The organism is Halopseudomonas salina (assembly GCF_014637955.1).
GTDB lineage: Bacteria > Pseudomonadota > Gammaproteobacteria > Pseudomonadales > Pseudomonadaceae > Halopseudomonas > Halopseudomonas salina.
Map to the genome: position 1 here is coordinate 112,900 of NZ_BMFF01000001.1, position 228,285 is coordinate 341,184.

Sequence of the window (228,285 nt, forward strand, 5' to 3'; positions counted from 1 at the left end):
TCGACCGTGAGCTAACGCGGCTTGCGCTCAATGGCGCAGACTATGCGCAGTTGATAGACAAGCTGGGTATCCGCAGCCAGGACGATCTTTTTGCTGCGGTTGGATCCGGCGATATTCGACTCATGCACGTGGTCAATGTTGCCCAGCAACTGATCGAACCGGATACTCGCAGTGAGCAGCTGGAGCTGATTCCCAGGCGCCCGACCAAGCCCGGTCGCCGCAGCGATGTCTTCATTCAGGGCGTCGGCAACTTGCTGACTCAGCTTGCAGGTTGTTGCCAGCCCGTGCCCGGCGACCCGATCATCGGATACATTACTCTCGGCCGCGGGGTGACGGTGCACCGCGCAGACTGTGCAACCGCCATGCAGTTGCAGGATAGGGACTCTGACCGGCTCATAGAAGTCAGCTGGGGTAGCGAGCGGGTGCAGACCTATCCGGTGGAAATCTACATCAAGGCCTATGATCGCTCCGGCCTTCTGCGCGACGTGTCGCAGATGCTGGCCAACGACAAGATCAATGTGCTCGAGGTCAGTACCCGCACCAACAAGGATGACAACTACGCAGCCATGTTACTGACGGTGGAGGTGCCTAACATAAACATGTTGGGCAGGCTGCTGGCGCGGATCAGTCAGCTGCCGAATATCATCGAGGCGCGGCGCAATCGCAAGGAGAGCCAGGTGTGAGCTACCAGATAGATGATCTGCTGTATTTGATGCAGCGCCTGCGTGATCCCTTGCATGGTTGCCCATGGGATCTGGAGCAGGGCTTTGAAACTATTGTTGCGCATACCCTGGAAGAGGCCTACGAGGTCGCCGATGCCATCGCCGAGAAGGATTACCCGCAACTGGCCGGTGAGCTTGGCGACCTGCTTTTTCAGGTAGTCTATTACGCGCAGTTGGGGCGGGAGGAGAGTCTTTTTGATTGGGAGCAGGTTGTTGATGGCATCACCCGCAAGCTGATCAGACGCCACCCCCATGTCTTTCCCGATGGCAATCTGCGTACCCCGGCTGGGGCCCTCAAGCTGGAGGCGGACCAGGTCAGCCAGCGTTGGGAGGAGATCAAGGCGCTGGAGCGCGCCGAACGAGCAGAGCGCCCGCAACAGCTCTCGTTACTCGATGATGTACCCAGAGCGCTGCCGGCGCTAAGCCGAGCGCAGAAACTGCAAAAACGCGCTTCCCGTGCGGGGTTCGACTGGGGGCAAGCTGCGCCGGTGCTTGAAAAAATTGCCGAGGAGCTGGATGAAGTGCGTGAAGCGCTGGCCCAGGGGGATCATCAGGCTGTCGCCGGGGAGATGGGTGATCTGCTGTTTGCTGTGGTCAACCTGGCGCGGCACCTGAAGGTTGATGCCGAGACAGCACTGCGTCAGGGAAATGAGAAGTTCGAGCGTCGATTCCGCTTCATCGAAAACCGCCTGGTCAGCCAGGGTTTGAACCTGGCTGACACGGACCTGGAGAGCCTGGATAAGCTATGGGATGAAGCCAAGCTACAAGGGCTCTGAGCCAGTTCAGGCAGGCTGATTCTGTTTGCCCTGCAGATTATGCAGGTGCTTCTTGCTCAATTCGAGAAACCGTGGCGTCATGCCGGCATCGGCGTAGATCGGATCCCCCATCTCGTCGCTGGCCACTACCTCGTCACCCGGCTTGTAGGGCAAGCTGGCTTCCAGCTCCTCCAGTGCACAGGACAACAGGTCGGTAATCAGCTCCTCGACATGGCGTCTGGGATACATCTCCTGAAGCGCAGCGAGGCGCGCCGCGTCCTCCAGAGGCAACTGTACCTGATAAGTCGTGTGTGTCATCGCCCCTTTGGCACTACGTTCCCACTCTTGGGTCAGCTCACGGATCTTCATGTTTTCTCCCAACTAGTTCTGCTTGTGTTCACTTTTGACGATAATTCCAGCATAGCCCAAGGGCCTGTTTCTGCACGCAGAGTGCTTCCTGTCGGGGGCGTATTTCAGCGCTGCGTGCCTCAGAAAAACGCGCCTCTTGTCAGGCAGGCCCCTACGCCAGCATGCTGTCGTATATTAGGACAACAGGAGACGGCAAATGACTGAGATAGATGCGCGCTTGCGTGAAGATGTTCATGAGTTGGGCGAATTGCTCGGGCAGACTATCAAGGCGCAACTGGGCGAGTCTTTTCTGCAGCGTATCGAACGTATCCGTCTGGGCGCCAAACAGGGTCGCAGTACAGACAAGGCTGCCCATGAGGCGTTGCTGGCAGCGCTGCACGATTTGCCTGACGATCAACTGTTGCCTGTTTGTCGGGCCTTCAATCAGTTTCTCAATCTGGCCAATATTGCCGAGCAGTACCACCGCAACAGACGCCAGCGTCCTGATGAGCCCGTGCGTTTCGAGCAGCGTTGCGTCAGTGACCTGCTCAAGCGGTTAAAGGAAACAGGAATGGACGGCGTCACTGTGCGCCGGCATGTCGAATCACTGGATATCGAGCTGGTGCTGACTGCGCATCCCACCGAGGTGACGCGCCGTACCCTGATACAGAAGTACGATGCCATTGCGCTGGCCCTGGGCCGTCGTGATCATGATGATCTCAGTAGTTCAGAGCAGGCGAGCGTGCGCTCCGATCTGGCCCGGCTGATCAGTGAAGCCTGGCATACCGATGAGATTCGACGTAGCCGCCCGACGCCGGTAGATGAAGCCAAATGGGGTTTTGCGGTTATAGAGCATTCCCTCTGGTCTGCGATCCCTACCTTTCTGCGGCAGCTGGACGAGGAGGTGCGGGCGGCTACCGGTGCGTCCCTGGCTCCCCGCACAGCTCCTGTGCGCATGGGATCCTGGATGGGTGGCGACCGCGATGGCAACCCCAATGTTACTGCACGGGTAACCCGGGAGGTGCTGCTGCTCGGTCGCTGGATGGCGGCCGATCTGTACCTGCGCGATGTCGAAAGCCTGGGCAACCAGTTATCCATGCAGGCAGCCAGCAAGCGGGTGCTGGATCAGACAGGGCTGGTCGATGAGCCCTATCGCGCGCTGCTCAAGCGTTTGCGTGAACGGTTGCAAGCGACCCGGGACTGGGCCGAGGCTGCGCTGGAAAGTGATCTGCCGCCCGATGAAGCTGTATTGGGCAGCCTCGATGAATTGCGCCAGCCCCTGGAGGATTGCCATACCTCTTTATTGGAGCAGGGCATGGAGCTGATTGCCAACGGTCCACTGCTGGATACCCTGCGCCGGGTCAATGCCTTTGGCCTGGGTCTGGTACGGCTGGACATCCGTCAGGATGCCGGGCGGCACGCGGACGTACTGGCCGAGTTGACCGATTACCTGGAGCTGGGTCGCTACAGCGACTGGAGTGAAGAGCAGCGCTGCGAGTTCCTGATCAGAGAGCTGAGCAATCGCCGACCGCTGTTGCCACCGGGCTGGAAGCCATCTGATGAGGTAGCCGAGGTACTCGATACCTGCCGTATCATAGCCAGTCAGCCCGCCGAATTGCTGGGCTCGTACGTGATATCCATGGCTTCCAGCCCCTCGGACGTACTGGCAGTCAAACTACTCCTGAAGGAAACCGGCGTCAGTTGGCCAATGCGCGTCGTGCCCCTATTTGAAACCCTGGCAGACCTGGACAATGCAGCGCCTGCCATAGACCGGCTGCTTTCTCTGCAGGGCTACCGAAACATTGCCGGGGATGAGCAGGAGGTGATGATCGGCTATTCGGATTCGGCCAAGGACGCCGGGACCCTGGCTGCCGGATGGGCGCAATACCGGGCGCAGGAAGCACTGGTGGCGGTTGCTGCGCAGCACAGGGTGCGACTGAGGCTTTTCCATGGCCGCGGTGGTACCGTTGGTCGCGGGGGCGCGCCTGCCCACATGGCAATCCTGTCGCAACCTCCTGGCTCGGTGAATGGCCAGTTTCGGGTGACCGAGCAGGGGGAGATGATCCGCTTCAAGTTCGGGCTGCCGGCAATTGCTGTGCAAAGCCTGCAGCTTTATACCAGCGCGGTGCTTGAGGCCAGTCTGCTACCACCTCCAGCTCCTGAACCCCAGTGGCGTGAGATGATGCAGAGCCTGGCCGATCGTTCTGTGACGGTCTACCGCGGCGTGGTGCGAGACGAGCCACAGTTCGTGGAATATTTCCGCCAGGCAACGCCCGAGCAGGAGCTGGCGCGATTACCGCTGGGCAGCCGACCAGCCAAACGCAAGACGCAGGGCGGCATCGAGAGTCTGCGGGCAATCCCCTGGATCTTTGCCTGGACACAGACCCGTTTGATGCTTCCGGCATGGTTGGGTGCAGGCCAGGCGTTGATGGAAGCCATGGATGCGGGCGAGGCGGATCAGCTGCGGATCATGATGGACCGTTGGCCGTTTTTTCGGGCGCGAATCGAGATGTTGGAGATGGTGCTGTCCAAGGCAGATGCCAGTATTTCCCGGTTCTATGAAGAACGCCTTGCGAGTCCTGACCTCTGGCCTCTGGGTGCGAAACTGCGCGCGGCGTTGCAGCAGGCGACCGAAGCGGTACTGACGCTGCGTCAGACCGAGCAGCTGCTGGCCCACAATCCGGCCTTGCTGGAATCAGTCGCGGTGCGCAATCCATACACCGACCCGCTGCATATACTGCAGGCCGAGCTGATGGGCCGGACCCGGTCCCAGGGCCAGAATATCGATCCAGATCTTGAGCGGGCCCTTCTGGTAACGGTTGCCGGAATCGCTGCCGGTATGCGCAATACCGGCTGAGGGGCCCGCAGGCCGGGGTGCCCATCGAGACCATGGTCTGGCTTGTGCATGCGGGGTTGTAAGTGTATGTTGAACGCCCTTTTCGCATGCCGTGGGCTGCGATGAATTAGATGCGTCGGCGCAATTGCGGGCGTTTGCCAGTGGTTGGCGTTTTGCCAGCCGCGGCCCGGTTTCAGTCAGATTAGGAGAGTTTGAATATGCGAGTCATCCTGTTGGGAGCGCCTGGCGCCGGCAAGGGCACCCAGGCCCAGTTCATCTGCAAGCAGTTCGAGATACCCCAGATTTCCACGGGCGACATGCTGCGTGCAGCGGTCAAGGCCGGTACCGAGCTGGGCAAGCAGGTGAAGGAAGTTATGGAAAGCGGGCGCCTGGTGTCCGATGACCTGATTATTGGTCTGATCCAGGAGCGGATCGTCCAGGAAGATTGCCGTAACGGTTTTCTGCTCGATGGTTTTCCTCGCACTATCCCTCAGGCCGAGGCGCTGGTTGAAGCTGGAGTCAATATTGACCATGTGCTCGAAATAGCAGTTGACGATGAAGAAATCGTCGAGCGCCTGTCTGGTCGTCGTGTGCATCCTGCCTCCGGTCGCATCTATCACATCAAGCATCAGGCACCGAAGGTCGAAGGCAAGGATGATCTGACTGGCGAAGACCTGGTTCAGCGTGAAGATGATGTGGAAGCCACAGTGCGCAATCGCCTGCAAATCTACCATGAGCAGACCCAGCCCCTGGTTGCTTTCTACCAGAAGGTGGCCGATGCACAGGGTACGCCCAAGTGCACTCGCGTAGTGGGTGTGGGCAGCGTCGAGACCATTACCCAGCAAGTCATGAACGCACTGAAGTGATGTTTTAAGGTCGCCTGGCCACGGGCGACCGGCAATATGGACTATTGGCTGCTTGCGGGCAGCCACTGATTTCCTATGAGCCCCTCATTGAAACCGACCGCTATGAACACACTGCTTGCTCTCGATACTGCAACCGAGGCGTGCTCGGCTGCGTTGCTGCATCAAGGCCGGGTGCTTCACCGCTTCGAAGTCATACCGCGCATGCATGCGGTGCGCCTGCTGCCGATGATCGAGGAGCTGCTGGACGAAGCCGGCATTAAAATGCGCGATATCGACGCACTGGTTTTTGGGCGGGGCCCGGGGGCCTTCACCGGCGTGCGTATAGCAACCGGCATGGTTCAGGGCCTGGCTTTCGCGCTTAACAAACCCGTTATAGACATATCCAATCTGGCCGCACTCGCCCAACGCGCTGCTCGCGAGCACCAGGCCGAGAATGTGTGTGCCGCCATTGATGCGCGTATGGATGAAGTCTACTGGGGCTGCTATCAATTGCGTGCGGGAGTGATGCATTTGGTGGGAGAGGAGTGTGTCAGTGCACCGGAAAAGGTGACCCTGGCAAGGGGTATGGGGCTCCCCGAGGGCGCCGGGACCGGTTGGCAATATGCCGAACGCCTGGGAGTCCGGGTGGAACGGAGCTGGCCACAGATGCTTCCCGATGCGCGGGATCTGTTGACGCTCGCTGCTCCGCGCTGGGCGTCGGGTGACGTGCTGGACGCTGCGGATGCACAGCCGGTTTACCTGCGTGACAAGGTGGCGACACCACGTTCCGTCGGCTGATTTTGCCTTTTCTTTGTAGGCAGGATAATCTCTACTTTGTATCCCATGGAGTCATTTCATGCGTCTGGATGGTTATATCCCATTCACTGCGCTTCCCGAGCGCAGCTCTCGCCCTGTGGTCCCTCCGGCCAACAGCGAGCCTGCGCGCGCGGGTCAGACAGCCCAGGCTGCTCCCGTCGAGCCTTCTCGGGCCCTGGCAACTCGATCGGTCAATCCGTCGTCTGCCAATGCCGAGTATATCCCTGCCCGCCGCGAGAGCCTGGAGCCGGTCTACGGTCGTACGAATCAGGCCATGGCCAGCTATCAGTCCACTGCCAGCATGCCTGTCGGTGACGATTCCGATGGCATCTTTGGTATCGATCTGTTTGCCTGATCCCTCAGGCTTCAACCCAGGCTTCCCGATGTGAATATTCCAGCAACCGCACATCTCGTTGGGGTGACTTTTTTGCGCCCCGAATTCGAGTCCAGGGCGTCCGCACTGGCAGCCTCCCTGGCACTACCGTTACTGGACCCCGCCACCGATGACGCATTCCTGTTACTTCAGGTAGGGGAGGCCGGATTGAGTTTGCAGGCGACAGGAGCCAACGCACCAGGCTCGGTGCGAGTTGATTTTGTCGAAGGCGCACTTGCCCATCGGCGTCAGTTTGGCGGTGGAACCGGGCAAATGGTGGCCAGGGCCGCAGGGTTGCGGGGTTCGCTCAGGCCCAGCGTGCTCGATGCCACCGCTGGACTGGGGAGGGATGCCTTTGTGCTGGCCGCTCTGGGTTGCCAGGTAACCATGATCGAGCGGCAACCTATTATTGCTGCGCTGCTGGCTGACGGCTTGCTGCGCGCCAGGCAGGCGGGTGGCGAGGTCGCCGAGATTGCCGGTCGTATGGAGTTGGTTCAGGCCGATGCCATCACTGTGATGAATGCATGGGACGGTGCAGTGCCGCAGGTGATTCATCTGGATCCGATGTTCCCCCATCGCGACAAATCCGCGCTGGTCAAAAAGGAAATGCGAGTCTTTCGCCCGTTGGCAGGCGATGATCTGGATGCGCCGGCGTTGCTCGAGGCGGCCCTGGCGCTGGCCAGCCACAGGGTCGCGGTCAAGCGACCACGCAAAGCCCCGGCCATCAGTGGTCGGGTGCCCAGCGCAGAACTTAGCGGTCAGTCCAGCCGTTACGATATCTACGGTATACAGAAACTCGGTAATTAGGTGTCTGCCTCCATGGGCGACGCAGGCGCAGGCGCCGGCTTGGACGCGCGCGCCACCTGCCTGATCGACAGTCTGATTTCCGCACTGAGTACTCGCTTTGCCGTGTTCTCAGCTATGTCTTCCATGTCCGGCGAATAACTCAGCCGTCCTTCGACGTCCTGGCTCAACACCTGCTTTTCATTGAGGCGCTGAATAAACTGGCGGAACAGGGTCTTGTCGAAGAACTCCGGCGCATTCAGACCGTGCAGTATTGACAGCCGTTGCGCCATGACCGAACAGAGCGCTTCAAGCTCTTCAGCTGTCAGGCTACCGTTGGGATTGCTGAATAGCAGTGCAGATGCCATGTAGAAGCGTTCAAGCGTTTGCAGAATGCTGCGCGCGAGCAGGGTCAGCAGCACAAACTCCCCGGAGCTGGTTTCCGGCCGGGAAATCTGGCCCGCACTGTCGTGCAGTAACTCTTCAGCGACCAGACCATCTATCCAGGTCCCGATCACCGCGGGTAGTTCCTCCGCGCGCCATTGCAGAAAAAGCTCACCCTGCAGGTAGGGGTAGATGGCTGTCACCAGACGAATGATCTGTTCACGACTCATCCGGGCGTTATTCAGAAACAGACAGGCAATCAGGGCCGGCAACGCGACCAGATGCAGAACGTTGTTACGGTAGTACGTCATCAACACTGCCTGGGGTTCATCCAGGTAGAGAATTTCGCCGAGTGCATCGGATTGACGACCTATCATGCCCATGCTTTCCACATAGCGGATCAGTTGGGCTCCATCCATGTCCGGCAAGGTCACGCTGCTGCTGTATGGAACACGGCGAAGCAGTGTGTTGTAGCTCTCCAGTACCCGTATGAGTGCGGGCTCATCCAGTGCCAGGCGCCTGGTGGAAAGCATCGAAAGCGCGATCAGATTGACCGGATTGACATCGCACGCGGCGTTGATTGCGCTGGCCAGGGTTCGGGCCAGGCGGTCAGTGACGTCCGGCAGCCAGGCAGGGCGGTAGTCCGGCTCGTAGCTTTGTTGACGCCAGCCCGGCTGTTCCCTGCCGAGAAAACTGTTAAGCGCTACTGGCTCGCCGAAGTTGACCGCAACTCGACCGAAGCGCAGTTTCAGCGCGGATACAACCCTGAACAGATCAAAAAAGGATTCCTTCTTTTTTTCCTGGCCCCGTAGCTCGCCCAGATAGGTACGACCCTCAAGAACTCGTTCATAGCCGATGTAGACAGGCACAAAGACAATCGGGCGGCGGGAGGAGCGCAGGTAGCTGCGCAGAGTGATCGACAGTAGTCCTGCTTTCGGATTGAGCGTGCGCCCAGTGCGAGAGCGCCCGCCCTCTATAAAGTACTCGGTCGGAAAGCCGCGGCTGAACAGCGTGTGCATATATTCGTTGAAAACAGCGGTATACAGCTGGTTACCTCGAAAGCTGCGGCGCATGAAGAAGGCGCCTCCGCGTCTCAGAATATTCCCGACTACAGGCATATCCAGATTGATTCCGGCGGCAATATGCGGAGGCGTCAGATTGTTCTGGAAAAGCACATACGAAAGCAGGAGGTAGTCGATATGGCTGCGGTGGCAAGGTACGTAGATGATCTCGTTGCCCGGCGCTATGTCCTGGACTCTTGCCACATGGTTTATGCGAGTGCCGTCATAGAGTTTGTTCCAGAACCAGGAGAGCACAACCTCGAGAAAACGGATAATACTGTAGGTAAAGTCCGAGGCGATCTCGTTGGCATAGCGCGCAGCTTCGCGATGAGCCTTGGCGGGGTCGATTTCCCGCTCCTGCGCTTCCCGTTGTATTGCCTGTCTGACCTGGGGCGATTGCAGCAGACCCTTGAGAAGTGTGCGCCGATTAAAGAGGTCCGGCCCGACTACCGCACCCCGTTGTTGGCGAAAGTGCACACGCAACAAACGGTTGACGCGACGCAGGTTGCGCTCACGGCCCAGATCCTGTTGCACCAGTTCCTGCAATGACAGACTCCGCCCGAAATGCACACGAATCTTGCGGCCATGCAGCACTATGGCCAGCAACTTGCGCAGCCTCCCGGCCATTGTCCAGTTATAGGCAAACAGCAGTTTCAGTGGTGAGGACTCGACATCCGGTGATTGGCCCCAGAAAACGCTTACCGGTACCAGTTGTACCTCCTTGCAGTACCGGTCCTGGACTGCATCCAGGGTCCTGAGCAGGCGTGGCGATTGCTTTCGCGGATCAGGGCGACCTACCCAGGCCTTGGCGTGACTGAGGAAAACATGCGACTCGCGCTCATCGAGACCGCCATGGGGAGCCCGGACCGGGCGCGGCAGGCCCGCCTTGATACATTCGCGGTCCAGCACCATGAGGTCTGACAACGAACGGTATGGCAATACGTAGACAATTGGCTGATCTTGATCCAGATGCAGGCTGAAACTGCTGTTGCCGATGCTGTCCGAGCGTGCCCATATATATAACAGCCGCCGCAACAAACCGAAGCGCAAACGACCGAAGAAGGAAGAATAGACAGCTGACATGGAGTTTCCTGAATGGGATGGTATTCGCAGTCCCTGCGCACAAGACCTTTGACGCGGATTCTAGCCTGTTTGTGGGCAGGTTTCAGCCGCGCAAGCGGAGGGCCTGGATCAATACAGTTGCAGCCCTTGAAATATACCCGGCGGGTTCATATAGTCCATGCCTTGAGCGCTGATTCATTCCTTGCTGCTAGCCGGTAGAGCGGGAACGCTGCCTCGGCGTATCGACTCCATTGGTGTCTGATCGTCCTTGCCCGTCCAATGCCTGCCCCGCTTTGACACCAATCAATGTATCCTTGCGCACTGCATTGTCCGCCTGTTTGCGGCGCATCTGTTTTTTTGGGGATAACGGAAGAGGCCATGATAAAGATAAACAGCCTGACCAAACGCTTTGGCGACCATGTTGCCGTGGATAATTTGTCCTTTGACGTCAGTCCGGGGGAAGTACTGGGGTTTCTGGGGCCAAACGGTGCCGGAAAATCGACCACGATGAAAATGCTCACCGGATTTCTTACCCCCGATGGCGGCTCAGCCTCCGTTGGCGGATTTGATATCCAGACCCAGACCCTGCAAGCCCAGCAACAGATGGGATATTTGCCGGAAGGTGCGCCCTGTTACGGTGATATGCGGGTAAAACGCTTCCTTGAGTTCATTGCCGAGGTGCGTGGTTTCAGCGGTGCGGAAAAGCACAAACGCGTAGCCTGGGCGGCCGAGCAACTGGAGCTGGGTGCAGTAATGAGCCAGAGCATCGAGACGCTGTCCAAGGGTTTCAAGCGTCGCGTAGGCCTGGCCCAGGCGATTCTGCATGACCCCAGCATCCTGATTCTTGACGAGCCCACCGACGGTCTGGACCCGAACCAGAAGTATCAGGTACGCAAGCTGATCAAGCAGCTCGCCGAAGGCAGCAACAAGATCGTGGTGATCTCCACACACATTCTGGAAGAAGTCAGCGCGGTCTGTACCCGAGCCGTGGTGATTGCCCATGGTCGCCTGTTGGCCGATGGTACGCCGGAGCAGCTTGAGGCCCGTTCGCGCTATCACCAGGCTGTTACTGTTGCTCTGGAGCAACCGGTGGACAGTCAGCCGTTGCTGGGCTTGCCCGGTGTGCAGGAAATCGAAGTGCGTCCAGACGGACACCTGCTGACCGTTATTGCCAAGCCTGGCGAGGTGATTTTCCCCGTAGTGGGTCAATATGCCCAGGATCATGCCTGGCCGGTGCGTGAGCTGTCGGTCGAGCGCGGCCGGCTGGACGAAGTCTTCCGTCGTCTGACTGCGGAGGAAGCAGCATGAAAAATCTTGGAGTGATCTTCAAACGCGAGCTGGGCAGCTATTTTGCCACCCCGCTGGCTTATATCTTTATCGTGATCTTTCTGGTGCTGGCTGCGGTCTTCACCTTCTATCTCGGTGGTTTTTACGAGAGTGGCCAGGCTGATCTGAACGCGTTCTTCAACTTCCACCCCTGGCTTTACCTGTTTCTGGTGCCGGCAGTGGCCATGCGGCTCTGGGCTGAGGAGCGTAAATCCGGCACTATCGAATTGCTGATGACCTTGCCGGTTTCGCGTACCGACATGGTCCTGGGCAAGTTCCTCGCGGCCTGGGTGTTCATCGGCCTGGCGCTGCTGCTGACCTTTCCGATCATCATTACCGTCAACTACCTGGGCTCGCCTGACAACGGTGCGATCTTCACTGGCTACCTGGGTAGCTGGCTGCTGGCAGGCGGCTATCTGGCCATCGGCTCGTGCATGTCGGCGCTGACCAAGAACCAGGTGATCGCCTTTATCGTCAGTGTTGTTGCCTGCTTTATCTTTATCGTCAGCGGATTCTCCCTGTGGCTCGATCTGTTCAGCGGATGGGCACCACAGTGGTTGCTTGATGCTATCGCCTCACTCAGCTTCCTGATTCGTTTCGATGCCATCAGCAAGGGCGTTCTGGATCTGCGTGACCTGTTGTATTTCATTTCGCTGATGGCTGTGTGGTTGCTGGCTACCGCGATTGTCATCGACCTGAAAAAGGCCGATTGAGGCGAAGGAGACATAATAATGAAACGTTTGATGTATTCAGGCACCGGCCTGCTGGTCCTGCTGTTGGCCTTTGTCGCCTTCAACATGGCCTCCAATACGCTGCTCCCGGGCGCGCGTATCGATCTGACCGAACAGAAGCTGTACACCATTTCCGATGGTACCCGTGAAATCCTGACCGGACTCGAGGAGCCAGTTACCCTGTATTTCTTCTTTTCCGACAGCGCGAGCAAGGACATGGTTGTGCTGCGCAACTATGCGCGCCGTGTAGAAGAGCTGCTGCAGGAATATGAGCGTGTCGCGGGGGATAAGATCGATCTGCAGATCATTGATCCGCAACCCTTCTCTGAGGCCGAGGACCGCGCCGCCGAATTCGGTCTGCAGGCTATACCTTTGCCGCAGAGCGGAGAGAAGCTGTACTTCGGCCTGGCGGGTAGTAATACCCTTGGCGAGCGAGAGGTCATTCCTTTCTTTGCACTGGAGCAGGAAGGTTTGCTCGAGTACGAACTGAGCCGCCTGATCAACAGCCTGGCGCAGCCTGAAAAGGCCCAGGTAGGTCTGATCAGCGGCTTGCCCCTGAGCGGCGGTATGAATCCTATGACCGGTCAACCCGCGGCGCCCTGGGTGGTATTCGAACAGATACGCCAGTTGTTCGAGGTCAATAACCTTCAACATGATATTACCGAGGTGCCCGCCGATATCGACGTTCTGATGCTCGTGCATCCCAAGGCGCTTACAGAACAGGCACTGAACGCGGTTGATCAGTTTGTTCTGCGCGGTGGCAAGTTGCTGGCTTTCATCGATCCGCTCGCTGAAGCCGATCAGAGTCAGGAAGCGATGATGGATGCGATGGCCGACGGCAAGTCGTCGGATCTGTCGCCATTGTTGAGCAATTGGGGCGTGTCTTTCGATGCTGAAAAGGTCGTGCTGGATGCCCGGCTGGGTATGTCAGTGGGGCGTGGTCAGGGGCAATTGCCCGCTCGCCACATCGGCTGGCTCGAAATCGAGCAGGCCCAGATCAACCAGGATGACACCGTTACTGCGCCGCTAAGCCTGCTGACAGTCGCCACCGCTGGCGCGCTGGCGCCGATCGAGGGCGCGCAGACGCAGTTCACACCGCTGTTTTCCAGCACCGCCAACAGCGCACTGATCGCCAGCAGTGCCTTTACCGGGATGCAGGATCCGGAAGTATTGCTCGATGGTTTCCAGCCGGATCAGGACACCTACCACCTTGCTGCCCGTCTCCAGGGGCCGGCAGTCAGTGCCTATCCTGAGGGATTCGATGGTAGCAAGCCGGCAATCCAGTCAGCTGAAAACATCAATGTGATGGTCATTGCGGACACCGATCTTTTGACTGACCGCATGTGGGTTCAGGTGCAGGATTTCTTCGGTGAGCGGGTGCCGCAGCCCTGGGCTGACAATGGCGGGTTGGTAATTAACGCGCTCGACAATCTGTCTGGCTCCGAGGCGCTGATCAGCGTGCGCTCGCGTGGCGATTCCACTCGTCCGTTTACCGTTGTAGAGAATCTGCAAAGGGCCGCAGAGCGCCGTTACCGCGCCAGCGAACAGCGTCTGCAGCAGCAGCTGGCCGAGACTGAGCAGCGGCTGGCAGAATTGCAGCAGGGCCAGGATCCTTCGCAGATGGTGGAAATGAGTGCCGAACAGCAGGATGCCGTGCAACGGTTCCTGGATGAGAAGCTGGCAATTCGCAAGCAATTGCGTGATGTACGTTTTCAGCTCAATGCCGATATCGAGCAGTTGGGTACCTGGTTGAAGGTGATCAACATAGCGCTGGTGCCGGCCCTGCTCACCCTGGGCATTCTGCTCTGGTGGCTCATTCGCCGCTTGCGTCGCAAGTCGGCTTAAGGAGTCTCTGGTATGAAGATCAAATTTGTTGCGATTCTGGCGGTGATAACCGTGCTGTTGGTTGTTGTCGCCCTGCAGCGCCAGGCTGACGATCGCGTCGAAGACCTGCAGAGCCGATCCTTGCTGTCTGAGGGGCAGCTGAACGCGCTTGGCGAGCTGGACGCTATCAGCCTGAGTCGCGGCGCAGATCAGGTTGTATTGGAGCGCGTGGAGGGCGCCTGGGGTGTCGTCAGTCGGGATGGATTTCCTGCTCAGCCGGAACGTGTCGCTGCGCTCCTGCACGCGGTGCGTGGTGCGCGGGTGACCGAGAAGCAAACCGCTGACCCGCAATATCATGCACGCCTTGGCCTGGCTTCAGAGGCGCCCGAGGCGCCGCCCCTCAGGTTGCAGCTGAATGCCGGCGCAGACCAGACGGCCCTATTGTTCGGCAACCCTGTGGGCAGTGGTCAATTGGTCCGTTTTGCAGATGAGGACCAGGTGTGGTTGATCAATCGGCCCTTTGGCATGACATTGAATCCCCAGCAATGGCTGGACCTCAAGGTCGTGCGCATTCCGATGGAATCGGCGGCCACGGCACGCTGGGAACATGCAGATGGCGAGGTCCTGGAACTTGAGAAAGGCAAGGAAGGTGATTACAACTTCCATCTGGCAGGCCTGGATCTGGCAGAGCAGCAGGGGAGCGAGCGGTGGATCAACAGCATGGTTCTCGCTTTGACTGGTCTCAACGCCCAGGATGTGGCGCTGCGTGGCACACTGGAGCTCGAAGCACCTGTATTGCGGATGCAGGTGAGCACCTGGCAGGGGGCCGAAATCGCGGCCAGCCTCTACGACATTGCGGGGCGCTACTGGCTGACCATAGATGATTTTGAACAACCAGAGGATAGCAACCTAGACGTGAATGCTGATAATCGCTGGGCGTTCCAGCTGGGCGTTGCCCAGGTCGAGGACCTGCTCAAACGTCGTTCCGATATCATTCGTGGTGAAACGTCCGAGTAACTGCAACGCTTCCCAAGCAACTGTGACTGCGAAAAAACAAGCCCGCCGCGATTCATATCCGGCGGGCTTGTGCATTTCTGGTCGCTGGGTTCAGCCCAGTTGTTGGTTGACCCACTGGATGAATTGCCCGGGTGGCATGGCACCAGCAACCCGGGCCAGCTCTTTTCCGCCGCGCATGATCAATAAGGTTGGAATACTGCGGATGCCGAAGCGTGACGCCAGTGCTTGCTGCTCTTCGGTGTTGACCTTGGCCAGACGAACCCGTGGCTCAAGTTCGCCGGCTGCCTTGGCGAATGTAGGTGCAAACTGACGGCAGGGGCCACACCATGGGGCCCAGAAATCGACTACCAATGGCAGATCAGAGCCGGCGTGCGAGTTGAAGCTGCCAGAGTCCAGGTCCACAGGCTCACCCATGAAGAGGGCCGCTTTGCAGACTCCGCAACGGGGTGACTCGTCGAGTCTGGCTGCCTCAATTCGGTTTTTGCGGTGGCAATGGGGACAGGCAACGATCATCAGCTGCGACATGGCATGTTCCTCGAAAAAGGGTCTGACTCTGATATGGGGCCTTGGTGCCGGGATTCAACGGCTGTCACTATTTTCCAGATCCTGCCAATGCGTGCGAATTTCTACGAAGGTCAGAGACGCCGTCCAGGTCAGCAGCATGAATCCGACCAGCGATTCGGTGCCGAACAGGAAGCGAATGTGTCCGAGGGGAAAGATATCCCCGTAGCCCACTGTTGTGTAGCTGGCAGCCGAGAGGTAAACATAATCCAGAAATTGGATATGCGGGATCCCGCCAAGGGTGCCGGTGTAATCGAACAGCTTGATTATCACCCAGGCCCCTGCGCCAAATAGCCATATCTGGGCCACGTGGGAGCAGAACAGGCCACTGGTCAAGGTCATGATGCGGGCGCGGCGAGACAGCGACTTGCGGCTTTCAAGGACAAGTCGCAGGTAAAAAGATGCCTCGTAGTGGATCAGCATCGACAGCATGGCCAACGCCAGGGTGCCGCCAATCACGACTAGATGCTCCTGCATCACAGGGTCAGGCCTTGATTTGCCAGGTAAACTCCACCTCACCACTGGCGTTGATCTTGATCCAGCGATCGGCATCAGGATCGTCCTCTTCCTCCGACCAGCCACCCACTGAACAGCGGACTTCTTCCTGCAGCCCCAGATAAACCGCACGGGCGCAGTCCAGATCCGACTCCCAGGGTGTGTGTGCGCTGTCAAACCAGACGCTGGCCCATTTGCCGGCGGCCTTGCGCACTATCATCAGCGGAATCCGGTGTTCACCGCAGGTCAGGGTGCCGCGCCGTACAAGTTCGTTCCAGGGCTTGAGCTCGAGACTGCCGAGCTCCTGCCCCAGCCAGGTGGTCAGTGCATCCAGGTTTTCTTCACGTACGTAGATCTCAATATCGGGTTGGCGCACTTAGTGTCTCCTCAGGAGCGTTGCAGCAGGACCAGTCGCATGGCCACTTCCAGGCCGCCCAGGCCCTTCTCGATTACAGCCCGCTGACGCTCCGGACTGCTGCGAAAACCATGGGGCGTCATGCCAATCAGATTGGCCAGGTCGGCTGATGTCAGATCCAGAGCATAGCGCAGGGTCTGATCGTTGACGATTGCCAACCCCTCGGGCAGGGACTTTATCAGTTCTGGTGTGTGGTGCACGCTGTCATAGAGTGCGGTGCGCAGACTCAGCAGGTGATCGGCATGGGGGCCAACCAGCAGTACCTGGCCCCCGGGCTTGAGACAGCGCAGGCATTCATCCCAGGACCAGGGGCTGAAGACACAGAGGGCCGCATCCAGACTGGCATCGGGTACTGGCAGTCTGGCAGTAGAACCGACCAGCCACTGGATGTCGCGAGAACGGCGACAGGCCTTGATGATCGCATCCTTGCTTATATCCAGGCCGCCGATTGCGCAGCCGGCAATGGCCTGCTTGAGGCGCGCGGTGTAGTAGCCCTCACCGCAACCCATATCCAGCAGGGCGGCAGGATTACCAAGGGCAAGCAATTCATTGATTCGATCGCTCACCGGTTGGTAGTGGCCGGCATCCAGAAAAGCCTGCCGGTAGGCGAGCATGGTTGGCGTATCACCGGGCTGCCGGCTGTTCTTGTATTGCACCAGCAACAGGTTGAGATACCCCTGGCGTGCCTGGTCGTAACTGTGGTTGTTCGAGCATGACCAGCTCTTGTTGTCTGGTTGCAGGGCTTCTTGGCAAAGTGGACAGATTAGCGGGAGCATCAGGTTAGCAGCTGCTCCATGGTGGCCTGGTAAATCTCGGTAAGCGTATCCAGGTCGTTGGCACTGACGTGCTCGTTCAACTGGTGGATGGTTGCATTGATCGGTCCGAGCTCCACGACCTGGGTGCCCATTGTCGCGATAAAGCGTCCGTCGGAAGTTCCGCCGGTGGTGGAGGGTTGCGTCTCACGGCCGGTCACCTTCCGAATTGCCGCGCTGACGCCATCAAGCAGCGCGCCGGGCTCAGTCAGAAAGGGCAGGCCGGAAAGCGTCCAGTCCAGCTCATAGTCCAGCCCATGCTGGTCAAGCAAATCGCGTACACGTTGCTGAAGACCTTCAGCGGTGGACTCGGTGGAAAAACGGAAGTTGATTAGCGCAACCAGTTCGCCGGGGACGACGTTTGTCGCGCCGGTGCCCGCATTGATGTTGGATACCTGGAAGCTGGTCGGTGGAAAAAAGGCATTGCCAGCATCCCAGTTTTCCGCCGCCAGCGCCGCCAACGCAGGTGCTGCCAGATGAATCGGATTGCGTGCCAGATGCGGATAGGCTACGTGCCCCTGCTTGCCCTTGATGGTCAGCCGGGCATTGAGTGAGCCGCGGCGGCCATTTTTGACTACGTCGCCAACCAGCTCGGTGCTGGAGGGCTCACCGACAATGCACCAGTCGACCTTTTCGCCGCGCTCAACCAGGGTTTCCACGACTTTGACCGTGCCTTCAGTGGCCGGCCCTTCTTCGTCGCTGGTGATCAGAAAAGCGATGGAGCCCTTATGGTCTGGAGCGTCAGCAATAAAGCGTTCCACGGCAACAATCATTGCCGCCAGGCTGCCTTTCATGTCAGCTGCGCCGCGCCCGTGGAGCATGCCGTCGCGCACCACCGGCGAGAACGGCGGGTTATCCCAACGCTCTATGGGTCCGGTGGGTACCACGTCGGTGTGGCCGGCAAAGCACAGGACTGGGCCCTCGGTACCCCGACGGGCCCAAAGATTGTCTACCTCACCAAAACGCATGGACTCGAGTTTGAATCCGCATGCAGACAGGCGCTCGCCCATCAGCTGCTGGCAGCCAGCGTCATCGGGCGTGGTCGAGTTGCGGGCGATCAGATCGCAGGCGAGGGTCAGGGTCGGGGAGAGCTCGGTCATGGTGATTTCGCAGTGGCTGAATTACCGCGCCATGATAGCAGACTGGCGTCGGAAACCTCATCTCCAGACGCCTGCTGCTCCGGCCCGGGCAGAGCTTCAAACTTTGTGTGGTTGTGGCCAGCGCGCCTTGCGCCAGGCCCGGCGCTGCTTCTTGTCGAGGAAGGTCCAGGCCAGGAGTCTGCTGTGTTTTTCCCCCTGGGCCATGTCCAGGGCACGGACGTCTGTCGCGCCCAGTTCGCGCAGTTGCTTCTCCAGCGCGGCTACATTGGCAGCCTTGGATACCAGACTGCTGAACCAGAATACCTGCTGCGCCAGTCCGGCGCTTTCGGTGATCATGCGGGCCAGAAATCCGCTTTCTCCACCATTGCAGATCAGCTCGGTGCTCTGTCCGCCGAAATTCAGGCCCGGGTTGTCATCCAGCGCCTTGCCCTTGTTGAGTTTTTGCCATTTTTGCCGATTGGCATCCTTGGCCGCGCCTGCGCTTGGGTGAAATGGCGGATTGCAGAGGGTAAAGTCGAACCGTTCATCCAGCTCGATAACGCCCCGGAAAATGCTGTCGGGATGGGACTGGTGGCGCAGGCTTATATGCGGTTGCACCTTGGGATTATCAGTGAGAATGCGTTTGGCATTGTCCAATGCCTTCTGATCAATGTCGCTGCCGACAAAACGCCACTGATATTCATGCTGACCGATCAGCGGATAGACCAGATTGGCTCCGGTGCCGATGTCCAGTCCCACCAGGGTCGGGCCCGTGGGTATCTGACCGTCGTGGCTGTCGCCCAGCAGGTCGGCCAGGGTGTGCAGGTAATCGGCGCGACCCGGTATCGGTGGGCACAGGTAACCCGCGGGTATGTCCCACTTCTGTATCCCGTACTGGGTAGCCAGCAGCGCCCGGTTGAGTTCAAGGACAGCCTCTGCTTTGCTGAAGTCCAGCGTGCGCTCCCCGGTCTTGCCGGGAATAATCAATGGCTTGAGCGCCGGATTGGCGGCCGCCAGGGTGCCAAGGTTGTAATGCCCCTTGTGCTTGTTGCGGGGGTGGAAGGGCATCAGGCTTTGACTCCAACATAGATGGTATTGGTGGCTTCACCGTTCTGGAACGGATTGAAGAAAGGGACTACATGGGCAGTGCTACTGTGAAATACCGCCTCCATCACCTGCATGAACTCGGCGTCCGGCGGGTCCTGTGACCAGAGTGCAAATACGCCACCGGTTCTCAATTGGCGGCTCATTGCGCGGAGATTGTCGACCGTGTAGAAGCTGGCATTGGAGTGGTGCAGCAAGGCGCGTGGTGAATGGTCGATATCCAGCAGTATCGCATCGAATAGCCTGCCTGGCTGCTGCGGATCGAACCCCGCGCCCGCCTCGACGGCGAGATCGAAGAAGCTGCCGTGCACATAGCGGCTGCGTGGGTCTGCGTTGAGCTCCTTGCCGAGGGGGACCTTCTCCTCCTGGTGCCAGCGGATAACCGTATCCAGATAATCAACGATCAGCAGTTCGCTGACGCGCTTGTCCTGCAGTGCTGCAACAGCGGTATAGCCGAGCCCGAGGCCACCGATGACGACATCCAGATTTGCCCCCGCTAATGCAGCCAGACCCAGATCGGCGAGGGCGATCTCGGCCTCGTAGAACATGCTCGACATCAGAAACTCTTCGCCGAGCTTGACCTCGTAGATGTCCCGGTCGCCGAGTGCCGGTATGCGGCGTCTTCGCAGGGAAATCTCACCGATGGCCGAAGGCTGGATATCGATTTCTTCAAACAACAGGCCCATGGGAGCTCCAGACGAATAGTGGCGGCCGCTATCTTAACACCTGAGGGTCCTGAGGGTTTGAGCCGGGTCGAGTCTGGTGGGTTATAATCTTCCGGTATTTTTTCAGAGGTGCCCATGGCCAAAGATATCGCGATAGCTGACCCGACCACCGACGACCCGCGCTTTGGCGGGATAGCGCGGCTGTATGGGCGTGAGGCGTTCGAGCAACTGCGGCGCACTCATATTGCCGTGGTCGGCATCGGCGGGGTGGGCTCATGGGCTGCTGAGGCATTGGGACGTACGGGGATCGGCCGTATTACCCTGATCGATCTGGACGAGGTTTGCCAGACCAATACCAATCGTCAGCTACCAGCGATGACCGGTCAGATTGGCCGGCCCAAGGTCGAGGTGATGGCCGAGCGCCTCAGGGCGATTAATCCTGATTGTGATGTGCGGGCGGTGATGGATTTTGTCACCGACCGTACGCTGCCTGACTACATCACCGAGGACCTGGACGGGGTCGCCGATTGTATCGATAGCGTGAAGTCCAAGGTGGAATTGATTGCCTGGTGTCGGCGCAGGCGCATCCCCATTGTGACGGCCGGCGGCGCTGCAGGCCAGATCGACCCGACCCAGGTTACCGTATCCGATCTGTCCAGAACCACCAATGACCCGTTGGCTGCCAAGGCGCGCTCCCAGCTGCGGCGCAATCATAATTTCCCCAAAGCGGGCAGCAAACGCAGCTTTGGCGTTCCGTGCGTCTACTCCACCGAACAGCTGCGCTACCCCGCGCCGGATGGCAGCGTATGCCACGAGAAAAGCTTTGCTGGTGACTCGGTCAAACTCGACTGTGAAGGCGGTCTCGGCGCGGTATCGATGGTTACCGGGACTTTCGGGCTGGTGGTTGCGGCGAGGCTGGTTGACCGGATTCTCAGCCGCAAGCGCTGAGCCGCAAGCCGCAAGCTACAAGCCTCAAGCGGCAAGCCACAAGCCACAAGCCACAAGCCAGAAGCTAGACACCAAAGTCAAAAACAAAACCCCCGAGAAAGAGCAGAGTGTTTTTTCATGCACTGAGGGGTTAGGTAACGCGATCAGCTTGTAGCTTGCGGCTTGAGGCTTGCAGCCCTCGAATAAAAAAGCCCGCCCGACAATTCGGAGCGGGTCTTTTCACGGTGCGTGCAGCACACTCGGTCAACTTGCGGCTTGTAGCTTGAAGCTTGCCGCTCTCAGTTATGCGCGTGCAGCATCTCGTTCAACTGGATCGAACTCTTGTTGGTCTTGCACTCGATCGAGCCGGTCTGGGAATTACGGCGGAACAGCAGGTCCGGCTGGCTGGCCAGATCGCGGGCCTTGACGATTTCCACCAGGTTGTCGGCGTCATCCAGTAGTGCAACCTTGATACCGGCGGTGATGTACAGACCTGCCTCGATGGTGCAGCGGTCACCCAGGGGAATACCGATACCGGCGTTGGCACCGATCAGGCAGCCCTCGCCGATGGAAATGACGATATTGCCGCCGCCCGACAGGGTACCCATGGTCGAGCAGCCGCCACCCAGGTCGGAACCCTTGCCAACGAATACGCCAGCGGAGATACGGCCTTCGACCATGCTGGTGCCCGCAGTGCCGGCATTGAAGTTGATAAAGCCTTCATGCATCACCGTTGTACCCTCGCCGACATAGGCGCCTAGACGCACACGTGCGGTATTGGCGATACGTACGCCGGTAGGCACCACGTAGTCCGTCATCGAGGGGAACTTGTCGATGCTCAATACATTGAGCATCTGGCCTGCCATACGAGCGGCGAGTTGACGCTGGGGTAGCTCGTTAATGTCGATGGCGCCCTGGTTGGTCCAGGCGACATTGGGCAGCAACGGGAATATGCCGGCCAGCACTACGCCGTGGGGTTTGACCAGGCGGTGCGACAGCAGATGCAGTTTGAGGTAGGCCTCAGGTGTAGAAACTGGTGCAGCGTCGGTTTCCAGTACGGTGGCAACCAGCGGACGGCTGCTGCCCTCAAGTTGGCTGACCAACGCTCCCGCTTCGGCGAAGTCAGCTTTCTTCAAAGCGTCGGCGAGCGCGCTGCACTGGCTGGCGGTCAGGTCGATGGCCTGATTGCCACCGCTGTAACCAAGCACCTCGGCTACTACCTTGACCATTGCCGGCTCGGGGTTGAGCAGCGGCTGGGGGTAGTAAACCTCGAGCCATTCACCTGCAGTGTTCTGGGTACCGATACCAAAGGCCAGGCTGAAACATTCGCTCATTCGTTATTCCTTGGATTCTGTTGGTGCATGGGTCATTCGAATTCGGCGGCATAGAGGTCGGGCTTGAAACCCACCAGACGCTTCGAACCGATATCGAGTACCGGTCTCTTGATCATTGACGGATTGAGCTGCATCAGGGCGATAGCCTTTTCCGTATCGATATCGCTTTTTTCGTCGTCACTCAGCTTGCGATAGGTTGTACCCTGACGGTTGAGGATGGTCTCCCAACCATGCTCTGCGCACCAGGCGGCCAGCCTTTCAGTGTCGATGCCGTCTTTCTTGTAGTCATGAAACTGATAACTCACGCCCTTTTCATCCAGCCAGGCGCGAGCCTTTTTCATCGTATCGCAGGCCTTGATGCCGTAGAGGGTGATCATTTTTCCAGGTCCTCGATGAACTGACGGATGCGCTGCGCCGCCTCGATACAGTCGGCGAGCGGGGCTACGAGCGCCATGCGAACTCGTCCAGCGCCGGGATTATACCCGTCAATTTCCCGGGAAAGGAAACTGCCGGGTACCACAGCCACATTCTGCTCAGCGAGTAGGCGCCGGGTAAACTCGCAGTCATCGATCAATGTTCGTGGCCAAAGGTAAAAGCCGGCGTCCGGTCGTTCGACGTCCATCACGCCATTCAGTATATCCAGCACTGCATCAAATTTTGCCTGATATTGGCGGCGATTTTCGACCACATGGTCTTCGTCCCCCCAGGCGGCAAGACTGGCCATTTGGCTCTGAATCGGCATTGCGCAGCCGTGATAGGTACGGTATGTCAGATAGGGCCGTAGCAGGTTGGCGTCGCCGGCGACAAAGCCCGAGCGCAGACCTGGCAGGTTGGAGCGCTTTGACAGGCTGTGGAACACCACGCAGCGTGCGTAATCATCCCTGCCCATTGCCGCGCAGGCCTGGAGTAGTCCGACCGGGCCGATTGCCCCGGGGGCATGAATCTCGCTGTAGCATTCATCCGAAGCGATAAAGAAGTCGTGCAGGTCTGCCAGCTTGATCAGTTTCTGCAGCGTGGCGAGTGGCATTACGGCGCCGGTTGGGTTGCCGGGTGTGCAGATGAACAGGACCTGGCAGCGCTGCCAGATCGACTCAGGCACCTTGTCGAAATCGGGTACAAAGCCATTGCCCGCGTCACAGGCAAGGTAATGGGGCTCCACTCCGGCGAGAAAGGCTGCTCCTTCGTAGATCTGGTAGAACGGATTGGGACTGACGACCAGGCCTTCAGGATCGCGCCTGACCATCGCCTGAGTGAAGGAAAACAGCGCCTCGCGGGTGCCGTTGACCGGGATTATCTGTGTTGCAGGGTCTACATGCGTGAGCTGGAAGCGACGCTTGAGCCAGTCGGCAATGCCCTGGCGCAGCTCCGTGATACCCAGAGTTGTTGGGTAGACTGCTGCCTTGTCCAGATTGTCAGCCAGTGTCTGCAGCACAAAGGGCGGTGAGGGATGCTTGGGCTCACCAATCGAGAGCGCAATCGGGCGCAGCCCGGGGTTGGGCGTCACATCTGCGATCAATGCGCGCAGCTTTTCAAAGGGATAAGGCTGCAAGCGGTCCAGATCGGTATTCATTATATGTCTTCCTCAGATCAGGATCTGGCTGGGCATGGAGGGTTGCGCCTGGCCACTGGAGTTGCCGAGCGTTTCCACGATGGTGTTTTGTAGTCGGCGACACAGCTCCGGATCAGACAGGGCCTGATTGTTTGCATCGGTTATCACAAACACGTCATCCACGCGCTCGCCCAGGGTGACGATCTTGGCGTTCTGCACGTTGATGTCAAAGTCCAGCAGAATGCGACCCATTCGTGCGAGCAGTCCCGGCCGGTCCGGTGCGCTGAGCTCGAGAATCGTATGCTGGCGCTCCGGGGCATTGAAGATGGTTACCTCGGGCGCAAAAGAGAAGTGCTTGAGCTGGCGCGGTACCAGGCGCTGGATAATCGAGGGGTAGGCATCTGGGTCGGCCAGGGCCTCGATCAGATCATGCTTGATCTGGCGAATGCGCTCGGGGCTGTCGCCGATCGAGCTGCCATCGGCGTCCAGCACAATGTAGGTGTCCAGGCTGAAGCGGTTGGTCGAGGTAATGATGCGCGCATCCTGAATGCTCAGGTTGAGCTGGTCCATCGCCGCCACGGTCACGGCAAAGAGGTCGTGTTGCTCGGGGGTGTAAATGAATATCTGCGTGGCACCCTCGAACTCGCGCTGGGCAGTTTCCTTGATCAGCACCAACGGCCCGTTACGGTCAGGATGCTGGACAATGGCCTCGGTATGCCAGGCGACGTCGCTGGCGGTGTGGCGCAGGAAGTAATCCTCGCCCAACTGCTCCCAGAGTTCTTCGGCGTCCTCTTCCTCGACGCCACTGCGCACCAGAATGTCGAGGGCCGCATGCTGCGTCTGGCGTACGTGCTCCTCGCGATCCGGTGGGTTTTCCAGGCCGCGGCGCAGGGCGCGCTTGGTTTCGGTATAGAGCTGACGCAGCAGGGATGCACGCCAGGAATTCCATAGCGTCGGGTTGGTCGCATTGATGTCGGCGATAGTCAGTACATACAGGTAGTCCAGCCGCACCTGATTGCCGATGTGCACGGCAAAGTCGTGGATCACCTGCGGGTCGGAAATGTCCTTGCGCTGGGCGGTAGTCGACATGATCAGATGGTTTTCCACCAGCCAGCTGATCAGGTGCGAGTCCCAGGCCGGCAGCTGGTGACGCTGACAGAACGCCATTGCGTCCACCGCGCCGAGTTCCGAGTGATCGCCACCGCGGCCCTTGGCGATATCGTGGTAGAGGCCCGCCATATAGAGCAGGTCAGGTTTAGGCAGCCGACAGAAGATACGCCAGGCCAGGGGGTACTTTTCCTGATACTCGGGCTGATTCAGCTTGCGCAAGTGCTTGATCAGATTGAGTGTATGGGCATCGACGGTGTAGATGTGGAACAGATCATGCTGCATCTGGCCGACAATCTTGCCGAACTCGGGCAGATAGCGGCCGAGAATGCCGTAACGGTTCATGCGGCGCAGATTGCGGTGAATGCCTTCTTTGCAGCGGAAGAGCTCGACGAACAGACTGGTATTGCGAATGTCGGCACGGAAGGCATCGTCGATCAGGCGCCTATGGTCGCGCAGCAGACGAATGCTGTCGGCGCGCACACCGCGGATCTCAGGGTTCTGCGCCATCAACAGGAAAATTTCCAAAAGGGCAAAAGGGGTGCGTTTGAATACCTCGGGGTGCGTTACTTCAATATAGTGGTTGCGTATCTGGAATCGCGAGTTCAATGGTTCGATTTCGGTCGTTTCGGCATCGCGCAGCAGTATCTCCTCGAAATGCTGCATAAGCAGATCGTTGAGTTCTGACAGGGACATTACGATCCGGTAGTACTTCTGCATGAAACGTTCGACTGCTAGCTTGCTGTCGTTATCTTCATAGCCCAGCTGTTTGGCCAGAGTGCGCTGGTAGTCAAATAGCAGCCGGTCTTCCGCCCGCCCAGCCAGATTGTGCAGGGCGAATCGCACCTGCCAGAGAAAAGCCCTGCCTGCCGTGAGAATGCCGTACTCCGGTTCGTTGAGAAATCCCCTGTCGACAAGCTCGCGCAGATCGTTGGTGCCGAAATGCCGCAGTGCCACCCAGCCGATGGTCTGGATGTCGCGCAGGCCGCCGGGTGAGCTTTTAACGTTGGGCTCAAGGTTGTATTCGGTATCGTTGAACTTGGCGTGGCGTCGCTGTTGTTCTGCCCGTTTGGCTCGAAAGAACTCGGCGTCGGTCCACATGTGCTTGGCGCTGAGCGCCTCGATCATCGCCTGGCGCAGGCTTTCGTCTCCAGAGAGGGTGCGTGACTCCATCAGGTTGGTGATCACAGTGATGTCGTTGCGCGCCTCATCCTGGCATTCGCTGATCGAGCGCACACTTTGGCCGACCTCTAGGCCGATGTCCCAGAGCAGCATGAGAAACTGTTCAATCGAATCGCGATAGGCATCGGTATTGCTTTCGCGCAGCAGAATCAGCAGGTCGATATCCGAGTGTGGATGCAGTTCGCCACGTCCATAACCGCCTACCGCCAGCAGCGCAATACCTGGCGTGTCAGTAGTAGCCTGGATCGACCACGCCTTGCGCAATATCTGGTCGGTGAACCAGGCGCGCTCGTGGATCAGTTGGTGAATATCGCGACCGCTTTCAAAGCGTGCCCGCAAAACCGTATCCGCATTGCGAATGACCTTTTTGAATGCGCCTACAGGGCTGCTCTTCAATGCCAGTTCAGCCTGAAACTGGCCCGGGTCGAACAATTCGTTATCCACAGGACTACCCCGATTGTCGTTTACTGGAAGGTCTCTTCCTGGCGACGTGTGAGTACCTCATAACCGTCCGCGGTTACCAGGATGGTGTGTTCCCATTGGGCGGAAAGCTTGCGGTCCTTGGTAATCGCAGTCCAGCCATCGCCGAGCAGGCGGGTTTCGTGCCGGCCCTGATTGATCATTGGCTCGATGGTGAAGGTCATGCCTTCCTTGAGCTCCATCCCGGTACCGGGACGGCCGTAATGCAGCACCTGCGGGTCCTCGTGGAAGACCTTGCCGATGCCATGGCCGCAATATTCGCGGACCACGCTGAAATGATTGGCGTGGGCGTGCTCCTGGATCACGTGGCCGATATCCCCCAGGCGCGCGCCAGGGCGAACCACTTCAATACCCTTGTACATGCATTCCTGGGTCACCCGTGCAAGGCGCTGAACCCATTCGGGTGTTTCGCCGACCAGAAACATCTTGCTGGTGTCGCCGTGATAGCCATCCTTGATGACGGTAACATCGATATTCAGGGCGTCGCCGCTCTTGAGCTGCTTTTCGTTCGGGATGCCGTGACACACTACGTGGTTGATCGAAGTGCAGATCGATTTCGGGAACGGAATGCGGCCGGGTGCGCCGCCGTAGTTGAGTGGAGCCGGGATGGCCTTTTGCACATTGACAATATAGTCGTGGCAGATGCGGTCCAGTTCTTCGGTGGTAACGCCGGGTTTGACATGCTCACCGATCATTTCCAGCACCTCAGCCGCCAGGCGTCCGGCTACGCGCATGCCAGCGATATCTTCCGGGGTCTTGATGGTAACGGTCATTGCGGGATTCTCTCGTTTGGGCGCTGTCGGTTGTCACGCCGGCTGACGCGGTAATCAATCGCGCAGTTTAACAGACATGCTGCGCGCTGTTGAGGGCTGCCGGGCGTGACCGCCGGGCATCTGCGCCTTTATCTGTTTCCGGTTGTATGGTATAAAGCGCCGCGCCTGAACAAAGATCATCAGGCTAAAACTGAAACCACACACGTATCGACACGGTGTCCTGGGTGCCCTCCGGGGTTGGACACTGGGATGCGTGGAGGCTCAACCCGAAATACATTGGAGCTGTCATGACTCAAGTATCTATGCGCGATATGCTGAAGGCCGGTGCGCACTTCGGCCACCAGACCCGTTACTGGAACCCGAAAATGGGCAAGTACATTTTCGGCGCTCGTAACAAGATTCACATCATCAACCTCGAAAAAACCATGCCGATGTTCCACGATGCCCTGACCTTCGTAGAGAAGCTGGCATCCGGCAAGAACAAGGTTCTTTTCGTCGGCACCAAGCGCGCTGCCAGCAAAATCATTGCTGAAGAAGCAACCCGCGCCGGCATGCCCTACGTCGACCATCGCTGGTTGGGCGGCATGCTCACCAACTACAAGACCATCCGCGCCTCTATCAAGCGTCTGCGTGATCTTGAAATCCAGGCTGAAGACGGCACCTTCACCAAGCTGACCAAGAAAGAGGCGCTGATGCGTACTCGCGACCTGGAAAAGCTGGACCGTAGTCTGGGCGGTATCAAGGATATGGGCGGCCTGCCTGACGCGATGTTTGTTATCGATGTCGAGCACGAGCGCATTGCCATCACTGAAGCCAACAAGCTGGGCATCCCGGTTATCGGCATTGTGGATACCAATAGCAGCCCGGACGGCGTCGATTACGTCATCCCCGGCAACGATGACGCGATCCGCGCCATCAAGCTTTACGCTGCTGCCATGGCTGATGCCGTACTGAGTGGCAAGAACAACGGTGGCGCCGGCGACGAGTTTGTCGAAGAGGCCGCTCCGGCCGCTGCCGAGGCTACGCAGGGCTAAGGATGTTTATTGGCCGTTTGACGCCGTAACGAAAAGGGGGCCATGCCCCCTTTTTGCAATATAGTGAAAGCAACATGATACGGCTGCCAGCCAATGAACAGGCAGCCTCAAATCAAGCAAGCTAGAGGAACAACCCATGTCACAGATTTCTGCAGCTATGGTCAAGGAACTGCGCGAGCGCACCGGCCAGGGCATGATGGATTGTAAAAAAGCCCTGGAAGCCGCTGGTGGCGATATCGAAAAAGCGATCGACGACATGCGCTCCGCCGGTGCCATCAAGGCTGCCAAGAAGGCTGGCAACATCGCCGCCGAAGGCGCCATCGCTGCCAAGGTAGCCGATGACGGCAAGAGCGGCGTGATCATCGAAGTCAATTCCCAGACCGACTTTCTGGCTCTGCAGGATGACTTCAAGAACTTTGTTGGCGAGAGTCTGGACAAAGCGATCGCAGCTGGCTATTCCGACGCTGCGCCGCTGATTGCCGATCAGGAAGCTGCCCGCGAGGCATTGATCGCCAAGTGCGGTGAGAACGTCAATATTCGTCGCCTGACCCGCGTTGAAGGCGATGTGATCGGCGCTTATCTGCACGGTCACCGTATTGGTGTACTGGTCACTCTGAAGGGTGGTAACGCAGAGTTGGCCAAGGATATCGCCATGCACGTGGCTGCCAGCAATCCGCAGTTTCTGGATCCGACCCAGGTCTCCGATGACGCCGTAGCCAAGGAAAAGGAAATCTTCCTGGCGCTTAATGCCGAGAAAATTGCCGGCAAGCCGGAGAATATTGTTGAGAACATGGTCAAAGGCCGTATCAACAAGTTTTTGTCCGAAGCCAGCCTGGTCGAGCAGCCCTTCATCAAGGATCCTGACGTCAAGGTCGGTGAGTTGGCGAAGAAGGCCGGCGCCGAGATTATCGACTTCGTACGCTATGAAGTGGGTGAGGGCATCGAGCGCGCTGAAGTCGATTTCGCTTCCGAAGTAGCCGCACAGGTCGCGGCGACCAAACAGTGAACATGCGATTGGAACGGCGCATGACGGGCCACCCGCGAGGTGGCCTGTAATACAGTTTCAAATAGAGGCTTCCCGCGCAGGCGTGAAGCCTCTTTTTTAGGAAACTCTGAACAAGTGGTAACCGGCACCGTCAGAAAATTTGCCAGGTTGTTCCGGTTGTAACTTGTTGAGCGTTTCGCCATTCCCAGCAGGAGAGTCCAGATGGCCCAGGTACCCAGTAGTCGCCAGCCCAAGTACAAACGAATTCTACTCAAGCTAAGCGGTGAGGCCCTGATGGGCACCGAGGGTTTTGGTATCGACCCCAAGGTGCTGGATCGGATGTCACTTGAAATCGGCCAGTTAATCGGTATCGGTGTGCAGATCGGACTGGTCATCGGTGGCGGTAATCTCTTCCGGGGCGCTGCCTTGCACGCGGCGGGCATGGACCGCGTTACCGGCGATCACATGGGTATGCTCGCTACTGTGATGAACGCTCTGGCCATGCGTGACTCGCTGGAGAGATCCAACATTCAGACCCGCGTCATGTCCGCTATTACAATGGAAGGTGTGACCGAGCATTACGACCGCCGCAAGGCGATGCGCTATCTTGCCGGTGGGGACGTGGTAATATTCTCCGCAGGTACGGGCAATCCCTTTTTTACCACGGATACAGCAGCTTGCCTGCGGGGTATCGAGGTTGATGCCGATCTGGTGCTCAAGGCTACCAAAGTGGACGGGGTGTATAACGCCGACCCGATGAAGGACCCCAATGCCGAGCGGTTTGACAGTCTGACCTACGATCAGGTCCTGGACCTCAAGCTTGGCGTAATGGACCTGACCGCGATCTGTCTGATACGCGATCACAAGATGCCCCTGCGGGTATTTAACATGAACAAACCCGGTGCGCTGCTCAATGCGGTGGTAGGTAGCGCCGAAGGGACATTGATCGAGGGTTGATAATGATCAACGAAATCAAGAAAGATGCGCAGGAGCGCATGAAAAAGTCAGTTGAATCCCTGGGCGGCGCCTTCGCCAAGATTCGTACTGGCCGGGCTCACCCGAGTATTCTCGACAGCGTAATGGTGTCCTATTACGGCAGTGACACGCCCCTCAAGCAGGTGGCTAACGTCAACGTCGAGGATTCCCGTACGCTGGCTCTGACGGTGTTTGACAGAAGCATGATCCAGGCCGTAGAGAAGGCCATCATGACCTCCGACCTTGGCCTCAATCCAGCTACTGCGGGAACCACTATTCGTATTCCGATGCCGGCGCTGACAGAGGAAACCCGCAAGGGCTTCACCAAGACTGCGCGATCTGAAGCGGAGAATGCCCGGGTTGCTGTCCGCAATATTCGTCGTGATGCGCTGAGCTCACTCAAGGATCTGCAGAAGGAAAAAGAGATCAGTGAGGACGAGGAGCGCCGCGCAGCGGATGAAGTCCAGAAGCTGACCGACAAATACATCGCCGAGATCGACAAGGCGCTGGAAGCCAAGGAAGTGGATCTCATGGCCATCTGATGGCCGGAGTCCCAAGGTTTATTGATGAATGACAAGACTGCAACAGCGCTCGCTTCAGTGCCCCGTCATGTTGCCATCATCATGGATGGCAACAACCGCTGGGCGCGCAAACGGCTGATGCCCGGCGTGGCTGGCCACAAGGCTGGGGTGGATGCGGTAAAGGCAGCGATTGAAGTCTGTGCGGAAGAGGGCGTAGAGGTGCTCACGCTCTTCGCTTTTTCCAGTGAAAACTGGCGTCGCCCCGAGGATGAGGTTGGCGCGTTGATGGAGCTTTTTCTTGGCGCGCTTCGCCGGGAAGTTCGTCGCTTGCGAGAAAATGACATCCGACTGCGCATAATCGGTGATCGCTCTCGCTTCACGCCAGAATTGCGCAAGGCCATGCACGACGCAGAAGCTCTCACGCAAGGGTGTCAGCGGCTGACCCTGGTTGTCGCTGCGAATTATGGCGGGCAGTGGGATATCGCCCAGGCGGCGCGCCAATTGGCCGTCAGAGTGGCTGAAGGACAGCTGGATGCCGGATCTATTAGTGAAGCGCATCTGCAGGCCTGTCTGAGTACAGCCGAGTGGCCGCTTCCGGATCTGTGCATTCGCACTGGCGGAGAGCGCAGGATCAGTAATTTTCTACTATGGCAGCTGGCATACGCAGAGCTGTATTTCTCCGACCTCTTCTGGCCTGACTTCAAGCAGGACGCTTTGCGCGAAGCCCTTGCGGACTTCGCCCGGCGTCAACGCCGGTTTGGTAAAACCAGTGACCAGATCGTAGGAGTGCAGACCTGATGCTCAAGCAGCGAATTATTACCGCCGTTATTCTCGCTCCACTGGCAATCGCTGGCTTCGTTCTTCTGGAAGGGGCCGCTTTCGCGTTGTTTGTTGGCGCAATTGTGGTTTTGGGGGCCTGGGAATGGGCGCGCCTGGCGGGCGAAGCAGCGCAGAAGGGGCGTATTGTTTACGCGCTGGTTGTGGCGCTTTTCATGTTTGGCCTGTACCGCGATGCCTGGCCGGCTCACTACCTGTTTCTGCCCGCTCTGGCCTGGTGGCTGGTCGCGCTGGTGCTTATCAGCCGTTATCCGAAAGGCCGAGGGCTCTGGGCAGGATCCATGATCAGCCAGCTCTTCGGGCTGTTGATCCTGCTTCCTGCCTGGTATGGCCTTGTCTGGTTGCGGGCTCAGGAAAACGGTTTGTGGCTCATCCTCGGCGTGTTGATTCTGATCTGGGCTGCTGATGTAGGAGCTTACGTAGCGGGCAAGACCTGGGGGCGTCGCAAGCTGCTCCCGCGGGTCAGCCCGGGCAAGACAGTCGAGGGTCTGCTGGGTGGGCTGGTTTTTACTCAGCTACTGACGCTGGGCGTGTTGCTATATCTAGGCTGGGGTGTGACGGCATTGCTTATGGGGCAGGTGACTGCGGCGCTGGTTGTTCTGTTTTCCATTGTTGGTGATCTGACCGAGAGTTTGTTCAAGCGCGAACAGGGGCTTAAAGATAGCAGCAGCCTGCTGCCTGGCCACGGCGGGGTTCTTGATCGTATAGACAGCCTGACCGCAGCCGTGCCAGTCTTCGCCCTGTGCTGGATGCTGATCGGGGAACGTCTGGCGTGAGTGTCTCCTGGGTAACGGTGCTGGGTGCGACCGGGTCTATCGGTGTGAATACGCTTGACGTCATCGCGCGGCATCCCGAGCGTTACGCTTTATTCGCCTTGACCGGCCACAGCCGCATAGACGTGCTGGAGAACCAGTGCCTGACTCATCGCCCGCGGTATGCAGTCGTAGCCAGCGATGAGCAGGCGCTAGCTCTTCAAGCCCGTTTGCTTAATGCGGGATGTCCAACTGCTGTATTGGTCGGCGCAGAATCCCTTGAGCAGGTCGCCTCAGCAGAGGATGTTGACGTCGTAATGGCGGCTATCGTGGGTGCGGCAGGTCTTCGTCCGACCCTGGCAGCAGTCCGCGCCGGCAAGCGTGTTCTGCTGGCCAACAAGGAAGCACTGGTCATGTCTGGTGCTTTGTTCATGCAGGCAGTAAAGGATAGCGGCGCAGTGCTGCTACCGATAGACAGCGAGCACAACGCCATCTTTCAATGCCTGCCGGTGGATTATGCCCGTGGCATGGCCAGTGTAGGTGTGCGCCGAATTCTTCTGACAGCTTCTGGAGGTCCCTTCCGGGACATGAGTGTCGAAGACTTGAAAACGGTTACGCCGAAGCAGGCCTGCGCTCATCCCAACTGGTCCATGGGGCAGAAAATCTCGGTGGATTCGGCCAGCATGATGAACAAGGGGCTCGAATTGATCGAAGCTTCCTGGCTTTTCAATGTCCGTCCAGCGCAGATCGAGGTCGTGATACACCCCCAGAGTGTGGTGCATTCTCTGGTGGATTATATAGACGGGTCGGTCATTGCCCAGTTGGGTAATCCGGACATGCGAACACCTATTGCCCATGCACTAGCCTGGCCTGAACGGCTTGACTCCGGCGTCAGTCCGCTTGATCTGTTATCGGTTGCCCGGCTGGACTTCCGTCCACCCGATCCGAAGATGTTTCCTTGTTTGCGTCTGGCCAGAGAGGCTGCTGAATCGGGTGGCACTTCTTGCGCTGTTCTCAACGCCGCAAATGAAGTCGCAGTAGAGGCTTTCCTGACTGGACGCATTGGTTTTACCGATATCCCTGTTATCATCGAGCACACGCTAGATTGCATGGCCTCCGAATCCGTCCAGGATCTGGATCACATCCTGCTGACCGACCGCCATGCGCGCAAGCATGCTAACGACTGGCTGAGCCGTCACTTCTGACCGGTCCTATTTGAACCAGTACCGCTGATCGACCGATCGGAACGCGGTAACCACTTTCCCTGAGCGAGGCACTGGATGGATCTCTTATTCACCCTGTTGGCGACTGTCGTAGCCTTGGGTCTGCTGGTGACAATTCATGAATATGGTCATTTCTGGGTAGCCAGACGCTGCGGCGTCAAGGTGTTGCGATTTTCTGTGGGTTTTGGTCCTGCGCTCTACAGTTGGCACGACAAGCGCGGCACCGAGTATGCGATTGCTTCGATACCGCTGGGCGGCTACGTCAAGATGCTTGACGAGCGGGAGGGTCCGGTTGACGCAGCAGAGCTTGATCAGGCGTTCAACCGTAAAACCGTACAGCAGCGGATAGCCGTTGTGGCTGCGGGCCCAGTGGCCAATTTTCTGCTTGCCATTGTGGCTTTCTGGCTGATCGCGGTACTGGGTATCACTACGTTGGCCCCGGTGCTCGGGCCTGTTGAAGAGGGTAGCGTGGCAGCCCGTGCCGGCCTGGTAGAAGGGTTGGAAGTGGTCGAGGTCGATGGTACTCCCACTCGTAGCTGGCAGGAGGTCAACCTTCAGCTGATCCGCAGGCTCGGGGAAACCGGGCAAATGCAGATAAAAGCTATTGAAAACGGCAGCAGTGTTCCCCAGAGCTACAGCCTGGTGCTCTCGGACTGGCTGCGCGGGGCCGATCAGCCGGATCCTATCCGGGCTTTGGGGTTGACCACCTGGCAGCCAGATGTTCCTCCTCTGGTTGGCGAGGTCAGTGATGGTGGGGCAGCGCAGGCTGCCGGCCTTCGGTCCGGCGATCTGATAGTCAGCATCAACGGCGATCCCGTGGATAACTGGCTGGAGCAGGTGGTGCCGGCTATTCAGGCTAATGCCGGTCGCCCGCTGGAAATGGGTATTGAACGGGACAGCGTTCGCCAGACATTGACCCTGGTGCCCCAGGGGCGCGAGCACAACGGTGAGGTCTCGGGGTTTGCCGGGCTCGGTGTTGCTGCATTCGACTGGCCAGAGAGTATGATTCGCGAAATCGACTACAATCCGTTGGTCGCTATCCCGGTCGCAGTAGCCAAGACCTGGGATATGACAATTTTGACCCTTGAGTCGCTTAAGAAGATGCTCACGGGCCTGGTGTCGGCAAAAAACTTGAGTGGCCCGATAACCATTGCTAAAGTGGCGGGCGCTTCGGCCAAGTCGGGACCTGAGAGTTTTCTTAACTTTATTGCCTACCTGAGCATCAGTCTGGGCGTGCTTAATCTATTGCCTATCCCGGTATTGGATGGGGGCCATTTGGTTTATTACACGGCTGAGTGGATCAGGGGCAAGCCGTTATCCGAGAGGCTTCAGGCCTGGGGCTTGCAGATTGGGGTGGCATTGATAGCCGGTGTGATGCTGTTTGCCATCTTCAACGACATAAGCCGCCTGGGTAGCTAGTCCGGAATGCACGAATACGAGCTGCCGTACGCGGTGGATAGAATTTAACCAGTCAGCCAGAACGGATTTCATGAAACGTTACTTATTGCCTGCGCTATTGCTGATACTCCTCGCGCCAATGGCCTTCGCCGACGCCTTCCGTATCTCCGACATCCGCATCAACGGATTGCAGAGGGTCTCCGCCGGCAGCGTCTTCGCTGCTCTGCCCCTCAATATCGGTGATGAGGTGGACGATCAAACGCTGGTGGAGGCGAGTCGCTCGCTTTTTCGCACTGGTTTTTTTCAGGATATCCAGCTAGGCCGTGAGAACGACGTTCTGGTGATCACGGTTGTCGAACGGCCCTCCATTGCGGCTATTGAACTTGAAGGCAACAAAGCCATTGAAAGTGACGACTTGCTTGATGGTTTGCGACTGGCCGGTCTTTCCGAGGGAGAGATTTTTCAACAGGCGACCCTCGAGGGGGTGCGTAACGAATTGCTCCGTCAGTACGTGGCCCAGGGGCGTTATTCAGCTGACATCGAAACAGATGTCATAGCCGAGCCACGTAACCGCGTATCGATCAAGATTCAGATCGATGAAGGCTCTGTTGCCTCGATCAAGAACGTAAACGTGGTGGGTAACACCGTGTTCGACACAGAAGAACTGGTCGACATGTTCGAGCTCAAGAGCAGCGGCTGGCTGTCTTTTCTGCGTAGCGACGACAAGTATTCACGCGAGAAGCTATCTGGGGATCTAGAGCGTCTGCGCTCCTGGTACCTGGACCGCGGCTACATCAACATGAACATCGCTTCCACCCAGGTTACCATCACGCCTGACAAGAAGAACGTCTACGTTACAGTCAATATCGACGAAGGTGAGCTCTACACTGTCAGTGACGTGAATTTGTCCGGTGATCTGATTGTTGCTGAAGATGAGGTGCGTCGGCTGCTGCTTGTGGAGCCAGGCCAAGTATTTTCGCGTCAGGTCATGACTGCCACGTCCGAGCTGATTACCCGCCGCCTGGGTAACGAGGGGTATACCTTCGCCAACGTTAATGGTATTCCGGAAATCAACGAAGAGGATCAGAGCGTCGGCGTTACCTTCTTTGTAGACCCCGGCAAGCGCGCCTACGTAAACCGGATCAACTTCCGTGGTAATACCAAGACAGAGGATGAGGTACTGCGCCGCGAAATGCGTCAGATGGAGGGTGGCTGGGCTTCAACCTATCTGATCGACCAGTCCAAGGTTCGCCTTGAGCGTCTTGGCTTTTTCAAGGAAGTCGATGTGGAAACTGTGCCGGTACCCGGCGCGGATGACCTGATCGACGTCAATTATACCGTCGAAGAACAACCTTCCGGTTCGATCACCGCGAGTCTGGGTTTTGCCCAGGGTACCGGCCTGATCCTGGGTGGTTCGATCAGTCAGAACAATTTCTTCGGCACCGGTAACCGGGTCAGCCTCAGCGCCAATCGCTCTGAATACCAGACCGCTCTCTCTTTCGGCTTCCTTGATCCCTATTTCACTGCCGACGGCGTGAGTCTAGGTTATAACGCTTTCTACAGGGCGACCGATTACGACAAGCTGAACGTTGATGTGTCCAGCTACTCTGTGGATTCCTACGGTGGTGGGTTCAATATCGGTTATCCGATCAGTGACACCTCACGACTGTCCTTTGGCCTGAGTGCGCAGCAGGACGACATCCAGACGGGTAGCTTTACTGTCCAGGAGATCGACCAGTTCCTCGATCGTGAAGGCGATAGCTTTACCAACTTCAAGTTCAATGCGGGCTGGTCGCAGTCGACCCTGAATCGAGGTGTCTTTCCCGACCGTGGCTCATCGCAGAGCGTCAACTTCGAGACAACCATTCCTGGCAGTGACCTACAGTTTTACAAGGTCGATTACCGTGCGCAGCGTTACTTTCCGGTCAGCGAAGACTTTACCCTGCGTCTGCATGGCAACCTCGGTTTTGCCCGTCGCTTCGGGTCTACCCAGAGTGTTCCGTTCTACGAACACTATTATGCGGGTGGCATCGGCTCGGTACGTGGCTACCGCGAAAGCTCTCTTGGGCCGCGTAGCACACCGGCAGCGGCTGATCCGGATAAAGACGAACTACCTTTCGGTGGCAACATCAAAGTGGTTGGTGGCGGCGAATTGATCTTCCCGGTGCCTTTCATCAAGGACCAGAGTTCTCTGCGTACCGTGCTCTTTCTGGACGCGGGTAATGTATATGACACCTATTGCAGCAGAGACGTCTTGACCAATGGCGAAGATAACCCCGGGTGTGGTGAGGTGGATCTGGGCAACCTTCGCTACAGCGCAGGTTTGGGCCTCTCATGGTTAACGGCCCTGGGCCCTCTGGGCTTCAGTCTCGCGGTACCGTTGAACAGCCAGTCCGAGGATGATACGCAGGTATTCCAGTTTACCCTGGGTCAGACGTTCTGATCCGGAACACCCTATAAGTTACAGGAGCTTCAGAGTGCGCAAGTTTATTCAGGTTGCATTGATTTCTGCTTTGGCTATGGCCAGTTTTACCGTATCGGCCCAGATGAAAATTGCGGTACTCGATTATCAGATGGCACTGTTGGAATCTGATGCAGCCAAGGCTTATTCAGTCGATGCCGAAAAGAAATTTGGTACCCAGCTACAGCGTTTGCGTAATCTTGAGGCCGAAGCCAAGCGTCTTCAGGAGCGCATGCAGCGTGATGGTGAGAAATTGGGACAGACCGAGCTAGAGAAGCTTGATCTGGAGTTTCGTCAGAAGGCTCGCGACTTCCAGACCGAGTCCAAGCAGTTGAACGAAGCCAAGGCTCGTGCTGACCGTGACATGCTTGAAACCCTCAAGCCACGTTTGGACAAGGCGGTCGAGACTGTTCTGCAAGGTGGCAACTACGACCTGGTGATTGATCGCAGCGCAGTGGTTGAAGTCAAGGCTGAGTATGACATCACGCGCCAGGTTATCGAGCGCCTGAACGCGACGCGTTGAGTCGGCCGGTGAGCTCACCATTGCAATTCTCGCTATCGGCTATCGCCGAAAAAGTCGGTGCACGGCTGGTCGGTAATCCCGACCAGCTCATCGGCGGGCTGGCAACCTTGCAGGATGCTGGCCCCCTTCAGCTCAGCTTTCTGTCGAGCAGTCAATATCGCAAGCACCTAGGCTCTACCGGTGCAGGCGCAGTGCTGCTTACCGAAGCCGACGCTGAGAATTTTTCCGGAAATGCCCTGATTGTCGGCAATCCCTATGTGGCCTACGCGCGTCTTTCGCATCTGTTTGATCCCAAACCGTTAGCAACTCCGGGTATTCACCCCTCGGCTGTTGTAGAGCCGGATGCGGTCATTGATCCAACTGCCAGCATCGGTCCCGGAGCGGTCATTTCATCAGGTGCGCAGGTTGGTGCAGGAACGGTTGTTGGTGCGCAAAGCTTCATAGGCGCCCGCTCGGTAATAGGTTGCGATGGCTGGGTGGGACCTCGAGTAAGCATCTACCATGATGTCCACATCGGCAATCGGGTTGTCATTCAATCTGGAGCCGTCCTGGGTTCGGAAGGTTTCGGTTTCGCCAATGACGGTGGGCGCTGGGAAAAGATCGCACAGATCGGTGGTGTGACAGTGGGAGACGATGCGGAGATCGGTGCCAACACCACTATCGACCGCGGCGCTTTGGCTGACACATGCATCGGCAATGGCGTCAAACTGGATAACCAGATTCACATTGCCCACAACGTGCAGATTGGCGATCACACGGCCATAGCTGCCTGTGTCGGTATTTCGGGCAGCACTCGCATCGGACGGCACTGCACTATCGCCGGAGGGGTGGGTATGGTCGGGCATATCGAGATTTGTGATAACGTCTTCATCACAGGCATGACCATGGTTACACGATCCATCACCGAACCCGGCGCCTATTCATCGGGTACGGCGATGCAGCCTGCGGTTGAATGGCGCAAAAGTGTTGCGCGCTTCCGCCAGCTTGATTCGTTGGCCAAGAAAGTCCAGAAACTCGAAAAAGAGCTCCTGACGGTGACTCAGGACTCTCACGGCTCATCAGAGTCCTGAGCCGCGCCGCCTAGGCGCCTACTACTGCTTATTGCAAGGCCTGCTAATACATGGATATCAAGGAAATAAAAGAATACCTGCCCCACCGTTACCCTTTTTTGTTGGTGGACAGGGTTGTGGAACTGAATCTTGAATCCCGGAATATCCGTGCCTACAAGAACGTCTCGGTCAATGAACCCTTTTTCAACGGCCACTTCCCCGAGCATCCGATCATGCCGGGTGTGTTGATTATCGAAGCAATGGCGCAGGCTGCAGGTTTACTGGGCTTCAAGATGATGGACGTCAAGCCTGCCGACGGAACGCTCTACTATTTCGTTGGGTCCGACAAATTGCGCTTTCGTCAGCCGGTTGTGCCGGGCGACCAGTTGCAGCTCGAAGCGCAGCATTTGAGCAACCGTCGGGGGATCTGGAAGTTTGCCTGCCGTGCAACGGTTGACGGTAAGGAAGCCTGCTCTGGCGAAATCATTTGTGCGGAACACAGAATATGAGCCGGATTCACCCTTTAGCGCTCGTCGATCCGGCCGCGCGCCTGGCCGATGACGTTGAAGTCGGTCCCTGGACCCTGATCGGACCGGATGTGGAAATAGGCGCTGGCACGGTTATCGGTCCGCATGTCGTTGTGCGCGGGCCAACTACCATCGGCAAGCACAATCGTATTTTCCAGTTCTCCTCGGTCGGTGAAGACTGTCAGGACAAGAAATACAACGGCGAGCCCACACAGCTTATCATCGGTGACCACAATATCATCCGTGAAGGCTGCACTCTGCATCGCGGCACGGTACAGGATCAGGGCATCACCCGGATCGGCAGTCACAACCTGCTGATGGCCTACGTGCATGTTGCCCACGACTGCGTGGTAAACGACCACATTATCATGGCCAACAACGCGACCATCGCCGGGCACGTGCACATTGGCGACGGCGCCATTCTTGGTGGATACACCACGGTTCATCAATTCTGCAAGCTGGGCGCCTGGTCCATGAGCGCGGCCAACAGCGCTGTGTTCAAGGATATTCCGGCTTTCGTCATGGTTGGTGGCAACCCTGCCAGTGCCCACGGCATGAACTTTGAAGGCATGCGCCGTCGTGGCTACAGCCCAGAGCTGGTCGCTGCGCTACGCAAGGCATACAAGACGGTCTATCGTCAGGGTCTGACCCTGGTTGAAGCCCTCAAAGAGCTTGAAGAGAGCGCCAGCCTGTACCCCGAGATCGCCCTCTACCGCGACTCCATTATCGCCTCGACCCGCGGCATTACCCGCTAGCCATGTCAGTCCAGAAAGCATCGGGTGAGCGGCCTCTGCGTATCGCGCTGGTGGCTGGCGAAGCGTCAGGCGACACCCTGGGGGCCGGCTTGGTCCGCGCCCTCAAACAGTCCCATCCCCACGCAGAATTTATCGGTATCGGCGGCCCACGCATGCTGGCCGAAGGTATGCAGAGCAGGGTGCCCATGGAGCGGCTGTCAGTCATGGGGCTGGTGGAGGTGCTGGGCCGCCTGCGCGAGTTGTTGCGCATCCGCAAGGAGCTGGTTGCCTGGCTGCTGGAACAACAACCCGATGTCTTCATAGGCATCGACGCGCCGGATTTTACGCTTGGCGTTGAACGCAAACTGCGTGACGCAGGTATTCCTACAGTGCACTACGTCAGCCCGTCGGTCTGGGCCTGGCGTGAGAAGCGTGTTCTGGGTATCCAGAAGTCCACCGACCTGATGCTCACGCTTTTTCCCTTCGAGGAAGAGATTTACCGCAAGCATCAGGTTGCTGTGCGCTGCGTGGGTCATACGCTGGCAGATGAAATACCCTTGCAGCCTGATCACGATGCAGCCAGAGCCGCGTTGGGCATAGCTTCAGAAACGAAGTTGCTCGCCCTGATGCCCGGCAGCCGTAACGGTGAGCTACGCAAGCTTGGTCTGTTATTTCTTCAGACTGCCGCCTGGTGCCAGCAACGCGAGCCAGAATTGCACTTTGTGATGCCCTGTGCCAGCGAAGAGCGAAAGCTGCAAATGCAGGCCATCATTGCTGAAAGTGGTATTGATCTACCCCTGATGTTACTCGATGGACAAGCCCACCAGGCACTGGCTGCATGCGACTCGGTGCTGATCGCATCTGGAACTGCGACCCTGGAAGCCATGCTGTTCAAGCGCCCGATGGTTGTCGCCTACCGCATGGCCGGACTGACGTTCAGGATACTCAAGCGTCTGGTCAAGGTCGGCCACGTAGCGCTGCCCAACCTACTGGCCAAGCGCGAAGTAGTCCCCGAATTCCTGCAGGACGCCGCCACTCCGGAAACCATGGGCGCGGCCCTGATGCAGTTATTGGCACCCACCGCCGAGCGTGCAGAAACCCAGGCAACTTTCATGCATTTGCACGAAATGCTCCGGCGCAATGCGGATCAGGCGGCTGCCGAGGCGGTGCTTGATCTGCTCAGGCAAAAGGGCAGGCTTTAATGGCTCAGATACTGATGGATTGGAATCCACCCGTTGGCGATGAACTTGTTGCGGGTGTCGACGAAGTAGGGCGTGGTCCACTGTGTGGCGCCGTGGTCACCGCTGCAGTAATTCTTGATCCGCTGCGTCCGATCGAAGGCCTGAACGACTCGAAGAAGCTCACCGAAGCCAGACGCGAAGCACTCTTTCCGCTCATTCAGGAGCGCGCCCTTGCCTGGTGCATTGCCCGCGCCGAAGTGAATGAAATCGACCAGCTCAACATCCTTCACGCTACCATGCTGGCGATGCAAAGAGCGGTCGCGGGTCTGTTGGTCCAGCCCGATCGTGTACTGGTTGATGGCAACCGTTGCCCGGTTCTGCCGATGCCAAGCGAGCCTGTGATCAAGGGCGACAGCCGCGTTCCCGCCATTGCCGCCGCATCGATCCTGGCTAAGGTCGCCCGCGATCGGGAGATGAAAGAGCTGGACCTGCTCTACCCAGGCTACGGTATCGCCCAGCATAAGGGCTACCCCACACCAGTACACCTGCTCGCGCTCCGCGAACTCGGCGCCTCGGTGATCCATAGGCGTTCCTTCGCGCCGGTGCGCGAGGCTTTGGCGCTGTTCGAGTTTTCTGAGTCCGAGCGCCGCCAGTCCCAGGCCGAAAATACGTCCCTGTAGGCTCGGCGATCGCATCCCTGCCATCGATGGTCGGCTTGATTTGTTTGTTTCAATCCGGGTAGTGACTCGTTGAGACTGCGCGAAGGTCAAAATGGATTCCCGCGTTCGCGAGAATGACGGGGATTGGGTCAGGCACGAGATTTTTGCTTTTGACCTTGGACAGCAAACCAAGCATCACGCCGATGCCCGTTGAGCGCACAGCCTGGCGGGGTGGAGAAAGTGTCTGAAACATGGACGTTTCTGACAAGCCTCCATGGACGGATTCACGGCGGCTTTCGGAACCCTGCCAGGTTGGGAGCTCACAGACTCCGAGTCTGCTGCCAGCCCATTTCTGCACCACTGAGCCAGACAGACCCAGGCTTGGAGCGGTATGCTCCAATACCCAGGCAGTGATGCTCAGGAAGTGCTGCGCCAGAGCCATCAGGCGGAGAATTAAAAACTACAAGGGACAGCCCGCTGGCCCCCAACTCCACCCACCGTTACAATCCCAACCTTGAAGTAGCCTCCAGAAACAGGAATACCATGACCCACTCCTTCGTCCACTTGCGCGTCCACAGCGAGTATTCACTGGTCGACGGCATCGTCAAGATCAAGCCGCTGATCAAGACCGTGGCAGAGCAGGGGATGCCTGCAGTCGCAGTGACCGACCAGAATAATATGTGCAGTCTGGTCAAATTCTATAAAGCCGCCATGGCCGGCGGAATAAAGCCGATCTCCGGCGTAGACATCTGGCTGGTAGGGGACAACGACGACAACCAGTTGACCCGCCTCAGCCTGCTAGCCATGAACCGCAACGGGTATCGGAACCTGACCGAATTGATTTCCCGCGGTTACACCGAGGGTCAGCGCAACGGCGTTGTGACCATCCGCCGCGAATGGGTCGCCGAATCCAGTGAAGACGTAATTGCACTGTCCGCCGCCCGCGAAGGAGAAATCGGTCAATCGCTGCTGTCCAACAACCCCCAGGAAGCCGACGCACTGCTGCAGTATTGGATGCAAGTCTTCCCAGGGCGCTTCTACCTGGAGCTGCAACGTACCAGCCGCCCCAACGACGAAGAATATCTTCACGCCGCCGTAGACCTCGCCGTCAAGCACGACTGCCCGGTGGTAGCAACCAACGACGTGCGTTTTATCAAGCGCGAAGACTACGAAGCCCACGAAACCCGCGTGTGCATCGGCGAAGGCCGCGCCCTGGATGACCCGCGCCGGGTTCGGCAGTACAGCGAAGAGCAGTATCTGAAAACGCCGGAAGAAATGGCCGAGCTGTTCAGTGACATACCTGAAGCCTTGGCCAACAGCGTCGAGATTGCCAAACGGTGCAGCATTGACGTTCAGTTGGGCAAAAACTTCCTGCCCGCATTCCCCACGCCTGATGGTATGACCGAAGCCGATTTCTTCCGTAAGGTCTCCTTCGAAGGCCTCGAAGAGCGCCTCAAGGTCGTACTGCCTCCTGACTCGGAAAACTACGATCAGCGCCGTCAGGTGTATATCGACCGGCTGAATTTCGAGCTGGATATCATCATCCAGATGGAGTTTCCCGGTTACTTCCTGATCGTGATGGACTTTATCAAATGGGCCAAGAATAACGGCGTTCCAGTAGGTCCGGGTCGTGGCTCCGGGGCAGGCTCACTGGTTGCGTATTCGCTGCTGATTACCGATCTTGATCCCATGCAGTATGACCTGCTGTTCGAGCGCTTCCTCAATCCCGAACGGGTATCGATGCCCGACTTTGACGTCGACTTCTGTATGGAAGGGCGCGACCGGGTGATCGAGTATGTTGCCCAGACATACGGACGTAACGCGGTATCACAGATCATTACCTTCGGCACCATGGCCGCCAAGGCAGTAGTGCGCGACGTCGCGCGGGTGCAGGGTAAATCCTACGGGCTGGCCGACAAGCTGTCGAAGATGATCCCGTTTGAAGTCGGCATGACGCTGGCCAAAGCCTTCGAGCAGGAAGAGATACTCCGCGATTTTCTGGCCAATGACGAAGAGGCCCAGGAAATCTGGGACATGGCCCTCAAGCTTGAGGGTATAACCCGAAACGTCGGCAAGCACGCCGGTGGCGTGGTGATAGCACCGACCAAGCTGACCGACTTTTCGCCACTGTATTGCGACGAAGCGGGCGGCGGCCTGGTGACCCAGTTCGACAAGGATGATGTGGAATCCGCCGGCCTGGTCAAGTTCGACTTTCTCGGCCTGCGCACCTTGACGATCATCGACTGGGCGATGGACACGGTCAATCGCGTGCGCGCCAAGACCGGTGGCGAGCCGCTGGACATCAACTTTATCCCGCTCGACGATCAACCGACCTACAAGATGTTGCAGAAGGCCGAGACCACCGCCGTATTCCAGCTGGAATCGCGGGGTATGAAAGAGCTGATCAAGAAGCTCAAGCCCGATTGCCTGGAGGATCTGATCGCACTGGTGGCCCTGTTCCGGCCCGGCCCGCTGCAGTCGGGGATGGTCGACGATTTTATCAATCGTAAGCACGGCCGCGAGATACTCTCCTACCCGCATCCCAACTATCAGCTGGACAGCCTCAAGCCGGTGCTCGGGCCGACCTACGGCATCATCCTGTACCAGGAACAGGTGATGCAGATCGCACAGGTGATGGCTGGCTATACGCTGGGCGGCGCCGACATGCTGCGCCGGGCGATGGGCAAGAAAAAGCCCGAAGAAATGGCCAAGCAGCGTCAGGTCTTTCTGGAAGGCTGTGAAAACAACAATATTGATGCAGATCTTGCGGGAAACATCTTCGATCTGGTGGAAAAGTTTGCGGGTTACGGCTTCAACAAGTCGCACTCCGCTGCCTATGGTCTGGTGTCATACCAAACCGCGTGGTTGAAAGCGCACTACCCGGCTCCCTTCATGGCTGCGGTGTTGTCAGCGGATATGCACAACACCGACAAGGTGGTGACGCTGATTGAAGAGTGTCGCAGCATGAAGCTGCGCCTCAAATCGCCGAATGTGAATATCTCCGAGTACAAGTTCACTGTCGATGATGAAGGTGACGTGGTGTATGGTCTTGGCGCCATCAAGGGTGTAGGTGAAGGCCCGGTCGAAACCATCGTGGAGAAGCGCCGTGAGGGTGGACCCTTTATTGATTTGTTCGATTTCTGCGCACGGGTAGATCTCAAGCGCATCAACAAGCGGGTCATGGAAGCCTTGATTCGCTCTGGAGCCCTGGACAGCCTGGGCCCCTTTTTCGATACCGATCACCAGGTCTTTCTCAAACAGATTGATCGTAATCGCGCGTCATTGATGGCGGCAATGGAAGAGGCTATCGCTTCGGCCGAGCAGACTGCCAAAAGCGCTGACAGTGGTCATGGCGACCTGTTTGGCGAATTGCTCGGGCCCTCCACCGAGCGTGACGTGTATGAAGCCTATCGTCGGGCGCGGGAATGGTCTTTCAAGGAGCGCCTGCGTGGTGAGAAAGAAACCCTCGGCCTGTATCTGACCGGGCACCCGATTGATGAGTATGAGAAAGAGATACGGCGTTTTGCCCGCCAGCGCATCATTGATCTCAAGCCCTCGCGGGACAGTCAAACCATTGCCGGCCTGGTATTCGATCTGCGGGTGATGAAAAGCAAGCGCGGTGACAAGATGGGCTTCGTTACGCTCGACGACCGTTCTTCCCGTATCGAGGTATCCCTCTATGCAGAGGCCTATCAGTCGTCCCAGGCGTTACTGCAGAAAGATGCATTGCTGGTAGTCGAGGGCGAGGTGTCACAGGACGATTTTTCCGGCGGTCTGCGGATGCGTGTCAAGCGGGTAATGAGTCTCGAAGATGCACGCACCACCTTGCTCGACAGTGTGCGGATCAGTCTGGATACCACCCGCCATGGTCCGGAAAGCCTGGGCCAGATTGCTGGTCTTTTGCAGAAACACCCGGGAAATTGCGCAGTGACCGTGGACCTGCAGCGGCCCGATGCGGCTGCGGAGCTGCGTCTGGGTGAGACCTGGCGGGTTGAGCCAGCGGATGATCTGGTTCAGGGATTGCGTGACCAGTTGGGCAAAGACAGCGTCTCCCTGCACTATAGATAACAAGCCTGAAGGGGTGGCTCGACGCCGGGCCGCCAATCCCTTAAGGTAATGCAAAAATCGTACGCCCTGTCGCAGGGCCCACGTGGATGATGGATGCTTATGAGCAAGAGCCAGAAATACCTGGAGTTCGAACAGCCGATAGCCGATCTGCAGGCCAAGATTGAGGAGCTGCGGCTGGTAGGCAGCGACAACTCCCTGAATATTACTGACGAGATCTCCCGTCTTCAGGACAAAAGCCGTTCGTTGACCGAAAGCATCTTCGGCAACCTGAGCAGCTGGCAGATCGCCCAGATGGCGCGTCATCCCCAGCGCCCCTACACGCTGGATTACATCAGAGAGATTTTTACCGATTTCGAAGAGCTGCATGGCGACCGGCATTTTGCTGATGATGCCGCGATTGTTGGTGGTATTGCGCGACTGGATGGCCGGCCGGTAATGGTGATCGGGCATCAGAAGGGACGCGACGTGAAGGAAAAGGTCCGCCGCAACTTTGGCATGCCCAAGCCTGAAGGCTATCGCAAGGCCTGTCGGTTGATGCAGATGGCCGAGCGCTTCAATATGCCGCTGTTGACCTTTATCGACACGCCGGGTGCTTACCCGGGTATCGACGCCGAGGAGCGTGGGCAGAGTGAAGCTATTGCCTGGAACCTGCAGATCATGGCGCGGTTGAAGACGCCCATTATTGCCACTGTCATTGGTGAAGGTGGATCAGGCGGTGCATTGGCTATCGGTGTATGCGATCGCTTGATGATGCTGCAGTACTCCACTTACGCGGTCATCTCTCCAGAAGGTTGCGCCTCTATACTCTGGAAAAAATCCGAGAAGGCCGCTGACGCCGCCGAGGCCATGGGTATAACTGCCGAGCGCCTGAAAGAGCTCAAGCTGGTCGACAACCTGATTGCCGAGCCTCTGGGTGGTGCACATCGCAAGCCTGAAGAAATGGCAGCCCGCATCAAGGCGCAGTTGCTGGTTGAGCTCGATGCCCTTGAGGCTTTACCGGCCGAAGAGCTGCTCGAGCGCCGTTATGAGCGCCTGATGGCATTTGGTCTGAAGTAGATGTTCTCCACGCAGGAGCTGCTCAGGCAGTTGCTGCCCTGCACGGATGCTCCGACCTGGTGGTTGGGGTTGTCCGGTGGTATGGACTCAATGGTACTGCTCGACGCACTGGTCGATCTGGGCCGCGAGCATCCATTGCCCCCTCTGCGAGCCATTCACGTCCACCACGGCCTGCATCCTGATGCTGATAGCTGGACGGAGCACTGTGTCCGGGAATGCGAGGCCAGGCAGGTACCACTGACTGTCGAGCGGGTTCAACTGGCTGCGGGCGCAAGCATCGAGGCCCAGGCCCGTGACGCCCGCTACGCCGCTTTTGCCCGCCATATGGACACTAGCGACTGCCTTCTGCTTGCCCATCACTGTGAGGATCAGTTGGAAACCTTGTTGTTCAGGATGCTGCGCGGCACTGGTCTGCGCGGTCTGGCGGGTATGCCGGCGAGCCGCATATTGGACAGGGGGAAGCTCATAAGACCCTTGCTCGACCAGCCCCGCAGTGAATTACAGCTATGGGCCAGGGGCCGTGAGCTCACCTGGGTAGAAGATCCGGCCAACCATGATCCTCGTTTTGCCCGCAGCGCGCTGCGGCATAACCTGCTACCGACCCTGCGGCAGGGATGGCCAGCCATCGATAACAGCCTGCTGACCCTCGCCCGACATGTTCGTGAGGCAAACGAGGTGCTTGATGAGCGTGCCGAGGAGGATATGCAGTTGTTGGCTGCCGGCCTTGAAGACCCCTGGTTAGCTGACCGGCCTAGTCTGTCGGTTGCGGGATTGATGGATCTGTCTACTGCGCGGCGTAACAATGTGCTGCGCTACTGGCTAAGGGTTCATGGGTGCAGGCTGTCGCAGCGTCGGCTGCAAGAGCTTGATCAGCAACTCCATGGTGCGAGCGATAGCCAGCCTGTCCTCGAACTGGAAGAGGGGAGGCTATGCCGGTCGTCAGGTCGGTTGTGGCTGTTGCCGGTTTCTGATGCCCCGTACATGGATGGGCAATCGATCCAGTCCAGTGGAAAAGTCTTGCTCACCCCCCGTAACGGTGCGCTTCTGGTTCATCTGCCGGCAGTCACGCCGGATGATCTGGCAGAATGGGTTGTGCGCTATCGCCAGGGCGGTGAAGTGATCCGGCTAGCGGGCAGGCCCACGCAGTCGCTCAAGCATCTGCTGCAAGAGGCCGGTTTGCCGACCTGGTTACGAGCCAGAATTCCCCTGATTTACCACCGCGAGGAGCTGGTTTCTATAGGTGGCCGCTGGAACAATGAAGCCTATCTTCGCCAACACGCGGGCGAGGATTGGAGCATACGCTGGCAGCCAAGCGAGTAGTTCCTGCGCATTGGTGTTAACGCGGCAGAGGAGCAAGTGCAGACTGAGCTGCTGTAAGCGCGGTTCAGCGCACTTTTGGCGGCACTTGCGGATTGAGCAATCCGGGGGTGTCTGGTATCCTGGCTTCCCATCTTGACGAGACTTTGGGAATCAGCAATTGCTTCCCCCGGCCTCCCTTCTATTCCCTGCGGCAAGGCCGCTTAACAGATCAATCAACGGGTTTTTCATGACGCGCTACATCTTCGTCACGGGTGGTGTTGTATCTTCTTTGGGCAAAGGCATTGCCTCTGCGTCCCTGGCCGCCATCCTCGAGGCTCGGGGTCTGAAAGTCACGATGCTCAAGCTCGATCCCTATATCAATGTCGATCCGGGCACCATGAGTCCGTTCCAGCATGGTGAAGTCTTTGTCACCCATGATGGCGCTGAAACCGATCTGGATCTGGGGCATTACGAGCGTTTCATTTCCGCGACCATGGGCCGGGCCAACAACTTCACTACTGGTCGGGTCTACGAGGAAGTGCTGCGCAAGGAGCGCCGCGGTGATTATCTTGGCGCGACTATCCAGGTGATTCCGCACATTACCGATGAGATCAAGAGCCGCATCATCAAGGGTGCCGGCGACGCTGATGTCGCCATGGTCGAGATTGGTGGTACCGTGGGAGATATCGAGTCCCAGCCGTTTCTCGAAGCGATTCGCCAGTTGCGTATCGAAGTCGGCGCCAAGCGTGCGATGCTCATGCATCTGACCCTGGTGCCCTATATTGCCACCGCGGGCGAGACCAAAACCAAGCCGACCCAGCATTCGGTAAAGGAGCTGCGTTCCATTGGTCTGCAGCCCGACGTACTGATTTGCCGTTCCGATCATCCGATCGACCTTTCTTCCAGACGCAAGATTGCGCTGTTCACCAACGTGGAAGAGCGCGCGGTCATTGGTCTGGAAGACGTTGACACCATTTACCGGATTCCTGCGGTGCTGCATGCCCAGGGTCTGGATGATTTCGTTATAGAGCGCTTTGGTATGCAGTGTGGTCCGGCTGATCTCTCCGAATGGGATCGCGTGGTAGCCGGCAAGCTGTACCCCAACAAGGAAGTCACCATTGCCATGGTCGGCAAGTACATGGAGCTGCTCGAGGCCTACAAGTCGCTTATCGAAGCCTTGAGCCATGCGGGTATACAGAGTCAGACCAAGGTCACCATGCGCTATATCGACTCCGAAGAGATCGAGTTCAAGGGCCTTGGTCTGCTGGACGGTGTGGATGCGATTCTGGTGCCGGGCGGCTTTGGTCTGCGCGGCGTGGAAGGCAAGATCGCCGCCGTGCGTCACGCCCGCGAAAACAAGATTCCCTATCTGGGCATCTGTTTAGGTATGCAGGTGGCGGTAATCGAATACGCGCGCAGTGTGCTCGGTTGGGCAGACGCCAACTCGACCGAATTCGACAAGACCACCACCCATCCGGTGGTCGGTCTGATTACCGAGTGGGAGAACGCCGACGGTGATCGTCAGTTGCGCACCGAAGAGTCGGATCTGGGCGGCACCATGCGTCTGGGTGGCCAGGAATGCAGTCTCACGCCGGGTTCCAACGCCCACGCCTGTTATGGCAAGGACGTGATAGTGGAGCGTCACCGTCACCGCTATGAGGTCAACAACAACCTGCTGCCCGAGCTTGAGGCTGGTGGATTGAAAGTGACTGGTCGCTCTGTCGACGGTGCTCTGGTGGAGGTGATCGAGGTTGGTGATCACCCCTGGTTTGTTGCCTGCCAGTTCCACCCGGAATTCACCTCGACGCCGCGTTACGGTCATCCCTTGTTCAGCGGCTTTATCCAGGCGGCACTGGCCCAGCACAAACTCAAGAGCTGAGGTAAGCAGATGCAACACAAGACAATCCAGGTCGGCGCAATCGAAATCGCCAACGACAAACCCTTTGTGCTGTTCGGCGGGATGAACGTGCTCGAGTCCCGGGATATGGCCATGCAGATCTGCGAGGCGTATGTCAGTGTTACCGAGAAGCTGGGCATTCCCTATGTGTTCAAGGCCAGTTTTGACAAGGCCAATCGCTCCTCGATCAATTCCTACCGTGGCCCCGGTCTTGATGAGGGCCTGAAGATCTTTGAAGAGATCAAACAGACATTCAAGGTGCCGATCATTACCGACGTGCACGAGCCCCATCAGGCTGCGCCGGTGGCCGAGGTCTGCGACATCATTCAGCTTCCTGCTTTCCTGTCGCGCCAGACCGATCTGGTGGTAGCGATGGCTAAAACCGGCGCGGTGATCAATATCAAGAAGGCCCAGTTTCTGGCGCCCCAGGAAATGCAGCATATCCTGACCAAATGCGAAGAGGCCGGGAACGATCAATTGATCCTCTGCGAGCGCGGGTCCAGCTTTGGCTATAACAACCTGGTGGTCGACATGCTCGGCTTTGGCATCATGAAGCAGTTCGGCTATCCGGTATTTTTTGACGTGACCCACGCATTGCAGATGCCCGGTGGCCGCAGCGACTCAGCGGGCGGTCGGCGTGCCCAGGTCACTGATCTGGCCAAGGCTGGCATGAGCCAGGGTCTCGGCGGACTTTTCCTTGAAGCGCACCCGGATCCCGATAACGCCAAGTGCGATGGGCCCTGCGCATTGCGGCTGGACCGCCTGGAGCCGTTCCTGACCCAGCTCAAGGCGCTGGATGATCTGGTCAAGGGTTTCCCGGTGCTGGAAACCGCCTGATCATCCGATCCGAATACATACCACAGTCTTTCAGTTAGATGGAGCAAGCAGCAACCATGGCAAAGATCATTGATATCAAGGGTCGTGAAGTTCTCGATTCGCGCGGCAATCCCACTGTCGAAGCCGACGTTACCCTGGATGGTGGCGCGTTTGGCACTGCCTGTGCACCGTCGGGCGCCTCCACCGGTTCGCGCGAAGCGCTGGAGCTGCGTGACGGCGACAAGAGCCGCTACATGGGTAAGGGTGTGCTCAAGGCAGTGGCCAATATCAATGGGCCGATTCGTGAGTTGCTGGTGGGCCGTGATGCAACCGACCAGGCCGGTCTGGACCGGGCGATGATCGATCTCGACGGTACCGAGAACAAGGCTACCCTGGGCGCCAACGCGATTCTTGCGGTATCCCTGGCCGCCGCCAAGGCCGCTGCCCAGGCCAAGGGTATTCCCCTCTACGCGCATATTGCTGACTTGAACGGCACACCCGGCGAGTACTCCATGCCGGTCCCCATGATGAATATCATCAACGGTGGCGAGCATGCTGACAATAACGTCGATATTCAGGAGTTCATGGTCCAGCCGGTTGGCGCCAAGAGTTTCGCCGATGCATTGCGCATGGGTGCCGAGATATTCCACCACCTCAAAGCAGTGCTCAAGGCCCGTGGGTTGAGCACCTCGGTAGGCGATGAGGGCGGCTTCGCGCCGAATCTGGCCTCCAACGAAGACGCCCTGGCGGCGATCTCCGAAGCCGTTGCCAATGCCGGGTACACCCTGGGTGATGACGTCACTCTGGCGCTGGATTGTGCTTCGAGCGAATTCTACAAGGATGGCAAGTACGATCTGGCTGGAGAGGGGCAGGTATTCGATGCTGCCGGTTTTGCCGACTACCTTGCCGGCCTGACCGAGCGATTCCCGATCATCTCCATTGAAGACGGCATGGACGAGTCCGACTGGGCTGGCTGGAAGATTCTGACCCAGAAGATCGGCGACAAGGTGCAACTGGTGGGTGACGATCTGTTCGTGACTAACACCAAGATCCTCAAGCGCGGTATCGATGAGTCCATTGGTAACTCCATCCTGATCAAGTTCAACCAGATCGGTTCATTGACCGAAACGCTGGAAGCCATCCAGATGGCCAAGGCTGCCGGTTTTACTGCGGTGATTTCGCATCGCTCGGGCGAAACCGAAGACAGCACTATTGCCGACCTGGCGGTGGGCACCTCGGCTGGCCAGATCAAGACCGGCTCGCTATGCCGTTCCGACCGCGTGGCCAAGTACAACCAGTTGTTGCGTATTGAAGAGCAGCTTCAGGGCAAGGCCAAGTACAACGGTCGTGCCGAGTTCCGTAGCTGAGTGATGCTGCCCATGGCCGCTATCACAGCGCAACTCGCCAGTTGCATACCGGAGGCAGCCCTGGCTGGGCTGTCACGGCTGAGTGCTGACTGTGGGGGGCACCTTCTGTGAAGTGGCTATGGGTAGTCGCGTTGCTGTTGCTCGCCGGGCTGCAATATCGTCTCTGGGTAGGCGAGGGCAGTCTCGCCCATGTCACCCAGCTCAAGCAGGAAATTGCCGAGCAGTCGCGGGTCAATGAACAACTGCTCGAACGTAACCGGGTCCTGACAGCCGAAGTCAGAGAGCTGAAACAGGGGCTGGAAACCGTTGAAGAGCGTGCCCGGCACGAGTTGGGCATGATCCGTGAGGGTGAGACACTTTTTCAGCTGAGCACCGACTGATGACCTCGTCAGTGACTTACTGGGTGGTCATTCCCGCAGCGGGTATCGGCTCGCGTATGCGGGCCGATCGGCCCAAACAATATCTGCCACTTGGCGATCGCGCTCTGATCGAACATACCCTTGATTGTTTTCTGGACCGGCCTGGTCTCAAGGGGCTGGTTGTCTGTTTATCGGCTGTCGATCGCTGGTGGGATGATCTGGCCTGTGCCAGCGACACGCGAATCCAGCATGTTGTTGGCGGCCGCGACCGTGCCGACTCGGTTCTCGCCGGGCTGCTGGCGCTTTTGCAGCAAGGTGCAGACAGGGAAGACTGGGTGCTGGTGCATGATGCAGCCCGTCCCAATCTGTCGGCGACGGACTTGCACAATCTGCTCAACACCCTGGCTGATGATCCTGTTGGCGGGCTCCTGGCGGTACCAGTGCGCGATACGCTGAAATGCGCCGGGCCTGATGGCAGGGTTGCTTCCACTCCAGACCGTTCCCTGTTCTGGCAGGCTTACACGCCACAGATGTTTCGTCTTGGCGCCTTGCACGATGCCCTTTTCCGAGCGCTGGCTGCCGGCGTGTCGATCACCGATGAGGCCTCGGCCATGGAGCATGCCGGCCAGGCGCCCCGTCTGGTCGAGGGCCGCTCGGACAATATCAAGGTTACCCGTCCCGAAGATCTTGAGTGGCTGGCACGCTTGCGCGGCTAGCACAACAGCTCTCGTTCCCGGCTCTGGCTTGGCACGCTTTCCAGCAGGGTCATCAATTGTCCTCTCTGTATTTTTTCTTCTGACCGGAGTTGTCGGGCCATCCGTCTGCCCAGTACAAAATCCCGTTGACCGAGTTTTTGCCGGTGATATGCTGTATGTATATACAGTAATCGTGGGGTAGGGATCATGGGTGCCGTTGTCGCTCTGGACACCTTGTTGCAGCAGCGTCAGGTTTGGAAAGGCCAGCCTACGGGTTTGCCTGCCCATATTCAGCCTACCGGGCATGCGGCTCTGGATGCGGCATTACCCGCCGGTGGCTGGCCAGATACAGCTTTGAGCGAGATCCTTTATGCCCGCGATGGCATGGGCGAACTACAATTGCTCTGGCCCACCCTGGCGCGTTTGAGCCAGGCAGGTGAGCGCATCATGCTGGTCGCGCCGCCCTTCATCCCCTATGTTCCGGCCTGGCAGGCTGCGGGGATCGATCAGCGGCAACTGGTGATGGTTGATGCTGCGGGGGATCAGGCTCTGTGGGCCGCAGAGCAATGCCTGCGATCGGGCTGTTTTGGCGCGGTAATCTGTTGGCCTCAGCGCGCTGGTGATCGAGCACTGCGGCGGATCCAGGTCGCCGCGGAAACTGGCGAAACTCTGGCTTTTGCCTATCGGCCGCTGGCTGAATCAGCAAATCCGTCACCCGCGGCGTTGCGCCTGGTGATCGATGATGCGGCAGGCCAGGTCAGGGTGCTCAAGTGCCGTGGCGGTCGCCCCTCGGCTAATGCGATAAGCATTCGAGCAGGGCGCTAAAGCTATGCGTTGGGCCTGCATACTCTTTCCCCAGTTAGCTCTTGATGGCGTGCTGCGACATCGTGAAGACCCCAAGGCAGCGCTGGCTCTTATTGCTGGTCCAGCTCAGCGGCGGATGCTGCAGACGGTTACTCCTGCCGCACGCGAGCTCGGCCTGCGACCCGGCATGACGCTTACCGCGGCCAGGGCATTGACCGATGAGTTTGTTATCGCTGAATACGACGAAAAGCAGATCGAGCACTGGCATCATCTTCTGGCTGCCTGGGCCTATCGTTTCAGCTCCCACGTGAGTCTGCATTATCCTCGGGCTTTACTTCTGGAAGTACAGTCGAGCATGGGGCTGTTCGGTCCCTGGTTGCATTTCGAACAACGGCTGCGCAATGAGCTGGATGCCATGGGCTTCCGCCATCGCATTGCCCTGGCGCCCAATCCCGCTGCTGCCCGGATGCTGGCCAATAGTCATGACGGCATTGCCGTTCCTGACCGGCATGCACTGCGAGAAACGTTAGGTAGGATGTCTGTTGAGCGTATTGGCCTGGCTGGTGAGACGGCGACTGCCTTTTCGCGGATGGGGCTGCGGCGCTTGCATCAGGTGCTCGCGCTGCCCCGCGATACCCTGGCCCGGCGTTTCCCGGAACAGGTTCTGCGGCATATCGACACCTTGCTCGGGGACCGCCCCCTGGTGCTTGATTGTTTCGCACCGCCGGATTTTTTCGATGTGCGCATCGAGCTCAATTTTGATGTGGAGTCCAATCAGACGTTATTTTTTCCCGTCAAAAGGTTGGTGTCCGACCTGGCAGCCTTTCTTGCAGGTCGCGATAGCGGAGTGCAGCGTTTTATCCTGCATCTGGAGCACCGCAATCTGGAGGATACCCGGCTCACAGTCGGCCTGTTGGCGGCTGAACGCGAGTCCGAGATGCTCTTCGAATTGACCCGCGGACGACTCGAAACCCTGCAGATACCCGCTCCGGTCCAGGCCGTGCGCCTGGTTGCCAGGGACCTGCCACGTTTTGTGCCCGAATCATCCCAGCTGTTCGAAGATCGGCCGCAGCAGAAGCTGCCCTGGGAGCAGTTACGTGAACGGCTGCGCGCCCGCCTGGGCGATGATGCTGTGCTTGATATATGCAGCCATCCGGATCATCGACCCGAACACGCCTGGCGCCAACAGGCAGCAGGCAAACCTGACCTGGCGGTTGCCCTGCCGTTGCGGCCTGGCTGGCTGGTGTCCGAACCTGTCGCGCTGGGGGACGATGCCGGACAGATACTGGCGGGCCCGGAAAGGATCGAGTCCGGTTGGTGGGATGGCGCAGACGTTCGTCGAGATTATTACCTGATCAGAACTGAACATGGTCAGCTGGCCTGGGCATTTCGCCAAGTCGGTCAGGCCGGACCATTCTGGCTGCACGGCTGGTTTGCATGACGGATTATGCCGAGCTGCATTGTCTATCGAATTTTTCTTTTCAGCGTGGCGCATCAAGCGCCGCTGAATTGTTCGAGCGCGCAGCTCGGCATGGTTACCAGGCCCTGGCAGTCACGGATGAATGCACCATGGCTGGCATAGTCCGCGCCTGGCAGGCGTCACAGGAAAATCAGTTGCGGTTGATAGTCGGCAGTGAAATGCAGATACAAGGCGGGCCCAAGGTGGTGCTGCTGGCGGAAGATCTGACCGGTTATCAGGTGCTCTGCGATCTGATTACCCGGTCCCGTCGCCGGGCGGAGAAGGGTGATTATTGCCTGCTCGCCGAGGATTTTGATCAGCCGTTACGGGGTTTGCTGGCGCTGTGGATTCCTGAATCTGGAATAGATGATGAACAGGGCCGCTGGCTTAAACAACGATTTAACGAGTGTCTCTGGATAGCTGTCGAGCTGCACTGTGGCCCTGACGATGCTGCGCGATTACAGGAGCTGCTGGCCTGTGCAGAGCGGTTGCAGATCAGGCCGGTGGCGGCCGGGGATGTGCATATGCATGCCCGTGGCCGCCGGGCCTTGCAGGATACAATGACCGCAATTCGTCATCACTGCACCGTCGCCGAAGCTGGCCTGAGGCTGTTTCCCAACGGTGAACGCCATTTGCGCAGTCCGCAGTTGTTGGCAGAGATTTATCCTGAGTTTCTGCTGGCAGAAACACGTACGATCGCCGATCGCTGCCAGTTCGACCTGGGTCAGTTGCGCTATCAGTATCCGCGGGAACTGGTGCCTGAGGGTCATACCGCCAGCCAATGGTTAAGACATCTGACGGAGAAGGGCATTGCCTGGCGCTGGCCAGAGGGTATTACTGCCAAGGTACGTCAACAAGTCGACAGCGAGCTGGAGCTGATCGAAGAGCTGGAGTACGAAAGCTACTTCCTCACAGTGCATGACATAGTCCGTTTTGCCCGCAGTCGACATATCCTCTGCCAGGGGCGCGGTTCGGCAGCCAATTCTGCCGTGTGTTTCGTGTTGGGCGTGACCGAAATTGATCCGGCACGGATGAATATGCTGTTCGAACGCTTTCTATCCCGGGAACGCAATGAGCCGCCGGACATCGACGTGGATTTCGAGCATGATCGGCGCGAAGAAGTCATCCAGTATGTGTTTCAGCGCTATGGGCGCAACCGCGCTGCCTTGACTGCGGTAGCCAGTTCCTACCGCGGTGCTGGCGCCCTGCGTGATGTTGCCCGGTCCCTGGGGTTGCCGCCGGATCAGGTCAGTGCCCTGGCCGAGTGCTGTGGCCGTTGGAGCAGCAGGATTCCCAGCCATGAACGATTGCGCGAAGCCGGATTTGATCCGGATAATTTGATATTGCATCGGGTACTGACGTTGACCGAACAGCTTATCGGTTTTCCCCGTCACCTGTCGCAACATCCGGGCGGCTTCGTTATCTCCGAACACCCTCTGCAGACCCTGGTGCCGGTAGAAAATGCGGCAATGGATGATCGCACCATCATCCAGTGGGACAAGGATGACCTGGACATGGTCGGTCTGCTCAAGGTGGATATTCTCGCACTGGGAATGCTCAGCGCCCTGCGTCGCAGCTTCGATCTGCTACGCGACTATCGCAACCTTGATCTTACCCTGGCGACCATACCCGCTGAGGACAGTGCCACCTACGACATGCTGGGCCGTGCCGATACCGTGGGTGTATTCCAGATTGAATCCCGGGCGCAAATGGCGATGCTACCCCGGTTAAAACCCAGAACCTTCTACGATCTGGTGATCGAGGTGGCCATAGTGCGCCCGGGTCCTATCCAGGGCGATATGGTGCATCCCTATCTGCGGCGGCGCAACGGCGAGGAGCCGGTGGTCTACCCATCAGAGGCCCTGAAAGCTGTTTTCGAACGTACCCTGGGCGTACCGTTGTTCCAGGAGCAGGTGATGGAAATGGCCATCGTCGCTGCGGGCTATTCTGCCGGGGAGGCCGACCAGTTACGTCGTTCTATGGCCGCCTGGAAGCGGCGGGGCGGCCTTGAGCCTCATAAGGAACGGCTGGCCAAGGGCATGCTGGAGCGTGGCTATACCGCCGAGTTTGCCGCGCAGATATTCGAACAGATCAAGGGTTTTGGCAGCTATGGTTTTCCCGAATCCCATGCGGCCAGTTTCGCCCTGCTGACCTATGCCAGCAGTTGGCTCAAATGCCATGAACCCGCTGCCTTCGCCTGCGCCCTGATCAATAGCTGGCCAATGGGTTTCTATAGCCCCGACCAGATTCTGCAGGATGCACGCAGGCACCGGATCGAGACGTTGCCCGTCGATGTGCAGTGCAGTGACTGGGATTGCTCCCTTGAGCCCACAACCGATATGCCTGTCCAAACGGAGCAGCCAGCTATTCGGTTAGGTCTGCGCATGGTCCGGGGGCTGCATGAGGAAGTGGGCCTACGCATTGCCCAAGCCAGACAGAAAAAAACCTTCGATGATGTGAGCGATCTCAGCGTGCGTGCCGGATTGAGCCATCGAGATCGCGAATTGCTGGCTGATGCCGGCGCACTGCTGGGGCTGGCCGGTGACCGGCACAAGGCACGCTGGGCGGTGGCCGGGGTTGAGCCTCAGCTGCCCCTGTTTGCCGGCCAGTCTTCAGGTCAGGAAAAGCAGGTGCTGCTACCGGCGCCTACGGTCGCTGAAAACCTGTTTGCGGACTATGCCGCAGTGGGTACCACGCTGGGACCGCATCCGTTGAAACTGTTGCGCGAAGAACTCAAGCGTTGCCGTTGTCGCAGCTCTCGGGATCTACTGGTGGCCGAAAGTGGACGGCTCATATCGGTCGCCGGGCTGGTCACCGGTCGCCAGCGACCCGGCACGGCCAACGGCGTTACTTTCGTCACCCTTGAGGACGAGTTTGGCATGATCAATGTGATCGTCTGGCAGGATCTGGGCGAGCGGCATCGCAGGGAGCTGGTGGGTTCGCAACTGCTGCGCGTGGATGGGCGGTTCGAATCAGAGAAGGGCGTCAGGCATGTCATTGCCGGGCGACTGCAGGATCTGACCCCCATGCTGGCGGGCCTGGATGTGCGCAGCCGGGATTTCCACTAACAGCTGCACATATCCGGCCTGACTCGCTACAGGCTGTAGTGTCTCAGTTCCCTGGCGATCAACAACCGCTGGATCTCGCTGGTCCCCTCATAAATCTGGGTAATGCGCGCATCCCGGTAAAGCCGCTCAACTGAATAGTCCTCCAGATAGCCATAGCCACCGTGGATCTGGATTGCTTTGGAGCAGACATCCTCGGCCATTTCACTGGCAAACAGCTTAGCCTGGGAGGCTTCTGACAGGCAGGGCTGGCCTGCGGTACGCAAGCGCGCTGCATGCAAGATCAGCAAGCGTGTTGCATTGAGCTTCATATGCATGTCGGCCAGCATGTTGGCGATGCTTTGATGTTCGGTCAGCGCCTGGCCAAACTGGGTGCGGTCACGGGCATAGATCAGAGCCGCCTCGAACGCTGCCCGGGCAATGCCCAACGCCTGCGCGGCGATACCGATACGGCCGCCTTCCAGATTGGATAGCGCTATCGACAGACCCTTGCCGCGAACCCCAAGCAGGCTGCTTTCCGGAATCCGGCAATTATCCAGGGTGATGGCGCAGGTGTCGGAGCCGCGGATACCCAGCTTGTGTTCCATGCGGTCGACGCGAAACCCCGGGTTATCCGTAGGAACCAGGAAGGCCGACAGGCCTCTCTTGCCCAGTTCCGGGTCAGTGATCGCAAACACCACGGCCAGGCTGGCGCGTTTGCCGTTCGTCACGAACTGCTTGGCGCCGTTGATGACCCACTCGCCATTCTCAAGTACCGCGCGGGTACGCAAGTTGTGCGCCTCGGATCCCGCATGGGGTTCGGTGAGACAGAAGCAACCAATCGCCCGACCGGTGGCCAGCTTTTCCAGCCAGGTGTCCTGTTGTTCAGCTGAGCCGTAGTTGAGAACCGGCCCGCAGCCAACCGAGTTATGCACGCTCATCAGAGCGCCTGTTGCCCCGCAACCTGCGGATATTTCTTCTACCGCCAATGCGTAAGCGCTGTAGTCGGTAAAACTACCGCCTTTTTCCTCAGGGACGACCATGCCGAGCAGCCCCAGCTCACCCATCTGCTGGACGACGGCATCGTCGATCCAGCCATCACGATCAAATTGCGCTGCCCTGGGTGCCAGCTCGGCGCGCGCAAACTCTCGCGCCATATCGCGCACCATGCGCTGGTCTTCGCTGAACTCAAGATCGTTCATTTACAGCCCCTTGAAGAAAGAATCGACCCTCTTGGGGTCCAGTTTCGAGATGGAGGAGGGGTTCCACTGTGGGCTCTTGTCCTTGTCGACGAGCAGGGCGCGAACGCCTTCAACGATGTCGCCATGCTCGAACCACTGACGATCCAAATGCAGCTCCATGGCAAAGCATTCCGGCAGGCTGAGCTTGCGGCCGCGGCGCAACAGTTCGAGGGTGACAGCCAGGGCCAGAGGCGAGCGTTTATCCAGGATTTCCACGGTTTTCTGCGCCCATTCCTTGAATTCACTGCGGTGTTCACTCAGCAGTGACTGGCGGATAGCGGGTATGTCATGTTCGACAAAGTGATGGTCAATGGCGGGCTGCAACTTGGCTAGGTCACTGCCGGGCAGTTCAGTCAACGCAATATCACGCAGCATCTGTTCCGGCGTTTTCAGCGACCAATCCAGTTGGTCGAAATGCTGATCCAGTTTCGACATGCGTTCGCTGGGCAGATGGACGTCGGCTAGGCCCGCGTACAGTGCGTCTGCGGCGCCTATATGATTGCCAGTGAGGCCCAGATAAGCCCCCAGCTCGCCAGGCAGGCGGGGCAAAAAATAACTGCCGCCTACATCGGGAAAATAACCGATGCCGGTTTCGGGCATGCCCAGTCGCGCGCGTTCGCTGACCAGCCGTAGGCTGCAACCCTGCGCCAGGCCCATGCCTCCACCCAGAACAAAGCCATCCAACAGCGCAATTACGGGTTTGGCATAATCATGAATATATTGATCAAGCATGTACTCATGGCGGAAAAACTCCTCGATACCCTGCTTGCGTGCCTTGTGCAGCTCATAGAGTCCTCTTATGTCGCCGCCTGCGCAGAAGGCGCGATCGCCGGCGCCACGCAACACAACGGCCTTGACGGATTCATCGCTGGACCATGCCTTGAGTTGGGCATGCATCAGTCGCACCATTTCCAGCGTCAGCGCGTTGAGGCCCTCCGGACGGTTCAGCGTCAGATAGCCTATGTGGTTGCGCGTTTCGGCCAGAATAACCGCTTGCGACTCTGTCATTGATCCTCTCCTGAATACAGTTTGATAATGGCGGAAAAGTCCATAGCTCCGTGGCCCTGGCTACTGAACATCTGATAGAGCTGCTGGGCTAGTGCGCCAAGTATGATGGGTTGCTTTTGCTGTTTTGCCGCTTCGGTTGCCAGGCCCAGATCCTTGAGCATCAGGTCGGTGCCAAAGCCCCCTGTGTAGTTCCTCGAGGCGGGTGCGCCCTCGATCACCCCCGGATAGGGGTTATAGGTATCAGAACTCCAGCAGCGCCCGCTCGAGGTGTTAATCACACCAGCCAGTACTTTCGGATCCATTCCCAGAGACACCCCGAGATTCATGGCTTCCGCTACGCCTATCATGGAGATGGCCAGCAACATATTGTTGGCCACTTTGGCGGCCTGACCGTTGCCCGCGGGGCCACAATGCACGACATTTTTCCCCATGGACTGCAAAACTGACAAGGCGCCATCGTAATCCGTATTGTCTCCACCGACCATAAAAGTCAGGGTCCCGGCTTCTGCCCCTCCTGTGCCACCCGAAACCGGAGCGTCGAGCATCGGATTACCCTGCTGCAATGCAGCGGCAGCTACGTCACGGGCGGTCATTGGATCGATGGTTGAGCTGTCAATCAGACGCACCCCCGGGGCTACGCCGGACAACAGGCCCTGTTCGCCGAGGTAGACCTCTCTGACATGGGATGCTGCCGGTAGCATGGTGATGATCAGTTCCACATCGCTTTGTGCGATGTCGATAATCGAAGGAGCGGCAGTTGCCCCTGTGTTAACCAGACTTGCAACAGCCGCGGCTGCCAGGTCAAAAACAGTTAGCCGGTAACCTGCGCGGAGCAGATTGCGCGCCATCGGCGCGCCCATGTTGCCCAGGCCAATAAAACCAATATGCATGTTGGCAGCTCCGTGGTCTTCTGATTGGTGTTATCCAGTCATGGTAGTCGGCAAGCAGCGGTTGATACAGGGGGATACCGGACGCGGGCAGGACTTCGGGTCAGTGGCTGCTATTGGGCGGCAACTGAAGTGAGTTACGAAACATCTCATCCAATTCGCCGTTGGCACGCATCTCTTCCAGCGCGGCGCGTACCAATGGTACGTGAGCTGCGGTGCGGCTGCCGTGGGATACATACAGGTAGGCTTCATGGCCGCGGGTGAGCACCTGGGCACGGAAAATGCCGGGGTCGAGCTGCGCTTGCCTGAGGCTGTGATGCAGTAAAATGTCGCTGGTTATCAGAGCGTCCAGACGCCCCAGCTGCAGCATGCGTAATGCCTGATCAAGGCTCGATACCGGCAGCTTGACGATGCGCTGGTCAGCGTGGAAATCCTCGCCATAATAGGTGCCGCCAATATAACCCAGCGTCTTGCCAGCCAGAGCGCCGAGGGTCAGGTTTAGCCGCGACTCGCGATGGGTCATCAACATAATGTCGCTCACCTGTACCATGGCGACCCGCTCGGCAAAACTGTCCACCTCAGGGTTTTGAAACAGCATCGTGTAATCGCCATCGCTTCGGCTGAAGTCAGCCAAAACCCGTTGGTGGGGCAAAACCCGGTAGTTCATTTCAATACCGGCTTGTTCGGAAAGCCGCGAGGCAAATCTCTTTATAATGCCTGCCGGTTGATTGTCCTTGTCGAAATAGCCCCATGGCCAGACTTCGGCAATCAGAAAGGTCGGTGTTGCGGGTGGTTGAGTCACCGGAGCGCCCACTGCACTGCATGAGGTGATCAGTAGGGATAGCAGTAACAGTCGAGGTGAAAACATAAACGGGCCTGGGTATTATGGCTGGATGTCGCCGACAGTATAGGGCTGTCAATCCTGTCCGCAATATTCCTCTGGGTCGAAATTCAGGCAAAAAAAACCGCCGAAGGAGAGTATCCGTTCGACGGTTTTTCAGATTGGTTGCGGGGGCAGGATTTGAACCTACGACCTTCGGGTTATGAGCCCGACGAGCTACCAGACTGCTCCACCCCGCGTCTGAGGGCTGCATTCTACGCATTGGCGCTGCGCTGTCAAGCGATTGAACAGAAAAGATTTTTTTGTCTCGCCGGCGTCGGGTTGATGATGGCTGCCGGCTTTAAGATTAGCGCCTCGGCAGGCCCCGGATTCCATGACATGCGTCACAATGCCACTATGGATACTTGGCTTTGTTACATTCTCAGGCGTATGCTTGACAGGCTGATGAATGAAAATAATAAAAAATCGCCCCCTCGTGGCGGTGGAGTCCAAAGTGACCGATGAACCCAAGCGTTACTCCCTGTCTACCTGGCGCGGTGAATTTCTTCATACGGATACCGAGCTTGCCTATCGGGAGCATGTCAAGGAAGAAACAGCCAGACACTTGATTGTAGCCTTGCGGGTGTGGGCTTTCCTGCTGCTGGCGTTTGGCTGGCTCGACTATATCGCCCTGGGCATGAGTGAGGGTTTTTACCACCTGATGGGCATGCGGGTGTTGTCGGCAACGCTGGTGCTGATATTCTCCGTTGCAGTCAAATTCAAGCCCCGGCTTGCCAGAGACGGCATTGGCGTCACGGTCATCGAGGTCATTGGCTTCTTTCTGTTTTTCCTCATCTATTTCGTGCGACCGGACATTATCAGCTGGAACATTGGCGTTACCGTCATCCTGCTGATCAGTATCTACATTTTTGTACCCAATCGGATCATAAACTCCAACCTTGTAGCCTTGTTCGGTATATTCGGTTCCCTTTATTGCATCTACTTGCTCAATGTTGCGCCGCCACTTCTGGTGGGGATTTTCTTCATCCTCTGCCTGCCGACCATCATTGGTTATTTTGCCGGGGTGCGGCTGAATTTGGGTAAGCGCCATCAATACGCACTGTTCATTGAAACGGTGCAGATCAATCAGTCCCTTCAGGCCGAGATAAAACGTCGGGAGGAGCTGGAGGTTGAGCTGAAGCTGCAGGCCACTACTGACCCGCTTACAGGGCTGCTGAATCGCAGGCAGTATGAAACCCTGTTTCGCCGCGAGCAGGAGCGGGTACGCAGGCATGGCAGCAAGTTGACTTTGTGTGTTACCGATCTGGACCACTTCAAAAAGATCAACGATCAGTATGGGCACGATGCCGGCGACCAGGTGCTCAAACACATCTCTGATCTGTTTGTTGCCACGCTAAGGCACACCGACATCGTGGGGCGTTTCGGTGGGGAGGAGTTCATTCTTTTGTTGCCTGACACCGACCTGGAAAACGCCATGATTGTCATTAACCGCTTGCGGGAAAAATTGCAGGCGAGCTCGGTCAAGTCCGATGATCTGGAGATTCGCATAACAGCTACCTTTGCGGTTACAGAGGTCAGCCAGGACGATGCAACTATCGAAGATGTGATTCGCCGCGCTGACAAGGCCTTGTACCAGGGCAAGGAAGCGGGCAGAAATCAGGTGGTTGCCAGTTAGCTTTCTCTGACCGGATGACCTTCGGTGATCCGGGTTCGCTTGACTGATCAGGTACAATAGGATGCTCCTATGGTCCCTATTGGATTTTCCGAGTCAGCCTGCCGTGCGCAAAATCATCCATGTCGACTGTGACTGTTTTTATGCTGCAATTGAAATGCGTGACGACCCACGCCTGCGCGGGCGCCCACTGGCTGTGGGTGGTGATGCTGACAAGCGTGGGGTCGTGGCGACCTGCAATTATGAAGCACGTGCATTCGGTGTGCGCTCGGCAATGGCCTCGGCCTACGCACGCAAGCTGTGCCCTGATCTGCTGATCGTGCCGCCGCGCATGGCGGCCTACCGTGAGGCATCTCAGGCTATTCAAGCGATCTTTACCCAGTTTACCCAGCTGATTCAGCCGCTTTCGCTGGATGAAGCCTATCTGGACGTGACAGCCAGTGAATCCTGTCACGGTAGTGCAACCTTGATGGCCCGCGAGATACGGCGGTTGGTACAGGCCGACCAGGGCATTACTGTGTCAGCTGGCGTGGCGCCCAACAAGTTCCTGGCCAAGATCGCCAGTGACTGGAACAAGCCCGATGGGCTGAAAGTCATCTTGCCTGAGGAGGTAGAGGAGTTCGTCAGAAGGCTTCCGGTTGAACGGCTGCATGGCGTTGGACGAGTAACGGCTGCGCGCTTGAAGAGCCTGGGTGTTGATGTGTGCGCTGAGCTCCTGCCTTGGCGCAAACAGGATCTTGCCAGGGAGTTCGGGAGTTTTGGCGAGCGACTGTGGCAACTGGCCAGGGGGATCGATGACCGACCCTTGGTTGTAGAAAGTAAACGGCAGTCGGTGAGCGTCGAAAACACCTATGATCAGGACCTGCCCGATCTTCAGGCCTGTCTCAACGCCCTGGCACCCCTGTTGGAGAAACTGGCTCAGAGATTGGGTCGGCTCGAAGGTGAGTATCGGGTGAGCAAGCCCTTCATCAAACTCAAGTTCCATGATTTTACCCAGACTACGCTTGAGCAGGCTGGCGCCCCGGTGACTCCGGAGGGTTATCGCGAGTTATGCATCCAGGCCTTTGCCCGTGGTGGCCGTCCAGTGCGCCTGATCGGTGTAGGTGTGCGTCTGGATCATGCACATAGCTTGCTCGGTGAGCAGCTCAATCTGTTCTGAGAAAATCAGGATTTCTGCTTGGCGCAGGCCGGGCATAGATGATTGTCGCCCTTGGGCGCCCAACCCATTTCACCAATCCGGACCACCGCTTTTTCTGTGCGTGCCTGCAGGTTGTCCTTGTCAAGCACAAGAAATTCGAACGCCTGCTCTTTTTCGCAGTTGCCGCATCGTATGGACCAGCCAAGCACTGAATGCCCGCGCAGATCAGGACCCCTGGCTGTGGCAGTCCATTGTCCCGGTGGGTTGATCAGATAACGCACCTTGTCGACCAGCAAGGACATTGGCAGGTCGCGGCTGCCCTTTATGGTGCAGACCAGCGTATCCCCCGGTTGGACACCGCCTCCCTGCCCGGTCACCTGAAAAAGGCCGGCTGCCAGGGTGCGGCACTCGATCAAAGTGTGTGCCGGGTTTAGAAGGCTGTGTCTGAAGTCGTGTTGAGCCATGGGAGTCACCGCAAATAGGGGACGGGTATGATAACACCCGAGCTTGGTGGTATATCACCCGGATCACTGATGGTCGGTTGAAAACCGGCGAGCAGTTATGATGTAGATACAACTGAATGCACTCACATCAAAAGAGGGATGTCTAATGAGCGTCAAGCAACTGTTCGATCTGACTGGCAAGGTCGCCCTGATTACCGGCGGAACCAAGGGTCTCGGCCTGCAGATGGCCGAAGCGCTGGGTGAACAGGGTGCGAAGGTATTCATCAGCGCGCGCAACAGTGCCGAAGTCGATGAGGTCGTCGCCCAACTCAATGCCCAGGGCGTGGAAGCCGGCGGCATCGCCTGTGACCTGGGAAAACTGGACACACAGCCGGTCAAGACCCTGGTTGACGCGGTCGAGGCCAAGTTTGGAACCGTCGATATTCTGATCAACAATGCCGGAACCAGTTGGGGTCAGCCTGCCGCGGAACATAGTTATGAGGGCTGGCAGAAAGTGATGACTCTGAACGTCGACGTGTGTTTCCTGATGGCTCAGGAAGTGGGTCGCCGGTTCATGATTCCAAGACGCTCCGGCAAAATCATCAACATTGCCTCGATTGCTGGCTTCAAGGGCAACCGTGCCAACTCCGGTATCCATACCGTGGCCTACAACACCAGCAAGGCGGCCGCAATCAACCTGACCCGCGCACTGGCAGGTGAATGGGGTGCCTACAATATCAATGTGAACGCCATATGCCCGGGCTACTTCCCCACCAAGATGGCCCAGGGCCTGGCGAAAGTGACCGAGATGATCAAGGAAGGCACTCCGCTGGGTCGCATCGGCGGCGAAGAGGACATCAAGGGGCCGGCAGTATTCCTGGCTTCCGAGGCCTCGCGCCATGTGACTGGTCAGGCCATCGCAGTGGACGGTGGTAATTCGGTAGTCTGAATAAGGTTTTGCCGGGTAAGACGCCCGGTATTTTGGCAGCGTTCGCGTTCAATCGAATCAGCGGGCGCTTGCCAGTCCTTTGCTCAATTGCGCCGCAGCTTCCTCAAGGCGTGATTTGTGATTCACCTCGATATCCGCCATCTCCGCCTCAAGGATCCTGCGCTCATCGCGTGGCAAGTCCTTCCATGCCTGGTGAGTAGGTATGTGCGCTGTGGCGTCATAAACCGTCTCGAATACGGTCAGGTCGAGGCTTTCGCGGCGTGGTCCTGTGTAATTGTCGAGCAGCACCTTGATCCGGATGGCGCCCTCGATCGCCGGTAACTGACCGCTAGTCAGGCTCTTTGCCAGAAACTCGATGTCGGTTGCCAGGCGCTCTTCGCGTTCGCGCTGCAGTGCCTGCTGCGCATCGCTTTTGCGTCGCACCTGGCGCCACAGAACAGCGGCATAAACAGCCAGTGCCAGAATGATTGTCACTCCAGCGAGGATTAACAAGTTCGATAACGGCATAATTTCAGAAACTCAGATCGGCGGGATTCAGCGTGCCTTTTTCGCGAAGATTAAGTCTAGGCGAGAAGAGCAGGCCGGTTCGGATATGACCTTCTATCCGATAATCCACGGGTTGTTGATTCTCGATCAGTTTGACGATGTCGCCCACATGTCGCCACAGATTGGACCGTACATTCAATTCAAAATATTCCGAGCCATAAGCCGGCACGTCAAAAATCTGATCGCTGACGCCAGTGGCCAGACGGGCATCATTCAGATAAATCTGGTATTGCATGCCCCGTATGGGCAGGCTTCGATCATTCGGGTTGTCCACTCGTAGCTTTAACCGGAACGACTGTTCCCACAAATTGGCCTTGAGCATCTCGACATTGGCCAGCGCAATATCCGGCTTGGTGTAGGAGGGGCTGAACAATGCGCACCCGGTCAGCAGTGACAGACCCGCTACCAACGCTATTACCGAAATGGTTCTGAACATGCGTACCCTCCAGGTATGGGGCAAGGCGCCTTTTTTATCGAGTTGCCGGACTGCCTGCGTCTGTCCATACTAATCAAATGCCGCTAATGGTGCAGGACTAATCATTACGAGGGAGAGACAAGATGCCTCTTTTCGAAATTGCTTTTCAGGGACAGGTGCGCTCCGGTGTGACGCAGGACCAGGCTCGGGCGCGGATCGGGCAGCTTTTTCAGGTGGGTGGAGAGCAGCTCGACGTGCTGTTCTCGGGGCGCCGGGTAGTGATCAAGCAGGGGCTGGATGAGTCTGCAGCCGAAAAGTACCGGCAAGCTATCGAGCGTGCGGGGGCATTGTGCAGCATTGATCCGATGGACGCTGCTGCGGAACCGGTGCGGCCCCATTCGCAGGCTGAGCAGGCTACCGTCCAGTCGCAGAGCTCTCACGTCGAGCCTCGAGATGCCTATATGGCCGCCTTCAGGAACGTAGAAGCCCCCGATTTCGGTATCGCACCGGCAGGAGCCGACATGCAGGACGATTATGACACCTTCACCCCGTTGCCTATCGATCTCTCGGCCTTGAGCCTGGCGCCGCCCGGTGCCGATCTGGATCAACTCAAACCCGCGATTGACGCCAGAGTACCTGATACCGATCACCTCAAGCTCGAGGACTGAGACGTTTGCGAGCCAATAACGGAGTCTTCAGGCTCAGGGGGCGCAACAGCGCTTGAATTTTTTACCCGATCCGCAAGGGCAGGGCGCATTACGTCCGGTATCTGGCCGGTAATTTGGGTCCACGAAATACCATTTGTTTGCCTTGCGGATAAATTCCGAACACTCGCGGTGCTTATGCTGACTCCCATCAGGATCCGTCCAGTGCGCAACAAAAGTCACCTGAGCGCGATCGCTGCCATCGTCCGTCGTGTTCTCTACCTCGAGCCCGAGCCAGGTGCTTTCGTGGCTCCACCTGGTCATCGCAGACACATCGAGCCGAGCCTGCTGGCTCGGTAGTGTCGTCGTTACCAGGTAATCGATCAGACCCAGGCAGTAGGCGCTGTAACGTGAACGCATCAGGGTTTGTGCATTGCTCGCGGGCGCTCCCGCGTGCATCGGCCCACAGCAGTCATCATAGGAACGATTGCTGCAGCACGGACAGGGGGTCTTCGAGTTGGAAGTCACTACCACCAGTACCGGTCAAAGTTTTCCGGGTTGGCCCAGTACTTGGAATTCAGCCAGTCGGGTACCGTCTTGTACTCTGCCAGATCATAGCTAAACAGGGTGAGGCAACGATCGTCCTTTTCAAACCGGGCGTCGCGCTGCATGGCCAAGCCATAGAAATCGTTCGACTCCCATTCCGTCGCATCCGCAAGCTCCACCAGGACCGCCATGCGGCTGACCGACAGGTTGCGCAGGCCGGCAAGCAGTTCGATGCCCTGGCGTTTATCCAGGCGCTCCAGTTGATCGGCAATGATCGCCAGGTCATAGCGCTGGTTAGCCAGGTCGTCTGGCAGAGGCACCTGGCTTGTTTCGATCAGTTCGCATTCCGGATGCTCATTGATGTATGCCGATACGGCGGGAATCGGATCACTGCTTATGCACAGCAGGCGCTCGGGCTGATACTGATCGAGAATGCCCAGCAGGGCATGAGTAGGTGTAGCGGACATGGAGATTCCGGTTGGTATATTCAGAGTATCGGCTATTCGGGATGCCCAGATTCCGGTCTGTTGCCGTTTCTGGCAAGCGAAAACTGCAACTAGAGGTTACCTGCCGGCCGATCCCTGCAGCAAGCCCGCAGGGGCGCGAAGTGATATGATGCCGCCCTTGCCTGGAGCCCGCATGCTGAACGATGAACTGAAAGGCCAGATCCAGACGGCCTACCGCACCTTCCTCGAAAACAAGTCCCTGAAGCCGCGCTATGGCCAGCGGGTGATGATTGCCGAGGTGGCCAAGCTGTTTGGCGGCATTAAGCTGGATGACGAAGGTCGTCGGGACGGCGATCCGGCGGTGGCCGTGGTGGAAGCGGGGACCGGTACGGGCAAGACGGTAGCCTATTGTCTCGCGGCTATCCCTATTGCCCGGCACCTGGGCAAGCCGTTGGTAATCTCCACTGCCACAGTAGCGCTCCAGGAACAGATCGTGCTCAAGGATCTGCCGGATATTCAGCGCAACGCGGGGCTGAATTTCCAGTTTTCCCTGGCCAAGGGGCGAGGACGCTATGTCTGCCTGTCCAAGCTTGACCAGTTGCTCAGCGATAATCAGTCGCTAGCCAGCCGCCAGCAGGGCTTTGCCGATGAGGGCTTCAATCTCGAAGTGGACGAGGCAGGGCTCAAGCTCTACACCAGCATGGTCGATGCCCTGGGTACCAGTAAATGGGACGGTGAGCGCGATTCCTGGCCTGCAGCCTTGCCTGACCAGGACTGGGCCCGACTGACCACCGATCATATCCAGTGCACCAACCGCCGTTGTGGCCACTTCAATCAGTGTGTGTTCTACAAGGCTCGTGAGGGGGTGCAGAAGGTTGATGTGATCGTTACCAACCACGATCTGGTCCTTGCCGACCTGGCGCTTGGTGGCGGGGCGATTCTGCCGGATCCGCGTGACTGCCTGTATATCTTCGACGAAGGGCATCATCTGCCTGACAAGGCCATTGCCCACTTCGCACATCATACGCGGATGGCAGCCACAGCTGACTGGCTTGAGCAGCTGGACAAGAATCTGACCAAGCTGCTGGCACAGAATCCGCTGCCCGGGGACTTCGGCCGGACGCTGGAGCAGGTACCGCAGGTTGCCAGGGATCTCAAACCGCACCAGCAGTTCATGGCCCAGGCCCTGACCGAAGTATCGGATTTTGCCAATGCCGAGGATCTCAGCGGTCAGGTTCGCCCCCAGCACCGCTTCAAGGACGGCGTCATTCCTGAGCATCTGTGCGACATGGGTGTCGAGCTCAAGGCGGGTTTTGGTCGTATAACCGACCTCTTGCAGCGCCTGGTGGATCAGCTCAAGGACGCTATGGATGGTGAGGCGGTGGGCGTGACCTCGCATCAGGCCGAAGAGTGGTATCCCCTGTTTGGCGCCTTGCTGGCTCGGTCTGAAGGCAACTGGACGTTATGGACCCAGTTCTGCTTGCTCGATCCGCCGGAAAAGCCCCCCACCGCCCGTTGGTTGACGCTTACCGAGCAGAACGATATTGAAGTGCACGTCAGTCCGATCCTGGCTGCCGATACCCTGCGCCAATTCCTCTGGCACAGCGCCTTTGGCTGTCTGGTCACCTCTGCGACGCTGACTGCCCTGGGACGTTTTGACCGTTTCAGCCAGCGGGCGGGCCTGCCCAGAAGTGCGGTGTGCACCATGGCGCCAAGCCCGTTCAATTACCCGGAAAAGGGCTTGCTGCGCATTCCTGATCTGGGCGCCGATCCGCGTGATAGCGCTGGCCATAGTGCTGCGATTATTCAACATCTGCCAGCCATTCTTGAAGAGGCTCTCGGTAGTCTGGTGCTGTTTTCCTCCCGGCGGCAGATGCTCGAGGTCTATGCCGGGCTGGGTGGCGCCTTCCGCGAGCGTATTTTTGTGCAGGGGGATCTGTCCAAACAGGAGTTGATCCGCCAGCATCGCTCTCGGGTTGACGAGAAGCTACAGAGCGTGATTTTTGGTCTGGCGAGTTTCGCCGAGGGTGTCGACCTGCCGGGCCGCTATTGCGAGCACGTGGTCATCGCCAAGATTCCCTTCGCCGTGCCCGACGATCCGGTGGAAGCGGCGCTGTCGGAGTGGATCGAACGCAATGGCGGCAATCCTTTCATGGAAATCGCCGTGCCCGATGCCTGCCTGCGCCTTATCCAGGCCTGTGGCCGGCTGCTGCGCAATGAGCAGGACAGTGGCACGGTCACGCTGCTCGATCGCCGCCTGGTGACCCAGCGTTACGGCAAGGCAATTCTCAATGCATTGCCGCCGTTTCGCCGGGAAATCGAATAGCGCTGAATATCGGTGCGGTATTGGGTCTGAATCTGCGATTTAATATGGACCAACGATAAACACAACAACGGAGTTTCCATGAGCAATGTCCAGGGTTATTTCGATCCCCGTTTTGAATCCGTGCGGGACATCTTTGCCGCACAACAGCAGGATCCGCAGGCCCGGGGTAGTGCGCTCTGCGTGACCATTGGCGGTGAGACAGTGCTGGATCTGTGGCAGGGCGTGGTCGACAAGGACAACCAGCAGGTCTGGGAGCAGGATTCACTGGTCAATGTGTTTTCCTGCACCAAACCCTTGGGTGCGGTGGCTATTTTGCAGCAGGTCGAGGCAGGCAAGCTGGGTCTGGATACGCCTCTGGCCGATGTATGGCCGGAGTTTGCTCAAGCTGGCAAGGCGCAGATCACGCTACGTCAGGTCCTCAGTCACCAGTCCGGTTTATCGGCAGTAACCGAAACACTGCCTCCCGAGGCGCTGTTCGACTGGAATGTGATGAGTAGCGCCCTGGCCGCGCAGCGGCCCTGGTGGGCACCTGGCGAAGCCCATGGTTACGCCCCGGTTACGTATGCCTGGCTGGTCGGCGAGCCGCTGCGCAGGGTCAGCGACACTCGCCCTGGTCAGTACATTCAGGAGCATATCTGTCGGCCACTGGGGATGGATTTTTTTGTTGGCGTGCCGGATCAGGACCTGCCGCGTCTGGCACATTTATCGCGGTTACGTAACCAGTACGGCGATGAGTATGCCCGCGCGCTCTTTGCCTCCATGGGCAAACCTGAGGGGATGGGCTTCAAGGCATTCGGCAATCCCTCGAGCATGATGGTGAGTAGTAATGAGCGCCACTGGCAGCAGGCCGAGATACTCTCTGCCAACGGTACCGGTAACGCCAGGTCCCTGGCACGCTTCTGGCAGGTCCTGGCCCACGGCGGCAAACTGGGAGAGGCACATCTGCTCGACTCGGAACTGGTCGATGAGATGCGCCGCGAGCACGTTCAAGGCATGGATCGTACTTTGCTGGCGCCTACCCGTTTCGGTCTGGGTGTGATGCTTGAGCAGCCGTATGAAGGCGGTGGTTTCGGCATGGGGCCCCAGGCCTATGGACACCCGGGAGCAGGCGGCTGCCTGGGTTTCTGTGACCCAGAGACCCAGGTCGGATTCGGTTATGTGACCAACGCGATGGGCCCATACGTGCTGATGGATCCCCGCGCGCTGGCCTTGAGTCGTGAGGTCTACCAATGCCTGCGAAGCGTGGATTGATACAAGCCTTGTCCGGGATCAATGCAGTCCACACTGGCGGTGCTAGGATTAGGCCCGAGATGACAGGGAGATTTTCCGATGAAGCCTGATATTGCCGATCTACGCCGTAACTACACCCGTGATGGTCTGCTTGAAGACAAGGCCCCCGATGAACCGCTGAGTTTGTTCGCCAACTGGTTCGAGCAAGCGGTAGAGATCGAATCCACCGAGGCGAACGCCATGATGCTGGCCAGCGTGGATGCCGACAACCAGCCGCATTTGCGTACATTGCTGCTCAAAGGCGCTGACGAACGGGGATTTGTGTTCTTTACCAATTACCAGAGTGCCAAGGGTCGCCAGTTGCTCGAGCAGCCCAAGGCAGCAATGACCTTCTGGTGGCATGACCTGGAGCGCCAGGTGCGTATCGAAGGGGAGGTAGAGCGCATCAGCGAAGAGGAGTCCGATGCCTATTACCACAGCCGCCCGGTCGGAAGCCGTCTAGGTGCCTGGGCGTCGCCTCAGAGCGAAGTAATTGCCAGCCGCGAGGTGCTGGAAAACAAGCTGGCCGAACTGGAAGCACGTTATGCCCAGGAGGCGCCTCCACGTCCCGAACATTGGGGTGGCTTGCGCTTGAAGCCCCAACTGATCGAGTTCTGGCAGGGCAGGCCCAGCCGTCTGCACGATCGGCTGAGCTATCGCCTGGTCGATAATCACTGGCGGCGCGAACGCCTGGCGCCCTAGGGCATTTCTTGCAGCGCGCTTCTTTTTGGCCCACTCTTTGGACAACAGCAGTGGGAGACGGGTGATGGCCAGAGGGATGTTTCAACAGAAGGTAGTTGTGGTGACCGGCGGCTGCGCAGGCATCGGGCGTGCGCTGGCGTTGCGATTCGCCCAGGCCGGAGCGCGGATTGCGATCCTCGACGTTCAGAATGAGCCTCTGGTTGCCTTTCGCGAGCAGCTGATGAGCAAGCTGAACGCCGAGGTTCTCGCTATTCATTGCGATGTGGCCGACGATAAGGCCTGCCAACAGGCGATCTGCCAGGTGATCGAGCATTTTGGTGGTGTTGATGTGTTGATCAACAATGCTGGTATTACTCACCGCAGTGAGTTTGCCGACACCGATCTGGAAGTTTTCCAGCGCATTATGGCGGTGAATTACTTTGGTGCTCTGCACTGTACACGGCACGCTCTTGAGAGTCTGATTGAGCGCAAGGGGCAGATTATTGTACTCAGTTCGATCTCTGGATTTGCCCCGCTGCTGTATCGTAGCGCCTATAACGCAAGCAAGCATGCCCTGCATGGTCTTTTCGAGACCTTGCGCTTGGAAGTGCGTGAGCAGGGGGTCAATGTAATGTTGGTCAGTCCGGGCTACACGGCTACGGATATACGCAAGAACGCGCTGGTGGGTGACGGGTCAATCAACCAGGCCAGTATTGTTGCGCCTTTCAAGGTGTCATCTCCCAACGATGTAGCAGACGACATCTATCTGGGAGCAGTCAAACGCAAACGCTTGCTGGTCTTGTCCAATGTTGACTGGCGGGCGCGCTTCTTGTCGCGATTCTTCCCGCGCCTGTTCGAAACCTGGATGTTGCCACGGCTTTCCGGGGTCAAGCTGGAGCGTTGAGCCAGTCAGCGGCGCCCTGGCCTGCGGTGCGGCCACTGGCGAAGCAGGCAGTCAGCAGGTAGCCGCCGGTGGGTGCCTCCCAGTCGAGCATCTCGCCAGCGCAAAATACCCCCGGCATGCTCCTCAGCATCAGTCGTTCATCCAGCGCACTCCGGGTTATCCCGCCGGCGCTGCTGATAGCCTCATCTAATGGACGTATGCCATGCAGCTCTATGGGCAGCGCTTTCATACCCTGTGCCAGGGCCTGAGGATCGGCCAGAACCTCCGGTAGCAGGCATTCATGTAGCAAGGCCGTTTTCAAGGGGTCAAGCCCTGCACGTTTGCGCAGAACCGACGCCAGGGATTGGCCCTTGCGCGGTTTGGCCAGCAACGCAGCCAGCTCCTCGCGGGTGCGATCCGGGGCTACATCCAGCCAGAGACAGGCCTTGCCGGTGGCCAGCAACACATCCCTCAGTGGGGCGGAAAGAGCGTAGACAAGGCTGCCTTCAAGACCGTCGTGGGTGACCACGCACTCGCCCCGGCGTGATACCACCTGGCCATCCGGCGTCCTCACTGTGGCGATAACCTGTTTAAGCGGCGCGCCAGCAAAGCGCTCGGTCATGAAAGGGCTCCAGTCGGCGACGAATCCACAGTTGGCCGGCAATAAGTCCGCGACCGTAATGTGCCTTACACGCAGGGTCTCCACCCAGGCGCCGTCTGATCCCAGGCGAGCCCAGCTGCCGCCGCCCAGGGCCAGGATGGCGGCTGAGTGGACCTTGCACTGCGGGCCGGCCGGCGTGTCGAACTGCAACTGTTGCTGCTCGGTCCAGCCAGTCCAGCGATGCCGGGTATGCAAGCGTACGCCTGCCTCACGCAGACGTCTCAGCCAGGCCCTCAGTAGCGGCGCTGCCTTCATTTCCACCGGGAACACCCGGCCGGAAGACCCCACGAAGGTATCCACTCCCAGGCCGTGAACCCACTGGCGCAGTTGACTGGCATCCATTTGCGCCAACCAGGTTTCCACCCAGGGGCTGGCTTCCCTGTAGCGGGCGACAAAATGCTCGGCGGACTCGGAATGGGTAATATTCATGCCGCCGACGCCAGCCAGCAGAAACTTGCGTCCGGGCGATGGCATCGCATCATAGATATCTACCTGCAGACCGCGGGCGGCCAACGTCTCGGCTGCCATCAAGCCGGCCGGACCCGCACCGATAATGGCAACGCTGGGAAGGGGTGAAACGCTCGCGGGCATGAGGAATCCGATGAAGTCTGACAGGGTATTGATGCGCAGGGCTGCCAGTTTAACCCAAACCGCGTTCGCGCCAAATCTGCGCGGCACTCTGATGCAGCAGAGCGTGACGTCGGGCGAGGGCATGGCGATCATTACTGTAACCACCGCCGATCACGGCGCAAACGGGTATATCCCGGCCCAGGCAGTGCTCGATGACCATTCGGTCGCGGCTGGCGATTCCTGCGTCAGTCAGTGCAAGGTAGCCGAGAGCGTCATCCCGATGCACATCCACGCCAGCGTCATAGAGAACGATGTCAGGTTGGTACATGGGTAGAAGGTAACCCAGCACATCGTCGACTACTGTCAGGTAGCCCTGATCGTCGAGCTGGCGCGGCAGAGGAATGTCCCAGTCGCTGACCGCCTTGCGTGCGGGAAAGTTGTTCTCGCAGTGCAGTGAAACAGTTATGGCGTCCCTGTCATTTTCCAGAATCCGCGCAGTACCGTCGCCCTGATGTACGTCGCAGTCGAAGATCAGAACCCGTCCGGCCTTGCCGCTGGAAAGCAGGTACCGACTGATAATGGCCAGATCGTTGAAAATGCAGAAACCCGAGGCAAAGTCATGGTGGGCATGGTGGGTGCCGCCGGCCAGATGGCAGGCCAGTCCGTGCTGCATGGCCAGTTCGGCGGTCAGTAAAGAACCACCCACGGCGCGGGTGGTGCGTTGCAACAACGCTTCGCTCCATGGCAGCCCCATACGACGCAGCTCCACTGGTGACAGGGCGTTGGAGCTGAATCGGCTGACGTAGCCATCATCATGGGCCAGCCGCAACAGATCGCTGGTAGCCACCGCAGGTTGATGCAGGTTGCCCTCATGCAGCACCCCTGTCGCGTGCAAGTGGTCGTGCAGCAACACGAACTTGTCCATTGGAAAGCGGTGTGCCGCCGGGAACGTGAAGCTGTAATCGGCGTGATAAACCAGAGGTAGATCCATGTATGCAGGGCCTTTGAAAGGGTTTCGTCGCAGTATGCGGGGCCCTTGAACAAGCCAACAAGCGCGCAGGCATTACCAAAAGCTGCAGGTTAGCGGTTAGAATGTCTCGCTTTGCGACACGCTGTCGCACCCCTGTTTGCCGTTCGCCGCCCCAACGGGTCGGCTGCCGTTGAGGAACCTATTACCATGACCCAAATGCTGGATGATCTGGTTAGCCTGCTGGCGCTGGAAAAGATCGAGGAAAACCTGTTCCGTGGCAAAAGTCAGGATCTGGGTTTCAAACAATTGTTTGGCGGCCAGGTTCTGGGTCAGTCGCTATCGGCAGCCAGTCAGACGGTTGATCCCGAGCGGCACATGCATTCGGTACACGGTTATTTCCTGCGGGCAGGTGACGCCACTTTGCCAATCGTCTATCAGGTAGATCCATTGCGTGATGGTGGCAGTTTCTCCACACGCAGAGTCCAGGCGATTCAGAAGGGAAAGCCGATCTTCACCATGATTTCTTCCTTTCAGGGCGACGAGGACGGCTACACTCACCAGGCGCAGATGCCTGACGTACCCGCCCCCGAGGAACTGCGTAACGAAACCGAACTGACTCGTGATCATCAACACATGATTCATGCGAGCGTGCGTGAAAAGGTGCTGGTCGACAAGCCTATCGAGATCCGTCCGGTTGGTAAATTCAATCCATTTGATCCCAAGCCCGCCGATCCGGTGCGCTATATGTGGTTTCGGGCTGATGGTCGGCTGCCGGACGATCCACAGGTGCACCGCTACCTGCTGGCCTACGCTTCGGATTTCCACCTGCTCGGTACCGCGATGTTGCCCCACGGCATTTCGTCATGGACGCGGAACATGCAGGTTGCCAGTCTGGATCATTCGCTGTGGTTCCATCAGCCACTGCGCATGGATGACTGGCTGCTGTATGCAATGGACAGTCCTTCGGCCAGTGGTTCCCGTGGTCTGTCCCGGGGCCAGGTTTTTACCCGCGACGGTATTCTGGTCGCGTCTGTTACCCAGGAATCACTGATGCGTCAGGTGGAGCGTTGATCGATGCATGATGCCAAGGCATGGATATTTGATCTGGACGGTACCTTGACGCTGGCTCAGCATGATTTCGTCGCCATCCGCGAGGAGCTGGGTATCCCTGCCGATGAGGATATTCTGGGATATCTGGAGAAGTTGCCCGAAGATCAGGCCAGCGAGCTGAGCAGGCAACTTGACGCCATCGAGTTGCGTCTGGCCCGAGATGTCGCTGCTGCTCCTGGTGCTGCCAGGCTTATCCGGCATTTGCGCGATACCGGCAAGCAGGTCGGGATACTGACCCGCAATCTGCATTCAGTAGCTTTATCTTCCCTCGAAGTATTGGGCATCGCCGACTGCTTCGAGCCGGAGCATATTCTTGGCCGTGCTGAGGCTCTGCCCAAGCCGGACCCTGCGGGCATCCATCACCTGCTCGGGCTCTGGTCAGTTGAGCCCAAGGAAGCAGTGATGGTGGGGGATTTTCGCTTCGATCTGGAGGCCGGCCGTGCGGCAGGCTGTCGTACATGCCTGCTGCATGAGCATGACAGCTGGCCAGGACTGGCTGATCTGCATCTGCCCGACTGTGAGCGCCTGCTCGTTTATTTGCAGGGCTTTGCCGATACGCATTGAGCTTTTGCGGGCGGGCTGCAAAAACCGGCTCGCAAATGGTTGCAAAAGGCTATCATATTCCGCCCTGTCACCCTTTGCGGAAAAGCCCTGTATGTGGATCCATATAAAGTCATTCTTCACCGCCGGCAGAAGCAGTGGGCCCGGGGCTACGAGATCAGGTGTGGCAGGCAGTCGCCGCAGTGCCGATATGGATTCAGCGGTGGTTGCCAGCCAGCCTCTTGATACCCGTATCGAGCAAGCGTTCATGGGCATGGTGCTGGGGGTACATTCACCCCAGGAGTCGGCACTCAACGACTTCGAGACCAGAGCCCTGAAAGTATTTGCCGGGCTGATGGACGGAGATTTGGCCGACGCCCGGCTGATTCCACGACTTCCAGCGGTGCTGCCGCGTCTGATGAATTATTTCCGTGATCCCTCGACAACTACCCGGGAGCTGGCCGATCTTATTGGCCGCGATATTGTCTCGGTCAGTGAGGTAATACGCCTGGCCAACAGCCCCTTCTATCGACGCGCCAGTGAGGCGCGCAGTCTGGAGCAGGCCGTGTTGGTGCTAGGTCAGAGAGGCTTGCGCCAAATGGTTGCGAACCTGTTGGTGCGCCCCATTTTCAGCGAGCGGCAGGGCCATTTCAGCGCGATAGCCGGCGTTCTGCTCTGGGAGCAGTCGGAGAAAACCGCACTAATCACCGCGGCGCTGGCGCAAAAGGACCAGGGTGACGAATTCTCTGCGTATCTGGCGGGTATTTCCAGCAACCTTGGGCTGTTGATCGGTTGCCGTGTCCTGGATAGTCTTTTTGACGGCAGTCAGACCCCGAGCAGCATCGCCTTTCGTGCTCAGTGGCTGGCGATAGCTCGCAGGCTTACTGCTCGGGTTGCCAGAGCCTGGGAATTCCCGGATCAGGCCTGTGCTTTGCTGGAGCAGGTGTGCGAGGCGGACCCCTCCAGGTTGCCTTCTGACGGCATGCGGCTATACAGTGCGCAGCGCCTTGGTCAGTTTCACAGTCTGCAGCGCTGTGGCCGGCTGCCGGTGACCGATACCGCATCACCTGCATCCATGATCGCAGACGAGCGGGTCTTCTCGCTCGCTATGGACATCCTCGCTCGACTCGATGGGCGTAAAGGCTGATGTTGGCAATATAAAACCTATAACTATTTTCAGGAGCCTGCCATGGGCTGGTTACGATCACGCCGTCTGCATTATTTTCTCGGCGGTGTAGTGATTCTCTTCGTGTTGCTGGTCGCTTTGCGAGCAGTCTTTCTGTTTGGCTTTTCGTCGATCACGCCCGGGGTGGATCAGCCCTGGCGGCTGGTTCTGGAGACGCTGGGGATCGGTGTCCGTTTTGATTTGAGACTGGCTATTCTACTCATGCTTCCGGCAATGCTGCTGGCCTGGCTCCCGGTATGGAACAGCCTGCGCTCACGACCCTTACGATGGATCAGCCGGTCTTATCTGCTGATCGCTCTGGCAGTTGTGCTATTCATGTATATCATCGATTTCGGCCATTACGCCTATCTCGGTGTGCGTTTGAATGCCTCTGCTCTCAAGTTCATCGAGGATGCGGGTATTTCCCAGCAGATGGTCTGGGAAAGCTATCCGGTGATCTGGATCACTCTGGCCTGGCTGGTCATGCTGGTGGCCAGTTTCTGGGCGCTGTTGCGCTTGGAGAGAGAGACCCTCGACCGCGCGGATACCCGCATTGGTCTCGGCTCACGGATCTGGGGTAGCTGCCTGATGGTGGTTGTCGTATTCCTGGCGATCCTCGGCCGCTTCAGCAACATCAATCTGGAAAATCCGGTTCCGCTGCGCTGGAGTGACGCGTTTTTCTCTGGTGATAGCCAGTTGGGCGCTCTGGGCATCAATCCGGTGATTTTTTTCTACGACACCATTGCCATTCCCCAGGAGCGTTACGACCTTGCCGAGGTGCGTAAATATTATCCGCAAGTGAGCGAATATCTCGGCGTGATCGAGCCGGATATTGAGGCGTTGACGCTGAACAGGGTCCTGTCTGTGCAGCCGCACCGACTTGATGCCGCGCAGCGACCCAATGTGGTTTTCATCATGCTTGAGTCGCTCGGGACCACGGCGGTAGGGGCCTATGGCAACCCCCTCAAGCCGACGCCAAATCTGGATCGAATGGCATCGGAGAGCTGGTTCTTCCGTCATTTCTATGTGCCGGTCACGGGTACGGCTAAAACCGTCTGGGCAAGTATTACCGGTATTCCGGATGTGTCGCGCTCCGAGACTGCAACGCGCAATCCGCTGATCACCAATCAGCACACGCTGGTCAATGCGCTGGAAGGCTACAACAAGATTTATACCATCGGTGGCAGTGCCGGCTGGGCCAACATGAATGGGCTGATCAGGCAGAGTATCGACGGCGTGACGCTGTATGAAGAAGGCTTCTGGAAATCTCCTAACGCTGACGTATGGGGTATCTCCGATCTGGATCTGTTCAAGGAGACCGACAAATTACTGCGAGCGCTGCCGAGCAATGAACCATTCTTCGCCTATATTCAGACCGCGGGTAACCACAGGCCCTTCACCATTCCGCCGGATAACGACGGTTTTGAGGTGCTTGAGCCCAGCCTGGAAGAGGTGCAGGCGGCGGGCTCGCGTAGCGTGGCCCAGTACAACGCGGTGCGCCTGCTGGACTTCAATATCGGGCGGTTGATGGAAATGGCAAAAGAAGGCGGGTATTTCGATAACACCATTTTTGTGATGTTTGGTGATCACAACACCCGTATTGCCAATATCGACTACATGAGGCCGGCGTTCGATCAGTTGGGGCTGGAAAGCAACAATACCCCACTGTTCATTTATGCCCCCAAGCTACTACCCCCGCGTGAATTCGATGAGGCGGTTGGTCTGGCAGATCTGCTTCCCACCATCGCAGGCCTGCTTGGTTTTGAATATGACAATCGCACCACGGGCCGCGATCTGTTGATGCCTGCCCCTGAAGGTGAGCGAGTAGTGCCCTTGGTATTGCGAGAAGGAACCTTCCCGTTAATAGGTGCCGTGAGCAAGGATTTTCTGTTGCAGATGAATTACGACGGAAGCGAGCCCAGCCTGCACGACCTGCACTCCGATACCCCCCTGGATAACGTGGCCGACCAGTATCCGGGAGAATACCAGCGTCTGTTACCGCTGACCCGGGGGTTGTACGAAACGTCCCACTACATGCTGTATGAAAACGTCCGGGATTGACCCGCGGGCGCAAGCAAGAGAAAACCGGCCTGTTGGCCGGTTTTTCAATTACATGCTCAAGCGCATGGATAAATCCACCGCCTTGATGTCCTTGGTCATGCTGCCTATGGAGATAAAATCGACACCGGTTTCAGCGACGCTTCTGAGGGTCGTCTCGTTTATTCCCCCCGAAGCTTCAAGCGCGGCCTGACCAGCACTAAGCCGTACTGCTTCCCGCATGTCATCGTGGCTGAGTTCGTCCAGCATGATGATGTCAGCACCTGCTGCCAGCGCCTCACGCAGCTCTTCGAGATTTTCGACTTCGACTTCCACCGGTTTGTCCGGAGCCAGGTGGCGAGCCTGGGCGATAGCCTCAGCAATGCCACCACAGGCAGCAATGTGATTTTCCTTGATCAGGAAGGCGTCGTACAACCCGATCCGGTGATTGTCGCACCCGCCGCAGGTTACGGCATACTTCTGGGCCATGCGCAGGCCGGGTAGAGTCTTGCGGGTATCGAGCAAACGTACGCCGCTGCCCTCGACCAGGTCGGCGAAGTGACGGCTGCGCGTGGCTGTGGCGGACAGGGTCTGGATGAAATTCATGGCACTGCGTTCAGCGGTCAGCAAACCCCTCGCGGGGCCGTTGAGTCGGCAGAACACCTGATTGGGCTCCATACGCTCACCATCACGGGCTAGCCACTCGACGTGGATCTGAGGGTCGACCTGACGGAACACCTCCTCAGCCCAGGCTGTACCACACAGGATGGCTGACTCGCGTGTGAGGATGCTGGCAGTGGCCTGTCGATCGGCCGGAATCAGGGCGGCGGTAATGTCGCCGGAACCTACGTCCTCGGCGAGAGCCCGGCGCACGTCATCAACGATAATCTGTTGCAGTTGGTCCAGGGTCAGATTGGGCATGGGGCGAGGCTCCGTCGAGTATGTCGTGAGCCGGCGAGTATACCCTATCAAGCGCAGAACGCCCGCCGGCAGGCGGGCGTGGGGAGGGCGATATGACTAGTCCTTCAACAGGTTGAGCGGATCGTTGAAGTAGTCCCGGGTCAGCTTGAATACGACAGGACTGAGCAAGAGCAGCGCGATGAGGTTCGGGATCGCCATCATTGCATTCAGCGTGTCCGCCACCAGCCAGAGGCTGCCAAGATCGACGATCGGCAGAGTACCCAGTGGGATTGCCAGCACCCAGAGTACTCGAAACGGGATGTTAGACTTTTCACCGAACAGGAACTGGGTGCATTTTTCGCCATAAAAACTCCAGCCGATGATGGTCGTGAAGGCAAAAATGGCCAGACCAACGCTGACAATGTACTGACCCCAACCGCCGGGCAAGCCGATGTTGAACGCGTGGGCTGACAGGGAGGCACCGTTCTCGCCACTCTGCCATGCACCGGTCACCATGATCACCAGGCCGGTGATCGAACAGATCACTATGGTATCGATAAAGGTGCCGAGCATGGCCACAGTGCCCTGACGTACCGGGTTGCTGGTCTGTGCCGCGGCATGGGCAATGGGCGCGCTACCCAGGCCTGCCTCGTTGGAAAAGACGCCACGGGCAATACCAAAGCGCATAGCTGCCCAGATGGTGGCGCCAGCAAAGCCGCCTGCGGCGGCTGCCGGATTGAATGCATGATAGAAAATCAGGCCGAAGGCCTCAGGCAATTCGCTGGCATGCATTGCCAGAATTACCAGTCCGCCGCCGACGTAGAAAAGCGCCATGATCGGAACCAGCTTGCCAGCCACTTCGCCAATCCGTTTGATGCCGCCGATCAGCACCAGGGCGACCAGTACGGCTATGACGATACCCGTCAGCAGAGGCTCAATGCCAAAGGTGCTTTGCAGGGCATCGGCTACCGAGTTTGACTGGATCGTATTGCCGATACCAAAACCGGCCAGCATGCCGAATATGGCGAAGAGCACCCCAAGCCATTTCCATTTCTGGCCCAGACCGTTCTTGATGTAATACATTGGCCCGCCAACGTGATGGCCCAGCGCGTCCTTTTCGCGGAAATGTACCGCCAGCGCGGCTTCGCAGAACTTGGTTGCCATGCCTACTACAGCAATTGCCCACATCCAGAATAGGGCGCCTGGGCCGCCAAAGAACAGGGCGGTGGCCACGCCGGCGATGTTCCCGGTACCCACCGTGGCAGAAAGTGCTGTCATCAGGGCGTTAAAGGGGCTGATATCACCCTCGGCGGTGCTCTTGCGCCCGTTCCAGAGCATTTTAAAGCCGTAGCCCAGTTTTCGTTGGGGGATCAGTTTCAGGCCCAGGGTCAGATACAGACCGGTGCCAGCCAGCAGTGCGAGCATTGCTGGTCCCCAGACAATGCCGTTTATGGTGCCGATATACGCAATAAGTGCATCCATTGAAGTGACTCTCCAGTAGTCAGGTCTGTTATTTTATATTCTTGCCAAACCGGCACAGGATAACGTGTGTTTCGCCCTGGCAGCTGTTCGCTGGCGTCCATTTGTGTCAGCAATGCGTCGATCCGGAAAATACGTGGGTGCCAATTGTGTGAACCGGTTCAAGAAAAAGCCAGAACAAAGAAAGCAGGTCTGAAAAAGACTGTATAGTTGATCTAAATTTGACGCCAAATCCGTGACGCATGGAAGGCAGTACACGCAGCATGCAGTATCATGTGCAGTAGAAGGGAGCTCCGCTGGCGTTGGTCATGACGGTCGCAGATCGTCCGGAGAACAGGTATGGCGCGCGATCCCAAAATCATCAGTTTTTCCCCGGCCGGCCAAGGCAGCGAAACCGATCGGGAGCGGACGTCAGTTTTGCCGGCGCCGCTTCGGAGCGTGCGCAAGGAAGCTGTGGCCTTCCTCAAGGCTCGCTTGTCGGCGTTGTTTGATAACGCTGACGACAGTCTTTTCGAAATGGCGGACCGTGCCGCCAGCAACTCCGAGCAAGCTCTTTTTTTTGAAGCCATGCGCGCCGTGCGGCTGCATCGGCATGCGATGAGCTCCAATTGCTGTCAGCAGCTCGGGCGCAATATGGAAGCATTGAACGACAGTGCCTCTACGGTCAAAGCGCGGCCGATAGCCAATTTTGCCATCGACAGCCTTTCCCTGGTTCAGCCCGACGATCTGGAGCAGACTGTCGCGCTTGACAGCATGGTCGGGCGGGTGGTGGAGCGAAATCGACAAGGCCTTTCGCATCTGGCTATTCGGTTCAACAGCCTGGTTAAATCCCCTGTTGACGAAACCAGCAACCCAGTCGGCCCGGCTGCTCTAGCACAGATTTTTGTGGACGCACTCGGCGAGATGACGCTGGACATAAAAGTACGCATAATCGTTCTCAAGCTTTTTGAGCGCTACGTTTTTAACTCGATTGATCCCTTTTATGCCACCGCTAACGCCCAACTGGTCAGCGCGGGTGTCTTGCCTGATCTGAAGAGCGTTGCCCCCGTTCAGCGGCACCAGCCCGCAGTAAACATTGGTTCCGGCGCCACTGTCGCTGCCGGTCAGGCACTTGGAGGTTATGGAGCGCAGGAGAGCACCGACCAGCAACGTGTACTGTCCCTGTTCAGTGAGCTGATCGGCAACTGGCGGCATGCCAGCGGAGACGCGGCGCTCTCAAGAGTAACCGGATCCTCAGGCGCGCCGCTGCAGAGCAGTGAATTGCTCGGGGTTCTGGCCCAGGTACCTGTTGGTGAGTTGGAGGAGGGTGGCTTCAGGCGTCAGGATCTACGCACCCATATCAGCCAGTTGCTGCAGGAGCAGCGCGATCACCAGGGCCAACGACGTTCCCTGGATCGTATCGATGAGGATGTCATCAGTCTGGTATCGATGCTGTTTGATTTCATTCTTGATGATCCGCAGCTGCCCGCTGCGTTGAAAGCGATGATAGGCCGGCTACAGCTGCCGATCCTGCGGCTGGCGATCTCTGACAAGCGCTTCTTTGGTCAGGCCAGCCATCCAGCCCGCAGGCTGCTTAACGAACTGGCCCGCGTCACTATGGGCTGGAATGACCAGGATGATTTGCGCCGGGATCAGTTGCATGTGCTGCTCGATAGTATTGTTCAGCGTTTGCTTGCCGAGCCCACGCCGCAACCGGACATGTTTTCGGCGATGCATGGCGAGCTGACCAGCTTCGTCAACACCGAAAAGCGCCGTTCTGATCTTCTCGAACAGCGCACCCGGGATGCAGAAGAGGGCAAGGCCAGGATAGAGGCTGCCCGTGGTGAGGTGGCGGCAAGGCTGAACGCCATGCTGCTGGGCAGGACCCTACCCGTCTTCGTGGTTGATCTGCTGCGCGAAACCTGGAGTCAGGTGATGCAGATGACCTGTCTTCGCGAGGGACCTGATTCCGCTGGCATGCAGGCGACCGCAGAGGTTGCACGCATGTTGCTTCAGAGTGTTGAACCGCTGGCTGCTGGCGATGTAGGCGAGCGTGAAGCCCTCAACCTGCGGGTGCGTGAGTCCCTGGCTGATGGACTGACGCTGCTGGGTATTCAGGCTGAGCAGGGTGCGCCGCAACTTGTCAGGCTCAAGCAGCTTCAGCAATCGGTGCTGCTGGAGGCTGGACCTGCGGCGCCGGATTCTGTGCAGACTGAAACGCAAGAGCGGGATCATTCCCATGTGGCGCAGGAAGTCCAGGGTCCTGCAGCCTTGGATATGGCCGAGCCGGAGGAGACTGACGCTCAAGCTGCACTGCAGGCAGCCCCCGCGGAAACAGGCGAGTTGCAGCAGACAAACCCAATGACAGGCCTCTCCGGCGATAAGGCGGCGCCCGAATCAATCTCTGCTACGGTAAAACCGGCTCCTCAGATGCAGCGCCCGCGTATACCCGTCATGGAAGTGCGTGAGCCAGTACTTGAGGAGTCAGCGGCACCTGACCAGGCCCTTCTGGCCGGGGACACTGACCCGGCTGCAGTGGCCTGGGTCGAGCAGTTGCACACGGGCAGCTGGTTCGAGTTTCAGATGGATCCGCACTCTGCGACGCAGCGTTGTAAGCTTGCTGCGATCATCAGCTTCAGTGGCAAGTACATCTTCGTCAATCGTGCTGGTATGAAAGTGGCAGAATTCGCCCGGGTGGACCTTGCTCAGCATCATGCTGCAGGGCTGATCCGCCTGCTTGACGACAATCAGTTGTTTGACCGCGCTCTTGAATCGGTTATCGGTAATCTTCGGCAGTTGCAGGCAGGCAGACACTGATACAAATTGTGCTATCCACTGCGCAGCCTGCTAGCATAGGGTTTTTGCCGGACTCCTTAGGCCATGCCGATACGCATAGAAGATGGCTGGGCGAGAGACGTAGACATCTGCCCCTCGCCCCACTGCAATGCTCGTCCCCCGGCGGAGAGCATTTCTTTACTGGTTATCCATAATATCAGTCTGCCGCCCGGGCAGTTTGGTGGTGGGTTTGTCCAGGCCTTTTTCAGGGGGGCTCTCGACCCCCTGGAGCATCCCTACTTCGCCACCATAGCTGCTCTGCGCGTTTCGGCGCATTTTCTCATCGAGCGGAATGGGAAAGTCACCCAGTTTGTCTCCTGTCTGGACCGTGCCTGGCACGCAGGTGCGTCACTTTATGCCGGGCGCACTGATTGTAATGACTTCTCAATCGGCGTCGAACTGGAGGGTACCGATACTCAGCCCTATGCGGAGGCTCAGTACTCCAGCCTACTGGAGCTGACTCAGGCTCTGCGGTCGGCTTATCCGGCTATTACGCCGTACCGCATTACCGGTCATGAGTTCATTGCGCCGGGTCGCAAAACCGACCCCGGACCCGCCTTCGAATGGCGTCGTTTTCTGGGCGATCTGGTCAACCAGACAGGGGGGGGCGCAGCGTGAGTTTTCTGGTTCTTTTGCTGGTCGGACTCATTATTCGCTTCACTCCATGGCGCCACGGTTTTCCCGTCGATGCCGCCGGCTTGTGGGTACGCAGGATCGTTGAGGGTGAGCAGCCGCGCCCTATATGGCAAACGCTGGCGCTGCTGGCATTGCCGATGTTGCTAGCCGTCTTTGTTTTATGGGGGCTGGAAGGGCAGCTTTACGGCCTGTTGACCTTGGCAGCACATGTCGCTCTGCTGCTGGTCGCTATCGGCCGTCACGATTCCCTCGGTTCAATGGCAGCATCATTCGAGCAAGCCTGGCAACGAGGTGACCAGGAAGCGGCTTACCACATTGCCCGTAGAGACCTGGACCTTGACGGTGAAGGACCTTCTGATCTGTTGCGTGGAGTGGACGCCAGTGTGGGCTGTGCGACCTTCCGGGATTATGTGACCCCGGTTTTCTGGTACCTGTTGCTCGGGCCTCTGGGAGCCCTGGGTTATCGGCTGCTGGAGCGTTTCCAATTACGATCCGAGCATCCTGCTCTGCCAGCGGTCAGGCGCATGATCCATGCACTGGAATGGTTGCCGGCGCGTCTTTTTGCACTGAGTCTGGCCCTGGTGGGGGATTTTGAGCGAACACTGGGGTTGGTGAACAGTTGGGTGCTGCGCTGGGAGGTTAGCGCTGACCAGGTGGTGTCCGATTGCATTGCCGCAGCCCTGGGTGATGAGCAGAGAGTCACCGGTACAGCGTCGGCAGTCCTGCAACCGGTGCGTGCACTACTTGCTCGAAGTCTCTTGGTCTGGGCGGCCTGTATAGCATTCATCAGCCTGTTCGGTTAAAGATGTCAGTCGTATTGCCGATAGCTCAGTATGAGACAATCAGAACAGCTCCTGTACTGCTTGCACGGCGGGTTGTGGAATGCGAAAGGTGGTGTTCGCCCCGCCGATATAATAAACACAAGGCCTGATCACAGGTTTTTGCCGACGCGTTTTGATGTGTGTACGGCAGAAGATACGTATTTGAGGAGATGGATGCGTGAATAGTCTGATGGCCCCCGCCATAGCGTTGATGAACCGTTTGAGTTATGGCATGAAGTTCTGCCTGATCAGCGTCCTGTTTTTTGTGCCTCTAGGTATCGTCAGCAGCATGCTGGTGGAGCAGGCATATGAACGGGTCAAGATTACCCAGCGCGCCCTCGATGGCATGACACTGGTTGAGCAGAATCTGTCAATCATGCGCGATGCAGAAATGCTGCGTGATCTGGACGTTGTGCTCGGTCAGCTAGGGCAAGGCGAGTTCGCAGCGGATCTGGAGCAGCGCACAGCGGTTTTGCGCAAGCAGGTAGTGGATGCGCTGCAAGGTCTGGATCTTGATCCGGATGACCCGCAGGCAGGCGACCTGGTGACCAAGCGTGACGAACTGATACAGGCCTACGAACAGGCTGGTCAGGAGTCGGTCCGCAATCGCGGGGCATTGACCAGTCTTGCGCTCGGCGAACTGTCCTCTCTACTGGGTTTTAGCGCTGCTTATGCTGGATTGCCCCAGGATTATGATCGCAATATCCGCCAGCTTTCCGATTTGCTGATCAACGTGACGCCTGTGATTACCCAGACACTTGGCGCCGGGCGTGCCGTTGGTTCTTATTCCATTGGTCTGGGCTATCTGAATTCCGATGCCAGTCGCGATATGGACGATCTGTTTGAAAGCATGCAGACGCTTCGCGGTGATTACGCGCAGACTCTGGACCTGGTGCTGTCGGGAGATGAGCTCAGCGGGCTGCGTGGTTCAGGACAGGTCAGTCTGGAAAGTCTCGACACCGCCGCACGTATCTTCGAAGACGATATCATCCTGGCCAGCACGCTCAGCGGAAACTGGCTGGATTATTTTAATCAGCTAACCGCTGAAATTGACAAAACCTACGCTTTCAATGGGGCGGTACTCGAGACGCTGGGGGAGGTTCTGGCCAAGCGGCTAGGCGAAAATATTCAGGCCATGACTGTGCTGATCATCTCCCTGTCAGCTGTCGGTTTGCTGATTATCTATCTCTATGCCGGTTTCTACATGGCTACGCGGCGAACCCTGAAGCGGCTGTCCGCATTGATGGGCCAGGTGGCCGATGGCGACATGACGGTACATGTCGAGGTCGACAGTCGGGATGAGCTTGGCGCACTGGCAACGGATTTCAACCATACCGTACGACGGATTCGGGATCTGATCACGCAGGTCAGCCAGACGGCCGGTCAAGTGGATCAGCAGTCGCAGCAGGTAGAGACAATTTCGGGGGAGAGCAGTCGCGCAGTCGCCTCGCAACGCTCGCAGATCGAACAGGTAGCGACCGCCATGAACGAGATGTCGGCCACGTCCCAGGAAGTGGCGCGCAGCGCCGCCAGTGCCGTGACCAGTGCCGGACTGGTGAGCAAGGAAACCATGGCCGGCCGGCAGTTGGTGGAGTCCTCCGTCGATGGTATCGAGAAGCTGGCCAACGAGATCGAGAACTCGGTCAAGGCGATTAACCAACTGGCCGATGACAGCTCTTCTATCAGTCGGGTACTTGAGGTAATTAAAGGTGTCGCCGAGCAGACTAACCTGCTGGCTCTCAACGCTGCCATTGAGGCTGCGCGGGCGGGTGAACAGGGTCGTGGCTTTGCAGTGGTAGCCGATGAAGTCAGAACGCTGGCGAGAAGAACCCAGCAATCCACCGAGGAAATCGAGCAGATGATTGCTCGTCTGCAGAACGGTGTGAATGGGGCAGTCAAGGCCATGGGGGCGAGTCATGGCATGACTGGCGCCACAGTGGACTCTTCGCTCAAGGTGCAGGACGCCCTGGCCAATATTCTCAAGGCGGTCAATCAGATAGTCGATCAGAGTGAGCAGATTGCCGCCGCGGCAGAGGAGCAGACCGCGGTAAGTCACGACATCGATCAGAATATTGTCGAGATAAATCAGGTCAGTGATCGAACTGCAGAGGGTGCGCGGCAAACTGAAGAGTCCAGCAACCGCATGAGTCGGCTGGTGCAGGAATTACAGCAGATTATCAGCGCGTTCCGCGTCTGACTGAGTAGCGTGCTTGCGCTCCAGTACAGTCCGTGCTGTTGCGCAGGCGGTTCAACGTCTTGCGGGCCTTAGGCTTCGGGCTTGGGTTTGGAATGCCATAGCACTTCGGGCGTCTGCTCACGCTTTGCGATAGCCCTGGCCATGACAAAAAGCAGGTCCGACAGCCGGTTGAGATAGATTCGCGCCTGCTCGTTCACTGTTTCTTTATTGGCCAGCGAAAGATAGCGCCGCTCTGCCCGCCGGCAAACACTGCGAGCCAGATGAGCGCTGGCTACGCAGCGCGAGCCCCCGGGTAGAATGAAGTTTTTCAATGGCTCAAGGTCTGCGTTGTATCCATCGATCAATTCCTCCAGGTCTGTCACGTCTGACTCGCCGATGATGTCATGCCCGGGTACCGCCAACTCACCGCCCAGATCGAACAGCCGATGCTGCACCGGGGCCAAAACCGAGCAAAAATCGGTCAGGTGCTGGGCCTGCAGATCAGCTATCAACACGCCCAAAAGGCTGTTCAGTTCATCGACGCTGCCCATTGCCTCGATACGAGGGTGATCCTTTTCGATGCGCCTGCCGTCGGCAAGGCCAGTCTGCCCCGTGTCGCCGGTACGGGTATAGAGTTTACTCAAGCGAAAGCCCATGGTGCGTATGCCTTTAGGAAAGTCAAAAATCCGAAGTCTGTCATTAGCGGCAAAGCCTAGCCGTTCTGAGCGCCCACGCAAAGCCTGCTATCAATCACCGGGTAGCCCAAGCATTGCCAGATGTGTCTTCAGCCTCGCGTGCAGATGCCTCATTGCTGGCACCTCCAGGCGGGCCTTTTCCGCAGCGCGGCACGCATGGCCGAGGATGTAATCTATTTCGGTACGCCGGCCCGCATGCACATCCTGACGCATCGAGGAACTGTTTTGCGCGGTTTTCAGAATGACAGTGCTGATCACATCAGGTAGCTCTGCGGCCTGTTCTGCATAGCCCTGGCTTTGCAGCAGTGACTGCAGTTCGTGGGTAAGTGCGTCGAGCTCTGCACCTGCTCTGGCGGGAATCTCACCGTTGAGGCAGTCGTACAGCGCGGTAAAGGGATTGATCGCGCAGTTGATGGCCAGTTTTTGCCATAACACACGACCGATATCTTGCTCCCAAACCCAGTCGAGCGTGGTCTGCTTGAGCGACTCCAGCCAGGGAGGACAGAGGCCCCCGGCTTCGTCACCGATCCTGGTTGTTCCCTGGCCGGCCCAGACCACATGGCCAGGCTCACGCAGCCAGGCACCGTCAGTCACGCTGGCGCAGAGCACTCTGCTGCTACGGCATAGCGCTCTGGCCTGTTGCTGGCTGCCGAGACCGTTCTGCAGCATTATCACAGCACTGTCAGAGCGCAGACGAGAAACCAGAGGCGCCAGTGCAGAGGCAACGGCGTGGGCCTTGGTGGCGACGACAAGGTAGTCCAGCGCTTCGGTGTGCGAGCCCAGCGTCGCCTCCATCAGGTATTTTTGTCGGGTACCCTGGTGCTCGAATGTGAGCATGCTGCCAGCGGCCTGCCATTGCTCAACCGCCTCGTGTGTGCGCATGATCAGGCTGACCGGGTAACCAGCCTGTATCAGCCTGCCAGCCCAGAGAAGCCCGAGGCTGCCGGCACCGAGGATATGGAAGTGCATGGCGATCAGTCCGGTTGCGGCCAGCGAACCTCGGTGATCAGGCTGGTTTCGTAGGCTTCTTCGAGGTGTTGTTCAACAAGCTCCAGCAGTTGTTCTGTGCCGGGCAAGGTCTGTCTGTCGTTCACTGCACATAGGGCCATGCCCGCACGCAATGTGAGATAGCCTTCGCTGGTCTTGAAGGCCTTGAGGTTCAAGCCATCATGGAGTCGTTTGAAACTGGCCGGTTTGCAGTCAGCGGGATCTTCAGCCAGCGTGACAATAGCGAATGTATTGGACCCCGCCCGTGCGATCACATCGGTGGGCCGGACCAGCTGCTGAAGTCGCCGCGCAATGCCTCTCAGCAACTCCTGTTGAACACCTTCACCCAGGCGAGTGGTCAGTTCCTCGAGATTCTGCACGCCCAATACCAGTGTGCAGCAGATGCCGCCGCGCGATTCGACGTTGCGTAGAATATCGCCGAGTCGTTGCAGGGCATAACGCCGGTTACCCAGAGCAGTGACATTATCGACTAGGTTGTGTTCTTCAAGTTGGCTGTTATTGGAGGCAAGGAGGCGGTTTTCATCAAGCAGCCGGTTGATTAGTTGTGTTGTGCGGTCGGCTGCATAAATGCGCGGAAGCAACTGCTCGTTCATTGACGATTTGCTGATGAAGTCGTCTACACCACGATCGAAGGCTTCGCTCAGAACGTTGTCGCCCTCCCTTGCAGTCAATAGCACCACATAGGTGTAGTGGTCGGTTTGCTCGTCGGTCTGACGAATACGCGTTGTCAGCTCCAGGCCATCCATTTCGGGCATCAACCAGTCAGCGACCATAACGCTGGCTGGGCGCTCCTCGTGCATTGTCAGCGCATCCATAGCGGAGCTGGCAAATCGGATATCGGCATACCCTGCGCGCGTCAGATTATGGCCAATAACCGCACTGCTGAACTTGGTGTCGTCCACCACCATGATGCTGAGCTGCGGGTTGGGCATTGCGGGACTCCCGGTCTGTTGTTCTGTTCGGGTTATAATGCCACGAACCTATGCAGTTGTTTTGCAATATATGTCATAAATTTTTTGTTTAGTTGAGGTAAATGCATGCCTTCTTTTGATGTTGTCTCAGAACTGGACAAGCACGAAGTCACCAATGCCGTGGAAAACTCCATGAAGGACCTTGAGCGCCGATATGACCTGCGGGGTAAGGGCAGCTTCGAGTTCAAGGACAAGGAATTGCTGGTACATATGACCGGAGATGCCGAGTTTCAGCTGGAGCAGATGCTCGAGATTCTCAGGATCAATCTGGTCAAGCGCAAGATCGATATTCAGTGCCTGGAGGTCAAGCCAGCCTTTGCATCAGGCAAGCAGGTAAAGCAGGATGTGCAACTCAGGGAAGGCATAGACAAGGAGCTGGCAAAGAAAATCGTCGGCAGGATCAAGGAATCCAAAGCCAAGGTGCAGGCGGCTATTCAGGGCGAGCAGGTTCGCGTGACAGGCAAGAAGCGTGACGATCTTCAGGAAGTGATGGTGTTGTTACGCGGGGCCGATATGGAGATGCCCTTGCAGTTCAACAATTTCCGCGACTAGAGCGAATGACAGAGAGGTAGGACGGATGGATGAGGTGATGACGCAGCTCGAAGAGCTTCAGGAAGCCTGGCTGCCAATGGTGGTGGAATACGGAAGTCAGGTCTTGTTGGCCATTGTGACATTGCTGATCGGCTGGTGGCTGATCGGCCGGCTGACTGGCGGTATCCATGTGCTTATGGAGAAACGCAATATCGACCGGACTTTGCACGGGTTTATTGGCGCACTGGTCGGCATAGGCCTGAAGGTGATCCTGCTGGTCAGTGTTGCGGGCATGATTGGCGTCGAAACTACCTCCTTTATTGCGTTGATTGGTGCTGCCGGTCTTGCGGTGGGTCTGGCATTACAGGGTAGCCTGGCCAATTTTGCAGGCGGCATGCTGATTCTCATCGTCCGTCCGATTCGCGCCGGTGAGTATATCGAGGCTCAGGGCGTGGGTGGCACCGTCGACAGTATTCAGATTTTCAATACCATTTTGAAAACACCCGATAACAAGACGATCATCATTCCCAATGGGGCCTTGTCCAACGGCAACATCATCAATTATTCCCGCCAACCCACCCGGCGTGTGGATCTGAATATCGGGATTGATTATGGCGATGATGTCAAAAAGGCCCGCGAGATACTGTTGGGGTTGGCAACAGCTGACGAGCGCGTCTTCAAGGATCCCGAGCCAGTGGTCTGGTTGGTGTCACTAGGTGATAGCTCAGTCAATCTGTCGCTACGCATGTGGGCCAAGACAGATGATTACTGGGGCGTTTACTGGGAGCTTCAGGAGTTGGCCAAGGAGCATTTCGATCGCGAGGGAATCACTATTCCGTTCCCCCAGCGCACAGTTCACATGATGACCGACTCTGCTGCAGAGTAAATTCGAATGTGCTGTCAGAAGCCCGGCCGATGCCGGGTTTTTTTATGACTTTTTTCTTACCAATAGTCTGAACCCTCACGACCGTTCCCTGTCCAGAGGGGGTAGAGGCGTGCATATAGCTCGCCCAGTTCACCAGACCATAAGGTATATTTCCATGAAGCGACTTTTAAAAACATCACTGATCATGGCCGCGATGATTCCTGCCATGGCCATGGCAGTGCCGTCCGCCGGCGACAGGGAAATCACCCTGAGCGGGGCTGGCGCCAGCGACAAGGATTTCGATCAGAATGGAATATCAATGCAGGGTAGCTGGGGCGAATACTTGAGCCCATCTTCGCTGTGGGGCGTGCGCCAGAGCATCGGCATAAGTGACTCTGAAGGTGAGGAGACCAACTTTGATGGCTCCACACGCGTTTTCTATGATTATCATTTCGGTACTGGCGATACTCGTCCGTTCATTGGTGCGAGCATCGGTGGCATCTATGGCGAGCAAGTTGATGAGAGCTTCATTGCCGGCCCCGAGATCGGCGTCAAGCATTGGGTCAAGGAAGACGTGTTCATCACCGGCATGATGGAATATCAGTTCCTGTTCAAGAGTGCCAGCGATGCTGATGATCGCTACGACGACGGAGCGATTTTCTACAGCGTAGGTGTCGGTTACAACTTCTGACAGTCAATTTTATTTGGTTTTTTTGCGGCGCCGCGTCTTAGCGGCGCCGTTTTTTTATCTACTTCCGACAGGCTCCTCGCATTGATCAATCCATCCCCGGGCGCTTCAGTCTGTCAGGATGGGCCACCCTCAGCAGCATGAACGCCAGAATGATAGCCGGTAGGCCTGTCAGCGCAGTGAGCATGAAAAAGGTTACCCATCCGGTGTTTGCCGCCAGCATCCCGGTAAAACCCGCTGCGAATTGACCGGGGAGGGTCATGATCGAGCTGAAAAGGGCATATTGAGTCGCGGTGTAGGCTGTATTGGTCAGACTGGACAGGTAGGCAATGAATACCGAAATGGCCAGCCCCCCGGTGATATTGTCGGCAATGATGGCCATTATCAGGCCATACTGTTCGGGTCCGATATGCGCGAGCCAGGCGAAAGTCAGGTTGGTTGCCGGTGCCATGAAGGCCGTAAGCAGCAGGATAGGCGCAATGCCGAAACGAGCTACCAGTAGCCCCCCAAGAGCGGCTCCCAGCAGTGTCATGCCCAGGCCAAAGGCAGCCGCAATATTGGCGATCTCCGCCTTGCTGAAGCCCAGGTCCAGGTAGAATGGGTTGGCCATAACTCCCATGAAAATATCGCTTATGCGAAAGGTCGCGATAAAAGCCAGGATGACTAGGGCAGCCTTGCCGTAGCGCTGAAAAAACTCGGCGAAGGGACACACCATGGCGCCAATGAACCAGGCGGTCAGATCCCGGCGCCATCCCGCATGACTGGTTCGGGCCAGATAGTCACTCACCCGGTGCTCCAGTTCCATCGTTGAATGCGTCACGTGCACCGCAGGCTCGGCGATGATCAGCGTGGTAAGAATGCCAACCCCCATCAACCCGGCCATGGCTGCATAGGCAATAGTCCAGCTATCCAGCGACGCTAGATGCAGTGCGCCAGCGCCTGCGGCGAGAATGGCTACTCGGTAGCCAGTTACATAGGTCGCTGCCATAGCGCCCTGGCGATGCTTGGCCTCGGCCTCCACGCGGTAGGCATCGATCGCAACGTCCTGGGTTGCAGAGCCGAACGCCGCGAGAACTGCCCAGAGCGCAACAAGGGTAAGGTTTTCCCTCGGGTCAGTGAACGCCATGCCCAGCAAGGCAACGGCAATGACCAACTGAGCCAGCAACATCCAGGCCCGGCGACGTCCCAACCAGCGACTCAGAAGGGGCAGGGGAGCGCGATCAATCAGCGGCGCCCAGAGAACCTTGATTGAATGCGCCATGCCGACCCAGCTGAGAAAACCAATGGCGGTAAGCTCGACACCCAGGTCACGGAGCCAGGCGCTGAAGGTGCCGCCGACCAACAGTAATGGCAAGCCCGCGGAAAACCCCAGGAAGAGCATGCCGATAACACGTGGTTTAAGGTAGACGCGTAGCCCTTCACGTTCGCCGATGGAGGTGGTGGCTACGCCATTGGTTTCGGGGTCGATCATGCTGCTCCTGTTCTTCTGGTTCAATCCGGCCAGCCGTACCGTTTCATGTCGACCCGGCGATGGGTGATGATGATACCTTCGGCGAGGAGCCGTTGATATTGCTCCTGACCCGCTGGATGGTCAGGAGGTAATGAAAGCTGGCCCTGGCTGTTGAGAACCCTGTGCCAGGGAAGCGTGGTGCCCTCCGGCAATTGCCCCAGCCAGCGCCCTGCCAGGCGTGCTCCGCGCCCCATTCCGGCCAGTTGCGCCAGTCTGCCGTAACTTGTGACACGGCCTTCCGGAATACTCGCCAGCACTAGCAAGAAAGTCTCACGGACGGTGGCTGAACCCGTTTGCAAGTCTGAAGGCGGCATAGCTGGCTTTCGGTTTTCAGTCATGGATAATGGCGCCTCGCTGTTGCCCTCATCATATAGGTTTCACATGCTCCGTTGTCGCCCCCTGTTGGCACTTGTTCCGCTCCTAGTTACATCTACCGCCGCTATTGCTGACACGCTCTGGTTGACCAATGGTGATCGGATCAGCGGCACTATCGAACTACTTCAAGATGGTGAACTGGTCATGAATACCGAGCTTGCTGGCCGTCTTCGGGTCAAAGTCGAGAATATCAGTACATTCGAGGCAGAGCATGCGCTGCTGATCAAGACGCCGGGGCAGGCAGAAAGTTCTCTGGCGGTATCTGCGTCAGACACCTCTGGCACGGTGAATGTTCTCAATGGTGGTACGCAGCCTGTGCTGCTGGAGATTAGTACAATCCAGCAAATGCTAGAGCCCAACCCCATCATCGAAGACTGGGTCTGGTCAGGGGATGCAACTGCGGCGCTGGACATCAAGAATACGACCACGGACCAGCGCGATCTGGACCTGGCCTTTGACACCCGTGCGCGTCATGGGGATTGGCGGCATGTGGTGGGCGGGGAGTTCGAGCGCGACTACCGTGACGATGTGAAAAGCCGCCACGTATGGCAGGCCGACTATGACGTGAGCTGGTTCTTCGACGAAAAATGGTTCTGGCAGACTGCCGCAGGATATGAACGCGACCATATCGAGGAAATCGCCCGCCGCAAGCAGTTCGGTATGGGGCCGGGTTACGAGTGGTGGAATGACGCCCTGGGGCGCTTCGAGACATCGGCACGCCTCGACCGTGTGGAGCTTGAAAGCCGTGATGGCAGCACCGATACCTTTAACGCGCTGGGATTGCAGTGGGAGTTGCGCCGGTATCTGTTCAGTAAACGCTTTGAAGCGATTCACAACGCTGAAGCATTGATTCCAGACGATCCGGCGATCAATTTCGGTCTGGACGCGGAATTGGGCATTCGCTATCTGGTCAACAGCTGGGCTTCACTGAGTCTGCTTACCGAATGGGATTATGTGAATGGTAATTCGCAAAACAGTATCAACCACACCCGCTACCGGCTGGGTTTTGGGATAGGTTGGTAGCGGCCTGGGTTAAAAGGGCAGGAAGAGTAGTGGCGGGTTGGTCGAAGCCAGCCCCGCCAATATTCCTTATTACAGGCGAATACCGCCGTCCAGCTCCAGTATGCGGCCGGTGTAGTAATCGTTCTCGAACAGATAGGCCGCCGAATGGGCGATTTCCTCTGGCTTGCCCATGCGCTTGAGGGGAATGCCGGAGGTCATCTTTTCCAGCGCCTCGGGCTTCATGCCCGCGGTCATGTCGGTCTCGATAAAGCCGGGTGCGATGCCCGCGACCCGGATGCCGTAGCGTGCGAGTTCCTTGGCCCAGGTGACGGTCAGTGCTGCGACGCCGGCCTTCGCCGCCGAATAGTTCGACTGACCCATGTTGCCCGCGCGGGAGATGGACGAGATGTTGATGATCAGGCCCTGGCTACCCAGCTCGACCATCTTGGCGGCCACTTCCCGGGTGCCGAGAAAGACGCCGGTCAGGTTTACGTCGATGACTGACTGCCACTGCGCCAGGCTCATCTTCTGGATCTCGCCGTCGCGTGACTTGATCAGCAGCCCGTCACGCAGGATACCGGCGTTGTTGATCAACCCGTTGATGGCGCCAAAGTCGGTTGCTACCTGGCTGACCATATCGATTACCTGCGCTTCGTCGGCGACGTTGCAGATGTAGGAGCGAGCATCGCCGCCAGCTTTCTTGCAGGCATCGACTGCTTCGTCCAGGCGATCCTGATTGAGGTCAATCAACGCCAGCCGGGCCCCGCGGCCCGCAAGATACTCGGCCATGGAACGACCCAGGCCCTGACCGCCGCCGGTCACGATGATCACACTGTCTTTCAGTTGCATAATTGGCACCTCTCATAGCCAAGGGGATCTTATCGGGGGCAAGCATGCCCGACTCCTGCCGATTTTTGAATACCCGCGGGTGCGTTTCGGTCATCGTTTGACCTGGGAAAGGACAAAAGACAGCGTTGGCTGGCGGTTGAAAGCCGGTTGTGGCGTACCCATATACATACTTGACTGAATAATTTTCGAGGTTCGCATGCCATTAGTGCGTTTTACATTGCTGGCCATACCGCTGATTGAATTGGCGGGTCTGATATTGCTCGGCCAGAGGATAGGTGTCGGTATGACCCTGTTGTGGGTTCTGGCCAGCGGCATTCTCGGCGTGGCCGTTATCCAGAGTCAGGGCTGGACAATGCTGCAACGGCTGCAGGCCCGCATGGCCCAGGACAGCTCACCCTTTGGTGTTCTCAAGTCAGGCATGTGGGGTGTGCTTGCCGGCATCTTGCTGGTTTTCCCCGGTGTGCTGACCGACGCTGCAGCCCTGGTATGTCTTTTATTGGCCTGGCGCTATCGCGGTCAGCTCCAACCCGGTGACCCGGGCGGTCCCGGCGTCTGGCGCCAGGGGGACCATGACGTCATTGAGGGTGAGTGGAAACAGGGCAAAGAAGAGCAGATCGATCGCGACAAGCCTGCGGATCGAGAGTGAAAAAATTTCCATGGAGCCCTTGAAATCGTTTTCGCGGGCCCCATTAACGCTTCACCAGTTTTACAGGCTCCCAGTGGGGGCTCAACAAAACAGTGACGTCGCCGTTGGCGCGTCCCTCGGGTCGAAAGGCCCGGTTAACTTGAGAGGCCGGCTCGCCGGCAATCGACATCAATATTGGGAGAGATCTAACGATGAAAATCCGTCCGTTACACGACCGCGTAGTGGTTCGTCGCAGTGAAGAAGAGACCAAGACCGCTGGCGGTATCGTTCTGCCCGGTTCCGCAGCAGAAAAGCCGAACACCGGCGTGGTGCTGGCTGTGGGCACCGGTCGCATCCTGGATAATGGCGATGTCCGTGCTCCAGCTCTCAAAGAAGGCGACAAGGTTGTCTTCGGCCCTTATTCAGGCAGCAACACTATCAAGATCGACGGCGAAGACCTGTTGATCATGAGCGAATCCGAAATCTATGGCGTGTTGGAAAGCTGAGTTAAGCGCTTCTGACATTCTCTGAACGACATTATGGAAGGAAAGTAAAAATGGCTGCTAAAGAAGTTAAATTCGGTATCTCTGGCCGCAACAAGATGCTGGCTGGCGTGAACATCCTGGCCGACGCGGTCAAGGCAACTCTGGGGCCAAAAGGCCGCAACGTCCTGATCGAGCGCAGCTACGGCGCGCCGATCATTACCAAGGATGGCGTTACTGTTGCCAAGGAAATCGAACTGAAAGACAAGTTCGAGAACATGGGCGCCCAGTTGGTCAAGGACGTCGCATCCCGCGCCAACGATGACGCTGGTGACGGTACCACTACCGCTACCGTGCTGGCCCAGGCAATTGTGACCGAAGGTCTGAAGTCTGTTGTTGCCGGCATGAATCCGATGGATCTCAAGCGGGGCATCGACAAGGCGACCATCGGTATCGTGGCTGAGCTGAAGAATCTGGCCAAGCCCTGCGCTGATTCCAAGGCCATTGCCCAGGTAGGCACCATCTCCGCCAACTCCGACGAGTCCATCGGCAAGATCATTGCCGAAGCGATGGATCGCGTAGGCAAGGAAGGCGTTATCACGGTTGAGGAAGGTTCCGGCCTGGATAACGAGCTCTCCGTCGTAGAAGGTATGCAGTTCGACCGCGGTTACCTGTCTCCCTACTTCGTCAACAAGCCCGAGACCATGTCTGCCGAGCTGGATAATCCGTACATCCTGCTGGTCGACAAGAAGATCTCCAACATCCGTGAAATGCTGCCGACCCTGGAAGCTGTGGCCAAATCCGGCCGTCCGCTGATGATCATTGCCGAAGATGTTGAAGGCGAAGCGTTGGCTACCCTGGTAGTCAACAATATGCGCGGCATCGTCAAGGTGGCTGCCGTCAAGGCGCCCGGTTTTGGTGATCGCCGCAAGGCCATGCTGCAGGACATCGCCATCCTCACTGGCGGTACCGTGATCAGCGAAGAGGTCGGCCTGAGCCTGGAAAACACTGGTCTTGAGCACCTTGGTCAGGCCAAGAGTGTGCAGATCAACAAGGACAACACTACCGTTATCGATGGCGCCGGCGCCAAGCAGGACATCGAAGCCCGTGTTGGCCAGATTCGCAAGCAGGTCGAAGACACCACTTCCGACTACGACAAAGAGAAGCTGCAGGAGCGTCTGGCCAAGCTGGCTGGGGGTGTTGCAGTAATCAAGGTCGGTGCTGCTACCGAAGTCGAGATGAAAGAGAAGAAGCACCGGGTTGAAGATGCCCTGCACGCCACTCGCGCAGCCGTCGAAGAAGGCGTGGTACCTGGTGGCGGTGTTGCTCTGGTTCGCGCTCTGCAGGCGATCGAAGGGATGACCGGTGACAATGAGGATCAGACCGTCGGTATCAATTTGCTGCGTCGTGCAGTCGAGGCGCCTTTCCGCCAGATCGTTATGAACGCCGGCGAAGAAGCCTCCGTTGTCCTGAACAAGGTCAAAGCGGGCGAAGGCAACTACGGTTACAACGCTTCCACCGGCGAGTACGGTGACATGATCGAGATGGGTATTCTGGACCCGGCCAAGGTAACCCGCAGCGCGCTGCAGGCTGCTGCCTCCGTAGCCAGTCTGATGATTACCACCGAAGCCATGATTGCCGAGCTGCCGGAAGACGACAAGCCCGCAATGCCTGACATGGGCGGCATGGGTGGAATGGGTGGCATGGGCGGCATGATGTAAGCCGACTGCCTCCAGGCAAGACCCGAAACCCGGCACCGCAAGGTGCCGGGTTTTTTTATCTGCAGATTCAGGGAAGATGTGAATTCGGTAGCCTGAGACTGGTGCCTGAGATAAATGTTCCTGTTGTGCAGTGTCTTTTTTGTAAGTGTTTGCCTACAAGCTTTGTAAGCAAAATCTGCCAGCGGCTGTCAGCACTTGGTAGATTTTCTCTCAGAAAAATAGTAAGTGCTTGAAAAATAAAGTTATTAAAATATGAGAATGGTGTTTTAGCGCTAAATTTCACACTTGCTTACATTGGGTTGAGCAGTATTATGTACCCATGTGTGACGGATCACGCAGTCAGGCAGGATGCCAGACAGGGATCATCAGGGTGATGGAGTCAGGACGACTGGATAAGGATTTCACATAGGGAATGAAAGAGTGGGCGGGTTTATCCCGCCCCTTTTTTTGTCTGCGATTTGAGTTTTCAAGAGGCAGACATGAAAAAGCCGGCGCATTGGCCGGCTTTCAATTCTTCGACTGCGAGACGCCTCAGCGCTCCAGGTATTGCAGCTTGTCAGGCACGCCATCCCACTCTTCAGCGTCGGGCAGGGACTCTTTCTTCTCGGTAATGTTCGGCCAGATCTCTGCCAGCTCGGCATTGAGCTCAGTGAACTCCTGCATGTCTTCCGGCACTTCGTCCTCGGAAAAAATGGCATTGGCCGGGCATTCTGGCTCGCAGAGGGCGCAGTCAATACATTCGTCGGGGTGAATAACGAGGAAGTTTGGACCCTCGTAGAAGCAATCGACGGGGCAGACCTCAACGCAATCGGTGTATTTGCACTTGATGCAGTTGTCTACAACAACAAAAGTCATGGCGGGGTCTCCGGAATAAGTCGGTCTTGATTAATGGCGCGTAGTCTAGCAGTTTTTGCATTCTGGTACAGAGCGACGATGATATTTGCCGAAGTTCGCAACATGATCGCCGCGTCTTAATGCAAATATCTCTCATTTACAGGCATTATTTGTGCTCCGCCTTCCACTCATAAAGCAGCTCGAGTGCCTGTTTGGGGGTCAGCTCGTCGGGCTTGAGTTGGTGTAATTGCTCGACCAATGGATGCGGCGCCATTGCAAACAGGTCGTTCTGCAGAGGTTTTTTTTGTGTCGGCGTTTCGGGCTTGCCCTGTTGGCTGAGACTCTGTTGCTCCAGCGCCGCCAGATGCTCACGCGCACGATCTATTACCTGACGTGGCACGCCAGCCAACTGGGCTACCTGCAAGCCGTAGCTCTGGCTCGCGGGGCCCGGGAGTACGCTATGCAGAAAGACGATGCGCTCATTATGCTCGGTGGCATTAAGGTGCACGTTGGCCACACCCGGGTCAGTATCGACCAGGCCGGTGAGCTCGAAGTAGTGGGTGGCAAAGAGGGTGAATGCGCGCACCCGGGCCAGATACTCGGCCGCTGACCAGGCCAGCGACAGGCCATCGAAGGTGCTGGTGCCGCGGCCCACTTCATCCATGAGTACAAGGCTAGCGTCGGTGGCGTTATGCAGGATGTTGGCCGTCTCACTCATCTCGACCATGAAGGTTGAGCGACCACCGGCCAGGTCATCACTGGAACCGATACGGGTGAAGATGCGGTCCACCATGGACATTTCCACGGTGCGTGCCGGCACAAAGCTGCCGATATGCGCGAGCAGCACGATCAGCGCGGTCTGACGCATGTAGGTCGATTTACCACCCATGTTCGGGCCGGTAATGATCAGCATGCGGGTGTCGGGATCCAGGTGCAGATCATTGGCGACAAATGGACCGTCCAGAACATGCTCCACGACCGGGTGCCGGCCTTGTTCTATGCACAACTGGCTGCCCTGGATAAAGGTTGGCCGCTGGTAATCCAGCGTGCTTGCACGCTCGCTCAGCGTGGCGAGCACATCGAGTTCAGCCAGGCCCGCAGCGGTGTCCTGTAGACGTGCCAGGTCTTCATTGAGACGGTCGAGCAAATCTTCGTACAGTTGTTTTTCACGGGCAAGAGCGCGGCTGCGTGCAGACAGGGCTTTGTCCTCAAAGGTTTTCAGCTCAGGGGTAATAAAGCGCTCAGCGCCCTTGAGCGTCTGGCGTCTTACATAGTCGGCTGGCGCCTGAGCTGACTGGCCCCGAGACAGTTCGATGAAATACCCGTGTACCCGATTGTAGCCGACCTTCAGGGTGGAGAGACCGGTGCGTTCGCGCTCACGGGTTTCCAGGTCGATCAGGTATTGCCCGGCGTTTTCGCTGATATTCTGCAGTTCGTCAAGGTCCGCGTCGTAGCCTGGCTTGATTACCCCGCCGTCGCGCAGGACCGCCGGGGGATTTTCAATCACGGCCCTTTGGAGCAGTTCGGCCAGTTCCGGATACACGCCGACTTCCCCAGCCAGATGTTGCAGATGCGCTGTTTCCAGAGGTTCCAGGGCCTGTTGCAAGGCGGGCAGGGCGGCGAGGGAGTCACGTAGACGCGCCAGGTCCCGCGGGCGCGCCGAGCGCAGCGCGATGCGAGCAAGAATGCGCTCAATATCGCCAATACCCTTGAGTGCGGGTTGTAATTCCTCGTGGTAATGCTGCTGTAAAAGCGTAGTGATGCTGTCCTGTCGTGCTTGCAGTACCTTTGCATCACGCAACGGGCGATTCAGCCAGCGGGCCAGCAGACGGCTGCCCATGGCGGTGGCGGTATGATCGAGCACGTCCAGCAAAGTGTTGTCGCGCCCGCCGGACAGATTGCTGTCGATTTCCAGGTTGCGCCGGCTGGCACTGTCAATGATCACGCTGTCCTCGAAACGCTCCAGAATGAGGCTACGGATGTGCGGCAACGCGATACGTTGGGTTTCCTTGGCGTAACACATCAGCGCACCGGCCGCACCCAGCCCCAGCGTCAGGTCGTTGCAGCCGAAGCCGACCAGGTCCTTGGTGCCGAATTGTTGGGTCAGAGATTTGAATGCGCTATCGCGATCAAACTCCCAGGGTGCTCGTCGGCGCACCGCACGACGTCGCTCGATTGGCGTGTTCGTCTCCCAGTCATCGGGTATCAGCAATTCTGCAGGTGCCAGTCTCTCTAGCTCACCCAGTAGTGTTTCCCAGCCCTGTAATTCCATCACACAGAAACGCCCGCTATTGATATCCAGCGTGGCCAGGCCAAAACCTCGCTCGCTACCGACCAGTGCGGCCAACAGGTTGTCGCGCCGCTCGTCCAGCAAAGCCTCGTCACTGACCGTGCCGGGTGTGAGGATGCGAACCACCTGCCTTTCTACCGGCCCCTTGCTGGTAGCCGGATCGCCGATCTGTTCGCAGATCACCACAGACTCGCCAAGCTTCACCAGTCGGGCCAGATAACCTTCTGCGGCGTGATAGGGAATGCCGGCCATCGGAATGGGTTGGCCGCCGGACTGTCCGCGGGCAGTCAGGGTAATGTCGAGTAGGCGCGCAGCTTTTTTCGCATCATCAAAAAACAGCTCGTAGAAATCCCCCATGCGATAAAACAGCAGCTCGTGCGGATGGTGCTGCTTGATCCCGAAGTACTGCTGCATCATCGGTGTGTGGCTAGATCCGGATGGCTGGTTTCGAGCTTCTTTTTTCATCTTAATCCATTGAAAATCAGGTTATTTCATCGCATCGCACAGAGTCGCGCAGGGGTTTCAGCACATGGATCTGGAGGGAGCGACTGGGGTAGCGCGCCAGAGTAGCAAACCGGCAAGGTCAAAAACAGTTGAAAACATCAAGTGCCACCACCGGATAACCCGGGGGATGAATCCGTAGTTGGAGACTGGCATAGTCTATTCAGTTTTATGAGAGGAGTGCGCATGTCGAACTATGATCACTTGATTGACGCTACGGCCGCCCGGCTGGGCAATGTATTGCAGCGTCACGGCTTGAATGTGAGTGCAGCAGAATCTTGCACCGGAGGCGGCATCTGTGAGGCCATCACTCGCGTCAGTGGCAGCTCTGCCTGGTTCCAGACGGGCTTTGTCACCTATGCCAATCAGAGCAAAAGCCGTTGGCTGGGCGTGCATGAGGGTGATCTGCAGGCTCATGGTGCGGTAAGTGAGCCGGTGGTGCGCGCGATGGCCAGTGGTGCGCTGGCAGCCGCTGAAGCTGATATTGCGGTCGCGGTAAGTGGCATCGCCGGTCCGGATGGTGGGACCGCAGAGAAGCCGGTGGGCACGGTATGGTTTGCCTGGGCCCTGCGCGACGGCACAGTCAGCTCCGGCTGCCGCCGTTTGCAGGGCAATCGCCGGGAAGTGCGCGCCCAGACCGTTTTGCACTCTCTGGAGGGCCTGATCAAGGCCGCAGAGCAGTTGGCTGTGAGCCAGTCCTCAACCTGATTAAACAAGGGGTAGGCGGCGGCAGACTTCTGTGAAATAATACTGACCATATATACAGTAGTTTTCGTTTTCCGGGCACTCGCGTACCCGCCACTCCAAGAGGATGCACAATGGACGACAACAAGAAAAAGGCGCTTACGGCTGCCTTGAGTCAGATTGAACGTCAGTTTGGCAAGGGTGCGGTGATGCGCATGGGTGATCAAGAGCGTATGGCCATCCCGTCAATCTCAACCGGTTCCCTGGGGTTGGATATTGCCCTGGGCCTGGGAGGTTTGCCCAGGGGCCGGGTCGTCGAGATTTATGGTCCGGAATCTTCAGGTAAAACCACACTGACTCTCTCGGTCATTGCCCAGGCGCAGAAGCAAGGTGCTACCTGTGCTTTCGTTGACGCAGAGCACGCACTGGATCCCGAATATGCCGGCAAGCTTGGTGTGATCGTGGATGATCTGCTGGTTTCTCAGCCTGATACCGGTGAGCAGGCTCTGGAAATTACCGACATGCTGGTACGCTCCAACGCGGTCGACGTAATTGTCATCGACTCGGTAGCAGCCCTGGTACCCAAGGCCGAAATCGAGGGCGAGATGGGTGATCACCACGTCGGTGTGCAGGCCCGCCTGATGTCCCAGGCCCTGCGCAAGATTACCGGTAACATCAAGAACGCCAATTGCCTGGTTATTTTCATCAACCAGATCCGCATGAAGATCGGCGTGATGTTCGGCAACCCGGAAACCACTACAGGTGGTAACGCGCTGAAGTTCTACTCCTCCGTCCGTCTGGATATCCGCCGTACCGGCGCGGTGAAGGAAGGCGACGAAGTAGTGGGTAGTGAGACCCGCGTCAAGGTAGTCAAAAACAAGGTGGCGCCTCCGTTCCGTCAGGCTGAATTTCAGATCCTCTACGGTTCCGGCATCTATCACAATGCCGAGATCATCGATCTGGGCGTGCAAATTGGCCTGGTCGAGAAATCCGGCGCCTGGTATGCCTACAAGGGCAACAAGATTGGCCAGGGCAAGGCCAATGCAGCCAAATACATGGCCGAGAATCCGGCCATTGCCGACGAGATCGAGAAGGCTATTCGTGATCAGCTGTTGCCCAAGCCCAGCAACGCCAAGGCAGCGGCTGTCGAGGCCAGCGCCGACGTTGATCTGTAATCTGACGCGACATCATGTTTGGTCGTCAGCAGCAGCTTGAAACGCCCCAGGAAATCCGGCGCAGCGCGCTGGACTTGCTGGCGCGACGTGAGCATAGCCGGCTCGAAATGCTACGCAAGCTAAAGCTGCGTGGCGCTTCTACCGACCAGTGTGAAGCAGTGATCGATCAATTGCAGGAAGATGGCCTACTAAGCGACGAGCGATTCTGCGAGGCCTACGTGCATGCCCGGGTTCAGCGTGGTTACGGCCCGCAGCGACTTGCAGAGGAGTTACGCGAGCGCGGCGTGGCCGAGCATCTTGTCAGCGACGTGCTGGGACTGGACTGGGATTGGTCCAAACGGGCCAGCGTGGCATTCGCCAAACGCTTTCCTGAAGGCCCTGCAGAAGATCTCAAGCAGCGTGCGAAACAGCTCAATTTCATGCGCTACCGGGGTTTCGCAGATTTTCGACTCGATTGACGTAATTGATAAGTGCTCTTAACCGGCCCTGATGGCGGCCGTTAAAGCTGAATACCAGACGATGCATTCCATCCAATTCTGGCTCATCCGGATCTGGGCATCCGGTACCTACCTGCTCGAAATCCCCTCCTTCGCAAATATCATTGAATTGTTCGTTGATCTGGTCCAGTGTGAGATCGCTCAGTGGCTTGTGCATCCGCAGCTGATAGCGCCTATCAACCCATCTGGATGAATGGTAATTGCTGTAGAAGTGCAGAATTTCCTGCATGGCCTGATCAGGTGAGCGCGCCAGTGTGATCAGATTGAAGTCGGCCTCAAGTATGTATCCCTGATCACACATCTGGTTTTTGAAAAAAGTCAGCAGACCGTCCCAGAAGCCACCATCGGGAACGTCGAGCAGGATAATGGGTACTACCGGACTCTTGCCGGTCTGGATCAGCGTCAGCACCTCCAGGGTTTCATCCAGAGTGCCAAAGCCTCCCGGGCATAGAACCAGCGCGTCAGCTTCCTTGACGAAAAACAGCTTGCGCAAAAAGAAAAATCTGAAACGCAGGTCATGATCTGTGTTGTATACGATGTCGTTGGAGCGCTGCTCGAACGGCAAGGTGATATTGAAGCCGAGACTGTTGTCCAGACCGGCCCCTTCATGAGCTGCACCCATGATGCCATTGCCAGCTCCAGTGATGGTCATATAGTCATTCTGGGCAAGGGTTCTGCCCATATCGCGTGCCAGGGCATACAGCTGATGGTCAACGTGGGTTCGAGCCGAACCGAATACGGTTACCTTGCGGCGGCGCTTGAACATCTCGAGTCGGGCGAAGGCCTGCTCGAGTTCGGCAATGGTTTGCAGCATGATCTTGGCGTCCCAACGGTCCCTGTCAGCCTGTGCCATGCGTACGATGTTGAGAATCATCTCACGGTAGAGCGGAGCGTTTGCGCTATTGCCAGCGCTGGCATCGACCAGCGCATCGATTTTTTGCTGTAACCCCGTTCCACCGGTCTGCACATGCCGTGTCAGGTAGTCCGCCGGGTCTTTGTCATCGGTCATCGACAGTTCCAGTATCAGTTTGCATGCTCGTCAAAACGCTATTTGCTCATCCAGCTCCGGGATAGTTGCCAGCCAGCCAAGGCGGGCTTTTATCGCCGCTGCAAGCGCTTCGCTCTTTTCCAGCTCACCATGCACCAGATAGATTTCAGGACTGCGTTTGAAGTGCCCAAGCCATTCAATGAGTTGTGACTGGCCGGCATGTGCGGAAAATCCACCGAGTGTATGCAGATGCGCCTTCACGGCGAGGCTCTGATGAATAATGCGTACGTTTTTCTCACCGTCGACCAGTCGACGGCCCAGGGTACCCTTGGCCTGGAAGCCGGGCATGATGATATGGCAATCATCACGCCAGAGATTGTGTTTGAAGTGATGGACTATACGGCCGCCGTTGCACATGCCTGCGCCGGCAATAATAATCGCGCCGCCGTAGACGCGGTTGATTGCCATGGATTCCTCGGTGCTTGGCGTGCATTTGAGGATCGGCAGCCAATGCTTGAGATCCCCTTTTTTCTGGCTTTCGATCAGTGCTTTTTCAGCAGGTTTGAAGTCCTTGCGAAAACGATCGTAAATCTCCGTGGCAGCGATCGCCATGGGGCTATCCAGAAATACAGCCTGTTGCTTGAGCGTGCCGGCCTGATAAAACTTGCCCAGATAGTAGAGGATGTCCTGGGTTCGACCTACGGCAAACGACGGGATCAGGACATTACCGCCGCTGGCCCAGGCGGCATCGAGTATTTGCTGGAACTCCTCCAGGGTCTCGTCCAGGTTGCGGTGGTCCCGATCGCCATAGGTAGACTCCATCAACAGCAGGTCTGCCTCCTTAAGGGTTTCAGGCAGCTTCAACAGGGGCGACTGGTCATTGCCCAGGTCTCCTGAAAACACCAGTTTGCGGGTGAGGTTGTGCGCTTCATGAATGGTTATTTCCACGACGGCCGACCCCAGAATATGGCCAGCCTCATGGAAGGTAACATTGATACCATTAGCCGCTGTCGCTTCCTGACCATACTCATGGTGCTTGCACAGTCGCAGAGCGGCGTCGGTATCTTCCTGGGTATAAAGAGGTTCGAGAAGGGGCTTGCCTGCACGTTTGCGCCACTTGTTTTCCCAGTCAGTGTCCCTTTGCTGCAGGGCGGCGGCGTCGCCGAGCATGAGTTTCAGGAGTTCGGCGCAGCCCTGGGTCATATAAATAGGGCCTTTATAGCCTTCAGCCACCAGTTTGGGCAGAAGACCTGAATGATCCAGGTGCGCGTGGGAGATAATGACTGCGTCGAGGCTCTCGGGCATGAAGTCGAAGCGATTTCGATTCTGCGCCTCTTCCCGACGGTACCCCTGGGTCATGCCGCACTCCAGCAGAACCCGGGATCCATTGGCTTCCAGCAGATAACAGGAGCCGGTAACCTGGCGTATCGCGCCTTTGAAGGTGAGTAGAGCCATGTTTATATTCTCCGCCTGAAAATTCCATTGTGCCGGGCGTTGATGGCTGGTTCGTTGATCTGGGACAGTCTAGAAGGACTGACAGTGTTCAGATACAAAGCTGTGTGTCAGGACGGGCTGAGTGGTATCAGTCAGCACAAAGTGGTAGGTCAGGGTCGCGCCCATGTCCATCAGGCGGCGAAACTGCTGGTTGGAGCACACGCTGGCCTGCAACTGGCTGCGTACAACCAGGGGCTCGGACTGCAATTGGGCCGCATAAGCTTCATTGACCGAAAGGTAATTGATCAGGTGACCATCTCGCGCACTGAAGCCTTCATCGACAATGTCATCATTGAGTGGCCGAGGAGTGCCGATGCTACTTTGCTCGGCAATGTCCTCAAGGGTTTCCTGCAAGCGCATTTCCCTGAGCGATTGCGCCTGAGAGGGAAGGGCGATTAGGGTTGCAACGAGCAGGGTAGTGGACAGGGTTAACCAACGCATGAATATTCTCCATTGACCGGAATGTATGACGGACTGCAGCATTCGACCATCCCGGAGTGAACTGGTTCGTGCCAAGCCCGACCAGAGCGGTTTTGATTGTGTCAGAATGCTGGCCGAGCACCAAATCTGAAAGTGGAAATCCATGACCGAAGAGAAGTATCCCGAGCACGCGGTTCACCGGCTCCGGAGCCAGATGCGTGAAAAATCGACCAGGCCCTTTCGTGCCCGGGGCTCGTTCATGCAGCGTTGCGAGGGTTGCCTGCTTGCTCCCAGGGCATGTCTGTGTGACTGGCGACCCAGCCTGGCAACGTCAGTAGGCATCTGCCTGATCATGCATCCCCTGGAGCCGCTCAAGCCAACCAACACCGGAAGGTTGATAGCCGACTGTCTTCCCGAGACCCACGCTTTTGTCTGGTCCCGCACAGAAACGGATTCGCAGCTGGAGCACTTACTGGCAGACCCCCAATGGCAGCCGTATATCGTTTTCCCCGGGGAGTACGCGCGACCCGATCAGCAGGTGGTGCAGGAGCTACCCGAGCGCAGCGCTTCAGGTAAGCGACCGCTGCTGGTCATTCTTGATGCTACCTGGACGCAGGCCCGCAAGATGTTTCGTAAAAGTCCTTGCCTGGCTGGGTTGCCGATACTGAGCCTGCGCACCGAGCAACTTTCGCGCTATCGCCTAAGACGCTCCTGTCGTGAGGAGCATCTGTGTACCGTCGAAGTGGCCGCTGCCTGTCTGGCGCTGGCTGGCGATGAGGCCGATGCGCAGTTGCTGGGTGACTATTTCGACCTTTTTACCGAAGCCTACCTTGCGTCGCGGGCCAATCGGCCGTTCACGCTGGACACACCAGCGCATGAGCGTCTCGCGCTGCATCTGGCCAGAAAACCTAATACTCAGTGATGCCCGGCGGGCTCTTGCTGAACGGGTACTATTGCCCGTCGCCTTTCCAGAACCAGGGGCACCAGTTGCGCTACCAGCATGCCGGCGAGCATCAGGGAGCAGCCGATGAATCCCCTCAGGCTGAGTGTCTCATTGAGAACCAGCCAGCCGGCCAGCGCAGCGAATACGGCTTCCAGGCTGAGAATCACCGCGGCATGGGAGGCGATGGCATCACGTTGGGCCACTACCTGAAGGGTGAAAGCAACCCCTACGGCCAGCAAGCCGCCGTACAGAATGGCTGGCCCGGCCAGCACGATTGAGGTCCAGACAATGGGCTCAAAAATCACTGCCAGTACCAGGCTGATCACAGCGCACACCACAAATTGGCAGAAAGCCACTCGCACCGGATCGAAGCGGCTGGCCAGGGAGCTTACCAGCAACACGTGTACGGCCCAGCAGGCCGCGCCGGTCAACTGCAGCCAGTCGCCCCGTGAGATGCTGTAGTCTGCATTCACGCTCAATAACAGCATCCCGATCAATGCCATTGCTGCGCCGGCCCAGGTGCCGATGCCAGTGCGCATACCGATGAATAGCCCGAAAACTGGCACCAGAATGACGTAGAGCCCGGTGATGAATCCGGAGTTGGTCACGGTGGTAAACATCAGACCGATCTGCTGCAGGTTAATGCCCAGGGTGAGGACAAGCCCCAGAATCAGGCTTCCCAGCAGCATGGGCCGGCTAAATCGGTACCCGCCGGGAGCGGCGCGGGGCCTGGCGAGCAACACCAAAGGCAGAACTGCCAGAGCGCCGAGCAGAAATCGCAGTCCGGTGTAAAGGAAGGGGCCGACATGCTCCATGCCCTTGCTTTGGGCGACAAAGGTCGAGCCCCAGATCAGAGCTGTAATCAGCATGAGCAGGTCGGCTCGGTAGGCACTGGATTTCATGCATGGCTCCGCTTGATTGATTCCGGCGCGGAGTATGCCTACAGGTTTTGTCCAAAAACAGATACAGTTGCGCAGGATTAGCGCGTGACCGCTGGGTCGGCACAATCAGTTAATTGACGGGTTCTCCGGCGGCTGTCACGCTTTGCACCACAAAGCCAACAAAAATAACATCATTATCGAGAACATAAGGTATGGCTCCCACCTACGATATTCTGATCGCAGACGATCACCCGCTGTTTCGCAGCGCATTGCGCCAAGCTCTCGTTTCGGCCGCTGACGCGCAGCTTCAGCTCACGGAAGTGGGCAGTATTTCCGAGCTGCAGGCTAGCCTGGAAACGCGAGACAGTTGGGATCTGGTTCTGCTGGATCTGAACATGCCTGGCGCCTACGGTTTTTCAGGGCTGGTTTTGTTGCGAGGTCAATATCCGCATCTCCCCGTGGTAGTGATTTCAGCCCAGGAAGAGTCCTCCGTGGTCAATCGTGCGCGAGACTTCGGTGCCAGCGGCTTTATTCCAAAGTCTTCGTCCCTGGAAGAAATACAGCAAGCGGTGCGCACAGTGCTGGAAGGCGGCATAAGTTGGCCAACTGCAGCCGGCAGTGGCGGACCGCTATCGGAGCAGGAAAAGACCGTGAGCGCTCAGCTTGCCAGTCTCACGCCACAGCAGTTCCGCGTGCTGACCATGGTCTGTGATGGTCTGCTGAATAAACAGATCGCCTACGAGCTGAGTGTGTCAGAAGCAACTGTCAAGGCACACGTCACTGCTATATTTCGTAAGCTGGGAGTGCGTACCCGGACCCAGGCGGCACTGGTGTTGCAGCAAATGGAACTGACCCATGCGGGTCAGAGTGCATGACCAATCCGTACAAGGGCGCTACCGGCCTTCGGCGTATCTGGAATGCCTGTGGCTACTCACTGGACGGTTTGATGACGGCCTACCGCGGGGAAGCCGCGTTCCGGCAACTGGTCTGGATGGCGATCATTCTGATTCCAGTGGCTCTGGTCTTGCCGGTTGGTCCGGTTTCCAGAGCTCTATTGATTGGCAGTGTGCTCATCTCATTGATCATCGAGCTGTTGAATTCGGCTATCGAGGCGGCAATCGATCGAATATCGCTTGAGACCCATCCTCTGTCCAAGGCGTCGAAAGACATGAGCAGCGCTGCGCAAATGCTCGGCCTCATTCTGCTGGCGGTTGTCTGGGGCCTGGTTCTGCTGGAAAACTTCTAGCCCGGACTGCAACAATCGTCCGATGTTTAGACCTAAGTCGTAGTCGGGGTTGCTGGGCAAAGCCAGGGCGGCCTGACAGACTGGTCACCTTGTTCAAGGTGTCGTTACGTGATGCTTTCAGGTTTGCTGGTCGCCTCGATATTTCTCCTTTACATGGCGTTGCTGTTTGCTATCGCGTTCTGGGGCGACAGGCAGACCAGCGAGTTCAATCCGCGACTCCGTGTATGGGTTTACAGCTTGTCCCTGGCGGTCTGGTGTACCAGCTGGACGTTCTTTGGTGCAGTGGGCATGGCCGCCGATCAGTTGTGGAATTTTCTCCCGATCTATATCGGCCCAGTCATTCTGTTTCTGTTCGGGTGGCGTCTCTACGCTCGCATGATTGCGATCAGCAAACAGGAAAACATCACTTCGATTGCCGATTTTATTGCCTCACGCTACGGCAAATCCCGAGGGCTTGCGGTAGCAGTCAGCATCTTGTGCCTGGTCAGTGTTCTGCCGTATATCGCGTTGCAGCTCAAGGGTATTGTGCTGGGGTATAACCTGCTCAGCGGCTCGTCCATGACCGGCAGTGGGACCCTTGCCGGTACCAGCGGTGCCGAAGATACCGCACTCATCATCACCTTTGTCCTGGCTCTGTTCACTGTTCTCTTCGGAACCCGAAGCCTTGATGCTACCGAACACCACCGGGGCATGATGCTGGCTATTGCTTTCGAGTCCCTGGTCAAGCTCCTGGCGTTTCTGGCGGTAGGTATTTTTGTCACCTTCAGTCTGTTCGGCGGAGTGGGGGACTTGCTCCAGCGGGCCACTTCCAGCCCGGAGCTACAAGAGTACTGGCAGCGCGATACCTTGTTCACCAATCTGCTATTTCAGTCGTTCATTGCCATCCTGGCGTTTCTCTGTCTGCCCCGACAATTTCAGGTGGCTGTCGTCGAGAATATCGAACCTGGTGATTTGCGCCTGGCCCGCTGGGTGTTTCCCGCCTATCTCATTCTTGCAGGTCTGTTCGTACTTCCTATCAGCCTGGCCGGACAGATGACCCTGGGCCCGACAGTGTCGGCAGATTCCTATGTGATCAGCCTGCCACTTTTGCAGGGCAGTCCGGTCCTGGCGCTATTGGCATTCATTGGTGGCGCATCGGCGGCGACGGGCATGGTGATCGTGGCTGCCAGTGCCTTGAGTACCATGGTATCGAATGATGTTGTGTTGCCGTTGTTGCTGCGCAATCGGAACCGGCCGGAACGGACCTATGAAGAGTTTCGCGGTCTGCTACTGAATGTCAGGCGGACCAGCATTCTGGTTATTCTGTTGCTCGCTTACGTGGTGTATCGGCTGATTGGCTCGGCTGGCACACTTGCGAGCATTGGACAAATCGCCTTCGCCGCCATAGCTCAGTTGGCGCCGGCCATGTTCGGGGCGCTGTTCTGGAAACAGGCCAACCGTGCTGGCGTATTTGCCGGTCTGGCCGTGGGCAGCAGTCTGTGGTTCTACACGCTGATCCTGCCTTTGCTGGGCTGGCAGTTGGAGGGCTGGCCGCTGCTGAATACCCTTTACGGCGGTCCGCTGGATCTTCCGATGGATAACCTGACACTGGCGAGTTTGATTGCGCTGGCTGGCAACGTGGTGTTTTTCATACTGGTATCGGGGTTCAGTCGGACCCGGGTGGTAGAGCACTGGCAGGCCAGTCGTTTTGTCAGCCCTGATTCGTCGTCCTGGCAGGAAGGGCCCAGCCGGGCGCTGCTGCGGGTGACAGTGGATGATCTGTTACTGCTGGCTGGGCGGTTCGTTGGCCAGGAGCGCGCGCAACGCAGCTTCGAGCGTTTCTCTCTGACCCGGGGGGGCGCTATGTCCGGATCACAAATTGCCGGTAGCGCCTGGATTGCCCACAGTGAACGTCTGCTGGCTGGGGTCTTGGGCGCCTCTTCGGCCAGGGCCGTAGTCAAGACAGCAATCGAAGGCCGGGACATGCAGTTCGACGACGTGGTACGCATCGTCGATGAGGCCACCGAAGTGTTGCAGTTCAACCGCGGGCTGCTGCAAGGTGCTATCGAGAATATCAGCCAGGGAATCAGTGTGGTCGACCGCGAGCTGCGCCTGGTGGCATGGAATCGACGCTACCTGGACATGTTCGAATATCCCGAAGGGTTGATTGCGATAGGTACGCCCATTGCTGATCTGATCCTGTATAACGCTAGCCGTGGCCTGTGTGGCCCCGGTGATCCCCGTGAGCATGTGACCAAGCGCATTAACTGGATGCGCAAGGGCAACGCCCATCGTTCCGAACGGCAGTTCCCCAGTGGGCAGGTTATTGAGATCATTGGCAATCCGATGCCTGGCGGTGGCTTTGTCATGAGCTTTACCGATATCACTGAATTTCGCCGGGCAGAGCAGGCTCTGAAAGAATATAACGAGCGCCTGGAACAGCGCGTTGCCGAACGTACCAGTGAGCTGTCGAAGCTCAATCAGGCACTCACACTGGCCAAGGCTCAGACCGAGCGCGCCAGTCAGTCCCAAAGCCGCTTTCTCACCGCAGTAAGCCACGACCTGATGCAGCCCATGAATGCCGCCAGACTGTTTTCGGCGTCCTTGTCCCATCAGGCCAACCTGCCGCCCGAGGCAGAAGAGCTGGTGCACCATCTGGATACGTCCCTGCGGTCAGCCGAGGATCTGATTTCCGACTTGCTGGATATTTCTCGCCTCGAAGCCGGTCGCATCACGCCGGAATGGAATGACTTTGCCCTCAGTGAACTCTTTGAACCCTTGCGTATCGAGTTTGGCGCTTTGGCTGTCGAACGGGGTGTTGAGCTGCGCGTGCATGACAGCCAACTGCGCGTGCGCAGTGATATGCGCCTGTTACGTCGGGTGCTGCAGAACTTTCTGACCAACGCATTTCGCTATGCGGGGCGTTCCAAGGTCGTGCTTGGTGCCCGGCGACAGGGCAGTCAGTTAAGGATCGAGGTGTGGGACCGCGGGCCAGGGATTCCCGGGGATAAGCTGAGAGTCATATTCGAGGAGTTTCAGCGGCTGGACAGCCACCACACCCAGGCTGAAAAAGGCCTCGGACTGGGACTGGCCATTGCCGACGGTATCTGTCGGGTCCTGGGTCATGAGCTGGCGGTGCGCTCTTGGCCAGGCCGTGGCAGCGTCTTCAGTGTCGCCCTGCCGGTTGCCACGGCCGTCAGGCCCCGCATACGGCTGGCTGCCGTGCAACCGAGCCCTACTGTCTGCGGCGCCCAGGTGCTGTGTGTAGACAACGAGGAAAATATCCTGACCGGCATGCATAGCTTGCTCAGCCGTTGGCAGTGTCATGTCGCGGTGGCAAAGGATCGGGTGGAGATCGAGCAACTGCTGGATTCCGGATTCCGGCCGCAATTGATTCTGGTGGATTACCACCTGGATGCGGGCGACACGGGCACTGCTTTGGTCCAGTGGCTACGCGGGCGTTTGGCGGAGGACCTGCCAGGGGTGGTCATCAGTGCCGATGGTCGTAGCGAACTGGTAGCGCAGATACGTGCTGCGGGTCTGGACTTCCTGCCCAAGCCGATCAAACCAGCTGCGCTCCGGGCGTTGATCAGCCGCTATGTGAATCTGCACTGAGGCCTGTTCGCGCCAAACTGTATCTTGTGTGCTTCAACGCCAGAGCGTAGTTTCGCTCGCCTGATCGTTAAAGGGCCAAAGCATGTCACCGCGTTGCAAGTCTGCGTTAGTCGGAGCCAGGGACACCATTCCGATGCTGGTCGGCGCTCTGCCATTCGGCATAATTTTCGGCACTCTGGCCGTTTCGTCCGGGCTTTCTGCAACCGCAACCCTGGCCATGTCCGCTCTGGTGTTTGCCGGCTCGGCCCAGTTCATCGCCATTGGGCTGATTGCTTCGGGTACCGGGCTGCTGGTCATTCTGCTCACTACCCTGATCGTCAACTTGCGGCATCTGCTCTACAGCGCCAGCCTACTGCCCTATGTACGCCATCTGTCGCAGCGCTGGCGTCTGCCGCTGGCGTTCTGGCTGACCGATGAAAGCTATGCGGTAGCGCACAGGCATTACCTCAGCCCGGATGAGCCCCTGGAAGACAAACACTGGTATTTTTTCGGTTCCTGCCTGGCGATGTACAGCAACTGGTTTGTCTGCACCCTGATTGGCGTCCTGCTTGGTCGTTCGCTGCCGGAGATGGCCGAATGGGGTCTGGATTTCGCGATGGTCGCCACTTTTATCGGTATCGTCGTGCCCTTGTTACGAACCCGGCCAATGCTGGTTGCCGCGCTGGCTGCCGGGGCTGTCGCCGTGGTGGCCCACGGATTGCCTTACAAGCTGGGTTTGATGCTTGCTTCGCTCGTCGGTGTCATGGCTGGCATTGCAGCCGAGCGGTTGGTCAGCCGACCCAAGTCGGGCCAGGGAGGTGATGCATGACTTTCCATGAGATCATTTTGGTAGCGGGTATGGCTCTGATCACCTTTGCTATCCGTTACACGCTCTTTGCTGCCGGGCACCGGGTAAGGTTTACCCCCTGGGTTGCCCAGGGCTTGAATTACGTGCCGGTGGCCGTGCTCACGGCAATAGTGGCACCCGCCATGCTCATGCCTGATGGCAGCCAACTGGATCTGGGTGTGGATAACGCCTATCTCGTAGGCGGTATTGTGGCGATCATCCTTGCCGCGCGATGGCGCAACCTTTTGGTAACTATTATCGGTGCAATGTTGTGCTTCTTCGCCTGGCGTTGGTGGCTCGGGTAATCACCAGAAAGTTGCACGGCCACTGCGCACAGCGGTAACCATCAACGCCAGTGCGGCGATCGAGATCAGGGTGGTGAAGCCCAGCACGGTTGTGCCAAAACCGATCACGTCGCTGGTAAAACCGACGCCAAGCACCACAGAAGCCATTGTCAGGTATGCCATCAGGTAGAACGCCGAGATGATCCCGCCGCGCTCTGCCGGTGGTGCTACCTGGCTGATAGAGGCAATTGCCACCACCCCGGTGGCCCCGGCCCCGGTAGCAGTGGCCAACGTTGCCAGTGCAAACAGCGAGGGCGAACTGAGTAGCACTGAGCCTGCCATGATCACCAGGCCGGTGATGAGCATGATGGGCCCGGCGATCAGCAGTCGGTTGAGGGGTTGGCGTTGGCAGGCAAACTGACTAATTCCCGCCATCAACTGCCAGGCGGCAGCAAATAGACCCGCAACGGCGCGATCGCTGATGCCGGTCAGATTCATGGCCAGTGATGGACCCAGCGATGCGTAGAGACTTCCGGTAGACCAGGCCAGGCATATAGCGGCGGCCGCGAATATGAACGCACCCAGAAGCTCGCGTGGCACCTTGATGGTGGTCGGTCGCCAGTTGCGCAGCTTGAAGTTGTGCTGGCGCTGACCGAGGTGAGTGGGCCAGGGTGCGGACAGTAGCAGAATGATGGAGCCGAGAGTTAGCGCAATAATGACCAGAAAAGGCCAGAAAGCAGCGCCGGTGCCGAAGTGCAGCGCAATCGAGCTGACCGTGGGGCCCGCGAAGGCGCCGAGGGTAAAGAACAGCGCCGAAAGAGTCGCCGCACGAGTCCAGTTCTCATTGGGCTCAAGTTCTACCAGAGCGGCCGAAGCTGCTCCGGTAACCAGGCCGGTGCCAATGCCGGTCAACAAGCGCGCCAGGCCCAGGCCGTAGATATCTGTGGCCAGGAGAAATGCGCTCGCCCCGGCCAGTATGAACACCAATCCCGGCACCATCATCTGTCGTCTACCGAGTTTGTCCGATAGCGATCCGAGGATGAGCAGTGTGGTTACTACCCCAAGTACATAAATGGAAAAAACCGCTGTTAGCGCTGTGGAAGAAAACCCCCATTGATCCTTCCAGTAGGAGTACAGGGGGGTTGGCAGATTGCTGGCAAAGATCGTGGTAAAAATTGCCAGCAGGGCAGCAATCATTGCCAGGCCCCGGCGATTTTCGCCGCCGGTTGCGCTCAGTTCCGCTGTCATGCTCTGTGTCCGTAGGGGTGATGCCTGCATTATCGCAGAGAGCGGCTGCTGTTGCGCTGTTGCCTGGCATCATCAGCGGTTATGGAAAAGCCTATGGTGTCGCGCCAGATGCTGCTGGCATGTCGCCCAGGTTGTTCGCCAGGGACTCCAGGGGGAAACGGTATTGAGCATCAATCGCACGACGGAACAGCCCCCCTAGCTGCCCCAGGTCAGCCGCCGGCGCAGGCCACAGCTCGGAGTCACGGACTAATGAAGTGGTTTTCCCGTCGTCGGAAACGGTGGCTAGGGCAAAACGGAACGGGTGATAGCCAGTCATGCCCAGCCGCAGATCGGTCACTACCCACTGGCTCCCAATAAGGTCGTAGCGCAGCATGTCACGAGTGAACCAGCGTAACCTGTGATGCTGCTCCGAGCCCTCAAGGGCCAGCGCTGCTTCGCTGTAGTTTCGCGGCAACTTGACCAGTTTCGGCAGCTCGCTATCAAACCATCCGGTGAGTCCTTCGTAATAATCATCTCCGTCTACAGCCACCACCCGCCAGAGCAGAGTGTTGAAAGGCGTGGGAGAGCTGAAACGGTGCTCAGTTTCAACGCCCGCGAGCGCAAGGGCACGATCGAGCCGGTAATCCGCCATCTGCTTGCCGGCCAGGGTGCTGAGCAGATACAGACTACTGATCACCAGCGCCGCATGTTGCCAGCGCAGGCCCGCGCGATTCATGCCGATAATCAGGCCGGCGACTACCGCGAACAGCAATGGCAAGGTGTACAGGGGGTCGATAATGAAAATGCTTGAGATCGCCACCGGTGCTGTGGTCATTGGCCAGAAAAGTTGCGTCCCGTAGGTGGTGAAAGCATCGAGGAGCACGTGGGTGACGAAGATCAGCCAGATGCACAGCCATAGTCGGACTGCCGTGTAATCAGGATGGGGACGCAGGCGTCTTGCGAGCCAGGCGAGTATCAAACTCAGACCAGTGAGTACGAAAAGCGAGTGGCTGAAGCCCCGGTGGTAGGTCATGTCGGCTACCGCATCGCCGAAGTCCAGCACCACGTCCATGTCTGGCAAGGTGCCGAGCAGTGCGCCGGCAACCAGGGCTTTGCGGCCATGCCAGCGGCCTAGCATGGCGCCGCCGACGGAGGCGCCAAGCAGTGCCTGAGAAAGCGAATCCATGTGTGTTCCCCTGAACAAAAAACACCAGAATAAGTCAGTCCGGTGTGTTTTGTCCGGGCAAATCGATTCGAGTCGTAACGCCCGTTTTTATCAGAGAGCGTGCTGCTTATCCACAGCAATGGAGCGGTCCAGCAGTTCCAGCAGTTCCTTGCGCGTCTTGAGCTTGGTATTGCGATGTGCAGTCATATTCAATTTGGTCAACTGCGTGGCCATTTCCATCGCCTTGCTTTCCAGTTCCTCGGCGGATACTACCTTGTCCAGAAAACCTGCAGTTACCGCGTCTGCCGGATCGAACATTTCTGCGTTGATGACCGAGCGGTTGAACGCACTATTGGTCAGGCGTGCGCGGGCCAACTCGATGCCTACATGGTGCATCGTCATGCCGATGGCAACTTCATTCAGGCCGATTTTGAACGGGCCCTCGATTCCGATACGGTAATCGGCAGAGAGGAGGATGAAAGCGCCTTTGGCCACCGCGTGGCCGGTGCAGGCAACAATCACCGGGAAGGGGTGAGACAGCATGCGTCGAGCCAGGGTTGAGCCGGATGCAACCAAGTCCCGTGCCGCGTCTGCACTGGATGTCATGACCTTGAGATCGTATCCGCCGGAGAGAATGCCGGGTTGCCCGGTGATAACTACAACGGCCTTGTCCTGCTCGGCCTGATCAAGCGCCTTGTTGAATGCCTCCACAACAGCCGGAGATACCGCATTGACCTTGCCGTTGCTCAAGGTAAGACGCGCGATGCCATCGGAGAACTGGTAGGAAACGAGCTCGTTCATGAAATATTCCCTTTGTGTGGAGGCGACCTGACATGGTCGCGTGTGGAATGCAGTGTACCAAGATAAAGCTGACCGGCCAGTTCCGCAGTAATACGCCGGTGCCGGTCTGCACCAGGGAAAAAGGGTTTGCTAAACAGAAGCGCTTTCGGTAAATTAGCGCGCCTTGGAACCGGCCCTGCCGGGTTCGAGAATTGCGGAGAGGTGGCCGAGTGGCTGAAGGCGCACGCCTGGAAAGTGTGTATACGTTAATAGCGTATCGAGGGTTCGAATCCCTCTCTCTCCGCCATATTGCATCGACAAAGCCCCGTTTATCGGGGCTTTGTCGATTTTAATCTTCAGGTTTTCACTGCTTTTAGGAAAAGGCTACCCGTTCAAGCATCCGGTCGTAGATCTGCCTATCAGCCACATAGCAGTGACAGGAGGCTTCTTCCAGGCCGGGGCGGTCATGCACGGTGATTTTGCCCCTTTGATAGCCGATCAATCCACGGCTTTGCAGGGCCTTGGCTGCCACGGTCACACCTGAACGCCTTACCCCCAGCATCGAAGAGAGAAACTCGTGGGTGAGGTGCAGTTGGTCACCCTGGGTTCTGTCGTGGGTCATCAACAGCCAGCGTGCCAGACGTGGTTCCACTGCGTGAAAGTGGGCACAGGCTGCGGACTGGGCTATCTGACTCATCAATGCATTGAGATAGCGTTTAATCGCTTTTTTCAGGGCGGGGCTGCGTTCCAGATGATCCTGGAAGCAGGCCGATGACATGCGCAATGCCGTACCCCCTCCCTTGACCAATACTTGTATCGAGCTCTCTTGCACGCCGAGCATCAGTGACACTCCCACCATCCCCTCGTTTCCCACCATGGAAACTTCCAGACGTGCTCCGCTTTCCAAGGTCACGATCAGCGAGGCAAGGCAGTCTATTGGGAAGTAGACGTGCAGGATCCGTTCCCCAGGCTCTGCCAGTACCTGACCGAACTTCAGGTCCACCATGTCACTGTCCGCAACAAAACGCTCCAGCTCCTGAGCAGTCAGGCTATCGAGAAGTCGGTTGGGATTGGAAAGAACAGCGGTTTGATCCATTGATGCACTCCAGGCATGAAAATTTGGCCATCGGCACATGCAAAGAACATCATGGAACCCCGAGGTCAGAAAGCGATAGAAAAACAACGCTCTATCGACGACAACAGGGACAGTAACACCGGCTTTTTATCCAGTCGGTACGCTGGAGCACACATGGAAATTTATGTACGCAATCACACCTTCGCTACACTCAATCATGGTTGATCGTGCATGGTGATCAAGCGGAGTGTCGATAATTGAGCAGGCGGTCATATTCCTTTTTTACCACGGCATAGCATTCACATACCCGCCTTTCCAGGCCAGATCTGTCCAGAATGCTGATACGGCCACGGCGGTAGGAAATCAAGCCAGCCCTTTGTAGATCCCCCGCTGCGTCGGTGACGCCTTCCCTGCGCACACCCAGCATGTTGGCGATCAGTTCCTGAGTCATCACCAGTTCGTTGGTGGGCAGTCGGTCCATACTCAGCAGCAGCCATCGGCACAATTGTTGGTCCAGGCTGTGATGCCGGTTACACACAGCGGTCTGGGCCATCTGGGTAATCAGCGCCTGGGTGTAGCGCAGCAACATATCCTGCAGGCAGCCTGCACGGTTGAACTCGGTCTTCAAGAGCTGACCCTTGAGGCGATAGGCGCTGCCAGCGCTTTGAACGATGGCGCGGCTCGGCGTGGTTTCGCCGCCCATGAAAAGCGAGATGCCAACAATGCCCTCGGCTCCAACTAGGGCTGTTTCTGTAGAACTCCCATCCTCCATCACGCAGAGCAGCGAAATGATGCAATCAATGGGAAAGAAAACATATGGCATGGTCTTCCCGGACTCCACCAGAGACTCTCCCAGCGTCAGTTCGACCAGCTCCAGATGCGGCGCCAGGCGGTCGTACTCGTCTTTGGGTAGTATCGCCAGCAAATGATTCTGCCGAGGATCACGTTTCTGGGGCATGCAGGGTACTCCGTTATTGGACAGGCCCTCCTTGTGACACTCGACAGGGAGGGCTTGTTCCGGGGTGTTATTTGGCCCGAGGTTGTCGCGGGAGGGGTATCTGTGAGAGGGCGGGAGGGCATCACTTGCATGGAATCAAGCCGAGGGTTGGATTTGTTCCCTTTGCACGGCGCTGTGTACGAGAAGGCTGCTATGTACGCTAACGCACGGTGTTGGATCTGTCACGGTATTAAACTCGTTAAAATACTCATGCTGTTCAGTCTTTGATGGAGCAACATCACACAAGGATATTCCATAGTGCTTGAGGCTAATATCCGAGCTCTTCAGGTCATGATGGGGGCTGGAGCGCCTGCTTCAGACTCTCCTGAAAACCCTGACGGACCTATTGAAACGCTTCTCGACAGGTACACGCAGCTTGTGGCGCGGATCTTCAAGGTGCCCATGGCGGCAGTATCTATGGTCGACCGGAAGCATCAATTTTTAAAAGCATCTTTCGGAATTGAGGTTTGTGAAAGCTCAGTCCACGACTCTTTCTGTGCCCATGCGCTCAAACTGGATGTGCTTGAGTTGTCAGATATACAGGACGACGAATTGTTCTGTTCCCATCCCTCCGTATTGGGCCCTCCCTTTCTGCGCTTTTACATGGGTGTCGTACTGCGAGGTCCCAGCGGCAAGCCCATAGGTACCCTCTGTATCATGGATACGCTACCTCGCTTCATGAGCCGCCTGGAACGTTCCTGGTTGATTACTTTCGGCCAACAGTTCAGCGAGCTGATCAACCATGAAAATGCCTTGGCTGAGGCGCAGTTACTGCAAGTCAGTGCTCCCATCGAAACGCCGTCAGCTGATTCACTTGCCGAATTGATCCGTCTGTCAGAAAAGGGCGGAGGCTACGTGGCAGTCCTGCATATGCGTCTTAAACGGATAGACGAGATTTATCGTCGCAATGGGCCTGTCGTCAGGAACCATGTTCTGGAATGTCTCGCTGAGCGTCTGAAATCACCTGACTCCAAAGTGTTGGCCGTCCATCATCCGAGTATGGCGCGCTTTGGTGCAGTGATACCGGTGCATTCGATTCAGGATCTGTTCAACGTGATCACTGCTATTGTTGCCAAGCTGTCCAGGCCAATCATTCTCCAGGGGGTAACGATTCAGCCGGACATAGATGTGAGCATCAGCTTGTCTGACCTTGAGGGTGTGACGCTGGAAAAGCTTCTGGAAAAGGCAGAGGCGGCCCTGAACGGCCACATTTCTCATGAAGGGATACGGGTTTTCAACTACTAGTTCGTGGCAAAGCAGTGCAGCAGGAGCCTCACTGCTACTGCAGCCATTTTTGGGTGCCAGGCGGATCAGGATTGGCTTGTTTTGTTCCTCAAGTGAGAGAGCCCCGGATTTCTGGTCTAGACTTTCAGGGTCGATCCGGCCGATGTCGAGAACCGTATGACCCTGACAGGATGTCCGTGCCTTCACCGATCCAGAATGTGGCTTTGCTCCTGTCCTCACTCGGCCAGCCCTCGGCCCGAGCTGTCGTAAAACTGATAACCACAGGAGTGACCATGATGCTTCCCAACCAAACCCTCCGCCAAAGACTAAGCCTCTCCAGTTGTATTGTCGCTGTTCTGCTACTGAATCCGGCAGTTGCCGACACCATCGAGGGTTCGCTCAATGGTGAATCGAAAAGCTGGAATGTCCTCAAGCAGCAAGGCGCATCAACGGCAACTTTTTCGGAGCTGACTCCCGGCATGCAGACAGTCAGGTTGCAGGGCCATGTGGAGCAGAAGTTTGCCACCCAGGGCACCCTGAGTATCAATTTCACGTTGATGAATGGATCGCTGATAAGCCCCCCGGAAGTGACCTATTTCCATACCAATGGATTCATGCCCAACTATGGAAACCAGGATACGCCAGCCGGCTGGGAGCTTAGCATCAGCGAGATTGAAGGGGATTCGGCGCATTTTGTCGGACGATATGAGGGCACCCTGAAACTGCAGGGCAAGCCTGAGGGGAATGAACCCGAGACGCTGGAACTGGCCGTTGAATTCGATGTGCGAGCCACCAGGGATGAATAAACACCTGCGCCGCTCAGTTCATCGGCAGCGCAGGGCGCGGACGGCGCTCAGATAAATACACTGGGCTGTGTTATCTCGGCCCCATGATCTCTGCCAGGCGATCCGGTCGGGGTGCGCCCTGTTGCTGCTGCATGCGTCCCTGGTCATCCTGAAAGAAGATCGCCGGTGTGGCCTGGGCGCCAAGTTGGCTCATCAGATCGTAATTGGCTTTTAGCTGCTGCTCGATCGCCGCCGGGATCGTCTTCATCGCCACAACTCCGTCACCGGACTCATGGTCATGCAATGCCGCCGCGGGATTCTTTGCTGCGAGAATGGTGGCGGATTTGCCGGGGCTGTCTTCACGCAATATGCCGACCATGATATGCCGCAGTTGCACCTTGCCTGACTCTACCCACGGACGTGCCTGCTTCCAGAACATGCTGCAGAACGGGCAGCTGGGATCGGTGAAGGTATAGACCACGCGCTCGGCATCATCAGCGCCATCACCAATCCAGTCGCTGGCTTCCAGCTGCGCCCACATGCCTTTTGCCATGGGTTGATACACCAATTCGTCGAGATGTTTCTGGCTGATATCTGTGCCGTTGGCATCCAGCAGGGTGCCGACCAGTACGTGCTGTCCGTCCTCGGTGAGGTACAGTGCCAGGCCCTGTCCATTGAGTTTGCCGGCAAAACCCTGCAGGCCCGCGGGGGCGTCGAAGCGGCCGACAATGTCGACACCGTGCTTGACGGTAGCGGCAATGGGCGCGGGCCAGTCTTCAGCGCTGGCGAAGGGCGTCAGGGTGAATAGCAGGGCGGGGAGTGCATATTTTGCATGTAGTCGGATCATGGCGTTTCTTCCTCTTTGAGTTTGGCAATCTGGTGGGACAGGCTCGCCGCGGACAGTTCGCCCAGGTGGCTGGCGACCTGCTGGCCTTGTTCGTTGTAAAACAGGGTGGTGGGCAGCGCCTGAGAGCCGACCTGCTGGCCAAACTGACCGCCGCTGTCGAGCAGGACGTTGTGCAGTGTCAGGTCGGTGTCTTGCAGGAAGCGGATTATCTCGCCCTGGCCTTCGCCCTGGTTGATGAAGGCAAAGACAATGTCGGCTTCCCGTTGCTGGGCGTCGGCCAGTACCGGCATTTCACGCCGGCAGGGTGGACACCAGGTGGCCCACAGATTGACCACCAGCGGCCGGCCGTTCAGATCCTCAAGTGATACCTGTTCACCTTCAACGTCGAGCAGCGTCATGTCCGGGAGTTGTGTGCCTTGCTGCAGGGTGTGGAGCATGTAACTGCTCACGCCCCAGAAGATCAGACCGACTGCCAGCGCCCCGCCTAGAGGCAGGCGCAGAGTCAGGTCGCGCCAGGCAAGCCACAGGCCTGCAGCCAGCGCCGCTACGATGCCCGGCCAGATGATGAAACCGCCATCGCGGATGTCGATTACCTGCCAGAGGTCGTCTCTGTAGTGATCGAAATAAAGGGCCACAAACGCCAGGCGGGCGACGCCCAACCCCAGCAGCAGGAGATTGAACAGGTGTTTTTCCGGATTGCGCTCGCGGTGACGCCCCATCCACCAACCGGTCAGCGTCGCCAGAAACAGACTGACCAACATTATGAGATGTGAGCTGGCCATCGCCAGCGGGCCGATATTGACTGTCAGCATTAGCCGTCCTCACGGGTGGTTTGCCACGACTGCATGAATTCACTCGCGTTGACTTCGCCGGTGATGCGGTGGGCGCGTCGCTCCTCGCCATCTGGCCCGAACCACAGAAGGGTAGGCGGGCCATGAATAGCATAGCGCGAGAGCAATTCACGGCTCGCGGCGCTGTTGGTAGTGACGTCCGGTCGCAACAATCTCACGCCATCCAGGCTGGCCATCACATCGGCCTTGCCGAACACGTTCTGTTCCATGATCTTGCAGGACACACACCAGTCTGCGTAGTAGTCGACCAGTACCCATTCTCCAGCTGCCCTGGCGGCGGCCAGTTGCTCATCCAGCTCGGCGGGCGTATCCAGGGTGGTAAAGGCGTCCATATCGCTCTCTGCCGGAGCGGCTGTGGCCGATGCACTATAGACTGCCAAGGGTTGCCAGGGATTGATCGCACCACCGGCAGCGCCCAACAGCAGCGTCAGGCCCCAGACGCCCGCGAGCGTGGCGGCGGTATGCAGCATCGTGCTGTGAGTGCTGCCGCGGGCTGTATGCATCAAGGTGATGGCAGCGCCCAGCAGGAATACGGCTATCAGGCCGAGCCACAGGGAGGCATCCAGCGCCGGCCGAACGATGAACAGGGCCGCGGCCAGGAACACGAAGCCGAATACCACCTTGACCCGGTTCATCCAGGCGCCGGGGCGTGGGAGAAAGCGGGTGCCGACTGTTACCAGCAGCAAAAGCGGCACGCCCATGCCTACACCCAGAGCAAAGAGCGCGAGACCGCCCTGCAGCATGTCGCCAGTCTGGCCGATATACAGTAGCGCGCCTGCCAGTGGTGCGGTCATGCATGGGCCCACCAGCAGGCCGGACAATACTCCGAGCATCGCCGCGCCGCCAAGATGGCCGCCGGTCTGCTTGCGTCCGGCCTGATCCAGTCTGTCCCGAACAAAGGCGGGTAGTTGCAGTTCGAAGAGCCCGAACATCGGTAGCGCAAGCAGGACGAAGAGCCCGGCGAAGCTGCCAACAACCCAGGGTTGCTGCAAGACGGCCTGCAGGTTGCCGCCGATCAGCGCCGCCAGCACGCCTAGTGCGGCATACACCAACGCCATGCTGAATACATAAACAGATGCAAGCATCAGTCCTCGGCGAGGGGTCGCGCCACTGCCCACCACCAGGCCAGCAAGAATCGGCAGCATGGGCAGCGAGCAGGGTGTGAATGCCAGCAATAGCCCCAGCCCGAAGAATAGCGCCAAAGCTACCGGCAGTGACCAGGCCTTAAGATGACCGGCCATGCGCTGGTCTTCGGCCTGCGTATCAGACGCTGGCTCCTGAACGTTGGTACCGATATCACGGCTTTGCGGCGGATAGCATAAACCGGCATCGGCACAGCCCTGCCAGCCGAGCGTGAACGCGCCTGAGTGCTCCGCCGGAATGGTCAGTTGCAGCGAGTCGCGGTACACCTGCGAATCACCAAAGAATTCATCGCTGTAGGCTGTGCCGTCGGGGAGTGTGGGATGGAGTCGGGCATTCAACCCGGAAAAGGTCAGGCGTTCCTGATACAAGTAGTATCCGGGTGCGATGCGCCAGGTCAGCTGTGTTGCACCGTCGTCACTGCGCGTGACAGACAGGTCAAACGCTTCCTCGACTGGGAGAAACTCAGCATTGCCTTCGGTCCCGCTGCTGAGGCTGCCGAAGGCGAATGCCAGGCTGCTCCACAATAGAAAAACAGGTAAAACCGGAAAATGCCGCCACTTCATGTGTTCGGTGCCCCCGCCTGCAGAATGATGTGCTGGAGTATGCATTGGCGGGATTAAGGGCGAATTAACGCCTGTGTGGTTCAGCCAGCAGCTCTTAATCCGCTGTTAATCATTACAATGGATACTGTCAGAAATCCGTAGCGGAACATCCATGCATATTCTCCTTGTCGAAGACGACCCCCTGATTGCCAGCGGCATTGCCGCCGGTCTGGCTGCGCAAGGCATGACGGTGGACCCGGTGGGCACCGCGGCACATGCCGAGGCCATGCTCGGAACAATCGCCTTCGATGTGATGATTCTGGATCTGGGGCTGCCCGACGAGGATGGGTTGTTGTTATTGCGCCGGCTGCGCGCCCGGGAAGTGACCATCCCGGTGCTGGTGTTGACCGCCCGTGATGCCGTCAGCGATCGGGTTGCCGGTTTGCAGGCGGGCGCCGACGATTATCTGGTCAAGCCATTCGATCTGCGTGAGCTGAGTGCCCGGTTGCACGCAATGCTGCGCCGAGCCAGCGGCCGCAGTTCGAATCTGATCAGGCATGGTGTGCTGGTGTATGACCCGGATGCTGCGCTGGCCTGGGTGAACGACACGCCAGTGGAACTGTCGCGGCGCGAACGTGCCTTGCTCAGTACCCTGCTGCTGAACAAGGGCCGAGTGCTGACCGCAGGGCAACTGAAAGACAGCATCTACGGCATGAGCGACGAGCTTGAAAGTAACGCGCTCAACGTGCATATCCACCATCTGCGCCGCAAGCTGGGTAATGACATAGTCGAGACCGTGCGCGGGCTGGGGTATCGCCTCGGTGCGGCGGCGCCTGTCGATCCCCCATTATCCGGTTCGCGACAATGAGCCTGCGCCTGCGTCTGACGCTGATTCTGGGGTCCACTTTCATCATCCTGTGGTCCGTGGCTGCCGCCTGGATGCTGTACGACCTGCGGGCAGAGATGATGCGGTCGCTGGATCAGCGGCTTGCCGCCTCGGCGCAGATGGTGGCTGGTTTGCTGGTACAGCTGCCGCAATCCTCTCAACCGGATACGGGCAATCCCATTACTGCCCAGCGATTGGGCATCCCCGATGGCCTCACCTGTCAAGTCAGCTCATTGCGCGGCGAAGTTATCGCGCGTAGTCACCCCGAGTTGGCGGAGCCCCTCGATGCGCAGCAGACTGGTTTCCGAGACCAGCAGATAGATGGGGTGAGATGGCGTAGCTACACGGTAGAGCAGGATGGCATGCGCATTACCACGGCAGACCGGTTGGATGAGCGCAGAGAACTGCAATCGGCGGTATTGCTGGCAGCGGCATTGCCGGTAGGGGTAGCGTTGCTGGGTACGCTGTTATTGCTCTGGTTTGGCGTGCGCAAGGGGCTGGAACCGCTACGGCGCATGGCTGATGCCTTGCTTGAGCGCGATGCGCAGTCCCTGCAGCCTTTGCAGTTGGCCTCTCTGCCAAGCGAACTCAGACCGCTGCAGGACAGTCAGAACCAGCTTTTCGAACGGATTGCCCATGCCATTGAGCGCGAGCGCCGTTTCACCGGCGATGCGGCCCACGAGTTGCGCAGCCCCCTGACGGCGATCAAGGTGCACCTGCAGGTAGCGGGGATGACATCGGGCGCCGAGTCCGCCAATGCTCTGGCCCAGGCTGAGAAAGGCGCTGATCGTCTGCAGGGCACACTGGAACAGTTGCTCTTGCTGGCGCGGGTAGAGGGTCGGCAATCCTTCGACGAAGGCGCGCAGGCCACAGCGCTGCAGGTCGCCCGTTTGGCAATGCAGGACACTGCTGGCGCTGCAGAAGGTGTGGAGCTACGCGCTGCGGCCACGTTATCGGATCGACCTTTGAACATGCCCCCCGCGCTGGCTACGGTAGCGCTGCGTAACCTGCTGGATAACGCCCTGCGCCACACCGTCAAAGGCACACGGGTGGAGCTCGAGGTCAGCAGCCAGGGCAACTGGGTGCATTTCAAGGTGCGTGATCATGGCCCGGCATTGGCCGACGACAGCGTGATGTTGCTGACTCGGCGCTTCTGGCGGCAGGACACCGGGGGCGGCAGCGGCCTGGGTTTGGCAATAGTGGATGCGATAGTGCAACGCTTTGGCGGCCAGTTGCGATTCAGCAACGGCCCCGATGGGATGCTGGTCACGCTCCAGTTGCCGTTGCTTGCTGTTTAATTCACAAGGGGCTCACCCCAGATTGCTTGCTGCCTGGGTCTCAAGTTCGGTTTTCAGGGCAGGGTCGAGCTTCAGTTGCCGCGCTAGCTCATCCAGGTAGGCGCGTTCCATGTAATTCTGGTCGTCGACCATGACCAGGCTGGCAAGATACATCTCCGCGGCGATCTCCGGCGTGGCAGCCGAGCGAGCAACATCGGCAGGATCGAGGGGCTTGGCCAGTTCCTGGTCGAACCACCGCTTGAGTTCGGAGTCGTCAGTGATCCTTTCGACTTCGCCATCGATCAATACGCGTTCACGATCGTCGATATGACCATCGGCCTTGGCGGCGCCGATGACGGCGCGCAAAATCGCCTGGCTGTGCTGTTCAATCTGGGCGGGCGGAACGCGATCAATCGTCTGGGGTTGACCCGGGCTGGCGCCTCCCTGGATCTGGTTATGGGTTTGCCAATTGCTGTAGGCCTTGTAGGCGACAACACCCAGTGCAGCCAGACCGCCATACATGGCCACCTTGCCGCCCATTTTGCGGGCCTTCTTGCTGCCCATCAGCAGGCTCATTGCGCCGCCGCCCAGTGCGCCTCCCCCGACGCTGCCCAGTAATCCACCCAGCGGTGAACTGCCGCCAGCCCGGCTTTGTGGCTGATTACCGCCGTTGCCCTGATTCTGCAGCATATCCTTCCCGGCATGGAGCAGTTGGTCCAACAGACTGCGCGTGTTCATTTCCACCTCTGATCAGTTTCGTTGGCTTCAGATATTCAAGGCACATCATATAGCTCCCGGGGTTGGACGCGGTAGATGGGCAATCGTTTCCAATGCTTGCTGATTTTCCGCTGGGTCTGAAACCTGGCGCACTCAAGAGTGCTAGGCTGGCAGGAGAATACATCCATCGAATGCCCAGGAAGGAGAACAGCATGGCCGAAGACACAAGGCGCCGACATTCTGCACAAGTGGTCGACGGGGCGGGCAAGGCTCCGGGCCGGGCCATGTTGCGGGCAGTCGGTTTCGAAAGTGAGGATTTTGTCAAACCGCAGGTGGGAATCGCCTCAACCTGGAGCATGGTCACGCCCTGTAACATGCATATCAACCATCTGGCCGAAGTGGCCGGGCAGGGTGTCGATGCGGCGGGTGGCAAGAGCGTCATCTTCAACACCATCACCATATCCGACGGTATAGCCAACGGCACCGAGGGCATGAAGTACTCGCTGGTTTCCCGTGAGGTGATCGCCGACTCGATCGAGGCTGTAGCCGGTTGCCAGGGCTTTGACGGACTGGTCACTATTGGCGGGTGTGACAAGAACATGCCCGGCTGCGTGATGGGCATGGCTCGATTGAACCGACCCTCGGTTTTTGTCTACGGCGGCACCATTCTGCCCGGCGCGGGTCACACCGATATTATCTCGGTGTTCGAGGCAGTAGGCGCCTGCGCCAAGGGTGATATGGATCTGATTGAGCTCAAGCAGATCGAAGAGACGGCGATTCCCGGCCCCGGATCCTGCGGAGGCATGTACACAGCCAATACCATGGCTTCGGCTATTGAGGCGATGGGCATGAGCCTGCCCGGCAGCTCGGCGCAAAATGCCACTTCAGATAGCAAGCTTGAGGACTGCCGGGCGGCAGGGTCGGCGGTGCTCAACCTGCTCGAAAAAGATCTCAAACCCCGCGACATCATGACCCGAAAGGCATTCGAGAATGCGATTACCGTGGTGATTGCCCTTGGCGGCTCGACCAATGCGGTGCTGCATCTGCTGGCAATGGCCAGCACGGTGGATGTCGAGCTGGCCCTTGAGGATTTTGCGCGGATTGGCCAAAGGGTTCCCGTGCTGGCGGACCTCAGGCCCAGCGGCCGTTACATGATGTCTGAACTGGTTGCCATAGGCGGCATTCAGCCCCTGATGAAGATGCTGCTTGATGCCGGTTTGTTACACGGCGAGTGCATGACCGTAACCGGAGCCAGTCTGGCTGAAAATCTGGTTAACGTAGCGCCTTATCCGGCGGACCAGGACATCATTCGCGGGCTGGAGAACCCGATCAAGCGCGACAGCCATCTGCGTATTCTGTACGGCAATCTCGCGCCGGACGGCGCTGTTGCCAAGATAACCGGCAAGGAAGGCACCCGTTTCAGAGGTCGAGCTCGGGTTTTCCACTCGGAGGAAGAGGCGCAAGCCAGTATTCTTGGTGGCACGGTGGTTGCCGGCGATGTGGTGGTCATTCGCTACGAGGGCCCCAAGGGTGGCCCCGGCATGCGAGAAATGCTGTCACCCACCTCGGCCATCATGGGCCGCGGCCTGGGCAGTGATGTGGCATTGATTACCGATGGCCGCTTTTCTGGTGGCAGTCACGGCTTCGTTGTTGGGCATGTTGCCCCGGAAGCGGCTGATGGCGGTCCGATTGCGCTGGTGTTGGATGGCGATCAGATAACCATCGATGCTGACGCTAATACAATCGACCTGCATGTCAGTGGTGTGGAGCTGGAAAAGCGCAGGCTCAACTGGAAAGCGCCGGAGCCGCGCTATAAACGTGGTTTGCTGGCCAAATATGCGCGCACGGTTACCAGCGCCTCGATCGGAGCTGTTACCGATCTGCCATGAAGGGTTTCTGTGAACGGGAGAGGCTGTGATGAAGTTCATTTTTGAAGTGCGGATGAAGCCCGGCTACACGGTGGATGAATACGCCGATGCCTGGATCCAGGCCAGTGAAGTGATTCAGCAAACGCCGGGGGCATTGGGCACCCGGCTGCATCGCAAGATCGGTGAACCGGACGTGCTGCTGGCGATTGCCAGCTGGGAGTCCAAGGCAGCACGCGACGCCAAGGATGACAACCGCGACGAGCTGGTGCGATCCATCCTCGAGAGGCACGCGAGAAACTGTGAAATCACAGTGATAGGCGAGTTCGAGGAGCCTGAGTGGGAGGTTATGCCGCCCGATGTGGTGTGAGGGCGGCAACGCGTTGTTTTAGTGCTGGAATGACTTCGAGCTCGAACCAGGGGTTGCGCTTTAGCCAGATATTATTTCGCGGACTGGGGTGGGGCAGCGGCACACGTTCCGGCCAGTAGCTTCTCCAGTCAGCAACGCGCTCGGTGAGCGGCTGTTTGTCAGCAAAATGATAGGCGTGTGCGTACTGCCCGATGACCAACGTCAACTCCACCAAGGGCAAATGGGATAGCAGCTGTTCTCTCCAGGCCGGCGCGCATTCCGGCCGCGGCGGCATATCCCCTGACTTGCCTTTGCCTGGGTAACACAGGCCCATGGGCACAATTGCTACCTGGGCTGGGTCGTAAAACATCTCCGGGGTCATCCCCAGCCATGCGCGCAGGCGGGCACCGCTTGCGTCGTCGAAGGGAATGCCACTTTCGTGCACCTTACGCCCGGGGGCCTGACCAACGATCAGGATCTTTGCCCGTGGATCGTGTTGCAGCACCGGCCGTGGGCCAAGTGGTAAGCAGGCCTGGCACAGGGTGCATGCTCTTACCTGCTCCAGCAATTGGGTGTGGGCAACCATGGTGATTACTCCGCTGTAATTCTGGTCGATAAAAGGGCTCGAAATATAGCCACAATACCTCTGCAGCCTTTGAGCACATGCTATCAGTGAAACCTTCAGAGGCTCTCTGGTCGAGGCCTGCACTGAATTTATTCACACTGTGAATGGCGCCAATCGAGCTTATTTGTTTCAAATCCGGCGTATTTTTGCGTAATGTATCGGTCCTTGTTTTACAGACTCTGCGGTCATCGTTTCCTTCTGACCGCGCTCGTAATTCCCAACTCGACCAGGAGGTATGCTGCGATGGCTTCTTTTGAAGAAATCAGGAATGTAGGTGTAATAGGTGCCGGCACCATGGGCCGCGGTATCGTGATGAACTTCGTCAATGCAGGCTACCCTGTCACCTGGCTCGACGTTAATGGTGAGATGCTGGCGAAAGGTCTGGAAGACATCGCCAGCGTGTACAAGCGCTCTGTGGCCCAGGAGCGTTTTGATGACGCCGAAGCTCAGGCGCGTCTTGGTCGGATTACCACTACCCAGCAATACGCCGATCTGCAGGATATGGATCTGGTGGTTGAAGCTGTGTACGAGAACATGGATCTGAAGAAAAAGATCTTTGCCGAACTGGACAAGGAAGTGAAAGCCTCTGCAATCCTGGCGACAAATACCTCCTACCTGGATATCGACGAGATTGCTTCGGCCACCAAGCGGCCGGCACAGGTGCTGGGTCTGCACTTCTTCAGTCCAGCGCACATCATGAAGCTGCTGGAAGTCGTCCGCGGTAAGGCGACTGCCCAGGATGTCATGGACGCCTGCCTCGAGATTGGCAAGAAAATTGGCAAGCAGGCCGTCCTGGCTGGCAACTGCCACGGATTTATCGGCAACCGGATGCTGGAAAAGTACTCCCGCCAGTCCCGCGAAGTGGTGCTGGAAGGCTCCACGCCATGGGAAGTAGACCAGGCGCTGCAGGGCTTTGGCATGGCCATGGGCCCTTACCGCATGTACGACGTGGTCGGCATTGATCTGGGCTGGCGCTCACGCCAGCTGGCAGGCATCGGTCGTGGTGAGCCAATCGTATGGCTGGACAACAAGCTGTGTGAAATGGAGCGCTTCGGCCAGAAGAGCGGCCACGGCTTCTACCAGTACGAGAAAGGCAGTCGCCAGGCTATCCACGATCCCGAGACTGACATGCTGGCCCGCGAAGTAGCGGACGAAGCCGGTTACACCCAGCGGGACGTAGGTGCTGAAGAGATCGTCCAGCGCTGCATCCTCGCCCTGGTTAACGAGGGTGCCCGTATTCTGGACGAAGGTTATGCTGAGTCAGCCGAGGATATCGATCGTGTTTATCTGTACGGCTACGGCTTTCCTGCCGAGCGTGGTGGCCCGATGAGCTATGCTGATAACCTGGGGCTGGATGAAGTGCTCAAGCAGATTCGTGCTCTTGAAGCCAGCCAGGGCGAATTCTGGAAGCCTGCTGATGGGTTGGTTCGCCGCGCCGAAGCGGGTGAGCGCTTTACCCAGCAGTAAGTTACAGCTGCCCACAAAAAACCGCGGTGGCCTTTCGGTTCCGCGGTTTTTTTGTGGGTTCTTAAGTGCTTCTATTAGCCTGCTGCTATTCGGCTACAGGGGTACCCACTACCGGCTTGCCGTCGAGCGTAGCCTCCTTGAGCATGATGCGATAATGCTGACCGTCGGTCTCGACTTGGCTCAATCGCACCAGCAGGTAATTCCAATCCTTGGCGAACCACAGGGTAGTCTGGCGCTTGGAATCGGCGTCACGTATCCGCTCGACCTCAACCGCATCAAACTGGCCGGCCCGCGTGGTGACACGATCGTCGCCAACCACCCTGAACTCATACTCGTCGATCTCGTCGCCATCCACAACGCGATAGATCATCTCCGTACGACCAGCCATCAGATCTCGCTGCAGAGCCAGTTGATAGGTGGTTTTATCGAGTAACCCGGGTTCAGTGGCCAGGGTGAAGGTTTCTCCCTTGTGTTCGCCTTTTACCAGCTGGTTTTCCCAGTCAAACACCTGACTTGTCTCGCGGCTGCGACCCAGCCCTTTGCGCTCGTAGTGATAGCTGAGGGGCACTACCCGATCTTCTTCGAGTCGGAGGGTGCTGTTTTCAGAAAGCCTGGCAACGAACATGCCGGCGCTGAAGCTGAGGTTCCAGGTTCCGTCGGCATTCTGCTCGAGGGTGTGAATGGCTTCGCCGTTAACGGGGATTTTTTTCATGTCTGCGGCGTAACTGGCAGTAAATGGTGCAAGCTCTGCGGCTGAGAGTGTAGCCGAGCCAAAACTCAATCCGGCAACCACCAGCCAGCGCATGGTCTGTTGCAGGAAGCGGTGTTGCGACGTGCTATGAGGCATAGGGATCTTCTCGCAGGTCGTTATTGAAATCTTCAAGACTCAGGCCCTCAGGTGCAATAGCTGATCCATCCAGGCAAGCCTGGTCATTGACCAGTCGCAGGCGCCCCTCAATGAACCAGCGCATCGCCAGGGGATAGAGGAGATGTTCTTGCTGTTGCACCCGAGTGGCAAGCGACGCAGGTGTGTCGTCAGGTAATACGGATATTCTGGCCTGAACGATCAGAGGGCCGCCATCGAGCTCCTGGGTGACAAAGTGCACCGTGCTGCCATGTTCGTCTTCTTTGGCATCAAGTACTCGCTGATGCGTGTGTAAACCTTTGTGCTTTGGCAACAGAGATGGATGAATGTTCAATAAAAAACCACGATAGCGCGAAACAAACTTTTCAGTCAGGATCCGCATGAAGCCGGCGAGTAAAATCAGATCGGGCTCGAACTGATCAATCTGCTCGATTAGCACCTGGTCATAGGTTTCACGATCAGCATAAGCCCTGTGGTCTACTACAACGGCAGGGATATTGGCTTTGCGTGCCCGTTCAAGGCCCAGGGCATCGGGACGATTGGATATCACCGCCACGATCTGGCCTTCGTCCGGGTTTACCCTCAGGCCGTCAATAAGTGCCTGCAGATTGGTTCCTGAGCCTGAAATGAGTACCAGAATACGGCAGGTCACTGTGTCAGCGACCCCCGCGGTGCAGAGTGACCGGTTCCGCACCGTCTGCTAGCTGTTCGACGCTGCCGATGATCCAGGGCTCTTCGCCTGCGTCTTTCAGTAACTGCAGGGCACGCTCTGCGTCTTCATGGCCTACACAGATAACCATGCCGACGCCGCAGTTGAGGACTCGGTGCATTTCGTTTTCCTCAACATTGCCCTGTTCCTGCAGCCAGTTGAACACCGCTGGGCGCAACCAGCTATCGAGATCGATGCGCGCGCCGGCGTTGGACGGAAGCACCCGTGGAATATTTTCCAGCAAACCGCCGCCGGTAATGTGAGCCATGGCCTTGACCGCACCTGTCTCCTTTATAAGCTGCAACAACGCTTTGACGTAAATGCGTGTCGGAGCCATCAGCAGCTCGTTCAGGTTTTTCCCGTCCAGCTGAATCTGGTTGATGTCTGCGCCGGATACTTCGATGATTTTGCGTACCAGGGAGTAACCGTTGGAGTGGGGGCCTGAAGAGGGCAGGGCCAGCAGAACGTCGCCGGCCTGAACTCGGCTGCCATCAATGATCTCCGATTTTTCGACCACGCCGACGCAGAAGCCGGCCAGATCGTAGTCTTCACCCTCGTACATGCCAGGCATCTCTGCCGTTTCACCCCCAACCAGAGCACAGCCCGCCAGTTCGCAGCCGGCACCAATGCCGCTGACTACCTCGGCGGCAATATCAATATTCAGCTTGCCGGTGGCGTAGTAATCGAGAAAGAACAGGGGCTCGGCGCCGCAGACCACCAGATCGTTTACACACATGGCCACCAGGTCGATGCCGATGCTGTCATGTTTGCCCAGATCCATTGCCAGACGCAGTTTGGTGCCGACGCCATCGGTGCCCGAGACAAGAACCGGCTGCCGGTATCCCTCCGGTATTTCACACAATGCGCCGAAGCCCCCGAGACCGCCCATGACTTCCGGTCGGCTGGTGCGCTTGGCGACGTGCTTGATCCGGTCAATCAGCGCGTTGCCGGCATCGATGTCGACGCCAGCGTCCTTGTAGCTGATGGAAGGCTTTGGGGGGGTCTGGCTGCTCATGCTGAGATCTCGACGACTGGAAAGGGGGATAGCAACGGCCTTGTTTGGAACCGTTACACTTTAGGTCGCTAGTTTAGCAACATGAGGAGCCGAGAACCATGCTCGCCGAGCGATACCGATACCCAGTTGGTGCCCTTGGTTGCCGGCATGGCGACGCGCGTTTAATGTATGCGCATTATTCATGCTGTCAGGTCCGCGGGAATCTCTCATGTATCAGTTGCGTAGAAATCTGGTTTTGCTGCTTTTGGTTCTGGTGCTCACACCAATAACATTGGTGCATGCAGCGGTACTCGAGGGCTTTTATCGGGTCGAAATACCGCCTAGAGAGGAGCAGGATCGCAGCATGGCCTTGCGTGAAGCCTTCGAGATTATGGTCGCGCGGCAGGCCGGCAGTGGAGCGGTTGATCACGAGGCGGTGTTGGCTGCCATGCAGGATCCACGAAATCTCATGCGGCGAATTGCCGGCATCGAAGAGGGTGGTGTGCGGGTGGAGTTCGAACCGGCTTCCTTGCGTGACTTGTTCACCGAAGCAGGTCTTCCGGTATTGGGGCCCAATCGGCCGACGGTTATGCTTTGGGCGGTAGAGGAATCTGGTCTCGGAATCGAAATGCTTGGTCAGGGCAGTAACTGGGCCGCAGTGCTAGACGAGGCGGCGCAGAACCGCGCAGTAGCCCTGAGTCTACCCCTTGCCGACCTTCAGGACAGGGCGCTGGTAGATGTCCAGAGCATCCAGAAAGGAGAAGGGGAAACGTTGAGGCAGGCCAGCGAGCGATATGATGCCAAGGCCGTGCTGGCGTTGTCCATCGATGAGGGGGCTCAAGGACCGGTATTGGCGTGGCACTGGTGGTTGAACGAGCAGTCCGAGAGCGGGCGCATCTCCGCCGATTCGAAGGCTGCAGCGGCTGATCAACTGATGCTCCTGGTGGCGGATAGGGTATTCGGACAGTATGCCGTTGCTCCATCCAGCGCCGCTGAGGTGTCGACTTGGGAAGTAATTGTTGAAGGAATTGATAGCCTGGACAAGTTTGCCGCCTTGCAACGAACCTTTCAGCAGTTGGGTAGTAGACAGATGCCCAGTGTTCTGAGTATCAGGGGCGACGAGGTACGTTTTGGTCTCGAATTTCCGGGCACTGAGGCGCAGCTGGAGCGTTTGCTGGCTCTGGATCAGCGTCTGCGCCGCATGCCCACCCCGGAGCTTGAAGTGCTCCCCGTGCCCGAACCCCTTCTCGAGCCCCAGGCTGATCAGGTTGCCGATGAAGGTGCTGATGACCAATCAGGCCCCGTTGGAGGTGAGTCTAGAATGCCGGAAAGTTCAGAGGGTGCCGCCTTGGCGGAACCTGAGCCCGAGTTGCAGGAAACTGAACCGACACCTAACAGGATGTTTTTTCGCTGGCGCTAAAGGTGTCGAGCGTTACCCCCTCTTTTCAAGGAACTGGAAATGATCACTGATACCCGTTGGTACTGGGCCGCTGGATTTGCGGTGCTGATGCTGATGATTTATTTGCTGCAGCCCATCTTGCCGCCGTTTCTGATTGGTATCCTGCTCGCCTACCTGGGCGACCCTGCTGTGGTCCGCCTTGAAGCCCGCGGGGTACCACGCATGGCTGGTGTAGTTGTGGTTTTCGCGGCGGTTACGGGTATCTTCGCCGTATTGTTGCTGATCCTCATTCCTCTGCTTATCAATGAAATTGGTATCTTGCGCGACAGTATTCCGGCCATGGTGGTCTGGTTTAACCAGACTGCGTTGCCCTGGTTCGAGTCGCGTCTGAACGTCGATGTCAGCAGTTTCCGCCTTGAGACTGTCACCGACACGATTCGTGAGAATCTGGGTAAGACCGGCGGGATAGTGGGGATTATTCTGCAGCAGGCTACCCGTTCGACCATGGCTTTGCTGACCTGGCTGGTCAATTTGGCCATGATCCCGGTTGTGGCTTTTTACCTGATGCGCGACTGGAAGGAAATCATGCAGCGTATCCGCGGCCTGTTACCCAGACAGCATGAGGGGCTTGCGGTGAGCCTCGTGCGTGACTGTGATGAAGTACTGAGCTCCTTCATCAGGGGGCAATTACTGGTCATGCTTTGCCTGGGCGTTATCTACTCCCTGGGGTTGTGGCTCATCGGGCTGGAGCTTGCGTTATTGATCGGCATGGTTGCGGGTCTGGCGAGTATCGTGCCCTACCTGGGTTTTGTTGTCGGAGTAGGCGCCGCCCTGATTGCAGCCATTTTCCAGTTTGGGGATGTGTTCCACCTGGTTGCCGTCGTCGCCGTGTTCAGTCTCGGGCAGGTGATTGAAAGCACTCTGCTGGTGCCGCTGCTGGTCGGCGACCGCATTGGTCTGCATCCGGTGGCTGTTATCTTTGCCGTATTGGCTGGCGGGCAGCTGTTCGGCTTTGTGGGTGTATTGCTGGCATTGCCGATTGCAGCGGTACTCATGGTTCTGGTGCGGTACATGCTGGGTCGGTACAAGGATTCAAGCGCCTATCGCGATCCTGAGGAAGACATTCTGACTACCGGAGATGGGCAAGCTGTCGCGGAATCCGAGGCTCCCATTCCCTGATGTCGACTGGAAATCCCATACAACTGTCGTTGAGCGTCAAGCTCAGCGACGAAGCCACCTTCAGCAATTTTTACGCCGGGCCCAATGAGCTGGTGGTCAAGGCGGTGCGTGCGCTGGCCGATCCACAAAGCAATCCGGCCGATGACGTTTTATACCTCTGGGGCGCTTGCGGTAGTGGGCGCTCCCACTTGCTCCAGGCCGCTTGTCATCACATGGCCGAGGCAGGCGGGTTGGCGATGTACCTCCCCCTGGCGGACATGATCGAGCATGGACCGGTTCTTTTTGAAGGGATGGAAGAGGTGGACCTGTTGTGCCTGGATGAGTTGGACGCAGTGGTAGGTCATGCACATTGGCAGGAAGCATTGTTCCATCTCTACAACCGGCTGCGCGAGCGAGGCGGACATTTGTTGTTGGCCGCCGATTCACCACCCCGGAGCATGGCGCTTGATCTCCCCGACCTGACTTCGCGTCTCGGATGGGGTCTGGTCCTGCAAATGCAGGCCCTGGATGATCTGGGTAAGCAGGAGGTGTTGAAACTGCGGGCAGAGGGCCGGGGTCTGCAGCTATCGGACGAGGTGGCGCGGTATATGTTGAGCCGGGGCGCCCGAGGTATGGGTGAGCTCTTTGCTGCCCTTGAGAAGCTTGACCAGGCGTCCCTGCAGGCCAAGCATCGTCTGACCATTCCCTTCGTCAAGCGCATCATGGACTGGTAGTTGCTCAGCCGGCCTCTCTCACTCGCTTGGCCTGAAAGCCCCACCGCACGTAGCCCATCGCTGGAATGAAATACAGCAGGCTGAAGCCGACCAGTAATGAACCGTAGATCAGTCGTCCGGGCTGAAAACAGACTAGCACTCCGTAGATAAAGTACAGGTTGATGGCAAAGCACAGCCAGGCATGTGCTCGCACATTGCCCATGACGATGCCCGGCATGAAAATCAACAGGGGTACCAGCAGAGTGCCGATTATGACCAGCGGGTTGGCGCCATGCAGATCCGCAAACATCGCATTATAAACAAGCAAAGTGACAATCACCGCCAGATAGCCGATCAGCGAGAGTATTCTGGTCAGGCGCATGCGCGGCTCGAGATATTCCAGAGGCGGCAAGGGTTTTTCAGCTTTGGACATGGGTAGCTCCGGCATGCAACTTGTGGGTCAGGGAGGCAACGCGTTGACCAAGGGCTCGGCATAATGCTGATTCATGGGCGTCGAGTGGACGAGATCCGTCGGTGCCTGCGTGATGGCTTGCACCATAGGGCGTACCGCCGCCCCGGGTTTCCGTGAGTTCCGTATTGGTGTAGGGCAAGCCTACCAAAAACATTCCGTGGTGCAGCAGCGGTAACTGCATGGACAACAAGGTGCTCTCCTGGCCACCATGCAGGCTGGCCGTCGAGGTGAACACGGCTGCCGGCTTGTCGGTCAGGCTGCCAGCCAGCCAAAGGCTGCTGGTGCCATCGATGAAGTACTTGAGCGGGGCAGCCATGTTCCCGAATCGGGTAGGACTGCCGAGGATCAACGCAGAGCAATCGCGCAGATCGTCTTCCGTGCAGTACACCGCACCCGATGCAGGTACGGCGGGGCTGGTGGCCTTCGTCTCGGCTGATACTTCCGGGACGGTCCGCACGCGGGCCTCCAGGCCAGTCTTTTCCACTCCCTCGGCGATCAGGCGGGCCATTTTTGCGGTGGCACCGTGGCGGCTGTAAAACAGGACCAGAACGTAGGGCGCGTTGTGGCTCATGCAAACAGCTCCAATACCTTTTCCGGAGGGCGTGCAAGTACGGCCTTGCCGTTGCGTACCACTATCGGGCGCTCGATTAGCCTCGGGTAATCAGCCAGCGCCTGGACCAGCTGTGCTTCACTGAGTTCGGGATTGCTCAGGTTCAGCTCCTTGTAGGTGTCTTCGTTCTTGCGCATCAGATCGCGTGCGCCCATATCCAGCATGGTCAGTAGTTCGCTGATTGACGCGTTGTCCAGAGGTGTCTTGATGTAATCGATTATTTCTGGTGCTTCTCCCTGCTCTTCAAGCAGTGCCAGCGTCTGGCGGGATTTCGAGCAGCGAGGGTTGTGGTAAATACGTGCTACGGACATGGGAGTCTCCGTTCCTGTGAGCGGGGCCGGTGGCTTATGCCGGGTATGGGGTTTATTCTAAGCGCTAACTCTTCTGGCTGTCAGGGTATCTGGATGTCGCCAAGACTCAACCTGTTACTGCATTTTTGCCGTTACCTGTTTAGACGCTTCAGCGAGGACAACTGTGTCAAGAACGCAGCAGCGTTGACCTACACCACCTTATTTGCCGTTGTGCCCGTGATGACGGTCAGCTACGCGATGCTGGCGGCTATTCCAGCCTTTGATCAGGTGGGCAGTCAGGTAGAGGATTTCATCTTCAGCAACTTTGTGCCTTCTACTGGTGACACCTTGCGCGAGTACCTGAGTCAGTTTTCCGATCAGGCCCGCCAGCTCACCGGTGTGGGTGTAGCGCTGCTGCTGATTACGGCACTACTGATGCTGCTGAATATCGAACGCGCATTCAATGCGATCTGGCGCATCCGGCAGGCCAGGCGTGGCGTATCCAGTTTTCTGCTGTATTGGGCGGTACTCAGCCTGGGCCCTCTGCTGTTAGGGGCCGGCTTTGTGGTGAGCACCTACCTGACGTCACTCAATTTCTTTGATACGGGCGCGGCTATCGACACCCTTACCCGTTTGATGCTGGGTTGGCTGCCGCTGATCTTGAGTATCGCTGCATTTACGCTGGTATACGTGGCTGTACCCAATACGCGGGTGCCCCTGCGTCATGGCCTGGCAGGAGGTGTTCTCGTAGCGCTGCTGTTTGAAGGGGCTAAAGCATCTTTCGCATTGTACGTGGCGCTGTTCCCCGGGTATCAATTGATCTACGGCGCCTTTGCTGCTTTTCCCCTTTTTCTGCTGTGGATTTACGTCAGTTGGCTGATCATTCTGTTTGGCGCCGAACTGGTAGCCAATCTGGGAAACAGCAATGCCTGGCAGCGCCCGATGCTTCCGGGCTTGCTGAGCATGCTGGGGCTGCTGCAGGTGTTCCTGCAGGCGCACAAGCGTGGCGATGTGGTCGACTTGGGTAGAGTCAACAATGCGGGCTGGGTCATGCACGAGGAGCTATGGCTGGAGCAGACAGAATGGCTGGAATCCGAACGAATAATTGCCCGGGCCCAGCATGGTGGATATGTTCTCAGCCGGGATCTGGACCAGATGGAGCTCGCGGAGCTGTTTGCCCGTATGCCCTGGCCAGTTCCCAGCACAGTCGAGCTCCCATCCCGTCTGCACTCGAATGCACCCTGGTACCCGGCATTACTTGATTCTTTGGGGCGTCTTGAGGATCAGCGCAGGGAGACTCTGGGGGGTAGCGTCAAGAGCTGGCTGGTTGCCGAGATGGCGCCGGATGAATTGAGCGCTCGCGCGCCTGATGAGGTAACAGCATGAAGCATCAAATCAAGGCGTGGGTTATTTTGACGTCTCTGCTGGCCCTGGTAGCCTGCACTCAACCCCAGTGGATCGATCACAGGGGCGCATCGGTGCGCGCAGCAGACCTCGAAGGTCGATGGGTGGTGGTCAACTATTGGGCCGAATGGTGTGCACCCTGTCGGGAGGAGCTGCCGGAATTGAATTCACTGTCGCGGGCTTCTGACCAGGTTGTGGTTCTGGGTATTCACTTTGACGCTTATCAGGGGGAAGAGCTGCGTGCGCTCAGTGAAGAAATGGATATCGGTTTTTCCGTTGTAGGCCATGATTTTGCCGAGGCTTACGGACTGGCCTTGCCGCAGGTTCTGCCGACCACTTATGTCATCAATCCTCAGGGTACCCTTTCACATACGCTCCAGGGACCGCAGACCGAGCAGGAGCTGATGGCCCTGTTACCTACAGGTGGAGTAGAAAATGACTAGGCTAAGTGTTCAGGGGTTTGTACGAGGCAAGGTTCAGGGTGTGGGCTTCAGGCATGCCACGGTCCAGCAAGCCAACCATTTGGGCGTGGATGGCTGGGTCAGGAACCGGGACGACGGCTCGGTTGAGGTGATGTTGTGCGGTGAGCAGCGTAATGTCGAGGCATTGGCGCAATGGCTGCGTGAGGGGCCTTGTGCTGCGCGAGTCGATTCGGTCGACCTTGATGCCTGCATCTGGCAGGACATCGCCGGCTTCGTACAGCTGTGAGCCTTGGCTTTCACTCGTTGACGTACCAGTAGCTGTACCAGTAATCGATAACCCGATCCGGGTATTTCTGGCTCCCCAGGCTACCGTTGTAGCGAGCAAGTCCGCGTCGCAGGTTACCTTTCTCCTTGTCCAGATAATATTTGAGGATGGTGCACCCGTAGCGCAGGTTGGTCGCCAGATCGATCAGGTTGTCTTCGGGCCGCCCCAGTTCATGCTTCCAGAAGGGCATGACCTGCATCACTCCTTGGGCCCCCGCTACCGACAAGGCATACCGGTCGAAGAGGCTCTCAGCGTGAATGAGGGCCAGTACCAGGTCAGGCTTCAGACCTGCGCTGCTGGAGGCCTGATGTACCAGACGCAGGAACTCGAGCCTCTCCTGTTCATCCGGCAGGTAGGGTGCCATGCGCGCCGACATGTCGACCAGCCAGACCTCCGCATCGAAACGATCATCAAAGCTGCTTGAGCGCGCCACCGTTTCTGCCAGCAGTGCCTTTAGCTGTTGATCAACCACTTCAGGGTCCTGAGCTTGCACGGGCCCTGCCAGTCCAAGCCAGCCTGCCAAAACCAACGCCACTATCCCTGTGCGTATTGCCATATCAGGGTCGGCTGTTAATTTCCAGTGCCTGGATGAATTCACCCTGCAGCATCGGATCGCCGGTGGTCAGGAGAATGAGCATGTTTTCCAGTTGATTGGATTCAACGTCCAGACCCAATTCAGCCAGGCGCTTGACCCTGTAAGCCCACTGATCCACGTCATCTTCTTCCAGGTTGTCATATATCAGCGCCACAGCTTCATGCAATTTGCTGCGCAAATCACGACCCACCAGCAGGTTTACCTCGCCACGCACGGCCTGATCTGCCTGGGCGCTGAGCTGAATGACTCTGAGGTTCTGGTAATCAAGATCCAGAAATCCATCGTTCAGCAGGTTCAGCTGCAGATGCCCGTCCTTGTCTGTGTACAGGGTTGTCTGGAAGTTGCCAGCAATGACCACGATGGGTTTTTCGGCCCAGGGCAGACTTTGATATTCCTCTCTTGTGTCCAGTAAGTTGCCGTGACGGTCGAAGTAATCAACCTGATAAAATAACTGCTCGGTGACACGCACCTTGCGCTGCGGCAGCGCCATAACGGCTGAATCGCCTATGTCGATCTGCACAGTATGGCTGACCAGGTCACGATCCACTCGATCGCGCGCATACTCCGTCTGCGGTGCCTGCGCTGCACAGCCCGTCAGCAGTACGCTGGCGAGCGTTGCGATTGCTTTGAAACCAGGCTTCAAACGTTCCCTGGAAAGCGGTAGTGTCCATAGCCGTGGCGAAATGATGTGCATAGCTTTTCTCTTCTCAGGCCTTTGCGGTGCTTTGCACCAGAAACGCGAGAATATCCTCGACCTTGATGTTACGAGCCTCGCTTTCCCGGCGATATTTGTACTCGACCTGGCCTTCGTCCAGGCCGCGGTCGCCAATGACGACCCGGTGCGGAATGCCAATCAGATCCATATCGGCAAATTTGACGCCAGGGCTGACTTTTTTGTCCCGATCGTCGAGAAGCACATCGATTCCAGCGCTCTGTAGCGCGCTATACAGCCGCTCGGTTTCGGCCTTGACCTGTTCGGAGCTTTCCATTTTCAGCGGCACCAGGGCTACCTGGAAGGGAGCAAGGGCGTCGGGCCAGATAATGCCGCGCTGATCATGATTCTGCTCGATTGCAGCAGCCACAACCCGTGAAACACCGATGCCATAACAACCCATGCTCAGGGTGCTGGCTTTTCCCTGCTCATTGAGCACGGTGCAGTTCATTGCTTCGCTGTATTTGCGGCCCAGCTGGAAAATATGACCTACCTCGATGCCTCGTTTGATAACTAGTGTTCCCTGGCCGTCCGGACTCGCATCGCCTTCAACGACGTTACGCAGATCGGCTATCTCGTCATACTTTGCATCACGCTCCCAGTTAACCCCCGTGAAATGGCTGCCATCCTGATTTGCACCGCATACGAAATCCGCAAGGTGCGCAGCTTCGTAATCGGCTATGACCTTGACCGTCAGGCCTACCGGCCCGATCGAACCGGGTCGGCAGCCGATGGCTTGCAGGATCTGCGCTTCACTGGCGAAGGTAAGAGGTGCGTGAATGGCCGGATGCCTTTCCGCCTTGATTTCGTTCAACTCATGATCGCCGCGCAGAACCAGCGCGACCATGGGATGCTGCTTGCTTTCTCCGGCTTCGCCCAGAACGACCAGGGTTTTTACGGTCTGGGTAGCGGGTAGCCCGAGGAAATCGCAAACGGCCTCGATGGTGAACTTGCCGGGGGTCTCCACCAGGGTTTTTTCGGCATTGGCGGTCGGTCGCTCGCCCTGCGGTGGCAAGGCAGTCGCCTTTTCCATGTTGGCTGCGTAGGTGCCGGTATCCGAGAATACAATTGCATCCTCTCCGGAGTCAGCGAGCACGTGGAACTCGTGGGAGCCTTCTCCACCTATGGACCCGTTATCAGCGACCACCGGGCGGAAATTGAGTCCGAGTCGTGTAAAAACGTTGCAATAGGCCTGGTACATACCCTGGTAGGTCTGTTCCAGCGAGCTTTGATCCAGGTGGAAGGAGTAGGCATCCTTCATGACAAATTCGCGGGCACGCATCAGACCGAAGCGTGGGCGTATCTCGTCACGGAACTTGGTCTGGATCTGGTACATGTTCAGCGGTAGCTGCTTGTAGCTGCTGATTTCAGTGCGAGCGAGATCAGTTATGACCTCTTCGTGGGTGGGACCCACACAGAACTCGCGATCATGACGGTCTTTCAGGCGCAACAGTTCGGGGCCGTATTGCTCCCAGCGCCCGGATTCCTGCCAGAGTTCTGCAGGCTGAATGGCGGGCATCAGGATTTCCAGGGCGCCTGCGTTGTTCATTTCCTCGCGAACGATGTTTTCGACCTTACGCAGAACCCGCAGGCCCATCGGCAGCCAGGTGTAGAGACCCGATGCGATCTTGCGGATCATTCCCGCACGTAACATCAGTTGGTGGCTGATGACGGTGGCGTCAGCGGGTGTTTCCTTGAGCGTTGAGATCAGATATTGGCTGGTGCGCATGGGGCAGTAGATCCTGAGGCGATTTGAGCAGTGACCATATTGTACGGTTGTGACCAGTTGGCGTATAGCCCGCACCGGACCTGGGATTTTTCGATCGGGCATAAAAAAACCCGGCCGAAGCCGGGTTTTCTGTTTCTTACCGCGGGTTTGCTTAGAGCAGATCCCAGGTGTAGGAAACGATCAGGCGGTTCTCGTCGACGTCGCCGCCGTCAAGAGTGTCGTCCTGACGGATGGTAGCGTTACGCCACAACACGTTAACACCTTCCAGCGCGCCGTTCTGAACGGTGTAGCTGATGTTGGTGTCACGCTCCCAGCGGCTGTCACGCACGGCAGGAGCCGCATCGATGTTGTCACTGGTGATGTAGCGAGTCATGAACGTCAGACCGGGCATGCCCAGGCCAGCGAAGTCATAGTCGTAACGGGCCTGGTAGGAGCGCTCGTCCTTGGCGTTGAAGTCAAGGTACTGTACCGAGTTGGCCAGGAAGATTGCGCCATCATAGTAAGCGAAGCCAGCATCGCCACCCATCTGCTGATAGGCAACGCCGAATGCGTGGTTACCGGCACCCAGAGTCAGAGCCAGAGAGGTAGCATCGTTGTCGAAGTTGTCAGCTGGGCCGCTTTCGTCCGAAGTCTGGTAGTGAGCCAGGTCGGTGACCAGAGACAGGTCGTTACCCAGCGCCATGTTGTAGGTGGCGCCCAGGAAGTGACGCTTCCACAGATTTTCAGCATCAGAAGTGTAGAGGGTGGTGCTCAGGTCGTCAGAGAACGTGTAGGTGCCGCCGAGATACGTGACTTTCTCGTCAAGGATGAAAGCGCCATCAGTCTCGGAGGAGCTGCTCATATCGCCACGATCGTTCATGCGACCAGCTTCTACGAACAGGCCGTCGATAGACTCGTTGGTGATGCTGTAACCGTTGTAGTGGTTCGGCAGCAGACGAGCGTCGTCATAGGCGATAACCGGGTTGGACGGCAGGTGTACGCCATAACGCAGAACGGTGTCTTCTACGATGTGGGCTTTGACCGCGCCACGGATTTCAGCATAGTTGCCCGGGCCGGTGTTGCCCTGACTGCTTGGCAGCAGGCCAGTGCCTGCGTCGTCGCTGGTGCTGTCCAGCTTGATGCCCATCATCGCGATGGTGTCAAAACCCAGGCCGATCGGGCCGCGGGAGTAGCCGGATTCGAAGTTCAGTACGAAGCCGGTAGCGGTTTCGTCACGCTTGCTCTGGCCTACACCAGGGCTGCGGAAGTCGCGGTTGAAGTTCATGGTGCGGTTGCTGAGGGTAGCCGAAGAGCTCTCGATGAAGCCTTCGTTGTTTTCAACAGCTGCGGTAGCTTGTGACACGATAAGTCCATTTGCGGCGGCAACGGCCAGTGCAATGGAACTCCACTTGATAACATTTTTCATTATTTGCTCCTTCAGATTAAAAACAAGCCATGGTCACGGCACCCGCAACCAATCATCTTTTATTGTTATCCCAGCAGATTAAAGCATCAAAAGATGAATAGCGAAACATTAGGCTTAAAAAACATGCTCTTGTAGCTTTGACCTACAATTTATCCGAGTATCATACCTCGGCTGGGGTCTTTTAACCGCGCTATTGTAATCCAATTATCACAGTTTTATGTGATTCGTTTCACAAATGTCTCACGCTGAGACGGGCGGGATCGAATCGGGCAGCGATTCCCATCCCCATCTTGCCTTCAGGCCAACAGGAGCCACATGTTCAAGCTACATTCACAGCTGGCAGCTGATTGCGTTCATATCGGGGATTTTCCCTTGAGTCGGCTGCTGATGATGAACGATTCTCAGTATCCCTGGTGCATACTGGTGCCTCGGGTTTGCGATGTGACCGAGATATTTCAGCTTGATTATAAGGATCAGCAGCGTCTATCCGCCGAGTCTGCGTTGTTGAGCAGGTTGCTGTGCAGCACGTTTTCCGCGGACAAGATGAACATTGCCGCCTTGGGTAATGTCGTCAGTCAGTTGCACGTTCACCACGTGGTTCGCTATCGCACTGATGCGGCCTGGCCTGCACCTGTGTGGGGGCGTTTGCCGGTGAAGCCTTTTGCGGGTGAGGATCTGGAAGTGCGCTTGACACAAATCAAGCAGATGCTGCCATCTGGTTTCAAATTTGCGGAGCAAGTGTGATGAGCGATCTGGAAGACAGAGTTGCAGACCTGGAAATACGCCTGGTATTTCAGGATGACACCATACAGTCGCTGAGCGAAACGTTGGCCGCGCAGCAGATGGAGTTGGAGAAGTTGCGTCGAGCAGTGGAGGTGTTGGCCAGGAGGCAGGCTGATCTCGCCAGCTCTTTACCAGCCAACGATGAGGATCAGCCGCCGCCACATTACTGATCCTGCATTGTTGTGACGGAAGGTGGCGCCCTCTGAGGGCGCCGGTAATCAGTCTGGTTTACAGAATGACCACATCTTCGGCTTGCAGGCCTTTCTCGCGGCGGGCAACCACAAACTCGACCCTCTGGCCTTCTTCCAATGCCCGGTGGCCTTCGCCACGGATGGCGCGAAAATGCACAAACACATCATCGCCCTGGTCGCGTGAAATAAAGCCAAAGCCCTTATTGATGTTGAACCACTTTACCGTACCCGCTTCGCGATCCGACTGTCTGCCGGGCAGGCTGAACGAAAGCTGCTGTATCTCGTTTGCCAGAGTCATCACTGTTGCCAGGCAAACGACGCCGATGGCCATACCAATTGCATAAATGACCAGTGTTTCGAGCGCGGGAACCCAAGTTGAGATCAGAGGGATCAGTGCTGCGACCAGCAAACCGATCGAAACAACGATGGCGACGCCGAACCTGATTGCGGTGTCCACACGGTGGCGTGCGGTGAACTGTTGAAGATTGAGTAGGCCGGTAAACAACAGAAGAATTCCATTGAGATTGATCAGGCCGCTTTGAGCGAAGAAAGGTAGTGTGTTGACCAGGCCTGTAATTAACGCGGCGAGGCCGATGATGAGGTGCAGATAACGTAACGTATTCAAGAATTTCACCTTGGATGCTATGACATTGGTAATGGGGAAGTGCCTGTGGCCGGCGCATAGAGACTTTTGCCGGGGCGCGCACTGTAACCTGAAACTGTCAAGGGCTCAAAGCGTGAACTTGTGGGGTAAAGAGAAAGTCAAGAAGGGTAGAGCAGTGCTGTAACTTGAGCATCGGCGGGTGGCTGTCCACCCGCCGACGTTAATTCAATGCAGCGGCAGACATTATTTCTCGAGAAGGCTGCGCAGCATCCATGCGGTTTTCTCATGCACCTGCATCCGCTGGGTCAGCAAGTCAGCCGTTGGCTCATCGTGGGTTTCGTCGCAGATAGGGAAAGACTCCCGTGCAGTGCGTACGCATGATTCATGACCCTCGACCAACAGGCGAACCATGTCCAGCGCATCCGGTACACCCTCTTCTTCCTTGATGCTGCTCAGTTCGACAAACTGCTTGTACGTGCCGGGCGCGGGGAAGCCGAGAGTCCGGATACGCTCAGCGATATCATCCACCGCCTGTGCCAGCTCCATGTAATGGGTTTCAAACATCATATGCAGTGTCTGGAACATGGGGCCCTTCACGTTCCAATGAAAATTGTGGGTTTTCAGATAAAGCGTGTAGGTGTCCGCCAGCAGGTGCGACAGACCCTGAGCAATTTTCTCGCGATCGTTTTCTTTGATGCCAATATCGATTTTCATCATGACTCCTGTTGGATGGGATTGATTCAAACGGGTTTGGACTGCCGCAGTTGGCCGTAACTGCGACTGTGTTGTTGTCCTTTTGAGCTGCAGTATAGACGCTAACGTAACGCCTGCATGCTCAACTGCCAATTTGTCGAAACCGAATATTGCAGCAATCTCCTCGCAGCTGGCGCGTCTCCATGTGGAGTCATGTCGTTGGAGCACAGTTAAATCAGGGATTGAGGTTCTCGCCGACAAGGGTACCTTTCGGGTATATTATGGCGCTTTTCTCAGTGTGCTGCTTCGCGACTGGCATTCATCCCGGCGCGCAGGCTGCCCGATCTCTACGACAGGAATACCACAACATGATGCGTACCCACTATTGCGGCCAGTTGAACGAATCGCTGGCGGATCAGGAAATCACCCTTTGCGGCTGGGTTCATCGACGTCGTGACCATGGTGGTGTGATATTCCTGGATATCCGCGATCGTGAAGGTCTGGCGCAGGTGGTATTCGATCCAGATCGCGAAGAAACCTTCGCTCTGGCCGACCGCGTGCGCAGTGAATATGTGGTCAAGGTAACCGGTAAGGTCCGCCCTCGCCCTGCCGGTGCAGTGAACCCCAACATGGCCTCCGGTGCGATCGAGGTTCTGGGGTACGATCTCGAGGTGCTGAACCAGGCCGAAACGCCACCCTTCCCCCTGGACGAGTATTCAGATGTGGGCGAGGAAACCCGCCTGCGTTATCGCTTTATCGATCTGCGCCGCCCAGAGATGGCCGCCAAACTGAAGCTGCGTTCGCGCATTACCAGCAGCGTGCGCCGCTATCTGGACGAGAATGGCTTTCTGGATGTGGAAACACCCATCCTGACCCGTGCTACCCCTGAAGGGGCTCGTGACTATCTGGTGCCCAGTCGCACCCACCCTGGTACTTTCTTTGCCTTGCCGCAGTCACCACAGCTGTTCAAGCAGTTGCTGATGGTCTCCGGCTTCGACCGTTATTATCAGATCGCCAAGTGCTTTCGCGATGAGGATCTGCGCGCTGATCGCCAGCCGGAATTCACCCAGATCGATATCGAAACCAGCTTCATGGACGAGAAGGACATCATCGGTCTGACCGAGGGTATGATCCAGAAGCTGTTCAAGGAAGTGCTGGACGTGGACCTTGGCGACTTCCCGCATATGACCTTCGAAGAGGCGATGCGTCGCTATGGGTCGGACAAGCCGGACCTGCGCAACCCGTTGGAGCTGGTCGACGTGGCCGACCAGTTGACCGAAGTCGACTTCAAGGTGTTTAGTGGGCCGGCTAGCGATCCCAAGGGCCGTGTTGCTGCGCTGCGCGTTCCTGGTGGGGCCAGCATGCCGCGAAAGCAGATCGACGATTACACCAAGTATGTGGGCATCTATGGCGCCAAGGGCCTGGCCTATATCAAGGTCAATGAGCGAGCCAAGGGCGTTGAAGGTCTGCAGTCACCGATTGTCAAATTCATTCCCGAGGCGAACCTTGAAATCATTCTCGACCGGGTTGGCGCGGTTGATGGCGATATTGTCTTCTTTGGCGCCGACAAGGCGAAGATCGTCTCCGAGGCCTTGGGCGCCCTGCGTATAAAGCTTGGACATGACCTGCAGTTGCTGACCTGCGAGTGGGCGCCGTTGTGGGTGATCGATTTCCCGATGTTTGAAGAGAACGACGATGGCAGCCTGAGCGCATTGCACCATCCTTTCACTGCGCCCAAGTGCAGCCCGGAGGATCTGGCTGCCAACCCGGCTACGGCTCTGTCGCGCGCCTATGACATGGTGCTTAACGGTACCGAACTGGGTGGCGGTTCGATCCGTATCCATCGCAAGGAAATGCAACAGGCGGTTTTCAACATTCTCGGCATCAGTGCAGAAGAGCAGCAGGAAAAGTTCGGCTTCCTGCTTGATGCATTGAAGTACGGCGCGCCGCCGCACGGTGGCTTGGCCTTTGGCCTGGATCGCCTGGTTATGCTGGTAACCGGTGCCCAGTCGATCCGTGAAGTCATTGCCTTCCCGAAGACCCAGAGTGCGGCCTGTGTCATGACTCAGGCCCCGGGTGCGGTGGATGGCAAGGCCCTGCGCGAGCTACACATCCGTCTGCGCGAGCAGCCCAAGGTCGAATAACCCGCCCAGAACCACGGAGTCGATCATGGCCGGACATTCCAAATGGGCCAACATCAAGCATCGCAAGGCAGCGCAGGACGCCAAGCGTGGCAAGGTGTTCAACAAGCTGATCAGGGAATTGACTGTGGCTGCCAAGCTTGGCGGCCCCGAGCCCGCGGATAACCCCAGGCTAAGAGCGGCGGTGGATAAATCACTGACCGCCAACATGACCCGCGATACCATCGACCGCGCAATTGCGCGTGGTGTGGGCAGCACTGATGCGGACAACGTCGAGGAGCTGACCTATGAGGGTTATGGTCCCGGTGGCGTTGCGGTCCTGGTCGAAGTGATGACCGATAACCGCAATCGCACGGTCAGTGAAGTTCGCCACGCCTTCAACAAGTGTGGCGGTAATCTGGGCACCGACGGGTCTGTGGCCTACCTGTTCGAAAGGCGCGGGCAGATCAGCTATGGACCGGGTGCGGATGAGAACGCTCTGATCGAGGTGGCCCTGGAAGGAGGGGCTGAGGACGTCGTTAGCAATAACGACGGTTCGATTGACGTATTGACCACTTTCGAAGAGTTCGGTGGCGTTCGCGATCATCTGGATCAGCAGGGATTTGTTCGTGAGGCTGCGGATATCAGCATGATCCCTGCGACCACCGTTGTCCTGGACCTGGAGGGAGCCGAGAGCGTTCTCCGGTTGGTTGACATGCTTGAAGATCTGGACGATGTGCAAAACGTCTACAGCAACGCTGACATACCCGACAATGTTCTGGCCCAGTTGAGTTAGAGCGTCGAGCGCATGGAACGGGGAGGCATGTGCCTCCCTTTTTCTTGCCCGCGTTCTTTTATCGAATGGCCAGGCGGATATGGCACACTAGGGCTCATCCAATTAGCGGAAATCACCACGCATGGCCCTGATATTGGGTATAGATCCAGGTTCGCGCACGACAGGCTACGGTATTGTCCGCGAGCACGCGGGTAAGTGTGAATACGTCACCTCGGGTTGTATCCGTCTCGGCGGCGGGCCGCTGCCGGGCAGGCTCAAACTGATTTTCGAGGGCCTGAGTGAACTGATCGGAAAATATGAGCCGGATATTCTCAGCATCGAGCAGGTGTTCCTGGCGCGCAACCCTGATTCGGCACTGAAATTGGGTCAGGCCCGCGGCGCTGCAATAGTTGCAGCGGTGCACGCCGGAATGGATGTGCATGAATACACCGCCAGGCAGATCAAGCAATCGGTAGTTGGTACCGGTGCAGCTGACAAGACCCAGGTGCAACACATGGTCACTCAGCTGCTCGGGCTTTCCGGGACGCCGCAGGCGGATGCCGCTGATGCCTTGGCAGCGGCGCTCTGTCATGCCCATTCGACGGCACTCAATACGCAGCTGGGTGGCGGGCTCCTCGGGTTGCGCAGCGGCCGGGTCCGCCACAGATGAGCGTCAACGAAGAGACATTTCAATGATTGGACGACTGACAGGTGTGCTGCTCGAAAAGCAACCGCCGCATATTTTACTGGACGTACAAGGCGTAGGTTACGAGCTGGACGCGCCGATGAGCACCTTTTACAAGCTCCCGGGCCTGGGGCAGTCGGTTACCCTGCATACTCACATGGTGGTGCGCGAAGATGCTCAACTGCTGTATGCCTTTGTCGAGAAACGCGAACGCGAACTTTTCCGTGAGCTGATCAGACTCAACGGCGTGGGCCCCAAGCTGGCGCTGGCTTTGATGTCCGGTCTTGAGGTTGATGAGCTGATTCGGGCGGTACAGGCTCAGGACACCAGCGCTCTGGTGCGGGTGCCCGGCGTGGGCAAGAAGACCGCGGAGCGTTTATTGATAGAGCTACGCGACCGTTTCAAGGCATGGGAAGCCTTGCCTGGCTCCTTCAAGCCGCTGGGCGGGGAGGGTGCCAGTCTCGCTCCAGCCTCACAGAGCAGTGATGCGGTCAGTGCCCTCATAAGTCTCGGGTACAAGCCGCAGGAGGCCAGCCGCGCCGTAGCAGCGGTCGAAGAGGACGGCATGACTAGCGAAGAGTTGATTCGTCGCGCGCTCAAGGGCATCGTTTAATTGTTCTGCATTCAACGCACGGGATATCCATGCTGGAAGAAGATCGCTTGATCGCTGCCGCGCCGCGGCAGCAGGAAGATGTTATTGACCGGGCTATCCGCCCCTATCGCCTGGCTGATTATATCGGTCAGCCGAGTGTGCGTGAGCAGATGGAGCTGTTTATGAAGGCAGCCAAAGGCCGCGGTGAGGCCCTGGATCACGTACTGATTTTCGGGCCGCCCGGACTGGGCAAGACGACCCTGGCCAACATCATTGCCCAGGAGATGGGCGTCAAGATAAAGAGCACCTCAGGTCCGGTCCTTGAGCGCGCGGGCGACCTGGCAGCCATGCTGACCAGCCTTGAAGCTGGAGATGTACTCTTTGTTGATGAGATTCATCGTCTTTCGCCGGTAGTCGAAGAAATCCTCTATCCGGCAATGGAAGATTACCAACTCGATATCATGATCGGCGAAGGGCCTGCTGCCCGCTCCATCAAGTTGGATCTGCCCCCTTTTACGCTCGTGGGTGCCACCACCAGGGCGGGTATGTTGACTAACCCGCTGCGTGATCGGTTTGGCATTACGCAGCGGCTGGAGTTTTACGGAGTCGATGATCTGGCGACCATTGTGACCCGTTCGGCAAAGATTCTCGGCCTGCAGGTGGAGTCCCATGGTGCGCTCGAGATTGCGCGTCGGTCCCGCGGTACACCGCGAATCGCCAACCGATTGCTGCGTCGCGTTCGTGATTTCGCAGAAGTACGCGGCACCGGTGCCATTTCGGCAGAAATAGCCGACCAGGCCTTGAACCTGCTGGATATTGACGTCAAGGGCTTCGATCACATGGACCGTCGTTTGTTGTTGGCGATGATCGACAAGTTTGATGGTGGTCCAGTGGGTATCGATAGCCTGGCTGCAGCCATCAGTGAAGAGCGGCACACCATAGAGGATGTGCTTGAACCTTTTCTTATTCAACAGGGTTTTATTACCCGAACCCCCCGAGGGCGCATGCTTACACGGCACGCCTATGCCCACTTCGGGCTCGATCTGCCCCGTCGGATGACACAGCCCGCGGATGATCTCTTCGGCACCGGACAGGACGCTGACGGGGCTTGAAAAAATATTTTCGATATTGGCTGGGAAACACTATGCAAAGCTCACCGTTGGCTCTACATTATGCGCGCTGACTATTCCGGACCGCCGTTCGTGCAGAGAGTCCGAGTCTACTTTGAAGATACCGATGCCGGCGGCATCGTTTATTACGTTAATTACCTCAAATTTATGGAACGTGCGCGAACCGAAATGGTCCGTACCCTGGGGTTTGACCAAAGTGTCCTGCAGACTGAAAACATTATTTTTGTCGTGCACTCGGTGACCGCCCGTTATCACGCGCCCGCGCGCTTGGATGACGAGCTGGACGTCAGCGTGGAAGTGCTTGATCTCAAGCGGGCCAGCATACGGTTCCGCCAGCAGGTTAAACGTGTTGATGGGGACCTGTTGTGTGAGGGTGAGGTGTTGGTTGCATGTGTCAGCGCCGACCGGTACAAACCCAGAGGAATTCCGTCTGGTCTGAACGCTGCGTTCAGGGCCAGGCAGGTAATAGATAGCAAGACCGAGCGAGGAGAGGCACCGCGTGCAAGCTGATCAAATGTCGATGTGGCACCTGATTTCTACCGCCAGCGTTCTGGTACAGCTGGTTATGCTGATTCTGGTAGCGGCATCCATCATGTCCTGGGTAATCATTTTCCAACGCGGGTCCTTTATCCGCTCCGCGAAAACCGCGCTCGATGACTTCGAGGATCGATTCTGGTCTGGCATCGATCTGTCCAAGTTGTACCGTCAGGTCACAGGAAACCCGGACAACAACTCCGGACTGGAACAGATCTTTCGCGCCGGCTTCAAGGAATTCTCCCGGATGCGTCAGCAGGCAGGTGTTGATCCGGATGCTGTAATGGATGCGGTACAGCGCTCGATGCGCGTGGCGATTTCCAAGGAAGAGGAAAAGCTCGATCAGCATCTACCGTTTCTCGCCACTGTCGGCTCGACCAGTCCTTACATTGGTCTGTTCGGCACCGTCTGGGGCATCATGAACTCCTTCCGTGGTCTGGCTACAGCGCAACAGGCCACACTGGCGACAGTTGCTCCGGGTATTGCCGAAGCCCTGATCGCGACGGCAATTGGTTTGTTCGCGGCGATTCCGGCAGTTATTGCCTATAACCGATTTGCCGCGCGCTCGGAAACACTGATCAGTCGCTACTATACCTTTGCTGACGAGTTCTCGAGCATTCTTCATCGCCGCGTCCACGCCAGCAACGACGAGTAAACGGAGTCAAAATGCAGGTTCAAGGCAGACGCCGGAAACGCAAACCCGTTGCAGAGATGAACGTCGTACCCTATATCGACGTGATGCTCGTGCTGCTGGTTATATTCATGGTGACCGCTCCGATGCTGAATCAGGGCGTGAAAGTTGATTTGCCGCAGGTGGCCAGTGAGGTCATGCCCTCGGACAGCAATCAGCAGGTGCTTACTTTGTCAGTGTTGGCCGATGGAACCTATTTCTGGAATCTGGGTGAAACCGTTGATACGGAGAACCAGACGGACAGCGCGATTTCTCTGGAGGAAATGGCGTCGGGTGTGACCAAGATTATCAGTGCTCGACCGGACACGCTGGTATACATACGAGGCGACCGCGAAGCTAACTACGGCCTGGTTGTTACCGCGATGGCAACTTTGCAACAAGCGGGTGTCCCGAACGTGGGACTGATTACAGAGGCGCCGTGAACACTCGTGAGCCGCGTCAGGCGGAAACCGGCCGTTATGTTGCCTCGGTGCTCAAGGCCCTGGCCGTGCACCTGGCTGTGGTATTGCTGCTTTTCGTCTCCTTCAGCAGCGCGCCGGAATTCGAGCCCGCCAAGCCAATTGTTCAGGCGACATTGGTACAGTTGAACTCCAAGAGCCCGGCGCAGACCCAAACGGATCAGCGTATAGCTGGTGAGGCCGCACGTACCGCAGCTCAACGCCACGAGGCAGAAGAGCTCAAACGCGACCAGCAGAAACAGGAACAGGCCGAGGCTGCCGCAGCCAGGGCGAAGGAGCAGGCTGCTGCAGCGCAGGCCGCCCAGCAGCGTGAAGAGCAGCAGAAAGCGGCACAAGCCGCTGAGCAGAAGCAGTCGGAGGCAGCCAAACAGCTCGAAGCTGCCAAACAAGCCGAGGCTGAAGCCCAGCGCAAGGCCGATGCAGCGCGCAAGTTGGCAGCCGAGGAAGCCGCAAAGAAGGCAGAAGCCGAGGCGGCAAAGAAAAAAGCGGCTGATGAGGCAGCGAAAAAACAGGCTGCGGAGCAAGCGAAGAAAAAAGCCGCAGAGGAGGCCAAGCGCAAGGCTGACGCTGCCAAGGCAGCGGCGGAGAAAGAGGCCCAGCAAAGGCGTGCGCAAGAAGAGGCTCGCGCCAAGGCGCTGGCTGATTTGCTTGCCGACGAGACGCAATACCAGCAGGCTCAGGCTGACCTGTCAGGTGATGAGGTAGCAGCCAGCTATGATGATTTGATCAGACGTTATGTCAGCGAGCAATGGAGACGTCCTCCTTCTGCACGTAATGGTATGGTGGTTGACGTTGTCATTAGTATGCTGCCTACGGGTGAGATTACTGGCGCCGTAGTCGTGCGCACTAGCGGTGACCCGGGTTTTGACCAGTCTGCGGTGCAAGCCATCAGAAACGTGGGTCGTATTCCAGAAATGCAGCAGTTGTCACGGGAAAAGCCGGCAACTTTTGATAGCCTATATCGCAAACGAACGTTGCGCTTCAAACCAGAGGACCTGTCATTCTGATGAAAATGTTGAAAATCTGGCTAACTGCCTTCGCGCTGCTGCTTGTAACGCAGAATCTGTATGCTCAGGGCGCCATCGAGATTACCCGGGGCACCGACAAGGCTTCGCCGATTGCTGTGGTGCCTTTTGGCTGGCAGGGTGGCACGCCGCTGCCTGAAGACATGGCAGAAATTGTTGCCAACGACCTGCGAAACAGCGGCATGTTTGCTCCGTTCGACAGACGCAATATGCTCAGCACTCCTACCCAGGCCAGCGAGATATTTCCTCGAGACTGGCGCATTCTTGGTGTCGAATATGTTGTCGCCGGGCAGATTAATGCCGATCCCGGCTCCGATCAGTATCGTCTGCAGTTCAGCCTTTACAGTGTTGTCAGGGAAGAAGTACTGATGACGCGTACCGTGAGTGGCACGCGAAGTCAGTTGCGTGATATGGCGCACCATCTGAGCGATCAGGTCTTCGAGGAAATTACTGGCATCAAGGGCGCATTCAATACCAAGCTCCTTTACGTCGCTGCTGAACGATTTTCTGTCGACAATACCCGTTTTACTCTGCAGCGCTCGGACTATGACGGCGCTCGAGCAGTCACACTGCTGCAATCACGGGAACCTATCCTGACGCCTTCGTATGCACCAGATGGGCAGCGTATTGCTTACGTATCCTTCGAGTCAGGGCGCCCGGAAATATTCGTGCATTACATCCAGACCGGTCGCCGCGAGCGTATCACCAGTTTCGAGGGCCTCAATGGCGCCCCTTCCTGGTCACCTGACGGTGAACGCCTGGCTTTTGTGTTGTCCCGCGATGGTAATCCCGAGATCTACGTGATGGAGCTGGCCAACAAGCAGCTGCGACGCATCACCAACCACTTTGCTATCGATACCGAGCCGGACTGGCTGGATGCCAACACCATCGTCTTCACGTCTGACCGTGGTGGCCGTCCGCAGATCTATAAACAGAATATCAATACTGGTGTTACCGAGCGGCTGACTTTTGTCGGCAACTACAACGCCAATGCCAAACTCTCCGTTGATGGTCGGACCATGGTCATGGTGCACCGTCAAGAGGGTACCCGTAATTTTCAGATTGCCATCCAGGACCTGGAGCGCGGTAATCTGAGAGTGTTAACAGAAACTTCATTGGATGAATCACCCACTGTTTCTCCCAATGGCGTCATGTTAATTTATGCCACCCGTCAACAGGGACGGGGCGTACTCATGCTGGTGTCTACCAATGGCCGTGCAAGGTCGGTAATTCCGACCCAATTCACGGACCTGCGAGTGCCCTCATGGTCCCCATACCTGCCCTAGGGTGTAAAAAATCATTAAAACATGTGGGGTTTACGAGGAGTCTTATGATGCAAGTAATTAAATTTGGTAAGTTTGCGGCATTGGTTGTAGCTATGGGCGTGATTGTTGGTTGTTCCTCCAAAGGTGGCGACACCGGCGGAACTGGCGCGGTTGATCCGAACGCCGGTGCTGGTTACACCACTCCAGCTTCAAGCGGTGACGACATGTCCAGCGAAGAGGCTGCTCTGCGCGCGGTCACTACTTTCTACTTCGAACTCGATAGCGCCGAGCTGAAGCCTGAAGCTACCCGCGCCCTTGATGTGCATGCCAAGGATCTGCGTGCTGCTGGTAACCGTGTAGTGCTGGAAGGCCACACCGACGAGCGTGGTTCACGCGAGTACAACATGGCTCTGGGCGAGCGTCGTGCTGCTGCCGTTCAGCGTTACCTGGCTGGCCAGGGCGTTTCTCCTTCACAGCTGGAGCTGGTCTCCTACGGTGAAGAGAAGCCGGCCGCAATGGGTTCCAGCGAAGAAGCTTGGGCTCAGAACCGTCGCGTAGAACTGCGTAAGTAAGAGGTCATATGAAAGGGTTCAGGGGTTTAACAGCTGCCTTCATGCTATTGCCTATCGCGGCAATGGCCCAGGTGCCGGTTATTGACGGTAGCGCGGGCGGTGTCCGCGGTAGTCAATCGTCTACCCCTGCCGCCCAGCAGACCACAGCTGGCCCCTCGATAGAGGGCCAGCTATTGCAGCAGCTGTATCAGCTTCAACAGGAGGTCGCGATGTTGCGCGGCAGGCTGGAGGAGCAGGAATATCGGCTCAAGCAAATGGAGCAGGACCAGTCGGACCGATATCAGGATATAGACCGCAGGCTGTCAGCGGGCACCGGGGTTACACCTGGCGATGCCGATCAGCAAGCGCCAATTGATGCACTTGAAAGCCCCACTGCGAGTCAGCAGGGAAACACTGGCAGTGCAACAGCACCGCAAGGCAATACCGGCACGGCTGAGGTCGATCCGGCGCGTGAGAAATTGATGTACGATGCAGCCTTTGACCTGGTCAAGGCGCGAGATTTTGAAAAGGCGATCCAGGCCTTCAGTGCCTTCGTCAGGAAATTCCCGAATAGCGAATACGCCGGGAATGCGCAGTATTGGCTGGGTGAAATTCACCTGGTAGAGTCCGATTTGCAATCAGCTGGCCGCGCGTTCGCGTTGGTAGTCAGCGAGTATCCCGGACATCGCAAGGAAGCCGACGCACTCTACAAGCTCGCCGATGTCGAGCGCCGCCTGGGTAACCGGGACAAGGCCGTAGAGCTGTATCAGCAAGTGCTCTCACGGCATCCGAACTCGTCGGCAGCCCAGCTTGCAAGGCGCGATCTGGACAGCCTGGGCTGAGAGATACCCGCCCCACTCTTACTATTACGGCCATCATGCTTGCTTCCTGATTCATCAGGTGTGCAAGCGATCGTCCCAACGGGCCTCTGCCTTTTCAGCAGTCCAGCCCTGGATGCCAAACATGTCAGTCGATCTTTGCGCAACGCTCCGGATCACGGAGATATTTTATTCCCTTCAGGGTGAAAGCCGCTCGATCGGGTTACCCACCGTTTTCGTACGTCTGACGGGATGCCCTTTGCGATGTCAGTACTGTGATACTGCTTACGCCTTTACTGGTGGCGAAGTTCACAGCCTGTCCGCAATTCTTGCACGCATAGAGCGGTTCAAACCGCGTTTCATCTGCGTAACCGGTGGTGAGCCTCTCGCCCAGCCTAATTGTCTCCCATTGCTGCAAGCGCTTTGTGATGCGGGCTATCAGGTGTCGCTCGAGACCAGTGGCGCCTTGGATGTCAGTGCAGTGGATCCGCGTGTGAGCAGGGTGGTAGACCTGAAAACGCCAGATTCGGCAGAGTCCGGCCGCAATCTGTATGGAAATATGGCGGTGCTCGGTAAACATGACCAGGTGAAGTTTGTGGTCTGTAGCAGGCAGGATTATGAATGGGCGCGCTTCAAGCTGGACGAGTACTCGTTGCCGGAGCGGGTAGATGAAGTGCTGTTCTCGCCCAGCCACGAACAGCTAGTCCCAAAGCTCCTTGCTGAGTGGATTATGGAGGACAACTTGCCAGTCCGTTTTCAGCTACAGCTGCATAAATATCTGTGGAACGACGAGCCTGGACATTGATATGACGAATAGTAAAAAAGCGGTCGTGCTGCTATCTGGCGGCCTGGATTCTGCAACGGTTCTGGCGATGGCCCAGGCGGAAGGCTATCTGTGTCACACATTGAGCTTCGATTATGGTCAGCGCCATCGGGCAGAGCTCAACGCAGCGGCACGTCTCGCAGCGAGCGCCGCTGTAGCAGCCCACAAGGTGATCAAGCTGGATCTTGATGGAATGGGGGGCTCAGCCCTGACTGACGTCAGTATCGCTGTACCAGAGGAGGCGGGAGAAGGGATCCCTGTTACCTATGTGCCGGCACGTAACACCGTCTTTCTGGCCTTGGCGCTGGGTTGGGCAGAGGTACTCGAGGCAAAGGACATCTTCATTGGTGTTAACGCTGTCGATTATTCCGGTTACCCCGACTGCAGGCCGGCTTTCATACAAGCTTTTGAGACAGTAGCCAATCTCGCTACACGTGCAGGCATCGAAGGTGTCGGGTTTCGCATCAGGGCTCCCCTGCAGAATATGAGTAAAGCTCGGATAGTCGAATCAGGTGTACAGTTGGGTGTCGATTACAGCCTGACCGTTTCTTGCTATCAGGCAGATGATCAGGGGCGAGCCTGTGGCCGCTGCGACAGTTGCCGTCTGCGCTCAGAGGGATTCGAGGCTGCGGGGCTAAAGGATCCGACACGTTACGCGGGGATGTAAAAAAAACTTGAGTTTATCTGATAAATCAGTACTATAGCGCGCGTTCCGGGTCGTTAGCTCAGTTGGTAGAGCAGTTGGCTTTTAACCAATTGGTCGTAGGTTCGAATCCTACACGACCCACCATTTTTCCCCTCTGTTTATCCTGAAATACCCCATACCCCTTTTTCCGCTTCCTGATTCCGTCCAATCGGCTGCTTTCCTGCGTACTGAAAGCTCGACGTGGCATTTCCTTGTCTCTAGCCCCTCAATTTAATGGTTGAACCTCCCTATGCCGGCAAAGTCCAAACTCTGGCAAATGGAATGACGCAATCTGTCTTTTCCATCATCGCAATCATGTAATGAACGGAGGAAGGTCTATGACTTCAGCAGCGAAAGAAACCATCAAGGTTCTCAACGATCTTATCGAGACTTGCAAGGATGGTGAGAAAGGTTTCAAGGTATGCGCGGACGACGTGAAGCGGCCCGAGCTCAAGGCATTGCTCAGTGATCACGCCATGGAATGTGGTAAGGCAGCTACAGAGCTCCAGGGGATTGTGGTACGTCTGGGTGGTGACCCGGAAGACGATACTAGCCTGGCAGGTGATATGCACCGCCGCTGGGTCGACCTCAAGTCAATGATCTCGGGAAAAGACGAAAAGGCTATTCTCAACGAGTGCGAGCGCGGGGAAGATGTCGCCAAAAAGAGCTACAAGGAAGCTCTCGAAGCGGATTTGCCCGCTGACGTACGCCAGGTCGTAGAACGTCAGTATCAGGGTGTGCTGCGTAACCACGATCAGATCAAGGCATTGCGTGACGCAGAACGCGCTCGCAGTTAACCAGTCTGTATCCTGAGTTGGGCGCGGGACGTATAAATGCCCACGCCCTGCAGTGTGACCGTCAGGATAAGCGGGCTGTAGGATTACAGCCCGTTCAGGTCGCCTTCAAGGTGATGGGCTGGAGCAGGCCAGCGCCACGGCAGTGATCCATTATTCAGAGCAGACGGCGTGGTATAATGCCAGCCATTGTCACGACTACAGGATCCTTGTCATGTCACAGATTCCCGAGCGGGTGTTGGTTCAGGCCCATCTTGCGGCCAAGCAGGTTGCGCCCCTCACTACAGCGGAAGAGGCCGATTACAAAGCACGTATCCGCTCGGCGCTACTCGCACGTGATGCCGTCCTGGTTGCCCATTACTACACCGATCCTGTGCTACAGGCGTTAGCCGAAGAAACAGGTGGCTGCGTCTCCGATTCCCTGGAAATGGCGCGTTTTGGCAAGGAACATCCGGCCAGCACCCTGGTAGTAGCTGGTGTGCGCTTCATGGGTGAAACGTCCAAGATCCTCAGTCCCGAGAAGCAGGTTCTGATGCCCACGCTCGAGGCCACCTGCTCACTGGATATCGGCTGTCCGATAGAGGAGTTCTCTGCCTTTTGCGATCAGCACCCGGATCGGACTGTAGTCGTTTATGCCAATACCTCAGCCGCCGTCAAGGCGCGGGCGGATTGGGTGGTGACTTCGAGCTGCGCGCTCGAAATCGTTGGCCACCTGATGGACAAGGGCGAGAAGATCATCTGGGCACCTGACCAGCATCTGGGTAATTACATACAGCGTGAAACTGGTGCAGACATGCTTCTCTGGGAGGGTTCATGCATCGTTCACGAGGAGTTCAAGGCCAAGGCATTGCTGGATCTCAAGGCCGTATATCCCGATGCTGCTATTCTGGTACATCCCGAGTCACCCATGTCGGTAGTGGAGCTTGCAGACGTGGTGGGCTCAACCAGCCAGCTGATCAAGGCGACTCAGACCCTCCCGAATCCTACCTTTATCGTTGCCACTGATCGGGGCATCTTCTACAAGATGCAGCAGGGCGCTCCGGGCAAGTTGTTGATCGAGGCGCCAACTGCGGGTAGTGGTGCTACCTGCCGCAGCTGTGCACATTGCCCCTGGATGGCCATGAACACCCTGCCGGCACTATTGCAGAGTCTGGAACAGGGCACTAATGAAATCCTGGTGCCTGAGCATCTTGTTCCCCAGGCGGTGAAGCCGCTGGAACGAATGCTCGAATTCACTCGCCAGGCTCGTCTCAACGCCGTCGGGAACGCCTGATCACATATTTTCTATAATGGCGCGCTGCTCCATCAGGTACTGCTGACGGGCTTGAATGCGAGCGCTTTGGACATAATCGTCCCCCGCGCGCACGGCTGCCAGGTCCAACTGCTCGGCAGCCTGGTCCAGGTCGCCGGCGAGCATGAAGTACTCAGCCCTGGCGGTATGGACGCCCACGATATTGCCCGCCAGGCCGCGTATCTCTGCGGTCAGGTACCACACATCAGGGTCGTTTTCGCGCTGGCTCGCCAGCCGGTTGATCACCTTTTCCGCCTCGGCATAACGCCGGCTTCGCAACAAAATATCCGCCTTGGCCTCCTGCAGGGGATAGCTTTCCGGATTGATCAGCAATAGGCGGTCTACGCGGGCAAGCGCCTGATCCAGTTTGCTTCGGCTGATGTCCAGCTCCACGGCTGCGAGATTGACAGCCAGATTGTCGCCCTGACTGGCGAGCAGTGGCTCGATAACGCTGGCAGCCTCTGCATGCTGCCCGCCGCGAATCAATGCCAAAACGAGTCCGTACCTTGCTGCCGCGTGGTCGCCCTCGTGTTCATCTAGCAGGATTCGAAAGCGCTGCGCCGCAAGTCCGGGACTTTGCTCATAATGTAGCTGTACCCGGGCACGCATCATCTGATACTCCGGGCTATCGCTTTGTCCGCCATTCTTCAATTGCTCTGCCCGGTTGCGTGAGTCGGCGATACGCGACTGTGTCACCGGGTGGGTCAAGAGAAACTCCGGCGGCTTGCGGCTGAACCTGCCCATTTGCGCGAGACGCTCAAACATGTCGGGCATTGCCTCGGGGTCGTATCCGGCACGTTCCAGGTTGATCAATCCGATTCGGTCAGCCTCCTGCTCGTTCTGGCGGGAGAATCGCCGTTGTTCCTGTATTGCCGCCGCCTGAGTGGACGCCAGGGCAGCGATCCCGGCGTCACCGCCACCAGCCGCTGCCAGAATGACACCGGCCAGCATGGCGGTCATCATGGGGATGCGCATGCGCTCCTGCTGTTGTAGATTGCGGGCAAAATGGCGTTGTGACAGGTGGGCAAGTTCGTGGGCCATGACCGAGGCAAACTCGGCTTCGGTATAGGCGTTCAAAAAGAGTCCGCCATTCACACCGACCACCCCGCCGGGCGCGGCAAAGGCATTCAACTGCGGACTCTCAATCAGGACGAAGGCCAGGCGTCGGTCAGACAGTTGGCTGGTTTCTACCAGGCCATAGACATGACGCTCGATAAAGTCCTTGAGCAGGGGATCATCCATTGTGGGAACGGCGCCGCGCAGCATGGACAACCATGCCCGGCCCAGCTGGTATTCCTGCTGCGCAGACATGATGGACGAGCTGGTATCTCCCAGGGACGGTAGGTTGAATTCTGTGGCGCCAAGGGATGGCGCAGCGAAACTGACCAGCAGCCCAAGTGCCAGCCCCTGTAAACCGGTGCGTAGTCGCCTGATGGGTAGCGCTGTGATGCTATACATGATTACCTGCGTATCCAGTGGGATAAGATTGTCTGCCATCAACCCCCGAGGGCTATACTGTAGCACTAGTTGATCAGGAGCCTCGCATGGCTGACGCCCCCAGCACCTTCACCGCCGACCAGAGACTTGATGCCCGGGGGCTGAGTTGTCCATTGCCTCTGCTCAAGGCCAAGCAGGCCCTCAACAAGATGGCAAGTGGAGAGATATTGCAGGTTTTGGCGACGGACGCTGGTTCGCAACGGGATTTCAAGCGATTTTGCGAGCTTGCCGGTCACTCCCTGCTCGAGTCCTCCGTTCAGGACCATGAATTTCATTATTGGTTGCGTAAGGAGTGAGATCAACAGGCATGATCAAGGTATTCCGTAACTGGGTGCATCGCTACTTTTCCGACGAGGAAGCAGTCGTTCTGGCGGTACTCCTCGCATTGGGTTTTGCGATTATCATCTCCTTTGGTGACAGCATTGCTCCACTGCTGACCGGGGTGGTGCTCGCCTATCTGTTGCAGGGTATGGTCACCCGCCTCAAGAAGTGGGGAGTTCACCAGGCGATTGCCGTCTGGCTGGTGTTTTTGCTGTTTCTTAGTGCGTTGGCGGCTCTGTTCGGTATTGTCGTGCCGCTGGTGTGGCGGCAGGTGATCAATCTGTTCAATGAGTTGCCACGTATGCTGGTTGAATGGCAGGCGCAGTTGGCGCACCTGCCTGACCAGTATCCTGCACTGGTGTCCTCTGGTCAGATCGATCGGATAGTGGCGTCGATCAATGGTGAGCTTGGGCAGTTCGGGCAATGGCTCTTGTCCCAGTCTCTGGCTGGTTTACCCATGTTGCTTACCATCCTGGTCTATCTGGTGCTGGTGCCGATTCTGGTGTTCTTCTTTCTGATGGATAGCGACAAGATTATCGCCTGGCTGGTAGGGCGGCTTCCCCGCGAGCGGCGTTTGATGAATGAAGTCTGGACCGAGATGAATCAGCAGATAGGCAACTACATTCGTGGCAAGGCGGTGGAAATCTTGATCGTAGGTGCCGTCAGCTATGTCTGCTTCGCCGTTCTGGGCCTCAATTACGCTGCACTGCTGGCGGTCATGGTCGGATTCTCTGTTCTGGTGCCCTATATAGGCGCCACCATTGCCACGATCCCCATCGCTCTGATCGGACTCTTTCAGTGGGGCCTGGGCAACGAGTTCATGGTGCTGATGATTGTGTATGCGGTTATTCAGGCCCTGGACGGTAACGTGCTGGTTCCTGTTCTGTTTTCCGAGGCTGTCAATCTGCATCCAGTCGCCATCATTGCGGCGGTACTGATTTTCGGTGGGCTATGGGGGTTCTGGGGGATATTCTTTGCAATCCCGCTCGCCACTCTGTTCAAGGCGGTCCTTAATGCATGGCCGGGGGCGCAGGGAGAAAATCAGGGTCGGGAGCTGCAACCTGGCGAGGTGGTTGCTGAGGCTCCCTAGAAAGTGGTGGTTTCAGAGAGCCCGGGCTGCAGCCAATACCTCTGAAACGTGGCCCTTGACCTTTACCTTGCGCCACTCTGCCCGCAGCACGCCCTGGGCATCTACCAGGAATGTGCTGCGTTCTATTCCCTCGTACTCCTTGCCATACATCTGCTTCAGCTTGATCACGTCGAACAGCTGACAGAGCGATTCGTCCGCGTCACTGATCAGTTCAAAGGGAAAGCCCTGTTTGCTGCGAAAGTTCTCATGGGTACGCAGGCTGTCGCGTGACACGCCGAATATGCGGGTATTGGCCGCAGCAAAATCTTCATGGCAGGCGCGAAAATCCTGCCCCTCGGTAGTACATCCCGGCGTATTGTCCTTGGGGTAGAAATACAGCACATAGTGCTGACCAATAAGCTGCTCGGAGTCTACTTTTATGCCGCTAGTTGCCTGAGCGTTGAAGGCAGGTACGGGTTGGTCCAGTTCGATGGTCATGCCGGGAGGTTCCTTGGCTGTTGGTTGCAGGTTGGGCAGGGGCTATGGTTCCGGATCTCAGTGCACTGGCCGCCAGGGCTCTATCACCGCATCCAGATTGAGTTCGTCACAAAAATCCAGAAACTGTTCGCGCAGCCAGCTAAGCTGCGTTTTGGCCGGAATGGCGATGGTCAAAGTCATATTCAACATGGCTGTGCCGGTGTGCTGTGCCATGTAGGTAAAGCTGAACAGCTCCTCAATGTCGATTTCCAGTTGCTGAAAGAAGGCGCAAAGCTCGCCGCACAATTCAGGCCGCTGTGCCGCGGTGACGAACACGTTGTAGGGAAGCGCCTGGGGTCGTTCATCCAGGGTGGTGCTGCGGCTCATCGAGAGCGTGAACTGCTCGCGACGTGCCACCGTGTGAAGCAGCGTCTCCAGACGTGCGAGCGCATCCCAGTTCCCGCTGACCTGCAGAAGCAGGGCAGAGCAGGTGCCGTGTCTGCTCATGCGGCTACTGACGATCAAGCAGCGCTGCTCCATGCACAATCGTGTAAAGGTGGTAACCAGGGTGGTGGTTTGCCCGCCCAGGGCGCTGATAACCAGGAACTGTTCCTTCTGTGGTGCTGGGGTCGACATGGTGTTCCTCAAAAGCTGATTTACGACTTGCCCCGCAGGTCCGGCAGGTCGTCAGAGGTATTATTGTCGCCCCGTCTGCCCCTGGGATCAATCTCAGCTTGTGTGCGACTGTCTTGTAGTCGAGGTCCTGTAATGGCGTGTGAGAAGCCTGTGCGCGGCCGCGAATTGTGTGTGGCTTCCCTTGTGCTGACAGCACGGCGAAAGTACCATTGCGGGTCAATGTTTCAACTGGAGCAGTTGCATGATTTCAGGCAGCCTGGTGGCGCTGGCAACACCGATGGATTCACGGGGCGGGCTTGACTGGCAGGCTCTTGAACGGCTGGTTGATTTTCACCTCGAACAAGGTACTGACGGGATTGTTGCTGTAGGTACCACTGGCGAGTCAGCAACGCTGGACATGGCCGAACACAAAGAGGCGATTCGTCGTGTGGTCGATCAGGTAGCGGGTCGCATACCGGTTATTGCCGGTACAGGTGCAAATTCAACCCGCGAAGCGGTAGAGCTGACAGAAGCGGCTCGCAGCGTGGGGGCCGACGCTTGCCTGCTGGTGACGCCCTACTATAACAAGCCTACCCAGGAAGGCCTGTACCAGCACTTCCGCTTTATTGCCGATGCGGTAGCCGTGCCTCAGATACTTTACAACGTCCCGGGTAGAACGGCCTGCGACATGTTGCCGGAAACCGTGGAGCGGCTTGCCGATATCAGCAACATTATCGGCATCAAGGAAGCGACGGGTGATCTTCAGCGTGCGCGCGAGCTCATAGACCGCGTTGCGGACCGCATGGCCGTCTATTCCGGGGATGACCCTACTGCAGTGGAGCTCATTCTGATGGGCGGCAAGGGCAACGTTTCCGTCACTGCCAATGTGGCGCCCAAGGCGATGCACGAGTTGTGCAAAGCAGCACTTGAAGGCAACGCCGATCTGGCGCGCCAGATGAACGAGTCTCTCATGCCGTTGCACAAGGCCATGTTCATTGAATCAAACCCGATTCCAGTGAAATGGGCGCTGCACGAGATGGGCATGATGGCTGACTCATTGCGCTTGCCACTGACCTCGCTCAGCCCTCGCTGTCATGAAACGGTCCGTGCTGCCCTACGCGAATGCGGCATTCTGTGAACTCGCCTCGAACCATGTATACCAAGGAATTGTTTATGAAGCCTGTACTGGGTGCTTTAACGCTCGCGCTGCTCGCTGGTCTGAGTGGCTGTGGTTATCTCGCTGGTGAAGATGGCTATTTCCGGGATCGTGGATCGGACTATCAGGGCGTCGTCATCGAGCCGAGAATTGATATTCCCGCGGGCGTTGAAAGCAAGCCGCTGGGTGATCTGCTGCCCGTGCCCGGTCAGACTCAGGCCCAGGAAAATACCGGGGAGTTCGAGTTGCCCCGGCCCCAGCCCATGCTGGTCAGCGCCGATGCAGCCGAGTTCTCGCTGCAACAGAATGGCTCGACCAGATGGGTTCAGGCGCAGCGCAGCGCCGCCGAAGCCTGGCCTCTGGTGCGCCAGTTCTGGAATGATTACCAAGTGCCGGTGGCAAGCGAGACCCCTAACCTGGGACAGCTGCAGACTGACTGGATAGCCTTTGATCTGCAGGCCGACAACCCGCTGCTGCGCCGCATTCTTCCCGCCATTGGCGAAGGTCGCAGGGTCGATGGTCAGGAGCACCGTTTCCGTATGCGTATTGAACCCGGCGTTGAAGGTGCAAACAGCGAGATTTATGTCACCCAGATGTCGCGCAGCCAGGGCGGTACGCGCGATGATTGGCCTGAAAATTCTGATAACGCCAATCTTGAGCGGGCCGTCTTGGCGGAAATCGAGACCTATCTGAATCAGACCCGTAGTGGCGCTTCAATCACTTCACTGGTTGCCGCTCAGGCAGGCCCGCGCGCAGTGCTTGCGCGCGACGGTGCAGGCAATCCGGTCCTGACCCTGCAAAGTGACTTCAACCGGGCCTGGGCCGCTATCGGACAGGCTTTGAGTCAGGCCGATATCCGCATAGCCGACCTGAACCGTAGCTCGGGTGTTTACTATATTGATCTGGCTCAGTCAGCCAGCAGCCAGGAAAAGCCTGGTTTCTTCGGACGCTTGTTTGGCCGTGATGAAGAACCCGAAGACGACAGGGCGCAGCGTACCGAAGTTCGCCTGACCGCGGTGGGCGGAAGTGTGCAGGTCACGGTGGATGAGAGCATCAATAGTGCTGCAGACCCGCGGGTTGCAGCCGATGTGCTCGAGCGCATCCAGACGAATCTGAATTGATCGAGCGGGTATAACCTATGCGGTATTGCTCGCTGGGCAGTGGCAGTCGTGGCAACGCCACGGTTGTCGAGTCCGGTCAGACACGTCTGCTGATCGATTGCGGTTTCAGCCTGCGTGCAACGGAGCAGCGGCTGGCCCAGGCAGGTTTGAGTGCGCGGCAACTTAGCGCAGTCCTGGTCACCCACGAGCATTCCGACCATGTGAAAGGCGTTGAAGGTCTGGCCAGGCGGTACCAGCTACCGGTTTACATGACCCACGGCACGCTGCATGCGCTGCGCGATTTTCAGGCGCCGGTCGAGGTTGTGCAGCTTGATCAGGGCTTCACAATCGGCGAGCTGCATGTTGAGCCGGTGGCGGTTCCTCATGATGCCCGTGAACCCTGTCAGTACATCTTCGACAGTGGTCAGCACCGCTTCGGCATTCTGACTGATACCGGCATGATTACCCCCTGGATCATTGAGCGCTACAGGGCGCTCGACGGGCTCTTTCTGGAAGCCAACTATGATCCTCACATGTTGGCCAACGGGCCCTATCCGCCCAGTTTGCGCGCCAGGGTCTCTGGAGATCTGGGGCATTTGAGTAATCAGCAGGCCGCTGGGCTACTTGCCCAAATCGATCGTTCCACCCTGCGGCACGTGGCGATTGCGCACATCAGTGAAAAGAACAACCGGCCAGAACTGGCGCTGGATGAATTGCAAGGCGCTTTAGCCGGATGGTCAGGTGAGTTACACCTGGCTGAACAGAACCAGGGACTCCCCTGGCAAGACATAACGGGTATGACCCAACCACTTTTCGCGCACAGCGGGAGCCGATAATGGAAAAACGCACAGAACTCTATCGCGGCAAGGCCAAATCGGTATTCACTACCGACGATCCGGATCGTCTGATCCTGCTGTTTCGTAACGATACCTCTGCCTTTGATGGCAAAAAGATTGAACAGCTTGACCGCAAGGGCATGGTTAACAACCGTTTCAATGCGTTCATCATGCAAAAGCTTGAGGATGCGGGCATTCCTACCCAGTTCGATGCGCTGTTGTCCGATACCGAGGTTCTGGTCAAGAAGCTCGATATGATCCCGGTTGAATGCGTGGTGCGCAATCATGCTGCCGGGAGTCTGGTCAAACGCTTGGGCATCGAAGAAGGCAAGGCGCTGACGCCACCGACCTTCGAGCTATTCCTCAAGGATGACGCCAAGGGTGACCCCTTCATCAACGAGTCTCACGTAGTGACCTTCGGGTGGGCGACGGCTGACCAGCTCAAGCGTATGCAGGAACTGACGCTGCAGGTAAATAGCATCCTTACCAGGCTATTTGACGCCGCCGGTTTGATACTCGTGGACTTCAAGCTGGAGTTCGGGCTGTTCAAGGGCGAAATCGTACTGGGCGATGAATTCAGCCCTGACGGTTGCCGCCTGTGGGATAAGGCCACAGGCAAGAAAATGGACAAGGATCGCTTCCGCCAGGGCCTGGGCGGTGTAATTGAAGCCTATGAAGAGGTAGCGCAGCGTCTGGGCGTAGAGCTCGGCTGACAGCTAGGCTGACCCCTTCCGCCGCGTCGAGCAAAGCTGTTATGATGCGCGCCGACTGGAGAGTTGCCGGAGTGGTCGAACGGGACGGATTCGAAATCCGTTGAACTGGCAACAGTTCCCAGGGTTCGAATCCCTGACTCTCCGCCAGAAATAGACCGCAAGGCCCCGTTATTCGGGGCTTTGTTGTTTCCAGGTTTCGCTTTTCCCCGGCTGTTCTCACACTTTGCGGTCTCCTGCGGATGAGCACTCGTGCAGATCTGTTGCCGCACGCCGACTTAAGTACGGGCATTTGGCATTTCCTGCTCCAATTCATTGCCGTGGTCAGGTTGTAGGATCATCGCTCTCTGGCAGGTCCTGCTGATGCACATGCTCAATGCCCGTAGCTGGTTGGTTTTGGAGTTTTCATCGAAGACCTGTCTCGTAGTGATTCATCTAATGGAATTGGCCTGGTAGTTGAGTTGTGCCATAAGCGTTATGAATGACTGTTCATTCCCTTTTATGACGGCTCTCTGGTTGTATCTTGTTGTCGTGTCTTGTCTTGTTGGCTTCCTCACCAAACTGTTTTCCCAGGAGTGAACGAGTTTAAGGGCAGAACCGGTACGTTCGTCGGCAACACCATGAAACGGGAGTTTATCATCGGAGCGTGACAGTTTTCGTGCTGAAACGCTCTCATCAGATCCTCATCAGGCAGACCCTGACCTATCAGTCACAAAGCGGATTTGTCTCTTTTCGGACGCGTTTTTGCGGCAAGAAAAGCTCCGAAAAAATCGCGTTTTTCCCTGTGTTCAGTGCCCGGACGAGGTCTATGCTCGGGGCGTATCTGAACATGACCTGCCTGGCTTGCGCGGGTAGGGCGTGTTGATTTGACCGTTCAGCGTGTACGCCCTTCGGCGGATTGCGGAGAGGTAATGTCCTGCGATAGTTCCGGGTAAGACAATACGAAGGTCGCGGCATGAAGAACTCCATTACAAAAACAATCGGAGATCTGCATGAAAGTTTCGAACATCAAACATCCCCTGCGCTCGGCTGTGCTAAGTGCTTCGTTTGTACCGCTATTTCTCTCCCTGGGTGGTTGCCTTGGGGGATCCGGCTCAAGCGATGATCGACAGACCGGCACTTTTGTCGACAGCGCTGTGTCCGGCCTGGATTTTCAGACTGAAGACGGGAGCGGCGAGACCAATGCCAATGGTCAGTTCACTTATGCCAGCGGCCAAACCGTCAGCTTCGCCATTGGTGACCTGGACCTCGGCTCTGCAGTGGGTGCGACGATATTGACGCCGCTGGACATTGTCGATGGTGCCCCGGGGGCGAATGACCAGCGTGTGAGCAACATGCTGGTGCTGCTCCAGACGCTGGACGCCGACGGTAATCTGAATAACGGTATTCAGATTACCGAAGCGATCAGAGACGAGGTGTCACTCAACGCCGGCAATTTGTTGCTTGATCAGGCGCCGGCCGATTTTCGTGCGAGCCTGACCACCGTGGTAGCTACGCTCGAAGCGGCAGGTGCTTTCAGCGATACCGACCCGCGCCCACGAAGCCTGGTCAGTAGCGCCGATGCTCAGGAGCATCTCGAGCGCTCTACCAGCCCGCGCCTGGTAGTCAGCACCAACTCAGGAGACATCAGTGGCTTTGAGGCCGATGCAAATACCTGGCAGTTTCTCGGCGTTCCCTATGCCAAGCCTCCACTGGGTGATTTGCGCTGGAAGGCGCCTCAGCAGCCTGACGCCTGGGACGGTGTGCGTGACGCGGTAGCCTGGAGCGACCAGGCGGCGCAGAACCCGGCGCTGCAGCGCTTCGGCGAGGGCGGCATGAGTGAAGACTCGCTGTATCTGAACGTGACTGCGCCGAAGGAAGCCGAGGGATTGCCGGTGATGGTCTGGTTCCATGGCGGCGGCTTTACCGCATTGACCAGCAATACCACGCCTTTCAACAACCCTGAGGCGGTAGCCAGCAAAGGCGTTGTGCAGGTCTCGGTCAACCATCGCCTGGGGCCATTTGGCTACATTGCCCACCCCGACCTCAGTGCCGAGAGTGGCTATAGCGGTTCGGGCAACTACGGTCAGTTGGATCTGATCATGGCCCTGGAGTGGGTACGTGACAACATTGAGGCCTTTGGTGGTGACCCGGGTAACGTGACCATTTTTGGCGAGTCCGGTGGTGGCCGCAAGGTGTTGTCGCTGATGGCTTCACCCAAGGCAGCGGGCCTGTTCCATCAGGCGATCAGCCAGAGCGGTACTCTGTATCCGGATACTCGTAGCCTGGAGGCCGCAGAGCAGATTGGCACTCAATTGCAGAACAACTTGAACGCTGCCTCGCTCGTGGAAATGCGCGAGAAGAGCTGGCTTGAGGTGATGGCGGCTGCGGCCACGCTGCAGCCCTATACCAATATCGACAACAGCTATCTGCCCATCAGCGAGCGCGAATTGTTCGAGCAAGACAAGGACAATGACGTCCCCTTCATGTTCGTTATCAACACCAACGACACCATAGATCCGATCAACACGGTAAAGGATGTCTTTCCCTGGATGGCTCCGCTGAAAGAGGCGGCTACCTACGCCACTCTGTTCAGTCACCAGCCATCCGGTTGGAAGGCGCGCGGTGTACAGGCCTATCACGGGGCCGAGCTGGCCTATATGTTCAATATGCCCAGCAGTGTCATCACCCATTATCTGCTCGGTCTGGTGATTGATCCGGCCACGGGCGAATCGCTGGTGATTGGTGACCTCAATGGCAACGGCGTGAGCGGCTCGGCAGGTGATCCAGCGGATATTTACGCCTCCGCCGGTTTTGATGCGACTGACGGCGAAGTGATCGAACGCATGCTTAGCATCTGGACCAACTTCGCCAAGACCGGTAACCCCAGCATCACCGGCGAGATCGAGTATCCCGAGTATGACGCGCAGACGCAGCAGTATGTCGAGCTGAGCGACGTCGCCGAGGTGAAATCCGGAGTCGCCGACGAGTTTGCCGACTGATCGATCCACAACAACAAGATAGAGGCCCCCGGCCTGCGCGCATGACCTCATGCCCGCAGGTCAGGACACCGGTAGGCATCGGTAGGCACCGGTGAGGCCCGCCAATCAGAATGGAGAACGATATGCTCAAACCAGATACTGCAAGATTTCCCTTGCGCGCTGCCTTGCTCACCATGGTTCTGGCACCGCTGCTATCACTGACCGGCTGCCTGGGTGGTGGCGGTTCAGACGATGATCCGTTGAGCGGCACCTTCGTCGATAGTCCCGTGGCAGGGCTGGATTACAGTGGACCCTCGATTGGTTCGGCGCAGACCAATGCCGGGGGCAAGTTCAACTACTTTCCCGGTGAAACCCTGAGCTTCGCCATTGGTGATCTCGATCTGGGCGCAGCCCCGGGGGCGGAGGAACTGACTCCACTGAGTATCGTTGACGGTGCCAGCGGCGTGGGTGATCCCCGGGTTACCAACATGCTGGTGCTGCTGCAGAGTCTGGACGCGGACGGCGACCTGAATAACGGCATCCAGATTACCCAGCAGATCCGTGACGAGGTGTCCTTCAAGGCCGCCGAGCTGGATCTGACACAGCCTGTTGCCGACTTCAGGGCCGATCTGGCCACGGTAGTGGCGCAGTTGGAAACCGCTGGGGCCTTCACCGACACCGATCCGCGGGCGCGTTCCGTGACCGCTACGGCCGATGCGATGGCGCACTTCAACCGCTCGACCAGCGAACGGATTGTGGTCACCACCGAGGCCGGAGATTTGCGTGGCTTTGCGGCTAACGAGGACACCTGGCAATTCCTTGGCGTGCCCTATGCCAAACCGCCCCTCGGTGAGTTGCGCTGGACACCACCGCAACCGCTGGCACCCTGGGACGGTGTGCGGGATGCTGTCTCCTGGGCTGACCAGTCGGCACAGGACACCGCGCTTGAGGCCGTCAACGAAGGGGGCATGAGTGAAGACTCGCTATATCTCAACATTACTGCGCCCAAGGACGCTGAAAACCTCCCGGTGATGGTCTGGTTTCATGGCGGCTCCTTTGCGATCCTCTCCGCCAACTCGCCCCAGTACAACAACCCGAACGGATTGACCGAGAAGGGTGTGGTGCTGGTTACTGTCAACCATCGCCTGGGGCCGTTTGGCTACATCGCCCATCCATTGCTCACAGCAGAGAGTGGTTACGGCGGCTCCGGCAATTATGGGCAGATGGACCTGGTGATGGCGCTGGAATGGGTTCGTGACAACATCGAATCCTTTGGCGGCGATGCGGGGAATGTGACTATTTTTGGCCAGTCCGGCGGTGGCGGCAAGGCCTATTCACTGATGAACTCGCCCCAGGCCACGGGGCTGTTCCACAAGGCAATTGTTCAGAGCGGTTTTGCGCCACTGGATACCACCGGCGGTCCGGAGGTCTCGTTGGTCGAGTCAGAAGCCATAGGCGCTGCACTTTTCGAACGGGCGGGTGTGACTACTCTGGAGCAAGCCCGGGCCTTGCCCTGGAACGAGCTCGTGAAGGCAGATCAGGACAACAATATCCCGCGCCAGACCTACCGGCCGAACGCGGATAATTACTATCAGCCCAATACCTATTATCAGAATGTGCTGAATGGTATGCCGAGCGATGTGCCTTTGATGGCCGGCGTGACTTCGGGCGACTACACCACCCTGCGAGCGGCTTTGCCGATCTGGCTGGCGCAACGCACGGCGAAGTACCAGTCCGAACAGTTCATCTACAAGTTCAGTCGGGTGCCAACCGGCTGGAGCGCGATGGGGCTGGCCAGCTGTCACGGGTGTGAGCTGCCATATCTGTTCAATTACCCCGCCGGAATGGTGCAGAACTACCTGTTGGGGCTTGTGTTGACGCCACAGGGTGCCCGTCCGGTGATTGGTGACCTCAACGGCAACGGTGTGACCGGCTCGCAGGGTGACCAGGCAGATGTGTTTGCCTCCATGCAGTACGGCGCAACGGATGTGGCTGTTGCGGAACAAACCATGACCATGTGGACCAACTTCGCCAAAACTGGCAACCCCAGTACCGATAGCCTTGCGTGGCCTCCGTATACTCTTGGCAATGATTCGTTCGTCGAAATAGGGCCGGGCAGCGAAGCAACGTTGGAAACCGGGTTGGCCGACTCAATACAGTAGAGCTTGAACTGCGGCGGAGCTGGTCGTCAGGCCAGCTTGGCTGCAGGGTTTAATGTCCCGATAATGAGCTGCAATACCGGTGTGGGTTTTGGGTTTTCCTGAAGCTAACAAATGCCGGTGTACTTCCGCAGTTCAGCTTCTTTCTCTGTCATATCCTGTACATCCGGCTGTAGCGCAATAGCACTCAAAACTTCACGTTTTCGGTGTCGATCTGTCATGTTCGATTCCCATCATATCCCGGTCGATTCTAATAACCTGATGAGGAAGTCCGGATGTCCACAGATATGCAAAACCAGCTGGCCATTATTGATCACGGAGAGGGCGATGAGCCTCTGAGCACACGCCAGATGAATCCGCTTTTTTCGAGCATTCTCGAGGCCCGTCTGGGTCGCCGCCAGATTCTCAAAGGCAGCGCAGGCGCGGCAGCAGTCGGCTTCATGGGTCTCGGTCTGTCCGGTTGTCTGAGCGATTCCGACAGCGACGATGATAACGGCACTGCTGAACCTGCTCCGGCGCCTGCGGCGCTGCTGGGCTTCTCTGCTGTACCGGTAAGCAGTGCAGACACTATCGTGGTGCCCGAAGGTTACAGCCATCAGGTGCTGATTCCCTGGGGCACACCGATCACTGGCGATTTTCCTGCCTGGTCAGTTAACAGCACAGGTGCCGATCAGGCTTCTCAGATTGGCTCGCACCACGATGGCATGCACTTCTTTCCGATCAACGACAGCTCCGAAGATGGCTTGCTGGTGCTTAACCACGAGTACATTGAACCGCGCTTGATGCATGCTAGCGCTCAGGGCGTGGCATTGAGCGGCGGTGCTGTACCCCCGCTGGTTGGTGGCAAGCGTCCGGATGATGAAGTGCTCAAGGAAATGAATGCTCACGGTGTGTCAGTCGTGCGCGTCGTCAAGGGCGTCAACAACGATTGGCAGGTCAAGTTTGACGCCATGAACCGTCGTATCACGGCGCTGACACCAATGGCGATTCAGGGTCCGGTACGCGGCAGTGACTTCGTCAAGACCAAATACAGCCCACAGGGCACCATGACACGGGGCACGCTGAACAATTGCGGTAATGGCGTTACTCCCTGGAACACCTACATGGCTGCAGAGGAAAACTGGGCCGGTTATTTCTCCAACGGCGGCGACAATCCCCGCGAACACTCCCGCTACGGCGTACCCACGGGTGCCAATGGACGTTACGGCTGGGAATCGGCTGCCTCGGGCGCCGATGAGTACATTCGTTTTGATGCCAGCATCAAAGGTGCTTCGGCACTCGAGGACTACCGGAATGAACCTCTCTGCTTCGGCTACATGGTAGAGATCGATCCCTATGATCCGACGAGCACCCCGGTCAAACGCACTGCGATGGGCCGTTTTGCTCACGAGGGTGTCGTGTTCGCTCCCGCGGTAGAAGGTCGTCCGGTTGTTTGTTATTCCGGTGATGACTCGCGTTTTGAGTACATCTACAAGTTCGTCACTGCCACTAACTACAACTCTGCTACAGCGTCAGGTAGTTTGCTCGACACCGGTACGCTTTATGTCGCCAAGTTCAACGACGATGGTACTGGCGAATGGCTGCCATTGGTATACGGTCAAAATGGCCTGGTCGCACCGCTGTTTACCAGCCAGGCTGATGTGCTGGTCAATACTCGTCTGGCTGCTGACACTGTTGGTGCTACACCGATGGACCGTCCGGAGTGGGGTGCTGTCGATCCAGCAAATGGCGATGTGTACTTCACGCTGACCAACAACAGCAGACGTACGGCTGATCAGACTGATGAGGCCAACCCACGGGGCGCCAACCCACATGGTCACATCATCCGTTGGGCAGAAACAGGCGGCGACCATGCTGCTACCACATTCGACTGGGATATCTTCCTGTTTGCCGGTACCAGCGGCACGTTCGGATCTGACACCAGTGTTGGTCAGGATCCAAAGGGTCAACCACTCACGGCTGACAATATCCTCAGTTCTCCTGACGGCATGTGGATCGATCCGGACAGCCGTGTCTGGATTCAGATGGACAGCGGCGCCACTGATCCCTTCGGCAACTGCGCGATGTTGGCTGCCGATCCGACTAGCGGCGACCTCAAGCGGTTCCTCGTTGGACCTCTGGGGCAGGAAATCACTGGAGTAATTACTACTCCGGACCAGAAGACCATGTTTATCAACGTCCAGCACCCTGGTGGCAATACTTCCCCGGCAGATTTTGCTGCGGGTAATTACCAAAGCACCTGGCCCGACAACAATCCAGGCCAGTATCCACCACGTTCGGCGACAGTGGTGATCTGGAAGGATGACGGCGGTGTGATCGGTAGCTGATCAGGTAGCCGGCAGCTTCCATTGGGCTCTGCCGGCACCTTTTTTATCAAACGGCGCACTTTGCAGGTGCGTCGTTTCTTTTCGGAGTAAGAGTCATGGGTATAGGTGGAGTCAGTATAGGTTCGTTGTTAATTGTTCTGGTGATCGTGATGCTGTTGTTCGGCACCAAGCGGTTACGCAGCATTGGTGGTGACCTGGGTGGCGCTCTCAGTGGATTCAAGAAAGCCGTCAAGGATGGCGAGGAGTCCCGTGACGCACTGGCTATCGATGTTGAGGCCGAGCGACAGCAGAGCCGGGCTCATCAGTCCGAAAAAGTTGTTTCCTGAGTGGGGTGTCAGGCATGTTTGATAATGGTCTCAGCGAGTGGGTGTTGGTGCTGGTAGTGGCGCTGCTGGTGCTGGGCCCACAGAAGGCGTTGGTGATCGTCAATATGGCCGGCCTTATGCTGGGTAAGGCGAAAGCCGCGATGGCTCAGGTACAGGAGCAGGTCGCCAGGGAGTTGCCCCGCGAGGAGCTGGAAGTGGTGCAGGAGACAGTTCAGGAATTGCGGCGGAGTAACGTCAAGCGCAAGGCGATCGAAGTGTTGGGACTGGAAGAAAAAAGGGCTGACACGGTGAGTGCCAGCCCCTCTTCAGTTGCGGTTCAGCACTCCCTCAAAGAGCTGCAGCTGCCGGGACAGCTGGAGCACACGCGCCAATCAGCGGAGCAATCGCAGCCCGCGTAGCGGTCTGTGGAGCGCCATCTACAGTAAATTGACAGCCAAACTGCGGGTCAGCCACTGTGGCAGGTGTCAGGAAGTCGTCCCCTGCTGGCTTTATGCCGTCCTGTTCCCAGTCCAGCATGGCGTCCAGCGTTTGCTCGAACTCGGCGAACGAGAAGTCGCAATGCCCTGGCGCACGAACTGCGCGCTGTACAACCTGGTCACCGAAGCCGTTATCGATCATGCGCTGCTTGTAGATCTGCTCCATGCTGATGGGTACGAACAGATCGCCCAGGGTATGCACGGTGACAACAGGGATGGCCTTGTACAGATTGCCGTTCACCTTGGGAATGAAGCGCAGCCCATCATCACGCAAGGCATTGGCATTGGCATCAGGGGTAATCTGATAAATCGTGTCGTTGAACCCTTGCTCTGTGGGAGTCAGGGGCTGTCCGGGTGTGGTCTGGAAGCGATAAGTTACATCGCGGGTATCGACCACATTCTCGTTGAGAATGCCTGTGACTGTGCCATCAGCACCTGCAAATCCCTGCAGCAGATCCTGGAAGCCACCGAATGCAACGCCATAAACCGGACGCGGACCGCCGCTCAGGTTTTGCAGCGTGGTGAACAAGGGTAGGCCTTCCTGTGTAAGTCCGTCGACGTTCTTGTTGGTTGCGTAGTCGGTCCACAGAGCCGTGCGTGCTGCTGTAAGTTTGGCCTCGACATCGTTGATCGGATAGGTGTTGGCAGGTACGCCGCCGAATTGGAACAACGATAGGCTGTAGGCGCCGAAGTAGTTGAATAGCTCGGTGTCGCCCAGTACGCCACACATGGGAGCCGCACCATCATAGGGAACAAAGGTGTTGGCAGTTTGCTGGGTTTCCAGTTCGATGGCTGCTGCTGTTACGTGCCCGCCCATGGAAACGCCAGTGATATAGCGCTTGGTCGGAGCCGCCAGTGGGCGTCCATTTTCAGCGGCAATGTCATTGAATGCCAGGGCCAGCTTGTTGGTATCTTCAACGCCCGCCAGCACATCGTAATAAGTGGTGCTGTACGAGGACGCAGCCCAGGCATAACCGTTGTCGAGCAGGTACTGACGCATCGGCGGGCTATCAACGGTCAATTCAGAGCCTTCACCCCGGAACCCGTGAGCATACATGACCAGCATGCCATTCCAGTTTTCTGGAACCTCTACGCGATATCCCGCGTTGTCAATCACTCCATGCCAGCGGCTGGTATTTTCGTAGGCGGGCACATCAGCGACTAGCGGTCCGAAGGCCAACTGGTCCTCATCCACCTCGAAGAAGCAATTATCGATTCGTTCCTGCTGAGCGGTAGCGCCGGCCGGTGTGTTGCCAGCGGTAGGGCAGGCAATGCTGCTGCTACTGCCACCACCGCCACCCAGGCAGCCAGACAGCGCAACCGCACTGATAACCATGCCCAGATAGGCGGTTTTCTTCATCATGTTCATTGTTGTTATTCTCCTGAGAGGCAAGGCCGAAATTGTTTTTTAGTGAGACACTTGTGTGCTGGCATTGCTCATTAGAGTAAAGCGTCAAACGCCCGTAGTAGCAAGCGTCAGATGCGGTTGTTGGTCCGGTTTTGCCCGCATGCATGGAGCTTCATTACTGGCACTGATTAGTGTTTCAGGCGTATAACCCATAAGGGTGATTGTGCGGTTTGGTGAAGGATGATCTTGAGACATTATTTCCATACTCTTTTGCCAAGCCCAGGTTTTAACCCGTTCAGGGGGGTTGTCGGCGGATGGCAATTTCGTGACAATCGGGATGTCTGTTCCGCTTGTTTCAGACTTATAACAATAAAATTGCAAAGAAAGGTCGGTATAGTCTGTCTCGGCCCGGGCGCCTGACCCAGCCCATTGTCTTTGCCTGGAGAACGCATGCCCCTGGACGCCCGATTCCCCCTGGATTCTTCCCTGCGATTGCTGGTGATTGTGCTGATTGCTATCACTGCCATCTTGCTGGGGCGTTTGACCTGGACTGTGATTGAGCCGCAGAGCGTTCTGCCGTCGCCCGCGCCCATACCCTTGACCATTAGCAACGGAGTCGCCGGAGGTGCGAGGGGCGGATTTGCCGATGTTGCTGCTCTTTCGGTTTTCGGTAGCGCTGCCGGCAAACAACGCAGTGCTGCGCTCAATGCACCTGATACCTCCCTTAGCTGGGTCCTCAAAGGCGTGCTTACCGATCCTGACCCAGCGCGGAGTGCCGCGATTCTGGCTCCACAGGGCCAGCCTGAAAAGGCCTATCGGGTGGGTGCGGATCTACCCGGGAATGTGCGGCTTGAGCAGGTTCTGGCCGATCGGGTGATTCTGGCCAGGGATGGAAAGCTGGAGACGTTGCGATTGCAGCGCGCTTCACTTGCCGCCTCCAGGGCGCCAGCCCGCAGGGCCGCGGCTCTGCCACAGGTCGATCCCAATCTCACCCTTGCTGCCGACGGCGGCGTGGCGCGCATTGACCGCGAAGAGTGGATGAATAATCCCCAGCGATTCATGGAGGTGGTTAGCGCCACGCCCGTGCTGATTGACGGGGCGATGTACGGACTTGAAGTCAGCCCGGCGCGCAATGCCCGCGAATTCGAAGCTGCAGGTCTGCAGCCGGGCGACGTGGTGACTGCCGTGGAGGGCACCCCTGTCGCCGAGATAAACGATTACCGTGACATTCTTCAGACACTGACCGGAAACACCGTCAGTCTGTCGCTTGATCGCAACGGTGAACCCATGACCATTACAATAACGATGGATTGAGACACGATGCTGATGCTGTCCCGTTTTGCCCGCCGTGCTGTGCCACTGGCGCTGGGTTTGAGTCTGCTGAGCGTAGCGGTACAGGCGCAGACTCCTGATTTCGCCGGAGACCCGAACGAAGAGTTGGTGCTCAATCTGCGTGATGCCGAAATCAACGGTCTGATCGAAATCGTCAGTCAGGAAACCGGTATCAACTTTATCGTTGATCCGCGGGTGCGCGGTCAGGTCAATGTGGTATCCGGTCAGCCGGTCAAGCGCGGCGAGTTGTACAACCTGTTCCTGGGCGTACTCAAGACCTACGGATTTGCTGCGGTAACCGGCGCCGACGGCGTGGTACGCATCCTGCCGGAAGTCCAAGCCAAGGAAAACGAGGTCTCCAACCTGCAGTCCGATAGTCGCGGCGATGAGATCATTACCCACGTGATCAGCGTCAAGCACATCAACGCGGGCCAGCTGGTGAGGATTTTGCGGCCGCTGGTGCCCAAGGGTGGTCATCTGGCAGCGGCCGCTGAATCAAACAGCCTGGTCATTGCCGATACCGCTGCCAATGTGCGCCGTATCCAGGCATTGATAGAAAGGATTGACCTGGAGTCTATGGAAGACTTCGAGATCGTTGCCCTTGAACATGCCTCGGCCAGTGACGTGGTGCGGGTGTTGCAGACCCTGGATGCGCCCACTCCGGGGGAGGACTTTACCAAGCGCCCCGGAATCATTGCCGACCAGCGTACCAATACCGTGATCCTGCGTGGTGACCCGCAGAGCCGTGGATCCCTGCGTGACATTATCAAGCGTCTGGATATGCCCGCCGAAGATGGTGCGACTCAGGTGCATTACCTGCGGTACGCCAAGGCCGAGCAGGTCGCAGAGGTATTGCGCGGTATTGTCGAGGGGCGCGTCGTCCCGGGTACGGGCGCGGCATCGGGTGTGCAGAGCAGCGACGGAAGCGGCATGACCGGCGGCAGTCTCAATAATCAGCAATCGAATATTCGGGTTGAAGCCCATGAAAGCACCAATTCGGTGGTGATTTACGGCCCGGCGGAGCTTTCCCGTGAAATGGCTTCAATCATTCGGCAGCTGGATATTCGCCGCGCCCAGGTACTGGTCGAGGCAGTGATTGCCGAAGTCTCCTATGACCGCGCCAAGGAGCTGGGCGTGCAGTGGGGTATTGGCAGCGAGAATGGCGGCGTGGGTATTATCAACTTCAACCGCGGCGCAAGTGGCGGTATTGTCAATCTGGCGGCCAGCGGCAGTGCCTTCCTTGACGGTGACGTTACAGCGCCCCCTTCGCTGGGTGACGGTTTGAGCCTCGGTGGCTTCGGCAATATTGGCAGTACCCAGATTGCCTTGCTGGTCAGCGCCCTGCAGGGCGACAGCTCAAGCAACATACTCTCGACCCCCAGCCTGATGACCCTGGACAATGAAGAAGCCGAGATCGTCGTCGGTCAGAACGTGCCATTCATCGTTGGGCGCTCCATCGAAGACTCAGGGCAGGCATTCGACACCATCGAACGGCAGGACGTGGGTATCAAATTGCGGATCAAACCTCAGATCAATGAAGGCAGTGCAGTACGCCTGGAGATCGAGCAGGAGGTCTCCCAGATTGCGGCAGGTGCCACAGGCGCCGCGGATATTATTACCAATAAACGCAGCCTCAAGACTCACGTGATGGTGGATGACAACCAGTTGATCGTCCTCGGTGGCCTTATCGATGATCAGTTGGTCGAAACCCGCGACAAGGTTCCGGGTCTCGGCGATATTCCCGGTCTTGGTCGGCTGTTTCGCTATGATACGGCGCGAACAGAAAAGCGTAATCTGATGGTTTTCCTGCGCCCGGTGATTATTCGTGACGCCGCGACTGCTGCGGATCTGACGCAATCCAAATACACCTACATACGCGATCGTCAGGTAGATGCCCAGAACCGTCAGGAAAGCATGCTGCCGGATGCACGGCCGATCCTGCCTGATTGGAACTACTTGTTAAGTCTGCCACCGCCATTCGAGAATGCGATGACGGGTACGAGTGCGGCTCCGGCCAGCCTGAGTATTCCCACACCTCCATCAGCCGGCCAATAGGAATGCAGCGATGAGCGATACCGACATTGCCGCTGTGCTCCCGGCCGAGCCGGGGCCCCAGGCGGAAACGGGCTACCGCTTCGCACGGCGCTTTGGTGTGCTGCCGGGCAGCGTTCAGGACGGCCAGCTGGATGTATACGTGCGGTCTGACTGTGACCCCCAGGCGTTGCTGGAGTTGCGACGTCGGGTAGGACATCCGCTCAAGCCGCAGGTACTCGACGATGATGCATTTGCTGCCCGGCTGCGCGACCGCTACGAGCGTTCTGCGAATGACGCGATGCAGTTTGTCGAGGGCCTGAGCGAAGACGCCGACCTGATGTCGGTAGCCCAGTCACTTTCCGAGCCTGAGGATCTGCTTGAATCCCAGGATGAGGCGCCGATCATTCGTTTGATCAATGCGCTGCTCTCCGAAGCGGTCAAGGAAAACGCGTCAGACATTCACATCGAACCCTTCGAAAACCGTCTCTCGATTCGTTTGCGTGTCGACGGTGTATTACGTGAAATTCTCGAGCCGCCCCGTGCTTTGGCGCCGGTGATCGTTTCGCGTATCAAGGTCATGGCCAAGCTGGATATTGCCGAAAAGCGCCTGCCTCAGGATGGTCGTATCGGCTTGCGCCTGGTCGGTAGGGCTGTTGATGTGCGGGTGTCCACGCTGCCATCCGGGCATGGAGAGCGGGTCGTACTCCGTCTGCTCGACAAGCAGGCTGGCCGCCTGGAGCTGCGCCAACTGGGTATGGGCGCTGACCATTACGAGGCAATGGAGCGCATTATCGCCCGGCCCCACGGTATTGTTCTGGTGACCGGCCCCACTGGCTCGGGTAAAACCACAACCCTGTATTCGGCGTTGATGCAGCTCAATGACCGCAGCAAGAATATTCTTACCGTTGAAGATCCAATCGAGTACTACCTGGACGGTATCGGCCAGACGCAGATCAATACCAAGGTAGACATGACCTTCGCCCGCGGCCTGCGTGCCATTCTGCGTCAGGATCCCGACGTGGTGATGGTCGGTGAGATACGTGACGTGGAAACCGTGCAGATCGCGATCCAAGCCAGCCTGACCGGTCACCTGGTGTTCTCCACCCTGCACACCAACACTGCCGCGGGCGCCATTACCCGTCTGCGCGATATGGGTGTAGAGCCGTTTCTGCTCTCCTCGACCCTCAATGGTGTGCTCGCTCAGCGTCTGGTGCGCACCCTGTGCACCAGTTGCCGAAAGGCCCATCAGGCATCGGCCAGCGAATGTCGACTGATGGGAATAGAGGAAAGTGAAGCGCCGGTGCTCTATAGCGCGGTGGGTTGCGATGAATGTAACAACAACGGTTACCGGGGACGTACCGGTATCTATGAGCTGATTGAAGTGGATGAAACCCTGCGGGGTCTGATTCATGACGGTGCCAGTGAGCAGGCCATGATCCGCCACGCCCGGCTGGCCCAGTCGGGTATTCGCCAGGATGGCTTGCGCCGCGTGCTGGCCGGGCAGACTACGCTCGAAGAAGTTCTCCGCGTCACACGGGAGGATTGACCGTGCCTGCTTTTGATTATGTAGCGGTAGATCCGGCGGGACGCACGCGCAAGGGCGTGGAGGAAGGGGACTCTTCCCGTCAGGTGCGCAGCCGGCTGCGCGAACAGGGTCTGATGCCGATGTCGGTCAACCAGGTCGCCGAGCGCAAATCGGTGATGCGCACCCCCATGTTTCAGCGCGGCATCAAGCCCCTGGAGCTGGCGCTTGCCACGCGTCAGATGGCCACTCTGGCACGCGCGGGCATGCCTATCGAAGAGGTGCTGGGCACTGTCGCGCGGCAAAGCGAAACCCAGAAGGTAAAGTCTACCCTCGCAGCGGTGCGCACCCGAGTCATGGAAGGTTTGCCGTTGGCACATGCACTGGGCGAATTTCCGTCGGTTTTTCCGGCCATATACCGCACCACACTGGCTGCCGGTGAGCAGGCGGGCAGGCTGGATCTGGTGCTGGAACGGCTGGCTGATAACGTCGAAGCGCAGAATGCTATGCGCCAGAAAATTCAACTGGCGATGTTCTATCCGGCCATTCTGACCATCATTGCGCTCCTGGTGACCATAGCGTTGCTCACCTACGTGGTGCCCGAAGTGGTCCAGGTGTTTGCCGGCATGAATCAGGAGCTGCCGTGGCTCACCCGCGCGTTGATTGCGACCAGTGACACCCTGCGCAATTGGGGTCTGTTGATGCTGGTTGTTCTGGTCGGCGCGGTGGTGGCTACCAAGCAGTTGCTCAAGAAGCCGGCTGCGCGCTACCGCTGGGACGCCTGGCTGTTGCGAGTGCCGCTGTTGGGGCGTCTGATCCGGGGTCTCAACACGGCGCGTTTTGCGCGCACGCTGAATATTCTGGCTGGCAGTGGCGTGCCGCTGCTGGATGCTCTGAATATGAGCGCCAGCGTGGTGACCAACGTGCCCATGCGGGATGCGGTAAGTGATGCCGCCAAACGGGTGCGCGAGGGGTCGGGCGTTGGGCATGCGCTGGAACGAAGCGGCTATTTTCCGCCGATGACCCTCAGCCTGATCAAAAGCGGCGAGAGCAGTGGCACGCTAGATCAGATGCTCGATCGCGCCGCAGAAACCCAGGAACGTGAGCTCGAAGCACGCATCGCCATTGTGATGGGCGTTTTCGAGCCACTGCTGATCCTGGCAATGGGAGCGGTGGTGCTGATCATCGTGCTGGCCATCCTGTTGCCGATATTTGAACTCAACCAACTGGTGAACTGACTATGACCATGAGAAAGCAACAACCGTCTGGCAAGCAGCGCGGCTTCACCCTGATCGAAGTCATGGTAGTGGTCGTGATACTCGGCATCCTGGCCGCTGTGGTAGTACCAAGGGTCATGGATCGCCCTGATCAGGCACGGATTACCAAGGTGCAGAACGACGTACGTGCGCTGGAGAGTGCACTCAATCTGTATCGACTAGACAATTTCAATTATCCCACTACAGAGCAGGGCCTGATGGCCCTTGCGGTGCAGCCGACTGGTAACGATGCGCCGCGTAACTACCGCTCGGGCGGGTATATCGATCGGTTGCAACAGGATCCATGGGGTAACGACTATCAGTATCTGCGCCCTGGGCGCGATGGCCGCGACTATGATCTGTACAGCCTGGGTGCCGATGGCCGCCCTGGTGGTGAAGGGGCCAACGCTGACCTGGGTAACTGGAACGTTGACCAGAACGAGCAGCGCTAATCATGACAATACCCGCCATGACCATTCACGCAAGGGCCGAGAGGGGATTCACCCTGATCGAGCTTTTGGTGGTGCTGGTTCTGGTGGGTATTGTGGCCAGCCTGGCTACGCTGTCGATGGGTGATGGCGCAGAGCGTCAGTTAAAGACTGAAACCCAGCGCCTTGCTGGCGTATTGACTCTGGCCCGCGACGAGTTGCTCATCACTGGTGCGGCAGAGCGAGCCCTGGGCCTGCGTCCAGACAGTTACAGCTTTCTGGAACTGGTCATTCTCGATGACTCGACCCGCGAGTGGCGGCCCCTCGTGGATCAGCAGCTGGGAGTTCGGCAACTTGAGCAGGGCGTCATAGAGCTGGCTTACGAACAGGAGGGCGAACGGCAACCCTTACCCCAGACGGGCGGATGGGAGCCCCATGTGCGTCTGGGCAACACCGGCGAAATGACGCCGGGCATTATCACCCTCAAAGTCCCGGGCAAACCGCTGGAGCGACATATCCGCATCGGTATGGAAGGCAGTGTCGAGGTGCTCGATGCTTTCCCGGAATAAAGGCTTCACATTGCTCGAGGTGCTGGTGGCGATGACCATCCTTGCTGTGGCACTCGCAGCCCTGGTCAAGGGTGGATCCGACCATTCGCGCAATACTCTGTATTTGCAAGAGCGCACGCTGGCCCACTGGGCTGGCCAGAATCTGTTGGCCGAGTATGAAACCGGTATGCGTCCAGTCGCTGAGGGCAATCGCACCGGCGATACGGTGATGGGTCCTTTTCGCTATGGCTACCGGGTAGAGATCAATAACTATACCCCGCAAGCGCCCATGCCTTTGCCTGCGGTGAAGCGTGTGGATATTCGCCTCTGGTTGTTGGAGCAGGGGGAAGATGATCAACGTGCCTTCGTCAGTGGGTTTGTATTGCCATGAGAAACCCATTCAGCAACACCGCACGGGGTTTCACGTTATTGGAAATGCTGATAGCCATGGCCGTGTTTGCGATCATGAGCGTGGTGGCCTACGGCGGATTGCGAGCGGTACTGACTGCCGATCAAGTCACCCAGGTGCACGCCCAGAGGCTGGCGGACCTGCAGGTTACCCTCAGCGTGCTGGAGCGTGATCTGGCGCAGGTGGTTGCGGTGGCTGTGCGCGACGAGTTCGGTGATCGTCTGCCGCCATTACGGCTGCGTGCTGGCGGTGATGCAAAGCTGCTGGAGCTGGTCAGGGCCGGTGCAGGGGGCGATCAGCGTCTGCGGCGCACAGCCTGGTTGATCACCGACCGCGGACTGGAGCGTCAACTCTGGCCTGGCGTGGATATTGTCGATACTGAAAGCGCCCGGGTACAACCCTTTGGTGAGCTGGTTGCAGAGGATGAATTGCTGGGTATCGAAAGCGGTTTTGCCCTGGTGGTGCGCAATGAGGCAGGGCTTGAGCGCGTGGACTCCTGGCCGGCAGCCAACGCTGATACAGCCAGTGTAGAGCTGCCGATGGCGGTGGAAATCGTACTGGATCTACCTGAATACGGGGTCATTCGCCGGATGATGGCGGTGGGCAAGTGAGTTACCTGGCCCGCAGTGCCATGGCGCACAGGCAACAGGGAGTTGCCCTGCTTACCGCGCTGCTGGTCGTTGCCCTGGCGGTAACTGCTGCAGTGGCAATGGCGATGCGCAGTCAGGTTGATATCCGGCGAACCAGTGCGGTATTCGAGCGCGATCAGTCGCGGCATATCGCTCAAGGTGGAGAAAAAATGGTGCTTCAGTTTCTCGAGCGTATCGAAGGAGCTGATGACCTGCCCTGGGATACCTGCCGCTCACCCACCATGCCGTTCATGGTCGATGAAATTCGTTTGCAGGCCACTGTGGACAACATGCAGTGCCGTTACAACCTCAACGCGCTTGCGGGTGCGGATGAAACAGAGCAGGGATACTTTGCACGCCTGGTAGATGAAGTGGGTAACGAGAAGGGCGTGGTAATGCCCTCCGGGGCTCAACTGGCCCTGGCGGTCTCCGACTGGATGGACCCGGAAACCGACGACCCGGCCTATCGCACGGCAGATCCGGCCCGAGTCTCGGGTAATCGCGCGATGCTCGTTGCCTCGGAGCTCAACTCGGTGCTGGGCATGACCAGCGAAGCATGGCAGGCCCTTAGCCCCTTCGTTACAGCCTATCCCGGGCAGGCGAGCCCCATAGATCTGGAGCGCAGTCCCGATCTGATGAAGGGTGTTTTTACTGGTCGGCCGAGCGGGGACCAGGCGCCTTGGTACATGCGTCTGGAACTGGTAGCGGAATTTGGCCAGCGGCGTTTCTATCAGTGTTCGCTGATCGATGCCGCCAACGGAAAAGTGGTCCTCAGAGAACAAACGGCCTGTGAGCCCTGACAATAGCGGATCGAATCATGTTGATAGTGTTATTACCCGAAGAACTTCAGGAAGACGACCAGGACACTTTGCTGGTGCACTGGTGGCACCTGGAGCGCGAGAGTGGCGTTCGCGAGCATGGGCGCGATAGCCTTCAGACCTTGAAGACACGATTCGCCGGGCAGCGGCTCCGAGCCTTGGCGCCGGCAACGTCGGTGAGCCTGTATCGGCTCGATATGCCGGTCCGGCGCGCTGCCTCTATTCGCGCGGCATTGCCTTTCGCTTTGGAGGATCAGGTAAGCCAGGACCTGGAGCTGCTGCATTGTGTCCCCGGGCCGCGACGTACCGACGGCCGCCTGGCTGCGGCCGTGGTAGAAACAGACAGGATGGCGCATTGGCAGGCTCTGTTTGACTCCCGGCAATGGCGTCTTGAGGCGCTGATTCCACTCCCGATACTGCACGCTGGGGATATTCCGGAACGAGGTTTGTTGGTCAGGCCATCGCCCTGGCCGGGCGCTGCGCTACAGGCACTGATTACTTCACGCTTTGAGGAGCCAGTACTCATCGAGGCGGGCTTGCTGGGGCTGTGGTTGAAGCGCCGCCTGAGCGCGTTGCCTGAGGATGAGCGCGTTGTGCAGACTAGCGGATTCAGTCGGGCCGATCTGGGTCTGGAGCATGATCGGGATGTCACTGTCACCGAAGTAGTCGATCAGGTAGATGTGGGGCATGCACTCACATACTGCCTGCAACCAAACCCGCCGTTGAATCTGCTCACCGGTCCCTATGCTACCAGCATGGCCGCACCCCCCTGGCGCAAGATGCGGCCGGTCATGATTGCCGCGGGTGTTCTGATCGCGGTACTTCTGGCCCAGTTCAGCCTTGAGTGGTTGGCGTTGGCACGTGAACGCGATCGTCTTGTAGCAGGAATTGAATCAGTATTCCAGAGCAGCCTACCCAACAGCCGGATGGTGCAACCGGTTACACAGTTTCGCCAGGCTCTTGAAGGTAATGCTCCGGGTAGCTCCGCGAGCAGTGGCGGTGAGCTGCTGCACGAGGCCCTTGCCGTGATAGCGCAGGCTGATAACGCCAATATAAGACAGTTCCGTGCAACTCCGGGAGAGCTCGAGATAGAGCTGCAACTGGCATCCTTCGCCGAACTGGAAGCCCTGCGTGCAGGTCTGGCCAGCAAGCCTCAGCTGCAGGAAACCCTGCAGGGTGCAGATTCTGGAAGTGAAGGCGTAACAGCGCGGCTTAAAGTATCCCGGAGGGAATCATGAATAACTGGTGGGCCGGTCTGGCCCCGCGCGAACGGATCATTCTTCTGGTCGGTATGACAGTTCTGGGGCTATTGATCATCTGGTTGTTGATCGTTGAACCGATAATCAACAAGCGTGCGGACCTGCGCCAGGACGTGATGCAGCTGTCTGCGGACCATACATGGATGCAGCAGGCCGCTCTTGAAGTGCGTCGTCGGGCCGGGATGCAGAGCAACTCTCAGGCATCCCCGGGCGTTGCCGGTGGCTCGGTACTCACGTTGATCGAGGTCTCTGCCAACGCGGCAGGACTGAAGGAGTCGATGGAACGGGTGCAGCCTGAAGGCGAGGGCGCACGGCTCTGGTTCGATGCGGTGGCCTTCGACGCTCTGGTGCGCTGGCTGGCCGAGCTTGAGCAACGCCAGGGTCTGGTGGTCAGTCAGCTGGCTGTGGACGCCGGGGCTGAACCCGGCATAGTGTCTGCCCGCGTGTTGGTGGAGCCACGATGAAACAGCGCACAATGAACGGCAAACGGCTGGCCATACTCGCGCTGGTGCTTTTTTTGGCAAGCCTGATATGGAACCTACCGGCAAGTTTTGTATGGAGCCACATCAAGGATCGATTGCCTGCCCAGGTCGAGCTCTCTGGCCTGACCGGCACACTCTGGACGGGCAGGGTCAATCGGATTGAAGCTGATGGTGTTGATCAGGGGTCGCTGGCCTGGACCTGGCGGCCGACAGGACTTTTGACTGCTGCCATTGAACTGGATCTTTTGTGGAAGCCACGCAAGGGCGATGTGAGGGCTACGCTGCAAGTCGGTACTGACACGCTGACTCTGGAAAATGTGCGCGGGCAGTTGGATGCGGCAGCCATGGCGTCGATCAACAAAGCGCCATTTTTGCTCGAAGGCACCTGGCAACTGGATGTGCCTGTATTGGAGCTGCAGGATATGGAACACGTCACCCGTGCAGATGGCCGTCTGATATGGGACTCCGCTGCAGGTGGTCTACCCACAGCGCTCGCGCTGGGCAACCTGGTGGCCGACCTTGCCGACAGCGAGGGCTGGTTGCAATTCACCTTGTCAGATCAGGGAGGGCCGCTGGGCCTGGAGGGTACAGCGCGTTGGCGGCCCGGCCAGGCGATGGTGCTGGACACGCGCCTGCAAGCCAGGGCGACTGCAGAAGCTGGCCTGGTGGGCGGCCTGAGCCTGCTGGGTAAGCCGGCAGCTGACGGATGGATAAGCTGGCGTGCACGCCTGCAATGATCAGTCCAGCAACCTTTCAAGGAGAATCCCAATGCGTTTGACCCTGCTTGTATTAGCGATGGCACTTATTACCGGTTGCGCGACCAATACGGCTCGAACCACCTCTACCTCACCGGAGGTAGTTGATATCAGGGCCAAGCTCAGCATGGGCGCCTGCGACCCCATGGTGGCTGACCAGGTCCTGCCCCTTGGCAATCCTGGTCTCGAGCAGGAGGTGGCCTTCCAGTGCCTCCAGGATGGGCAGCTGGGGACAGTGGAGCGCTTGCTCGAGGGCTATAGCGACCGCCACGACAATGCGCCTAATCCTGATTATTCGGATTACCTTCTGGCGCTGACGGACTTCGTCAGGTTCGAGCTGGCAGAAGGGGACGCAGTCGAGCAACTCAAGGCCGGCAGGCGTGCCCATGATGGTTTGGTTTCATTTGTACGTACCTACCCTGAATCAGCTTATCGAGCAGAGGTGGCGCCGCGCCTTGAAGCTCTTCACGAGGGTATGGCGCGGGCTGAATATCGACTGGCTATGGGGGAGATCGAGAAGGGCCGACGCGAGGCGGGTGCCTCGCGTTTACGCTATGTGGCTCGTGAATATCCACGTAGCTCCGCCGCAACTGATGCCAAGCGCTGGTTGGAACAACGCTTGGCGCCCTGAGGGTATTGTAACGCCCAAGTTCCCGTCTCCCGGCGTATTGTCTGATCTTTTGCAACCGCAGCAGGTTGACATTGTACACAATTGCAAAACGATGCTTGAAATCGGCTTGCAGGGTGCTCTGTAAGCCACTGAATTACTTAGATCAATCATAACTCATTGATTTTAAAGAATAAATAATTGATCAAATTTTAACCATTCTGAGTGGTGTCCGCATATTACACGGCTCTGACAGGGTTTTGAGTAGGCTATCCACAAAGTTGTCCACAGATATTGTGGATAGCTTTTACTCTTTCCCGGTCTTCAGATCCCCTGTGGGATTTCCTCTCCGCCAAGCGCAGAAGTCAAGGCAGGAATGAACTCCGACAGACTCTTTGCCATTATGGTGAAGCTTGCATCGAGCTGCCCGGCCATATCGTCACCGCCCTGATCATCGGCTTCATCTGTCAGCAGATCTTCAAAACGCAGGCGTTTGACGGACAACTTGTCATCCAGGGTAAAGCCGAGCTTCTCCTGCCATTGCAGGGCCAGTTGGCTAACCTGTTTGCCAACTGTCAGGTGCTGCTGGATTTCATCGCTTGCCAGATCCTGACGCTTGCAACGAATGACGCCGCCATCTTCTGTTGTGTCGCGCAGCTCGCACTCATCACCAACTACGAGGCCCTCTGGAGCCTGTCCCGTCTTGACCCACTCGGTCATGCATGCCCCGGGAGCGATCTTCACCGTCATGGGCCGCACAGGCAGGCTGCCTGCGCATTCACGCAACAGGCTGAGCAGATCTTCCGCGCGCTTGGCGCTTGAGGTGTCGACCGCTATCCAGCCTTCCTGCGGTGCAATGCATGCGAGGGTGGTCTGGGTGCGGGTGAAGGCACGGGGCAGGAGCGACATCATGATCTCGTCCTTGAGCGTGTCGCGCTCTTTCTTGTAAACCTTGCGAGCATCGCGCGCTTCGATTTCGTCGACCTTTTCGGTCAGGCTTTCCCGAACCACACTGCCCGGCAGTATGCGTTCCTCCTTGCGCAGGGCGATCAACCAATAGCCATCGGCAACTTGCACGATATTCTCAGAATGCTTGCCAAAGGGCGTTGTCCAGCCAAGAGTATGGGTTTCCTGGCTCCCGCATGGCCGGGCGGGCTTTTGTTCGAGCGCGGCAATCAACTCGGCTTCGTTGAAGGGAATGGTCTGGCTGAAACGATAAAGCAGAAGATTACGAAACCACATGATGCTGTCCTCGACTTGCGGCGCAAAAGTCAGCAATAGTGCCTGACGCAGGCGCTGGCGGCCAGTCGATCCGGGGGAAGAATTAACATATTGAAAAAGGGGAGAATTTTTTTTGAAAAAGGTATTGCCAGCAAGCGAAAAGCTGCCTAGAATGCGCCCCACTTCGAGAGTAAAGGGTGATTAGCTCAGCTGGGAGAGCATCTGCCTTACAAGCAGAGGGTCGGCGGTTCGATCCCGTCATCACCCACCACTCGAGGTAACGCGCAGTGGTAGTTCAGTTGGTTAGAATACCGGCCTGTCACGCCGGGGGTCGCGGGTTCGAGTCCCGTCCACTGCGCCATATTGCTAGCTGGAAGTTCCGGCTTCCAGACACAAAAAAAGCGACCTAAGTCGCTTTTTTTGTGTCTGGAATTCAGCCGCTACTTATTTCTATCTCGGGTTTCAGGATGCAGGGCGCGCGCCTGTTCCAGATGTGCTTCTAGTTTGGGTAGAGCGTCCTTGGCAAACTGGGTAATTTCTCCCAGATCGCTGACTGCGGCGCGGTCGAATAAGTCCAGTAGGGCTTGATGATCACCCACCTGATTATTGGCATAGGCCTCGACAAGGGACTCACCACCGCGAACGCTTAACACCATCGATTGAGCCTGGTCGATCAGGGTGGCAGCGTCGGACACTTCGATCTTTTCGTTTCCGGCAAGATCGATCAATTGACGATTGAGCTGTTTATGGGCAGTGATCATTTGCTGAGCAAATTCGCGAGCTTTGGGGTCGTTGACTGCGCTTTTCTCATCAAGTATCGATTCCGCTGCCTTGATGATCGCATGGTTTTTCCCGGTGACTTGCTCAACGAAGGCTTCTGCTCCTATGCCCGCAGCATAATTGGGCTCGGTAAGCAGCCCTTCGCGGCTTGCGCTGCCGCCTTCTCCCGTAGTTCCTGGAGTGCCAGTAGGCCCGCTGGTGCGAGTGGTGTCGCCCATGCCGGTCCCGCTCAATTCGTCAGCTGCAATCACTGGCATAGCGCTCATGCCGATCAATACAGCGAAAATGCTTGCTAGATTACCTGCCTTGTTCATATGTTCTCTCCTCATGCTTACTAATGGCGCTGACTGAAATGTGTCGGAACAGACTGGACTTGTGCCTGCAAAAAAAAAGGTAGCCATTGGCTACCCTTTGAGTGAAGCCAGCGTGTTAGTTACCGGCTTCATTTTCCGCATCCAGACCTACATCCGGCTCACCCGTTACGGTGCGGTCGGTGCCGTCAGATCCCGGGCGGGCTTCAATACCCATGCCGGTTTCGCTGCGATCGCCCAGTTCATTGGCATCTGGCGTTTTGTTCATGGACTTCTTGTCTTCGTGCTGCGCCGACATGGCGTCGTGCTTCATGTCTTTATCGCCATGGTCGGCATGCATGTCAGCCACAGCGAATGAGGTCGCCACACCCAAAGCCAGGGCGACAGCAGTAGTACCGGTAATATTTGAATACTTCATATATAACCTCTATTAAAATGCCGCATGAGCGGGATTTCCCAATAACTGATTTGAATTGATTGTGCATCAAGATGGCTGTTGAAAATCATGAAAGACAACTATGAGTCTCGCATTCATGTTAATTAACTTGAATTGCTTAATATGCTTAGAGACTAGTCGATCTATGAAGATCGCGCAGAGAGGTCTTTGTCAGGATATGTAGTTTTCAATCTACCAAATCGTGCTCACCGGCCTCTGAGTCAATGGCGGGGTTCTTGCCGGCTTTGGGTGCACCAGGGACCGCACGGTTGCCCGAGTTTGGCAACGCTTCATCATTCGCTTCTTCTCGCATAGCCTCGACATCATTTGTGTTGAGGTTATTGTTCTTGGCATTTTCATTGGTCATGGTGTCATTGGCTTCGGCATGATTCTTACCATGCTCCTGTGCGTCAGCATGGTTGCCGGCAACGGCTACGCCAGATCCAGCGCCCATGGCGATGGTAAGTGCAGTTGTATAAACGATGTTTTGAAATTTCATGAAGTTCACCTTATTTGACCGGTCAGTGACCTGGATGTATCAGGGTTGATATTTCATTCAACTCACAACTGTAGAACCGAGATATCCGCGTAAGTTCCAGATGAACCATGGGAGTTGCAACAAGATGTCTTCAGATCATCGAGTGAGGTCAAATCCCGGCCCGGTAATGGGGCTAGTCCTTTTCAATCTTGCGGTTTTCCCACAGGCTGGCATAGCGCGTCCTGTGCAGCGTACCCAAAGTGTATGTGGGGATCCGGTCCTTGCGGGCGGCGCGCAAAATCTCGCCACGTGGTAATTCCCCGTTCTGTATCAGCAGGTCGAGTTTGACTCTGTTGACGAACTCCGCTGGATCCTTCAGATCCTTCGGCACCACCCGCCGAAAAATGCCATAGCGCGGCGACTCGACAACCAACACCAGATCACCATTGGGCCTCGACTCGGTAGAAGTCTTGAAATTGGTGTTGGCCAGAAAGGTGGCGTGATCAATCGCTTCCACGCTCTCTAGCGCATTATCTTGATCCAGGTTGGATTTCAGCTCAGTCATGATGTAACTCCGTTCGTAACATGCAGTAACTGACATCACGCACGTGCGGATAATTCAGTGTGCCCGACGAACGGAGTTGTTACCGTCTAGTCCTAGGTCAACTACGTCGTTGGCTCGGCAAGGGATGCCCTTGTCAGGCACAGCGGTACCAAGCGAGCGCTCATTTCCAGTTTTTGACCATGCCTCGAAAATTCATACCTGCCAGCGCCACCTGCAAGACGATCAGGGCCCAGGCTTCAGCGTAAACACCCCAGATCATCCACAGCACGTTGCTGGACAGAAATACCCAGAAGCCTATTTCACGTCGATGTTTTAGCCGGGATCCGACCAGCCACGCTGCGGCTACGGTTACTACCATGGCGGGCCACTGCACCCAGTCCAGATATTCCATACAAACAATCCTTTTTGCCTCTGAGCGCGGCTTGGTGCGCTTTTGAAAATATCGACAACGTCGCCGGTCCACTTGAGACAGACCCGCTCGCTAAAGATTGCATGTTGTGGATTTTCGTTGAACTAGCCGCCGGTGCGCCAGTCATCTCTTGTAAGCAGCAAAAGAAGGGAAACGGATACTTTCATCCTGTGTTTTCAGGGGGTCATCAATGTCATTGTCAGCTTCAGGCAACCAGAGTGAATATCCCGCCCTAGGGCTCACAGTAGAAGATGCGGTGACGCTACCCCGTATTGCCATCGAGTCCGTGTCACCGGTACTTGATGAGGGCCGCTTTGCCGTTAAATGTATTGAAGGGCAGAGGGCAAATGTGAGTGCCGTTGTGTTCACCGACGGCCACGAGAAGCTGGCGGTCCATCTGCACTGGCGCCGTTTGAACGACTCCTTTTGGCATATGTCACCCATGACCTTTTTGGGGAATGACCACTGGGAAGCCACTATTGTGCCCGAGCAACCGGGCAAGTTCGTATATGTCATCGAAGCCTGGCGTGACCCTTTCGCCACTTTTCAGGATGAGCTGGAGAAGAAGTACCGAGCAGGTGTGCCCATAACGCTTGAACTCAGGGAAGGTGAGCAGTTGGTGCGCGCAGCTGCTCAGTCGGCAGCGCCTGAAAGTGCACAGGTTCTTGAGCGGGTGGTGGCCCAGATGAACGCTGCCCATGCCAGGGACGAGCAACTGGCCTTCTTTCTCTCAACTGAGACGCTGGAGACCCTGCGCGAGCACGGTATGCGGGCGGACCAGGTGTTCAGCCGCGCCTACCCTTTGGAGGTTGAGCGTCAACTGGCGCAGTTTGCCAGTTGGTATGAGCTTTTTCCGCGGTCGGTTACCTCTGAACAGACTCGCCACGGTACCTTCCGCGATGTTACCGCCAGGTTGCCGCAAATCAGTCGCATGGGTTTTGACGTGCTGTACTTTCCTCCGATTCATCCCATAGGACGCACCCACCGCAAAGGGCCCAACAACGCACTTGTTGCTGGCGAGAGTGATCCAGGCAGCCCATACGCCATTGGCAGTCCCGACGGTGGCCATGATGCTATTCATCCCGAGCTGGGTACGCTCGATGACTTCATTGAGCTAGTGAGGCAGGCACGGAGGCAAGGGTTGGAAATCGCCTTGGACTTTGCCATTCAGTGCTCGCCTGACCACCCATGGATCAAGCAGCATCCCGGCTGGTTCAGCTGGCGCCCGGACGGCACTATCCGACATGCCGAGAATCCGCCGAAAAAGTACGAAGACATTGTCAACGTTGATTTCTATCAGAAGGACTCAGTCCCGGATCTCTGGCTGGCATTACGCGATGTGGTGCTGGGGTGGGTCCAGCGCGGTGTAACCCTGTTTCGCGTGGATAACCCGCACACCAAACCCCTGCCATTCTGGGAGTGGCTGATTGCTGATATTCGTGCCGATCATCCGAATGTGATGTTCCTTGCAGAGGCTTTTACCAAGCCGGCGATGATGGCGCGTCTGGGCAAGGTGGGTTACAGCCAGAGTTATACCTACTTCACCTGGCGAAATACCAAGTACGAGCTCGAGAGCTATTTTACCGAGCTTAATGAGGCGCCGTGGCGCGATTGCTACCGCCCCAATTTCTTCGTCAATACGCCTGATATCAATCCACGCTTTCTGCACCACTCAGGACGCCCGGGATTTCTCATCCGTGCGGCCCTTGCGACCATGGGTTCGGGTCTATGGGGAATGTATTCGGGTTTTGAAATATGTGAGTCAGCGCCGCTGTCGGGTAAAGAAGAGTACCTGGATTCGGAAAAATACCAGATTCGCCCACGCGACTATAACGCCCCAGGCAACATTGTTGCGGAGATCAGCCGCCTCAATCTGATCCGCAGGCAGAATCCGGCGTTGCAGACCCATCTGGGTTTTCAGGCTTACACCGCCTGGAACGACAACATCCTGTTTTTTGGCAAGCGTACAGACGACCTGTCCAATTTCGTACTGGTCGCCATCAGCCTCGATCCGCATAACGCGCAGGAGGCCCACTTCGATCTGCCACTCTGGGAGTTCGGCTTGCCCGACGACGCGCATATGCATGGCGAGGATCTGATGACGGGGCATACCTGGACCTGGTACGGCAAGACTCAATGGATGCGCATCGAGCCCTGGCATATGCCCTTCGGCATCTGGCGCATCCGCCCGGCATCATGAGGAAGCTACGTAATGAATGCGAGTGAAGACAACAAGGTCACCTTTCTCAATGACCCTAGCTGGTACAAGGACGCGGTGATCTACCAGGTACACGTCAAATCCTTTTTTGACTCGAACAATGACGGAATAGGCGATTTTGCCGGTCTGATTCAGAAGCTGGATTACATCGCCGATCTGGGCGTCAATACCATCTGGTTATTGCCGTTCTACCCGTCACCACGGCGCGATGACGGCTATGACATTGCTGCCTACCGCGGTGTTCACCCGGACTACGGCACAATGAGCGACGCCCGCAAATTTATTGCCGAGGCACACAAGCGCGGCCTGCGGGTGATTACCGAACTGGTGATCAACCACACCTCCGACCAGCATCCCTGGTTCCAGAAGGCGCGGCATGCACCCAAGGGGTCCAAGGCCAGGGATTTCTATGTCTGGTCTGATACCGACCAGAAATACGACGGCACCCGGATCATCTTCCTCGATACCGAAAAATCCAACTGGACCTGGGATCCTGTGGCCGGTCAGTACTTCTGGCATCGTTTCTACTCCCATCAGCCGGATCTGAACTTCGACAATCCCCAGGTGCTCAAGGCTGTTCTCAGCGTCATGCGCTTCTGGCTGGATATGGGCGTTGACGGCCTGCGGCTGGATGCCATTCCGTACCTGATCGAGCGCGATGGCACCAATAACGAGAACCTGCCGGAAACCCACGTGGTACTGAAAAAGATCCGCGCCGAAGTGGACGCCCACTATTCGGACAAGATGCTGTTGGCCGAAGCCAATCAATGGCCGGAAGACACCCAGATGTACTTCGGCGATGGCAACGAATGCCATATGGCCTTCCATTTCCCATTGATGCCGCGCATGTACATGGCCATCGCCCAGGAAGATCGTTTCCCAATCACCGACATCCTGCGTCAGACACCAGAGATTCCCGAGGGCTGTCAGTGGGCCATCTTCCTGCGCAACCACGATGAGCTGACCCTGGAAATGGTTACCGACCGTGAGCGCGATTATCTCTGGAACTACTACGCGGCCGATCGTCGGGCGCGAATCAACCTGGGCATACGTCGGCGCCTGGCGCCGCTGGTGGAGCGTGACCGCCGCAGGATCGAGCTGCTCAACAGCCTGTTGTTGTCCATGCCGGGCACCCCGACGCTGTATTACGGTGACGAAATCGGGATGGGTGACAATATCTTTCTGGGTGACCGTGATGGCGTGCGCACGCCCATGCAATGGTCTATCGACCGTAACGGCGGATTTTCCAAGGCTGACCCGGCCAGCCTGGTACTGCCTCCGGTCATGGATCCTCTGTACGGTTTCCAGACGATCAACGTGGAATCCCAGTTGGGCGATACGCACTCGTTACTGAACTGGACGCGCCGTATGCTCGCGGTGCGCAAACAGCAAAAGGCTTTCGGCCGCGGCACCCTGAAAATGTTGGCACCGTCCAATCGACGGATAATCGCCTATGTGCGTGAGTATGAAAGCGATGAGGGCCACAAGGAAACCATTCTGTGTGTGGCCAATCTGTCACGCTCGGCTCAGGCCGCAGAGCTGGAGCTGGCTGCCTATGAGGGATCGGTACCCGTGGAGATGGTCGGTGGGACGTCTTTCCCGCCGATCGGCAAACTCAATTATCTGCTGACACTGGCGCCTTACGGTTTCTTCTGGTTCCTGCTCGCCGAGGAGGCTCAGATGCCCGCCTGGCATACCCCGACTACGGAACCGATGCCGGAGCTGCGCACCCTGGTAGTCAAGCGTGACCTCAGCGAGCTGATGAACGAATCCTGCAGGAAGATTCTTGAACACGAGTCGCTACCGGATTACCTGGGCAGTCGGCGCTGGTTTGCCGGGCAGGGGGAGAGTGCCACCCGGGTTGAACTTCTCTATGCAATTCCATTCGGACCGACTGCCGAAATGACAGTACTCGGTGAGATAAAAGTGCATGGCGCTAGTGGCACAAACCTTTATCAACTGCCGATGGGCTTCATCGACGAGCAGCGAGCAGGCAATGGTGCGGGTCAAGCTGTAGCTCTGGCCATGGCTCGTTTGCGGCGCTTTGATCGTGTTGGACTCCTGACCGATGCGGTGGCCCTTGACCGATTCGCTCAAACAGTTGTGAGCAGCCTGCGCAGCGGCGAGGTGATAAGGAGCGATGAGCAGGAAATCCAGTTTTTACCCGGCCCTTTGCTGCAGGCAATTGAAGAGAGGTCTGACGAAGAGATTCGCCTCAGCTCCGCCGAGCAATCAAACAGTTCGCTGGTTATCGGTGAGCGCATGATGCTCAAGGTAATCCGTCGCGTCATGCCTGGTATCCATCCCGAAACCGAAATGGGTGGTTATCTCACCGAAGCCGGCTTTACCAATGTCGCACCCTTGCTGGGCGAAGTGCGGCGTGTCGACCATGAGGGTGTGCCGCATACCCTCATGGTACTGCAGGGTTATCTCAACAGTCAGGGCGACGCCTGGCAGTGGACCCAGGACACACTCGGACGGGCGGTGCGCGACGAGCTTTCTGGCGGCGTGTCGACCATGGAAAGCCAGTACACGGCGCTGGCCGAGCTCTCTGCTTTTGCGTCCATGTTGGGTCAGCGCCTGGGGGAGATGCACAGTTTGCTTGCTCGGGCCACGGACAATGCTGATTTTGGCCACTTATCAAGCACAGCGGAAGACGTTAGTGGGTGGGCTAGAAATATATCCTCGCAGGTTGGCGAGGCGATTGATGCAGCATGCAGGCATCAGGACCGCTTGCCTGACAATGCCGTAGCCGATCTGGATTGGCTCAAGTCCCATCGCACGGCAGTGCTGCAATTGATCGACCGGCTGGCGCGCAGCAGCGAAGGCGGCCTGCGCATTCGGGTGCACGGTGACTTGCACCTCGGCCAGGCTCTCGTGGTGAAAGGGGATGCTTACTTTATTGACTTTGAGGGCGAGCCATCGCGCAGCCTCCAAGAACGCAGGATGCACCTCAGCCCCATGAAGGATGTCAGCGGCATGCTGCGTTCCTTTGATTATGCAGCTGCGCTGGCAACTCGGGATGCACATGGCACTGACCTCTCGGCTGAGGCTGACATGGCGCGGGCAACTATCGTTTCTTCCTATCTTGCACAAACCCGCGACGCTTTCATGGCCGCCTATCGGCTTGCTGCGGCTGAGCTTCCACATGCCTGGATTGATCAAGGAGGTGAAGATGCGGCCCTTGCCCTTTTCGGTATAGAGAAGGCAGCTTACGAAATTCTCTACGAAGCCCACCACCGCCCCGAGTGGTTGAACGTGCCACTGCGGGGATTAGTGGAACTGAGCAGGTCGCGCCTGGAGATCGGTGATGAAAATGAATGAATCGGGGGCAACGACGAATGTTAGTCGGCAAACGGCTTTCCAGTCGCTTGAACGCGCAGAACATGGTGATCCCTTTGCATTGCTGGGGCCGCATAGTGAGGGAACAGGCACGGTTATCCGCACCTACCAACCAGGGGCGCCACGAGTTGAGCTGCTTGATGCGCGCAATGGAGAAATCATCGGCGACATGATACCGGGTGAGATATCGGGTCTGTTCACCATTCAACTGTCTGAGCCTTGCGAGTACCGCTTACGGATTCATTGGCCCGACGCGGTGCAGGAAACCGAGGACCCGTACGCCTTTGCTGCACAGCTGGGAGAGCTGGATATTTATTTGTTCAGCGAGGGTAATCATCGGGAATTGGGCAAGGTCTTCGGCGCGCAAGTTAGCACCTGCGGCGGTATCAAGGGTGTGCGTTTTGCTGTTTGGGCGCCCAACGCACGACGGGTCTCTGTGGTTGGTCCGTTCAATAGCTGGGATGGCCGCCGGCACCCAATGCGGTTACACCGGTCAGCCGGCGTGTGGGAAATCTTCATTCCGCGGTTGGGGCCCGGAGAGGTCTACAAATATGAGATTCTGGGTGAACAGGGTGTGCTGCCACTGCGGGCTGACCCGGTGGCACTGGCCGCACAATTACCCCCGCAAACCGGGTCAGTGGTGGCCTCACCGCTCGTCTTTGACTGGCATGACGATGACTGGATGCGACGGCGCAATCAGGCGCATCCGCACCAGGAGCCGTTGGCAGTCTACGAATTGCACGCGGGTTCCTGGCGACACAGGGCAGGTGAGGACCATGATGAAGGTGTGCCGCTCAATTGGCAGCAACTGGCCGCTGAGCTGATTCCCTATGTGCAGGAGCTTGGGTTCAGCCATATCGAGCTGTTACCCATTATGGAACATCCCTTTGGCGGGTCCTGGGGCTATCAGCCACTGTCGCAGTTCGCCCCTACGGCCCGCTACGGTTCACCCCATGATTTTGCCGGCTTTGTCGATGCCTGCCATCGGGCTGGAATCGGCGTGATTCTGGATTGGGTGCCAGCGCATTTTCCCAACGATGAGCATGGTCTGGCGCGTTTCGACGGTACGGCGCTGTACGAGTACGAGCATCCTTTCGAGGGTTACCACCAGGACTGGAACACCTGTATCTACAACCTTGGCCGCAACGAGGTGCATGGCTTCATGATCGCGTCAGCCCTGCACTGGTTGCAGACCTATCATATCGATGGCCTGCGCGTTGACGCAGTTGCTTCAATGCTCTATCGCGACTACTCACGCAAAGCAGGTGAATGGATACCCAACCGTCATGGCGGTCGTGAGAACCTCGAGGCAATCGATTTTCTGCGTCATCTCAATGACGTGGTCGGTACCGAGGTGCCGAGTGCGTTGGTGATTGCCGAGGAGTCGACTGCCTGGCCAGGCGTCTGCCGTCCTACACGTGAGGGCGGACTAGGCTTCGACTTCAAGTGGAACATGGGCTGGATGCATGACAGCCTGGGGTACGTCAGCCAGGACCCGATGTACCGCAGCCATCACCATCACGAGCTGACATTTGGGCTGTTGTATGCGTTTTCCGAACGCTTCATGCTGCCCATCTCCCATGATGAGGTGGTCCATGGTAAAAAATCCCTGCTCGACAAGATGCCGGGGGATCGCTGGCAGAAGTTCGCCAATCTGCGACTGTATTTCAGTTTCATGTGGAGTCATCCAGGCAAGAAGCTGCTCTTCATGGGGTGTGAATTTGGTCAGTGGCGTGAATGGAATCATGACGGCCAGCTGGACTGGTATCTGCTGCAATACGGCGAGCATCGTGGCCTCAAGACCCTCGTGCAGGACCTCAATGGGCTCTACCGTAAGGAGCCCGCTCTGCATCAGTTGGACGAAAGCGAAGCGGGTTTTGAATGGCTGATTGGTGATGACTGGACCAATAGCGTCTTTGCCTGGTTGCGCAAGGGGGAGGAGGGCGCCGAGCCGTTACTGGTGGTGCACAACTTTACGCCTACGCCTCGGGCGAATTATCGTGTAGGCGTGCCCGCTGTCGGAGAGTGGGAGGTATTACTCAACAGTGATGCCGAACGTTATCAGGGCTCTGCAGCCGGTCCCTTGGGTCGTCTCGCAACGGAACAGCGGGAAGCCCATGGCAAAGCGCAATCGATACTACTCGATCTGCCGCCCCTGGCCACTCTGATACTCAAGCCAGCAGCCTGAACAAAGGTCGGCAAGCTGTGGGCAGCCAGCCACAGCCTGTTCGGCTGTGATCCTTATTGCTGGTTGCGTAGCGTCTTGGATCTATTCTCCAGAACCATGTAAATAATGCAGGCTATGACCAGGGGCAATATGAAATACAGTGCCCGATACGCGATCAGAGCCGCAAGCAATTCGCTCTTGGCAAACTGATGCTGCAATGCGGTAATAAACACCACCTCGATCACCCCCAGGCCCGCCGGAATATGCGTGATTACGCCTGCGATGCTACTGATCATCAAAATACCCAATATCGTTGGATAGAAGGCGTCTTCGGGCATCATCAAATAGATCAGCAACGCCATCAATGACCAGTTAAGCGCTCCGAGGCCAGCCTGGACCAATGCCATTCGCAGAGGGGGTAGCAGTATTTCGTGACCACGCCAGTGCCAACTGCGGCGTTTGGATAGTCCACAGGCAAGCAAATACGCCGCAGCAACGATCCACAGCCCAACGCCCAGTATGCGCAAACCGGTTCCACCGATCTCCCAGCTCTCGGGCAACGTGATCAATCCAAGGGCGAATATGCCGCCAGCCAGTATGATATAACCCAGCCAGTTGGTGATCATGCTCAAGGTAAGAACACGGGTAATGGTTGGCACGTCAAGCCCGAGCCTGCTGTAAAGGCGATAACGAAAAGCTACGCCACCCACCAGCGCGCCCATGTTCAGGTTGAATGCATAGCAAACGAAGGCCACGGGAACGACCTGTTTCACTGGCAACCCGTGCCGGGTGTAATAGCGACCCAGCAGATCAAAAGCGCAATAGACAAAATAGCTGACCAGCGCGATGCCAGCGCCAATTATCAGGATACCTGGAGGATAGGTTCGCAGTGTTGCTGCAACTTCCTGCCAATCGATATTGCGCGCCTGAAAATACAGTAGGGTTGGAATCAGGATGAAAAAGGCGATGGTCGTCAGGCGTTTGATCCAGAACCATTTGTTGCGTTTCGGTTTTTTTTGCCTGGCCTCTGCCGCTACGCTCATGAGGGTTTATCCTGGTTCAATTCCATCATTTCGGCTTCTTCTGCGCCTGGCGTAAGGGGTTCCAGCCGCGGAGTGTGGGCAGGCAACATGCCTGCCATGGCAGGAAAATGGCGCAGGAAGTGGAAGCAGAGCACGCTCACGGGGGTTTTCCACCAGGCACCCCGATTAACTTCCTCAAGCGTGATCTCGTTGCATTTGGCGTCGGCCAACCTGTTGAGATGCTCGAAAAGTTGTTGATTGAGCGCATGGTCGCGAATCATCAGGTTCGCTTCAAGGTTGAGTGACAGGCTCAAGGGGTCAAGATTGCTCGAGCCGACGGTACACCACTCACGGTCTACCAGTGCCACCTTGCCATGCAATGGCCGCTCACAGTACTCGTATACTTTCACCCCCGATCGTAGCAGGTAGCCGTAGAGGAACTGGCTGGCAAGGCGGACCCAGGGCATGTCTGGCTGACCCTGAAGAATGAGCACAACATTCACCCCCCGCTTGGCTGCGACCCGCAAAGCACGCATCAATCGGTAGCCGGGAAAAAAATAGGCATTGGCAATAACCAGGCGATGATCCGCCGAGCGGATGGCCCGCATGTATTGTGCTTCGATATCGCGCAAATGATGGTCATTGTCACGAATGGAAAGCAGCATACTGGCGCCTCCCGCGCGACGTTGGACCTTATGCTCGCTGCGGTCAGTCCAGTCAGGGGCACTGTTGCGGGTGCGGTGAAACAGATCCATGCTTGCCCTGTGAATATCAGCCACAATCGGGCCCCGTACCAGCACGGCGTAATCCTGTTTGGCCATGGGGCCGGATTCGGCCAGATGGTCGACACTGAAATTGATCCCGCCAACGAAGGCTTCCTGGCAATCTATGACCACTATCTTGCGGTGCAGGCGACGGAACAGGTTGGTTCGATAACCCAGCAACTTGGGTTGCGGGTCGAACATGTGAACACTGATACCCACTTCGGTCATTTCCTTGACAAAGGGCGTGCTCAGATCGGCGGTACCGTAGCCGTCCACCAGCACCTCGATGCGTACACCGCGCTTAGCCGCTTCGATCAGAACCTGTTGCAGCTCGCGCCCGACCTTGTCCTCAAACAGAATGAAGGTTTCCAGCAGGATTTCTTCACGCGCAGCGCGAACGCGCTCAAACACGCTGGGAAAAAAAGCCTCGCCGTTTATCAATAATTCCACCTGATTGCCGTCACACCAGTGCGCCTTCATAAAAGAACCTCGACCGCCAGGGGGGCATGGTCAGACAAATGCGACCATGGACGTTTGGACAGAACTTCCGGATGCCGGAAGGTAGCGTTACGAACATAGATTCGATCCAGACAAAGCAGAGGCCAACGGGCAGGAAAGCTTCTGGCCGGTGTGCCGAACTCGCTGACGAAGGCCTCATGCATGCCAGCGTCTGCCAGATACCGGTCCGCGCGCTGGCGCCAATCATTGAAATCACCTGCGACGATGACCGGGGCACCTGCCGGCAAGCGGTTGACTAGATCGCTCAGTAGCCCCAGTTGCTCCTGGCGGTGGTGTTCGCGAAGCCCCAGATGAACACAAATGGCATGTACTTCCTTGTGTCCTGGAACGTCGAGCACGGCGTGTAACAGCCCGCGTTCTTCGGTGCCGCTGACGCTCACGTCGAGATTCTGATAGCGCAAGATCGGAAATTTGGACAACAGGGCATTACCGTGATGACCATGGGGGTACACGGCATTTCGGCCATAGGCAAAATCTGGCCACATGCTGTCAGCGAGAAACTCGTATTGCGGCACCGGAGTCCAGTTTGAGTACTGCGAGCCATGCTTGATATTTTCCCCGAGCACTTCCTGAAGAAAGACCACATCCGAAGACTGGGTGCGAACGGCTTCACGCAGCTCGGGCAGGATGAAACGCCGATTCATCCAGGTAAAACCCTTGTGCGTGTTCACGGTAAGAATACGCAGCCTGTTCACCGGTGAAGCCATGGCCGTGGGCTTACGCTCAACACTCATTATCGTCATGGGGCGTGCTCACTTCCTGCTTGGCGTGCATCTTGCGCAGTCAGGCCCAAGAGTAGGCGAAGGTCAAAGGCTATAAGCTGCCGGGGCTCTGGAGCTGGATTGCAAGCGTGACTCATTGATCCTGGATTACCTTGGTTGTACCGGTACGTTGATTAAGGAAACGGGTGTTTCATGAAATCTACGACCGGCAACCTCAGGCATAGTTCAGGCATAGTTCAGGCATAGTTAAGGCCTGGCTCAGGCCCGAATTGGCTCTTCGGACCTGATCAGTCCTCCTCCTCTTTCTGTAATTCGAAGAGCATCAGGGAGCGCTCGAGAACCTCATATTCATTTCCCATTTCGTGTCGTTCACCCGACCGCAGGCGAGGGCGGCTGGTGTCCAGCAGGCAATGCCACCAGGCGCCCTGAACCACTTCTGGGAGGTGGAAGCCGACAGGCTCGTGATGAGCGTTAAGGATCAGCAACAGGGTCGCATCGTGTCCACCACGACGGATGCCCGTGGGTCTGGCGCGTCCGTCCATCAGCATGCCCAGACAGCGGGCCTGAGGATCCTCCCATTGCTGCGCGGCCATCTCGCTGCCGTCCGGCGCCAGCCAGGTGACGTCCTTGACGCCAAGCTCCTCTTCATACTCGCCAATCAGAAAGCGGCCGCGACGCAGAATCGGATAGGCGCTGCGCAATTGCGCCAGTCTGCGAGTAAATTTCAGCAGGCTGCGACCCTCCTGGTCCAGGTTCCAGTTTACCCAGCCCAGCTCGTTATCCTGACAATAGACATTGTTGTTGCCTTGCTGCGTACGACTGAACTCGTCACCGGCAAGCAGCATGGGCGTGCCCTGAGACAGCATCAGGGTGGCCAGCATGTTGCGCATCTGGCGCAGTCGCAGCTCTTGTATGTCAGTGTCTTCGGTTGGGCCTTCCTCGCCATGATTCCAGGAATAGTTGTGATCACTGCCGTCCTGATTGCTTTCGCCGTTGGCCTCGTTGTGCTTGTTGTCATAGCTGACGACATCGCGCAGGGTGAATCCGTCATGGGCCGTGACGAAATTGACGGAGGCAAAGGGCCGGCGGCCGCGTTGGTTGAAGAACTCTCCCGAGGCGGTCAGACGGCTGGCCAGTTCACCTATCTGCCCTTCGTCGCCACGCCAGAAAGAACGTACAGTATCTCGGTACCGATCGTTCCACTCCATCCAGCCGGGCGGGAAACCACCCACTTGGTAGCCGCCCGGGCCACAGTCCCAGGGCTCAGCGATCAATTTGATTTCACTGAGGACTGGATCCTGGCGGCAGGCAACGAGAAAACCGTGTCGCTCGTCAAAGCCATGGGCATGTCTGGCGAGAATGGTGGCGAGATCGAACCGAAAGCCGTCAACCCGCATTTCAGTCGCCCAGTAGCGCAGGGAGTCGGTGACCATCTGCAACACGCAGGGGTGCCCCAGGTCCAGGGTATTGCCGGTGCCGGAATCGTTGATGTAGTAGCGCTTTTCGTCCGGCATCAGCCTGTAGTAGGTCGCGTTATCTATGCCGCGCATCGACAGGGTCGGCCCCAGCTCGTTACCCTCGGCTGTGTGGTTGTAAACCACGTCGAGGAATACCTCGAGACCGGCGTCGTGAAGTTGTGCGACCATTTCCTTGAATTCGCTGATGCGTCCGCTGGCCGAATATTCGGGATGGGGCGCAAAAAAAGCGATGCTGTTATAGCCCCAGTAGTTGTTCAGATCCTTTTCTAGCAGGTGCTGGTCGTTGACATAGGCATGGACTGGCAATAATTCCACACTGGTGACGCCCAGGGACTTGATATGGCTTATCAGCTCGGCAGTTTTCAGCCCACCATAGGTACCGCGTAGGTTCTCGGGCACGTCCGGGTGGAGCATGCTGATGCCCCGCACATGGGTTTCATACACCACGGTCTGGCTCCAGGGCACGCGGGGGTTGTGCAGATGCCCCCAGGTAAATGCCGGATCGATCACCTTGGCCTTGGGTACAAAAGGAGCGCTGTCACGTTCATCAAAGCTGAGATCTCCATCGGCTGAACCAATGGTGTAGCCAAACAGGCTCTCCGACCATTGCAGGCTCCCTACGAGCTGCTTTGCGTAGGGGTCGATCAGCAGCTTGTGATGGTTGAAGCGATGACCTGCCTCGGGTTCATATGGCCCGTGCACCCGGTAGCCATAAATTTGGCCCGGATGCGCATCCGGCAGGTACCCATGCCAGATTTCGTTGGAGTATTCGGGTAATTCGATCCGTTCCAGCTCGTTCTCACCCGTGCTGTCGAACAGGCACAATTCCACCCGGGTCGCATGGGCTGAGAACAGCGCAAAATTGACGCCCAGGCCATCCCAGGTGGCACCCAACGGGAACGGTTGGCCTTCGGTCACTCGTGATTGCTGCTGGGCCAGGAAGTCTTCATAGCGCCTATCTTGTCCGTTACTCATGATTGGTGCTCCTCAAGGCCATCGGATTGAACGGATATGAAACCGACAGGAAACCGTGCGAGCAATTCACTGGCAGCTATTTGGCCGCTGCGTTCCATTACTGTTTCGGCTGCCAGCAGGTTTTCCAGCCTGCGCTTGTGCAGGTGCGCAGGCAGCTGTACTGCGGTATCACCCCATTGTTTCGCCGGTACCAGCGGATCGCTTGCATCGCCAAGCAAGGACGCGACCAGCACGGGCACAACAACGATGATGCTGCGGTCCTCGTATTCGCGGGCAAAAGCGCACAGTTTGTTGGCGTGCTCGCCGATGGTTTGCAGGGGCTGATAGTTGCCGTGCCGGAAAAGGCTTGCATGCTCGCGCCGCCAATCGAGAGCACGGCCGATAAGCTGTTGCTTGATCCGCCCGTTCTTCCAGTTTTCCAGCAATTGATTTGCCGAGTGCTCCTCAGCAAACGCGGCCTGGCGCGTGGAGTAGTCGACGGGTCTGCGATTGTCCGGGTCAACCAGACTGAAGTCCCAGAATTCAGCACCCTGGTAAAGGTCTGGTACGCCGGGAACAGTCAGCCGTAGCAGGCTTTGGGCCAAGCTGTTCAGCGCACCTGCAGGTGCCAGGTCGGCGGCAGCATCCGCTATTTGCGCGCGCAAGCTTTGACCCTGCGAGCCCAGCAGAACGACGGCGAGAAACTCACGGCAGGCGTCCTCATACGGGCTATTGGGTGTGCTCCAGCTGCTGAGCAGTTTTGCCTCGCGGAGGGCTTTTTGTTGCCAGCCCGCGACACGTTCGAAGTACGCCCGCATACCGCTCTGGTTAGTACTCTCGAGGTCCAGCGGCCAGCTGCCCAGCAGGGTTTGATACAGCATCAATTCGTCACCTGCCGAGGGTGCTCTCACTCCTGCGCCGGAGCTGCGCAAGGGTGCGGCGAGCTGTTTCCATTGGCGAACCCTGTCGATATACCAGGGAGCCCGTTCACTGATGACGGCAAGGCGAGCCCGGGTATCCTCACCGCGCTTGTGATCGTGGGTGGCGGTGGCGAGTAAACTGCGCGGATACGACTTATTGCGCTCGAGGTTTACGTTATGAAAGGCCTCTACTAACGCACTGAAATGCCCGGGATCGAACCCCACATCGTTGCGTGAAAGCAATACCCCTGAACGATAGAATGCAGTGTCTTCCACTGCCTTGGCGGCCGCGGGGGAGGTCAACTGATGAAAGCGGCGCAAAACACGCTGGCGCAGGCGACGTTCGGGCCCTGGCGGTAACTGGTTGAAGCTCTCTCCCCCAAGCCAGTGATCCAGCGCGGCAAGAATATCTTTATCTGACTCGCATAACCTCTGATCCGCCGCCAGCGCCGCCTGTTGATAATACTGACAGTCCTGTTCTGAGCGCCCACAGGCAGCTGCGTAGGTTCGGTAGACGCTGAAGTTGGCAATCAGCTCAAGCAGTACCCGGCGTATGCTGTTGAGCGTCAGATCCCGTGTATCCAGATTCATGCGTGCCAGGGCCATCAGACCCTGCGCCACCGTCTCGAAATCGGCGGCCAGTGAGTGTGTGAGCACCAGGCGCCGCGCTTCGTACACCTCCTGCAAAAAGTCTGCAGGGCGAGTGGTTTCAATTGCCCACAGTTGCTGCAGCGGCGGGGCACCTTGCGGATCGTGTTGCAGAAGCGATACCTGGTTCATGAATTCGTAGCCGGTGGTGCCGTCCACCTGCCAATCGACCGGCAGCGCCTCGCCATCGCCGAGAATCTTTTCCACATAGATGGGGAAACGAGTCCCCGGTGGGTGCCCCGGCAACCCCTCGATGCGGCGTCTTAGCCTGCGGCAGTAGGAATGGGGATCTGCCAGGCCGTCAATGTGATCGATTCTCAGACCATCAATCAGGCCTCGCTCTACCAGGTCAAAAATCTTTACATGTGCGGCCTCGAATACCTCGGGAGACTCGATCTTCAAACTGACTAGTTCATTGACATCGAAGAAGCGGCGCCAGTTGATTTCGTCTGCGGCGGTACGCCAGTTGGCAAGCCGGTAGTGCTGACGTTCCAGCAGAGCATGTAATCGATTGTTGCCTTGCAAATCCTCATGTCTGAAGGACTTCATAGCCTGGCGCAAATGGTCCAGCTGGGCGTCGTTCACGCAGAGCTGTGCCAGTTCCTTACAAAGGTGCTGCGCCTGCTCCGGCGCTTGGCGAGAGCCTTCCAGCGCGGCAAAACGCACTGCTAGTTCGTTCAGCCGCAGGTCGTCGCTGCAGTGCAATATGTCCGCATAACTGGGCGGAGTCAGTGGAAATCGATTGTCGAAGTAGTTCACCGAAAAGGTGCCATTGGCTACGTCGAAATCGAGTAGCAGTTCACCGGCATCCAGTACCTTGGCGTAGTCTCGGCCCAGGAACGGAGCCAGCAATCGGCCGTCCATCAGGGCGTCAGCCGAGTGCCAGTTGATGTCGAAGAAGTCCGCATAAGGGCTTGTAACCCCCCATGCCAATACGCTGTGCCACCAAGGATTGGCATCACTGACGGCCATATGATTGGGCACAATATCCACAATCAGCCCCATCTGACGCTCGCGCAGGGCGTGCACAAGACGTTGCAGTGCTGCTTCCCCGCCGAGTTCGGGGTTGATCCTGGTCGGATCGATCACGTCGTAGCCATGCAACGAACCTGGGCGAGCGCTGGTGAGAGGGGATGCGTAAAAATGGCTGACACCCAGATCCGCGAAATACCCAACCAGTGCAGTAGCGTCATCAAGGGTAAAGCCGGCATGCAACTGCATTCTGGCGGTCGCGCGGAGTTCGATCAGTGTCTCGTGATTCATGATGATTCACGCTCACGCGTTGCACGTGCTTCACTCAGCCGCTGCAGCCGGCCCTGCACACTGGCATTGTTCAGAAGGTAATCCGCATTTACCGTAAACCGTCTGCGCCAGTTGGGATGGATGTTGCCGGGTCCAGGAAGATTGGGTTGCTCCAGCTCCCCAAGCGCATCCTCAAGGGGCAGTAATACAAGAGGAGCAGGCGTCTTTCCAAGGAAGCCGATGCACGCGTCGAGCTGTTCCACAGCTTCTTCCTGATCACAGCGGAGCTCCCCGGCCTGACGCAGCGCCGTCTTTAATTCGGCCCTCTCTGTTTCGCGGGTCTCGCGATCAGACTGAGTCTCTTGCGCTCCACGATGCCCGGCTTTTTCACGCCACTCGATGTCGCGTCCGGCAATCCAGCCCAGAATGGTCGGTAAATCATGGGTGGTCGTAGTTGCCAATGCATCATCGGGCCACTTCTCGGGAGGAATGAATCCTTCAGCATTTTTCTCGAAGTGCAACACACGCATGCCCAATGCGCCGCGTTCAGCCAGCTCCCCACGCATTCCGCGGGGTACAGTCCCCAGGTCTTCGCCAATTACGATTGCCTGATGGCGCCAGGACTCCAGAGCCACCAGATGCATCAGCGTTGCAAAGGGGTAATTGAGATACGCACCCATGTCCGGTGAGGCACCCTCGGGAATCACCCATAACCGTTTCAGCCCCATTACATGATCGATGCGAATACCACCGGCGTGAGTCATATTTGCCCGGAGCATGTCTTTAAAGGCGCTAAAACCACCCTCCTGTAAGCCCCACGGAGAGAAGGCCGAGACTCCCCAGCTCTGCCCCTGAGTATTGATGATGTCGGGTGGGGCCCCCACCGTAATGGCGCTGAGAAGCTCCGACTGCCGTGACCAGGCAAGACTTCCGGAGCCATCGGCGCCTACGGCCAGATCGCTTATCAGACCAATTGCCATACCGGAGTTGCGGGCGACCGATTGCGCGCGTTCCAAGCCACAATTGATCAGCCACTGACAGAACATGTGAAAGCTGACATCTGCTGCATGCTCAATGGCGAACTGTGCAACGGCGGTACTGTTGGGATCGCGGAAGGGTTTTGGCCATTGTTGCCAGTTGGGGGTCTGCTGGTGTTGCAACATGTACGCATGCAGGGCTTCAAAACGGCAATGCTGCTCCAACGCAATGCCACCCTTGCGGCAGAAACGATCAAAGTCCTGGGTCAGTTCGTTGCTTTTGAAACTGAAATGCCTGTACAGGCAGCGCAGAACCTTCTGTTTGGCCGCAGACGCCGCGGGCCAGTCAACAAACGCAAGAGTCTCGAGCCTGGCGAGCTCGTCCTCGAGCCCACATTCGTTTACAGCATGCTTTACCGCGTCCTCACCAAGGACTCGGGAAGGGGCGGCGTACAGGGGGTTGAAGAACAAACGGCTGGAAGGGGAGTACGGACTGTATTGATCGCTCGAAGCACTGAACATGGCGTGTACCGGGCTGATGGCCAAGGCATCAGCACCCAACTTCCCTGCCTGACGCGCCAATTGCTCAAGCGCCACGGTATCTCCGAGGCCACAGTCACCGGGTCGGCGCAGTGAATAAAGCTGCGTAGACAGCCCCCAGACCCGCGCCCCGGGTCGGCCGCATAAGTCCGCTACGCTCTGGCAAGTGGGTGGGGCTACTGCCAAGGTTAGTAATTGATCTTCAATCAATAGCTGGTGGTAGCCACATTGGGAAATGCCGGTGATGCAAGCGTTGTGGTCCAGGCGTCGATGCAAGCGGCGTTCGTCGTCAAGAATAAGTTTGTACGGGGTTCCTGGAGCAAATCGGCCAGCCAAGGTGACCGCCTGGTCCGCTACCATGGCGAGTAGCGGGCCGGCAGCCGCCCGCCTCAGGCGCTCCTGTTGCTCGGCCAGGCTGGCTTGGATTTGCTGCTCACCCAAGGCGGGAAGGCCGAGGCTCTGCAGCAGAGCGTGAAGGGCTTCAGTACCGACCTGTTTTGGGATGCCATGTGCATCAGTCCATTTTGTGCTGATGCCTGCGGCCCGTGCCAGACTGGCCAGTGATGCGTCGCTCATGTAGTGAATTCCATGCTGATGACCACGCTGTACGCCGGCAGTGTCGAATGCCCTCTGCCGCACAGGTTCAGACCGTAGTGAAATATGACGTCAGCGCCATTGCGCTCTCTAACAGGCACCGGGTCGGGAGATAGGTTCAGGTCGATATGCAACAGACTTCGGTCACCAAGCTGCCATGTCGCTGCCACGGCCTTTTTTGCCAGAACCTCACAGCCCAGCGATTGCCTTGCGGGGAGTCGCGGAATGATTAGCGTATGGCGGAGATCGAGTAGATGCCGGTAATGGTTGCGCCATTGCTCGTGATTCGGAAGTGAACGCTCGGCCCAGTCCGGAATGGATCGAGTAAAGGTGTCCAGGGCGTTAGGATCAGGGATAGCTTCACGCCGGTCCGGATCCACAAAGCTGGAAAACTCGGAGAATTCATTGCGCCGGCCCTCGCGCACTGCCTTGGCCAATGCCGGATTGTGGTCGGTAAAAAACAGAAAGGGCTGCAGGCAGCCCCATTCTTCGCCCATGAACAGCAGGGGAATCATGGGTGACAACAGCAGCAAAGCCGTTGCGGCCTTGAGCGCCCTTTCATCTGCAAGCACCGTCAGTCTCTCACCCATAGCGCGGTTGCCGGTCTGGTCATGATTCTGCAGAAAGAGCACAAAAGCGCTACTCGTCAGCTGCGCGCTTGGTTGACCCCGGGGCTCGCCCCGACGGTTCAGCTCGCCCTGGTAGACGAATCCCTCTGCCAGACAACGGCCGAGCTTCTGCGTCGGTTCACTGGCGTAGTCGCTGTAGTAACTCTCGGCTTCGCCGGTCAACAGGGTATGCAGCACGTTGTGGCCGTCGTCATTCCACTGCGCGTCGAAATGCTGTTCAAGCAAGGCTGCGTCGTTGTTTTCGTTTTCCAGCACCAAATGTACGTGGCGACCAGGTGGGGTTGCCTGGCGTACGCGCTTTGCCAGCTCGATGAGAAAGTCCCTTTCGCCGATCGCATGAACTGCATCCAGACGCAGACCATCGATGCGGTAATCCAGGACCCACATCAACGCGTTTTCGCAAAAAAAGTTCCTCACCTGGGGGCGGCGGAAGTCGATTGAAGCGCCCCAGGGTGTGGAAATATCCTCGCGGAAAAACTGCGCAGCATACTCATTCAGATAGTTGCCATCCGGACCGAAGTGGTTGTAAACCACGTCGACGAATACCATCAGGTTCAATTCATGGGCACGATCGATCAGGTGCCTGAGTTCATCGGGGGTGCCATAGGAGGACTGGGGCGCGAAGGGTAGCACGCCGTCATAACCCCAGTTTCGCTCTCCGGGGAACTGACCAAGGGGCATCAGTTCAATTGCTGTTATACCCAGACGGGCCAGGTCTGGCAGGTGTTGCTCCACACCCTGGTAGCCTCCCAATAATCCGGCGTGTAGTTCATACAGCACAGTTTCGTGCCAGGGCCGGCCGCGCCAATCTGACGTCGACCACGGATAACCGAGGGGATCGATGACCTGACCAAATCCAGTTACGCCATCGGGCTGAAAGCGTGATGCGGGGTCGGGGACTTCCGTCTGTCCATTTATCAGATAACGGTATCCGCAATCTGCTGGGCATTGAGCAGCAAGTCTGAACCAACCATCGGCTTCGCTGCGCATCTCCTGAGATGCTCCACTTTCCAGCAGCAGCTTGACGCTGTCTGCGCTTGGAGCCCAGAGGGAAAAGCGCGTTTTGCCGTCAGCAAGGCGCATTGCGCCGTGCTGATAATTCAGACGGGTCATCCGTGCTCCGACCCCCGAACGGCCGGCCCTGTTTTACCCAGCGACTCGTTAATCAGTTTGCGGTAGAGCTTGTCATAAGGCTTGGCTGCATGATGCCAGTACCGCGGTGCATTCATGGCCTGGCGGCGCATGGCCTCAAGCAGATCGGGTTGGCGATATACACGGGTCGCTCGCACTATTGCGTCGGCAAAGCTTTCGGCGGTGCTGTCGTCAAACAGGAAGCCGGTTTCGCCATCCTTGATGGTGTCAGCCAAGCCGCCGGTACGTCTGGCAATTGGTAGTGATCCGAAGCATTGCGCGTAACTCTGACTGAGACCGCAGGGTTCGTACCTGGAGGGCATAAGCAGGAAATCACTGCCAGCAAACATCCGCCTTGCGTCGAGCTCGTTAAAACCGCGATGAAAACCAATTCGCTGCGGATAGCGCCCAGCGAGTTCCGTGAGCATCGTCTCGACGGACTCCTCGCCCTGGCCGAGTATCGCCAGACGACCACCTGCCTTGATGATCACCTCCGCTACTTGGGGTATCAGGTCCAGGCCTTTCTGATAGACCAGACGGGAAATGATCACGAACAGAGGGCCATCGTTGGGCTCGAGATCAAACATCGCTTCCACGTGCCGGGTGTTGGATTTCTTGTCAGGCCATTGATGCCGGCTGTCACTGTCCGGATGCCAGCACTCATCAATCCCGTTGGCAATGCCTGTGAGTCCGCCGGTGCTTGCCTTCAACTTGAGCAAGCCCTCAAGCCCACAGCCGAATTCAGCTGTGGTGATCTCCCTGGCGTAGTTCCTGCTCACGGTGGTGTTGTGATCAGCGTAATTGATACCCGCCTTGAGAAAGGACAACTTGCCGTAAAACTCCATGCCCTGTTCAGTTGCCGCCTCTGCAGGCAACCCCAGCTCCGGCATGCAATTGAGATCGCACAAGCCCTGGTAGGCAAGATTATGAATGGTGAACACCGAGGGTGTGCGCTGACCCTGCCAGGCCATGTAAGCAGGGGCCAGGCCCGCGGGCCAGTCATGGGCATGTACCAGGTCTGGTTGCCAATCAGCGCAGACCTCACCTGAGGCAAGGGCAGCTGCCGCGAGCCCGAAACGGGCAAAGCGGATATGGTTATCTGGCCAGTCGCGGCCGTGTTCGTCGCCATAGGGTGTGCCGGGGCGGTCATACAGCTCGGGACAGAGCACCACATAAACTGTCAGTCCATCAGGCAGGAGCATGGTCCCGATCTGGCACGCTGGCAGGCCTGCATAACCCTCCAGTTCGCAGAGTATTTCCATGGGGTGGCCGCGGCTGATTACTTGCGGATACCCCGGTATCAACACACGTACTGAATGAAAGCGTCCAAGTGCTCGTGGCAGTGCTGCTGACACATCACCAAGCCCACCCGCTTTGGCCAGATCAGCAAGTTCTGAGGTCACGAACAAGATCTTCTTGCGGTTCTTCTGCAGACATTCCACTTTTCCGCGGCCCACCGCGGTGACTGGTTGTGCCAGCTCGCTCAACCCTGGACTTACCATAGCCTTACCCATGCCACCCCTCCGATACAGGTTTCCCCGTAGCTCGTTCTTCGCCCGGTAGTTCGACCGGTAACCCATTTCGACGGTTGTTCGCGAAAGGCGGGTTTCGTTCTCTGCCAGACGAAACGTGCGCTTTCGTGAGATCGGAACCTGAGCTGAAAATCAGGTTGCTCTCAGTTCAGCTGACCGGGGGTATGAGGAAAAGTTTCGGCTATCTAACGCGGGGGCTGGAGAGCAAATACAGGTTGAACCTTGTGCCTGGAATTGGCGTCGAGATAGATACAAGAATGGATGTTGAGACAGGCTTGGCGGATGAAGGAGCAGGTCCCGATTACCAGTGATGACCAGATTTTCTCACCTGATTTGTAGCGGCGCCTGCTCGCGGAGGCTGCTTGCTGGCGCCGGCATGCAGTATTACCAGAAGCCGGGGGGGTGCTGTTTGTCGGTCAGGTAATCCAGGTGCAAATCGAAGGCCTTGCTGAAGAAGGTTTCAAGTTGGGTGTCGATAACCATGTCGTTTAGTGCGGCGGGTCGGGTCTCCTGGCGGTCGGTCGATTTGTTTCGGCCAAATTCCATCTCATGAAAGACTGTCTGTTTGGCGTCATCAGCAATGAGCCGATAGACGCTGGGAGCCGCGTCGTCGGGAAAGCGTGCGCTCAGGATCAGCTCAGCCACTGCGTGCTCGTTGATGCTCGAGCTTATGGATACCCATAATCCCTTGGCGTGTGCGAATTGGGCTGCTTGTTCAAATAGAGGCCGGGCTTTTTCACTGAGTTTAAGGTCCAGCCGCTTTGCTACGGGAGATTCATCTACTGTTGGACTCTCATGATCGTTGTTCATCTGCTGCTTCCACGGATCGGGTTCATCGGGTCTGAACGTAACGGTGGTTAAAAAAACCTGGCACGTCAATGTTGCTGGTCGGATAGGGCTGTTGCCCTGATTCCTGTGCGGGTAGCTTGGCACCGATAGCCCTGTTAAGCTCGGATTTTTAACTTAGCCCTTTGGGGCGCGTCTATTGAGGTGAGCATGAAGCGAAATCTGCTGGCAGCCAGTATTGCATTGAGTATCTTTGCCCTGGCCGGGTGTGAGAAGGAGCCGGAGCTGTCCGATCCAGTCCAACAGGCCTCCTATGGCATCGGTTTGAACATGGGCGAGAGCTTGATGAACGATGGCTTGGACGATATTGATCCTGAGGCTCTGGCCCTGGGAATGAAGGATGCCCTTGCTGGCGAGGAATCGCGGGTTGGAGATGATGATCTGACTGCCGCATTCGAAGCACTGCAGACACGGGCACAGGAACGTGCTGCAAGCCTTGGGGAGGAAGCTGCCAAGGCCAATGTGGATTTTCTGGCAGACAATGCTGAGGTTGAAGGTGTAGTTACCACCGATTCAGGTCTTCAGTATCAGGTTCTTGAAGAAGGTGAAGGCGAAGCTACCCCTGGTCCGGACGATGTCGTAACCGTGCATTATGAAGGCCGCTTGCTTGACGGCACGGTATTCGATAGCTCTGTCAGTCGTGGCGAGCCCGTTGATCTGCCGGTCAGTGGCGTGATCCCCGGCTGGGTCGAAGTTCTGCAGTTGATGAACGTGGGCGACAAGTTCAAGGTAACCATCCCCAGCGAGTTGGCCTATGGTGAAGCCAGCCCCAGTCCTGTGATTCCGCCCAACTCCATTCTGGTATTTGAAATGGAATTGCTGGGCATCCAGTCAGACGACTCAGGCGAAGAGTAAACCGGTCAGGAGCAATTCCTGCCAGTTCACCTGTAACACTCGCGTAACGCCCCGTGTGTCGGCATTCAGCTCTCCACGGGGCATGCAGTGTTACTCTTATGCACATTCTTCGGTAACACTCAAGCCCCGACTTTCCACCCCATGCGTTTTTTCACGAATCTTTTTAATTCATTGATTTTAATGAACTTTTTTCTTTGATCAAAAAACATTCAGTTTATGGCGAGCCGCAGTACTACGGGGATGCCGAGGGTTTCCCAGTAGTTGTTAACAGACTTATCCACAGAACTTGTGGGTAACTTCGGGCCGCGCGGATAGCTAGCTGGGAACGGATCGGATTGGAAGATCGCTCACGGTATTCAGCTGCCGTTATGCTAGCCGATCACATGTGCCTCTCCTCAGAGGGCGATGGGCTTAAGGGTAGTGCCCGGCTTCTGCCCCAACTGTCTGCAAACCATACTGAAGCCCCTGGACTTTTTTGCTTCGTGTTTGGCGTGGGACGCCTTTTCAGCAAGCTCTGCCGGATCGGTAATGCCATGGTTCCAGGCAGGTAGATGGAGTACGCCCACCGATATGCTCAACAGATCATGCTTGCGCCAAAGTCCTTCGCGGTCGGGAGCGCCGAACCCGCCGTCGGCTAGATGTTCCGGCCGATAGAAATGTCGTGACAGGCTCTGGAAGCGTTGGTTCAGAAGATAGAGTCGGTCCTGCCAGTCGGCACTACGCAGCACCAGCATGAAATCGTCTCCACCAATATGCCCGACAAAGTCGCAGCGCGGGTCACACACATCCCGGAGTATCTGTGCCAGGCCCAGCAACACCTCATCTCCCTTACCGTACCCGTAGATGTCATTGAATGGTTTGAAACCATCCAGATCGACGTAACACAGGTGTGCTTCCTGTTTGTTGGACAGAAGGCGGCCAAGGCATTCATTGATCGGCACATTGCCTGGTAGGAGAGTTAAGGGGTTGGCATGCCTAGCCTGTCGGATCTTCAGCTCGGTTATCTGTCGCAGAACATCTATTACCCGCCCCAGACCCAGGTAGTAGCCGTTGTCGACAATAATGAAGTCTTCGTCCAGGCGCTGGCGCGCACGGCTGGTCAACAGGCGGCTGATTCTTTGTAAGCTTTGCTGTATGTCGACGACCAGACATTCGGTCTCCATCAACTGGCTGATGGGCCTGCGGTTCTGAACCTCCACAGCGAAGGGACGCAGCATGGCCTGGGCAAGCTGATGACTGTGCACAGTTCCGATCGGTCTGTTCTGGTCGTCGACGATCGCCAGGCTGTTGAGGCTGGCCTGTTGCTGAAATCGGGTCAGAACGTTCTTGACCGTTTCGTTATGGCGCACGCTGTCGACCTGGATCAGTAGACTGTGCAATCCTGGCTCCTCAGTCAATCGCTGCTCATTGGGCTCCAGTTTCTCAATAATGGATTTGTGGCAGGCCGTTGGGTGAGCTTCCGGGCGCCCCAGCAGGTAGCCCTGAACCCAGTCCACTCCCATGTCCTGCAGTACCTCGAGCTCCTCAGGGAGTTCGATGCCCTCGGCAATCACATGGGCGCGGGACGCTTTGGCCATATCGAGAATAGAGCCGACGAACTCTCGCTTGATCCGGTCAATATGAATGCCGTCGATGAAGTGTCTATCGATCTTGACGTACTCAGGGTGTAACTCCGACCACATCCGCAGACTGGAGTATCCCGCGCCAAGGTCATCGAGGGCGATAGAAAAGCCCATGTCCCGATAGTGGTGAAGGGCGCTGTAGAGCAGTCCGAAATTGTCGATGGGTGCTTGTTCAGTCAGTTCAATAACCACCTGCTCTGGAGACATTCCGACCGTCTCAAGCATTGTCAGGGTCCGACCCGGATAATGCTGCTGTTCCAGCAGGCTTTCCGGTGAAACGTTGAGGAAGAGCTTGCCGGGCAGCTTTTGCTGGCTGAAACCTTCTACCGCTTTCTGCCTGCAAAGCATCTCCAGCTCGGTCAGCTTGCCGTATTGCCGCGCCGCCGCAAACAGGACCATTGGGGAATGCAGTGGACTATTGGAAGGGCCGCGGCTGAGAGCTTCATAACCAATGATCCGCTGCTGCACAGTGGAAACAATAGGTTGGAACAAAACCGTGATGTGGCCGCCATGAATGATATCCAGTAACTTTTCCAGCGTGCTCATCGCGGTCTCCGAAGCTCGGGTTGGGGCGCTGACGCAACGAAGTGCGTTGCCCATGCAGGCGACAAGTGTGTGCTGGATTTGTTACAGAAAGTTTACAGTCAGAGTCAGAGGAGAAGGGTGGTCCGGATAAACCGGTGCTGAGACGTTATTTGTCAAAGCACCGGAATAGGGGCAACCTAGCCGGCGTGCGCCAGTTGGTGCTGCAGTTCGAGGAGGTCTATCAGGATCTGGCCGGTTTCTGTCAGAAAGGCATCATCCTTCATATCTTCTTCATCGGCCCCGGCCATCGCCGGAGCAATGTCAGCGAGAGGATCATCATTTTCGAGCTCGGTCAGAGGTTTTTCACCCCGTGCCTCGCGTCGTTTGTTTTCGAGAAGTAGCAGGCTTTCATCAAAGGCATCCTGCTGCTCCCTGCGCTTGGCCTCGTTGAGAGGCAGAAATTTGCGCTCCTCCAGGGTACGGTTCAGATCCAGTCTGGCCAAAGTGTAGGAAAACTCCGGATCGATTGCAGCACGCAATTCGTGGCGTGTCGCCAACTGCTTGATAAAGGGAGTCAGGTGGCCGTCTGCTTCGTATCTGGCTGGCGGAATGGTATCCCAGGGTAGCGCACCGGGCAGATTGCTCTCGCCTATGTCAGTGGTTTCCAGCAGAGAGGGATAGTGGATGTCAGGCACAACGCCACGATGCTGGGTGCTCTGGCCCGATACCCTGTAGAACTTGGCCAGCGTCAGCTTCAGTTCACCATGATTCAGTGGCTGGATAGACTGGACAGTGCCCTTGCCAAAGGTGGGTTCGCCAATCACCAGGGCTCGCCCGTAGTCCTGCATGGCGCCTGCAAAGATCTCCGAGGCTGAGGCAGAAAGACGGTTGACCAGTACGGCCATGGGTCCTGTATAGGCTACACCTGTCTCCGGGTCGTCCAGCACCTGCACATCACCCTGGGTATCGCGCACAAGCACAGTCGGACCCTTGTCAATGAACAGACCTGTCAGCTCGGTAGCTTCCTGCAGCGAACCACCGCCGTTGTTGCGCAAATCGAGCACAACGCCGTCGACGTCCTGTTTCTGCAGCTCACTCAGCAGGCGACGTACATCCCGCGTGGTACTGGTGTAGTCATCGTCACCGCGTCTATAAGCCTTGAAGTCGATATAGAAGTTAGGTACCTGGATGACACCGATACGTTGGGTATCCTCACCGTCGCCAAATTCAAGGACTGTGGACTTCGCAGCCTGGTCCTCAAGCTTGATCTCCTCCCGCACCAGTGCGACTGTGCGGGTTGACAGGTCAGTCGGTGGGTTGCTGGCAGGAATCACTTCCAGGCGTACATCCGAGCCCTTGGGGCCCCGGATCAGCTTTACCACTTCACCGAGGCGCCAACCAACCACATCGACCATCTCGTCGTTGCCCTGCGCTACACCGATAATTCGGTCGGCAGGGGCAAGTTGCTGGCTTTTGGCAGCCGGACCTGCGGGGACCAGGCGGGTGATCTTGGTGTACTCTTCGTCGCTTTGCAGTACCGCGCCGATGCCCTGCAGCGAAAGACTCATGTTGATATCGAAGTTTTCAGCTACCTCGGGTGACATGTACTGGGTATGCGGGTCGTACACTTGGGTAAAGGCATTGATATAACCCTGGAAAATATCTTCGCTCTGAGTCTGCGAAAGGCGCAGACGCTGACCCTTGTAGCGTTTTCCGAGCATTTCCTCGATGATTTCCATGTCGCGACCGGCGAGCTTCATGCGCAGCACTTCATCCTTTATCTGCTTGCGCCAGAGTTGCACCAATTCGTCTTCGTCGGCTGACCAGGAGGCATCCTCGCGGTCAATCAGAATGGTTTGATCAGAGGCGAAGTCAAGGGTTTCCACGCCCTTGTCGAGCAGCTCCTGTGCGTATGCCAGGCGCTGATCGAGGCGATCCATCTGGCGTTTGTACATGGCAAATCCAACGCTCAAATCGCCGGCAGGCAGGAGATTATCCAGCTTGTATCGGTAGCGCTCGAAAATCGCGATGTCGGCAGCGGTGAACAGACTGCGCTGGGGATCGAGCGCTTTTACGTAGTTATCGAATATCTCGCTGGAAAGCTCATCGTTCAGCCGCAGTTTGTTGTAATGGCTGAGTCTGAGCAGCTCCACAGTCTGGAGGCTGGCGAGCATCTGTTCGCGGGTAGGCTGCAGACTTTCGAGGTCGAGGGGTTCACGCTGTTCGGCTGCCAGAGCGCCAAAGCCCATGGCAAACAGCACAACGAAACAAGTGGTGCGCAGAAAATGTGGTCGTTTCATTTAGAGTGGTCGCGTCCGGGGGAGAAAATAGTTCGATTGCAAGTTTAGGCTCGATGGGTGAATCTTGG

211 protein-coding genes and 6 tRNA genes (1 of these 217 only partly in view) are annotated in these 228,285 nt (G+C 57.5%); 134 read left to right on the forward strand and 83 right to left on the reverse strand.

The window, feature by feature from the left end:
* On the forward strand, positions 1–683 hold the 3' end of the coding sequence (gene relA / locus IEV54_RS00555) for a GTP diphosphokinase (protein ID WP_150277770.1). 1,567 nt of this gene lie to the left of the window's left edge; the window shows 683 of its 2,250 coding nt (coding positions 1,568–2,250); its start codon lies beyond the left edge, outside the window; the stop codon is at positions 681–683.
* Positions 680–1,498, forward strand: a complete 819-nt coding sequence (gene mazG / locus IEV54_RS00560; protein ID WP_223825444.1) for a nucleoside triphosphate pyrophosphohydrolase — start codon at positions 680–682, stop codon at positions 1,496–1,498. The genes relA and mazG overlap by 4 nt, the downstream gene beginning before the upstream one ends.
* A 6-nt stretch (positions 1,499–1,504) precedes the next feature.
* Here the strand turns inward: mazG and IEV54_RS00565 are convergent, their stop codons facing one another.
* Positions 1,505–1,846, reverse strand: a complete 342-nt coding sequence (locus IEV54_RS00565; RefSeq protein WP_150277769.1) for a pilin assembly protein — start codon at positions 1,844–1,846, stop codon at positions 1,505–1,507.
* A 196-nt stretch (positions 1,847–2,042) separates the two neighbouring features.
* On the opposite strand from IEV54_RS00565, the gene ppc reads away from it, so the two are divergent.
* The 5 genes from ppc (at position 2,043) to IEV54_RS00590 (ending at position 7,502) form a co-directional block, all read left to right on the forward strand.
* Positions 2,043–4,682, forward strand: coding sequence for a phosphoenolpyruvate carboxylase (ppc, locus tag IEV54_RS00570; protein ID WP_150277768.1), 2,640 nt, complete (start codon positions 2,043–2,045; stop codon positions 4,680–4,682).
* 197 nt (positions 4,683–4,879) lie between these two features.
* Positions 4,880–5,527: an adenylate kinase gene (gene adk / locus IEV54_RS00575; protein WP_150277767.1), complete on the forward strand. Its 648-nt coding sequence runs from the start codon at positions 4,880–4,882 to the stop codon at positions 5,525–5,527.
* Between the two features lie 102 nt (positions 5,528–5,629).
* Entirely contained in the window at positions 5,630–6,304 is a 675-nt protein-coding gene (tsaB, locus tag IEV54_RS00580) for a tRNA (adenosine(37)-N6)-threonylcarbamoyltransferase complex dimerization subunit type 1 TsaB (protein ID WP_150277766.1), read from the forward strand.
* A gap of 58 nt (positions 6,305–6,362) precedes the next feature.
* Positions 6,363–6,677 (forward strand): hypothetical protein, encoded by a 315-nt coding sequence (locus IEV54_RS00585; RefSeq protein WP_150277765.1) that lies wholly within the window; start codon positions 6,363–6,365, stop codon positions 6,675–6,677.
* Between the two features lie 36 nt (positions 6,678–6,713).
* Entirely contained in the window at positions 6,714–7,502 is a 789-nt protein-coding gene (locus tag IEV54_RS00590) for a class I SAM-dependent methyltransferase (protein WP_223825462.1), read from the forward strand.
* On the opposite strand, the gene plsB is transcribed toward IEV54_RS00590, so the two are convergent.
* Positions 7,499–10,006, reverse strand: a complete 2,508-nt coding sequence (gene plsB, locus IEV54_RS00595) for a glycerol-3-phosphate 1-O-acyltransferase PlsB (protein ID WP_150277764.1) — start codon at positions 10,004–10,006, stop codon at positions 7,499–7,501. The two genes, IEV54_RS00590 and plsB, sit on opposite strands and share 4 nt — an antisense overlap.
* 357 nt (positions 10,007–10,363) lie before the next feature.
* Here plsB and IEV54_RS00600 point away from each other — a divergent pair, with 357 nt between their 5' ends.
* Genes IEV54_RS00600 through IEV54_RS00615 form a run of 4 tightly spaced genes read left to right on the forward strand, consistent with a single transcriptional unit; the run spans position 10,364 to position 14,883 of the window.
* Positions 10,364–11,293 (forward strand): ABC transporter ATP-binding protein, encoded by a 930-nt coding sequence (locus IEV54_RS00600; RefSeq protein ID WP_150277763.1) that lies wholly within the window; start codon positions 10,364–10,366, stop codon positions 11,291–11,293.
* Complete coding sequence (locus IEV54_RS00605) at positions 11,290–12,024, forward strand: ABC transporter permease (protein WP_150277762.1); 735 nt, start codon at positions 11,290–11,292, stop codon at positions 12,022–12,024. Before IEV54_RS00600 ends, IEV54_RS00605 begins: the two co-directional genes overlap by 4 nt.
* An 18-nt stretch (positions 12,025–12,042) precedes the next feature.
* Positions 12,043–13,887: a GldG family protein gene (locus IEV54_RS00610; protein ID WP_150277761.1), complete on the forward strand. Its 1,845-nt coding sequence runs from the start codon at positions 12,043–12,045 to the stop codon at positions 13,885–13,887.
* A gap of 12 nt (positions 13,888–13,899) precedes the next feature.
* Positions 13,900–14,883, forward strand: coding sequence for a DUF4340 domain-containing protein (locus IEV54_RS00615; RefSeq protein WP_150277760.1), 984 nt, complete (start codon positions 13,900–13,902; stop codon positions 14,881–14,883).
* 90 nt (positions 14,884–14,973) lie between these two features.
* On the opposite strand, the gene trxC is transcribed toward IEV54_RS00615, so the two are convergent.
* The 7 genes from trxC to IEV54_RS00650 all read right to left on the reverse strand — a co-directional run bounded on the left by trxC (position 14,974) and on the right by IEV54_RS00650 (position 20,035).
* A complete protein-coding gene (trxC, locus tag IEV54_RS00620) occupies positions 14,974–15,408 on the reverse strand; it encodes a thioredoxin TrxC (RefSeq protein WP_150277759.1) in 435 nt (144 codons plus the stop codon).
* Between the two features lie 54 nt (positions 15,409–15,462).
* Positions 15,463–15,921, reverse strand: a complete 459-nt coding sequence (locus tag IEV54_RS00625) for an ion channel (RefSeq protein ID WP_150277758.1) — start codon at positions 15,919–15,921, stop codon at positions 15,463–15,465.
* A 7-nt stretch (positions 15,922–15,928) separates the two neighbouring features.
* Positions 15,929–16,315 (reverse strand): hypothetical protein, encoded by a 387-nt coding sequence (locus tag IEV54_RS00630; RefSeq protein ID WP_150277757.1) that lies wholly within the window; start codon positions 16,313–16,315, stop codon positions 15,929–15,931.
* A gap of 11 nt (positions 16,316–16,326) precedes the next feature.
* Positions 16,327–17,130 carry a putative RNA methyltransferase gene (locus tag IEV54_RS00635; protein ID WP_150277756.1) on the reverse strand — a complete coding sequence of 268 codons (804 nt, stop codon included), beginning with the start codon at positions 17,128–17,130 and terminating at the stop codon, positions 16,327–16,329.
* The gene (gene dapE / locus IEV54_RS00640; RefSeq protein ID WP_150277755.1) at positions 17,130–18,266 is read right to left on the reverse strand and encodes a succinyl-diaminopimelate desuccinylase; all 1,137 of its coding nucleotides are present in this window, start codon (positions 18,264–18,266) and stop codon (positions 17,130–17,132) included. The genes IEV54_RS00635 and dapE overlap by 1 nt, the downstream gene beginning before the upstream one ends.
* A gap of 96 nt (positions 18,267–18,362) precedes the next feature.
* Entirely contained in the window at positions 18,363–19,313 is a 951-nt protein-coding gene (gene rlmF / locus IEV54_RS00645) for a 23S rRNA (adenine(1618)-N(6))-methyltransferase RlmF (protein ID WP_150277754.1), read from the reverse strand.
* Entirely contained in the window at positions 19,313–20,035 is a 723-nt protein-coding gene (locus tag IEV54_RS00650) for a spermidine synthase (RefSeq protein ID WP_150277753.1), read from the reverse strand. The genes rlmF and IEV54_RS00650 overlap by 1 nt, the downstream gene beginning before the upstream one ends.
* Before the next feature lie 114 nt (positions 20,036–20,149).
* Here IEV54_RS00650 and tcdA point away from each other — a divergent pair, with 114 nt between their 5' ends.
* Positions 20,150–20,962, forward strand: a complete 813-nt coding sequence (tcdA, locus tag IEV54_RS00655) for a tRNA cyclic N6-threonylcarbamoyladenosine(37) synthase TcdA (RefSeq protein ID WP_150277752.1) — start codon at positions 20,150–20,152, stop codon at positions 20,960–20,962.
* A gap of 278 nt (positions 20,963–21,240) precedes the next feature.
* On the opposite strand, the gene dapD is transcribed toward tcdA, so the two are convergent.
* From dapD to map, 5 genes are read right to left on the reverse strand one after another with little or no spacing between them, the layout of a single operon-like run.
* Complete coding sequence (gene dapD, locus IEV54_RS00660) at positions 21,241–22,275, reverse strand: 2,3,4,5-tetrahydropyridine-2,6-dicarboxylate N-succinyltransferase (RefSeq protein ID WP_150277751.1); 1,035 nt, start codon at positions 22,273–22,275, stop codon at positions 21,241–21,243.
* A 32-nt stretch (positions 22,276–22,307) separates the two neighbouring features.
* The gene (locus tag IEV54_RS00665) at positions 22,308–22,652 is read right to left on the reverse strand and encodes an ArsC family reductase (protein WP_150277750.1); all 345 of its coding nucleotides are present in this window, start codon (positions 22,650–22,652) and stop codon (positions 22,308–22,310) included.
* On the reverse strand, positions 22,649–23,845 hold the full coding sequence (gene dapC, locus IEV54_RS00670) for a succinyldiaminopimelate transaminase (protein WP_150277749.1): 1,197 nt from the start codon (positions 23,843–23,845) through the stop codon (positions 22,649–22,651). The genes IEV54_RS00665 and dapC overlap by 4 nt, the downstream gene beginning before the upstream one ends.
* A gap of 12 nt (positions 23,846–23,857) precedes the next feature.
* Positions 23,858–26,557: a [protein-PII] uridylyltransferase gene (locus IEV54_RS00675; protein WP_150277748.1), complete on the reverse strand. Its 2,700-nt coding sequence runs from the start codon at positions 26,555–26,557 to the stop codon at positions 23,858–23,860.
* Positions 26,558–26,577: 20 nt separating this feature from the next.
* Complete coding sequence (gene map, locus IEV54_RS00680; RefSeq protein ID WP_150277747.1) at positions 26,578–27,366, reverse strand: type I methionyl aminopeptidase; 789 nt, start codon at positions 27,364–27,366, stop codon at positions 26,578–26,580.
* A gap of 287 nt (positions 27,367–27,653) precedes the next feature.
* On the opposite strand from map, the gene rpsB reads away from it, so the two are divergent.
* The 26 genes from rpsB to IEV54_RS00810 all read left to right on the forward strand — a co-directional run bounded on the left by rpsB (position 27,654) and on the right by IEV54_RS00810 (position 59,113).
* Entirely contained in the window at positions 27,654–28,400 is a 747-nt protein-coding gene (rpsB, locus tag IEV54_RS00685; RefSeq protein ID WP_150277746.1) for a 30S ribosomal protein S2, read from the forward strand.
* A gap of 136 nt (positions 28,401–28,536) precedes the next feature.
* Positions 28,537–29,406 carry a translation elongation factor Ts gene (gene tsf / locus IEV54_RS00690; RefSeq protein WP_150277745.1) on the forward strand — a complete coding sequence of 290 codons (870 nt, stop codon included), beginning with the start codon at positions 28,537–28,539 and terminating at the stop codon, positions 29,404–29,406.
* Between the two features lie 201 nt (positions 29,407–29,607).
* Entirely contained in the window at positions 29,608–30,342 is a 735-nt protein-coding gene (gene pyrH / locus IEV54_RS00695; protein ID WP_150277744.1) for a UMP kinase, read from the forward strand.
* A gap of 2 nt (positions 30,343–30,344) precedes the next feature.
* Complete coding sequence (gene frr, locus IEV54_RS00700) at positions 30,345–30,902, forward strand: ribosome recycling factor (RefSeq protein ID WP_150277743.1); 558 nt, start codon at positions 30,345–30,347, stop codon at positions 30,900–30,902.
* Between the two features lie 24 nt (positions 30,903–30,926).
* The gene (gene uppS, locus IEV54_RS00705; RefSeq protein ID WP_150277742.1) at positions 30,927–31,679 is read left to right on the forward strand and encodes a polyprenyl diphosphate synthase; all 753 of its coding nucleotides are present in this window, start codon (positions 30,927–30,929) and stop codon (positions 31,677–31,679) included.
* Entirely contained in the window at positions 31,679–32,494 is an 816-nt protein-coding gene (locus IEV54_RS00710; RefSeq protein ID WP_150277741.1) for a phosphatidate cytidylyltransferase, read from the forward strand. Before uppS ends, IEV54_RS00710 begins: the two co-directional genes overlap by 1 nt.
* Positions 32,491–33,675 carry a 1-deoxy-D-xylulose-5-phosphate reductoisomerase gene (gene ispC / locus IEV54_RS00715; protein WP_150277740.1) on the forward strand — a complete coding sequence of 395 codons (1,185 nt, stop codon included), beginning with the start codon at positions 32,491–32,493 and terminating at the stop codon, positions 33,673–33,675. The genes IEV54_RS00710 and ispC overlap by 4 nt, the downstream gene beginning before the upstream one ends.
* Before the next feature lie 75 nt (positions 33,676–33,750).
* Positions 33,751–35,112 (forward strand): RIP metalloprotease RseP, encoded by a 1,362-nt coding sequence (rseP, locus tag IEV54_RS00720; RefSeq protein WP_150277739.1) that lies wholly within the window; start codon positions 33,751–33,753, stop codon positions 35,110–35,112.
* A 70-nt stretch (positions 35,113–35,182) separates the two neighbouring features.
* Positions 35,183–37,534: an outer membrane protein assembly factor BamA gene (bamA, locus tag IEV54_RS00725; RefSeq protein WP_150277738.1), complete on the forward strand. Its 2,352-nt coding sequence runs from the start codon at positions 35,183–35,185 to the stop codon at positions 37,532–37,534.
* 34 nt (positions 37,535–37,568) lie between these two features.
* The gene (locus IEV54_RS00730) at positions 37,569–38,075 is read left to right on the forward strand and encodes an OmpH/Skp family outer membrane protein (RefSeq protein WP_150277737.1); all 507 of its coding nucleotides are present in this window, start codon (positions 37,569–37,571) and stop codon (positions 38,073–38,075) included.
* An 8-nt stretch (positions 38,076–38,083) separates the two neighbouring features.
* Positions 38,084–39,145: a UDP-3-O-(3-hydroxymyristoyl)glucosamine N-acyltransferase gene (lpxD, locus tag IEV54_RS00735; RefSeq protein WP_150277736.1), complete on the forward strand. Its 1,062-nt coding sequence runs from the start codon at positions 38,084–38,086 to the stop codon at positions 39,143–39,145.
* Positions 39,146–39,195: 50 nt separating this feature from the next.
* A complete protein-coding gene (gene fabZ / locus IEV54_RS00740; protein WP_150277735.1) occupies positions 39,196–39,633 on the forward strand; it encodes a 3-hydroxyacyl-ACP dehydratase FabZ in 438 nt (145 codons plus the stop codon).
* Entirely contained in the window at positions 39,630–40,406 is a 777-nt protein-coding gene (lpxA, locus tag IEV54_RS00745; RefSeq protein WP_150277734.1) for an acyl-ACP--UDP-N-acetylglucosamine O-acyltransferase, read from the forward strand. Before fabZ ends, lpxA begins: the two co-directional genes overlap by 4 nt.
* A 2-nt stretch (positions 40,407–40,408) precedes the next feature.
* Positions 40,409–41,587: a lipid-A-disaccharide synthase gene (gene lpxB, locus IEV54_RS00750; RefSeq protein ID WP_150277733.1), complete on the forward strand. Its 1,179-nt coding sequence runs from the start codon at positions 40,409–40,411 to the stop codon at positions 41,585–41,587.
* Positions 41,588–41,601: 14 nt separating this feature from the next.
* Positions 41,602–42,246, forward strand: coding sequence for a ribonuclease HII (gene rnhB, locus IEV54_RS00755; RefSeq protein ID WP_373286414.1), 645 nt, complete (start codon positions 41,602–41,604; stop codon positions 42,244–42,246).
* Positions 42,247–42,768: 522 nt separating this feature from the next.
* Positions 42,769–46,293, forward strand: coding sequence for a DNA polymerase III subunit alpha (dnaE, locus tag IEV54_RS00760; protein ID WP_150277731.1), 3,525 nt, complete (start codon positions 42,769–42,771; stop codon positions 46,291–46,293).
* 99 nt (positions 46,294–46,392) lie between these two features.
* On the forward strand, positions 46,393–47,349 hold the full coding sequence (gene accA, locus IEV54_RS00765) for an acetyl-CoA carboxylase carboxyl transferase subunit alpha (RefSeq protein WP_150277889.1): 957 nt from the start codon (positions 46,393–46,395) through the stop codon (positions 47,347–47,349).
* On the forward strand, positions 47,350–48,669 hold the full coding sequence (gene tilS, locus IEV54_RS00770) for a tRNA lysidine(34) synthetase TilS (protein ID WP_150277730.1): 1,320 nt from the start codon (positions 47,350–47,352) through the stop codon (positions 48,667–48,669).
* A 226-nt stretch (positions 48,670–48,895) separates the two neighbouring features.
* A complete protein-coding gene (pyrG, locus tag IEV54_RS00775; RefSeq protein ID WP_150277729.1) occupies positions 48,896–50,527 on the forward strand; it encodes a CTP synthase in 1,632 nt (543 codons plus the stop codon).
* Between the two features lie 9 nt (positions 50,528–50,536).
* Positions 50,537–51,382: a 3-deoxy-8-phosphooctulonate synthase gene (gene kdsA / locus IEV54_RS00780; protein WP_150277728.1), complete on the forward strand. Its 846-nt coding sequence runs from the start codon at positions 50,537–50,539 to the stop codon at positions 51,380–51,382.
* Between the two features lie 56 nt (positions 51,383–51,438).
* Entirely contained in the window at positions 51,439–52,728 is a 1,290-nt protein-coding gene (eno, locus tag IEV54_RS00785; RefSeq protein WP_150277727.1) for a phosphopyruvate hydratase, read from the forward strand.
* 89 nt (positions 52,729–52,817) lie between these two features.
* Entirely contained in the window at positions 52,818–53,108 is a 291-nt protein-coding gene (locus IEV54_RS00790) for a septum formation initiator family protein (RefSeq protein ID WP_373286415.1), read from the forward strand.
* Positions 53,108–53,803 carry a 2-C-methyl-D-erythritol 4-phosphate cytidylyltransferase gene (ispD, locus tag IEV54_RS00795; protein WP_150277725.1) on the forward strand — a complete coding sequence of 232 codons (696 nt, stop codon included), beginning with the start codon at positions 53,108–53,110 and terminating at the stop codon, positions 53,801–53,803. The genes IEV54_RS00790 and ispD overlap by 1 nt, the downstream gene beginning before the upstream one ends.
* A gap of 186 nt (positions 53,804–53,989) precedes the next feature.
* Positions 53,990–54,607 (forward strand): translesion DNA synthesis-associated protein ImuA, encoded by a 618-nt coding sequence (gene imuA, locus IEV54_RS00800; RefSeq protein ID WP_150277724.1) that lies wholly within the window; start codon positions 53,990–53,992, stop codon positions 54,605–54,607.
* A gap of 4 nt (positions 54,608–54,611) precedes the next feature.
* Positions 54,612–56,027, forward strand: coding sequence for a Y-family DNA polymerase (locus IEV54_RS00805; protein ID WP_150277723.1), 1,416 nt, complete (start codon positions 54,612–54,614; stop codon positions 56,025–56,027).
* On the forward strand, positions 56,003–59,113 hold the full coding sequence (locus IEV54_RS00810) for an error-prone DNA polymerase (RefSeq protein WP_195809119.1): 3,111 nt from the start codon (positions 56,003–56,005) through the stop codon (positions 59,111–59,113). The genes IEV54_RS00805 and IEV54_RS00810 overlap by 25 nt, the downstream gene beginning before the upstream one ends.
* A 26-nt stretch (positions 59,114–59,139) precedes the next feature.
* Here the strand turns inward: IEV54_RS00810 and IEV54_RS00815 are convergent, their stop codons facing one another.
* The 5 genes from IEV54_RS00815 to IEV54_RS00835 all read right to left on the reverse strand — a co-directional run bounded on the left by IEV54_RS00815 (position 59,140) and on the right by IEV54_RS00835 (position 63,305).
* Positions 59,140–60,291 (reverse strand): acyl-CoA dehydrogenase family protein, encoded by a 1,152-nt coding sequence (locus IEV54_RS00815; RefSeq protein ID WP_150277721.1) that lies wholly within the window; start codon positions 60,289–60,291, stop codon positions 59,140–59,142.
* Positions 60,292–61,338: an enoyl-CoA hydratase/isomerase family protein gene (locus IEV54_RS00820; RefSeq protein ID WP_150277720.1), complete on the reverse strand. Its 1,047-nt coding sequence runs from the start codon at positions 61,336–61,338 to the stop codon at positions 60,292–60,294.
* Positions 61,335–62,228 (reverse strand): 3-hydroxyisobutyrate dehydrogenase, encoded by an 894-nt coding sequence (mmsB, locus tag IEV54_RS00825; protein ID WP_150277719.1) that lies wholly within the window; start codon positions 62,226–62,228, stop codon positions 61,335–61,337. Before mmsB ends, IEV54_RS00820 begins: the two co-directional genes overlap by 4 nt.
* Positions 62,229–62,328: 100 nt before the next feature.
* Positions 62,329–63,093 (reverse strand): substrate-binding periplasmic protein, encoded by a 765-nt coding sequence (locus IEV54_RS00830; RefSeq protein ID WP_150277718.1) that lies wholly within the window; start codon positions 63,091–63,093, stop codon positions 62,329–62,331.
* A gap of 135 nt (positions 63,094–63,228) precedes the next feature.
* A tRNA-Met gene (locus tag IEV54_RS00835) sits at positions 63,229–63,305 on the reverse strand.
* 209 nt (positions 63,306–63,514) lie between these two features.
* Here IEV54_RS00835 and IEV54_RS00840 point away from each other — a divergent pair.
* The gene (locus IEV54_RS00840) at positions 63,515–64,741 is read left to right on the forward strand and encodes a GGDEF domain-containing protein (protein WP_150277717.1); all 1,227 of its coding nucleotides are present in this window, start codon (positions 63,515–63,517) and stop codon (positions 64,739–64,741) included.
* Positions 64,742–64,802: 61 nt separating this feature from the next.
* The gene (gene dinB, locus IEV54_RS00845; protein WP_150277716.1) at positions 64,803–65,897 is read left to right on the forward strand and encodes a DNA polymerase IV; all 1,095 of its coding nucleotides are present in this window, start codon (positions 64,803–64,805) and stop codon (positions 65,895–65,897) included.
* Between the two features lie 5 nt (positions 65,898–65,902).
* Here dinB and IEV54_RS00850 read toward each other — a convergent pair whose 3' ends face one another.
* Entirely contained in the window at positions 65,903–66,340 is a 438-nt protein-coding gene (locus IEV54_RS00850; RefSeq protein ID WP_150277715.1) for a hypothetical protein, read from the reverse strand.
* A 145-nt stretch (positions 66,341–66,485) separates the two neighbouring features.
* Between IEV54_RS00850 and IEV54_RS00855 the strand changes: the two genes are divergently transcribed.
* Positions 66,486–67,268, forward strand: coding sequence for an SDR family oxidoreductase (locus IEV54_RS00855; RefSeq protein ID WP_150277714.1), 783 nt, complete (start codon positions 66,486–66,488; stop codon positions 67,266–67,268).
* A gap of 57 nt (positions 67,269–67,325) precedes the next feature.
* On the opposite strand, the gene IEV54_RS00860 is transcribed toward IEV54_RS00855, so the two are convergent.
* Positions 67,326–67,775 carry a DUF2489 domain-containing protein gene (locus IEV54_RS00860; RefSeq protein WP_150277713.1) on the reverse strand — a complete coding sequence of 150 codons (450 nt, stop codon included), beginning with the start codon at positions 67,773–67,775 and terminating at the stop codon, positions 67,326–67,328.
* A 4-nt stretch (positions 67,776–67,779) separates the two neighbouring features.
* Positions 67,780–68,250, reverse strand: a complete 471-nt coding sequence (locus IEV54_RS00865) for an LEA/WHy family protein (RefSeq protein WP_150277712.1) — start codon at positions 68,248–68,250, stop codon at positions 67,780–67,782.
* 122 nt (positions 68,251–68,372) lie between these two features.
* Here IEV54_RS00865 and IEV54_RS00870 point away from each other — a divergent pair, with 122 nt between their 5' ends.
* Complete coding sequence (locus IEV54_RS00870) at positions 68,373–68,897, forward strand: hypothetical protein (RefSeq protein ID WP_150277711.1); 525 nt, start codon at positions 68,373–68,375, stop codon at positions 68,895–68,897.
* 33 nt (positions 68,898–68,930) lie between these two features.
* Here IEV54_RS00870 and IEV54_RS00875 read toward each other — a convergent pair whose 3' ends face one another.
* Positions 68,931–69,401, reverse strand: a complete 471-nt coding sequence (locus IEV54_RS00875; RefSeq protein ID WP_150277710.1) for a YchJ family protein — start codon at positions 69,399–69,401, stop codon at positions 68,931–68,933.
* Positions 69,401–69,886 (reverse strand): DUF6231 family protein, encoded by a 486-nt coding sequence (locus tag IEV54_RS00880; protein WP_150277709.1) that lies wholly within the window; start codon positions 69,884–69,886, stop codon positions 69,401–69,403. The genes IEV54_RS00875 and IEV54_RS00880 overlap by 1 nt, the downstream gene beginning before the upstream one ends.
* Positions 69,887–70,058: 172 nt before the next feature.
* Between IEV54_RS00880 and dinG the strand changes: the two genes are divergently transcribed.
* The 4 genes from dinG to IEV54_RS00900 all read left to right on the forward strand — a co-directional run bounded on the left by dinG (position 70,059) and on the right by IEV54_RS00900 (position 75,045).
* Positions 70,059–72,191, forward strand: a complete 2,133-nt coding sequence (gene dinG / locus IEV54_RS00885; RefSeq protein WP_150277708.1) for an ATP-dependent DNA helicase DinG — start codon at positions 70,059–70,061, stop codon at positions 72,189–72,191.
* 78 nt (positions 72,192–72,269) lie between these two features.
* Positions 72,270–73,442 carry a serine hydrolase domain-containing protein gene (locus tag IEV54_RS00890; protein ID WP_150277707.1) on the forward strand — a complete coding sequence of 391 codons (1,173 nt, stop codon included), beginning with the start codon at positions 72,270–72,272 and terminating at the stop codon, positions 73,440–73,442.
* Positions 73,443–73,520: 78 nt separating this feature from the next.
* Entirely contained in the window at positions 73,521–74,162 is a 642-nt protein-coding gene (gene pdxH, locus IEV54_RS00895; RefSeq protein ID WP_150277706.1) for a pyridoxamine 5'-phosphate oxidase, read from the forward strand.
* A gap of 64 nt (positions 74,163–74,226) precedes the next feature.
* On the forward strand, positions 74,227–75,045 hold the full coding sequence (locus tag IEV54_RS00900; RefSeq protein WP_150277705.1) for an SDR family oxidoreductase: 819 nt from the start codon (positions 74,227–74,229) through the stop codon (positions 75,043–75,045).
* Here the strand turns inward: IEV54_RS00900 and IEV54_RS00905 are convergent.
* The gene (locus IEV54_RS00905; RefSeq protein ID WP_150277704.1) at positions 75,029–76,276 is read right to left on the reverse strand and encodes a TIGR03862 family flavoprotein; all 1,248 of its coding nucleotides are present in this window, start codon (positions 76,274–76,276) and stop codon (positions 75,029–75,031) included. The genes IEV54_RS00900 and IEV54_RS00905 overlap by 17 nt on opposite strands.
* A 49-nt stretch (positions 76,277–76,325) precedes the next feature.
* On the reverse strand, positions 76,326–77,246 hold the full coding sequence (locus IEV54_RS00910; RefSeq protein ID WP_150277703.1) for a histone deacetylase family protein: 921 nt from the start codon (positions 77,244–77,246) through the stop codon (positions 76,326–76,328).
* A 186-nt stretch (positions 77,247–77,432) separates the two neighbouring features.
* Here IEV54_RS00910 and tesB point away from each other — a divergent pair, with 186 nt between their 5' ends.
* From tesB to IEV54_RS00930, 4 genes are all read left to right on the forward strand, one after another.
* Entirely contained in the window at positions 77,433–78,296 is an 864-nt protein-coding gene (tesB, locus tag IEV54_RS00915; protein ID WP_150277702.1) for an acyl-CoA thioesterase II, read from the forward strand.
* A gap of 3 nt (positions 78,297–78,299) precedes the next feature.
* The gene (locus IEV54_RS00920; protein WP_150277701.1) at positions 78,300–78,899 is read left to right on the forward strand and encodes an HAD family hydrolase; all 600 of its coding nucleotides are present in this window, start codon (positions 78,300–78,302) and stop codon (positions 78,897–78,899) included.
* Between the two features lie 160 nt (positions 78,900–79,059).
* Positions 79,060–80,022 carry an HDOD domain-containing protein gene (locus IEV54_RS00925; RefSeq protein ID WP_188434271.1) on the forward strand — a complete coding sequence of 321 codons (963 nt, stop codon included), beginning with the start codon at positions 79,060–79,062 and terminating at the stop codon, positions 80,020–80,022.
* A gap of 42 nt (positions 80,023–80,064) precedes the next feature.
* Complete coding sequence (locus IEV54_RS00930) at positions 80,065–82,101, forward strand: LTA synthase family protein (protein WP_150277699.1); 2,037 nt, start codon at positions 80,065–80,067, stop codon at positions 82,099–82,101.
* A gap of 48 nt (positions 82,102–82,149) precedes the next feature.
* Here IEV54_RS00930 and nadC read toward each other — a convergent pair whose 3' ends face one another.
* Both nadC and IEV54_RS00940 read right to left on the reverse strand, forming a co-directional pair.
* Positions 82,150–82,998, reverse strand: a complete 849-nt coding sequence (nadC, locus tag IEV54_RS00935) for a carboxylating nicotinate-nucleotide diphosphorylase (protein ID WP_150277698.1) — start codon at positions 82,996–82,998, stop codon at positions 82,150–82,152.
* 96 nt (positions 82,999–83,094) lie between these two features.
* Complete coding sequence (locus tag IEV54_RS00940) at positions 83,095–84,459, reverse strand: alanine/glycine:cation symporter family protein (protein WP_150277697.1); 1,365 nt, start codon at positions 84,457–84,459, stop codon at positions 83,095–83,097.
* A 336-nt stretch (positions 84,460–84,795) separates the two neighbouring features.
* On the opposite strand from IEV54_RS00940, the gene IEV54_RS00945 reads away from it, so the two are divergent.
* From IEV54_RS00945 to IEV54_RS00960, 4 genes are all read left to right on the forward strand, one after another.
* Complete coding sequence (locus IEV54_RS00945; protein ID WP_150277696.1) at positions 84,796–87,252, forward strand: DUF1631 domain-containing protein; 2,457 nt, start codon at positions 84,796–84,798, stop codon at positions 87,250–87,252.
* 63 nt (positions 87,253–87,315) lie between these two features.
* Positions 87,316–87,888 (forward strand): 1,6-anhydro-N-acetylmuramyl-L-alanine amidase AmpD, encoded by a 573-nt coding sequence (ampD, locus tag IEV54_RS00950; RefSeq protein ID WP_150277695.1) that lies wholly within the window; start codon positions 87,316–87,318, stop codon positions 87,886–87,888.
* Entirely contained in the window at positions 87,885–88,709 is an 825-nt protein-coding gene (gene ampE / locus IEV54_RS00955) for a regulatory signaling modulator protein AmpE (protein ID WP_188434272.1), read from the forward strand. Before ampD ends, ampE begins: the two co-directional genes overlap by 4 nt.
* Positions 88,710–88,905: 196 nt before the next feature.
* Positions 88,906–90,924 (forward strand): methyl-accepting chemotaxis protein, encoded by a 2,019-nt coding sequence (locus IEV54_RS00960; protein ID WP_188434273.1) that lies wholly within the window; start codon positions 88,906–88,908, stop codon positions 90,922–90,924.
* A 68-nt stretch (positions 90,925–90,992) separates the two neighbouring features.
* Here IEV54_RS00960 and IEV54_RS00965 read toward each other — a convergent pair whose 3' ends face one another.
* From IEV54_RS00965 to IEV54_RS00975, 3 genes are all read right to left on the reverse strand, one after another.
* Complete coding sequence (locus IEV54_RS00965; RefSeq protein ID WP_150277693.1) at positions 90,993–91,559, reverse strand: cob(I)yrinic acid a,c-diamide adenosyltransferase; 567 nt, start codon at positions 91,557–91,559, stop codon at positions 90,993–90,995.
* A gap of 90 nt (positions 91,560–91,649) precedes the next feature.
* Positions 91,650–92,567 (reverse strand): 2-dehydropantoate 2-reductase, encoded by a 918-nt coding sequence (locus tag IEV54_RS00970; RefSeq protein ID WP_150277692.1) that lies wholly within the window; start codon positions 92,565–92,567, stop codon positions 91,650–91,652.
* A 5-nt stretch (positions 92,568–92,572) separates the two neighbouring features.
* Positions 92,573–93,538 carry a response regulator gene (locus IEV54_RS00975; RefSeq protein ID WP_150277691.1) on the reverse strand — a complete coding sequence of 322 codons (966 nt, stop codon included), beginning with the start codon at positions 93,536–93,538 and terminating at the stop codon, positions 92,573–92,575.
* A 105-nt stretch (positions 93,539–93,643) separates the two neighbouring features.
* Here IEV54_RS00975 and IEV54_RS00980 point away from each other — a divergent pair, with 105 nt between their 5' ends.
* The 3 genes from IEV54_RS00980 (at position 93,644) to IEV54_RS00990 (ending at position 95,664) form a co-directional block, all read left to right on the forward strand.
* Positions 93,644–94,129 (forward strand): YajQ family cyclic di-GMP-binding protein, encoded by a 486-nt coding sequence (locus IEV54_RS00980; protein ID WP_150277690.1) that lies wholly within the window; start codon positions 93,644–93,646, stop codon positions 94,127–94,129.
* A gap of 25 nt (positions 94,130–94,154) precedes the next feature.
* Positions 94,155–94,994 carry a mechanosensitive ion channel family protein gene (locus IEV54_RS00985; protein ID WP_150277689.1) on the forward strand — a complete coding sequence of 280 codons (840 nt, stop codon included), beginning with the start codon at positions 94,155–94,157 and terminating at the stop codon, positions 94,992–94,994.
* A gap of 154 nt (positions 94,995–95,148) precedes the next feature.
* Positions 95,149–95,664, forward strand: coding sequence for a hypothetical protein (locus IEV54_RS00990; RefSeq protein ID WP_188434274.1), 516 nt, complete (start codon positions 95,149–95,151; stop codon positions 95,662–95,664).
* Between the two features lie 85 nt (positions 95,665–95,749).
* Here the strand turns inward: IEV54_RS00990 and IEV54_RS00995 are convergent, their stop codons facing one another.
* Complete coding sequence (locus tag IEV54_RS00995) at positions 95,750–97,132, reverse strand: AmpG family muropeptide MFS transporter (protein ID WP_150277688.1); 1,383 nt, start codon at positions 97,130–97,132, stop codon at positions 95,750–95,752.
* Between the two features lie 20 nt (positions 97,133–97,152).
* Positions 97,153–97,485: an MGMT family protein gene (locus IEV54_RS01000; RefSeq protein ID WP_223825461.1), complete on the reverse strand. Its 333-nt coding sequence runs from the start codon at positions 97,483–97,485 to the stop codon at positions 97,153–97,155.
* Between the two features lie 67 nt (positions 97,486–97,552).
* Between IEV54_RS01000 and IEV54_RS01005 the strand changes: the two genes are divergently transcribed.
* Positions 97,553–98,569, forward strand: coding sequence for a DUF481 domain-containing protein (locus IEV54_RS01005; RefSeq protein ID WP_188434275.1), 1,017 nt, complete (start codon positions 97,553–97,555; stop codon positions 98,567–98,569).
* A 69-nt stretch (positions 98,570–98,638) separates the two neighbouring features.
* On the opposite strand, the gene IEV54_RS01010 is transcribed toward IEV54_RS01005, so the two are convergent.
* Complete coding sequence (locus tag IEV54_RS01010; protein ID WP_150277685.1) at positions 98,639–99,397, reverse strand: SDR family oxidoreductase; 759 nt, start codon at positions 99,395–99,397, stop codon at positions 98,639–98,641.
* 196 nt (positions 99,398–99,593) lie between these two features.
* Here IEV54_RS01010 and IEV54_RS01015 point away from each other — a divergent pair, with 196 nt between their 5' ends.
* The 3 genes from IEV54_RS01015 (at position 99,594) to groL (ending at position 102,225) form a co-directional block, all read left to right on the forward strand.
* Positions 99,594–100,043: an FxsA family protein gene (locus IEV54_RS01015; RefSeq protein ID WP_150277684.1), complete on the forward strand. Its 450-nt coding sequence runs from the start codon at positions 99,594–99,596 to the stop codon at positions 100,041–100,043.
* A 191-nt stretch (positions 100,044–100,234) separates the two neighbouring features.
* Complete coding sequence (locus tag IEV54_RS01020) at positions 100,235–100,528, forward strand: co-chaperone GroES (protein ID WP_150277683.1); 294 nt, start codon at positions 100,235–100,237, stop codon at positions 100,526–100,528.
* Between the two features lie 50 nt (positions 100,529–100,578).
* Positions 100,579–102,225 carry a chaperonin GroEL gene (gene groL, locus IEV54_RS01025; protein WP_150277682.1) on the forward strand — a complete coding sequence of 549 codons (1,647 nt, stop codon included), beginning with the start codon at positions 100,579–100,581 and terminating at the stop codon, positions 102,223–102,225.
* A 531-nt stretch (positions 102,226–102,756) separates the two neighbouring features.
* Here the strand turns inward: groL and fdxA are convergent.
* Together fdxA and mutS are read right to left on the reverse strand one after the other, a co-directional pair.
* A complete protein-coding gene (gene fdxA / locus IEV54_RS01030) occupies positions 102,757–103,080 on the reverse strand; it encodes a ferredoxin FdxA (RefSeq protein ID WP_150277681.1) in 324 nt (107 codons plus the stop codon).
* A 145-nt stretch (positions 103,081–103,225) separates the two neighbouring features.
* Positions 103,226–105,814: a DNA mismatch repair protein MutS gene (gene mutS, locus IEV54_RS01035; protein WP_223825443.1), complete on the reverse strand. Its 2,589-nt coding sequence runs from the start codon at positions 105,812–105,814 to the stop codon at positions 103,226–103,228.
* A gap of 222 nt (positions 105,815–106,036) precedes the next feature.
* Here mutS and IEV54_RS01040 point away from each other — a divergent pair, with 222 nt between their 5' ends.
* The 3 genes from IEV54_RS01040 (at position 106,037) to IEV54_RS01050 (ending at position 108,167) form a co-directional block, all read left to right on the forward strand.
* On the forward strand, positions 106,037–106,558 hold the full coding sequence (locus IEV54_RS01040; RefSeq protein ID WP_150277680.1) for a CinA family protein: 522 nt from the start codon (positions 106,037–106,039) through the stop codon (positions 106,556–106,558).
* Between the two features lie 110 nt (positions 106,559–106,668).
* Positions 106,669–107,709 carry a recombinase RecA gene (gene recA / locus IEV54_RS01045; protein ID WP_150277679.1) on the forward strand — a complete coding sequence of 347 codons (1,041 nt, stop codon included), beginning with the start codon at positions 106,669–106,671 and terminating at the stop codon, positions 107,707–107,709.
* 14 nt (positions 107,710–107,723) lie between these two features.
* A complete protein-coding gene (locus tag IEV54_RS01050) occupies positions 107,724–108,167 on the forward strand; it encodes a regulatory protein RecX (RefSeq protein WP_150277678.1) in 444 nt (147 codons plus the stop codon).
* Here the strand turns inward: IEV54_RS01050 and IEV54_RS01055 are convergent.
* From IEV54_RS01055 to IEV54_RS01065, 3 genes are all read right to left on the reverse strand, one after another.
* On the reverse strand, positions 108,127–109,215 hold the full coding sequence (locus tag IEV54_RS01055) for an LOG family protein (protein WP_150277677.1): 1,089 nt from the start codon (positions 109,213–109,215) through the stop codon (positions 108,127–108,129). The two genes, IEV54_RS01050 and IEV54_RS01055, sit on opposite strands and share 41 nt — an antisense overlap.
* A 30-nt stretch (positions 109,216–109,245) precedes the next feature.
* Complete coding sequence (locus tag IEV54_RS01060; RefSeq protein WP_150277676.1) at positions 109,246–110,649, reverse strand: MBL fold metallo-hydrolase RNA specificity domain-containing protein; 1,404 nt, start codon at positions 110,647–110,649, stop codon at positions 109,246–109,248.
* Positions 110,650–110,718: 69 nt separating this feature from the next.
* Entirely contained in the window at positions 110,719–111,129 is a 411-nt protein-coding gene (locus IEV54_RS01065) for a PA3611 family quorum-sensing-regulated virulence factor (RefSeq protein WP_188434276.1), read from the reverse strand.
* A 142-nt stretch (positions 111,130–111,271) separates the two neighbouring features.
* On the opposite strand from IEV54_RS01065, the gene IEV54_RS01070 reads away from it, so the two are divergent.
* Positions 111,272–112,030 carry a tRNA-uridine aminocarboxypropyltransferase gene (locus IEV54_RS01070; RefSeq protein ID WP_150277674.1) on the forward strand — a complete coding sequence of 253 codons (759 nt, stop codon included), beginning with the start codon at positions 111,272–111,274 and terminating at the stop codon, positions 112,028–112,030.
* On the opposite strand, the gene IEV54_RS01075 is transcribed toward IEV54_RS01070, so the two are convergent.
* The gene (locus IEV54_RS01075; RefSeq protein ID WP_150277673.1) at positions 112,024–112,953 is read right to left on the reverse strand and encodes a DMT family transporter; all 930 of its coding nucleotides are present in this window, start codon (positions 112,951–112,953) and stop codon (positions 112,024–112,026) included. The two genes, IEV54_RS01070 and IEV54_RS01075, sit on opposite strands and share 7 nt — an antisense overlap.
* A gap of 191 nt (positions 112,954–113,144) precedes the next feature.
* Between IEV54_RS01075 and IEV54_RS01080 the strand changes: the two genes are divergently transcribed.
* The 5 genes from IEV54_RS01080 (at position 113,145) to IEV54_RS01100 (ending at position 118,903) form a co-directional block, all read left to right on the forward strand.
* Entirely contained in the window at positions 113,145–113,807 is a 663-nt protein-coding gene (locus IEV54_RS01080) for a response regulator transcription factor (RefSeq protein ID WP_150277672.1), read from the forward strand.
* Positions 113,804–114,178 (forward strand): diacylglycerol kinase, encoded by a 375-nt coding sequence (locus IEV54_RS01085; RefSeq protein WP_150277671.1) that lies wholly within the window; start codon positions 113,804–113,806, stop codon positions 114,176–114,178. The genes IEV54_RS01080 and IEV54_RS01085 overlap by 4 nt, the downstream gene beginning before the upstream one ends.
* Positions 114,179–114,286: 108 nt before the next feature.
* Positions 114,287–117,772 (forward strand): hybrid sensor histidine kinase/response regulator, encoded by a 3,486-nt coding sequence (locus IEV54_RS01090; RefSeq protein WP_150277670.1) that lies wholly within the window; start codon positions 114,287–114,289, stop codon positions 117,770–117,772.
* 82 nt (positions 117,773–117,854) lie between these two features.
* The gene (locus tag IEV54_RS01095) at positions 117,855–118,580 is read left to right on the forward strand and encodes an AzlC family ABC transporter permease (RefSeq protein ID WP_150277669.1); all 726 of its coding nucleotides are present in this window, start codon (positions 117,855–117,857) and stop codon (positions 118,578–118,580) included.
* Positions 118,577–118,903 (forward strand): AzlD domain-containing protein, encoded by a 327-nt coding sequence (locus tag IEV54_RS01100; RefSeq protein WP_150277668.1) that lies wholly within the window; start codon positions 118,577–118,579, stop codon positions 118,901–118,903. Before IEV54_RS01095 ends, IEV54_RS01100 begins: the two co-directional genes overlap by 4 nt.
* Here IEV54_RS01100 and IEV54_RS01105 read toward each other — a convergent pair whose 3' ends face one another.
* The 3 genes from IEV54_RS01105 to IEV54_RS01115 form a co-directional block, all read right to left on the reverse strand.
* Complete coding sequence (locus IEV54_RS01105; protein ID WP_188434277.1) at positions 118,904–120,130, reverse strand: MFS transporter; 1,227 nt, start codon at positions 120,128–120,130, stop codon at positions 118,904–118,906.
* A gap of 91 nt (positions 120,131–120,221) precedes the next feature.
* The gene (locus IEV54_RS01110) at positions 120,222–121,295 is read right to left on the reverse strand and encodes a metal-dependent hydrolase (RefSeq protein WP_150277666.1); all 1,074 of its coding nucleotides are present in this window, start codon (positions 121,293–121,295) and stop codon (positions 120,222–120,224) included.
* 90 nt (positions 121,296–121,385) lie between these two features.
* Positions 121,386–122,075 carry a crotonase/enoyl-CoA hydratase family protein gene (locus tag IEV54_RS01115; protein ID WP_150277665.1) on the reverse strand — a complete coding sequence of 230 codons (690 nt, stop codon included), beginning with the start codon at positions 122,073–122,075 and terminating at the stop codon, positions 121,386–121,388.
* 195 nt (positions 122,076–122,270) lie between these two features.
* Between IEV54_RS01115 and IEV54_RS01120 the strand changes: the two genes are divergently transcribed.
* Positions 122,271–122,361 (forward strand) — tRNA-Ser (locus tag IEV54_RS01120).
* A gap of 66 nt (positions 122,362–122,427) precedes the next feature.
* Here IEV54_RS01120 and IEV54_RS01125 read toward each other — a convergent pair.
* The gene (locus IEV54_RS01125) at positions 122,428–123,150 is read right to left on the reverse strand and encodes a Crp/Fnr family transcriptional regulator (RefSeq protein ID WP_150277664.1); all 723 of its coding nucleotides are present in this window, start codon (positions 123,148–123,150) and stop codon (positions 122,428–122,430) included.
* 217 nt (positions 123,151–123,367) lie between these two features.
* Positions 123,368–124,087 (reverse strand): Crp/Fnr family transcriptional regulator, encoded by a 720-nt coding sequence (locus tag IEV54_RS01130; protein ID WP_150277663.1) that lies wholly within the window; start codon positions 124,085–124,087, stop codon positions 123,368–123,370.
* Positions 124,088–124,384: 297 nt separating this feature from the next.
* Here IEV54_RS01130 and IEV54_RS01135 point away from each other — a divergent pair, with 297 nt between their 5' ends.
* Together IEV54_RS01135 and IEV54_RS01140 are read left to right on the forward strand one after the other, a co-directional pair.
* Positions 124,385–125,371, forward strand: a complete 987-nt coding sequence (locus IEV54_RS01135; RefSeq protein ID WP_150277662.1) for a GAF domain-containing protein — start codon at positions 124,385–124,387, stop codon at positions 125,369–125,371.
* Positions 125,372–125,643: 272 nt separating this feature from the next.
* Entirely contained in the window at positions 125,644–126,156 is a 513-nt protein-coding gene (locus IEV54_RS01140; protein ID WP_150277661.1) for a hypothetical protein, read from the forward strand.
* A 70-nt stretch (positions 126,157–126,226) separates the two neighbouring features.
* On the opposite strand, the gene dsbG is transcribed toward IEV54_RS01140, so the two are convergent.
* From dsbG to dsbD, 3 genes are read right to left on the reverse strand one after another with little or no spacing between them, the layout of a single operon-like run.
* Positions 126,227–126,982, reverse strand: coding sequence for a thiol:disulfide interchange protein DsbG (dsbG, locus tag IEV54_RS01145; RefSeq protein ID WP_150277660.1), 756 nt, complete (start codon positions 126,980–126,982; stop codon positions 126,227–126,229).
* The gene (locus tag IEV54_RS01150) at positions 126,979–127,794 is read right to left on the reverse strand and encodes a TlpA disulfide reductase family protein (RefSeq protein ID WP_150277659.1); all 816 of its coding nucleotides are present in this window, start codon (positions 127,792–127,794) and stop codon (positions 126,979–126,981) included. Before IEV54_RS01150 ends, dsbG begins: the two co-directional genes overlap by 4 nt.
* Positions 127,794–129,539 (reverse strand): protein-disulfide reductase DsbD, encoded by a 1,746-nt coding sequence (gene dsbD / locus IEV54_RS01155; RefSeq protein ID WP_150277658.1) that lies wholly within the window; start codon positions 129,537–129,539, stop codon positions 127,794–127,796. The genes IEV54_RS01150 and dsbD overlap by 1 nt, the downstream gene beginning before the upstream one ends.
* 151 nt (positions 129,540–129,690) lie before the next feature.
* On the opposite strand from dsbD, the gene IEV54_RS01160 reads away from it, so the two are divergent.
* Positions 129,691–130,386 (forward strand): response regulator, encoded by a 696-nt coding sequence (locus tag IEV54_RS01160; protein ID WP_150277657.1) that lies wholly within the window; start codon positions 129,691–129,693, stop codon positions 130,384–130,386.
* Positions 130,383–131,702, forward strand: coding sequence for an ATP-binding protein (locus IEV54_RS01165; protein WP_150277656.1), 1,320 nt, complete (start codon positions 130,383–130,385; stop codon positions 131,700–131,702). Before IEV54_RS01160 ends, IEV54_RS01165 begins: the two co-directional genes overlap by 4 nt.
* Before the next feature lie 12 nt (positions 131,703–131,714).
* Here the strand turns inward: IEV54_RS01165 and IEV54_RS01170 are convergent, their stop codons facing one another.
* On the reverse strand, positions 131,715–132,419 hold the full coding sequence (locus tag IEV54_RS01170) for a tellurite resistance TerB family protein (RefSeq protein ID WP_150277655.1): 705 nt from the start codon (positions 132,417–132,419) through the stop codon (positions 131,715–131,717).
* Positions 132,420–132,610: 191 nt separating this feature from the next.
* On the opposite strand from IEV54_RS01170, the gene ilvD reads away from it, so the two are divergent.
* Entirely contained in the window at positions 132,611–134,287 is a 1,677-nt protein-coding gene (gene ilvD, locus IEV54_RS01175) for a dihydroxy-acid dehydratase (protein WP_188434278.1), read from the forward strand.
* Between the two features lie 28 nt (positions 134,288–134,315).
* Positions 134,316–134,633, forward strand: coding sequence for an antibiotic biosynthesis monooxygenase family protein (locus tag IEV54_RS01180; protein ID WP_150277653.1), 318 nt, complete (start codon positions 134,316–134,318; stop codon positions 134,631–134,633).
* Here the strand turns inward: IEV54_RS01180 and IEV54_RS01185 are convergent.
* Positions 134,611–135,198, reverse strand: a complete 588-nt coding sequence (locus IEV54_RS01185; RefSeq protein ID WP_150277652.1) for a uracil-DNA glycosylase family protein — start codon at positions 135,196–135,198, stop codon at positions 134,611–134,613. The genes IEV54_RS01180 and IEV54_RS01185 overlap by 23 nt on opposite strands.
* A gap of 282 nt (positions 135,199–135,480) precedes the next feature.
* Here IEV54_RS01185 and IEV54_RS01190 point away from each other — a divergent pair, with 282 nt between their 5' ends.
* Entirely contained in the window at positions 135,481–136,704 is a 1,224-nt protein-coding gene (locus IEV54_RS01190; RefSeq protein WP_150277651.1) for a 3-hydroxyacyl-CoA dehydrogenase, read from the forward strand.
* An 85-nt stretch (positions 136,705–136,789) separates the two neighbouring features.
* Here the strand turns inward: IEV54_RS01190 and IEV54_RS01195 are convergent, their stop codons facing one another.
* The 3 genes from IEV54_RS01195 to purM are packed head-to-tail and all read right to left on the reverse strand — an operon-like array spanning position 136,790 to position 139,293.
* Positions 136,790–137,509, reverse strand: a complete 720-nt coding sequence (locus IEV54_RS01195) for a DUF3108 domain-containing protein (protein WP_150277885.1) — start codon at positions 137,507–137,509, stop codon at positions 136,790–136,792.
* Positions 137,510–137,540: 31 nt separating this feature from the next.
* The gene (gene purN / locus IEV54_RS01200) at positions 137,541–138,221 is read right to left on the reverse strand and encodes a phosphoribosylglycinamide formyltransferase (RefSeq protein WP_150277650.1); all 681 of its coding nucleotides are present in this window, start codon (positions 138,219–138,221) and stop codon (positions 137,541–137,543) included.
* 4 nt (positions 138,222–138,225) lie between these two features.
* Positions 138,226–139,293: a phosphoribosylformylglycinamidine cyclo-ligase gene (purM, locus tag IEV54_RS01205; protein WP_150277649.1), complete on the reverse strand. Its 1,068-nt coding sequence runs from the start codon at positions 139,291–139,293 to the stop codon at positions 138,226–138,228.
* 208 nt (positions 139,294–139,501) lie between these two features.
* On the opposite strand from purM, the gene IEV54_RS01210 reads away from it, so the two are divergent.
* Genes IEV54_RS01210 through hda form a run of 3 tightly spaced genes read left to right on the forward strand, consistent with a single transcriptional unit; the run spans position 139,502 to position 142,563 of the window.
* Positions 139,502–140,692, forward strand: coding sequence for a DUF2066 domain-containing protein (locus tag IEV54_RS01210; RefSeq protein ID WP_188434279.1), 1,191 nt, complete (start codon positions 139,502–139,504; stop codon positions 140,690–140,692).
* Positions 140,693–140,731: 39 nt separating this feature from the next.
* Positions 140,732–141,850 (forward strand): AI-2E family transporter, encoded by a 1,119-nt coding sequence (locus tag IEV54_RS01215; RefSeq protein ID WP_150277647.1) that lies wholly within the window; start codon positions 140,732–140,734, stop codon positions 141,848–141,850.
* Entirely contained in the window at positions 141,850–142,563 is a 714-nt protein-coding gene (hda, locus tag IEV54_RS01220; RefSeq protein WP_150277646.1) for a DnaA regulatory inactivator Hda, read from the forward strand. Before IEV54_RS01215 ends, hda begins: the two co-directional genes overlap by 1 nt.
* A 4-nt stretch (positions 142,564–142,567) precedes the next feature.
* On the opposite strand, the gene IEV54_RS01225 is transcribed toward hda, so the two are convergent.
* From IEV54_RS01225 to arsC, 3 genes are read right to left on the reverse strand one after another with little or no spacing between them, the layout of a single operon-like run.
* Positions 142,568–142,975, reverse strand: coding sequence for a DUF2069 domain-containing protein (locus IEV54_RS01225; RefSeq protein ID WP_150277645.1), 408 nt, complete (start codon positions 142,973–142,975; stop codon positions 142,568–142,570).
* Positions 142,962–143,585: an NAD(P)H:quinone oxidoreductase gene (wrbA, locus tag IEV54_RS01230; protein WP_150277644.1), complete on the reverse strand. Its 624-nt coding sequence runs from the start codon at positions 143,583–143,585 to the stop codon at positions 142,962–142,964. The genes IEV54_RS01225 and wrbA overlap by 14 nt, the downstream gene beginning before the upstream one ends.
* Positions 143,582–143,935 carry an arsenate reductase (glutaredoxin) gene (arsC, locus tag IEV54_RS01235; RefSeq protein ID WP_150277643.1) on the reverse strand — a complete coding sequence of 118 codons (354 nt, stop codon included), beginning with the start codon at positions 143,933–143,935 and terminating at the stop codon, positions 143,582–143,584. Before arsC ends, wrbA begins: the two co-directional genes overlap by 4 nt.
* 93 nt (positions 143,936–144,028) lie before the next feature.
* Here arsC and IEV54_RS01240 point away from each other — a divergent pair, with 93 nt between their 5' ends.
* Genes IEV54_RS01240 through IEV54_RS01250 form a run of 3 tightly spaced genes read left to right on the forward strand, consistent with a single transcriptional unit; the run spans position 144,029 to position 146,026 of the window.
* Positions 144,029–145,300: a virulence factor BrkB family protein gene (locus IEV54_RS01240; protein WP_150277642.1), complete on the forward strand. Its 1,272-nt coding sequence runs from the start codon at positions 144,029–144,031 to the stop codon at positions 145,298–145,300.
* Complete coding sequence (locus tag IEV54_RS01245) at positions 145,297–145,761, forward strand: TlpA family protein disulfide reductase (protein ID WP_150277641.1); 465 nt, start codon at positions 145,297–145,299, stop codon at positions 145,759–145,761. Before IEV54_RS01240 ends, IEV54_RS01245 begins: the two co-directional genes overlap by 4 nt.
* Positions 145,754–146,026 carry an acylphosphatase gene (locus tag IEV54_RS01250; RefSeq protein ID WP_150277640.1) on the forward strand — a complete coding sequence of 91 codons (273 nt, stop codon included), beginning with the start codon at positions 145,754–145,756 and terminating at the stop codon, positions 146,024–146,026. Before IEV54_RS01245 ends, IEV54_RS01250 begins: the two co-directional genes overlap by 8 nt.
* 10 nt (positions 146,027–146,036) lie before the next feature.
* Here IEV54_RS01250 and IEV54_RS01255 read toward each other — a convergent pair whose 3' ends face one another.
* The 4 genes from IEV54_RS01255 to IEV54_RS01270 form a co-directional block, all read right to left on the reverse strand.
* Positions 146,037–146,621: a lytic transglycosylase domain-containing protein gene (locus tag IEV54_RS01255; protein ID WP_150277639.1), complete on the reverse strand. Its 585-nt coding sequence runs from the start codon at positions 146,619–146,621 to the stop codon at positions 146,037–146,039.
* A 1-nt stretch (position 146,622) separates the two neighbouring features.
* The gene (locus IEV54_RS01260) at positions 146,623–147,354 is read right to left on the reverse strand and encodes a hypothetical protein (RefSeq protein ID WP_223825442.1); all 732 of its coding nucleotides are present in this window, start codon (positions 147,352–147,354) and stop codon (positions 146,623–146,625) included.
* Between the two features lie 13 nt (positions 147,355–147,367).
* Positions 147,368–149,101, reverse strand: coding sequence for a proline--tRNA ligase (locus IEV54_RS01265; RefSeq protein WP_150277638.1), 1,734 nt, complete (start codon positions 149,099–149,101; stop codon positions 147,368–147,370).
* A 151-nt stretch (positions 149,102–149,252) separates the two neighbouring features.
* On the reverse strand, positions 149,253–150,506 hold the full coding sequence (locus tag IEV54_RS01270) for an OprD family outer membrane porin (protein ID WP_150277637.1): 1,254 nt from the start codon (positions 150,504–150,506) through the stop codon (positions 149,253–149,255).
* A gap of 315 nt (positions 150,507–150,821) precedes the next feature.
* Here IEV54_RS01270 and IEV54_RS01275 point away from each other — a divergent pair, with 315 nt between their 5' ends.
* Positions 150,822–151,250 carry an HIT domain-containing protein gene (locus IEV54_RS01275; RefSeq protein WP_150277636.1) on the forward strand — a complete coding sequence of 143 codons (429 nt, stop codon included), beginning with the start codon at positions 150,822–150,824 and terminating at the stop codon, positions 151,248–151,250.
* The gene (locus IEV54_RS01280; RefSeq protein WP_150277635.1) at positions 151,250–151,459 is read left to right on the forward strand and encodes a SlyX family protein; all 210 of its coding nucleotides are present in this window, start codon (positions 151,250–151,252) and stop codon (positions 151,457–151,459) included. The genes IEV54_RS01275 and IEV54_RS01280 overlap by 1 nt, the downstream gene beginning before the upstream one ends.
* 58 nt (positions 151,460–151,517) lie before the next feature.
* Here IEV54_RS01280 and IEV54_RS17460 read toward each other — a convergent pair whose 3' ends face one another.
* Both IEV54_RS17460 and IEV54_RS01290 read right to left on the reverse strand, forming a co-directional pair.
* Positions 151,518–152,105, reverse strand: coding sequence for a cold-shock protein (locus tag IEV54_RS17460; protein WP_308420783.1), 588 nt, complete (start codon positions 152,103–152,105; stop codon positions 151,518–151,520).
* Positions 152,106–152,327: 222 nt separating this feature from the next.
* Positions 152,328–152,798 carry a Dps family protein gene (locus tag IEV54_RS01290; RefSeq protein WP_150277634.1) on the reverse strand — a complete coding sequence of 157 codons (471 nt, stop codon included), beginning with the start codon at positions 152,796–152,798 and terminating at the stop codon, positions 152,328–152,330.
* A 347-nt stretch (positions 152,799–153,145) separates the two neighbouring features.
* On the opposite strand from IEV54_RS01290, the gene aspS reads away from it, so the two are divergent.
* From aspS to nadA, 17 genes are all read left to right on the forward strand, one after another.
* Positions 153,146–154,921 carry an aspartate--tRNA ligase gene (gene aspS, locus IEV54_RS01295; RefSeq protein ID WP_150277633.1) on the forward strand — a complete coding sequence of 592 codons (1,776 nt, stop codon included), beginning with the start codon at positions 153,146–153,148 and terminating at the stop codon, positions 154,919–154,921.
* 25 nt (positions 154,922–154,946) lie between these two features.
* Complete coding sequence (locus IEV54_RS01300) at positions 154,947–155,693, forward strand: YebC/PmpR family DNA-binding transcriptional regulator (protein WP_150277632.1); 747 nt, start codon at positions 154,947–154,949, stop codon at positions 155,691–155,693.
* Positions 155,694–155,814: 121 nt separating this feature from the next.
* Positions 155,815–156,342, forward strand: a complete 528-nt coding sequence (gene ruvC, locus IEV54_RS01305) for a crossover junction endodeoxyribonuclease RuvC (RefSeq protein ID WP_150277631.1) — start codon at positions 155,815–155,817, stop codon at positions 156,340–156,342.
* A gap of 22 nt (positions 156,343–156,364) precedes the next feature.
* Positions 156,365–156,970 (forward strand): Holliday junction branch migration protein RuvA, encoded by a 606-nt coding sequence (gene ruvA, locus IEV54_RS01310; protein ID WP_150277630.1) that lies wholly within the window; start codon positions 156,365–156,367, stop codon positions 156,968–156,970.
* A 29-nt stretch (positions 156,971–156,999) separates the two neighbouring features.
* A complete protein-coding gene (ruvB, locus tag IEV54_RS01315) occupies positions 157,000–158,061 on the forward strand; it encodes a Holliday junction branch migration DNA helicase RuvB (RefSeq protein ID WP_150277629.1) in 1,062 nt (353 codons plus the stop codon).
* Positions 158,062–158,121: 60 nt separating this feature from the next.
* Positions 158,122–158,589, forward strand: coding sequence for a tol-pal system-associated acyl-CoA thioesterase (ybgC, locus tag IEV54_RS01320; RefSeq protein ID WP_150277628.1), 468 nt, complete (start codon positions 158,122–158,124; stop codon positions 158,587–158,589).
* Between the two features lie 4 nt (positions 158,590–158,593).
* On the forward strand, positions 158,594–159,268 hold the full coding sequence (gene tolQ / locus IEV54_RS01325; protein ID WP_150277882.1) for a protein TolQ: 675 nt from the start codon (positions 158,594–158,596) through the stop codon (positions 159,266–159,268).
* A gap of 11 nt (positions 159,269–159,279) precedes the next feature.
* Positions 159,280–159,726, forward strand: a complete 447-nt coding sequence (gene tolR, locus IEV54_RS01330; RefSeq protein ID WP_150277627.1) for a protein TolR — start codon at positions 159,280–159,282, stop codon at positions 159,724–159,726.
* Positions 159,723–160,769, forward strand: coding sequence for a cell envelope integrity protein TolA (tolA, locus tag IEV54_RS01335; RefSeq protein ID WP_150277626.1), 1,047 nt, complete (start codon positions 159,723–159,725; stop codon positions 160,767–160,769). The genes tolR and tolA overlap by 4 nt, the downstream gene beginning before the upstream one ends.
* A gap of 5 nt (positions 160,770–160,774) precedes the next feature.
* Positions 160,775–162,073 carry a Tol-Pal system beta propeller repeat protein TolB gene (gene tolB, locus IEV54_RS01340; RefSeq protein WP_373286416.1) on the forward strand — a complete coding sequence of 433 codons (1,299 nt, stop codon included), beginning with the start codon at positions 160,775–160,777 and terminating at the stop codon, positions 162,071–162,073.
* Between the two features lie 47 nt (positions 162,074–162,120).
* On the forward strand, positions 162,121–162,624 hold the full coding sequence (pal, locus tag IEV54_RS01345; RefSeq protein WP_150277624.1) for a peptidoglycan-associated lipoprotein Pal: 504 nt from the start codon (positions 162,121–162,123) through the stop codon (positions 162,622–162,624).
* An 8-nt stretch (positions 162,625–162,632) separates the two neighbouring features.
* Complete coding sequence (ybgF, locus tag IEV54_RS01350) at positions 162,633–163,445, forward strand: tol-pal system protein YbgF (RefSeq protein ID WP_150277623.1); 813 nt, start codon at positions 162,633–162,635, stop codon at positions 163,443–163,445.
* 121 nt (positions 163,446–163,566) lie between these two features.
* The gene (gene queE / locus IEV54_RS01355; protein WP_188434280.1) at positions 163,567–164,226 is read left to right on the forward strand and encodes a 7-carboxy-7-deazaguanine synthase QueE; all 660 of its coding nucleotides are present in this window, start codon (positions 163,567–163,569) and stop codon (positions 164,224–164,226) included.
* Position 164,227: 1 nt separating this feature from the next.
* The gene (queC, locus tag IEV54_RS01360) at positions 164,228–164,911 is read left to right on the forward strand and encodes a 7-cyano-7-deazaguanine synthase QueC (RefSeq protein WP_150277621.1); all 684 of its coding nucleotides are present in this window, start codon (positions 164,228–164,230) and stop codon (positions 164,909–164,911) included.
* A gap of 47 nt (positions 164,912–164,958) precedes the next feature.
* Positions 164,959–165,034: transfer RNA gene (locus IEV54_RS01365), tRNA-Lys, on the forward strand.
* 233 nt (positions 165,035–165,267) lie between these two features.
* Positions 165,268–165,726, forward strand: a complete 459-nt coding sequence (locus IEV54_RS01370) for a PA2169 family four-helix-bundle protein (RefSeq protein ID WP_150277620.1) — start codon at positions 165,268–165,270, stop codon at positions 165,724–165,726.
* Positions 165,727–165,937: 211 nt separating this feature from the next.
* A complete protein-coding gene (gene nadA / locus IEV54_RS01375; protein WP_150277619.1) occupies positions 165,938–166,996 on the forward strand; it encodes a quinolinate synthase NadA in 1,059 nt (352 codons plus the stop codon).
* On the opposite strand, the gene IEV54_RS01380 is transcribed toward nadA, so the two are convergent.
* The gene (locus IEV54_RS01380) at positions 166,997–168,472 is read right to left on the reverse strand and encodes a M48 family metalloprotease (RefSeq protein ID WP_150277618.1); all 1,476 of its coding nucleotides are present in this window, start codon (positions 168,470–168,472) and stop codon (positions 166,997–166,999) included.
* Positions 168,473–168,558: 86 nt separating this feature from the next.
* On the opposite strand from IEV54_RS01380, the gene IEV54_RS01385 reads away from it, so the two are divergent.
* Both IEV54_RS01385 and IEV54_RS01390 read left to right on the forward strand, forming a co-directional pair.
* A complete protein-coding gene (locus tag IEV54_RS01385; RefSeq protein WP_150277617.1) occupies positions 168,559–168,807 on the forward strand; it encodes a sulfurtransferase TusA family protein in 249 nt (82 codons plus the stop codon).
* Positions 168,808–168,818: 11 nt separating this feature from the next.
* Positions 168,819–169,922 carry an AI-2E family transporter gene (locus IEV54_RS01390; RefSeq protein ID WP_150277616.1) on the forward strand — a complete coding sequence of 368 codons (1,104 nt, stop codon included), beginning with the start codon at positions 168,819–168,821 and terminating at the stop codon, positions 169,920–169,922.
* Between the two features lie 12 nt (positions 169,923–169,934).
* Here IEV54_RS01390 and IEV54_RS01395 read toward each other — a convergent pair whose 3' ends face one another.
* Positions 169,935–170,399, reverse strand: coding sequence for a peroxiredoxin (locus tag IEV54_RS01395; protein ID WP_150277615.1), 465 nt, complete (start codon positions 170,397–170,399; stop codon positions 169,935–169,937).
* Between the two features lie 57 nt (positions 170,400–170,456).
* Complete coding sequence (locus IEV54_RS01400) at positions 170,457–171,014, reverse strand: glycine cleavage system transcriptional repressor (RefSeq protein ID WP_150277614.1); 558 nt, start codon at positions 171,012–171,014, stop codon at positions 170,457–170,459.
* A gap of 241 nt (positions 171,015–171,255) precedes the next feature.
* Between IEV54_RS01400 and dapA the strand changes: the two genes are divergently transcribed.
* The 10 genes from dapA (at position 171,256) to IEV54_RS01450 (ending at position 182,965) form a co-directional block, all read left to right on the forward strand.
* The gene (gene dapA, locus IEV54_RS01405; protein ID WP_150277613.1) at positions 171,256–172,131 is read left to right on the forward strand and encodes a 4-hydroxy-tetrahydrodipicolinate synthase; all 876 of its coding nucleotides are present in this window, start codon (positions 171,256–171,258) and stop codon (positions 172,129–172,131) included.
* 35 nt (positions 172,132–172,166) lie between these two features.
* Positions 172,167–173,270, forward strand: a complete 1,104-nt coding sequence (gene bamC, locus IEV54_RS01410; RefSeq protein WP_188434281.1) for an NlpB/DapX family lipoprotein — start codon at positions 172,167–172,169, stop codon at positions 173,268–173,270.
* 17 nt (positions 173,271–173,287) lie between these two features.
* Entirely contained in the window at positions 173,288–174,085 is a 798-nt protein-coding gene (locus IEV54_RS01415) for an MBL fold metallo-hydrolase (RefSeq protein WP_150277611.1), read from the forward strand.
* Positions 174,085–174,798: a phosphoribosylaminoimidazolesuccinocarboxamide synthase gene (purC, locus tag IEV54_RS01420; RefSeq protein WP_150277610.1), complete on the forward strand. Its 714-nt coding sequence runs from the start codon at positions 174,085–174,087 to the stop codon at positions 174,796–174,798. Before IEV54_RS01415 ends, purC begins: the two co-directional genes overlap by 1 nt.
* A gap of 57 nt (positions 174,799–174,855) precedes the next feature.
* Positions 174,856–174,945, forward strand: a tRNA-Ser gene (locus IEV54_RS01425).
* A gap of 842 nt (positions 174,946–175,787) precedes the next feature.
* Entirely contained in the window at positions 175,788–177,776 is a 1,989-nt protein-coding gene (locus IEV54_RS01430; protein WP_150277609.1) for a carboxylesterase/lipase family protein, read from the forward strand.
* A 122-nt stretch (positions 177,777–177,898) separates the two neighbouring features.
* The gene (locus IEV54_RS01435; protein WP_188434282.1) at positions 177,899–179,917 is read left to right on the forward strand and encodes a carboxylesterase/lipase family protein; all 2,019 of its coding nucleotides are present in this window, start codon (positions 177,899–177,901) and stop codon (positions 179,915–179,917) included.
* A 272-nt stretch (positions 179,918–180,189) separates the two neighbouring features.
* Positions 180,190–182,241, forward strand: coding sequence for a PhoX family protein (locus IEV54_RS01440; RefSeq protein WP_223825441.1), 2,052 nt, complete (start codon positions 180,190–180,192; stop codon positions 182,239–182,241).
* Positions 182,242–182,336: 95 nt separating this feature from the next.
* Positions 182,337–182,567 carry a Sec-independent protein translocase subunit TatA gene (locus IEV54_RS01445; protein ID WP_150277607.1) on the forward strand — a complete coding sequence of 77 codons (231 nt, stop codon included), beginning with the start codon at positions 182,337–182,339 and terminating at the stop codon, positions 182,565–182,567.
* 14 nt (positions 182,568–182,581) lie between these two features.
* On the forward strand, positions 182,582–182,965 hold the full coding sequence (locus IEV54_RS01450) for a twin-arginine translocase TatA/TatE family subunit (protein WP_150277606.1): 384 nt from the start codon (positions 182,582–182,584) through the stop codon (positions 182,963–182,965).
* Here the strand turns inward: IEV54_RS01450 and IEV54_RS01455 are convergent.
* Positions 182,895–184,412 carry an alpha/beta hydrolase family protein gene (locus IEV54_RS01455; protein WP_188434283.1) on the reverse strand — a complete coding sequence of 506 codons (1,518 nt, stop codon included), beginning with the start codon at positions 184,410–184,412 and terminating at the stop codon, positions 182,895–182,897. The genes IEV54_RS01450 and IEV54_RS01455 overlap by 71 nt on opposite strands.
* Positions 184,413–184,841: 429 nt before the next feature.
* On the opposite strand from IEV54_RS01455, the gene gspC reads away from it, so the two are divergent.
* Genes gspC through bamD form a run of 13 tightly spaced genes read left to right on the forward strand, consistent with a single transcriptional unit; the run spans position 184,842 to position 196,494 of the window.
* Positions 184,842–185,705 carry a type II secretion system protein GspC gene (gspC, locus tag IEV54_RS01460; protein WP_150277605.1) on the forward strand — a complete coding sequence of 288 codons (864 nt, stop codon included), beginning with the start codon at positions 184,842–184,844 and terminating at the stop codon, positions 185,703–185,705.
* Between the two features lie 6 nt (positions 185,706–185,711).
* Positions 185,712–187,778 carry a type II secretion system secretin GspD gene (gene gspD, locus IEV54_RS01465; protein ID WP_223825440.1) on the forward strand — a complete coding sequence of 689 codons (2,067 nt, stop codon included), beginning with the start codon at positions 185,712–185,714 and terminating at the stop codon, positions 187,776–187,778.
* Between the two features lie 10 nt (positions 187,779–187,788).
* Complete coding sequence (gspE, locus tag IEV54_RS01470; RefSeq protein ID WP_150277604.1) at positions 187,789–189,303, forward strand: type II secretion system ATPase GspE; 1,515 nt, start codon at positions 187,789–187,791, stop codon at positions 189,301–189,303.
* Between the two features lie 2 nt (positions 189,304–189,305).
* On the forward strand, positions 189,306–190,517 hold the full coding sequence (gene gspF / locus IEV54_RS01475) for a type II secretion system inner membrane protein GspF (RefSeq protein ID WP_150277603.1): 1,212 nt from the start codon (positions 189,306–189,308) through the stop codon (positions 190,515–190,517).
* 2 nt (positions 190,518–190,519) lie between these two features.
* Positions 190,520–190,987 (forward strand): type II secretion system major pseudopilin GspG, encoded by a 468-nt coding sequence (gene gspG / locus IEV54_RS01480; RefSeq protein ID WP_150277602.1) that lies wholly within the window; start codon positions 190,520–190,522, stop codon positions 190,985–190,987.
* Between the two features lie 2 nt (positions 190,988–190,989).
* Positions 190,990–191,532 carry a GspH/FimT family pseudopilin gene (locus tag IEV54_RS01485; RefSeq protein WP_150277601.1) on the forward strand — a complete coding sequence of 181 codons (543 nt, stop codon included), beginning with the start codon at positions 190,990–190,992 and terminating at the stop codon, positions 191,530–191,532.
* Positions 191,516–191,902 carry a type II secretion system minor pseudopilin GspI gene (gene gspI / locus IEV54_RS01490; protein WP_150277600.1) on the forward strand — a complete coding sequence of 129 codons (387 nt, stop codon included), beginning with the start codon at positions 191,516–191,518 and terminating at the stop codon, positions 191,900–191,902. Before IEV54_RS01485 ends, gspI begins: the two co-directional genes overlap by 17 nt.
* On the forward strand, positions 191,899–192,531 hold the full coding sequence (gspJ, locus tag IEV54_RS01495; RefSeq protein ID WP_150277599.1) for a type II secretion system minor pseudopilin GspJ: 633 nt from the start codon (positions 191,899–191,901) through the stop codon (positions 192,529–192,531). Before gspI ends, gspJ begins: the two co-directional genes overlap by 4 nt.
* The gene (gspK, locus tag IEV54_RS01500; RefSeq protein ID WP_150277598.1) at positions 192,528–193,349 is read left to right on the forward strand and encodes a type II secretion system minor pseudopilin GspK; all 822 of its coding nucleotides are present in this window, start codon (positions 192,528–192,530) and stop codon (positions 193,347–193,349) included. Before gspJ ends, gspK begins: the two co-directional genes overlap by 4 nt.
* Positions 193,350–193,366: 17 nt before the next feature.
* Entirely contained in the window at positions 193,367–194,605 is a 1,239-nt protein-coding gene (gene gspL / locus IEV54_RS01505) for a type II secretion system protein GspL (protein ID WP_150277597.1), read from the forward strand.
* Complete coding sequence (locus tag IEV54_RS01510; RefSeq protein ID WP_150277596.1) at positions 194,602–195,090, forward strand: type II secretion system protein M; 489 nt, start codon at positions 194,602–194,604, stop codon at positions 195,088–195,090. Before gspL ends, IEV54_RS01510 begins: the two co-directional genes overlap by 4 nt.
* The gene (locus IEV54_RS01515) at positions 195,087–195,845 is read left to right on the forward strand and encodes a type II secretion system protein N (protein WP_150277595.1); all 759 of its coding nucleotides are present in this window, start codon (positions 195,087–195,089) and stop codon (positions 195,843–195,845) included. Before IEV54_RS01510 ends, IEV54_RS01515 begins: the two co-directional genes overlap by 4 nt.
* Before the next feature lie 31 nt (positions 195,846–195,876).
* Positions 195,877–196,494 (forward strand): outer membrane protein assembly factor BamD, encoded by a 618-nt coding sequence (gene bamD / locus IEV54_RS01520; protein WP_150277594.1) that lies wholly within the window; start codon positions 195,877–195,879, stop codon positions 196,492–196,494.
* A gap of 300 nt (positions 196,495–196,794) precedes the next feature.
* Here bamD and rdgC read toward each other — a convergent pair whose 3' ends face one another.
* Entirely contained in the window at positions 196,795–197,712 is a 918-nt protein-coding gene (rdgC, locus tag IEV54_RS01525; protein ID WP_150277593.1) for a recombination-associated protein RdgC, read from the reverse strand.
* Between the two features lie 174 nt (positions 197,713–197,886).
* Between rdgC and IEV54_RS01530 the strand changes: the two genes are divergently transcribed.
* Together IEV54_RS01530 and IEV54_RS01535 are read left to right on the forward strand one after the other, a co-directional pair.
* Positions 197,887–197,962, forward strand: a tRNA-Val gene (locus IEV54_RS01530).
* Between the two features lie 13 nt (positions 197,963–197,975).
* Positions 197,976–198,052, forward strand: a tRNA-Asp gene (locus tag IEV54_RS01535).
* A gap of 79 nt (positions 198,053–198,131) precedes the next feature.
* On the opposite strand, the gene IEV54_RS01540 is transcribed toward IEV54_RS01535, so the two are convergent.
* From IEV54_RS01540 to IEV54_RS01560, 5 genes are all read right to left on the reverse strand, one after another.
* A complete protein-coding gene (locus tag IEV54_RS01540; protein ID WP_188434284.1) occupies positions 198,132–198,785 on the reverse strand; it encodes a DUF4142 domain-containing protein in 654 nt (217 codons plus the stop codon).
* Between the two features lie 115 nt (positions 198,786–198,900).
* A complete protein-coding gene (locus IEV54_RS01545) occupies positions 198,901–199,200 on the reverse strand; it encodes a hypothetical protein (RefSeq protein WP_150277591.1) in 300 nt (99 codons plus the stop codon).
* A 205-nt stretch (positions 199,201–199,405) separates the two neighbouring features.
* Entirely contained in the window at positions 199,406–199,717 is a 312-nt protein-coding gene (locus IEV54_RS01550; RefSeq protein ID WP_150277590.1) for a hypothetical protein, read from the reverse strand.
* 172 nt (positions 199,718–199,889) lie between these two features.
* Positions 199,890–200,261, reverse strand: coding sequence for a hypothetical protein (locus IEV54_RS01555; protein ID WP_150277589.1), 372 nt, complete (start codon positions 200,259–200,261; stop codon positions 199,890–199,892).
* A gap of 160 nt (positions 200,262–200,421) precedes the next feature.
* A complete protein-coding gene (locus IEV54_RS01560; protein ID WP_150277588.1) occupies positions 200,422–200,652 on the reverse strand; it encodes a hypothetical protein in 231 nt (76 codons plus the stop codon).
* Between the two features lie 208 nt (positions 200,653–200,860).
* Here IEV54_RS01560 and IEV54_RS01565 point away from each other — a divergent pair, with 208 nt between their 5' ends.
* Genes IEV54_RS01565 through glgB form a run of 3 tightly spaced genes read left to right on the forward strand, consistent with a single transcriptional unit; the run spans position 200,861 to position 208,418 of the window.
* Positions 200,861–202,870 (forward strand): alpha-1,4-glucan--maltose-1-phosphate maltosyltransferase, encoded by a 2,010-nt coding sequence (locus IEV54_RS01565; RefSeq protein WP_150277587.1) that lies wholly within the window; start codon positions 200,861–200,863, stop codon positions 202,868–202,870.
* Positions 202,871–202,882: 12 nt separating this feature from the next.
* Positions 202,883–206,212 carry a maltose alpha-D-glucosyltransferase gene (gene treS / locus IEV54_RS01570; protein WP_150277586.1) on the forward strand — a complete coding sequence of 1,110 codons (3,330 nt, stop codon included), beginning with the start codon at positions 202,883–202,885 and terminating at the stop codon, positions 206,210–206,212.
* Positions 206,199–208,418, forward strand: a complete 2,220-nt coding sequence (glgB, locus tag IEV54_RS01575; protein WP_223825439.1) for a 1,4-alpha-glucan branching protein GlgB — start codon at positions 206,199–206,201, stop codon at positions 208,416–208,418. Before treS ends, glgB begins: the two co-directional genes overlap by 14 nt.
* A gap of 53 nt (positions 208,419–208,471) precedes the next feature.
* Here glgB and IEV54_RS01580 read toward each other — a convergent pair whose 3' ends face one another.
* From IEV54_RS01580 to IEV54_RS01620, 9 genes are all read right to left on the reverse strand, one after another.
* The gene (locus tag IEV54_RS01580) at positions 208,472–209,440 is read right to left on the reverse strand and encodes a lysylphosphatidylglycerol synthase domain-containing protein (RefSeq protein WP_150277585.1); all 969 of its coding nucleotides are present in this window, start codon (positions 209,438–209,440) and stop codon (positions 208,472–208,474) included.
* Positions 209,437–210,663, reverse strand: a complete 1,227-nt coding sequence (gene clsB / locus IEV54_RS01585; RefSeq protein ID WP_150277584.1) for a cardiolipin synthase ClsB — start codon at positions 210,661–210,663, stop codon at positions 209,437–209,439. Before clsB ends, IEV54_RS01580 begins: the two co-directional genes overlap by 4 nt.
* On the reverse strand, positions 210,660–211,436 hold the full coding sequence (locus IEV54_RS01590) for an endonuclease/exonuclease/phosphatase family protein (RefSeq protein ID WP_150277878.1): 777 nt from the start codon (positions 211,434–211,436) through the stop codon (positions 210,660–210,662). Before IEV54_RS01590 ends, clsB begins: the two co-directional genes overlap by 4 nt.
* A 275-nt stretch (positions 211,437–211,711) precedes the next feature.
* Positions 211,712–213,877, reverse strand: coding sequence for a glycogen debranching protein GlgX (gene glgX / locus IEV54_RS01595; RefSeq protein ID WP_373286409.1), 2,166 nt, complete (start codon positions 213,875–213,877; stop codon positions 211,712–211,714).
* The gene (locus IEV54_RS01600; RefSeq protein WP_150277876.1) at positions 213,874–216,672 is read right to left on the reverse strand and encodes a malto-oligosyltrehalose synthase; all 2,799 of its coding nucleotides are present in this window, start codon (positions 216,670–216,672) and stop codon (positions 213,874–213,876) included. The genes glgX and IEV54_RS01600 overlap by 4 nt, the downstream gene beginning before the upstream one ends.
* 11 nt (positions 216,673–216,683) lie before the next feature.
* Positions 216,684–218,759, reverse strand: a complete 2,076-nt coding sequence (malQ, locus tag IEV54_RS01605; protein WP_150277583.1) for a 4-alpha-glucanotransferase — start codon at positions 218,757–218,759, stop codon at positions 216,684–216,686.
* Positions 218,756–220,519 (reverse strand): malto-oligosyltrehalose trehalohydrolase, encoded by a 1,764-nt coding sequence (treZ, locus tag IEV54_RS01610; protein WP_150277582.1) that lies wholly within the window; start codon positions 220,517–220,519, stop codon positions 218,756–218,758. The genes malQ and treZ overlap by 4 nt, the downstream gene beginning before the upstream one ends.
* Positions 220,516–222,051 carry a glycogen synthase GlgA gene (gene glgA / locus IEV54_RS01615; RefSeq protein ID WP_150277581.1) on the reverse strand — a complete coding sequence of 512 codons (1,536 nt, stop codon included), beginning with the start codon at positions 222,049–222,051 and terminating at the stop codon, positions 220,516–220,518. The genes treZ and glgA overlap by 4 nt, the downstream gene beginning before the upstream one ends.
* A 402-nt stretch (positions 222,052–222,453) precedes the next feature.
* Entirely contained in the window at positions 222,454–222,879 is a 426-nt protein-coding gene (locus IEV54_RS01620; protein ID WP_150277580.1) for a hypothetical protein, read from the reverse strand.
* A gap of 186 nt (positions 222,880–223,065) precedes the next feature.
* On the opposite strand from IEV54_RS01620, the gene bamJ reads away from it, so the two are divergent.
* Positions 223,066–223,770 (forward strand): BamJ family beta-barrel-assembly machinery protein, encoded by a 705-nt coding sequence (gene bamJ / locus IEV54_RS01625; RefSeq protein WP_150277579.1) that lies wholly within the window; start codon positions 223,066–223,068, stop codon positions 223,768–223,770.
* Positions 223,771–224,165: 395 nt separating this feature from the next.
* Here the strand turns inward: bamJ and IEV54_RS01630 are convergent, their stop codons facing one another.
* Together IEV54_RS01630 and IEV54_RS01635 are read right to left on the reverse strand one after the other, a co-directional pair.
* Positions 224,166–225,938: an EAL domain-containing protein gene (locus tag IEV54_RS01630; protein WP_150277578.1), complete on the reverse strand. Its 1,773-nt coding sequence runs from the start codon at positions 225,936–225,938 to the stop codon at positions 224,166–224,168.
* 176 nt (positions 225,939–226,114) lie between these two features.
* Positions 226,115–228,166, reverse strand: a complete 2,052-nt coding sequence (locus IEV54_RS01635) for a carboxy terminal-processing peptidase (RefSeq protein ID WP_223825457.1) — start codon at positions 228,164–228,166, stop codon at positions 226,115–226,117.
* Between the last annotated feature and the right edge of the window lie 119 nt (positions 228,167–228,285).

What these genes read in the sequence shown, in the direction of transcription:
- IEV54_RS00565 (WP_150277769.1), bottom strand. Translation starts at nt 1,846, where the DNA reads ATGAAGATCCGTGAGCTGACCCAAGAGTGGGAACGTAGTGCCAAAGGG.
- ppc (WP_150277768.1), top strand. Translation starts at nt 2,043, where the DNA reads ATGACTGAGATAGATGCGCGCTTGCGTGAAGATGTTCATGAGTTGGGC.
- adk (WP_150277767.1), top strand. Translation starts at nt 4,880, where the DNA reads ATGCGAGTCATCCTGTTGGGAGCGCCTGGCGCCGGCAAGGGCACCCAG.
- tsaB (WP_150277766.1), top strand. Translation starts at nt 5,630, where the DNA reads ATGAACACACTGCTTGCTCTCGATACTGCAACCGAGGCGTGCTCGGCT.
- IEV54_RS00585 (WP_150277765.1), top strand. Translation starts at nt 6,363, where the DNA reads ATGCGTCTGGATGGTTATATCCCATTCACTGCGCTTCCCGAGCGCAGC.
- plsB (WP_150277764.1), bottom strand. Translation starts at nt 10,006, where the DNA reads ATGTCAGCTGTCTATTCTTCCTTCTTCGGTCGTTTGCGCTTCGGTTTG.
- IEV54_RS00600 (WP_150277763.1), top strand. Translation starts at nt 10,364, where the DNA reads ATGATAAAGATAAACAGCCTGACCAAACGCTTTGGCGACCATGTTGCC.
- IEV54_RS00605 (WP_150277762.1), top strand. Translation starts at nt 11,290, where the DNA reads ATGAAAAATCTTGGAGTGATCTTCAAACGCGAGCTGGGCAGCTATTTT.
- IEV54_RS00610 (WP_150277761.1), top strand. Translation starts at nt 12,043, where the DNA reads ATGAAACGTTTGATGTATTCAGGCACCGGCCTGCTGGTCCTGCTGTTG.
- IEV54_RS00615 (WP_150277760.1), top strand. Translation starts at nt 13,900, where the DNA reads ATGAAGATCAAATTTGTTGCGATTCTGGCGGTGATAACCGTGCTGTTG.
- trxC (WP_150277759.1), bottom strand. Translation starts at nt 15,408, where the DNA reads ATGTCGCAGCTGATGATCGTTGCCTGTCCCCATTGCCACCGCAAAAAC.
- IEV54_RS00625 (WP_150277758.1), bottom strand. Translation starts at nt 15,921, where the DNA reads ATGCAGGAGCATCTAGTCGTGATTGGCGGCACCCTGGCGTTGGCCATG.
- IEV54_RS00635 (WP_150277756.1), bottom strand. Translation starts at nt 17,130, where the DNA reads ATGCTCCCGCTAATCTGTCCACTTTGCCAAGAAGCCCTGCAACCAGAC.
- dapE (WP_150277755.1), bottom strand. Translation starts at nt 18,266, where the DNA reads ATGACCGAGCTCTCCCCGACCCTGACCCTCGCCTGCGATCTGATCGCC.
- rlmF (WP_150277754.1), bottom strand. Translation starts at nt 19,313, where the DNA reads ATGCCCTTCCACCCCCGCAACAAGCACAAGGGGCATTACAACCTTGGC.
- IEV54_RS00650 (WP_150277753.1), bottom strand. Translation starts at nt 20,035, where the DNA reads ATGGGCCTGTTGTTTGAAGAAATCGATATCCAGCCTTCGGCCATCGGT.
- tcdA (WP_150277752.1), top strand. Translation starts at nt 20,150, where the DNA reads ATGGCCAAAGATATCGCGATAGCTGACCCGACCACCGACGACCCGCGC.
- dapD (WP_150277751.1), bottom strand. Translation starts at nt 22,275, where the DNA reads ATGAGCGAATGTTTCAGCCTGGCCTTTGGTATCGGTACCCAGAACACT.
- IEV54_RS00665 (WP_150277750.1), bottom strand. Translation starts at nt 22,652, where the DNA reads ATGATCACCCTCTACGGCATCAAGGCCTGCGATACGATGAAAAAGGCT.
- dapC (WP_150277749.1), bottom strand. Translation starts at nt 23,845, where the DNA reads ATGAATACCGATCTGGACCGCTTGCAGCCTTATCCCTTTGAAAAGCTG.
- map (WP_150277747.1), bottom strand. Translation starts at nt 27,366, where the DNA reads ATGACCGTTACCATCAAGACCCCGGAAGATATCGCTGGCATGCGCGTA.
- rpsB (WP_150277746.1), top strand. Translation starts at nt 27,654, where the DNA reads ATGACTCAAGTATCTATGCGCGATATGCTGAAGGCCGGTGCGCACTTC.
- tsf (WP_150277745.1), top strand. Translation starts at nt 28,537, where the DNA reads ATGTCACAGATTTCTGCAGCTATGGTCAAGGAACTGCGCGAGCGCACC.
- pyrH (WP_150277744.1), top strand. Translation starts at nt 29,608, where the DNA reads ATGGCCCAGGTACCCAGTAGTCGCCAGCCCAAGTACAAACGAATTCTA.
- frr (WP_150277743.1), top strand. Translation starts at nt 30,345, where the DNA reads ATGATCAACGAAATCAAGAAAGATGCGCAGGAGCGCATGAAAAAGTCA.
- uppS (WP_150277742.1), top strand. Translation starts at nt 30,927, where the DNA reads ATGAATGACAAGACTGCAACAGCGCTCGCTTCAGTGCCCCGTCATGTT.
- IEV54_RS00710 (WP_150277741.1), top strand. Translation starts at nt 31,679, where the DNA reads ATGCTCAAGCAGCGAATTATTACCGCCGTTATTCTCGCTCCACTGGCA.
- rseP (WP_150277739.1), top strand. Translation starts at nt 33,751, where the DNA reads ATGGATCTCTTATTCACCCTGTTGGCGACTGTCGTAGCCTTGGGTCTG.
- bamA (WP_150277738.1), top strand. Translation starts at nt 35,183, where the DNA reads ATGAAACGTTACTTATTGCCTGCGCTATTGCTGATACTCCTCGCGCCA.
- fabZ (WP_150277735.1), top strand. Translation starts at nt 39,196, where the DNA reads ATGGATATCAAGGAAATAAAAGAATACCTGCCCCACCGTTACCCTTTT.
- lpxA (WP_150277734.1), top strand. Translation starts at nt 39,630, where the DNA reads ATGAGCCGGATTCACCCTTTAGCGCTCGTCGATCCGGCCGCGCGCCTG.
- lpxB (WP_150277733.1), top strand. Translation starts at nt 40,409, where the DNA reads ATGTCAGTCCAGAAAGCATCGGGTGAGCGGCCTCTGCGTATCGCGCTG.
- rnhB (WP_373286414.1), top strand. Translation starts at nt 41,602, where the DNA reads ATGGATTGGAATCCACCCGTTGGCGATGAACTTGTTGCGGGTGTCGAC.
- dnaE (WP_150277731.1), top strand. Translation starts at nt 42,769, where the DNA reads ATGACCCACTCCTTCGTCCACTTGCGCGTCCACAGCGAGTATTCACTG.
- accA (WP_150277889.1), top strand. Translation starts at nt 46,393, where the DNA reads ATGAGCAAGAGCCAGAAATACCTGGAGTTCGAACAGCCGATAGCCGAT.
- tilS (WP_150277730.1), top strand. Translation starts at nt 47,350, where the DNA reads ATGTTCTCCACGCAGGAGCTGCTCAGGCAGTTGCTGCCCTGCACGGAT.
- pyrG (WP_150277729.1), top strand. Translation starts at nt 48,896, where the DNA reads ATGACGCGCTACATCTTCGTCACGGGTGGTGTTGTATCTTCTTTGGGC.
- kdsA (WP_150277728.1), top strand. Translation starts at nt 50,537, where the DNA reads ATGCAACACAAGACAATCCAGGTCGGCGCAATCGAAATCGCCAACGAC.
- eno (WP_150277727.1), top strand. Translation starts at nt 51,439, where the DNA reads ATGGCAAAGATCATTGATATCAAGGGTCGTGAAGTTCTCGATTCGCGC.
- ispD (WP_150277725.1), top strand. Translation starts at nt 53,108, where the DNA reads ATGACCTCGTCAGTGACTTACTGGGTGGTCATTCCCGCAGCGGGTATC.
- imuA (WP_150277724.1), top strand. Translation starts at nt 53,990, where the DNA reads ATGGGTGCCGTTGTCGCTCTGGACACCTTGTTGCAGCAGCGTCAGGTT.
- IEV54_RS00805 (WP_150277723.1), top strand. Translation starts at nt 54,612, where the DNA reads ATGCGTTGGGCCTGCATACTCTTTCCCCAGTTAGCTCTTGATGGCGTG.
- IEV54_RS00815 (WP_150277721.1), bottom strand. Translation starts at nt 60,291, where the DNA reads ATGAACGATCTTGAGTTCAGCGAAGACCAGCGCATGGTGCGCGATATG.
- IEV54_RS00820 (WP_150277720.1), bottom strand. Translation starts at nt 61,338, where the DNA reads ATGACAGAGTCGCAAGCGGTTATTCTGGCCGAAACGCGCAACCACATA.
- mmsB (WP_150277719.1), bottom strand. Translation starts at nt 62,228, where the DNA reads ATGCATATTGGTTTTATTGGCCTGGGCAACATGGGCGCGCCGATGGCG.
- IEV54_RS00830 (WP_150277718.1), bottom strand. Translation starts at nt 63,093, where the DNA reads ATGTTTTCACCTCGACTGTTACTGCTATCCCTACTGATCACCTCATGC.
- IEV54_RS00840 (WP_150277717.1), top strand. Translation starts at nt 63,515, where the DNA reads ATGAAAATAATAAAAAATCGCCCCCTCGTGGCGGTGGAGTCCAAAGTG.
- dinB (WP_150277716.1), top strand. Translation starts at nt 64,803, where the DNA reads ATGCTCCTATGGTCCCTATTGGATTTTCCGAGTCAGCCTGCCGTGCGC.
- IEV54_RS00850 (WP_150277715.1), bottom strand. Translation starts at nt 66,340, where the DNA reads ATGGCTCAACACGACTTCAGACACAGCCTTCTAAACCCGGCACACACT.
- IEV54_RS00855 (WP_150277714.1), top strand. Translation starts at nt 66,486, where the DNA reads ATGAGCGTCAAGCAACTGTTCGATCTGACTGGCAAGGTCGCCCTGATT.
- IEV54_RS00860 (WP_150277713.1), bottom strand. Translation starts at nt 67,775, where the DNA reads ATGCCGTTATCGAACTTGTTAATCCTCGCTGGAGTGACAATCATTCTG.
- IEV54_RS00865 (WP_150277712.1), bottom strand. Translation starts at nt 68,250, where the DNA reads ATGTTCAGAACCATTTCGGTAATAGCGTTGGTAGCGGGTCTGTCACTG.
- IEV54_RS00870 (WP_150277711.1), top strand. Translation starts at nt 68,373, where the DNA reads ATGCCTCTTTTCGAAATTGCTTTTCAGGGACAGGTGCGCTCCGGTGTG.
- IEV54_RS00880 (WP_150277709.1), bottom strand. Translation starts at nt 69,886, where the DNA reads ATGTCCGCTACACCTACTCATGCCCTGCTGGGCATTCTCGATCAGTAT.
- dinG (WP_150277708.1), top strand. Translation starts at nt 70,059, where the DNA reads ATGCTGAACGATGAACTGAAAGGCCAGATCCAGACGGCCTACCGCACC.
- IEV54_RS00890 (WP_150277707.1), top strand. Translation starts at nt 72,270, where the DNA reads ATGAGCAATGTCCAGGGTTATTTCGATCCCCGTTTTGAATCCGTGCGG.
- pdxH (WP_150277706.1), top strand. Translation starts at nt 73,521, where the DNA reads ATGAAGCCTGATATTGCCGATCTACGCCGTAACTACACCCGTGATGGT.
- IEV54_RS00900 (WP_150277705.1), top strand. Translation starts at nt 74,227, where the DNA reads ATGGCCAGAGGGATGTTTCAACAGAAGGTAGTTGTGGTGACCGGCGGC.
- IEV54_RS00905 (WP_150277704.1), bottom strand. Translation starts at nt 76,276, where the DNA reads ATGCCCGCGAGCGTTTCACCCCTTCCCAGCGTTGCCATTATCGGTGCG.
- IEV54_RS00910 (WP_150277703.1), bottom strand. Translation starts at nt 77,246, where the DNA reads ATGGATCTACCTCTGGTTTATCACGCCGATTACAGCTTCACGTTCCCG.
- tesB (WP_150277702.1), top strand. Translation starts at nt 77,433, where the DNA reads ATGACCCAAATGCTGGATGATCTGGTTAGCCTGCTGGCGCTGGAAAAG.
- IEV54_RS00920 (WP_150277701.1), top strand. Translation starts at nt 78,300, where the DNA reads ATGCATGATGCCAAGGCATGGATATTTGATCTGGACGGTACCTTGACG.
- IEV54_RS00930 (WP_150277699.1), top strand. Translation starts at nt 80,065, where the DNA reads ATGGGCTGGTTACGATCACGCCGTCTGCATTATTTTCTCGGCGGTGTA.
- nadC (WP_150277698.1), bottom strand. Translation starts at nt 82,998, where the DNA reads ATGCCCAATCTGACCCTGGACCAACTGCAACAGATTATCGTTGATGAC.
- IEV54_RS00940 (WP_150277697.1), bottom strand. Translation starts at nt 84,459, where the DNA reads ATGGATGCACTTATTGCGTATATCGGCACCATAAACGGCATTGTCTGG.
- IEV54_RS00945 (WP_150277696.1), top strand. Translation starts at nt 84,796, where the DNA reads ATGGCGCGCGATCCCAAAATCATCAGTTTTTCCCCGGCCGGCCAAGGC.
- ampD (WP_150277695.1), top strand. Translation starts at nt 87,316, where the DNA reads ATGCCGATACGCATAGAAGATGGCTGGGCGAGAGACGTAGACATCTGC.
- IEV54_RS00965 (WP_150277693.1), bottom strand. Translation starts at nt 91,559, where the DNA reads ATGGGCTTTCGCTTGAGTAAACTCTATACCCGTACCGGCGACACGGGG.
- IEV54_RS00970 (WP_150277692.1), bottom strand. Translation starts at nt 92,567, where the DNA reads ATGCACTTCCATATCCTCGGTGCCGGCAGCCTCGGGCTTCTCTGGGCT.
- IEV54_RS00975 (WP_150277691.1), bottom strand. Translation starts at nt 93,538, where the DNA reads ATGCCCAACCCGCAGCTCAGCATCATGGTGGTGGACGACACCAAGTTC.
- IEV54_RS00980 (WP_150277690.1), top strand. Translation starts at nt 93,644, where the DNA reads ATGCCTTCTTTTGATGTTGTCTCAGAACTGGACAAGCACGAAGTCACC.
- IEV54_RS00985 (WP_150277689.1), top strand. Translation starts at nt 94,155, where the DNA reads ATGGATGAGGTGATGACGCAGCTCGAAGAGCTTCAGGAAGCCTGGCTG.
- IEV54_RS00990 (WP_188434274.1), top strand. Translation starts at nt 95,149, where the DNA reads ATGAAGCGACTTTTAAAAACATCACTGATCATGGCCGCGATGATTCCT.
- IEV54_RS00995 (WP_150277688.1), bottom strand. Translation starts at nt 97,132, where the DNA reads ATGATCGACCCCGAAACCAATGGCGTAGCCACCACCTCCATCGGCGAA.
- IEV54_RS01000 (WP_223825461.1), bottom strand. Translation starts at nt 97,485, where the DNA reads ATGCCGCCTTCAGACTTGCAAACGGGTTCAGCCACCGTCCGTGAGACT.
- IEV54_RS01005 (WP_188434275.1), top strand. Translation starts at nt 97,553, where the DNA reads ATGCTCCGTTGTCGCCCCCTGTTGGCACTTGTTCCGCTCCTAGTTACA.
- IEV54_RS01010 (WP_150277685.1), bottom strand. Translation starts at nt 99,397, where the DNA reads ATGCAACTGAAAGACAGTGTGATCATCGTGACCGGCGGCGGTCAGGGC.
- IEV54_RS01015 (WP_150277684.1), top strand. Translation starts at nt 99,594, where the DNA reads ATGCCATTAGTGCGTTTTACATTGCTGGCCATACCGCTGATTGAATTG.
- IEV54_RS01020 (WP_150277683.1), top strand. Translation starts at nt 100,235, where the DNA reads ATGAAAATCCGTCCGTTACACGACCGCGTAGTGGTTCGTCGCAGTGAA.
- groL (WP_150277682.1), top strand. Translation starts at nt 100,579, where the DNA reads ATGGCTGCTAAAGAAGTTAAATTCGGTATCTCTGGCCGCAACAAGATG.
- fdxA (WP_150277681.1), bottom strand. Translation starts at nt 103,080, where the DNA reads ATGACTTTTGTTGTTGTAGACAACTGCATCAAGTGCAAATACACCGAT.
- mutS (WP_223825443.1), bottom strand. Translation starts at nt 105,814, where the DNA reads ATGAAAAAAGAAGCTCGAAACCAGCCATCCGGATCTAGCCACACACCG.
- IEV54_RS01040 (WP_150277680.1), top strand. Translation starts at nt 106,037, where the DNA reads ATGTCGAACTATGATCACTTGATTGACGCTACGGCCGCCCGGCTGGGC.
- recA (WP_150277679.1), top strand. Translation starts at nt 106,669, where the DNA reads ATGGACGACAACAAGAAAAAGGCGCTTACGGCTGCCTTGAGTCAGATT.
- IEV54_RS01050 (WP_150277678.1), top strand. Translation starts at nt 107,724, where the DNA reads ATGTTTGGTCGTCAGCAGCAGCTTGAAACGCCCCAGGAAATCCGGCGC.
- IEV54_RS01055 (WP_150277677.1), bottom strand. Translation starts at nt 109,215, where the DNA reads ATGACCGATGACAAAGACCCGGCGGACTACCTGACACGGCATGTGCAG.
- IEV54_RS01060 (WP_150277676.1), bottom strand. Translation starts at nt 110,649, where the DNA reads ATGGCTCTACTCACCTTCAAAGGCGCGATACGCCAGGTTACCGGCTCC.
- IEV54_RS01065 (WP_188434276.1), bottom strand. Translation starts at nt 111,129, where the DNA reads ATGCGTTGGTTAACCCTGTCCACTACCCTGCTCGTTGCAACCCTAATC.
- IEV54_RS01070 (WP_150277674.1), top strand. Translation starts at nt 111,272, where the DNA reads ATGACCGAAGAGAAGTATCCCGAGCACGCGGTTCACCGGCTCCGGAGC.
- IEV54_RS01075 (WP_150277673.1), bottom strand. Translation starts at nt 112,953, where the DNA reads ATGAAATCCAGTGCCTACCGAGCCGACCTGCTCATGCTGATTACAGCT.
- IEV54_RS01080 (WP_150277672.1), top strand. Translation starts at nt 113,145, where the DNA reads ATGGCTCCCACCTACGATATTCTGATCGCAGACGATCACCCGCTGTTT.
- IEV54_RS01085 (WP_150277671.1), top strand. Translation starts at nt 113,804, where the DNA reads ATGACCAATCCGTACAAGGGCGCTACCGGCCTTCGGCGTATCTGGAAT.
- IEV54_RS01095 (WP_150277669.1), top strand. Translation starts at nt 117,855, where the DNA reads ATGTCACCGCGTTGCAAGTCTGCGTTAGTCGGAGCCAGGGACACCATT.
- IEV54_RS01100 (WP_150277668.1), top strand. Translation starts at nt 118,577, where the DNA reads ATGACTTTCCATGAGATCATTTTGGTAGCGGGTATGGCTCTGATCACC.
- IEV54_RS01105 (WP_188434277.1), bottom strand. Translation starts at nt 120,130, where the DNA reads ATGACAGCGGAACTGAGCGCAACCGGCGGCGAAAATCGCCGGGGCCTG.
- IEV54_RS01110 (WP_150277666.1), bottom strand. Translation starts at nt 121,295, where the DNA reads ATGGATTCGCTTTCTCAGGCACTGCTTGGCGCCTCCGTCGGCGGCGCC.
- IEV54_RS01115 (WP_150277665.1), bottom strand. Translation starts at nt 122,075, where the DNA reads ATGAACGAGCTCGTTTCCTACCAGTTCTCCGATGGCATCGCGCGTCTT.
- IEV54_RS01125 (WP_150277664.1), bottom strand. Translation starts at nt 123,150, where the DNA reads ATGGATCAAACCGCTGTTCTTTCCAATCCCAACCGACTTCTCGATAGC.
- IEV54_RS01130 (WP_150277663.1), bottom strand. Translation starts at nt 124,087, where the DNA reads ATGCCCCAGAAACGTGATCCTCGGCAGAATCATTTGCTGGCGATACTA.
- IEV54_RS01140 (WP_150277661.1), top strand. Translation starts at nt 125,644, where the DNA reads ATGATGCTTCCCAACCAAACCCTCCGCCAAAGACTAAGCCTCTCCAGT.
- dsbG (WP_150277660.1), bottom strand. Translation starts at nt 126,982, where the DNA reads ATGATCCGACTACATGCAAAATATGCACTCCCCGCCCTGCTATTCACC.
- IEV54_RS01150 (WP_150277659.1), bottom strand. Translation starts at nt 127,794, where the DNA reads ATGCTGACAGTCAATATCGGCCCGCTGGCGATGGCCAGCTCACATCTC.
- dsbD (WP_150277658.1), bottom strand. Translation starts at nt 129,539, where the DNA reads ATGAAGTGGCGGCATTTTCCGGTTTTACCTGTTTTTCTATTGTGGAGC.
- IEV54_RS01160 (WP_150277657.1), top strand. Translation starts at nt 129,691, where the DNA reads ATGCATATTCTCCTTGTCGAAGACGACCCCCTGATTGCCAGCGGCATT.
- IEV54_RS01165 (WP_150277656.1), top strand. Translation starts at nt 130,383, where the DNA reads ATGAGCCTGCGCCTGCGTCTGACGCTGATTCTGGGGTCCACTTTCATC.
- IEV54_RS01170 (WP_150277655.1), bottom strand. Translation starts at nt 132,419, where the DNA reads ATGAACACGCGCAGTCTGTTGGACCAACTGCTCCATGCCGGGAAGGAT.
- ilvD (WP_188434278.1), top strand. Translation starts at nt 132,611, where the DNA reads ATGGCCGAAGACACAAGGCGCCGACATTCTGCACAAGTGGTCGACGGG.
- IEV54_RS01180 (WP_150277653.1), top strand. Translation starts at nt 134,316, where the DNA reads ATGAAGTTCATTTTTGAAGTGCGGATGAAGCCCGGCTACACGGTGGAT.
- IEV54_RS01185 (WP_150277652.1), bottom strand. Translation starts at nt 135,198, where the DNA reads ATGGTTGCCCACACCCAATTGCTGGAGCAGGTAAGAGCATGCACCCTG.
- IEV54_RS01190 (WP_150277651.1), top strand. Translation starts at nt 135,481, where the DNA reads ATGGCTTCTTTTGAAGAAATCAGGAATGTAGGTGTAATAGGTGCCGGC.
- IEV54_RS01195 (WP_150277885.1), bottom strand. Translation starts at nt 137,509, where the DNA reads ATGCGCTGGCTGGTGGTTGCCGGATTGAGTTTTGGCTCGGCTACACTC.
- purM (WP_150277649.1), bottom strand. Translation starts at nt 139,293, where the DNA reads ATGAGCAGCCAGACCCCCCCAAAGCCTTCCATCAGCTACAAGGACGCT.
- IEV54_RS01210 (WP_188434279.1), top strand. Translation starts at nt 139,502, where the DNA reads ATGTATCAGTTGCGTAGAAATCTGGTTTTGCTGCTTTTGGTTCTGGTG.
- IEV54_RS01215 (WP_150277647.1), top strand. Translation starts at nt 140,732, where the DNA reads ATGATCACTGATACCCGTTGGTACTGGGCCGCTGGATTTGCGGTGCTG.
- hda (WP_150277646.1), top strand. Translation starts at nt 141,850, where the DNA reads ATGTCGACTGGAAATCCCATACAACTGTCGTTGAGCGTCAAGCTCAGC.
- IEV54_RS01225 (WP_150277645.1), bottom strand. Translation starts at nt 142,975, where the DNA reads ATGTCCAAAGCTGAAAAACCCTTGCCGCCTCTGGAATATCTCGAGCCG.
- wrbA (WP_150277644.1), bottom strand. Translation starts at nt 143,585, where the DNA reads ATGAGCCACAACGCGCCCTACGTTCTGGTCCTGTTTTACAGCCGCCAC.
- arsC (WP_150277643.1), bottom strand. Translation starts at nt 143,935, where the DNA reads ATGTCCGTAGCACGTATTTACCACAACCCTCGCTGCTCGAAATCCCGC.
- IEV54_RS01240 (WP_150277642.1), top strand. Translation starts at nt 144,029, where the DNA reads ATGTCGCCAAGACTCAACCTGTTACTGCATTTTTGCCGTTACCTGTTT.
- IEV54_RS01245 (WP_150277641.1), top strand. Translation starts at nt 145,297, where the DNA reads ATGAAGCATCAAATCAAGGCGTGGGTTATTTTGACGTCTCTGCTGGCC.
- IEV54_RS01250 (WP_150277640.1), top strand. Translation starts at nt 145,754, where the DNA reads ATGACTAGGCTAAGTGTTCAGGGGTTTGTACGAGGCAAGGTTCAGGGT.
- IEV54_RS01255 (WP_150277639.1), bottom strand. Translation starts at nt 146,621, where the DNA reads ATGGCAATACGCACAGGGATAGTGGCGTTGGTTTTGGCAGGCTGGCTT.
- IEV54_RS01260 (WP_223825442.1), bottom strand. Translation starts at nt 147,354, where the DNA reads ATGCACATCATTTCGCCACGGCTATGGACACTACCGCTTTCCAGGGAA.
- IEV54_RS01265 (WP_150277638.1), bottom strand. Translation starts at nt 149,101, where the DNA reads ATGCGCACCAGCCAATATCTGATCTCAACGCTCAAGGAAACACCCGCT.
- IEV54_RS01270 (WP_150277637.1), bottom strand. Translation starts at nt 150,506, where the DNA reads ATGAAAAATGTTATCAAGTGGAGTTCCATTGCACTGGCCGTTGCCGCC.
- IEV54_RS01275 (WP_150277636.1), top strand. Translation starts at nt 150,822, where the DNA reads ATGTTCAAGCTACATTCACAGCTGGCAGCTGATTGCGTTCATATCGGG.
- IEV54_RS01280 (WP_150277635.1), top strand. Translation starts at nt 151,250, where the DNA reads ATGAGCGATCTGGAAGACAGAGTTGCAGACCTGGAAATACGCCTGGTA.
- IEV54_RS01290 (WP_150277634.1), bottom strand. Translation starts at nt 152,798, where the DNA reads ATGAAAATCGATATTGGCATCAAAGAAAACGATCGCGAGAAAATTGCT.
- aspS (WP_150277633.1), top strand. Translation starts at nt 153,146, where the DNA reads ATGATGCGTACCCACTATTGCGGCCAGTTGAACGAATCGCTGGCGGAT.
- IEV54_RS01300 (WP_150277632.1), top strand. Translation starts at nt 154,947, where the DNA reads ATGGCCGGACATTCCAAATGGGCCAACATCAAGCATCGCAAGGCAGCG.
- ruvC (WP_150277631.1), top strand. Translation starts at nt 155,815, where the DNA reads ATGGCCCTGATATTGGGTATAGATCCAGGTTCGCGCACGACAGGCTAC.
- ruvA (WP_150277630.1), top strand. Translation starts at nt 156,365, where the DNA reads ATGATTGGACGACTGACAGGTGTGCTGCTCGAAAAGCAACCGCCGCAT.
- ruvB (WP_150277629.1), top strand. Translation starts at nt 157,000, where the DNA reads ATGCTGGAAGAAGATCGCTTGATCGCTGCCGCGCCGCGGCAGCAGGAA.
- ybgC (WP_150277628.1), top strand. Translation starts at nt 158,122, where the DNA reads ATGCGCGCTGACTATTCCGGACCGCCGTTCGTGCAGAGAGTCCGAGTC.
- tolQ (WP_150277882.1), top strand. Translation starts at nt 158,594, where the DNA reads ATGTCGATGTGGCACCTGATTTCTACCGCCAGCGTTCTGGTACAGCTG.
- tolR (WP_150277627.1), top strand. Translation starts at nt 159,280, where the DNA reads ATGCAGGTTCAAGGCAGACGCCGGAAACGCAAACCCGTTGCAGAGATG.
- tolB (WP_373286416.1), top strand. Translation starts at nt 160,775, where the DNA reads ATGTTGAAAATCTGGCTAACTGCCTTCGCGCTGCTGCTTGTAACGCAG.
- pal (WP_150277624.1), top strand. Translation starts at nt 162,121, where the DNA reads ATGCAAGTAATTAAATTTGGTAAGTTTGCGGCATTGGTTGTAGCTATG.
- ybgF (WP_150277623.1), top strand. Translation starts at nt 162,633, where the DNA reads ATGAAAGGGTTCAGGGGTTTAACAGCTGCCTTCATGCTATTGCCTATC.
- queE (WP_188434280.1), top strand. Translation starts at nt 163,567, where the DNA reads ATGTCAGTCGATCTTTGCGCAACGCTCCGGATCACGGAGATATTTTAT.
- queC (WP_150277621.1), top strand. Translation starts at nt 164,228, where the DNA reads ATGACGAATAGTAAAAAAGCGGTCGTGCTGCTATCTGGCGGCCTGGAT.
- IEV54_RS01370 (WP_150277620.1), top strand. Translation starts at nt 165,268, where the DNA reads ATGACTTCAGCAGCGAAAGAAACCATCAAGGTTCTCAACGATCTTATC.
- nadA (WP_150277619.1), top strand. Translation starts at nt 165,938, where the DNA reads ATGTCACAGATTCCCGAGCGGGTGTTGGTTCAGGCCCATCTTGCGGCC.
- IEV54_RS01380 (WP_150277618.1), bottom strand. Translation starts at nt 168,472, where the DNA reads ATGTATAGCATCACAGCGCTACCCATCAGGCGACTACGCACCGGTTTA.
- IEV54_RS01385 (WP_150277617.1), top strand. Translation starts at nt 168,559, where the DNA reads ATGGCTGACGCCCCCAGCACCTTCACCGCCGACCAGAGACTTGATGCC.
- IEV54_RS01390 (WP_150277616.1), top strand. Translation starts at nt 168,819, where the DNA reads ATGATCAAGGTATTCCGTAACTGGGTGCATCGCTACTTTTCCGACGAG.
- IEV54_RS01395 (WP_150277615.1), bottom strand. Translation starts at nt 170,399, where the DNA reads ATGACCATCGAACTGGACCAACCCGTACCTGCCTTCAACGCTCAGGCA.
- IEV54_RS01400 (WP_150277614.1), bottom strand. Translation starts at nt 171,014, where the DNA reads ATGTCGACCCCAGCACCACAGAAGGAACAGTTCCTGGTTATCAGCGCC.
- dapA (WP_150277613.1), top strand. Translation starts at nt 171,256, where the DNA reads ATGATTTCAGGCAGCCTGGTGGCGCTGGCAACACCGATGGATTCACGG.
- bamC (WP_188434281.1), top strand. Translation starts at nt 172,167, where the DNA reads ATGAAGCCTGTACTGGGTGCTTTAACGCTCGCGCTGCTCGCTGGTCTG.
- IEV54_RS01415 (WP_150277611.1), top strand. Translation starts at nt 173,288, where the DNA reads ATGCGGTATTGCTCGCTGGGCAGTGGCAGTCGTGGCAACGCCACGGTT.
- purC (WP_150277610.1), top strand. Translation starts at nt 174,085, where the DNA reads ATGGAAAAACGCACAGAACTCTATCGCGGCAAGGCCAAATCGGTATTC.
- IEV54_RS01430 (WP_150277609.1), top strand. Translation starts at nt 175,788, where the DNA reads ATGAAAGTTTCGAACATCAAACATCCCCTGCGCTCGGCTGTGCTAAGT.
- IEV54_RS01435 (WP_188434282.1), top strand. Translation starts at nt 177,899, where the DNA reads ATGCTCAAACCAGATACTGCAAGATTTCCCTTGCGCGCTGCCTTGCTC.
- IEV54_RS01440 (WP_223825441.1), top strand. Translation starts at nt 180,190, where the DNA reads ATGTCCACAGATATGCAAAACCAGCTGGCCATTATTGATCACGGAGAG.
- IEV54_RS01445 (WP_150277607.1), top strand. Translation starts at nt 182,337, where the DNA reads ATGGGTATAGGTGGAGTCAGTATAGGTTCGTTGTTAATTGTTCTGGTG.
- IEV54_RS01450 (WP_150277606.1), top strand. Translation starts at nt 182,582, where the DNA reads ATGTTTGATAATGGTCTCAGCGAGTGGGTGTTGGTGCTGGTAGTGGCG.
- IEV54_RS01455 (WP_188434283.1), bottom strand. Translation starts at nt 184,412, where the DNA reads ATGAACATGATGAAGAAAACCGCCTATCTGGGCATGGTTATCAGTGCG.
- gspC (WP_150277605.1), top strand. Translation starts at nt 184,842, where the DNA reads ATGCCCCTGGACGCCCGATTCCCCCTGGATTCTTCCCTGCGATTGCTG.
- gspD (WP_223825440.1), top strand. Translation starts at nt 185,712, where the DNA reads ATGCTGATGCTGTCCCGTTTTGCCCGCCGTGCTGTGCCACTGGCGCTG.
- gspE (WP_150277604.1), top strand. Translation starts at nt 187,789, where the DNA reads ATGAGCGATACCGACATTGCCGCTGTGCTCCCGGCCGAGCCGGGGCCC.
- gspG (WP_150277602.1), top strand. Translation starts at nt 190,520, where the DNA reads ATGACCATGAGAAAGCAACAACCGTCTGGCAAGCAGCGCGGCTTCACC.
- IEV54_RS01485 (WP_150277601.1), top strand. Translation starts at nt 190,990, where the DNA reads ATGACAATACCCGCCATGACCATTCACGCAAGGGCCGAGAGGGGATTC.
- gspI (WP_150277600.1), top strand. Translation starts at nt 191,516, where the DNA reads ATGCTTTCCCGGAATAAAGGCTTCACATTGCTCGAGGTGCTGGTGGCG.
- gspJ (WP_150277599.1), top strand. Translation starts at nt 191,899, where the DNA reads ATGAGAAACCCATTCAGCAACACCGCACGGGGTTTCACGTTATTGGAA.
- gspL (WP_150277597.1), top strand. Translation starts at nt 193,367, where the DNA reads ATGTTGATAGTGTTATTACCCGAAGAACTTCAGGAAGACGACCAGGAC.
- IEV54_RS01510 (WP_150277596.1), top strand. Translation starts at nt 194,602, where the DNA reads ATGAATAACTGGTGGGCCGGTCTGGCCCCGCGCGAACGGATCATTCTT.
- IEV54_RS01515 (WP_150277595.1), top strand. Translation starts at nt 195,087, where the DNA reads ATGAAACAGCGCACAATGAACGGCAAACGGCTGGCCATACTCGCGCTG.
- bamD (WP_150277594.1), top strand. Translation starts at nt 195,877, where the DNA reads ATGCGTTTGACCCTGCTTGTATTAGCGATGGCACTTATTACCGGTTGC.
- rdgC (WP_150277593.1), bottom strand. Translation starts at nt 197,712, where the DNA reads ATGTGGTTTCGTAATCTTCTGCTTTATCGTTTCAGCCAGACCATTCCC.
- IEV54_RS01540 (WP_188434284.1), bottom strand. Translation starts at nt 198,785, where the DNA reads ATGAACAAGGCAGGTAATCTAGCAAGCATTTTCGCTGTATTGATCGGC.
- IEV54_RS01545 (WP_150277591.1), bottom strand. Translation starts at nt 199,200, where the DNA reads ATGAAGTATTCAAATATTACCGGTACTACTGCTGTCGCCCTGGCTTTG.
- IEV54_RS01550 (WP_150277590.1), bottom strand. Translation starts at nt 199,717, where the DNA reads ATGAAATTTCAAAACATCGTTTATACAACTGCACTTACCATCGCCATG.
- IEV54_RS01555 (WP_150277589.1), bottom strand. Translation starts at nt 200,261, where the DNA reads ATGACTGAGCTGAAATCCAACCTGGATCAAGATAATGCGCTAGAGAGC.
- IEV54_RS01560 (WP_150277588.1), bottom strand. Translation starts at nt 200,652, where the DNA reads ATGGAATATCTGGACTGGGTGCAGTGGCCCGCCATGGTAGTAACCGTA.
- IEV54_RS01565 (WP_150277587.1), top strand. Translation starts at nt 200,861, where the DNA reads ATGTCATTGTCAGCTTCAGGCAACCAGAGTGAATATCCCGCCCTAGGG.
- treS (WP_150277586.1), top strand. Translation starts at nt 202,883, where the DNA reads ATGAATGCGAGTGAAGACAACAAGGTCACCTTTCTCAATGACCCTAGC.
- glgB (WP_223825439.1), top strand. Translation starts at nt 206,199, where the DNA reads ATGAAAATGAATGAATCGGGGGCAACGACGAATGTTAGTCGGCAAACG.
- IEV54_RS01580 (WP_150277585.1), bottom strand. Translation starts at nt 209,440, where the DNA reads ATGAGCGTAGCGGCAGAGGCCAGGCAAAAAAAACCGAAACGCAACAAA.
- clsB (WP_150277584.1), bottom strand. Translation starts at nt 210,663, where the DNA reads ATGAAGGCGCACTGGTGTGACGGCAATCAGGTGGAATTATTGATAAAC.
- IEV54_RS01590 (WP_150277878.1), bottom strand. Translation starts at nt 211,436, where the DNA reads ATGAGTGTTGAGCGTAAGCCCACGGCCATGGCTTCACCGGTGAACAGG.
- glgX (WP_373286409.1), bottom strand. Translation starts at nt 213,877, where the DNA reads ATGAGTAACGGACAAGATAGGCGCTATGAAGACTTCCTGGCCCAGCAG.
- malQ (WP_150277583.1), bottom strand. Translation starts at nt 218,759, where the DNA reads ATGAGCGACGCATCACTGGCCAGTCTGGCACGGGCCGCAGGCATCAGC.
- treZ (WP_150277582.1), bottom strand. Translation starts at nt 220,519, where the DNA reads ATGACCCGTCTGAATTATCAGCACGGCGCAATGCGCCTTGCTGACGGC.
- glgA (WP_150277581.1), bottom strand. Translation starts at nt 222,051, where the DNA reads ATGGGTAAGGCTATGGTAAGTCCAGGGTTGAGCGAGCTGGCACAACCA.
- IEV54_RS01620 (WP_150277580.1), bottom strand. Translation starts at nt 222,879, where the DNA reads ATGAACAACGATCATGAGAGTCCAACAGTAGATGAATCTCCCGTAGCA.
- bamJ (WP_150277579.1), top strand. Translation starts at nt 223,066, where the DNA reads ATGAAGCGAAATCTGCTGGCAGCCAGTATTGCATTGAGTATCTTTGCC.
- IEV54_RS01630 (WP_150277578.1), bottom strand. Translation starts at nt 225,938, where the DNA reads ATGAGCACGCTGGAAAAGTTACTGGATATCATTCATGGCGGCCACATC.
- IEV54_RS01635 (WP_223825457.1), bottom strand. Translation starts at nt 228,166, where the DNA reads ATGGGCTTTGGCGCTCTGGCAGCCGAACAGCGTGAACCCCTCGACCTC.